Genomic DNA, 230686 nt, shown 5'->3' with positions numbered 1-230686 from the left:
CCTGAGAAAGGGATGCAAGGCCAGGGTGATTGCGTTACATTAAAGCACCGGACTGGAAGAACCAGACGGTGCTTTTTTTTTAGTCCTGATCCAGTTTCCTGGAACAACAGTCTATGTCGGAACCCTTTGATATATCCCCTCGAGCCGATTCCGGTCCCTCGAAACTGGCCAAGCTCAAAGTCCCGCCCAGCTCCGTGGAAGCCGAGCAGGCGGTGATCGGTGGACTGATGCTGGATAACAGTGAGTGGGACAATGTGGCCGATCTCATTATCGCCGAGGATTTCTATCGCCCGGAACACCAGATCATCTTTCGCACCATGGTGCAGCAGAGTGAGAACAACCAGCCTGTTGACGTGGTGACGCTCGGCGAAGCCCTCGACCGGCTTCGGGAGTTGGACAATGCCGGCGGCATCGACTACCTGGGGGAACTCGCGAGCAACGCGCGGGGCACCGCCAATATCAGGGCGTATGCGCAAATCATCCGGGAGCGGGCGATACTTCGCAAGCTGATCCGGGTCGCCAACCAGGTGGTGGACAGCGGCTTTAATCCGGGTGAAAGATCGGCAGCGGATGTCCTGGACGAGGCGGAGAAAAAGATATTTGAGATCGGCGATGACAGGCCCCGGGATGGCAGCCCCCAGCCCATCAACCCGATACTTCACCATGTCGTAGAACGAATCGACGAACTGTCGGGGATGGATGGCGGCCTGACCGGGCTGACAACCGGTTACACCGACCTGGACAGAATGACCAACGGCTGGCAGAAATCCGACCTCATCATTGTCGCCGGCCGACCCTCCATGGGAAAGACCGCGTTTGCCATGAATCTGGTGGAAAATGCCCTGATGAACGCCAATCGGCCAGTGCTGGTCTTCAGCCTGGAGATGCCGGCGGACAGTCTGGTGGTCAGGATGCTCTCATCAATCGGTAAGGTGGATCAGAACCTGTTACGTACCGGTCAACTGGAAGAGGATGACTGGCCCAAATTTACCGCTGCAGTGGCGCAATTGAAAGACAAGCCACTGTTGATCGACGACAGCCCTGGTCTCAGCCCCATGGAAATGCGTTCCAGGGCGCGCCGGGTCAAGCGCGAGTACGGCGACCTGGGCATGATGGTGGTGGACTATCTGCAGCTGATGCAGGTCAAGGGCAGTTCGGAGAACCGCACCGGCGAGATATCCGAAATTTCCCGCTCGCTGAAGTTGCTGGCACGGGAATTCGAATGCCCGGTTATCGCCCTGTCTCAGCTCAACCGTTCCCTGGAACAGCGGCCCAACAAACGCCCGGTGATGTCCGACCTGCGGGAATCAGGCGCCATCGAGCAGGACGCCGATGTCATCACCTTCATCTACCGGGATGAGGTCTATAACGAGGACAGTGCCGACAAGGGAACGGCGGAGATCATCATCGGTAAACAGCGAAACGGCCCGATCGGTACCGTCAGATTGTCTTTTATCGGGCAGCACACTCGCTTCGAAAATTTCATTCAGCCTCGTTACGATGACAGCTACACGCACGACACCTACTGACCACGCAATGCAATCACCACTGACGCCCTGTCCTCAACCGCAAACCCGCTGCAGTGAACCCGGGCAGGATGACTTCCATGAGTAGCGCCCGTCCACTGAGGACCTGGGTCGATATTGACCTGCAGGCCTTGCGAGCCAATCTGCAACAGGTTCGAGAGCACAATCAGTCAGCCGGAATCACGGCGGTTATTAAGTCTAACGCCTACGGTCACGGGATGGAGGAGGTTGCCCGTGTATTGACGAACCCCGGTTCGCCGCTACAACGATTTGCGGTTGCCACCCTGGACGAGGCGGTGGCGCTGAATGCCCTGGGCCTGGGCAGGCCGATTCTGCTGTTGCAGGGCTTCACCGACGAAGATCAGCTGCGCTATCTCATCGAGGCCGGAATTGAGTTCGTAGTGCATGCGGACTATCAGCTCGCAATATTGAAACGAACGGTAAGAAATCTGTCGGCACATCGCCCGCTGACGGTCTGGCTGAAACTGGATACCGGCATGCACCGCCTGGGCTTGGAGGCGGGTGAATTCAGGCTGGCTTTTACCGCCCTGCAGTCAATACCCCAGGTCGGCCAGGTGGTGCTGATGTCGCACCTTGCCAGTGCTGACGCACCCGATGACGAGGTGTCGATGGCCCATACCCACCGGCAGCTGGATTGTTTTCGCAGCGTCTGCGATGGACTGGATGGTGGCGATACACTTAAGGTGAGCCGAAGCCTGGCAGCATCGGCCGGGATTCTGGCCTGGCCGGATACCCATTTCGATCATCTGCGCCCGGGAATCATGCTGTACGGTGGCTCCCCGTTCGGGCACCGAAACGGACCCAGGCTGGGGCTGCGTCCGGTTATGACTTTGCGCTCGCGGTTGATTGCGGTCAAGCAGGTACCAGCGGGGGGTTCCGTGGGCTATGGTGCTACCTACCGCTGTGACGTGCCTACCCGCATGGGCGTGGCGTCTATCGGTTATGGAGACGGATATCCCCGCTCAGCAGGCAATGGTACACCCGTATTAGTGGCGACGCCGGAAGGATTTCGCCGTACCCGATTGATCGGTCGGGTGTCTATGGACATGATCACCATTGATCTGAATGGTTTCGATAATACTGAAGTCGGCGATGAGGTGGTGTTGTGGGGGGAAGGACTGTCCGCTGATGAGGTGGCGGAATTTGCCGGAACCATTTCCTATGAACTATTCTGCCAGGTAACTCGCAGGGTTCCCTACTTCTATTCCGGATCCGGTTCCGAATAAACAGCAGTACAGCGACGGTACCTGAATGGCAAAATCAAAGCTGGCCTATGTTTGCACCGAGTGCGGTGCCGAACACTCCCAGTGGCAGGGCCAGTGTGCAGCCTGCAAGGACTGGAACACCCTGTCTCAGATCAATCTGGGCAGCCAGGGTTCGCCTGCTGCCAAGGCGGATTTCCGCAAGGGTTACAGCGGCCAGACGTCACCGGTTCAGAAGCTGGCCGAGATCGATCTGAGTGCTGTGCCGCGCATAGCCTCGGGCCTGGAGGAACTGGACAGGGTGCTGGGTGGCGGGCTGGTGCCGGGCTCGGTGGTGCTGATTGGAGGCAACCCCGGCGCCGGAAAAAGCACGCTGCTGCTGCAGGTGATGTGCGGCCTGTCCCAGTCCATGGACGCTCTGTATGTGACCGGCGAAGAGTCTCTGCAACAGGTGGGCATGCGGGCGAAACGGCTGGGCTTACCCGATGACAATATGAAAATGCTGGCGGAAACCAACGTGGAGCGTATCTGCCAGGCCGCGCAGGAGCATCAGCCCCGGCTGTTGGTGGTGGATTCCATTCAGGTCATGCACAGCACCGAGGTTCCCTCTGCGGCGGGCAGTGTCTCCCAGGTAAGAGAATGCGCTGCGTTCCTGATCCAGTACGCCAAGCAGACCAACACGGTGTTGTTTCTGGTTGGCCACGTAACCAAGGAAGGCAGCCTGGCCGGCCCCAAGGTTCTGGAACACATGATCGACTGTTTTCTGATGCTGGAAGGAGACAACGATAATCGCTACCGGATTCTGCGAGGCCTGAAGAACCGGTTCGGCGCCGTGAATGAACTGGGGGTGTTCGGCATGACCGGTACCGGTCTGAAGGAGGTCCGTAACCCGTCGGCTATATTCCTGGCCCGTTCCGAGGAAGAAGTGCCAGGCTCGCTGGTGGTGGTGCTGTGGGAGGGAACCCGTCCCCTGCTGGTGGAAATTCAGGCCCTGGTAGACGGCAGTCAGCTGGCCAATCCCCGGCGCGTGACTGTAGGGATGGATCAGAGTCGCATGGCCATGCTGCTGGCGGTGCTGCATCGTCACGGTGGACTCTACATGGCCGACCAGGACGTGTTCGTCAACGTGGTCGGCGGTGTCAAGGTAACCGAAACCAGTGCCGACCTGGCCGTGATTCTGGCACTGGTGTCCAGCTTTCGCGATCAGCCCCTGCCGCGGGAACTGGTCGTGTTCGGTGAAGTGGGCCTGGCCGGAGAAATACGGCCGGTGCCTGGAGGTCAGGAGCGCCTGCGGGAAGCGGCCAAGCACGGCTTTAAACGGGCCATCGTGCCAAAGGCCAATCTGCCGAAGGAATCGATCCCGGGCATGGAGATTATTGGCGTCAACAAGGTCGTCGAAGCGCTGGAAGCGCTTTAGCTTAAGCTCCGAAGAATACCCGGGACAGCACTCACGCTGGAAACCAGCACAAGAAACCCACACGCAGGCGAAGCACTGATGCTGGAAATTCTAACGGCCTGGTGGCCGCCGGTCGTTGTGTCGTGCAATCAAAGACCCCCAGTCTTTCATTCATTCAACAGGCGGTGAATGAGCAGGGCTGCCCGTTTGGTGGTCTGTACAAACGAATCCAGGTCGGCCTGTTCCCTTGGCGAGTGACCGCCGCTGCCAATCAGGCCCAGAGAGTCCAGGGTCGGCAGTCCTGCGGCCTGGGTCAGCGAGCCATCCGTTCCCCCGCCGGAGTCGGCGATGCCAATCTGTTCCCCCAGCAGTGCGCCGATTGAAATAGCCCGGTATAACAACTGGTCAGATTCCGGCGTCGGGATCTTGGGTGGACGATGCAGGTTGATCCAGGCCTCGGTGCGCACATCCTGAGAATCAGCAGGGACGCTGTACATTGCGGCAGCAATGGTATCGAGCTGCTGTCTGGCGATCTCACCCTGCTCCGGGGTCGGGAAGCGCAGATCCACAGAGGCTTCCGCGCAGGGTGAGACGGTGTTGCGGGCTTCGCCACCGCCAACCAGGCCGACGTTGACGGTAAGGCCGCTTTCGTAGTCTGTCATGTTCTCCATTTCGATGATCTTGTAGGCCAGTTCACGGATTGCCGAGCGGCCATCCTGATGTGCAGCCCCGGCGTGCGCGGCGCGACCATGCACAACGATGCGAGCCTGGCCCAGCCCCTTGCGCTGGCGAATCTGATTATTGCCAACCGAACCTTCAAATACCAGGCCATAGTCATGCTGCCCGGCCTGCTGCTCCAGATAAGGTCGGGAGGACAGCGAGCCCACCTCTTCGTCGGAGTTCAGCAACACAGTGACAGTCTTGTCGTTCAGCAGGTCGAACTCCTCCAGGGCTTTCAGGGCATACAGCATGACTACCAGCCCGCCCTTCATGTCGAAGACACCTGGGCCACGGATAATGTCGTTTTCCAGGCTGAACTCCTGAAACGGGCTTTCCGGGGGGAATACAGTATCCATGTGTCCCATTAACAGCAGACGGGTTCCCGTTCCGGCACGACTGGCGAGCAGATGATCGGCGACATCCATGCCGAGAGCGCTGCCAGGGCAATGGGGCATCTCAATGCTGCCGCCAGGCAGGGCGCGTGTGGCAAACCCCACGCCGCTAAGCTCCCGGGCGAAAATGCCGGCTACCTGATCCATGCCGGCCTTATTAAGACTGCCGGTATTGATGTTGGTGATGGTTTCCAGCAGCCCCACCATCTCGCTCTCCCGGCTGTCGATCCACTGGATGACCTGTTGCTCAGTGGCGGACAGGGGTGGTTCGTAGGCTTCGGCGGCCGCGGTCGTCCGGCACAACGCGGCCAGCAGGAGTGTTGCCAGGACCGGTAAAAGGCTGCGGGTGGGCGCTGAAAGTGACATGAATCGAGTTCCCCTGTTGCGGATTGGCGGAGAAGCAGAGATTACCGCAACGGGAGCGGGGCCGCTACCGGCCGGCCAGCGCACGCGCCAGGATGCAGCCAGATCCGGCGGATGGGGCAGGGTTATTGTAATCGGCTCTCACTCTGTTCATAATGCTGCGCCCATGAGCACTACAGAAGAGCATGTTCTGACTGTCGAATCCCTCAATAAGGTTTATAGCGGGGGGTTCCAGGCCCTTAAAGATATTAATCTGCGCATCCGCCGGGGTGAGATATTCGCCTTGCTGGGTCCCAACGGGGCCGGCAAAACAACGCTGATTTCCATTATCTGCGGCATTGTCACGCCGTCCTCGGGGCAGGTACGGGTGGCCGGGCATGACATCATCCGAAACTACCGCAGCACCCGCTCGATGATCGGCCTGGTTCCCCAGGAGCTGACTACCGATTCTTTCGAGACAGTCTGGAACACGGTGTCTTTCAGTCGCGGCCTGTTCGGCAAGTCCCCCAATCCCGCTCACATCGAGAAGGTATTGAAATCTCTCTCCCTCTGGGACAAGAAAGACAGCATGGTGATGACCCTGTCCGGCGGCATGAAACGTCGCCTGCTGATCGCCAAGGCGCTGTCTCACGAACCGAATGTGTTGTTCCTCGATGAACCTACCGCCGGAGTGGATGTGTCGTTGCGCAAGGACATGTGGGATATTGTTCATGAGCTGAAGGCCTCTGGCGTCACCATCATCCTTACCACGCACTATATTGAGGAGGCAGAGGAGATCGCCGATCGAGTCGGAGTGATCAACAACGGTGAACTGATACTGGTGGAAGAGAAGACTCAGCTGATGCAGAAACTCGGCAAAAAGCAGTTAACACTGCAGCTGACCGAGCCTTTGACCCAACTGCCTGCCAGCCTGGAAACCTTCAATCTGGAGCTGGTGGCCGACCAGCAACAGCTGGTGTACACCTTTGACAAGGGCTCGGATCGTACAGGAATAACCGCATTGCTGGATGCACTGAAGGCGGCCGGTATCCATTTCAGTGACCTGCAGACTACCCAGAGTTCGCTGGAGGACATTTTTGTGAATCTGATCAACGGGCCAGCAAAATCAGCAGCGAAAGAAAAGCCAGTAAAGGGGAGCTTCGCACAATGAACCTGCACGCGGTGAAGGCAATCTACCGTTTCGAGATGGCGCGCATGAAGCGCACCCTGCTGCAGAGTGTGGTCGCGCCGGTTTTGACAACCTCTCTGTACTTCATCGTCTTTGGTGCAGCCATCGGGTCCCGGATCCAGGAGGTGGACGGCGTCAGCTACGGGGCCTTTATTGTGCCGGGCCTGATCATGCTCAATCTGCTGACCCAGAGCATTTCCAATGCCTCATTCGGTATTTACTTCCCCAAGTTTGTCGGCACTATCTACGAGATGCTGTCGGCACCGGTTTCCATGCTGGAAGTGGTGTTAGGCTATGTAGGGGCTGCGGCGACCAAGTCCCTTATCCTTGGCCTGATTATTCTGGTTACCGCCAGCTTTTTTGTCGACCTGCAGATAGCCCACCCGTTTGTGATGCTGGCCTTCCTGCTGTTGACGACGTTGTCATTTTCCATGCTGGGCTTTGCAATCGGTATCTGGGCGGACAATTTTGAAAAATTGTCCCTGGTGCCGATGCTGCTGGTGACCCCGCTTATCTTCCTGGGGGGCAGCTTCTACTCCATCGACATGCTGCCACCGTTCTGGCAGACCGTGTCGCTCTTCAACCCGGTGCTCTACCTGGTTAGCGGATTCCGCTGGAGTTTCTACGAGATTGCGGATGTGAATATCGGTGTCAGCCTGGTCAGCATCTGCTTCTTCATGCTGGTGTGCTACAGCGCGATCTGGTGGATATTCAGGACTGGTTACAAGATACGCAGCTAGGCGGGTTTACAAACCTGCTTGCGTATCATTGCAGTTTCAAAGCGATGATTGGCAGATTGGTGGTGCTTATTGTGCCGGCACATAGTGGGGGGAGCCAACGCGGCGTGGCTTCGAGCGGCGCGGCCGGCAGGGGGTTCGGTGGGCTGCGTACCGCGCCCGTCCCGGGTCCCTTCACTCTGAAAAATGCCCTGGAGGGCGGTCATTTTTCGCCGTTCAGCGCTGGTCCTTGATTGCAGCCCACCGAACCCCCTGCCGACCACGCCTTGGCGCGAAGCGGGACTCAACATTCAGCGACTTCGACGGAAACGAAAGTGACTGCAAACCTTAACAACGACATTAAGAAACAGCTGCAGCAATTTTTCCTCGATACACAGTAATTGAAATCTCGCACTGAGCATCAGCCCGGGGGAACCGGCCGTCGGAGCAATCAAAACGCAGCACCGACTGACCAAAGGAGACCGTTTCCCAGGGCTCCTGACCGAGGGAGGGAACCCCGGAGGGGTGCGCGTTGCTCCGACGGCCGGTTCCCCCGGGCTGGTGCGGTATCTAACAAGAACCCCAAGAACCCCAAGAACCCCAAGAACCCCAGGAAACTACCGGGTCAGTTCCCGCTCAACTTCCTGGCGCCTGGCCCCGGCGAGGATGCCGGACAGTGAATAATTGCCTTCGTGACAGGCGAACTCGTAAATACGCTCATCACTGGCATTGCGGGTAAGGGTCCGTTCACCGGAAAACGGCTGCGTGTAGGCCTGGGCGTCATAAACGGTGAAGGCATAATGGATTTCGTCATCGCTGACCAGGGTATAACGTTCGATGACTTCGAAATCCTCCGACATGGCAATACCTCTGGCCGATGACTGATCGGGACGGAAGTCTTTGCTGTGGACTACCAGGGTATCGCCTTCCCAGCGACCGACGGATTCACCCATCCAGTTTTTTATGCCGCTATCCCTATGTTTCCCGTTGAGCCTGATGATGCGGGCATCATGAACCATTTCCGTCATCACCATCACATAGTCTTCGTTCTGCACAATCTGCAGGTTGGGGTTCATCATGATCGGAGTCAGTGACGGTACTGCCGAGCCAAACATCAGGCACCGGCCGGAAAGCGGTTGTCCCTCAGGACCATCAGTCTCGCCCAGCCCTGCGGCCCGCTGTCTGGCAGTCAGGTCCATGAAACCTTCCCGCATCGGGATGCGTCCGTCTGCCGGGTCGACAATTACCGAGGTTCGGTATTCGCCATTGACAGGAACCAGCCTGGGTTCCTGGTAATGGGCCAGGAAGGCATCGTCTGCTTCCTGCCCGATCCGGGCGCCGGCCTCCGGTGCTCCCCGGTCCGGATCCAGCGGCGCGTCCTGATCGAGTAACCTTTTCTGCAGCCTGGCTTCCACTGCCTGCGCTTCCTCGGCACTGTAAGTCTGCTTCGATCCCATGTTGGCCGGGCGCTGCAGCGGTGTCCTGGAGCCAAAGAACCAGGTGCCCTGCAGGTTAGGGTGCCCGTGCTCGGTTCGCGGCATCACCCAGCCGGGTGCCTGGGCCGGGGTCTGGAGGGTTTCAAACCCACCCTCTGACTGAGCAGTTGCCGCAGTGGAAATGGCCAGCGCCAGGCTGGTAGCAAGAAGGGTTCTGTACACCGTTGTCTCCTGATTTCGGGTAATGTCAATGCATTCTATAGGGTTATGACTTCCACGGCGTGAGACATAATGTCGCACTCCTGTTGTTACTCCGCTGCCCCAGGACAGGATTCCGCGGGTCCCTGCGGGGGCCGTACGATCCTGTCTTAAGCGTTGCATTCCCTCCCTCTCGCCAGTCCTAAGAAAAACATCAGGCGAAAATCCGGAAAAGCACAGGTGGCGAGCTTCTGCAGGGCGTAACTTTAACCGCCTGACAACGTGCCGGCTTGCGCTGGCGCAAAAATAATAACGATAGTGAGGATTCGCGATGATCAGGCAATGCTTCGCTTTTCTCTCCATCCTGCTGCTGAGCGCCTGTGCCATGACGGGCAGGGCGCCCCTGGAGCCTATCGCCGCAGGTACCCGGGTGCAGATCAGCCTGGAAACCGCGGGGTATCAGAAGGATCCACTTAACGATGATCCCTTTGTGCTTGGCGCAGCCGCAACCGGTGCAGCCGGCGGTGCCCTGGTGGGAACCCTGGCCAGCATCAGCTGCGGGCCATTTTTCTATTTCTGCGCCCCATTGGCCGGGGGACTGGGTGGTGCTGCCGGCTTCGTCGCCGGCGGTATCCTTGGCGCCGCCACGGCGATCAACCGGGAAGAGCAGGAAGCCTTCAACAGTATCCGGGAGGCCATCTTTGCCGAAAGGAGCCTCGGCACCTGCCTGCAGGATGCCTTTGCTGAGCAGGCAGGCGGGCGCTGGGAAGTGGTCAGCGAACATGCCGACAGACGGATCAGTCTGCGGGTCGATGAATTTGCAGTGGTGCAACACAGTCCCGACAGGTTCTCGTTGCAAATAGCCGGCTCCTTCACTGCTGTCAGCGAATCTCAGCCGGATGACGATCCGGACCGCTACAGTCACCTAACGCCGGCCCGGGAGCTGGACTTTTTCCTTGACACAACCGCAAGCAACTTCAGGGAGGAGCTTTTCCGCGCTGTCGACAGCCTGGCGAATCAGATGATCAATTCACTTTGACTCGGCTTCGCTGGTGAGGGTCGGCAATGCGCAGGAGGCGCGGTAGCGTCAGCCCGTGAGGTTATCTGTGGTAACAGGTCAAACCGCAGCTCAGCGTGCCACCATCCCGCCGTCAACGGCCAGCGCCTGACCCGTGACAAAGGAGGCGCCCGGCAGGGACAGCCAGACTACAGCATCAGCAACTTCTTCGACGCGCCCCATGCGGTTCATGGGATGAAGGGCTTCGAATTTCTTCTCGTTTTCAGGATCATTGTGTGTGATGCGATGGATCATTTCGGTGTCGATTGCTCCGGGGCAAACTGCATTGACGCGGATGCCGGCAGTGGCGTATTCCAGCGCAGCTGTCTTGGTGAGCTGTATGACGCCTCCCTTGGAGGCGCAGTAGGCGGGCAGGCCGGCGAACCCTATCAGACCGGCCACTGAAGCAATATTGACTATGGATCCGGATTGCTGCTTCTCCATGATCTGCAGTTGCGCCCGCATGCAGAGAAAGACGCCTCTCAGATTTATGTTGATCACCCGGTCAAAATTCTCCAGCGTTGTTTCACCGGTGGGCCCCTGCTGCCCCTCAATACCTGCATTGTTGCAGGCATAGTCCAACCGACCGAACGACTGCATCGCCGCTTCATGTAGCGAGGCTACAGCGCCCGGGTCGCTGACATCCGCGCCAACTGCCAGACATTGTCGACCTTTGCTCCGGATCAGCTCTGCTAACTCCTCCAGGCGGGATTCGTCAACATCGGCAATGACCAGATCACAGCCGGCGTCTGTGAAAGCGAGCGCGATGCTTTTTCCTATGCCTGTCGCTGAACCGGTAACCAGTGCCACTGTGGATTGGGAATTAGTCATAGTGTAACCCTTCAAGCTGGATGATAAATGGCCTGTCGCAGTAGACACAATAATACACAGTAGAGGGCATTGAGGTATTGATCCGGAGCAAGAACAGGGTCCAGGGCTGCAGCTGAGTCTTCATTTCTGAAACTGGACAACCTCGGGTTTCAGCGATAGCCTCTGTGTTTACTGAGGATAGGAGCTGTTTTCAAGATTGGGCAGCCCGTGCATTGAAAGGTACCATTTTTCGTCCTACGGGCCGAGAAGCGGGCCTACACCGGTGTTTTACAGTGGACCGGCCCTGTCAGTGGCAGTGCAGCACTGTTTTGCCGCTCAATGGTACACCCTGGAACAGCTCCGCTACGGAATTTGGTGAAATATTCGGGCTTGGGGACCTGATTGACAGGTCAGCCTGTTCTGCTTTTCACTAGTGCACTTTCATTCGCACCACTGCCTGTTCTGCCGCGTCATAAAATGGCAGCAGGATCAGTGTGGCTCCTTTTTCCTTGAGGACTTCCTGGTCGTGAAGCTGCTGCGTAGATATTGCGATACCGCCGCTGTACTGTTGTCGTTTCAATTCTTCCAGAAGTACGAGCCGGGGGTCTTCATGTGTCACGCCGATATCATGCTGAGGCATGGCAGAGACAACCCACTTGACGCCACTGAGTGACAGGCTGGCGATAAACGCAGGATCACTCGCATCGCCATAAATGGCAGGATGGCCTTGAGCACGCCAGCGTCGAACCTCATCCGGATTGAAATCAACCGCAAGCAGGGTGAATTCCTGCTGCTGTAAATAGTGAGCAATGGCCTTACCGTAACGACCGAGCCCAAAGAGGACGACGTCGTAACCCCCTTTCGCACTGTGTTGAAGTTCCAGCTTCTCCTCCCGGTAGGGCTTCCTGCGTTCGAATACGCTGAACCATTGCTCCAGTCTGTTATAGAGACCGTGGGAATAGGTGATCATATAGACCGACAGAGATATTGTAATCAGCCCGACCAGTGTTACCAGCCCCAGCGACTCCGCAGACACATGTCCCAGACTCAGACCCATCGCCATGAAAATAAGCGAAAATTCGCTGATCTGAGCGACGGTCAGGCCTGCCAGAAAACCGGTACGTTTCCGGTAGCCCATGATGCCCATAATGATCATTACGATCAGCGGATTGCCGATCAGCACAAAGACAGAGAAAGCGAGTGCGGGAGCGATCTGTGCGCCAAGCAGTTCAAGATCGAGCTGCGAGCCCAGTGCAATAAAGAAAAATAACAACAGAAAATCCCGCAGGGAGGAAAGGCGCGCCACAATCGCTTCCCGGAAAGGCGTGGATGCCAGTGAGATACCGGCGAGCAACCCCCCCAACTCTTTACTGAAGCCAAGCTCGCTGCCAATAGCGGCCAGCAGTGCCGCCCAGGCAATGGCGGAAATAATCAGCAGTTCCTGCGAGCGGGCAATTCGGGTTACGAGCGGTGTCGCCAGATAGCGAATGAAAAGCAGAATAAACCCCAGCATCACCAGGCCGTAAAGGAGAACTGTGCCGATATGGACCAGCACTGAGTCGCCGCCCGCCTCCTGAGCACCGACCCCGAAGGCTGACAGGATCATCATCGCCAACACAACGACAAGGTCCTGCACTATCAGAAAACCGATAGCGATCCTGCCATGCAGGGAATCCACTTCCCGCTTATCTGAAAGCAATTTGACAATGATAATGGTGCTGGAGAAGGTCAGCGCCACGGCAACATAGAGCGAGGTCACCGTATTCAGCCCCAGCGCAAGCCCGATGAGAAAGCCGATCACCGAGGTAAACGTCACTTGTCCCAACCCCGTCGCCAACGCCACCGGGCCCAGAGTGCGGATCAGCTTCAGATCCAGTTTGAGACCGACCAGGAACAGCAACACGGCGATGCCCAGCTCTGCCAGCAATTCAATATTTTCGTGTGATTGCACAATCCCAAGCGCCGACGGGCCGGCCAGTACGCCGACCGCGATGAAGCTGACAATCATCGGCTGGCGCAGTAACAAGCCTACGGAACTGATTGCTGCGGCCAGAGCAATCAGTGCAGTCAGCTCATAAAAAGGCGAGCTATGCAGGAAGCTAAGATCGGCCATGATCACTCGTTGCAGTCTTTGATAGTCGAAGGCGAATCTGTTTTTCTGTTTCGATAATCGCAAACAGCATCACGCCGACACCGACAATGAGCAGTCCGTCCCGGAAGCGGATCGCCTCGGTGGCAAATACAGTCTGCAAGAGCGGGAGGTAGGTAATAGCGAATTGTGCGACGGTAATGACGATGACTACCGCCCAGACTATTTTTGTTCCCCGCGCCGCCTGCCATGTCACTGAAGTGCTGTAGATATTGCGGATAAAGAAAAGGTAGGAGATTTCCATCACCACCAGTGTGTTTAACGTAATAGTACGTGCCAGCTCAATAGAATAACCAAGATCTGTGGCATAGGTGTACATGCCGAAGACGCCACACAGGAACAATAGGGATACGAACGCGATCTGCCAAACCAGTGCGCCGGTTAACAACGGTTCATCGCGTGGCCGGGGCGGCCTTCGCATGGTACCTTGTTCCGTCGGCTCAAACGCCAGTGCGATGCCCAGTGTGACAGCGGTAATCAGGTTTATCCATAGAATCTGGACGGGTGTTATCGGTAACGTCATCCCCAGCAGCAACGCCACGATAATGGTCATCGCTTCACCTGCGTTGGTGGGAAGCGTCCAGCTGATGACTTTTTTGAGGTTGTCGTAAACCGTTCGGCCTTCGCGCACGGCGGCAGCGATCGAAACGAAATTATCATCAGCCAGCACCAGTTCTGCTGCTTCCTTGGCAGCTTCACTGCCTTTCATGCCCATGGCGATACCTGCATCGGCGCGTTTCAGGGCAGGCGCGTCATTCACGCCATCGCCGGTCATCGCCACCGTCATGCCATGGGCTTGTAATGCCATGACCAGTCTCAGCTTATGCTCCGGACTGGTGCGTGCAAAGATGTCGCAATCCAGCACAGCCTGACGCAAAGCGGCGTCATCCATCCCGTCCAGATCACTTCCGGTCAGGACCTGTTCCGGGTTCTGCAAGCCGATTTGTTTTGCAATGGCGGCGGCCGTTTTCCCATGGTCGCCGGTAATCATTTTTACGCGGATGCCTGCGCCATGACACTCCTCGACTGCCGAAATTGCTTCCGCGCGCGGAGGGTCGATCATCCCCGTCATGCCCAACAGGGTGAGGGTGCCTTCGATGTCCCCATGCTCCAGCACAGTGTGCTCTGACTGCACCGGTTTCACGGCAAAGGCCAGCACACGTTGTCCGAGCGCAGCGATGGCTTCAGTTTTCCCGTGCCAGTATTCTATATCCAGTGTTTCCGTCTTTCCGTCCTTGCCTCGCTGATCCTGGCACATCGCGAGTATCCGCTCCGGTGCGCCTTTAACGAACACGAATGCATGCCGCTCATGGTTATGATTCAGTGTCGCCATGAAACAGTGTTTGGCATCAAATGGAATGGCGTCAGTGCGTGTCCACACCGACTGTGCTTTACGCACATCAATATCCATTTTTCCGGCGAAGGCGAGGAGCGCCCCCTCCATCGGGTCGCCCTCCACCGTCCATACGCCATTGTGCTCGTGTAAGAAAGCATCGTTGCAGAGCGCTGCCGCACGAGCAAGTTCCTCCAGCACGGTATGTTCGGAGGATTCGACTCTGGTGTCTTCCAGTCTGAGCAGTCCTTTGGGCGCATACCCATCCCCTTCCAGAGCAAAGAGGTGCTGACTGGTCAGCACCGAGGCCACCATCATCTCATTGCGTGTAAGCGTGCCTGTTTTGTCGGTGCAGATGACGGAAACTGATCCCAGCGTCTCAATGGCGGGCAAACGCCGGACGATGGCGTTGCGCCGCGCCATGGCCTGAACGCCCACCGCCAACGTGATAGTCAGGACCGCGGGCAGCCCTTCGGGGATCGCGGCAACTGAGAGCCCCACTACCGCCATGAACATTTCTGCGAAATCGTAGTGCCCGACAAAATAACCATACCCCAGCAATGACGCGGCAATCAGAAGGATGAGGATAGTCAGCCATTTAGCAAAGACATCCATCTGCGCAACAAGTGGCGTGGTCAGTGTTTCAACTTCCGACAACAGTCCGCTGATACGTCCGATCTCGGTCCGGTTGCCGGTGCCCATAACAACCCCTTTACCCTGGCCGCTTGTTACCAGGGTGCCGGAATAGGCGATGCACGAACGATCTCCCAGTGGCGCATTCGCGGCGACCGGACGGGTATGTTTCTCAACCGGCACAGACTCACCGGTAAGAATGGCCTCCTGAACTGACATGCCATGTGCGCTCAGCAGCCGCATATCGGCGGGCACTTTGTCTCCCGCTTCAAGTAAAACAATGTCGCCGGGCACGAGCGCTTCCCCTTCCGTACTGTGCCTTTTCCCTTCACGAATCACATTTGCGCGGGGGGCCAGCATATGGCGGATCGCGTCCATCGCCTTCTCCGCCTTACCCTCCTGAATGAAGCCGATAACAGCATTGGCGGCGACTACGGCGAGGATCACGCCGGTGTCGATCCAGTGGCCGAGCATCGCTGTAATCACCGCTGCGCCAAGCAACACGTAGATCAGGATGTGATGGAATTGCATGAGAAAGCGCATGATGCCGCTGCGTCGCGCGGCTTCCGGGAGACGGTTGGGGCCATATTCCGCCAGCCGCTTTGCCGCTTCGGCATGAGAAAGCCCATCCGCTGTAGCATTAAGAAGGTTCAGCGTTTTTTCAGTTGACAAGGTATGCCATGAATTCTGGCTCTGATCCGCGTCCGGTTTTTCCATCATACCCCTCTCACAGTCAGTAGGCCTTGACCGGTGAGACAAAGCCCTGTGGTTTAAGTGCTAACAGCGAACAGGAAAGTTTCTGTACGACATTTTCTGCCGTATTCCCAATGATGAAGCCGGGGATGCCGGTACGCGCGACCGTGCCCATGACCAGAATGTCAATTTTTTTGTCGTTTACCAGGGCAGGAATGCACTCTTCGGCCCTGCCGCGCTGATGGTGTATCTGATGACTGCCGGAAATGCCTGATTCCTGAATCAATCGTTCAAGTTTAATGCGATGTTCATGCATCGTGTGCAGAACCACTTCGGAAATTTCCGCGTCTGAAGCCTTCACCAGGACATTACCCCGTAGAAAAGATTCAAATTCATAATCCCAGCAGGAGATAATATGTAGTTTTCCACTGCAGCTGTCCGCCAGCGAGCGAGACAATTGCAGCAGGCGTTTTGACAGGTTCTCTGCCGCCTGCTCAGCGCTTTCCGGATCGATGGCGACCGCTACCTGAATATGCTGCCTTGAATGTGCAATCGGGCGGCAAAGCCATGCTGCACAGGGGCATTTCCGCAACAGTTCCATATCGATGGCTTTGAAGCCTCTGCCACCCGCATCTCGAGGCTCCGCTTCTTTGATCAGCAGGTCGTGACCGTGCTGAAGTACGTACTGAATTATCTTTACTGTCGGGGCCCTACCACTTACAAGTTCAATCGAGACAGGGACAGAGTCCTGTTCCAGCCTGATCGCTTCTTGAGTGGAACGTACCGAGACTTCAGCCTGAGCGAGCAGTGACTCTTCATATTTTTTCCGGTAATCGGGGAAATCATCAGGAAATTCCGGACAAACCACCAGCACACTCAAAGGAGCACTGTTGTTGCGGGCCAGACTTAGAGCCTGCTTCAGCCCCTCGGTTTCATCGACGGTTCCGTGGCTGACATAAAGCGGGTTATGGTAGTGGCGCACGTGATCCCTCCTGATTCAGGCAGTTGCTTTTAGGGGCCTTAGATGGCCGTAATAAATTTTTGATGCTTAATCGCCTGCTGCGAGCCTGGCTTAACCAGGGTTAAACCATCGTCGCTAAAGGCTATATTCAATCCCAAATCCTGTCCAGGCTCATGACCGGAGCCTTCAGACAGAGCCGCTGGCGTTGCTGCACTGCCTTGACAGGCCGATGGCAACAAGCCTTGCGCAGCTGGTTCGTCTGAAGGCCAGGGCATTGTGGTAATCAATCAGAGCTTCCTTAAGTGCTCTGATAACGTTTCTTCACTACTTCGCAAAAGCCTTTTACAAAACTGTCGACATCGCCATTGTGATTCATCGTCGACTCCAGTTTCCGGATGTCGTTAGCCAGATCGCGGTCGCAGAAAAGATCTGCGACCCAATGAGAAAAGTCATGGCGTTGGCTGTGATTAATTAGGACAGCAGCTTTAACCCGCCTGGTGGCCTCACCCAGTTCCCTTAGTGTTGCCGCCGACTCACCGGTGGGATGCCCGCAGTCCGTGAAGACAAACCTGCGCCCCGTCGAGACAGGAACGTCAAAATACTTGGTGCGGTGCCGAACGTGCTTGGTCAGCCGCGGAGCGACGACAAACCGGCGAAGTCGTCCACCGGCCTCTCTGGTTGGTGGCAACAGGGCAGCTTCGGTGATGCCAAGATTGGCAAGCTGGTCGTACCAGTCGTGAGAGTCGATATACTCCTCACTCTTGTCATCCAACAGGTCCCGCAGGACATCGACTTCGGCGTGATCGGTCAGGCGGGTGACAGCAAAGACGTCAATTGAAGTGAGAACCTCCCTGGCCAGTTGCGAGGGTCGATAGGTTACCAGTGTGTATCCATCGAGCTGGAAGTCCAGTATCTGCCTGCCAAGTGAACCGCTCAGGAAATAGTGGCACTCATCCAGAAAAATACGGTGGGGGAAGCCTTGCTCGCGACGGTGCTGTGCAACCAGGGGCAAATGCTGGCCGATGTACGCGGATTTCTGGTAGTGCTCAAGATTCGATAGATTCAGGACGACGCTCAGTCCCTGTTGTAACAACAGCCTGAGGTCGTCACCCTCAGGCAGCATACGACTGCCGCCCAGGACAAGCGTGTTTGGCAGAGTGGCCAGGCTGCTGTAGTCGCCTTCAGGGTCAAACACATACACGGTGTAGCCCTTCAGTATTTGCTGCTCGGCAAGCAGACCGGCCAGCCACGACTTACCACTCTTCGTGTCTCCAGCTATGAGAACGTTGTGAGCTCGAATAGATATCTGAAAAGGCGCCTTGCCTTCGATTTCTTCCAGCACCACCTTGCGGTAGGTCGACGTTTCAGAGGGTAATCGAATCTCAGACGATACCCGTTCGATATAGCCGGCGACAGCGGCTGGCCCGTTACCTTCGAGGACAAAGTCGGCCGACTCCCTCAGTCGCGCCGATCCCCACGAAACGGCCACGCCATGTTCACAGCAGGTGAGCAGTTCATGATCGTTCTCCGCGTCACCGATGCCGATGGCGTTGTGTATCGATACATTGAAGGTGTCGAGCAGGTGGCGCAGGCCACTTGCCTTGCTGATCGAGGGCGGCAGCAACATCATTCGGCTGCGATTGAATGAGATAGTCAGCGGCAATTCCATCTCGCGGATCAGCGCGATCGCCACATCAGCGAAATCGGCGTCCATTTCAATAACGCATCGCCCAACCTTGAAATCGATGCAACGCTCGCTGAGTTTTGTAATGAGTGACAAGGGCGGTGATGCACCGAAAACGGTAACATGACCATTTGGAAGGGCGGCAACAGCGCCGTTTTCGGCGACGACTCCGTCGACGAAATCCAGACAGCCGGCGACGTTTCTAAGTTCCGAATAAATTCGTCCGGTGACTATCACCACAAGCACACCCCGTTGGCGCGCCAGTGCGATCGCCTCGCGAATTGCCGGGTCAAGCACGCCATCAATGGCTATCGTGCCATCGTAGTCAGTCGCAATCACTCGTAGTCGCATTATCGGCCCCTTTCACCACGTTTCCGCCTATGCCACCGGCGCTCCCGTTGATGCTGTCTCTACTCTATGGGCTAAATCTTTTAGTTGACAGAGTTTTTGGAAATACCGGCGCTGATATTGACCCTGGTCAAACGAGCATCCTGTTGCGTTTCCGACCGGAACAAACTGATGCCTCGCGCAGGGTGGGGAAGTGAATTCAATCTGACTGTGGCTGTAATCGCCGGCGAACCGGTCTGACCGGCAGGGTCCAACGCATCAGCACTGTGGAACTTTCCCAAAAGCGGTCAGTTCCACCACCGGGTAGAAGTCCATTGAAGTCGAAAGCATCTAAGACCAGGGAACCTCAGCCTTATTGCCGCAGAGCGTCGCGGTAATTAAAAGGATGATGTTGTCCAGCGTCAGAAAGAGTGGGCAGGGCGATACTCCTCGTCACAGGGGGGGTTCTTTCGACAATTTTCCGCTATCAAAAATAGCTCGGATACTTGAATAGCCTCTGATTGACTCCCGCCGTGGTTCACGGTAATCAACCGGAAGTGCCCTGCAGCACCCGGTCACACACCCGTGGCAGGAATATGATCAAGAAGGTCTCGCGCGGCGTCATGATCCGGATCCAGCTCCAGGGCACGCCGGGCATCGCTTTTCCCCTTCGCATATTCCTGTATCTCAACAAGTGTCTGTGCTCGGAGGTAGTAGACGTCCGGCTGGTCTTCTCTTATCTGCAGGGAGAGGGTAAATGTCTTCAGCGTTTCTTCGATCAATCCCATACGACGCAGGACCAGGGCCTTGTTGTTTAACGCCTGATAGTAGCCCGGGTCGCAATTGCAACTTTGGCCGAAGTCTGCGAGCGCCAGCTGCTCCTGCCCCAGCATGAAGAATGCCAGTCCGCGATGGTTATAAATCATGGCGCGAATATTGAGTTCAGGTTCGGCGCTGATCGCCTTGCTGTAATATTCAACCGCGCGTCGGTAGTCACCCTCATTGTGTGCAGTCAGCGCTTCATGAAACGCGGGTTCGACGGCATCTTTGGTGTTCCTGTCCGAATTGACTTCGGTCAGCAGCTGTTCCAGATCATCCTGCACCAATGCCGGATCTATGTGCTCGGCCCGCTTGTGTAATTCCTTGAACCGCGACTGCCCCCACAGCTCCAGCTCCTTCTGCTTGTCGCGAATCTCCTGAAAGATCATATCGGATAGAGAAAGACTGGCGTTCAATGCCGCCATTTTTTTTCGAATGGAGTGGTCGTCGGGAAAAGCAACGCTGCTCTTGAAAAGGATCTCGTGCTCTACCTCGGCCCAGGCGTCCTGTAACGTGGTCCGCACCTGTATTTCGCAGCAGGACACGCATTCTTCGGGGACAACGACTTCGTGTTGTTCGAGAGAAATCTCCAGATGCACCGAGTCGTAGGCGAACTCACGGTAGGTAAGACCCTCGGATTTGCGCTCTACCTCCACGACTGTGTAGAGCTTCTTTATGGTGGAAACCACAGTTTCCACGTCATCCAGGAACGGTACAATGAAGCGGATGCCGATAAGATCGCGGATCAGCCTGTCCTTATAATGCCCCGCTTTTTTGGCGTACAGGCTTTCAAGCGACTTGATGCGGGATTTAGAGGTGAATTTCAGGTTCACGTCTCGCAGATGGCCGGCAACGTGTGACACCACATTCGCTGACAGCGCCTCCCACTTACCTCGGTTCGCTTTGTATACATCCAGCAGATGTTTTGAATCGTCAGGGGCTGTGTCTTTCAATCTGGACTCCTGTAGAAAGAAATATCGTACCTGGGCAAGGCGAAAGTTATCTCCAATACCGGGTTTTGTCCATCTGTGCAGGCGCCGATCAGGAATCTGTCTCAGCGAAAAATGACAGGTTGAGAGTAGAGGCTTGCGGGATCAGTTTCTTGCCTGCAGCGGCGTTTTCACCGTGGATCCATTGGTCAACTACAACCTGTGCCCTCGTCCGACATATGGAATCATTGTTACATTTCCAGAATAAGTTGTTGACAATCAGAAATCCGTTTAATAAAGTCCGCTCCTGTTTTCGATTAATTAACCACAGATAGCAAGATGTTTTTGAATTCGTTTCACATGATTTCCTCGATTTCCGGCTGGAATTACCGTACAGCCGGCGATTGCGTGCGTACCAAATATCTTGGTCACCTGGCGCAATTTCCATCTTCAAATGGAGACGAAGGACATTAAATAACGCAATTCAATTTTGCAATTTAAAAACCTCTAACGTCTCCGACCTTAGAGGTTTTTTTTTGCCTGAGGAACTGTCATGACTTACCTGAGCCTGGAAAGAGCGGCCTTTCAATCATGGACGGCACTGGAAGAACAGCGATCACCCTTCGGGTTATTGCGGTCTTCGGGTGGCTACAGGAAACGATCAAATTCGCTGGTGCTGACTGATCTGACGCGTACACCGTTTGAAGAAGTTGTTGATTTAACGGGGGAATTTTACCGTCAGCGATCGCAGCCCGTTCTGATCAGGATTCCTTCATTCGGTACGGTGGCACGCTTTGATGACTACCTGCAGCAGGCCGGGTTTGCATCGGTTGCACGCTCCAGGGTGATGACCTGTGCGTTGGGTTTTCAGCATGAAACCGGGTTGCCTGTCACTGGCGTTACAAAGGAGGACTGGCTCGACAGATATGGCAGAATTTACCCGGAATCAGTGGCGCATCGGCGCATTCACTCGCAGTTGCTGGACCAGATCCCGGGCGAGATATGTTTTGCTGCACTCGAGAGTGCGGACGGTGAGACCGCCTGTTGTGCATTGGGAGTTCTCCATCAGCATTTTCTGAGTATATATAATGTGTTTACCGCGGCGAGGTATCGACGCCACCGGTTCGCCGGGCGATTGGTCAGGCAGCTGCTGACCTGGGGTCGCCAGCATCGTGCTGCACATGCACTGTTGCAGGTTGAGGAAAGAAATCTCGCGGCTCTGGCCCTCTATGAAAAACTGGGATTCAGAACCAGCCATTGGTATTGGTATAGACGTCGTGACAAGTGAGAAACGGGGTGGAGTAAAAACATCAGTTGCCAATGAGCCACTGTGCTTTTACTCTGCCCGCAGTTTTTGACCGCCATTTTTACGTCTGGCCACGGCTGGCTAAATGTGACGGCTTCGCCAGTCTGTTGAGAAACTTTGTTGCACAATGGTAGCTCAGCAGGCAGTCCTGGAGAGTTGAATCTCAACCTTGCCTCTTGCCACTCAGGGAGCGGTTTATGCTTGACACCAGTTATCTGCTCATCAGCTTGATCTTCAGTTCTATCGGGCTGGGCTATTTCATCTATGGGAAAAAGCAACAGCACAAGGTTGCCAAATATGCCGGTATCGGCCTGATGATCTATCCCTATTTTGTTACTGCGGCACCACTCATGGTAATTGCTGGCGTGGCGTTGATGACCGCCCCGCGCTTTATCAGGGCCTAGGGAGCCCCCGATTTATTGCTGCAAGCCCCGGTTCCTGAAATGAGCCACCGGTTGGGTTGAGTTCGGGAGTCTTTGATTAATTACCGCCATGCTCTGACCTGCAGGCGAGTTCGGTTGCAGGGCGCATTGCCACCGGCATGCGTCAGCCTGTCAGGACAGTGCAACGAAGCCGGCGGGCTTGTCTGAAAGCCCGGCCGGGCAGGGCCTGTCGGGCGCCACTGCGACGTTGTCGTGCTTGGCAAGGGAGTGACCGTCCCCTGCGCAAGACGCCTGGCAGCAGGGCCCGATAGCCTCCCGCAGAGCATGGTGGTAATTAATCAAAGGCTTCTTGGAACTCTGCCGAACAAGAACAGAACAAGAACATGGACATTCCAATAGGATGGGGTTACCGTTCCGGTACCTGTTAAGACGCTCCCTCGCCTGCTCCACGCGTTCGTTGCGATTCGAGTTCGCTGGCGGAATCCGGTAATCGGCCTGACCCGTGGGCCGTGGGTAAAAAAATTTCTCCCTTATAGAAGCTTCTGGCTGTTTGTGATGTGACAGTGCATAACACTCCTGCTGCTGCGCCCGACTATAGGAACATGCTATGGAAGTTTTTGATGTATTGATCCTGATAGCCGAGCTGTCTATGGCGCTGGCAGGATTCGCGGGTATTATTGCGACTTTTCAGTTTCGCGCCGGCGAGGCAATCCGCCGGGCGGATGCCATGGGCCTGAGTATGATCGTGAATTATTCGCTTCTGGCAGCGCTGCAATGTGGCGTGGTTCTTATTCTGAATATCATCGGCGTATCGGCAGCAGCACTGTGGTCAACGGGCAGCCTGCTTTCAGCATTCCTGAATATCTATAATCTTCACAGCTTTTATTACAACACCAAGGGCGCCATAAAGAACAAAAAACTGCTCAATGTGATGTGGCTTATGCAGTGGGTTTCTGTATTAATCTGTGGTGCTAATCTCTTGAATGCAGCGGACATTATTTTTCACAGATCCCCTGGGCCCTTCCTGGTAGGGTTGGCGTGGGGTATGGGGCTGGCCGGCTGGATGTTTGCCCGCCTGTTACTTATCCCCATCTGGCGGGCGCTTTATAAGCAGGAGGCGGTGGAAAGTCAGGCCTCGAAAAGCGGGCTGGCTTCTCCTCGTCCGCGGTGAAAAACCTGCTGGCAGTGATCAGGCGCGAGCTGGCTGCCGGACAGGTAAAAGGTGTAGCCGAACTGGTCCAGCTGGGCTGGCTGGCTCCCGGTGCATCCAACGGTAATCCGCTCGCCCATGTGGTGGCGGGAGTTTCTGGCGGCTCCGCACCGCCACCGGTTCCCTATCCTGATCCGGAAAACAATCCCAACGGGTCGTCATCCGGCAGCGGTGGATCAGGCGGCGCTGGCAATGGATCAGGTGGCGGCTTCTCCTCGTCCAATGGCGATGACGCGGGGTCACTGCGGGGCGGGGTTCGCGGCCCGCTGAATCCGAATGTCTTCCTGCCCAATCCGGGCTGAGGTTTCCTAATTGCCTGCCGCGCGCTCCTCTTCCAGCTTGGCTTGAGCATCCACCAGCAGTTCATCGAGCCAGCCATAAAAGCCTGCCGGGTCTACGAAAGGATGGGGGTCGCCTTCCTGCCTTTCCTGAAGTCGTTGGTAGCGTTCAAAAACGTCGCCTGCGCCGGGATGATTGGGGATATTTACTTCGATATCGGTAATTCTCTGGATACGCTGCACGCTGTCAATGTAGGTTTCGGTGCGCTCGACGCCGCTGAAGTTGAGCCCGGCGCCACCGAACATGAAAGCTGTGTGGGGGAAGCCGTCATCATAGACGGTGAAAAAGGAAGACAGTACGCCAGGTGTGTGGCCGGGAGTCTGCATGAAATGGACCCGTGTGCGCCCGAGGTTTATAACGCCACCAGTTGTCGCAGACAGATGCCGGACCGGGGTCGGATACTCCTGGTATTCCGCCGGCTCTGTGGTCATCTGCCAGTCCTCCTGGGTCATCATGACCACCGGACTGAATTCGTCCTGGAAGCGTCGTACGCCACCTGCATGGTCGTAATGGGCGTGGCTCACGATCAGGTAACGAATGTCATTGGGGTCGAATCCGAGCTCGCGGATACCGTCGATGGCGATATCGGTGAGGTCGCCATACAGGGAATCGAAAACGATCAGACCCTGATCCGAGACCAGCAGCCAGGCAGCGACCCACTTTGCGCCGATATAGTAGAGGTTGTCGAATACCTGGAAAGGTTCGACCCGCTGAAGTTCCGGGTTGTCCAGATCGCGGAGTTCCTGGCCCAGACTGACTCCGGGTAATGAAAGGCATGCCATTGTCAGCGCAAAGATAAAGTGTCTGCTTTTAGATTTCACTATTAAGTTCCCTGGAATTGTTCATTGCTTTGTTGCGTGAACTGTTTTCAGTTGCCTATGTCTGGCGGTTATTCAGGTTGCGTGCTCTATACTGATTATGAGCCGGCCGGAAGCCGGCCGCGCTCAATCCAGTTTAGGGTAGGGGGCAACCTTAAAAGGCCGGGCGGAGTAGCTGTCGATGATCGACTGCATCGCGGTGACCCCCAGTTCCTGGCGCACATTCAGATGACTGTAGCTGGTGATCTGGGTCATCATGATGCCGATCATATTTTCCACCGGATCGACCCAGAAGACCGTACCCCAGGCGCCGCCCCAACTGAATGTGCCCGGGGTGAGGGGGTCGCGGGCCACGCCGGCGTCGTTCACCACCCCGAAGCCGAGCCCGAAACCATAGCCCGGGCCGCGCACGTAGACGTTGTGATCCGCGGTGTGGTTGGTGATCATCAGGCTGACGGTCTTGGGGCTGAGCAGCCGGACGCCATCCAGTTCACCGCCGTTCAGCAGCATCTGGCTGAATCGCCAATAGTCGGAAATGGTCGAGAAGAGCCCGGCCACACCGCCATAATACTCAGCACCGAAGTACGGGACGGCGCTGTATTCCGGCGTACGTGACAATTCGATGGTTCGACCAGGGCCGCTGGGGCTGTAGACGTTGGCGACCCGATGGCGTTTCTCCGGCGGTACGGCGTAGAAGGTGTCTTCCATCTGCAAGGGCTCAAATATCTCTCTTTTCAGAAAGTCGTTCAGGGGCTCTCCGGCAACCCGTTCCACCAGAAGTGCGACGTAATCGGTGGAGCTTCCGTATTGCCAGCTATCGCCCGGATGGAAGGCCAGCGGCAGTGGAGCCCGCTTCAGCAATGTGTCTTCAAGGTTGTCCTCGCGCCCGAGCAGGGCCTGCTCCGCTTCGGTCAGATCCTCCCGGGAGGGATCCAGTCCCGTAGTGTGGGCCAGCACATCACGGAACGTGATCGGTCGAAGCGGGGGTACCCGATGGGTGCCGTATTGGTCTTTGACAATTACCTGCTTGTCAGCAATTTCAGGTATCCAGTTGGAAATTGGATCGGTCAGCAGAAAATGCCCCTCTTCGTAAAGCATCATCAGCGCCGTCGACACAATGGGTTTGGTCATGGACATGATAAAAAAGATCGTGTCGTCACTCATGGCCGAGCCGGATTCTTTGTCTTTCCAGCCCTGAGAATCCAGACGCACAACCTTGCCATTACGGGCAACCAGTGTGACGGTGCCGGCCAGCAGCGCTTTGTCGATATAGCGCTGCATGGAACCGGAGACCCGTTGCAGGCGCTGCGCAGAAACACCCTGGCTTTCCGGTGTGTCGAAAGGCAGGTCGCTGGCCTGAAGGGTCGTTGCAGACAGGCCCAGAGAGCAGGTGATGACGAAAACGAGGCGAGTGAGAGATCTGTGCCTTACCATACTTATTTCCTTCTGTTCTTTTGTTCTGGTTTTAGAATGCAAGCGGGGCATAGGCTGGAAAAGCTACCCTCTCGCTGGCGGAATGTCCAGCCCTGCAGATCGGCCCGCTTCCGGGCTTCCGGGAAACATCGACCTGATCTGCGCATTGTTCTATCCTCTCGATTATTAGAGTCTCCGATAGTACCGGTGCGGTTTAAGACGCGCTTTGGAGGAATCCATATGAAGCCTGTAATTTTTTTCCTGTTTATTCTTATCCTGTTGCCAGGACGTGCTGGGGCGGAGGCAATGGATGACGAGATTGATTTTCTGATTAATTCGGTTGGCAGGGATGGCTGTAATCTTGTTCGTAACGGCAGAAAGTACTCGGGAAGGGAGGCGAGGGAGCATCTGCGCTCCAAGCGGGAGCTGAATGCAAAACTGTTCAATAGCACAGAGGGGTTTATCGAGATAATCGCGAGTAAAAGTGCCACGAGTGGCAATCCGTACCTTATTGACTGCCGCGGGCAGCCCAGGCAGACGTCTAATGCGTGGTTCTGGTCGTTGCTGGAAAATTATCGCGAAGAAATCTGAAGAAGTTTGACTCCAGCTCAAGTATCCAGTTCTACGCTGAGTACCTCCGCTGACCCATCAAAGGTCACGCTGTAGATTTTGTCATTGCGTTCAATATTGACCAGATTGGATTGATCAGACCACACATCCCTGAGCGCCATGCTTACAATCGTCATGGCGGCGATATTGTCTACGGCGGGGATCTCTTGATAAACCCAGAGAAACTGTCCATCGACCTCTTCACCCACATAATCGAGAGCCAGTTCTTCACGTTTACCATCGGTGTAAGTGACACCCAGTGCAAATCGGTTGATGACGTAACTGCTGAACAGCTGCCTGGATTCTATGGATTCGGCAAGGGTCTGGCGTTCGCCGAATATCAGCCCCGCCGCATGCTCAGCATCGTGGATAAAAAAGCGATGCATGACTTCGATATTGCCCGTGTTTTCATTGAACAGGACGCGGGTAATCGCATTCTTCTGCTGATGGGCATTGCCGGGGAGAATGGCGAAGCAACAGACAAACACGGCACAGAACCGGAGGAACGGAAACCACGCCATCCGGGCCTGTGCGCTGCTGGGCAGGTTACTGGTCAGTTTCCTCATCATCCTCGTCATCGCTATCCAGTTCGGCTTTGATGTCCTGCATGATATCGCGACTGATCAGGCCGTCACTACCCTGGCTCTTATAGGACTCGATTCGAGAGGGGATGATGCGGCGCGGGTAGTAGTTGTTCTCAATATCCACATCCGCTGTTTCCTGCAAAGGATCGATGGTGATACTGGTAATTTCTTTTTCAGTCACAACCAGCTTCTTTACGGCGTGCGGAGACCGGCGCCAGATTTCAGCCGGGATACGCATTTCCTCACTGCTGCCATCGGCATAGTCGAACTGCAGAATGATCGGCATGACGAGCCCGCCCACATTGGAAAATTCCAGCAGGTAGTAGCTCAGGTCGTCAGAGATCGCACGATCAAGCACTTGACGTTCCCAGTCCTCAAGACCCTCCAGGAAACTGTTATAGCTGTTCCTCTCTACATTGGTCACCGTGAACTGGTCATTGTCATCGTAGAAATCCCTGACATCCCGGTTGCGTTCCACCCAGGTCAGGAGGCCTTCCTGACGATTCCGTTCCACATAAACGCTGGGCGGCAAAGATTTTTCAAATTCACGCTGGCGACTGAAGTCAATGTCCGGATTCTGGGTATCCATGCGCATCTGATAGACACGATCGAGGGAGATGTCCACGTGATCGGTGGTGTAAAACCAGCCCCGCCAGAACCAGTCAAGATCAATTCCGGATGCTTCTTCCATGGTTCGGAAGAAATCCGCCGGCGTGGGGCGCTTGAATGCCCAGAGCCGTGAATATTCCTTGAAGGCGAAATCGAACAGCTCCCGCCCCATGATGGTCTCCCGCAGGATATTGATCGCGGTAGCGGGCTTGGCATAGGCGTTGGGCCCGAGGCGCAACACGCTGTCGGATTGGGTCATTACCGGTACCTGGTTCTGGGATTCCATGTAGTCGGTGATGTAGCGGGGCTCGACTCCCCAGGGGATTTCCGCATCCCACTCCCGGCCGGCGACGGAATCCAGGTAACTGTTCAGGCCTTCGTCCATCCAGGTCCATTGCCGCTCATCGGAATTCACAATCATGGGGAAATAAAAGTGCCCGATCTCATGGATGACCACGCCGATCAGGAAGCGCTTTTCCGCCAGCGAGTAGGTCCGTGAACCATCGTCCTGCAGTTCGGTTCGGGGCCCGTTGAAGGTGATCATTGGGTATTCCATCCCCCCGACGAAACCGACATTGACCGACTGCGCCGTGGGGTAGGGGTAGTCGAACGAGAAGCGGCTGTAGACTTCCAGGGTATGAATGACCACCTCCGTTGAATAGTCAGACCACAGCCCGCCGCCCTCTTTGGGATAGAACGACATGGCCATGACCAGTTCCTGATCGGCACCCGGCTGGCGATGGCCCTTCGCATCCCAGATAAACTTTCGTGACGAGGCCCAGGCAAAATCCCGTACATTCTCCGCGGCGAATCGCCAGGTGGCTGTTTGTGCGCTGCCCTCGCGTTCATTTGCCAGTGCTTCCTCCGGAGTCACGATGTAAACCGGGCGTGAGGCACTTTCCGCTTCTTCAAGGCGATCGCGCTGCTGGCGGGTCAGCACTTCGCTGGCGTTCTGCAGCTCGCCGGTGGCGGCCACGATATGATCGGCGGGCACCGTCATGGACACTTCGTAATCGCCAAATTCCAGCGTGAATTCACCGGACCCCAGAAATTCCTTGTTGGTCCAGCCCTCGTAGTCGGTGTAAGCCACCAGCCTGGGAAACCACTGCGAGAGGGCGAAGATGTGGTTGCCACCCTCTCTCTCGTCGTCAGGAAAATGTTCATAACCGCCGCGGGGGGAAAGTACATCGCCATTGACGATGTTGTATTCGAAATCGATACGCAACTCGACTTCGTCACCGGTTTCCAGAGGCTCGGCCAGATCCACGCGCATCAGGGTGCCAACGACAGTATGGGCCAGATTATTCTCACGGTTGTCCGAGACAGCGTTGATGCGGTGGCCAAGATCTGAATCGGACATGTATTGCAGGGCACGCAGCTGTCCGAGGCTGATACGGGCCGGATCGTTGCTGTCTGCATCCGGACTGGAGCCGTCAAAAGTATCACTCATTTCCGCCATGGAGTCTGACCGGAAGCGGTTCTGGTCCAGCTGAAACCAGAGGTAAGTCAGGGTGTCGGGAGAGTTGTTGCGATAGGTAATAAGCTCGGTGGCTGACAGACGCTGGTTATTCTCATCAAGCGTCGCGTCGATGTTGTAGTCGACCTCCTGCTGCCAGTATTGATGGCCGGGGGCACCGGCGGCATTGCGGTAAACATTCGCCGTGGGCAGCACCTCGTCAAGCTGACGGAACTTGTCCTGAAACGTTCCCTTGGTCTGCTGAATACCCTGGGCCAGCAGGCTGGCTGACCACAGAACTGCAAACAGGATCAAGGCACCTCGATACATCTTGGCCATCGCTAGCGTTCTCCTGTAAAAACTGGAAGAAAAAGAGTTGATGATGATACCCGTTATTGCAGCGCTTTGCTGCGAAATCTGGAGTGATCAAGCAAAAGGAGATGCTGAAACCACTGTATCCAAGAACTGTTCCGATCGACTCTGCCTGGGAAGAAATGGATGCTTTGATTGGTAGGGCTTGTCAGGGCAGTGGAATATAGCGCCGGAAGAAAAAATACAACCGCCCGGGCTGAACGAGTCAGTTCGTTGTCGAAATGCAAGAGGCCAGTATGCGACCGACAAGCACCTCACGCCTGAGGGCTCCATCAGACCCTTATCGGCCCCGGGTCCGCTGGTTCAATTGACTGCAGTATTGCACGGATGTCGAGGAAGGCTGGCGTGGTTGCTAACGGCTTACGGGTGTCGTCCAGGTGCCGGGCTATTGAGATTACTGTCGGACTGTAAACAAAACTGACAATAACTGCTGAAAAATAGTGGAATAAGTATTCGAAATTTGCGAATTGCTTCACATTTAATTGCGCTTTTGTGGGAGTTATAGGTACAAAAAGTCGCCCTGTATGTGGCACGAAACTTGCTGATGGTATATCTGAATGGATTGCTTTAGATCACTAATGGAGAGAACATGAGCAGAATTGTAGGCCTGATTACAGGGTTGTTGCTGACCATCAATGCAAACGCTTCGCCGTTGATCGCTAACGGTGGCTTTGAGAATCTTGGTAGCAACGTTGTGTCAGGAAGCTGGAGCTATTTCAGCTCATTGCCTGGCTGGCACGGAGTGAATAACGTAGAAGTGCACAAAGACGGTTTTCTAGCCGATGGCTTTGGAAATTACTATGTCGAGTTAAATGCACATCCTTCCCAGAACTCCTCATTTGAATTGCATAGTGACACGTTTACAACGACTCTTGGACAGCGCTACGAGTTGAGTTTTTTTGCCCAGAAGAGAAAGGGCAACGACGGAACGTTTACGGTCATGGTTGACAATTTCAGCCAGGTGATCAGCTCGCATGTTACCAGTGGCTTCAGTCAGTTTACCTATGGATTCATTGGCTCAGGAGGGCTGACCAGCTTGAAATTTATATCGGATCAAGGTGGTAATGATACTGTTGGCCATTTCCTTGATAACGTCTCAATATCAGCGGTACCAGAGCCTGGCGGTCTGGCGCTATTGGCGATCGGGTTGCTGGGTTTGGTGAGTAGAAGACGCCGCCAGCTATGAGGGCAGTTAAGCGCAGTAAAAAGAATAGAAACCAAAAACTTCGGCGCAACCGGATCAATGGTGTAATAAGTGGGATCAGGGTCTGAGATATCCTCATCTGGCCCTGACCCCAACTATCCACTTTGAGGTCTTAGCAGCAATCAGGCGACTGGCTCGTATGCCACGCCTATCAGTGCCAATTGGCCGGTATCAATCACGCCAAGCTCTTCGAGCAATTCTGAAGCCTGAACGGCCAGTTGGACCTGGCTGAAGGCACCGCTCTCAAGTGCCCCTACCAGGTCATTGAGCCCGGAATTGTCGAAGATATCGATACCGATGCCCCGCAGTATAGGGTCTGCGGCACCGGTCGCGCCCACCACGGTGCCCAGCAGTTTGACTGTCTGACCTGCGTTTCCTTCCAGGTCGAAAGCCAGAGACGTATCCTCAAACTCGAGCCTTTCGACGTCCGCCAGGCTGTCGGTTCCATCGTCGAGCGGGCCGCTTACTAAAATCCCGCCGGCGTCGCGGAGAACTGAATAATCCAGCAGTTCACCATTAAATACCGCCAGGTCAGTATCCCCCCCGCCGTTAAGGACATCATCCCCGGCAAGCCCTTCGAGAGTATCCCGAGCTTCGTAGCCGAGCAGGGTGTCATCTCCTACGCCACCCTGCAGGAAATCTCTGCCGGCATTGCCTTCTACCAGAATTCCGGTGATCTAGTCTTCTACCGGTGCAGTACTGCCGCTCTGCACTATTTCCACTGTGCCACGTAGATCCGTATAGGCTGCCACCATGCTGATGGTGGTGTCGACCTGGTCCTGTGTCAGCAGGATACTGTCAGAGGTCGCACCGCCAATTGGAATTCCGTTGGCCAGCCATTGGAAGGAAATTTCACCAAGTCCATCAGAATCGGCCAGTGTACTAACTACTGAGAGAGTCTGCCCCTCCAGCGGTGTACCGGTAATTTCAATAACTCCGGTCGGTTCATGATTGACAAGCGCTGAGCCGGGTCCGCCAAAATAGACATAGGCGGAGCCGGCCGTTCCGTTGCCGTTCAGGGTGTCGTCCGGCGCACCGATGATGAGATCGTCGAAGCCATCAGCGTTGACGTCCCCGGCACTGTTGACCGACCAACCCATCCATCTTTCGCGGTTGGAACCTGCCAGCTGAAAGCCATTGCCGCCATCGATGTCGTCAAGATTCAGCACGGCGTTACTGACCGAAATGCCGGCATTACCCGACGCAGCCCATCCGCCGCATTGCTGGCCGTTTCTCTGCTCGGGTTATCAGTTATTTATTTTCATACCGGTCACCTTGATGTGACCACGGAAAATTATTTCCTGGTTGTCAATTCCGGTATGCTGCGCGGGTTGTCCTCTTTCCTGCTGGGTATACTGGCTTACCGGGTTTATTTAAAAATCCAGTCAATGAAGCCATCCATGTTCGTTGGTAATCTGCTGGAAACAGGCACCGTATTGTTAGTCCTGGCGACCCTTTCCAATCGCTCTGAATTACATAGCGCGCTGGATTTTCTGACTCCAATTGTATTCCTGCTCGTGGTGGTTGTTTTTGCCCTGGAGTCGGGGACGCTTTCCGCCGGGTTGAAAAAGCTGAATTACCTCGGGGAGATTTCTTACTCCATCTACCTCAATCAGATAACTGTCAGCCAGGTGCTGATCCTCGTTCTTGTGGCCGAACGGATTCCTGAAATACCTATGGTGTGGTTGCTGAGCATTTTCCTCGGCACCCTGATACTCTATCCATGCCATACCTACGAATACATTGAAAACCCATTGCGTAGAAAGTTCCGACTACGGAGTTCACCTGATGCGTAAAAAATACAAGGTTGTCAGGGCTGATCGGTCCCATGATCCGGTATTGCGCAATCTGTTTGAGTTCTATCTTCATGATATGGCGGAATGGTTTCAGGTCGATCAACTCCCAGGGGGCAACTACGGGCATTCAACGGAGCCCTATTGGGTGGAAGGCCATGACGTGTACCTGCTCTATACTGGTGAAACACCAGTCGGATTTGCTCTGGTAGGTCCGAGCGATCAATGGTTGCCCGGCGCTGCTGGAAACGACATGAATGAGTTCTTTGTTGTCAGGCGCCACCGGGGGACCGGGGCGTCGTACGAATTTGCCTCCTGCGTGTGGCATCATCACCCGGGACAGTGGCTGGTTCGGGTGCTTCAGTCAAACCTGCCGGCGCTGCGGTTCTGGGGCAAGGCCGTTGCAGAATTCTCGCAGGCGCAGTTTGAAGAGGCCGTGCATGAGAAGAATGGCAGACGGTGGTCGCATTTCACTTTCAGCTCATCAGGCGCCTGATACGTAGCTGACGCTGCTCCCCTCGGTTGCCCGGGCACTTCAGCTTGCCATCAAGCTTTTGCGCGAAACCTCTGATCAGTGGTAATCAGAGCAGAGTGTTTCCAAAATTAATCAGTGGTTACTTAACCTTGTTGTTTCTTCCCCGGTCCAAATGTTGTAAAAAGGCGCCATGAAAATTCCGAAACGAATCCAGCCCCTGATCGACGAAGGCCTGATTGATGAAGTCATCACCAGGCTGATGAGCGGTAAGGAGGCCGATGTCTATGTGGTGCGTTGTAACGCGGAGGTCCGCTGCGCCAAAGTCTACAAAGAAGCCGCCAAGCGTGGCTTCAAACAGGCGGTGCTCTATCGGGAAGGCCGCAAAACACGTAATAGCCGTCGCTCCCGCGCCATGGACAAAGGTTCAAAGTTTGGTCGTGAGCAGCAGGAGCAAACCTGGCAGACTGCCGAGGTAGACGCGCTTTATAAGCTCGCCAATGCCGGCGTGCGGGTTCCCCGCCCTTATGGCTGTGTCGATGGCGTGCTGCTGATGGAGCTGGTAACCGACAGTGAAGGCTCGGTGGCGCCCCGCCTGAGTGAGGTCACCCTGTCACCCGAACAGGCTCTGAAAGACCATGCTCAGCTCATGGGGTACGTGGTGCGCATGCTTTGTGCGGGCCTGGTTCATGGGGACCTGTCTGAATTCAATATATTGGTCGGTGAAGACGGCCCGGTCATTATCGACCTCCCTCAGGCGGTGGATGCGGCCGCTAATAACAATGCCGAGGCGATGCTGGAACGGGATGTTAATAACGTAAGCAATTACTACGGCCAGTTCGCGCCGGAATTGCTCAATAGCCAATACGCCAAGGAAATCTGGAAGCTGTTTGAGGACGGTGAATTACATCCGGATGTCAAACTGACCGGTATTTTTGCTGAAGATACACGCAGCGCCGATGTGGATGGCGTGCTGCAGGATATCGAATCAGCCCTGGTCGAAGAACAGAACCGGCGACAGCGTCTGACCGAAGCTGAAGAGCAGTCCTAGCTTCGAAGCCCTCCGGCTGCCAAGAGCAATTATTTTTTCCCCAACATCTTGTTGAAATTCTCAATAATGTCCATGGGCAGCGGGAACACGATGGTGGAGTTCTTCTCGCCGGCGATTTCCGTCAGGGTCTGCAGGTAACGAAGCTGCATGGATTCCGGTTGCTCGGCGAGCTGGGTGGCTGCCTCCACCAGTTTCCTCGCCGCTTCCGCTTCACCACTGGCGTGGATGACCTTGGCTCGTCGCTCCCGCTCTGCCTCAGCCTGCTTGGCGATGGCCCTGATCATGCTTTCGTCCAGATCCACGTGCTTGATTTCCACGTTGGAGACCTTGATTCCCCAGCCGTCGGTCTGGATGTCCAGTATGCCCTGGACGTCGGCATTCAGCCGCTCCCGCTCTGCCAGCAGTTCGTCCAGCTCGTGCTGCCCCAGCACCGATCTCAATGTGGTCTGGGCCAGCTGACCGGTGGCTTCCATGAAGTCTTCCACGTTGATGATGGCTTTTTGCGGGTCAACCACCCGGAAGTACAGCACGGCATTAACCTTGACCGAGACATTGTCGCGGGTGATCAGGTCCTGGGTCGGGATATCCCAGACGACGGTGCGTAAATCCACTTTGACCATTTGCTGGAAAAACGGGATGACGAGGATGAGCCCGGGGCCTTTCACTTTATAAAAACGACCAAGCAGGAAAATGACGCCCCGGTCGTATTCCCGCAGCACTCGAAATGAGCTGACGAGCAGGATCAGGACGATAGTGGTCAGCACTACTAAAAATGATTGCATAAGCCTAGCCCTCTTCTGTGTCTGGTCCGGGTTGCCGGTGGGTGACGGTCAGCGTCAACCCGTCAACGCCAGTAATTTCAAGTTCCTGCCCTTTTTTGACCGGGAGATCGGAAATGGCCTTCCAGTTTTCACTGAAGGCGCGAACATGGCCTTCGCCATTGAAGTCTTCGTTAGCAATGGCCACGCTGCCCGGCATACTCTCCATGCCGGTTGTTACACGCCGGTGCCGCGACGTGAAGACGGCCCCCAGCGCGAAAAAGAATACCCCCGCCGAAGCGGCCGCGAAGGCGCCGATAATCGCCAGGGAGATCTGGAAGGCCTCCATTTCGGTATCCATCAGCATGACCGACCCCAGTACAAAGGCAGCCACACCGCCGAGACCGAAGACGCCAAAACTTGGCGACAGGGCTTCCACCACCATCAGTCCGATGCCGACGATAATCAGTGCCAGACCGGCATAGTTGATGGGCAGCATCTGCAGGGCGAAGGCTCCCAGCAACAGGCAGATAACACCAGTGATGCCTGGCAGTCCCATGCCCGGATTATAGAATTCAAGTATCAGCCCGTAGATGCCGATCATAAGCAGAATATAGGCCACGTTGGGGTCGGTAATCATGGCCAGGAATTTCTCTCGCCAGTCCGGTTCCACCAGCGTGATAACCGGGTCGTTCAGGGCCAGGGTTACAGAGCGTCCGTCGATGGTGGTTGAGCGGCCGTTGAGTCGGGCGAGGAGATCATAGATGTCGTCTGCCATCAGATCGACGACGCCCAGCTCCAGCGCCTCGGAGGCGGGCAGGTTGGCTGCCTCGACGACCGTCTGCTCGGCCCACTCGGCGTTTCTGCCCCGCAGTTCCGCCAGGGCTCTGATATAAGCCACCGCGTCATTGAGCACTTTGCGCTCCATCGCGGTACCGGGCAGTGAAGACGGTGCCGCTTCCTGGTCTGCTTCCTCTTCGTCGTCAGAGGCCGGCTGTTCCGGCATGGTGGGCAGTGGGAAAGGCCCCCCTTCGCCACCCAGGTTGACCGGTGTAGAGGAGCCGATATTGGTGGCCTGCGCCATGGCGGCGAAATGACTGGCATACATGATATAGGTGCCGGCGCTGGCGGCTCTGGCGCCGCCCGGTGCCACCCAGCCTGCGACCGGGACCGGTGAGGCCAGTATGCTGCGGATGATGTCCCGCATGGCCAGATCCAGCCCGCCCGGTGTGTCCAGGCGCAGAACGACCAGCGCGGCTTCAGCGGCGGCCGCGTCGTCCAGGGAGCGCATGACAAAATCGGCACTGGCGGGGCCGATAGCACCCTGCAGATCCACCAGCCAGACGTCCTGTGCCTTGAGTGGTGCAACCGCCAGCAGCAGTACGACCACCAGCCAGCATCTTGTTATGCAGCTGCCGGAAGAAGGTGTTTGGCGCAATAATCCGCACATAGAAACATCATACGCCCAAACAGGACAATCTGAAACCGCCCGCGTCAATTCGCCATGCCAGCGATCGTCTGAAGGCATCACCGCGGCGTTGTCATGCCTGGCAAGGGAGTAACCCTTCCCTGCACACGACGCCGCGCAGTAGCGCCTGACAGGCTCCCGCAGAGCGTCGTGGTACTTAATCAGAGGCTGCTTAACCAGAGGTCTCCTGCCCTACTCCGGATCACTTGCTCCCGGAGTAAGATTGAAGCGTTGGTACAGGTAGGCAAGGCCAAGCAGGCTGAGCCCGAGCCCCATGAACGTGGTTACCCGCAGCAGGCCTTCCAGGTCCGCCATGTCCACCAGAAAAATTTTCGCCACCACCAGCAGTAAAAGTGCCATGCCGCCCTGATAGACGGTTCTGCCATAACGCAGTGACCCCGCGAGCAATACCAGGATGGAGAACAACAGCCAGACGATGGTGTAGGTATACAGTTCGCCGTTGCCGGTCGGCAGGTTGAGATTGATCGACTCCTGCCACAGATGGCGGATTTCCAGGTTCACGAAGATGAATCCGGTCAGGCAGCCGGCGTAGGCGAAATGGCGCTTGAGGCGTGGATCATAAAAACGAAACAGCAGGATGCTGACCAGTACCGGGTAGCCGAATGCCAGCAGCAGCAGGTTGAAGATCGGCGTGCTGCCAACCTGCTCGCCACCCCAGGCAGGATTGAGCGGGAACAGAACCAGCGCATAGCTGAAAATCGACAGGCAGAGAAGCAGCCTGGACGCCAGCAGGTACCAGCCGGCAAGCAGTTGGCCTGTCAGGTGGCGACGATAGTAAACCAGGGCCAGGCTCGACCAGGCTGCGGTATTGATGGCGAATTCTGTCAGTTCAAAACGCAGGGCATAAACATTGCCCTCGTAGAGCCAGTAGCGGGTCTCGGCCCAGAGGGTGAGCACCAGCAGATGCAGGGTGGCTGCCTCCAGCCATTTGCGCAGCGCCGGTTCGCCGCTGGCAAGGCGGCAGGCAAGGCCGGCCAGCAGCGTCGATCCACCGTACGTCCACAGGGACCAGTGAACCTCGTTGGAATAGCTGAGGAGCCAGGGATTGAGGGTAAGTCTGACCACCACCAGGCCCAGTACCGCTTTAACCAGCAGCCCCAGCGCTGGAAGCTGGAATCTGCCCATCAGCCAGGTCAGTGAAATCAGCTGCGTTGCCAGGGCCAGGGTCAGGCTTGCTTCTCGCAGTACTATGGCTACCGCCAGCGCGTAGCCGAAGTGACCGCCCAGTATCAGCCACACGTTTATCGCGCTGTCCCGTGGCTGGTCGGAATCGGCCCTTTCCGCTGAGCGGTGGAGCCTCCAGAATGCCAGTCCCAGGTAGCCCATCCCCAGCAGTACTGCCAGGGCTCCCCAGTACACCGATTGCGACAGATCGGTCACCAGCAGGTAGCTCAGGGACAACCAGGCCAGGGGAGCCAGAACTATCATGGCGACCCACAGGGCATGACGGCTTCTCAGGTAGTTGTAGCCGCCCAGCGCGACATGCAGCGCCGTCATCCAGCCGGCGTAGACCAGGAAGCTGGCCTGGTCTGCGTCATGCAATCCGGCAAGCTGCCAGCCGTTGCCAGGCTCCAGGCCGCGTCCGAACCAGGCCAGCAACTGGATCGCCAGAGCGCCAACGGGAACCCATTGCAGGGCGGGGCGACTGCCACCGGCGAGGAGCAGAATAACCACCAGGGGGGTCCAGTAAAAAAGCGAATCAGCTACAGATCTCTCAAATTGAATGCTGATTCCAAATGCGAGGACCAGCAGTGCGACGGAGCGCAGCAGGAGCCCGTCGGCCGGACTCCTGCTTGTACCGGGCTGCGGGTTTTTCTGCAGCGCCCAGTCGCCCTCAGGCAAAGCCAGAAACAGGTAGGTGAGGGCGGCGAGGTAGTAGCCGCGGAATCCCTCCGCGTCGCCTGTTGTTAACGACAGGCACCACCAGCCCAGAGAGCCCGTCAGCATGCCCAGCCACAGCCACGGTCGGTAGACCCGCCGCATCAGGAAAATGGCCGCCGCGGTGATGATCAGGCTGTAAAGATAAAGGCCCAGGATACTGTCACTGCCGGTATCCACCAGCAGGGGTACGATATAGGCGCCCAGTATCCCCAGAATGGCCAGCACCGGCCCGTGGACCAGGGCCAGTGACAGGGTGAGCAGCGAAATCAGGGCCAGTAAGCCGAATACCAGTAAGGGTGGCAGTAACCCGTAAAGCAGCAGGGCGGCAAGCAGGGCTGCATACAGGGTGATACTGGCGCCACCGGCCAGGGCGGCAAAAGCGTTGTAGTGTCCTTTGTTATGGCGTCGCAGCCATTCGGCCAGCCCGTGCAGTGCCAGGCCGGCCAGGATGCCGACCGTAACCCGGGCCGCCGGGCCCAGAAGCCCCTGCTCGATGGAATAGCGCACCAGGAATATGCCCGCCAGGGAGACCGACAGGCCCCCCAGCCAGATCATCCACTGGTCTTTGACTGATGCAAGCCAGCCAAACGGGTTTAGGGGCGGTCGGGAGGTCTCACGTTTGGCTGCCGACCCGGCTGCGAGTCCGGCCTTGCGTACGCCGCTCCACAGCTCTGCGTCTCTGGCACGTGCGGCGGTGTTCACGGTTTCATTCTGTTTCGACGGGGCGCTGGCCGGCGATTGGGACCGGCGTGCCCCGGGAATTTTTGCAAAGTCATCGGGCAGCCCGATTGAATGGGCGCTGGAATCCGGGTCGAGTTCGTCGAGTCGATTGGCGACCGATCGGAGGGTACTGTGCAATAGATCCAGCTGCCCGGTCAGGGTTCTGATCTTGAGGAACGCAACCCAGCCCAGCACCGAGCCGGCCAGCAGAAATAAAGTGAGAAGAATGGCAAACAGGGTCATGAGACACCTCGAAAGCGGCTGCCAGTGGAGAACCATGGCGCCGGTGTTCGTCTGCTCGGAGTAGCCGTGTTGTTATGTTTTCTGGCGCGGTCCTGGGAGCGGCAGCTACCGTAATTTTGGCCGCGCTGTCAGCTTAGCTGCGCCGCAGTATCCGGCAAGCTTCGCGAAAGTTGTTGTGTTTCGCAAGTCATTAATGGAAAAGTTGGACTTTGAGAGGGGCCGGGCAGTCCGAAGGAGCCTCTGATTAATTGCGCAGAGGCTCCCTGATCCCGTAAAGAGGTTTCAGGTCTGCTCTACGGTGTTTTTAACCTGAGCACAAGAATCTGCACACAGGGCGTCTATTTATGTTATGCGGCTATTTTTTTGCCGCCTGGGTTCTCTAGCCGTAACCTTCGGCGACAAGCTCCAGTGTTGCAGCAAGCAGCACGTTGCAGCCTTTTTCCACGTCATGCCAGTGGCTCCACTCGTCCGGTGCGTGGCTGACTCCGCCGACACTCGGTATGAAAAGTAGTCCGGTCGGGATGATGTCGGTAAAAAACTGGGCGTCGTGTCCTGCGCCGCTGGGCATGACGATAGTATCGTATTCCAGCTTCTCGGCGTGGCGCTTCAACAGGTCAATCATACCGGGGTCGCAGTGCTTGGGTTCCAGCCAGCTCATCTGGTCGTACTCGAACATCAGTCTGTGCCGCCGGGCAATGGAGGAAAGTACCTTGCGACAGCTGTTCGCCAGTTCCGTCATGACTGTCTCCGACATATCCCTGCCTACCAGGGTGAATTCCGCCTCGCCCGGAACAGTGTGTGCGTAGCCGGGTTTCAGTTCGACGCGGCCGATAGTCAGGCGGGTTTTATCAGTGCCTTCTTCGTCGATTATGCGGGAAATTTCATGGGCAAAATCCGCGACGCCCATAAAGGCGTCGCTGCGCAGGTCCATAGGCGCGGTGCCGGCGTGATCGGCCTTGCCCTTGAACTTGATCAGCCATTTGAAAACGCCGGAGATGCCCTCTACCACGCCGATGTCCTGGCGGGCTTTTTCCAGCACCGGGCCCTGTTCGATGTGCAGCTCCAGGAAGCCCACCAGGGTTTTGGGATCCCGCGCTGCTTCCATGGCATGGTGGTAGCGCAGCTGGCATTTGGCCATGGCTTCCCGCAGGGATTCTCCGGAAGCGTCCTGAGCCCGCTCCAGCCAGTCCAGCGTCAGCTGGCCGGTCAGTGCCTGGGAGCCCAGCATGCCGCCGAAGCGGCCCTCTTCCTCGCTGGTTGCCACGACCTCCACGGCGTGTTTCAACGGGATCTGGTTCTCCTGCAGGACCCGAATGCACTCGAGCCCTGCAATCACGCCAAGTACGCCGTCAAACATGCCGCCTGCGGGCACTGAATCCAGGTGCGAGCCTATCAACAGGGCTTTCTTGCTTTTGTCTCCCAGTCGGCCAATGACGTTGCCGGCGCCATCCATGTGGGGCTCGAGGTCCAGTTCGCTCATCCGTTTGCTGAGCCAGTCACGGGCCTCCATGTCAGCCTGGCTGAAACCCTGTCGGTAGATGCCCTGGTCTTCCGGGTTGTAGCCGATTCGCGCCAGAGCATAGAGATCATTCTGAACCCGTTCCAGATTTATTTTCAGTGTCATCAGTCTGTACCAAGCCTCACGCGATGGAATGAAAGTTCTTAAACCGGGAATTTCCTCAGGCCGCCCAATTCAACTGTCTGGCCCGTCGGGCGGCAAGGGCCGGAATATCCTGCTCGATGAACTTCTCATGCATGATCTGTACGCACAGCATGTGATTGATGACAGCATCGATCTGCACCTGCTCCGCTGCCACGGTGGCCTTGTCTTCATGACGACTAAACAGTGCCCTTACCCCGTCTGCACAGAGTAATCCAGAACGATCGATCGCCTCGTCGCTCAAGAGCCGGGTTGAGAGGTTCTTCATCTGTTGCCATTTGACCTGGTCGGTATGGGCCGGCGGTGCCATGAAGGCAAATTTCTCCCGCTTGTACAATACCTCGGGCAGGATACCCTTCATCGCTTCCCGCAACACATACTTCTCTGTGCGGCCTTTGATGCGCAGTTCGGGCGGCAGGCTGACAGCCATCTTCGCCAGGTGGTGATCGAGAAAGGCTGGTCTCGCTTCCATGGAGTTGGCCATGTCGACGCGATCTCCGCCCCAGGTCAGAATCTGGCCTTCCAGCATGGTCTTGCACCAGACATACTGAGCCTTGTCCAGCGCGTGACGACCTTTCAGTTGCTCGGTGTCGAGAGTTTCCGCGATCGCCGCACCGGGTCTGTAATCCTTGAGGGTTTCCCGCATGTCCTTATTCAGCAGGGCGGGGACCAGTTCTCCGCACGCCAGCCAGGGCTGCAGGCAGGAGGGTGTAAATCCTACCTTGAAATGCAGATCCGGGTCGTCCACCTGCTCGCGGGCCAGCATGGCGCCGCTGAACAGCGCATTGCTCTCGTCCAGCAGGCTGTGCCAATGCTGCTTTTCTTTTTCGTCGAGGCTGTCGAGACCGTGCAGGAACATGTCACGGCGAAATGCCGGGTAGCCCCCGAACAACTCATCCGACCCTTCGCCGGTCATCACTACCTTGTAGTTGTTCTCGTTGACATGCCGGCTCATGAGGAACTTCGCCACTGCCAGCGTGTTGTAGATGCTTCGCTCGGTGTGCCAGATAGTCTCTTCGAAATGACCATAGAGTTCGTTACCTGACAACATCATGATGTCCTGGTCAGCGCCGCAGCGCTCGGCCATCTGACGGGCAATAGGACTCTCGTCATAGTCCTTGTTGTCGAAACCGATGGTGAAGGCCTTGACCGGGCCCTGGCGGCAGGCGGAGGCCAGGCCGATAATGGCGCAGGAGTCGATGCCCCCGGACAGGTAGCTGCCCACCGGCACGTCGGCTTCCAGGCGCAGGGCCACCGCGTTGAGTAATTCCTCCCGTACCAGTTCCACAGCCTGCTCTTCCTGCATGGGCGCTCGGTCAGCTTCCCGGGGGAAATCCAGGTCCCAGTATTTCTTGTCCGCGACGTGAAGCTGGCCGTCCTTACGGGTAATGGTGACGATGTGCCCGGGCTTTACCTGGTGGATGTTTTTAAACGCCGTGGTGCCGGGCACCATGGTCTGCATGAGCTGGTGATAAAGCCCTTCGGGAGTGAATTCCCGATTAACCTCAGGATGTGAAAAAAGAACTTTCAGTTCAGAACCGAAGATGAGCTTACCGTTGACCTGGGTCCAGTACAGTGGCTTGATGCCGAATCTGTCCCGCACCAGGTGCAGGGTTTGGTTCTCACGATCGTACAGGGAGAAAGCGAATTCCCCGCGCAACTGTTCGAGGGTTTTCTCCATGCCAAGGCGCGGGTAAAGATGCAGGATGATTTCCGAGTCACTCTTGGTCTGAAAGCGGGCTTCGTCGGCGGTCAGCCGCGCCCTGATGCGCTGATAATCGTAAAACTCTCCGTTGTGGGCCAGCAGCAGGTTGCCGTCCTGACTGACAAAGGGCTGTTTGCCACGACTCTCGTCCAGATCGATGATAGATAGCCTGGCGTGGCTGAAACCGACGCCGTGGTTGTCCAACGTCTTATAGCCAAAACCGTCTGGCCCGCGGTGCTGCTGGATGGCGGCCATATTGACCAATAGCTGAGGGTCCGGACTGGTTCCTGAGTCGGCATGTAAAATACCCGCGATTCCACACATGAGTCGGTTATTTCTCCTGTTGGTTTAAAAGGTGAGTAAACCCAAAAGAGCATACTTTGATTGGGTGAATCTATTGCGCGCAGCCGCCGCGCGTTAATCCAGCAGCCGGTTGGCGGTCTAAACCACGTCCATGACCCGTTCGGTGCGCTGTACCAGGCAGGTCAGTAGCGCCATGCGCAGGAACACTGCACCCCGTGCCTGGGCGAAATACCAGTTGTGGTGGGTTTCATCCAGGTCGGTGCTCAATTCTTCTCCCCGGGCGAGCGGGTGCATGACAATCGCCGAGTTTTTCAATTTCGTGGTGGAGTCGAGTTTGAACGAGGTGCCGTAGGACTCGTAGCTGTCTTTGATCCAGGCTATGGCGTTGATGTAGATGATATCCAGCTCATGAACTACGGCATCCAGGTCTTGAGTCTCGCGAACAGTCACGCCGGCTTCCCTGATCTGTTCTGAAAGCCGGGGGCCGTAGATGTCTTTGGTCGAGCCATCATGTATCAGCGTGATGTCATTGAAGATTTCTGGAAATTTAATCATCAGCTTCAACAGGCTGCGTACGGTCCGCATCTTGTCCGGAACACCGATGATCCCCACTTTCAGTCTGTTCTTTTCAGTTCCGCGGCGCTTCACCAGAGACGGTCGCCACTTGAAGATGGTGTAAATATCCGACAGCGCCTGGGTGGGGTGCTCGTCCATGCCATTGCCGGCATTGATGATCGGGATCCGCAGACTCTCCATCATATCGTACGGCGAGTCTTTGTTGTTATCCCGCAGGACTACGCAATCGCCGTAGTTGTTGAACATTTCTCCCACATCCGCGAGGGACTCGCCTTTGGCAATTCCGGTAGTGGCCCTGTCCGTTATAGACATGATATCGCCGCCCAGCCGATGCCAGGCGCTTTCGAATGACAGCCTGGTGCGGGTGCTGGGTTCGTAGAATGCGCTGATCAGTATCTTTCCCTGCAGAGGGGTGCTGAAGCGACTGGGATTGGCCTCGTACTTGGCCGCCAGTCGAAACAGCTGCAGCAGGGTTTCCTTCTTGAACTGATCCGCAGAGATAATGTGCTGATTAGCCAGTGGCAGCAGGTAATCGACATCCTCCGTAATCTGCCGCAGCAGCTCCTTGGGGTGCGCGCTGCCGTAGGTGTCAGGAGCATTACGCTTGAAAGTTACATCCGGCACTCCTACCATAGCTTGCGATTCCTCTTATCTTGAATCAAAAGGCCGATCATAATCAGTGGGGTCACGGAGGCTGCGGTCAGTGCAACCAGTATGAGCAGACTGAAGGCGGTGGGTGAAATAAGAAACATTGCTGTAGTCATCAGAAGTCCTAATGCCGGCTGCTTTCCAGTGATTTGAAATCGAATTCCTGACTATCAACAGCCGAACAGATAACGATAGTGATCAGAGAAATGGCGCAGGAAACCAGGGCGGCAACGTAAAAGCCGATAGTGAAATAAGCCAGCAGGCCCAGGCCGCTGCCAGCGACCATGCCCAGACTGGCGCCCAGCGAACTGGTGCGGCGGAAATACAGCCCGAAAACAATAGGCCATATGGCGCTGGCTACGAAAGCCCCGGTAAAGTAGAGCAGTGATGCCAGGGTGGTGATTCTTGGGAAGCACATTAGCCAGGTAAAAACTCCCAGGCCGACGATGATCCACTTGCCGGCGATTTTACATTGATCGTCTGTGGCGCCCGGGTTGATGTGGCCCCGATAGATATCCTGGGTGAGCAGGTCGGCTGTGGCGGCAAGCAGCGAGTCAAGGCTGGAGGCAAGCGCGGAAAAAATCACAACAAAGACCAGTATGCCGCCGGTGGCGCCCATGATTTCACCGGCTACCAAAGGACCGACCATGTCGGCGGCCGGGACGGTCAACCCCATGGCCGGAGCGGCCAGCGCGATAAAGCCGGCAACGATGGGAATAGGCAGCCACATGATGCCTGCGATCAGATAGGCTTTGCCGCCGATTCCTTCTCCGAAGGCAAAGGCTCTTGACCACCAGACGTTGGAATGGAAGATCTCACCGACGCCGAACAGCAGGTTATTGAACAGGAACATGATCGAGGCGGGAAACAGCAGATTGAGCAGCATCGGGCGACGTTCCTGCACCGCGCTGTACAGGGGTTCGATGCCGATGTTGTCGATGACCAGCCAGGCGACGACGGTTACTCCAACCACAATAATAAGCGTTTGAATGAAATCCGTTGCGATTACCGCCCGCAGGCCACCCAGCAGCGTGTATCCAACACAGACAACGAGGATCGCTGTCATGCCCACGCGGTAGTCAATGCCACTCAATGCGTTAACCAGGATGCCACCGGCCATGCCCAGGCTGACCAGCCAGCCAAAGGCATAACAGAAGGAGATAACCAGGAAAATCCGCCACGCCAGGTTGCCGTAACGTAGCCGAATGAAATCACCGGAAGTGTAGCCCTGGGGCAGCAGTGCCTTGATGCGGGTGGCCAACGGCGCGAACAGCACCAGCCCCACCGCGCCCAGTGAGTACCCCACCATGCCCCAGACACCCAACTGATAAGTCAGCTGCGGTGCTGTCATGGTGGTGTTGCTGGTGACCCACGTGGCCATGGCTGTCGCAGTCGCCAGGGCCAGCCCCACGTTCCTGCCGGCCAGCATGAAGTCGCTGAGGGTCTTGTTCTTGCGCCCCAGCCAGTATCCGAAACCCACCCAGATAAAGCCAAAAACTACCAGGATGACAAAGGCGAGCGAGGGTGAGAGTACCGGATTCATTGCGGTGTTTCCTCCCGCAGACCACGCTGGCCCAGAAGCAGGGTCGCTACCAGAATGCCGAACAGCGTCGCACCGAGAGAAAAGAACAGGCTGGCCCGGAGCAGGGAATGGTGAACGACCTGCACGTGGACGGTGTTACTGAAGCCTGTGCTGTCGCTGAGGCGGAAATAGTAGTTCCCGTTGACCAGGCCGCTCTGGGTGAACTGTGATGCCCCTGTTACCGACCACTCCTCAAGCCCGGCGCTGAAATCCGGTGTGCTGGATTGATGCAGTGTCAACGCAAGCGCCGGCTCGGGAGTCTCCCAGCTCAGCACGAAGTAACCCTCGGTGCTGACCGAAAGGCCACTGCTCAATGAAGGAGCGGCTTGCAGGAAAGGAGAGAATAGAAGCAGCAGGTAAAAATAAATCGGATGCAGGAGCCGACAACTGCGTTTCTCTGGCAGGTATGAATCCTGAAGTGAACCCTGTCGACTTCTGAAAGCGCAGACTGACAGGTAATTCACGTTCGGAGTCTCGCCGAGGCCCAAAACAAATTACCTAACTAGAATTCGGCAGTGATAATAACACAGCCAGGAAATTATCTAAACCGCGCCAGGGAACCTCTTGTTAAACAGAGAGTCCTGGCGCATCCGGAGGCAGGGTATTGTTGTGCTTTGTTAATGGAAATTCAGAAACTTTGCGCCAGGGGAGATGGTCTTCGCGTGCCTTACCTCAGGCCGTAGCATGTAAACTGCTGCTCTGAGCACACTGGCAGGAAATATTTTGTTAAGTACTCGGCATAACGGCCAATGTCTCGTTGTCTTGGCACTGAGAGCTGCTAGATTGCGTGAGATTAGATTATTGAAGTGCAGCGATGAATCAGGCAACCGTATTACAGCAGATCAGGCAGCAGACAGAGGCGATACTTGCGCCCATGCTGCAGTCGGCAATTGACGAGGCCGCCAGGTCCCTGGCCGGGTCCGAAGCCGGCGGCGTGGCAGCCGCTACCCTGCTGACGGCGAAGCCGCAGGTCTGTGAGCGGTTCTGCAGATATTTTGCTTACAGCTTTGAAAGGTTGGCTGGTGATGAACCCCGGAAGATTGTGCTCGGCGACTATCCCGGTCTGAGCCTGGTTGATGAACAGTTTCTCGAGGCAGCGAATGCGATGGAGGGCATGATCAACTATGCGCGAAATACCTGCATCAAACTGCTGATAAATTTCAACACCCGACTCGATGAACTGTTACCGGCCCTGAGCGTCGATGAAACCAACAGTCCGCTTGATCCCGACAGGATAGCCCAGGCCTTTATCGATGCCCTGGCACCTTTGGAAATTGATCGTCAGTTCACGCTGCCTGTGTATCGGCACTTTAACAGTGCTGTTCTTCGCAATCTGCACGAACCCCTCGCCAGAGCCAATGAGGTCTGCATCGCCAACGGCCTGTTGCCGGAGCTGGTGATTGATGGCCGAAGTCGAGAGGCGCAATTGGAACGACGCAGTAGCGCACGCCCCGACAACAGTCCGCTGGATCGGGCGTTTCCGCTGTCCCGGTCTCAGGCCCAGGCACGGCCCACCAGTTCGGCTGCGAACCTGGTGGCGCTGATACGAGGCCTGTTGCATGGTGACGCCAGCCCTGCCGATTCAGCCCACAGCGACAGTTTTTCCGGGGACACCTTCGCCCCGGAGGTGGTGGTTCCTGTTGCAGTGCTGACAGAGCGACAGTTTACCGGCAGTCTGTTCGGTGAACTGGGCCTGCTTCCGCTAAGGGCTCATCGTGATATGGAGGTTGCGGGACGCGATGTGCTGCTGATTTCCCGCTCGCGGCTGCTGGAACTGCTGGATCAGGTTCAGGCCGAGATAATCGCCCAGATTAATCGGCAGGGAGAGGCCAGGATCGATCACCGCCAGTTTGCTACGTTGTTGAGTGCTCAGTTATTCGAGTCATCGGTTGCGGGTACGGTCAATGCTATTGACGGTGCAACCTTCGACACACTGCTGATAATAAGCCTGCTGTATGAAACACTCTGTCGTGATGTCTCCCTGGTGGCTCCCATCAAGGAACTGATCCTCGCTACCCAGGTAGTGATGATGAAAGTGGCGCTGCACGATGACAGCCTGTTCAGACAGGCTAATCACCCGGCCAGGTTGCTGCTGAACGAGGTGGCCAGCGCCGGGGTCTGTGGGCTGGAGCTGGATGAGCTTCGCGAAGATCCCGTTTATAACAAGCTGGAAGATCTGCTGATCAGACTGGTTATGGAATACGATGGCGGAAATCAGTTGTTGGAGGAACTGCTGCTTGAGCTGGAGCAGTTCAAGCGGGCCAACAGGGAAGCTGTCAGACAAGCTGCCCTGACCGCGAATCCAGGTGCCCGGGAGTGTCAGAGACGCATTGCAGAAATCAACCGCTATGTGCGCCAGAAAATTCAGGAGCGGGTGAGTGAGCCACTGCCGCCGATTCTGGACGAACTGGTCAATACGCACTATCACCAGTTTCTGGTGGATGTGGTACTGCGGGATGGCCAGGGCAGTTACAGCTGGATACTGGTGATAAAGATACTGGACCTGCTGCTGTGGACAGTAAAGTCCGACAAGAAAGAAGGCGACTACCAGCGTTTTCAGCGTCTCAATCCCATGCTGCTGCCGAATCTTCGCAAGGCGCTGTTGAACAGCGGTCTGCAGGGTTCTGCCTGCGACGTCCTGCTGGACAGCCTGCAGGAGGTTCAAGTGGCCAGCTTTCGCGCGGCACTTTCGCCCTGTGCAGAACAGCACTCAGGGCTGATAGCCGGCCGGCTGGGGTCGGTAAACCGCGACCCTTCGGTGGAGGTGGATCTCAGGTCGGGCCCGGAAGTTCAACCCCGCACGGAGATCTCTCGAAATCAGACCGCCCCGCTATCTGAGTCCGTTTCCGGCAAGTACCTCTCTCAGGTTGATAAATTGCCGGTGGGCAGCTGGTTACGTTTTCACATGGAGGGCGATCAGGCGCTCTATTGCACTTTGGCAGCCAGATTTCAGTCCATGGGGCGACTGGTCTTCGTAAACAGCAAAGGTGTCAAGGTGGTGGAAAAAACCCGCCAGGGACTGGCCCTGGAGCTCGAGGAAGGCACGGCCGGGATAGTCAGCGAATGGCCGCTGTTTGAGCGGGGACTGGAAGGCGTCGTGGCGCGGCTGCGTGAACGTCGCCGATAGGGCCCCCGACCAGTTTTCGCCATGTTCCGGCCGCCAGACAGGCCCGTCGGCAATCTGCCTGAATTTTCCTATCCGTTGAGCTGAGCGCCTGGCACTGCCAATGGCCGCAACCCGCTCTACGCTGCCCCGTTCAAACCCGGTATACTCAGTCGCTTTTTAAGAGCGGTGGTCTCTATGTCGCACAATAAAAACAGATCTGTTTGCTGGTTAAAAGTGTCGCTGCTGGGCGCGTTTGGCGTCACTCTGCCAACCGGCCTGTCAGCGCAGGACGTCGAGGAAATCGTTGTTATAGGCGTGACACCGGTTGCTGGTCTGGGGCAGGATCTCAATAAGCTGCCGTTCAATGCCCAGACCATCGGTGCTGATGACCTGCAGAATTCCCTCAGCCTGGACCTGACCGATCATCTGAACAGCAATCAGGCCAGTGTCACTTTGAACGCGGCCCAGAATAATCCCCTGCAACCCGATCTACAGTACCGTGGATTTACCGCATCACCGTTGTTGGGCCTGCCACAGGGGGTGGCCGTTTACCAGGACGGTGTCAGGGTGAATGAACCCCTTGGTGATGCGGTGAACTGGGATATGTTGCCCGAATCCGCAATTGCCAGCCTGACTCTGCTCAGCGGAGCCAACCCGGTGTTTGGCCTCAATGCCCTGGGTGGTGCCATCAATATCACTATGAAGAACGGATTCAACTACAGTGGCAGCGGCGCGGAGCTTTCCAGCGGTGCCTGGGGACGGGCTGTCGGCAGCCTCGAAACCGGGGGTAATAACGGCGTCTGGGGCTACTACCTCAATCTCAGCCATTTCGAGGAGGACGGCTGGCGGGATCTGTCGGCATCCGAGGCCACCAACCTGTATGGCAGTTTCAGCTGGCGCGACGGAGACCGCTCAGCGCTCGACCTGGCTTTACAGGGCGGCGTCAGTGAACTGACTGGCAACGGGGCCGCTCCTGCCGGTCTGTTGAAACTGGACCGCGAAGCCATTTTCACGGCGCCGGATATTACCGAAAACGACCTGACCATGCTCAGCCTCAAGGGCAGTCACTATTTTAACGAAAGCCTGTTGTTTTCCGGCACCGTGTATCGCCGCGACAACGATACCGACGCGTTCAATGGTGACGCTTCAGAATTTGAGTCGTGTGAATTTGCCGGCGGCGCGCAGGCATTACTGGAGGAGGCCGACGACGTCGAGGACCTGCTGGCCAGCGAACTGGGAATCGATCTCGACCTGATCTGTGACGGCGGTGTCTCTTCCATTACCAGTTTCAACACCTTGGAACAGTTCATCGCTGATCAGGCTGCACTGGCCGGTCTTGTTGCCGACGATTTCGAATTGGAGGATGTGTCTTCCAGTATCAGCGGCAGCGGCATTTTCAGTGACGAGGCTATCAACAATATCAGTAATCGCCGGCAGACCAGCGAAGGCCTGGAGGGGCAGCTGACTTTTCTCCAGGACCTGGGTGGGTTCACCAATCGTCTGGTGGCCGGCTACAGCTATTTTAACGGTGAGTCGCGCTTTGTTTCGGTTACCGAACTGGCCGGTCTGGACCCACAGACGCGATCCACCGCCGGCCTTGGCACCGGCGCCTTTTTCGATGAGGCAGCCACATCCATCAACACCCGGACAGAGAACTGGGGGCTCTACTTCATCGATTCGCTGGATTTGACCGATGCGCTGACCCTGACCGTTGCCGGCCGGTTCAATGCCAGCGAAATCACCCTGCGGGACCGCAGCGGTGAACGGCCTGAGTTGAACGGCGATCATCGCTTCACCCGTTTCAACCCCTCAATCGGATTGACCTGGCAGATCGACACCGGCTTCAATGCCTTCGTCGCCTACAACGAGTCAAACCGGGTCCCGACCCCCATAGAGCTGTCCTGTAACGATGCCATTTTCAGCGCCGCACAGCAGCGGGTTGAAGAACAGGGAGGTGACCCTGACGACGTGGAGTTCGAGTGTCGCCTGCCCAATGCGTTTCTGGCGGATCCGCCCCTGGACGATGTGGTGACTAAGAACCTGGAAGCGGGATTCCGGCTTCGCTCCGACGATCTGAATTACACGATCGGCGTGTTTCACGCAGTCAACCACGACGATATTATTTTCCAGTCCACCGGCCGGGCCACAGGCCTGTTTGCCAATGTGGACAGAACCCGCCGACTAGGTGTGGAATCAGCACTGTCCGGCACCGTCGGGGCGCTGGACTGGTTCGCCACTTACAGCTATGTCGACGCTACCTTTGACGATGATTTTCTGGTCTTGAGCCCCAACCACGACTTCGCGGATGCCGACGGAAATATCAGTGTGGAGGCGGGTGATCGGATTCCCGGCATACCGAATCACCAGGCCAAGCTCGGTGGCAGCTACCACTGGGGAAACGGCCTGGTATTGGGCGCCGAAGCCATTTTCAATGGCAGCCAGTACCTGCGGGGTGATGAATCCAACCAGCTTGATGAGGTGGGCAGCTTCTCAGTGGTGAACCTGCGCGCGTTGTACGCCATCAATGACACGGTCAGTCTGTTTGCCCGGGTGACCAACCTGTTTGACTCCGAATACGAGAGTTTTGGCCTGCTTGGCGAAGACCCGGGCGAGGTACTTGATTTTCTCACCGACGACAGCCCGGTATTTCTAGGTGCCGGGGCCCCGCGCGCGGGCTGGGTTGGTGTTCGCATAAGATTCTGACCGCAAGGCAGCCTGTTACGTTGCCGAGATTGACCTGTATCAATGGCAGTCGCTCTATTGTTTCGGCTTGCTTGGTGTTTGAGTCGATCTGCGTTACGTTGGTAAGTGAACCAACGGCTTTACCAATCTGGAGAGCAATGCAGACATGAAAACCAATCATCGAGTAAGTAAAAGCGCATTAATAAAAAGCGGCCTGCTGTTTGCCGCAGCCTCTGTCCTGACCGCCTGTGGCGGGGGCGGTGAGCCGGCGCAGGCCAGGCTGCCGGTCAGTATTAACGAGGTCATGGCCTCCCTGATCAACCACTCCGCCGATCCCATCTGGGTCGCGGCATGGCAGAATCCCCAGTCAGACCGCGACTGGCGGGAGCTGGAACACCTTGCCCGCCAGCTGCAGCTGGGTGGCGCTCTGCTGACCATGCCAGGCACCGGGCCAATGGACGAAGAGTGGACATCCAACGCGCAGTGGGTAGGCTACGCCGATCAATTGAGTGCGGCGGCCGGCGGAGCAGTCAGTGCGGCCAGGTCTCGGAATGTGCAGTCGATCGCCAGTGCCGGTGACGAAATTGTCGACATCTGCGAAGGCTGCCACATTGATTTCAAGCCTGATCTGCCCACCATGAATATCTACGGTGAGCTCTCGCCGCTGCCTTCAGATCCGGATCGCTAACGGGGTTGTTTCCTGAGGTCCGGTACCGGTTAAGGTGCCGGACTTCTTTATTTCCGGTACAGGAATACGCTGTCCAGCGGAACTTTAAAAACCTCTGCTATCCTGAATGCAAGCTCAAGTGTCGGCGAGTACTTCGCCGCCTCGATGGCATGCAGGGTCTGGCGGCTGACGCCGATTTTCTGTGCCAGTTCCGCCTGGGTCATCTCGCCATGTTCGAAACGAAGTCGTCGAATATTATTGGTGATGGGCACTGGCTTGCCCATGCTAGGAACTCCGGCGATATTGGTAGAGCTGGGAAATTGACTTGATCACAGACGCCAGGATCATGGCCAGCAGGATCATGTGCCCGACCCCCAGCGGGCCGAGTTCGATCAGCGCCGAGCCGGGCAGCTCGGCAGCCGCCAGCTCACCGATGACCAGCTGGGCCAGAACCAGAATCAGCAGGCCGTTAAGCCCCCAGTAGCCGACCATATTCCCCCTGAGTTCGAACCGATAGTCCCGTTCGTCCTTCTGCTCGCTTTCGCCTGAGCGATGAATAAACCCGAACACCACCACCGAGACGATGATCGCCAGCACGATGGTTGAGACTACCAGGGATGCCATTTCCGAGACAGGCAGAGCAGTGCTTTCGCGGGTCATGAGACTGATCGCCCGGGGGAAATAATAGACGGCCACCAGAACATCGACCAGCAGCTCCGCCCACAGGTCTTTTTCCCGGATCGACATGTTTGCAGTGAGTTTCATTGGCAAGTCCTCCTGACTGCAGGAAGTTATCGCGGTAAAAATGCTGTGTCAATAATATTGGACATTATCCCTTTACGTCACGTATAAGATTTGATACATTAGTCATCGTTGAAAGGAGATATGACGATGACCAAGCAAATTAGCGTATTAGAGTTCTTCAAACAGTTCCCGGATGATGAAACCTGCCTGGACCACTTGATGACTGTGCGCTATGGCAAGCAGTTTCAATGCCCTAAGTGTAACAAGCAGTCCAAGTTCCACAGGATAGCCAAACGTCCTGTCTACGGTTGCCAGTATTGCGGCCACCAGATCAGCCCTATGGCTGGCACTCCGTTTGAAAAGTCTCGCACAGCCCTTCAGAAGTGGTTCTACGCTATTTATCTGTTCACCACATCACGACATGGCGTACCTGCTAAAGAGCTTCAGCGTCAGCTCTCAGTGACGTACAAGACAGCTTGGCGCATGGGCCACGAAATACGCCGGTACATGGGCGAAGTCGATGGCGATGACGGTCTGTCTGGTCACGTCGAGATTGACGAAGCCTACATTGGCGGCAAAGACAGTGTTCGCGGTCGCCCAACTGACAAAACTTCAAAGAAAACCGGCGTATTAGGCATGGTTCAACGCGGCGGCAATATCATCACTCGCGTTATCCCTGACGTTAAAACTGACACGCTGCTCCCGCACATCACACAGCACGTTAAGGCTGGCTCTACGATCTCAACCGACGAGTTGCACAGTTACAATGACCTATCAGAAAACGGCTACGAACATGGTGTTGTTAAACACGCTGCGAAAGAGTGGAAATCTGGCATCCACCATACAAACACAATAGAAGGATTCTGGGGCAGACTGAAGCTCTCAATTAAAGGCACTCACATCCACGTATCCCGCAAGCATATGCCTAAGTATCTTGCTGAGTTTGAGTTTCGCTACAATCGACGGGACGACCCCACTTGTCTTTTTTCGGACTTAATGGAGAGTTTTTAGCCATGCGGGAAAGAGCATTGTCAAAGGCTTGTTTATTGCCAGTTGATGGATGCTCTTCCGCGAAGCCCTTCAAGTCGTTCTCTTGGCGCGCCTCTTCTAAGCTGTAGTATTTACCCTTACTCATCCATTTTCCTTTGCGTGTAATTTGTAGTCATCAGGGAGACTCATAAAATGTCCTAGCCCAAGCCGCTTTGCTTCGTTCATTCTGACGCTTGCTACTGGCAGTGTAAACCTTCCCCATCCCTCATGCGTATCAAAAACCAACCCAAATTCCCCAAAATAGAATGATCCGGCGCATCTATTCTTGCCATAAAAGCTAAATGACTCGTTGGCGATACTTGTTATTGCTTCGCGGTGCTCATTCGTTAAATCAAAGCTGACAGAAAAATCTTTTCTCTGGGCGTGCTTAACTGATGCCAACTTTTGGGCGTTTATTGTTCCCCTTAGCACATGAACAACTGAGTCGTCGTTTCGTCTTAGCTCGATGACGTTAGAGCTTAGCTCAATAAACCTCAGATGAAATGTGGAACCATTAAATATCTGGAAATTGAAGTGTAGCTTATATCCCTTCTCATCCGTTCCAGTTACAGAAACCTGGCCAAGTGAAACAGGGATTGCGGCCTTCATATCTTTTGCGCTTTTATCTGAAGCATAGTGCGACCAATGCTGACCACACCGGTCTTTTATCCTATACGCAAGAAAGAGGCTTACCAAAGACAACAGCCCAAACAAGGGCACTATCCAGTAACTGTTCGACTCTAGCTCTGCAAAAAGCATCGTCAGCCACCCGTCCTGACCAAACGCCGTTCCAACAAGTTCTGCGACACCGAAAGCGTCTGATAGCCAAACAAAAACTGCGAAAGCGCCAGACGCGAAAGCTGCGATAATTGCGAATAATCTTTTGCCCATAATCCAATACTTGAAAGCCCACGCCAGCAAGCAGATAGAATACCGCATCCGCTCAACTTGTGGGGGGCTATCAGATATACTGATTTAGGGCAGCCCTCGCTATTTCTTTCTCCCTTGACAACCAGCGTCTTGATACAAGGCGAGGCAATGGGTGTCTCATGGAGTGCAGGCTTTACCTGCACGCTAGCTACAGGAGAAATCTTATGGCTAGTAAGAAAGGGTGCGGCTGTAAGACGCCTAACCGCGGAGCCAAGACGGTCAAGGTCAAGGCTCACAAGCGTCCCAAGCCGCGGAAGTGCTAGTGAATAACTAGCGTTTGTAGCGGGGGCTGCCCACTGTATCGGCCAATACTGGCCAATTCTCCATGTCATATACTAGACTTTCCTATACGTGACGTAAAGGGATAATGTCCATAATATTTGACATAAAGTAAAGAAAATCTAACACCTGAGTTCGTCCCCTTTGCGGGATTTCACCGTATTAACCGGGCAGAATCCTGGATAATGTCTCAATCTGAATTTGTGCTTCCGCATGGATTTTATTCTGGATAGCGCCAGGGGGGGGCTGGTTCTGGTTCTGGTTGTTGTTTTAGTTCTTCTTTTAGTGCTTTTTAGAGTTCTTTTTAGGGTTCTTTTTCGAGACCGCACCAGCCCGGGGGAAGCTGCCGACGGAGCAACGCGCATCCCTCCGGGATTCCCTCCCTCGGTCGGAAGCCCTGAAAAGCGGTCTTCCTCGGTCAGTCGGTGCTGCGTTTTGATTGCTCCGTCGGCAGCTTCCCCCGGGCTGGTGCTCAGTGCGAGGATTCAACTTCAGTGTACTGATGCAAGGGTGCGACTGTTCTTTCTACTAAGCACCATTGTCGTTCAGCGAACTACAATTACCTTCTCCTTTTTCGTCTCCGTCGAGGTCGTAGAAATTTGAGTGCCACTAAATGCCAGGGCGTGGTCGGCAGGGGGTTCGGTGGGCTGCGATTAAGGACCAGCGCTGAACGGCGAAAAATGACCGCTTTCCAGGGCATTTTTCAGAGTGAAGGCACCCGGGACGGGCGCGGTCCGCAGCACACCGAACCCCCTGCCGACCGCGCCGCTCGAAGCCACTCTGAGCCGCCCTCAAACCAGTGCCCGCTCAAAAAACAAATCAATCTGCCAAGCACCCATGTCCATGAACATTACTGACTCGCAAAACGTCCAAATAGAGACACTGCAGAGTAGAGACTGACTGGATCAGGCTGGTTTATAAGGTGTAGTATCCTGCTGTGTTTTTGAAGTGATTCACCATACAGTGTGTTTTTGCGTCCGGGGATTTGTTAATTGATACCAGCTTCCCTGATCACGACTCCATTATCTGGTCCTCAAGGAGATACCATGCAGCTGACTCCCTTCCACCTTGCTATACAGGTTCGCGATATCCATGAGGCCAGGGATTTCTATGGCGTAAAAATGGGATTGCCGGAAGGGCGCAGCGCAGCAGAATGGATTGATTTCAATCTGTTCGGACATCAGCTGGTGGTGCATCTCAACCCGGCTCTCGGGAAGTCCGGCAGGGTACCCAGTATCTCAAATGGTGTTGATGGGCAAGGGGTGCCGGTACCCCATTTCGGCGTGGTGCTGAGTTTCGAGGATTGGGAGGCGCTGGCGGAAAAAGTGCGCGTATTTATCGACGGATTCATCATCGAGCCATATGTTCGCTTCAAAGGCCAGCCCGGGGAGCAGGGTACGATGTTCTTTATTGATCCGTCGGGGAATGCCCTTGAGTTCAAGGCATTCAGGGATATAGAAGCGGAGCTTTTTGCGAAATAGAACTTGCCTCACTCCGGGCGCTGGCATCCGGGTATTTTCTGGCATACTGACTCCAGCTTTCGCATGGCTGAAGCAAGTCTCGAATATGCTTGTGGCTATGCAAAACCTGTGCTCAATCAATGAGTCCCAGACTCCCAGTTCCACTCGGATTGTTCCTGTTCCTGTCTACCCTGTTAGCAGCTTGTCATGCCCAGTGCCAGGGCGTGGATGTGGCGGCGACCGCGATCAATTCGCAGGAATTTACTCTGTTCGGGGCAATCGAAATCGAAGACTCTGTTGAAGAGAGCGAAACAGAAATGGAGCGCCGCAGTCGCTTATGGTGACACCGCTCTTTAAGGGCTCGCCTCTACCCGGATTGACCCGCTGCACGTCTTCTAAAGACCGATTGCAAGACCTTTGCGATTGACTTGCCATCGCAGCCGGCTACCCAGCCAGCATATCTGATTCAAACGGGGCCAAACCACGGTTCATATTGATGCGAGAGCACAACGGGGTGTCTCTGCAACCAGACTATTTGCAAAATATCGTGACCGGTCAAACAGAGAAATACGTCACAAATATTTATTGTGACAATTGTCACATAACTTAAACCACCTTACTGAACTAATGGATCCGGGCCTGTAAGCTTGCCTCCAAGATAACCACCAGTGCGTACTTCTGCTTTCCACTTCAAAAAATTAGTGCGCGAAAGAAAATAATAGGGCCGTACAGATGCAAACGAGAGTCTCAGCCGCTTTCCCGTTACCGGAAAATTCGACATTTCCGCAGCGCTTCTCTTTTGCCATGCATAAAGGCTTCACAATAATCGAATTGATTATAGCTCTGGCGGCTCTGGGTATTCTGCTGGCAATTGGACTGCCGAGCTTTCAGGATACAGTTGAAGACGTCAATACCAATGCCCGCGTAAAAGAGTTGATTACCTCTTTGAGTCTGGCTCGTAGCGAAGCAGTAAAACGCGGAACTGATGTGCACCTGTGTGCAACTAACAGTGCCGGCTCCGATTGTGCCGCGGGTCAATGGTCTGTTGGCTGGATAGTTTTTGAGGACGCCAACGGCGACGCCAATGGCGCTGCTGGGTCTATAGACGCCGGTGATGAAATTATCCGGGTATTTGGTGCTGGCCGAAGTCCTTCCGCAATTACTTTCACTGCAGCGCTTGTAACTTTCAACAGCATGGGGTTTAACGCAACCGGCACGTCTCAGGAATTTGAGATCTTTCCGGGCGGGTCTATTGATTCCCATGCCAGGTGTATTCAATTGTCTGCGGTGGGTCGTCCATTGAGAATAGAAGGTGAGTGCCCATGATTCCCCGGCAGACAATGAAACAATTCGACAGGTCGCAATGTGGTTCGACCATGATCGAAGTGCTGGTTTCGTTACTCATTGTTTCGTTCGGATTACTCGGTATGGCTGCATTGCAGGCAGAAGGTATTGTCAGCAACCAGAGTGCCTACTATCGAACCCAGGCAGTTACTTTCGCAAACGATATGGCGGACCGCATGCGAGCAAATATTTCTGCGGTCACTTCTGGCAGCTATGACGATGTTGCGGGTTCATCAACCGGGGCCTGTTATACCGTTGGCAGTTGCTCCGCTGCTCAGATGGCTGGCAATGACGTGTTCGAATGGAGTGCAGCAGTTGCCGCATCACTGCCTGGTGGTGTCGGTGTGGTCTGCCGCGATGCGTCTCCGAACGATGGGACTCCCGCAGCAAACGGCTGTGCAGGGGCTGGAGACATCTATGCGGTCAAGATCTGGTGGGATGATGACCGTGATGGCAATCCTGAAGAAAGAGTCGTTATTGAATTCCGTCCGGAGTAACCAGCTATGATTAGACGAGCGACAGACAGAGTCAGCTTCCCGGGCCGTATGACTGGACTCAGCATTGTGGAGCTTCTTATCGCAATGGTATTAGGTCTCAGCCTGGCTGCAGGGGTGGTGGAGATTTATACCGGAAATGATGCGACCGAGCGTAGCCGCGATGCCAATGCCAGAATTCAGGAGAATGGCCGGTTCGCACTCAGTTACTTGAATCAGGAACTGCATGCTGCAGGACACCTTGGTTGTCAAAGCAATACAGATGACGGGAACACCAACAGTACTCTCGACACGCCCCCGGCGGACTTTCAGCCCGAGATGGGACTGCAAGGATGGGAAGCCAATGGCACCGATCCAGGCGATGTATTCAATAGCCTCGACGGCGTAGCCACTGTAAGCAGCACAAACGGTTCATGGGGCACCAGTGGTGGCAATGTCATGCCTGCACTTCAAGTGGTTCCTGGTTCAGATATTGTCAGAGTCTGGAACACTTCCGGCGATATTGGCAGGCTTAACGGTGTTACAACTGGCGCAAATCCAGTCGTCAATATATCTGCTATCAATATCGTCGCTGGTGACGTATTGATGCTCAATGACTGCGAGCATATTGACTGGGTGCAAGCCTGTTCTGTCTCAAGCGGGGCCAGTGGCACACTCAATGTAACGATAAGTAGCGCTTGCAGTCCCGGTAATCTGACAAGCCCGCCCATCACTGCCAACGTCGGTGCGGAAGTAACGAAACTCGAAGGTACGGTCTTGTATGTGGGCAAGCGGAATAATACTGCCGGTAATACTCCAGCTCTTTTTCGTGCGCGACTGGGGACAACGGCCTCGCCTACGGTAGTTGAGGAATTGATTGAAGGAGTAGAAAGCCTGCAGGTTCTGTATGGCATCAACACCGATGAAGATAGCAGGAACGCGGTAGACACCTATCTTCCGGCCGATCAGATTCCGGCTGGGGACTGGGGTAGAGTAATCAGTGTTCGATTGAGTCTGTTGATGCAATCCATCGAGGACAGCATAGTCCCTGCGCCTCAGGCCTATCAATTTAATGGCGTCATGTACGACGGCCAGGGTGCCAATGGCAATTTGCCTGCTGACCTGCGCTTGAGAAGAGTCTTTACTTCCACCATCAGTTTGCGAAACCGGGCACTAGGCCTCTAGATCAGACAGAGATTATTAGTCATGAAAACTAGGAATTCACAACAGAGACGTCTGCCGGCGAAAGGCTTTGGCTATCGCGGTAATCAACAAGGGGCAGTGCTGGTGTTTTGCCTGGTTTTCCTCGTTGTGCTGACGATGATGGCAGTGACCGGCATGGAGACCAGCATTCTCGAGGAAAGAATGTCGGGCAACCTGCGAGACCAATCCTCTGCGTTTCAGGCTGCAGAATCGGCGCTGAAAGTAGCTGAAAACTGGCTTGACGATCAGATCGAGCTGCCGGATACCAGCAGTAATGGTTCTACTACTGTGTGGGTGCGCGATTCGATGGATCCGAACCCTTCAGATTCGCTGTTCTGGTGGCAGGGATCTTCAACCGGAGAATCCTGGTGGAACACAAATGCTGAAGCGCTGTCAGGGTTTTCCGTCGTCAATTCGCAACCTCAGTACATTATAGAACACTTGCTGGAGGCGTCAGTTGGTCAATCGATCGCTATCGGAAACGGTGAAATTCCATTGCCTCGGGTATTTCACCGAATAACCTCAAGGGCAGAAGGTGCGACTGGATCAGCGGAAGTGACTCTACAATCAACGTTTGTTAAATACTACGAGTAATCGAGTCATGGTATTCGTGTGTACCTGGAGGAAGGTATGAAAATTTCGACCCATTTCAAGCTGCTAATGACCTATTTGCTATCAGTTTTAGGCCTGAGCGTTACGCTTGATACTGCTGATGCAGCTGAGTTGACTCTGGCCAGCAGCCCGCTTTATCTGGGCACCCTGATTGATCCCAATATATTCTTTATGCTTGATGATTCCGGTTCAATGGACTGGGAAGTGTTAACCAAGGACTTTGAGTATTACTTCAACTACTGGGGTGACAATAACGTTGCGCATATAGAGGATGGGTTGTTTACTGGCTTTGCGGCAAGTGGCACCTGCTCCGGTCGACGTGATTATGCTTATATCTTCGATGAGTCCGATGCAGTGTACAATAGCTGTTCTTATGCTGTGCTTGAAGATAATGAGTTGCTTGTGACAGAGCGGGATTGGCGTATCCGTTCAGCTGCTCTCAATGTCATGTATTATAACCCTGCAGTAAACTACGGTCCCTGGGTTGGCTACCCCAACGCCAGCTTCACTGCTGCCAGAAGTAACCCGCAGTCGGGATCCGATGGATACTCCGAACTTCGTGATCTGACCGGATTCAAATACGAAGTTTACACTGATGACCATGGGTATAGCGGTTTACGCGTAGACGGTCCTAATGACGTTAATGATACACCAAATGGACGGGTCGATCTTTACGATTCCCATACTACCTATACAGTTAACGCCTCGAATGTATTGCGAGAAGAATTCGTCACAGCGGACGCGGCTGGCATACAGGCGTTGCCTGACTGTGACCTGGATGATGCGCAAGACAGCCCTCCCTATGCAGATTGTTTTGGTACTGTGCAGACGGACACGGTGCTGACCGGTTCCAATGTGGACGGATACGGCCGCAGTCTGACCGAGGTTAAGCAGAATATTGCCAACTGGTACCAGTACTACCGCAAGCGTTCGTTCGTCGCCAAGGATGCGATTTCCAGGGTGATCAGTTCTTACGGTTCTTTCCGCTACGGACTCAGTGTGATCAACGACTACTCAAACTTGTTCTTTGAAGTGCCGGCGGATGGTGATGTTGATTACAGCGACAATAATGCTGCGCTCATCCAGGCGCTGATGTCCTACGAATGGGATGCTTATGGAACTCCATTGCGCCGCGGTTTGGAGCGTGTGGGCCGCTATTATTCTAATTACTATTCCAGCTACGCCAATCCGATAACTGCCTCCTGTCAGCAAAACTATTCGTTATTGTTTACCGACGGGTATTGGAACGGAAGTTCGCCCTACACGAGCGCAATCGGCGACGAGGATGGTGACGGCATAAACGATACGGTTGCCGACGTTGCGCGCTATTTTTATGAGCAGGATTTGAGCCCGTTACCGAATCAGGTGGCCACGACACTGCTTGATGATAATAATAAACAGCACATGGTCACGTTCACTGTGGCTTTTGGTGTGACCGGAGATCTGGTTGATACCGACAACGACAATTACCCTGATCCGGAGCTGACTGAAAGTGATGATTGGGGAAACCCGTTCAGTTCTGATCCAGAGAAGATTGACGACCTCTGGCATGCAGCCTACAACAGCAAGGGCTATTTTGTGTCAGCCAAATCACCAGAGGAAGTGGTTGAGGCTCTTGCCGTTGCGCTCTCTGAAATTTCAGACCGGGTGGGCTCTTCGGCGTCGGTTGCTACCAATACGGGATCACTGAAGACCGGTTCAGCCATATTCCAGGCCCGATTTGACAGCACCGACTGGCGGGGAGAGCTCCTGAAGTACGAGATCAATACCGATGGTTCCATTGAACCTGAACCCGAATGGGATGCAGGTTCCAGGCTGAATCTGTTAAATTACAACACCGGCCGTGAGTTGATCACCTGGAACCCGGACGTGGATGTCATACCGGGCGGATCACCGGAGGGAGAAGGGATACCGTTTCGCTTCCCGTCCAACTACAATTCGCCCAATGCCACCACTGAAATGTCGGCTGAGCAGGTGCAGTACCTGATGGCTCATGCGCCCCACTCATTGGCAACTGGCGATTCCGGTGAAATCGCAGACAACCAGGATTTTGGTGAGGATATCGTTAATTACTTGCGAGGTGACAAGACCAACCAGGGGGCTGGTAGAAACTTCCGGTATCGCAATAGTGTAATGGGCGATATCGTGAATTCGGATCCCAAATACGTTGGCGCACCTGCTTTCCGCTATCCAGATAGTATCGAGCCCGGTGCGTACAGTGATTTCGCAACGGCTTGGGCTTCCCGTGCAGGAATAGTATATGTCGGTGCCAATGACGGTATCCTGCATGCGTTCAATAGCGAAACTGGCCAGGAACTGATGGGCTATGTTCCCAATGCTGTCTATAAAAATCTGGCAGAGCTGGCAACCACAGACTATATTCATCGCTACTTTGTAGATGGTAGTCCAAACATTGTTGACGCCTATTTTGCAGGCATGCTGGATCCAGTTACAGCGGCGGCAGGAACCTGGCGTACGGTTCTAGCAGGTGGATTGGGGGCCGGCGGTCAGGCTGTTTATGCATTGGACGTGACAGACCCCAGTCTCTTTGATGAGTCTACTGCAGCCGACGTGGTACTGTGGGAATTTGATGATTCTGATGATGCCGATCTCGGGTACACTTTCGGTAAGCCGCAGATTGCGAAAATGGCGGACGGTAAGTGGGTAGCAGTTTTTGGCAACGGCTATAACAATACGGCATCAGATGGTAATTCCAGTAGCACCGGTCACGCTGTAGTCTATGTCGTTGATGTCCAGGACGGCAGCATTATCAAGAAGTTTGATACACAAGCTGGTAGTTCGAGTACGCCAAATGGCATGGCAACACCGCTCTTGATCGATGCAGATTCCGATTTCATTGTCGACTACATCTATGCGGGCGATCTGGAGGGTAATCTTTGGAAGCTTGATGTCACCAGCTCCAGTCCTTCCGGCTGGGATTTTCATGCGTCCTCGTCTGGTGTTCCGCAACCGTTATTTACAACTGACGCTTCGCAACCTATTACTACGCAGCCTCAGGCAGCCTTTCATCCGGACAAACTGGGTGGTTTCATGGTGTATTTTGGAACGGGAAAATATCTTGAGGTAGGGGATAACGATAGCTTCGGTCAACCAACTCAAACGTTTTACGGAATATGGGACAAGAACCAGTCAGGATACACAAACGTTTCCTCCAGTGACTTGCTGACTCAATACATAGCGAATCAGTATACAGAGACTTTCGATACCGATGACGATGGCATTGATGACAAGGAGTATCTGTTGAGAGACATGTCCGACAACGAAATCGACTGGTCTGTGCACAAAGGTTTCAAGGTCCAATTGCTGCCGCAGAAAGTTGAGGGAGTTGCGAACGCGAGCAACTTTGGTGAGCGACAAGTCTCTAACGCTATCGTCCGTGGCGGTCGTCTTATATTCAGTACGCTACTTCCATCGCAGCTGGAGTGTGAATATGGAGGCCTTAGCTTCCTCATGGAGTTGGATTACCGGGACGGAAGCCAATTGCCCTATCCGGCGTTCGATCTGAATGCGGATGGCGCGTATACCGAGGAAGATACTGACGCAGCAGGGCGCTCCTCAACAGTCGGTATCATGCCAACTGTGAGTATTATGTACGATGGATCGGAAGATGTGGCGTATGCCAGTGGTGCGAGTGGTGATATTGACGTAATCGAACTCAATATTGGCAGCCAGGGCTACGGTCGACAATCCTGGCGAAAAGTCGAATAGCCGGACCCCTGATCCGCTGACGAGTAGATGCTTGCCAAAACGAATTTGTGAATACTAAGGATAACAGGAATGAAACTGAACAATAGCAATTTTCAGATTCTGGAATTAACGAGAATAGTAGCGTTGACCGTTGTCTTGTTTTCCAGCGCTATGACAATGGCGGCTGAACTACCGGTACGCGGCACGATACAGGTTTTACAGCAGGATGGTGGAATAATCCGTATATCCGGGCGTGATTTAAATTTCCAGGATGAATCTGTCACCATTACTGTTGATGGTCGAGAGATCGGTGCAGAATTCCTTTCGGAAGGGATGGTGGTTCGCTACACACTGAATGCCCAGGGTTATCTTGAGACGATTGAGATCCTGGGCCCGAAGAATTTAGTCGGTACTCTTTCCAACAGCTAATACACCGACAAGCAGATGGGGAATAGGTTGATGAGTTCCAGGCAAGAAAAGGGTTTTACAATAATTGAGCTGCTGATCGCAGTTGCCATTCTCGGTGTGCTGTCTGCCATTGCAATTCCATCTTATCTGGACAATGTGGGCAGATCCCGTCGTTCTGAAGCGAAGACCGTGCTGCTGGAGGTTGCTTCTGAGCAGGAACGATTCTTCTCCAGCAATAACTCCTATACCACCAATGATTTTCCGCTGACCGGTGTCGCCGACGGCAGAGAGTCGGAAAGCGGCTATTATGCTGTAAGTGTTGCTGCGTGTGCAGGGGGGGCAATTGCCAATTGTTTTGTCGCCACGGCGACTGCTCAGAACGAGCAAGCTGGCGAAACCTGTACTACATTGACCCTAAGTAGCACGGGAATCCGAGGTGCTACAGGTGGTAGCGCGGATGACTGCTGGATGCGCTAGAGAAGCGCTGACTATTCAGTAGTGTAATGCGCTGTAGGAATCCTCATACAAACCCACTGGCTGCGTTGCACTGCCTTGACAGACCGACGCACGCCGGCGGCGGTGCGCCTTGCCAGCAGGCTCGTCTGAAGGCCAGAGCATTGTGGTAATTAATCAGAGGTTCCTTAGATCAGCTCCTGATTGTAGGCCATTTGCTTTTTCTTCCTCGGCATTCATGCTAGAGCCGCACGATATTTGCTGTGATGGGGTAGGGTGGCTCCGGTCCTGCGACTGTTGCAGTCAGTGTCGGCCTCCAGAAATAGCGGGAGTGGCACTAAGGACGACACCAAGTTTCCCATCCATTTTCTGACCTGATTGAGTTACAATAGCCGCCGCACGCCAATTTTGTATTCTTGCTTCCAGACCAACTGTGACCCATACATTCGAACAAATAGTAGAACAGGTCAGGGACTTTTCCTCCGCTGCCTTGTCGGAACTGGTAGACAGGGCGCTTGGCCATGGGTTGCTGGTTCTCAATCAGCAGCATAGACATACAGGCGACGATGAAAAACTGCGGGTCGCCAGGCCAGCTGTAGTAAAACGATTTTCCGATCACATCAAATCCAGATTCGATGGGCTTCTGGGAAGCGAAGCCAGTCGCCAGGCAGATTCGTTGGAATCTAGTACTCTCAGTCTTATGGGCAAAGATTTGCAAGACGCAAATATTGCGCTGGAGGGCATGGCTAAACACGCGCGTAACTGCCATATAAACGAGTACTTGCGGTTTGCGGTTCGCATCAACGCCAGGTTCTATCGCGTTCATTTCGACGAAACAAACAATCCTCTGGATCCCGGGAATCTTGCCGAGATCTTCAGGCAGGCAGTTAATCCGGTTGGGTTATGTTCGGCTGCCCTGCTGGATGTCTATCGTCAGTTCAATAGGCATGTTTTTCGTGAGATTGCATCAATCTTGAAGGAGGCCAATGAGATCCTGGCAAGAACCGGTATCAAGCCCAGCCTTGAGAATTTGGGGCGGACCAGGGAATCGGTTGCTTTTAGAAGAAGCGAGCCGCGAGCCAGCCAGGATGCAAACACCCGGGCTTTTCGCGCTGAGGAAATAACGGCCGAGCAGCAAATTGATGAGAGCCCCGGTCTGCTGAGTGTACTGGTTGACTATCTGCATGAGCATAATCCGAACGGATTGGATGCCTTTACCTGTAAGGATGCCTCGCCGACCGACAATCGAACCCGTGTCATAGGCACCAGGCAGTTGTTAAAGATACTTGTGGCGGAACGAGCCAAAGGTCAGATATTGAAAGAATTCGACCGTGATCCCTCGGGATTGCGGGTCACCAGACAAGTCACCAAATTGCTGACATCGGAGAGTGAGTCAGGCCAGCGACTGTTGTTGGATCAGCAATGTTCCGATGTTGTCAGCCTGACAAGTCTCTTGTTTGATGCGATCCGCCGGGATGGCGTGGTACCGCGGGGGCCCAAATCCCTGTTGGGGAAGGCGTGGCTTACCGTGCTACAAGCAACACTGGCTGACCCCGGGTTGTTTGACAAGGGCGGTCACCCAATCTGGGTGCTGCTGAATGAGCTGGCGGCTGCTGGCATTTGCTGGACCCATAATGATCAGCTACTGGATGACCGGCTTTATCAGAGGGCCCGGACAGCAGTCCTGGAGCTTGCTTCTGACTATAACGGGAACTTTGCCCAGATTGAAAAGCTGGCAGAGGATTTTATTTCTTACAAGAGGCAGTTTCTAAAAGAAAGATCCGGGTCATCCGACCACCTGCTGAGTTCCAGTGAAGGCAAGCAGCGCTTACAGGCATTGAATATCTATGCCAGTCGTAAGATAGCGGAACGCATTTCGGATCAGACCATTCCACCATTGGTAAGAGATCTGCTGGAAAATCACTACGTCAAATTTCTGGTTAAAGTGCTGGGCAGGGACGGAGCTGGCGGTGATAGTTGGAAGTCGGTCATGGATACCGTAGATGTATTGCTCTGGAGCGTGACTCCGGGCAAATCTCCCCAAGACATTGAGCGGTTGAACAGAATCAATGACAGACTGATCACCAATCTGGGCAGTGCCCTTAAATTGGCAGATGTTGAAAAAACCAAACGGGACGAAATGCTCCGCCAGATTAGGGCTCTGCAGCAGGACGATATTTTGCTTGCATCAGACGCAAGGTCAAAGGAATTAGCCGCGGGAGATGAAGGACTTGAATCAGATGCTGCAGGATTACCTGAAGTACCCGACCATGGGCCGAATTTTGATCGGTGTCTGGAGGATGTCAGGAATCTACCTATAGGTATGTGGCTGGAATTCAATGTTCACGGTATTGAACCCATTAGATGCACGTTGGTTTCCAAAATCCCCAGCATTGACCGGTATATATTTGTCAATCGCCAGGGGATCAAGGTAGTAGAAAAATCTGAGAGTGGACTGGCTCGCGAGCTTGCGGATCAATCTGCCCGGTTGATTGATAACGGCCGGTTGGTAGAACGGGCGCTTGATGCAGTCATCGCCGACTTCCGTAGCCTAGGCTAGCAGGTCGGACCACTAACGATTCCGTGACAGATTCGCAAATGCTAATTCATTGCCTATTGACATCTTTATTCACCTGCAAGGCCTCTACGAAGTCCGCTAATTTTCATTAAGCCCGGCAAACAGTGATCCTGCTCGATGGCTACAATATGACATCGTGGTTTTCAAGGTGAGGCTCGACACCCGGGCAAGCCTCAGTCTGCTCTGCTTTTGCTATGGCTCTCAATAGCTCGCTGTGGCCGCGGGCGCCATTCCCGGAATGTAGATAGATTTTTGCTGCCTGCAGCACATGCTCGAGGAATTTCAGTCGGTAGTCGTGACTCATCGGGGACTTTGCGAGAAAGTATTCGTCCTGGTTGTGTTCTCGCAACCAGGCAGCTCTTTGAAGCGCAGTTTTCAATTCTTCCGGGGCAGGTCGGGACATCTCAGTTCTCGCAATAAAGGGTGGAAGACAGTAGTCTGATATTGTGGTGCCTCTGATTAACTACCAGAGCACTGTGGTAGCTAATTAGAGGTACTTTAATTCCACGCGCCAAGAATCAGACCCATTGTCGTGAACACGACGATCCAATAGCCGCCATTGATTGCTATGTAGCGAAAGGAGCGTTGTTCAAACAGTGCGTTGACACCCAGCGCCATGGCTATCCAGCCGAAGCCGGTCAGAAATCCATAAAAAGCTCCGCTGTAGGCGTTTACCTGCTGTGCTGAGGCGGGATCAGTGTAGAAAAACATCGCCAGGCAGAATGCCATCACGAGTTGAAAGGCAAATGCCAGCGAAAAAGTCCGCACCATGTTGCCCTCAGCAATTTTCTCTTCAGTCAAACCCGTTGCTCCCATCCAGGCTTTGCCAAGAATCGGGCCATACCAGAGAAAACCAATTACAAAGGCTGCTGCGGTGGCGGCCAGAATTGCCAGCCAGTTCAAATTTGACGGATTCATCTGGATTCTACTCCTACTTGCTGAGATTGCGGCTATTTCTGTGCAGGGTATAGGCCTCGCTACGCAGCTAGCCGGTTAGAGGTGCGACTCGGCAAATTCAGCCAATAGCGATCTAGGCACGCCCCTCAGCAGGATATTTCCGCCGTGGCTGAAATCTTTGAAACGCTCAGTCAAATAGGTCAATCCTGAACTGGTAGGCGTGAGGAACGGGGTATCGATCTGCGACAGGTTTCCCAGGCAGATGACCTTGGAGCCCTTGCCGGCACGGGTGACGATGGTCTTGATCTGATGCGGTGTCAGGTTCTGTGATTCGTCGATGATGATGAGACTGCTCTGGAAGCTGCGCCCCCTGATGTAGTTCATGGATTTGAAGTGCAACGGAACCTTGTCCAGTACGTAGTCCATGCTGCTGCGACAGTCCTCATCATCCCAGTGTAAGGCTTCCAGATTATCAGTGATTGCACCCAGCCAGGGTTCCATTTTCTCCTGCTCGGTACCTGGCAGGAAGCCGATGTCCTCATCCAGGCCCTGTGTGCTGCGCGTGGCGATGATACGTCGGTACAGCTTTTCGGGCACGGTCATCTGGATAGCCGCCGCCAGCGCCAGGATGGTCTTGCCTGAGCCGGCAGAACCGGTCAGGTTGACCAGGTGTATATCGGGGTCCAGCAACAGGTTGAGAGCCATGGCCTGGTAAACATCGCGGGGACTGAGTCCCCAGGCCTCGGTCTGCAGTGCCTGTTCCAGGTCCAGGTGCAGCAGCGTCACGCTGTCGTCGCTTATTGTGCAAACTCTGGCAAGGAAGCCACTGTCATCGAGGATAAACTGATTGGGATGCACAGGTTTGTCAAACACAGACCGGGAGATCGTGTGGTAGGTGCGCCCCGCCTCCTGAACGGTCTCGACGTTCTCAACCAGATCCCAGAAATTTCCGGAATATTCGACGTAGCCCTTGTTCAGCTGTTCGATGTCGCTGAGTAACTGGTCGCTCTGGTAGTCCTCGGCCTCGATTCCGCAGCCCCGGGCTTTTAATCGGATATTGATGTCCTTGCTGACCAGTACCACCCGGCGATCAGGGAAGCGGTGTTTAAGGAAGCAGACGTCATTGAGGATTCTGTTGTCATTGCTGCCGGTTGGCAGGGTGACAAGATTCTCCGGCGTTTTCCCCATCAACACCGATAGCCGGCCCGGCGCACTCGCCGGACTGTAGCGTGAAATAGGCACCCCGCTTTCCACCTCCTCCGGGGTTGCCCGCCCCAGCACCGCATCCAGCTCTCTGATTGCCTGTCGGCAATCGGCGGCAATCGACTGCCGACCGCTTTTCAGTCCGTCCAGTTCTTCCAGAACAGCTATAGGAATCACCACCTGGTGTTCGTCAAAGTTGTAGATGGCGGTCGGATCGTGAATCAGGACATTGGTGTCCAGGACGTAAAGGATAGGATTGGGGGAGCTGGCTTGTGAGGAGGGACTTTCTACAAGTTCAACTGCGCTCATAAAATGATTACCTGTTAACTGCGATACTGAAAGAAAGAGAATGCCGGAGCATAAGCACACTTCTGTTGCAAAAACATGTCAGGGATCTATTTTTTGGCAGGCTGCTCCTTGGCATGAGCGACGCACTTATCCTTCCTGATCGGCTGCTCACCAGCAAACATTACGTCATCGTCTCAGAGAATTGGAGATTTGAAATGGTTCGGTAATCAACTTGCCTAAAAACTGTCAACTAAATCCCCTAATTCTTTCAAGTCATTGTCACATAGCTTCCTTACAGTGGCGCGGACTCTGCAAGGAGTCATAGCGCCGGTATTTCTCTGATGGGCCTGGTGCCAGAAACCACAAACTGTGCCAGGTATCTCTTCAATAGCGAAGAGGCATAGAGGCAGGAATACAGAAATATCAGGTGCTCAACATCGCATGGCAGACGGATTCTCCGGCCAGATTGCGGCTTAAGAATCTGCCTGTACGGCTACGATTTGATACTCGGGAGTAAGAAATGAATTTTAAGACCAGAAGCTGCTTATCTACTGCTATTGCGCTTGCCCTGACTGGCGCTAATGGCACGGCTATCGCTCAGACCGAACAGGAACCGGCGCAACTGCAGGAAATCGTAATCCTCGGTACCGCCAGAACCTACTCTAACGTCACCACAACGCAATCAATGCAGGATCAGCAGAACCCGATTACATCGGTACTCTCGACCATAGATAACCTGCCGGGCGTGAACGTTACCGAGGGCGATACCTTCGGCTTCGACGATTGGTCCACGACCATTAATCTGCGTGGTTACCAGACCAGCCTCAGTGATCAGCAGCTGGGTATCACCATTGACGGATTCCCTAACGGAGATTCCAACTATGGTGGCGGTGCTAAGGCAAATCGTTATATCGACTCCATGAACTCCGGTGGCGTTGATATCAACCAGGGTATTGCGGACATTTCGACCCGATCCACGGAAGCATTGGGTGGTACGCTGAACTTCCGCACTAACGATCCAGTTGAAGAAGAGCGTATGCGCGTGCAGTTCTCGCAAGGGGATTTTAACTCACAGCGATATTATGGTCGGTATGATACCGGCCGTATTCTTGATGAAACTACCAGGCTCTGGGTTTCTTTCAATCACAATGAAGCTTCTGACTGGATGGAAGGTTCTGCGCAGAATGAGCGAGACCATGTTGCGGCTAAATTCATCACCGAACTGGATCGCTATACCATAACCGGCTACTACTCCTGGGATGACATACAGGAAGACAACTACCAGCGAGTTACTGTGGACGAGTTTAATTCTGACCCGGACTGGGACCGTCTGATCGGTAACTGGACAGATGTTGCTTACGTTAATCAGCTCTATCGGCGTGGTTGGTCAACATTGAGGGAAAACAACTTCGGGTATCTGAAGTTCGACGCTGAGTTAACTGATAATTTTTCCGCTAGCATCGGTCTGTATCTGCACGAGATGGACGGTCGTGGGGACTGGGTGCCGCCCTATATTGCGAATGTATCTGACGAATCCGGGCTGCCGGAATATGAGATCCAGGGTAATCTGCCGGTATTAGGAGGAGGTCAGGTATCGGGCAATTCTCGTCTTTACTTTGTAGATGCCAATGGCGTTGCGCTTTCACCTTTCGACGGCTGTGAGTCTTCCATTACCTTCCCATACGGTGGCGCGGGGCCGGAATTTGATCCTGCCTGTTATCCTGATAACGCCATCCCTCTGCAGTCCTATCGCCATACCAATTATGCAAGAAATAGAGACGGCATCACGGCCGACTTTGCATGGGTTCTTGACCTGGCCGGTTTGGAAAATAATCTGTCAGGTGGCTTCTGGTACGAAGATTCCACTCGAAAAGAATGGCGAACCTGGCACAAGCTCACCGACGCCAGGGTTGGTATCGACTTCGATGAGACTCCTTACTGGATCCAGTACAGCCGCGAGTTTCCCCGCGAAACCACCATGTGGTATCTGCAGGACCAGATAAACCTCCTCGACTTCGTGACGGTAAGCCTGGGTATTCGCGAGTTTGACGTGAAGAACAAGCGCGAGGATCTGTTTGATTCCAGTCAGAACCTGAGCTTGAACTCCAAGTCTGACACGTTGTTCACTGGTGGAGCCAGCATTGAGATGCCAGTGGACGGTCTTGAAGTGTTTCTCGGATATGCTGAGAACGTAAAGCCTTTGCTTGACCTGATCCTGGAGCGGGAAATATCCGGCAATATCGAACCGGAGACGGCAGAAAACCTGGAGCTGGGTTTGCGCTACGTTGGTACCAACCTTACCGCCAGCGCTGTGTTCTTCGACAATGAGTTCAGTAACAGACTGGAATTTTTTGGCCCGCAACTGGCAGGCAATATTCCTAACTATGAGATCGGCCAGGCTGGTCGTTACGACAACGTCGGTGGTATTGAGTCGGATGGTTTCGAACTGGCCGGTTCTTACGACATCAGTGAGAACTGGTCAGTCTATCTGTCATATACCGATACGGATGCTTCCTACATCGGTACCGGTGTTCCGGAATTGGACCAGCAGCTGGACCTTACACCTGGCAACACTGTGGTGAATACTCCAGATAAGATGTGGGTCGTTTCTCTGGACTGGAACCGGGGCAATTACTTTGCCGGTCTTTCAACCAAGCGTGTTGGTGACCGGTATCTGGATCGCAGCAACAGCCTGGAAACGGCAGACTACACAACCACCGACCTTTACTTTAATGTTCGTGGGGAGGATGTGGCCGACTTCCTGCAGGGATTCGATCTGGGAATTGTAGTGAACAATCTCTTCGACGAATCTTATCTTGGGGGCATTTCCGGCTTCGGTGCCTGGATCGGATCGCCCAGGACTGCTGTTTTTAGTGCCACCTTCGACTTCTGAATAAGCGAGTCTTTATCTCATTGCAGGGCGGCATGCGTGTGCCGCCCTTTGCTTTTCCAAACAGACAGAATGCGGAAAGACAACACGAGAGGTCAATAATGCGCAGGTTTAAACCTTTATTTACCACGCTGATGTTTTGTTTTCCTTTACTAACGGAAGCGACTGACAATGTAGTGTTGATAACACTGGATGGAATGCGCTGGCAGGAAGTCTTCCAAGGCATCGATCCTGAGTTGGCTACTCACGATGAGTATGCGTCCCAAAGTGAAGAAATCATGGCGCGCTTCTGGCGGGAGTCGCCCGCGGAGCGTGCAGAAGTATTGATGCCATTCCTTCACAGGGTGGTTTTCAGACAGGGTACCTACGTGGGAAACAGGAATGCAGACAGCTGCGCGCGGGTTGCCAATCCCTGGTATTTCTCATACCCGGGATACAGTGAGATTCTGTCCGGAGTGGTGAATCCCGATATTGACTCCAACAGAAAAACAGCAAATCCGGAAAAGACGTTTCTTGAACTGTTGAATAACAAACCTGAATTCAGAGGCCGTATGGCAGCGTTTACGTCCTGGGATGTGTTTCCTTATATCTTCAATGTGGAACGGAGCGGCCTGTTTATCAACGCGTTCGACAAGACTCCTGCACCGATTAACGAATTTGAATTGTTTTTGAATCGTGTCATCGACGATATGCCTCCACGCTGGCCAACGGTTCGTAATGATGTGTTCACCCATCACTTTGCCTTGTCCTATATGCGGGAGAAACACCCCAGGGTAGTTTATATCAGCTATGGAGAAACCGATGACTTTGCCCACGAAGGTCTGTACGACGAGTATGTGATGGCAGCTAACCGTAGTGACCGGTTTATAGCCGAAGTCTGGGATAGAGTTCAGAGTTCGGCATTCTATCGGGATAACACCATTCTGTTCATTACCACTGATCACGGTCGTGGCGAAGAACCTGTGGAAACCTGGTTGCACCATGCCAGCAAGCAATCGCTGCGTGGCTATATGCAGTCACTGGCACAATATGAAGAAGGCATTGTCGGTTCTGAGGCTGTGTGGATGGCTGCGATTGGTCCGGGCATACCGGCTTCCGGTCTGGTTGAAACAGGAGCTGATTGCCTTACATCCGATCGAATTGCAGCCACCCTGCTTGAACATCTTGGCATGGACTATCGAATTTTTAATCCTGACATGGGTATGCCGATGGCGGAGTTCCTGCCATGAGACTGTTGATGGTGGTGTTCTGCTTTTGTCTGCTTTCCCCGGTGCACGCCCAGCCTCAGATTCTGGACATCAGCAGAATCGCTTTCGGTTCCTGCAATCACCAGGACAAGCCGCAGCCAATCTGGGATGAAGTGCTGGCAGCTGAGCCAGACCTTTTTGTGTTTCTTGGCGACAATATCTATGCCGACACTGATGATCCGCTCACGTTGCAGGCAACTTATGACAAACTCGCCGCAGTTCCGGGCTATCAGGCGCTACGGCAGGAAGTCGAGGTTATCGCTACCTGGGATGATCACGATTATGGGCAGAATGATATTGGTCGCGAGTACCTCTCAAAGGACGCTTCGCGCCAGATCATGCTGGACTTTTTCGATGAACCCCCTGACTCAGAGAGGCGCAGCCGCCCTGATGGAATCTATACGTCTTACTTTTACGGAAATCATGGACGCCGGGTTCAGATTATTTTACTGGATCTGAGGTGGAATCGGTCGCCACTGGTCGAAGTTATGGATACTCAGCGACTGGCGGAACGGACAGCGGCCCACATGGGGCCCTATGAGGCATCCTTGTCAGCTTCCGCTGAACTATTGGGTGAATCTCAATGGCAATGGTTGGAGCATCAACTGCAGATGCCCGCAGACCTTCGGATCATCGGTTCCAGTATTCAGCTGCTGGCTGATTTCACCGGTTGGGAGACCTGGGCAAATTATCCCCGTGACCGACAGCGATTGTTCGAGGTGCTGGAGCGCTATCAGCGGGAACCCGTGATAATTATTTCGGGAGACGTGCATTGGGCGGAGCTGAGCGAGATTCGCGACTCTGATCTTGACTGGCCGCTGATAGAGTTGACTTCTTCCGGTTTAACTGAAGAGTGGAGCGCAATCAGTCCTAATCGACATCGGGTTGGCGAGGCTTTCGCGGAAGCCAATTATGGGCTTATCGATATAGACTGGAGCCAGGAGACACCGTCCATCCATTTGCGAATAAAAAATGAAATTGGGGAGGAGTTAATCAGCCACCGGGTGGAAATTCCCTGACTATTCACAAAAGTGTAGGACTTCTGAAATTGGCATGTAACAAATTCGAGTTAATCTACTGGTGTCTAACAAGGCGGCACTGCGCACTGACAGAGCCGGTAGTTAGCTTGAGATGGGCTCCCTTTTTCTCTCCCTTGAATGTCTCCCATCGCTGCGGCCTCAATCGAGGCCGCTTTTTTTCTGAATATGACCGATTTTCCTGGCACGCCAGTCATTTTTCTATGAGTAGCCTGTTGGTGACGAGCCTCGGTTGGAATTCATTAGTCACAGTTTGCTCATAATCCAAAGTTAATATTTCAGACTGTTAACCTTGGAAATATCCTGTTAAGTCGACCCGGCGATCCCACTTCTGATTCCGTGATTCTCTGGACCTGTCTTGACTGGCGGGTTCTGGGAAGCGCTGCAATCTCCGGAGAACTTATACCTGTTGGTTACGAGATTTCCGATTCAGAGAGCTTCTCTAATATTGTCAGAGTGGGGAGAGCGATTGCCGCTCCGGAGCTGGGTTACTCGGTTTATGCTGACGTGCGGGGGCTGTTGCCTGGCAGGGACCATTTTTATCGCTGGCAGGTAGCCGGAGCGACCAGCCAGGTGGGACGCACTCGTACCGCAGCAATGGATTCCAGCCAGTTGGATCAATTTCGCTTTGCGTTCTCTTCCTGTCAGCAATTTGAGCAGGGGTACTGTACGGCCTATCGTCATATTGCAGAGGAGAATCTGGATCTCATTGCCCATCTTGGCGACTATATTTATGAAAGCTCCTGGGGGCAGAACCTGGTCAGGGCCCACGAGGGGCCTGAGATCATTCCGCTTGATGACTACCGGGCTCGCTACCAGACCTACAAAGCTGATCCTGATCTTCAGGCCGCCCATGCTTCTGCGCCATGGATAGTTACCTGGGACGATCATGAGTTGGACGACAGCTATGCCGCCGTGGTGCCCGAAGATGATCAGTCTCCGCAACAATTCCTCCGACGCGGAGCTGCCGCCTGCCAGGCATGGTACGAGTTCATGCCCGTTCGGCTTCCGGTTGGCAGGCAGGGGCCGGATATGCCGATTCACCGCCAGTTCCGTTTTGGCAAGCTTATGGAAATGAATGTGCTCGACACGCGCCAGTACCGCAGTGATCAGGCTTGTGGTGACGGGCGTAAGGTTAGTTGCGCTGAACATCAGGATCCACTCGCACCCTGTTAGGCAGCGCTCAAAAAGGACAGGTTGTTTAATAATCTGGCCTGCAGACAAGCCCGCTGGCACGGCGCATTGCCGCCGTCATGCGTCGGCCTGTCAGCGGTGATTATCAGACCATGTGCACTGACAGGCAAAGAAAAAAGCAAAAGGGAACTGACGACTAACTTCTTCATGAATGCACCTCACGACATGCGTAGCTGAAAGGTATGGCTCCGGGTTTGGAGATTGGCGAAATATTTATTCAGAGATGATGAAACCGGAAGCTCATGACAGCTGAATCGAAAACTGAAAGCTAGGTGCTTAGACCTGGCGCTCCAGAGTGGTGGGATTATTGTTATCTTCGTCGTTGATGCCAAAAACAAAACGCTCACCGCGAATTCAGTTGTAGTAATTTTGTCATTGAAGGCTCATACACTGAAAGCTCCGTGGTATCTAAGTGGATTTACCAATGCTGCACAAATATCGCCAGTCGATAATCCGGCTTTCTACTTTTTTAGGCATGCTTTGTCTTACAATTTCCAATGGCATTGCCGATGAAGTTGAATCAGCAGGCTGTGCCAGCACTCAGCTGGCCAGGGCTCAACTGGATGGACCTTGCACCGTCGCGGTGACCAGCCTGGCAATGAATGACCTCCAGGCCGTGGGCTCTCACAACAGCTACAAGCAGGCCATCCCGGCTCCCGAAATGGAGCTTATCAGGCAGAATCGTGAGGCCTCCGCCCTTTCGCTCGATTATTTCCACAGCAGTCTGACCGAGCAGCTAGATCTGGGTATGCGTCAGATAGAACTGGATATCCTGTATGATCCGCAAGGCGGGTTGTACGCCGAACCGCTCCTTCCTCACCTGGCTGCCAACAGGCCGGGCGCCGAACCCTACGACAACCGGAATATGCAGCAACCGGGATTCAAAGTACTGCATGCCCAGGACATTGACGTGCGGTCCAGCTGTGATACCTGGATTCTGTGTTTGCAGGAAATCAAGACCTGGTCAGACCGGAATCCGGATCATGTCCCTATTCTGATCATGTTCAACGCAAAAGAAGGGGGGACCAGTTTTCCGGGAACGACCGAGGCACTGACTTTCGATGAAGCTGCATACGACGCGCTGGACCGGGAAATAATGTCAGTTTTCGGGAGAGAACAACTGATAATTCCGGATGATGTGCGGAATGATGCTGATACGTTACGGGAAGGTGCATTGGCGGGCGGCTGGCCCGGTCTGGATAAAGCCAGGGGCAGAGTATTTTTTGCCATGGATGAGCGGCCATCCAAGGTGGAAGTCTACCTGCGAGGCAGAAATTCTCTGGAAGGCCTCCCTGTCTTTGTTAACTCGGTCAGCGAGGATGCCCCGCATGCGGCTTACTTTACCATCAACAATCCGATCAGGGACCAGGAACGTATTCAGGCCGCAGTAAGAGCGGGATTTATTGTGCGAACCCGCGCAGATGCCGACACCGTCGAGGCACGGGAGAACAGTACTGAACGCAGGGAAGCAGCCTTTGCTTCCGGTGCGCAGTATATTTCCACAGATTATTATTATCCGCGTGGTGAGTGGAGTAATTACTCGGTCAGCCTGCCAGGCGGGGGTGCTGCCAGGTGCAATCCGGTTCGACTGTCCATTGAATGCAATAGCCCCGAATGATTAACCGGACAAAGTCTGGTTGATTCTGGTAAACCGTAACCAGTGAGAATTGTGCCAATGTCAGATTTCACCAAAGTTTTCTCTCTATCACTGACGGCTCTTTTGCTTGTCACAAAGTCAGGCGTCGCTGCTGACGATGATTATGGCTGGATAGCAGGTGATCATCACATACACAGCCGCTACAGTGTCGGTTGGGACCGGGAAATTGACCCGCCTGCGCCGATCCTGGGGGGTGATGCCATCTACCCCATCCACATGAATGCATTGATGGGCAGATACTTCGGCCTGGGCTGGATTGTTTCCACGGATCATGGCGGCCCTAACCATAGCAAGGTAAGCATGGACCTGGCTTACCGCGAGATCCAACAGTCCCGTCTGGTGGTGCCGGAAGTTATTCAGTTTTATGGCATGGAGTTCGATACACCGGGTGCCGATCATTCCAGTTTAATTATCCCTTTCACTGATGATGAAGCGCGGCAACTGTTCCAGATCGAGTCCAATTTTTCCAAGCGCGAGCCCTGGCCTGCCGATTCCAGTTGGGACACTGAGCCCCGCATGCTTGAGGCTTTGCGCTTTATGCGGGATCAGGCTGTTAAACCGGTTCTGATTGCGAATCACCCCAGTCGCTCTGCGTCTGGCCTGGGTGAATATGGCCTGGATACCCCGGCTGAATTGAGAGACTGGAACGACACCGCTCCCGAAATTTCAGTCGGCATGGCTGGTGCTCCCGGCCATCAGGCGGCAACCCTGAATCCTGATGGATCTCTTGATCCGGGCGATGCCCGCGGTAGCTATGGCAATTACCCTACCATGGGTGGTTTCGATCAGTTTACTGCCATTGTCGGCGGTTTCTGGGATTCCATGTTGACAGAAGGCCGGCGCTGGTGGATCACTGCGAATTCCGATTCTCATGTTCACTACAGTGAGGGCGGTTCCGACTTCTGGCCCGGCGAGTATTCCAAGACCTACGTGTGGGCACAACCCAACCATGATTCAATACTTGATGGTATTCGCAATGGCAGGATTTTTGTGACGACCGGGGATCTGATTTCTGAATTGACAGTGACTGTCAGTACCGTTTCTGAACAGGTTTCTGCAAGCCTGGGTGAAACGCTTACAGCCAAACCATCCGATCAAGTCAGGGTGAGCATCAGGTTCCGCGATCCGAATCAGTTTAATAATAACGGAGATTATTCCAGTGTTTCCCGTGTTGATCTGATACAGGGTGAAATCCGCGGAGCGGGCAGTGACCGTAGTCTGGATAGAGTCGATACAACCCGGGTCATTGCCCGGTTTGAGCCGGATGACTGGGAAACAGAGGGTGAATACAGGGAAATCAGTTACACTTTAGGGGAATTGCCAGTTAACAGCTACCTTCGAGTCAGGGGTACTAATGGCGTGGAACTGGAACCACTGCCAGACCCAAGGGGAGAAGATCCCTGGTCGGATCTTTGGTTCTACTCAAATCCGGTCTTTATCGAGTTGCGCAATTGAGACTCTTTCACAAGACTGACTCATAAGCTTCATAGTGACGAAACAAAGAGTGGATACCCTGAGTGTAGTTGGCAAGTATTTCACTACACGAAGGGACCTCAGATTAACTGCCGCAGAGCATCGCAGTAGTTAATCTCAGGTTACCCAAGGGTCCGGGTTCGGCAAGTGCGTCTCAATTCAGGTTCAGGGAAAAACTCAAAGCTCCTCTTTTACGCGAGAGGGCATCTGGAAAGATTGATCCCGGATGCCTGCTTCAGAGTACAGTTGCAAAGAAAACTTGCTGGCTACTCAGAAACCCAGCTCGAGGTCATGCAACGGCGTGTGAATTACTACAACAGACTGCGAGCTGACTTTACTCCATCGGCAATTGCTACCACCCTGGGCAGCCTTCCGGATAAACCGCACTCCGCCTACTATTTCGATATGCGCGAAACTGCCCGTTATTTCCCCGCCGCGTACAAGTTCGATAAGGTTTTTGGCGACGTCATCCATGTACCCACTCATCCGAGCTTCGTCAAAAGCAGACCCATTGGTGGAGACAATGCCAACTCTGTCCTGTTGAAATTGAACAAGGTACGCCATTACTCTTTTGTTCGCGACAGGAAAAAATTCGATGCGAAGCTTAACAAACTCGTCTGGCGGGGTAAGGTAAAACCTCACCAGCACCGATTCGATCTGGTTGAAAAATGGTATCGTCATCCGGCTTGTGACATCGGACAGTCCAACAAGGTATCGAAAGGTGATGATCCGGCAAAAACAAGACCTTTCCTTTCAGTTGCCAGACAGCTTGAATACAAATATGTTCTGTCCATGGAGGGTAATGACGTTGCCACTAATCTGAAGTGGATATTCTCCTCAAATTCCCTTTGCTTGATGCGGAGACCACGCTATGAAACCTGGTTCATGGAGGGGAAACTGATCCCTGATCACCACTATGTTTTGTTGAGAGATGATTTCTCGGACATAGAGGACAAAATTGACTATTTCAACGAACACCCGGACGAAGCGCAGGAGATTGTCCGCAACGCCAATCGATGGGTCGAGCAATTCAAAGACCAGCAAAGCGAGTTGGCTATTTCACTGATGGTCTTGCAGAAATATTTCAATCACAGTCGACAGCGTTCAGCTTCTGTATATGCGCTGTCAGAGCAGCCTGAAGTCAATTCATCCCTCTGACGAGCCTCAGGAAATTATTCACTTCGCGGCTGCCCAAAGCTACCCCAACAATCTGGAATGTTAAAATTCCCTCGTGATTGATAAGTTTCTTCGGTTGAAAGTCATATGATTCCCAAGACATTGGAAATCAAACCGCACGGCGTAAGCGGCTAGCTCTCGCGAATAGTGAATAATATATTATCGCCCCGCTCGACAGCGGAGTATTCGAGAAACTAGCACAGCCCTTCAACCTTGGCTAATTCCTCGCCAAAAATTTTCCTGCCAACTGTCATAGGTGGCTATATGCTCAACGGTTAAACCCGCTTGGGCCACTACCCGCTTCAATTCTCCAATAGAAAACTCGTTAACGTGTTCGGCATGCATCAAAGGCAGCTGGCCTGTCAGCCACTTGGCGAGTGCATTATAAGAATTGGCGTTCGGCGTGGTAACCAGCAGCTTACCCTTAGGCTTGAGAATCCTGCCAATCTCCGCCAGTAAATTATTGATCCCGGAGTAGTTGAAGGATTCAAGGTCTTTTATCTCCTGACTATCAACATCTTTATTGTGCTCGATGGTTTCTGTACAAATAACTGGATCGAATTGAGCGTCTTCGAAGGGCAGTCGATCCCGAAGATCCGTTTTGCTTTCAAGAACTGAAAATTGCCGGGATTCGAGAAGATATTCGCCTAGTGGCCCAATACCTGATGACGTAGAGAAGAACAGAAAGCAGCAAGGTTTCCCAGGACACAATAATATCTGCAAGGCCAAGCAGTAAGGCTGCTAGTGGCGCAAAGGCAAACACTATGATGATGTCATTGATGGAGACTTGAACCAATGTGTAATTGGCATCGCCCCGTACAAGTTGGCTCCACACAAAAACCATAGCTGTACAGGGCGCAACTCAAAGTAAAATCATTCCCGCGATGTATTCCTTGGCCGTTTACGGATCAACCAATCCGGCAAATACACATTCGGCCCTCCGATCGTATTGTGACCACTTTGCTTGAGCACCTTGGCGTGGACTATCAGAATTACAATCCAGCCATGGGCAGACCATTGCTGGAGTTTCTTCCATGAGGTTGTTGGTTTGAGATGGGCCTCCTTTTTCTCTCCCTTGAATATATCCCATCGGCGCGGCCTCAATTGAGGCCGCTTATTTGAGGAACATCTGATTCATTGCCCAGACTGAAGCTGCAGTCAGTCACAGTTTGTTCATAAACTGAAGTTAAGCTACTCATCAACAGTGTTTGAAATTAATCGTCAAGACTAGCTGGAGGTCTTTATGAAGCATGCTGCCATTGCTGCTAAACTGGTGAGCCGCCATTCCACAAGCCGTCGAGGGTTTCTGAAACTGGGCGGTCGGTACGCAGGTCTCCTGGCCATTGGCAATTTGCCCTTGTCTTTGCGCCGCCCCTTAAACGCCTTACAGAGTGTGAGTGAATACCCGTTTACCCTCGGTGTCGCCTCTGGTGATCCGACTTCCGATGCCGTGATCCTCTGGACGCGTCTTGAGCGTCAGGCTCTGGGTCATGCCGCAATCACCGGAGAACTGCTGCAGGTTGGTTACGAGATTGCCGATTCGGAGAGTTTTTCCAATATTGTCAGAAGCGGCAGGGCGATTGCCACTCCGGAACTGGGCTATTCAGTGCATGCGGATGTTCGTGGTTTGCTTCCTGGCAGAGATTATTTTTACCGCTGGCAAATAGGCGGAGCGACCAGCCCGGTGGGCCGCACCCGCACCGCACCGCTGGCATCCAGCCAGGTGGATCAGTTTCGCTTTGCGTTCGCATCCTGTCAGCAGTACGAGCAGGGATTTTATACTGCCTACCAACACATGGCTGAGGAAAACCTGGATCTGATTGTTCACCTTGGCGACTATATCTATGAGAGCTCTTGGGGTCAGAACCTGGTCAGAGCGCATGAGGGACCGGAGATAATGACGCTCGATGACTACCGGGCCCGCTATCGGACCTACAAATCTGATCCGGATCTTCAGGCAGCCCATGCCTCAGCCCCCTGGATTGTCACCTGGGACGACCATGAGGTTGACAATAACTACGCGGCCATCGCACCAGAAGATGAGCAGGACCCGCAACAATTTCTCCGACGTCGGGCTGCGGCCTATCAGGCATGGTACGAGTTTATGCCTGTCCGGCTTCCCGTTGGAAGGCAGGGCCCGGATATGCCAATTCACAGGCTATTCCGCTTTGGCAACCTCTTGGAGATGAGTGTGCTCGACACGCGTCAGTATCGCAGTGATCAGGCCTGTGGCGACGGACGTAAGACAAGCTGTGCAGAGCATCAGGATCCTCTTCGCACCCTGTTGGGCGATGCTCAGAAAAACTGGTTATTCAATAACCTGGCGTCCGCAGATGCTACCTGGAACGTGCTGGCCCAGCAGGTTATGATGGCAAGCTTACGATCTCTCAGCCCGGAAGGTGAAGAGCTATGGCCGATGGATATCTGGGATGGTTACCCGCAAGAGAGAGCAGAACTCTTGAATCATCTGGATCAGGTCGGCACTCCGAATCCTGTCGTGCTGACTGGCGATATCCATTCCAACTGGGTTGCCGATCTGAAGAGCGATTTCGACGATCAAAACTCCAAGACTATTGGAACTGAACTGGTGGGAACTTCCATCACTTCCGGAGGGGATGGTCAGGACATGACAGACTACGGCAGCAATCTGCTGGCCAACAATCCCCACGTGAAATTCTACAACGGACAACGGGGCTACGTGTCGAATACCGTCACACCGGGTTCCTGGGTAGCCGACTTCAAGGTCCTGCCACGTGTGACAGTGCCTGGTGAAAATATCAGCACACGTGCAAGCTTTGTCATTGAGGCGGGCCGACCAGGCGCGCAGTCAGCATAAGGAGCCCGCCGTATTGTGCTGGAAGCCTTGGTTGTCTCTGTTGTAAAGTTAACTAATCTGTGATCATTGTCATGAAAACTATGCTACCTTCTTCAACTATGAATTCTCAATTAGTCAAGCGTCGACAGTTTTTGCAATTTGGGGCGGCGGGCTTCCTGGCTTTTGCCGCCAATGGTGCTGTGCGTGCGTCCGGCACCGGTAACGGTAATATGGTCAGCCTGGGCTCGATCGGAGCGCTGCAGGCGCCTGACGAGCATGGCATGATGTTGCCACCAGGGTTCAGATCCCGCATCGTGGCGCGCTCCGGGGAACGACCGGCAGCGGGTTCTGATTACGTGTGGCATGATGCGCCTGATGGCGGGGCCATTTTTGCGGCGGCAGACGGCGGCTGGGTCTATGTTTCCAATGCTGAACTCCGGGAAGGGCAGGGCGGTGTGGGAGCGCTCAGGTTTGATTGGTCCGGGGAGATCGTCGATGCCTACCCGATTCTGCAGGGCACCTCGCTAAACTGCGCGGGCGGCAGAACGCCGTGGCAGACCTGGCTGTCCTGTGAGGAATTTGACCTTGGTCAGGTGTATGAATGTGATCCATTCGGAAAACGTGCCCCCGAGGCGAGGCCGGCGCTGGGTCGATTCAAGCACGAAGCGGTGGCAGTTGACCCCGTGAACCAGGTGCTGTACCTCACGGAAGACTGGCCTGATGGAGCCTTTTACCGTTTTCGGCCCGCCAATTCACTGCCTGATCTCTCCAGTGGTGTGCTGGAGGCTGCGGTTCTTAAGAGCCACAGTGGGCGCATGTACCTGGAATGGGTCGCCGTTGCCGATCCCCAGGCCAATTCCGAGCCGACCCGTTATCAGGTACCTGGCATTATGCCTTTTAAAGGCGGAGAGGGAGTGGCTTATCAGAATGGTAGTGTCTACTTCTCCACCAAACACGACAACAAGGTGTGGAGTTACGACGTCTCAACCCATGAACTCAGCGTGATCTATGATGTTCAGGCTTCCACCAATCCCATACTGAGCGGTGTCGACAACCTGGCTATCACCCCTTCGGGCGACTTGCTGGTTGCTGAGGATGGCGGTGATATGCAGATAGTCGTGCTCACCCCGGATGATCGTGTCATACCCCTGTTACAGATACTCGGGCACGAGCGGTCGGAAATTACCGGCCCGGCTTTTGATCCGTTTCATCGTCGACTGTATTTCAGTTCGCAGCGTGGCAGTGAGGGAGTCAATAGCGATGGTATCACTTACGAGGTCAGCCGGACCCCGGTTTGACAAGCCAGTACAGTGCGCGCCGGTATAAGCTTCAGGTTTCCGGCCGCTGTTCCCGCAGGGGTGGCGTGGCTGACCGGATAGTCCGGCGCTTCAGCGGATACTCTCTTCAATATCAAAAACATAGCCAAACAGAGCCGCCATCCCACAATATAAAAATTCAGGAATGCCATCAGCCGGGTTAAGTTCTCTTGTGTTCTCCTGCATATGGAAATTACGCAAAGGTATATTCTCTCGATTGGCCACTGGTTTAGAAACGGCAGGTAAATTTGCTTTGATTCCGGGCTTAGCTGTCGGGCAACATTGCAAGCTGGATAGCAGCAATCCAAAAGTCTCCAGTTTTTCTCGCAACGAGTGCTGGTTCGCTTTGAGCCGGCTGGCTGCCTTGTTGTTTGGGCAGAGGATCACTACCGAAACCGCCAGATCTTCAATCTTCAGTTCGATTTTCAAGTCACCGCAACCCGGCAGCTCGAATTCGAATTCTGCCGCCCAGCCAGGTACTGCCCGGCGCTGTTTTTTTCGGGATTTTTCCTCAAACAGCCGGATAGCGATCGAACCAAGGCGATCCTGAAAATTAACCGGAAGTTCGAATACCCAACGGCGCTCATAAAATTCGATGGTCTCTTGCTCCTGTTTTCGAGTCGAGGACCTCTGTAAGAGTTCTTCACCCAGTTTGCCTGCCATCAATAGGGAAAAACTACTGCCGACCCGACTGACCCGCTGGTAAAGAGCAAGCCCGCTGTTCTCTAACACTTTGCCGGGGTCAGAGATGCTGGTACCCGCCAGGCTGTGAACAAGCTGAATCAGGTGAGACCTCAGGTCGTTATCGGGCACGGACACGCCTGTAGTTGTCGACGGCTCTACCAATAACAGGCTCGCTTGGAGTAACGCCGGTTTCAAGGTCAAGGGATTTGTCAGCATCTCAGGCACAGCTATGCGATCAATCAGGGCGGCAACCAGCGTGGCGGTGGTTGTAGGCAGCGGCGCCGCTGCCGGTGCTTTTAGGAAGCTCATGAACCCGGCCAGGCTGGAAACGTTGGCCTGAAGGTTTTGCCCGGGCCATTGTTGAATGTTCCGGGAAAGAATGATGCCGGATTGACCCTCCGATCGCTGTGGAGCCGGTGAACGATTCAGCAGCCCCAGCTCAACATAGGGAGAAAGCGACTTGACTACCAGTATGAGGGTCTTACCCGAATCCACTTGCAAGTGTTGCAGAGGTGAATAGATGTTGCCATTGATACGCAGATTCTTCCTGCCATTGTCACCGTTAACAACAGTCGCCAGCAACTGCTGGTTCAGCCTCCAGCCGTTGTAGTCATTTCTGTTGCCGGTAATGCGGGAACTAAGGGGTGGTAAAGCCGGGGCGGGCATGTGGATCATCCATTGACACTGGGTTAATCGGGCTCGGTGTTAGTCTTAAATCCTGCTAACGGGTTGTGCCAAAGCAACGTACATACAGTAGTAGTACGGCAGTCGGCGTTAACTACTTGAATGGGCAGAGTCGCTATCCTGACCTTGTCACTACTTTCCCGCCGACCTGGTTGGGTCCGCGCACAATTGGAGAGCTCTGATATTCACCCGGCTTTTTCTACTGGTTATTGTCGCCAGAAGTTCGTGGAGTTCACCACAGTCAGGGCTCCCCGAATCCTAGAGAGGTTATATAACAAGCTGATAAAAAGACTAAACCTGTAGATGGCACCGATCTTGCTAAACTAAAAAAGCGGCTGTGACAGACTGAGACTGTGGCTGACTTGTTTCGCCTATGCCCAAGCAAACAGCTATTCGCCGCCGCAATGATTGCTGATTATGCGCAGGCCGCAGAAATCTGTAACCATTTAGTGTTTTGTTACCTCTAATAGTAATGGAGACTCGATTTTCAGGTGGTGACCTGCTTTCGGGCCAGGAAGGAACACGATAGTGAAATCGATAACGACAAAGAATATCCATCAGGTATAACCCAGGAAACAAGAACCAAAAGCAAATAGCAAGAACGAAAAAGCAAAAGCAGGAAGCAAATGAACCTGAAGACTACAATTTCAGATACCTCCGGGCAGGACGTCGTACTGGAATCGAAACCGCTGGGCCGTCTAATAACCGTCATGGCATTGCTCGTTCTGGGGCTGCTGCTGGTGGCCTGGATTGCCTTTCCCGTTGTCCAGCGCTGGATGCTGGCCCAGGTATCCGTCGATGCCGATCGACTGCGTCTGGCCGAGGTCCGGCGCGGTGACTTTGTCCGCGATGTGTCGGTGCAGGGGCGGGTTGTTGCCGCGGTCAGCCCCACTCTCTACGCCACCCAGGCCGGCACTATCACCTTTGAAGTCGAATCCGGTGATTCTGTCCATAGTGAGCAGGTGCTGGCGCGGATCGACAGCCCGGAGCTGGATAATCGCCTGCTGCAGGAACGCTCGCGTTTGTCCTCACTGGAGATCGAATTGCAGCGGCAGCGCATCTCAATTCGCCAGCAGCAGCTGGAAAATCAGAAGTCCCAGGATTCCGCGGCCATCGACCTGAAGGCCGCACGGCGGGAGCTGACCCGTGCGGAGCGAGCCTACGAGCAGGGCGCTATTACCGAAGTGGATTACGAAAAAGCCCGTGACGATCTCGAGACGGCAGAGCTGTTACACCGACACTCGCTGATGGACCGGGAACTGGATAACGAGCGCCTGGATTTCGAACTGCAGACCCGGCAGCTGGCGGTGGAGCAGCAACAGTTGCTGGTGGAAGATTTGGTCAGACAGGTTAACGAGCTGGTGATCACCTCGCCGGTGAGTGGCATCGTGGGTAATCTGCTGGTGGATCAGAAAACTAATGTGTCTCGCAACCAGCCGGTGTTGAGCGTTGTCGATCTGTCGGCCTTCGAGGTGGAGATACTGGTACCGGAAAGCTACGCCGATGACCTGGCTCTTGGGATGCAGGCGGAGGTGCGCGCCGGCAATGAAATACACCAGGCCACTCTGGTTGCCGTGTCTCCGGAGATCATCGACAACCAGGTCACCGGCCGGGTGCGTTTTTCCGCCGCCCCGCCGGCCGGCCTGCGCCAGAACCAGCGTCTGACGACCCGTATTCTGCTGGAGGAAAAATTCGCGGTGATCATGGTGCAGCGTGGCCAGTTTATTGACAGCGGCAACGGGCGTGTTGCGTATGTGGTCGAAGACGGCATTGCCACGCGACGGCCGATCGTGATCGGAGCTACCAGTCTGGGCAATGTTGAAATACTGGACGGACTGCAGCCAGGTGAGCAGATCGTGATTTCCAGCACCGAGATCTTTGATGGCGTCGAGTCGGTACTGATTAATAATTGAGGCAACTCGACCCAGGGCTGCCCAGGGAGAAACGTACATGTTGAAAATGCAGGATGTGAGCAAGTTATACCGCACCGAGCTGGTTGAGACCCGGGCGCTGTCGGATTTCTGTCTGGAAGTGAAGGAAGGTGAATTCGTTACGGTCACCGGTCCGTCGGGTTGCGGAAAGACCACCTTTCTCAATATAGCCGGATTATTGGAAACCTATTCGTCGGGGACCTATCTGCTGGACGGTCAGGACGTGGCAGAGCTTGGCGACAGGCAGCGTGCCCGGCTGCGCAATAGAAAAATCGGCTTCATTTTTCAAAGTTTCAACCTGATGCCGGATCTGAATCTGTTCGACAATGTGGATGTGCCGCTTCGTTACCGTGGCATGCCGGCTTCCGAACGGCGGGAGCGCATTGAACAGATGCTGGACTCGGTGGGGTTGCTGTCCCGCAAGAAGCATATTCCCTCCCAGTTGTCAGGAGGACAGCAGCAGCGGGTTGCCATTGCCCGGGCACTGGTGGGTGAACCCCGTTTCCTGCTGGCAGATGAACCTACCGGCAACCTGGATTCCCACACGGCAGCGGGGGTCATGGAATTGCTGGAGCAGGTTAATGACAAGGGAACGACCATCATCATGGTTACCCACGACGATTCCCTGGCGAGTCGGGCGCGACGTAACGTAAGAATCCTGGATGGTCGGATTCAGACCATCGAGCGGGTATCGGGTGGAGCCCGCGAGCCAGTACAGCCTGCCGGCGAGCCGGCGACAGCTACAATCTGAATCTGGCGGGAGGATTCTTGTGATGTTTTTCTATTATCTGCGACTTGGCGCCTTGAGCTACCGGCGCAACCCGATTCTCAGTACTTTAATGGTGCTGGCGGTGGCGATAGGTGTCGGTGCCTATATGGTGGTTTTCACTCTCAATTACGTGATGGGGGGCGATCCCATTCCGCAGAAAAGCAGCCAGCTCTATCATGTCCAGCTGGACAGCGGCAATCCCGACATCGAGTCGGATCCACCAGAGCAGTTGACCTATCTGGATGCCATGGCGCTGAGTAACGCCGAACTGCCGTATCCCAGGACGGTCAGTTCCAAATTCGTGGCTGTGATTGAACCGGAAGGTGAGATCCGCCCCTTCTCTGTAACCGGGCGCGGCAGCTATGCGGACTTTTTCCCTATGTTCAATGTGCCGTTCCTCTATGGCAGCGGCTGGAGCCGCAGTGCCGATTCGGAGCTGCAGCAGGTTACCGTGCTGTCCAGAGAGCTCAATGAACGGCTGTTCGGCGGGGCTAACTCAGTGGGAGAGACATTGGTTCTGCACGGCTATAACTTTCAGGTTGTCGGGGTGCTGGATGAGTGGGCGCCGATGCCTAAATTCTATGATGTTAACAATGGGCCATTTGACCCTTCTGAGGAGCTGTATATTCCCTGGGGGCATATAGTCAACCTGGAAATGCAGCGCTCCGGCAACACCAGCTGCTGGAAGCCCCTGGGCGGCGATGGGATACAGGCGTTTCTGAACTCTGAATGTGTCTGGCTTCAGTATTGGGTGGAGCTGGAAAACGACAGTGAGCGAGCCGGCATGCAGGATTATCTCGACAACTATGTGCGGGATCAGAAGCAGCTGGGGCGTTTTGCCAGGCCGTTGAACAACAATCTGTTCAACGTTAATGAATGGCTGCTCCTGCAGGAGGTCCTGCCTGCCGAAACGCAGATTCTGTCGGCCCTGGCGGCAATGCTGCTGGCGGTATGTTTGTTGAATACCATCGGGTTGCTGTTGTCCAAGTTTCTCAGCAAGTCTGGTGAGATCGGTGTCAGACAGGCTCTTGGTGCAGACAAAATCTCTCTCTTTATACAACACGTGATCGAGGCAGGCTTTATCGGGTTGCTGGGCGGCCTGTTGGGATTGGGGGTCGCGGCGCTGGGGCTGCGAGGTATCAAGACCATGCTGGGAGACCTGCTGGTAACAGACTGGATTCAGCTCAACGGCACGGTAGTGGGCGTCACCATCGTGCTGGCGATAGTCTCGACCATCGTGGCGGGGATGTATCCCATCTGGCGAGCCTGTCGGATCAGTCCCTCCATCCACCTGAAAACCCAATGAGGCGGCAGGTGGAAACCGGGCGTCTGGCAGCGACAGACACATAATCGATTAAATCGCGACGGTACCTACAGGCGGGTAATGTAATCAGGCGGGTAATGTAATGGAAATTGGACCAATATTTCGCGCCATGCTGCGCAACAAGATCGGCGTCTGCCTGATAGCTCTGCAGATTGCCTTTACCATGACGGTGGTAGTCAACGCGATCTATATCATTAACGAACGATCCAGTCTCATGGCAAGGCCCAGTGGCCTCGATGAGGCGAGCCTTTTTTATCTGCGCAGTGTTGGCTTTCAGGATGGCTTCAGCGAGGAAGCAGCAATCGTCGAGGACCGTGCCCTGCTGGAATCCCTGCCTGGAATTGTGGACATGACGGTCATTAATGCCATACCGCTGAGTGGCAGCGGCTCTTCAACGGGTGCCCGTCTGGTACCGGACCCGGCCAGTCCTTATAGCGAAGCGGCTCTGTATCGCGTCGACGAGCATGCTCTGGCAACCATGGGGCTTGAGCTGATTGCGGGCCAGAACTTCAACAGTACCGATGTGCGCCAGATTGATTGGCCTAATTCGTCTTCGCCAGAGCGGGCCATCATCACATCAGCCCTGGCGGAAGCGCTGTTTCCAGGCCAAGGTACGGAGTCTGTGGGTGAAATATTTTACACTGGCAGCGATGACCCGATACAGGTTGTCGGCTTAGTGGATCAGCTGCAGGCTCCCTGGGTCCAGTCTGCCTTCGTCGAGCAATCCATGCTGGTACCTGCCAACATAGTGGATGGTCAGTCGCTCTACCTGGTGCGCACGGAACCAGGCCAGGTCAATGCCATGATGCTGCGGGCAGAGGAGCTGCTCGCCGACAGCAATCCCGCGCGGATCATCATGTCGGTGAGATCCCTGCAGGAGACCCGTGAAGAAAGCTACCGGCTGGACAGCTCCATGTCGCGAATTTTGCAGGTGGTTATCGGTACCCTGGTATTCATCACGTCGATGGGTATCGTCGGGCTGGCGGTCTTTGGTATCAACCGGCGCCGCAAGCAGATCGGCACGCGCCGAGCGCTGGGTGCCACACAGCTGGAAATCATCCGCTACTTCGTCACGGAAAATCTGATTATTTCCGTTGTTGGAGTCACGCTGGGTGCGCTGTTAACCACGGGATTCAATATCTTCCTGGTGCAGGCGTTCAATATGCCGAGGATAGACTGGTATTACATTCCGCTGGGCATGCTGACACTGATTCTGGTTGGATTTCTGGCGGTGCTGGGCCCCTCAAGGGGTGCCTCCAGAATACCGCCGGCGCTTGCCACCCGCTCAGTCTGACGACATCGCCCGAGTGCCGGCACCTCTCTTCACAGATACGCTGGCGTGTCGCGGAAACTGGTCGACAGCGGCCGCGGGTCCTAATGAAAGCCATGATGGTTTTGCTAAACTTTTACGGCGGCTTCCCTGATATAGGTAGTATCCCTATCAATCAGGCGCCCCGGGCCAGTGCAGCTGGGCCGGAAAATCGCAGAGCTTCAGTCATATGGCTACTTTTCGCACCAGTAACGACAAATTGCAGCAGTTTCTCGCCAGTTGCGACCGCAAAAGCTATGGGAAGAATACCCACCTGATTTCACCTGGCGACCCGGCTGATACGCTGTACTACATTGTCAGTGGCTCCCTGGTGGTCTGCCTGGAGGATGAGGACGGCCGCGAGCTGATACTGGCCTATCTCAATGCCGGTGAGTTTCTCGGTGAGATGGGGCTGTTCATAGACCAGTCCACGCGCAACGTGCTGATCAGGACCCGCACAGAAACAACGCTGGCCGCGATCAGTCACGCAAAGATCAGTCAGTTCATGCAGGAAGCCGATCGGGAATCGGCCACCAACCTGCTGGTTGCCATCGGGTCACAGCTCAGCGATCGTCTGTTGCGTACCAGTCGCAAGGCGGGCTTGCTGGCGTTCTACGATGTGGCGGGCCGCATCGCCAGAACCTTGCTGGACTTATGTGAGCAGCCGGACGCCATGACCCATCCCGATGGCATGCAGATACAGGTGACCCGTCAGGAACTGGGTCGGATGGTGAGCTGTTCCAGGGAGATGGCAGGACGGATACTCACCAGTCTGGAGGAGCAGGGGCTGATTACTGTCGAAGGTAAAAAGACGGTTATTGTCCACGAGGCGACGCGCCCCAGTTACGAAAACAGGAAAAAGGTTCCCTGATTTTCCGGCAGCCGGTATGCCCGGTCAGTAAGAGGATTGCAGCGGGCAACACCAAAGGGGTCGTGGTGGTCTCAATAGCCGATAAGCCCCGACTTTCTCAATTCTCCAGCCTTCTCAGGTTGCCGTCCGCCAACTTGCTCAACCGCCAGAGATGGCCCCCAGTATGATAAACGGCTCCCGGCCAGCCATCACCTCGTCCGGCAGGGTTGTATCCAGGGAGTCGTGGGAGATATCTTCCTTGCAGGCGAAGAAGCGTATTTTGGGACGGCGCTGGCCGCTGGCATAGTCGAGGATTGCGCCTCGCAAGGCAGGATGGTGGGCTTCCAGGGCCAGAATCAGTTCCCTTGTCGTACATGGCAGCGGGACAGCAAGCTGCAACTCCGAACCGGTACCGGCGAGGGTCTGAAGCTGGTAGGGTATCAGGACCTTGATCATGTTGCTGCCCGTCCCTCTAGATGAGGGTCTGAACCTCTACAGACAACACAGCGGGGAGGTTCTGGGCAATGGCGACCCAGTTGTCGCCGCTGTCCGCAGAGCAATAAATCTGACCCCCGGTGGTTCCGAAGTAAATTCCGCAGTCGTCCAGTGTGTCCACTGCCATAGCGTCACGCAGCACATTGACGTAGCAATTGCTCTGCGGCAGGCCATTGGTGAGCGCTTCCCAGTCATTGCCGCCGCCGCGACTGCGATAGACCCGTAATTTTCCTTCTGGCGGATAGTGCTCGGAATCACTCTTGATGGGAATGACATAGACGGTGCCGGGTTCGTGGGCATGAACAGCAATGGGGAACCCGAAGTCGCTCGGCAGGTTGCCGCTGATTTCATACCAGTTGTCGCCGCTGTCATCGCTGCGCATGACATCCCAATGCTTCTGCATGAACAGGACCTCGGGCTTGGCTGGATGCATGGCCAGGCGGTGGACACAGTGTCCAATTTCGGCGGTCGGGTCGGGAATATAGTTTGAGACCAGGCCCTTGGTAATGGTTTTCCAGGTCTTGCCCCGGTCGTCGCTTCGAAATGCTCCAGCGGCGGATATGGCGACGAAAATCCGCTCCGGATTGTTCCGGTCCAGCATTATCGTGTGCAGGCACATTCCTCCGGCACCCGGGGTCCAGTTTTCTCCCGTATCGTGCCCGCGCAATCCGGCCAACTCCTGCCAGTTGGCGCCACCATCAATACTGACAAACAATGCGGCGTCCTCAACGCCTGCGTAAACCGTGTCGGGTTCGGTCAGTGAGGGTTCCAGGTGCCACACGCGTTTGAACTCCCACGGATGGGGTGTTCCGTCATACCATTGATGGGTGGTCAGCGGTCGGCCGGTTTGTTCCGATGTGTCGTAGACAAACCTGTTACTCTCGGCAACGGGCTCGTGCTGTTCCTGATCGGCTGTTTTGCCCCCTGAGGTCCCGGGTTGCTGCCAGGTTCGACCGCCATCGTCAGAGCGCTGTATTACCTGACCGAACCAGTCCGAAGTCTGCGAGACGTAGATGCGTTCGGGATTTACGGGGGAGGCGGCCATGTGATAAATCTCCCAGCCGCCGAAAAAAGGCCCTTCAATATGCCAGGATTCGCGCCTGGCATCAGAGGTGAGTATAAAAGCGCCCTTGCGTGTGCCTGCCAGTACTCTGATCTTCCCCATGGCCATCTCCTCGTTTCTTGTTCTCGTTGGATTCTTATGCTTGAACTGGCCTGTTGGTTACCGGGATTACTCAGTAAAGGCCGGATCCCGCAAGGTAGTAAACTTCAACGACAAAGATATGACATCCGTAATAGAGGGAGTCAAGTGCGAATTTTGGGCTTCTGTGCTCCAGCGTCCCTCGCGACAGCCTGGTTGTGCCGAATACGCAAGACTGACCGGTGAAGCTGCCCCAACCCCGCGATTTCTCGACATGGATCAATTTGCAGGGGTCCGTTGGTGGTTAGCATCCTTCAGTGTAAACTCTGATTTTTATTGCTTTCGGTGTATTCAGATGAAACGACGTACTTTTTTAGAGGCAACCGGGTTCGGAACGGCGGGCCTGCTGCTGCCCACCTGGACCAGGGCGCAGGGCGTCCCCGGTACCAACGCGCTGAATATCCCGGGGCTGCTCACAGGTGAGATGGAAAATGGCCGCCGGCACTATCGCCTGCAGGCACAGCGCGGGACAAGTCGGTTCTTTTCTGATCTGAATACGCCGACCCTGGGCTACAACGGTAATTATCTCGGCCCCACCATTCGGTTACGGGACGGCGAAGATGTCACCATGCACGTGCATAATGCCCTTGGCGAGCCTACCACCACGCACTGGCACGGCCTGCACGTACCAGCCAGTGCCGATGGTGGTCCGCACATCGTCATCGAGGCAGGAACCACGTGGAGCCCGGAGTTCCAGGTCATGGAGCACGCGGGCACGTTCTGGTATCACTCGCACCTGATCCACAAGACCGGCGAGCAGGTGTATCAGGGGCTGGCGGGAATGATCATCGTCGATGACGCGGCCAGTGAGAACCTGCCCCTGCCCTGGGAGTATGGGGTCGACGACATCCCGCTGGTGATTCAGGACCGGCGCTTCAACGAGGACGGCAGTTTTCAATACCTGGGCGCTCAAAGCGACATAATGACGGGGATGTTCGGCAATTACATTCTCGTTAATGGCACACTGGATCCCTATTTTGTGCCGACCACCACCAAGGTCAGATTCAGGTTGCTCAACGGTTCCAACGCCCGCACCTACAACCTGGCATTCAGCGATGGCCGCACTTTTCAGCAGCTTTCCTGCGACGGTGGATTTCTGGATTCAACGTTCGAGATGAGAGTGGTGGAGCTGGGGCCGGCAGAGCGATGTGACATCGTGGTGGATGTCAGCGACGGTAATCCGGTCAACCTGATCAGCTTACCCATGGCTGCCGACTCACCCTACATGCCCCGTGGCATGATGCGAAACATGCATCCCACCAATACCGAGCGCCTGCAGATTCTGGCGCTGCGTCCGCAATCGGGTCTGACGCACTCAGTTGACCTGCCGTCGCAGCTGGTGCCCCTGGTCCGCTTTGAGGAGCGGGGTATCGACAACACCCGGCGTTTTACCCTGTCCATGGCAATGGGCATGGGTGGCCGGATGATGCGTGGCGGTGGAGGCGGTGGTGGTCGTGGCGGTATGATGGGCCGCGGCGGTGATCAGTTCTTCATCAATAACCAGGCCATGGACATGTCGGTGGTTAACGAATCAATCCCCATGGGTTCTACTGAAATATGGGAAATCGTTAATGATTCCATGATGATGCACCCGTTCCACGTCCATCATGGGCAGTTTCAGGTAATGGACCGTAATGGCCGGCCCGTCCATGCCCATGAGCGGGGCTATAAGGACACGGTCAAGGTGGGGCCGGGAGAAACTGTCAGGATCGTGATGACTTTTGATCATTTCGCCGATCCGGAACTGCCTTATATGTTCCATTGCCATATTCTCGAACATGAGGATCATGGCATGATGGGGCAGTTCGTGGTGGTTTGACCTCAGAACAAAGGGTTACCGAAGCAGGGATGCCGGGCAGTGCTGTCTGCGGCTCCGCCGACTGCCCCGGACAGGGCGGCGAAGCTGCTTGTGCTGCCGGGTTTTTTCATTCACGCTTGCTGCTGATTCTGCCCTCTGAGTGAGCCATGTCTGAAGAGCTGTTTCAGCAGTTTCTCGTTATTCTCGGATTCTCCCTGTTCGCGAGTGTGCTGTTCCGCAGGTTGCGGATGGCAACGATCGTAGCCTATATAGCCGTCGGTGCCGTTATCGGGCCTTCCGCGCTGGGGCTGGTTGAAGATCCCTCCCGCTTCAGTTTTCTGGCGGAATTCGGGGTTGTCTTTCTGCTCTTCACCCTGGGCCTGGAATTCAATTTCAAGAAAATGCTCGCCATGCGGTTCGCCGTGTTCGGCGTCGGCGGCCTGCAGGTGGTTGTCTGCACGCTGCTTTTTGCGCTTGCGGTTTATGTCTGGGGAGCCAGCTGGCAGGTGGCTGTTCTGGTTGCCGGATCTCTGGCCTTGTCCTCCACGGCCATCGTTACGCGGGAGCTGGTCAATAACCGGCAGATGCACAATCTGCACGGTCAACTGTCTATCGCCGTGCTGCTGTTCCAGGACCTGATTGCCGTGGTGTTTCTGATATTGGTTCCGGTGCTGGGGCAGGAGCAGGGTGCTTCCGTGCTGGGTGGACTCGGCGAGGCCGGTATCAATGCGCTGGTGCTGCTGGTGCTGTTACTGGCGGTGGGCAAATGGGTGCTGCCAGTCGTCTACCAGGAGGTGGCAAAGGCCGGCTCCGATGAAATATTTCTGCTCAGCACCCTGGTCATCGTGTTACTGGCCGCCTGGCTGACCCACAGTTTTCATCTCTCCATGGCGCTGGGAGGCTTCGTCACCGGCATGATGCTGGGAGACGGTCCGTTCCGCTACCAGATACAATCCGACATCAGGCCGTTCAGGGATATCCTGCTGGGCCTGTTTTTCGTGATCATCGGCATGGGACTGGATCTGGCGCTGCTGTTGGAATACTGGCCGCGGATTCTGCTGTTTACCTTGGGTTTGCTGGCGATCAAGGCCCTGGTGGTGGCGGTGTCGGTACGTATTCTCGGTTTCGGTACGCAGGATGCGATCAGTGTGGGGTTTAACCTGGCGCAGGCCGGCGAATTCGGTCTGGCACTGATGGCGCTGGCGACGCTCAGCGGTGCGGTGCCTGCGGAGCAGGCATCCTTTGTCAGTATCATTGCCATTTTCAGCATGATTGCCAGCCCCTTTCTGGTCCGCAACGCGTCCACCTTCAGCCGTAAACTGGCGAAATCTGACAGCTCAGCATCCACTTACCGTCCGGTGCAGCTGGACTTGAAGGGGCACGTCATCATCGGTGGTTATGGACGCCTGGGTCGTACGCTGACCCAGTTTCTTGAGTGCAACAACCTGCCCTATATTGCCATCGATACGGATATCGACGTGGTCGAGAAGTATCGCAAGGAAGGCAAGAATATTGTTTATGGTGACAGCCATAATATGGAGATTCTGCAGCATTGTCATCTGTCCGCAGCAAGCCTGGTGGTGTTGACCTTCCGGTCTCTTGAGGAGGGCAAGGCGGCGATCAGCGGTATCCGGCAGCGCCATGCCGGTATTCCGATTATTGTCCGTTGTCTGGAGCATGGAGGGTTCGAGGAACTGATTTCTATCGGGGCCAACCAGGTGTTCCCGGAGCTGCTGGAATCCAGCCTGCTTGTCAGCCGCCAGGCCCTGGAAATGCTGAAGGTGGATGAGCGGGAGATAGAGCGCCAGATCGGCGAGTATCGCGACCAGGCTAACACCAGAGCGGTATAGAACCGTCTGATCGGCGATCCAGCGCGCGGATGAAAATCGCTGCGGTGATAGCTGCAGGTCCAGAACAGCCCCTGGCCGGTGCACTTCTTTGCCAGCCTGGCCGAAGTTACGCGGCGGAATGCAGGTCCTGGCGTGCCGCCGACTTGTTTTCATTACGTGCCCTCAGGCGCGCGATAACAGTATCGATGGCCCGGTCAAACAGGACATTCTCACTGATCTGCCTGACGGTACCTGCCTCGAGCTCACAGGCCACATCGGTTACCGGTTTTTCCAGCACCTTGACACCCTGACGATTGACGAACACGTAACAGTCTGGATTCGAGATCTTGGCGGCCAGAGTGCAGTGGATGGTATGGGCACCGTCGACGACGAAATCCATCCAGACCCCGACGGGCAGGTTTTTTGCCTCCTGCAAAAACCGCGGGTCGGCCGGTAATCGAACCGGGGCGGCTGGAGTCTGCAAAGTTTGTGGCTGAAGTCCTGTGACTGGTGTTTCAGCCGGCCGGGTGACGGCGTCACCCGGAGCCTGATTGAAGCTTTGATCCTGGGCCTCTCGCAGCTGTTTCAGGATGCTTTCGATCTTCTGTGTGTCGAGCCTGGCGACCCGCAGGGCCTTGCTGATATTGGATGTCAGCTTGTCGTTGATCGACGCCAGTTTTTCTCGATCCACTGGAGACTTACCGGGTCGAACGCTCCAGACCAGCAGGTCGATTGTCTTCATGATCGGTTTCCAGTTGTCACCGCCGGTGCCCTGAGCAAGGATTATCTCGACCAGAAAATCTCTGATATGGCTTTGCAACAGCTGAAGAATGCCTGGTGGAAGCGTTTCGTTCTGAACCCGCTCTCTGATCTTCTGATCTGCACGGTTGCGTGCCTCGTCCAGCCGTTTCTGGCACAGTACCCTGGGGTCTGACGTTGTCTGGGCGGCGGGCTGACGGCCGGGTTGAATCTGTTGACGCTTGAACTCCGCCAGCTTTGTCAGCAGCAGCAGGGCTTTTTTCTGATCAGCGTTGTCTTCGGCAATAAATTCCAGGGTCAGGTCTCTCGCTTTCAGGTACAAGGGGTCCTGTTCCAGTTCATCAGAGAGGGTGGTGCTTGACCTGGCTTCCGCAAGTTCGTTCAGGAACTGACGTATCGGGTGATCCGGCTTGTCCCAAAGACTCTTATCGGATAACGACGCCTTCAGTACCGTCAGTGAGGTGCGCCCGATCAGCATTCTGATCGCTTCCGGGACTGTTACATCATCCCAGATCGCTTTGAATAACAGATCTGTCGCTTCAATACTGTCATGCATCAGGCTGGCGGTGGCCACCTTGTGAGCGTCGTTGTGCATCAGAATCTGCAGCAGGGTAAATACATCACGCTGGTTGCTGCCGGCTGTGGGTTCCAATGCCGAAGGTTTGCTGAATGCCCGCTCGTTGGGGTCGGTCTTGTCCCGGGAATTGCTACGACGGGTCCTGATATCGGCCTTGTCTCGGCCCTGAACGTCAAGGCCGGGCAGTATGCCTTCGGTCTTCAGGAAGGCGTTGACCTCCTGCAGAAGAGACTCCAGCTGATGGAATACACAGCGATTGAAGTTGCGATACAGGGTGAGTTGAGCTTCGGGACTTAAGTTTATTGCCTCGACGCTCACTTTAATTGCCTCACCTATCTGCGCCGGGTCCAGAGGGTTATTTGATTCATCCACAATCTGACTGGCAAACAGATCGTTCAGGCGGGTGGTCAGACGCAAAAAATCGGCGATATCACAGTTACGGGCATGGGTAATCATACCCTCCAGGGCAATGATGGCTTCCAGTTGTTCGTTGTCTATCAGCTTCAATGTTCCGTATTCCACCTGCGGGGCGGGGGCCGGATCGTGACCCAGAAGCTGATTGAAGCAGCGTGATATTTCCCGCTGAAACTGTTCGAGAACCTGATCCTGGGTTTTGACCAGCCAACGGGCATCACGTTGCCGGGCCACGCTGCCGTCCCCACTGAGCGTTGCAATAGTATCGGCAAGTGCCTGCCTTACCCAGCCTGCAAGTGATCGGATGGCAATGCTCCGCACACTTAGCAGCGTTTTCTCCTTAGACTCAGTCACAGCTAATCGTCTCCGGGCTGATTCATCTGGCTTGAATTCGGACCGAGCGCTATCGACCCGACTTTGTCCGGGCCCGCGCCTGTTTGTGTTAGTTACGACAGTTCCTGGGAAATTATTGAGCATTTTTTGCAAGGCCCGCTGAGGCCAAGCAGGCCGTGCAGCAGCCTCTGTGAAAAAGTTGGGACAGCGGTGACGTGACACCGTGCTGGGAAGCGGAGTTTTTGTAGAAGGGAGCAGCGGTACAGTGAAAAAAAGCCCTCGACCGGCTACTGTCGATCGAGGGCCAGATCTAGAGAATTGAAACAGGCTAAAATTTTAGCCCGAGAGAGATCATGTAGACCCAGGGATCAACATCCACATTGGCCATGACCCTGCCCAGTGCCGAGCTGAAACTGGCATCGGTCTCCAGGTCGATCTTCCAGAACGAGGCATTGATCAGCCAGTTGTCACTGATTTCCCAGTCAACACCACCGCGCCAGGCGATACCCCAGGAGTCGTCTAGTTTCAGGCTGCGGGCGCCAAGTTCGTTGCGGGCGAAGCGATTCAGTGACTCACTGAAAAACGTGGTGTAGTTGACGCCTACGCCCACATAGGGACGAATGGCCGAGCTGGCGTTACCAAAAAAGTAATTGGCGGTCAGGGTGGGAGGCAGGTGTTTGGTACTGCCCAGATCTGTGGTTTCAAAGTCATAGGCGCTCAGACCCTGCGCCTCAAGGTCATGCTCGAAGGGTGTTGCGGCCAGCAGCTCAAAGCCGATGTTGTCGCTGTACATATAGACCAGATTGAGACCCAGCTGGGTATTGTCGCCCACGTCGGCACCGGTCCCGGGCAGTGCCCCGGTTGCCGTGGTTGATATCAGGCTGCTGCTGGCGTCCGGGTCCACGTTGGTGGCGCCGACCCGAAGAATCCAGTCTCCGGCCTCATGGGCGAACGCAGACTGGCTGAGGCTGCCAAGCAAGGCAACCGACGCCATGGCTGTGGCTAGCAAGGTTTTCTTCATATTACTCTCTCCCGATTGTTCCCAAACAGATAACACTGAAAGGCAGACTAGTGCGGATCGGAGCCAGCGGTTTTGACCTGTGTCAGGGAAAGTAAAGTAACTTTTTATTAGCCTCCTGCTAAGGCATCGGCAGCAGACAATCTTCAGCTGATTGCCTCCCAACAACCCGCATTGATCCGGCAAAAGCATTGCCAGAGACTGACAGTAATCAGCAACTGTGCGGTGAGAAGCGCAACCGCTGCCGGTCAATGATCAGGAGTCGTTGGCGTTTGCGCTCGTCGGTGCGGCGCTAGCCGCTGTAAACGGTTTTGATGTTGACGAACTCCCGTATGCCGAAGTGGGATAGTTCGCGGCCATAACCGCTCTGCTTGATACCGCCAAAAGGCAGCCTGGGGTCGGAACGGACAAAGTCGTTTACCACACAGGTTCCAGCTTCCAGGCGGTGGGCGGCGATGTGCCGGCCCTTGTCGGCATCGCGGGTAAAAACCGCGGCCCCGAGACCGAAGTCTGAATCATTGGCTTTGCTGATTGCGTCTTCTTCGTCCCTGGCGGTGATCACACTGGCAACCGGCCCGAACAGCTCTTCATGGAACGCCGGCATGGACTCATTCACGCCCGTAAGCAGCGTGGCGGGATAAAATGCGCCGGCCCCTTCAGGCATCTGACCACCGAGAAGACACCTGGCACCCAGCGCGATGGATTTTTCCACCTGCTGATGGAGTTCATTCCGCAGATCTTCTCTGGCCATGGGGCCCTGGTTGGTCTGCTCCAGCTCCGGATCGCCAGCCTGATATTGCTGTAACTCCCGCAACAGCTTCTGTTCGAATTCCTGCTGAACTGCAGCTTCAACGATGAGCCGTTTGGCGGCGATGCAGGTCTGCCCGTTGTTGGTCATCCGGCTGGTGGCGCAAACCCTGGCGGCCAGATCCAGGTCCGCATCCGCCAGTACCACGTAGGCGTCGCTGCCGCCCAGCTCCAGCACGCTCTTTTTCAGGGCTTTGCCGGCTGCTGCTGCCACCGCCGCGCCAGCGGCACCGCTGCCGGTCAGGGTTACGGCGCTGACTGCCTTGTTATTGATGACCCGTTCCACGTCCTTGCTGCCGATCAGAAGAGTGCTGAACAGTCCGTCCGGCAAGCCGGCTTCCCGGAAAACATCCTCAATCGCCAGCGCGCAGCCGCTGACGTTGCTGGCGTGCTTTAACAGGCCGGCGTTGCCGGCCATCAGGCCGGGGGCGGCGAAGCGAAACACCTGCCAGAAAGGAAAGTTCCACGGCATGACGGCAAGAACGACACCCAGGGGTTCGTAACAGACAAAACTTTCCGGCGCCTCGGTCATGACCAGGTCGGGAGCGAGAAACTCGCCGGCCTTGTCGGCATAGAACAGGCAGCCATCGGCGCATTTGTCGATTTCTGCCAGTGATTGCGCCAGGGGTTTGCCCATTTCCCGCGTCATCAGCATGGCATAGGAATGGCGATTCTGCTTGAGGACATCGCCGGCCCGTCGAAGTACCTGGCTGCGTTCTTTAATCGGTACCTGGCGCCAGCTTCTGAAGGCCGCGTCGGCGTTGCTGATCAGCTGATCGACTTGTTCTGCGCTGTGTGGCTCGTATTCGGCAATGGGCTGGCCGGTTGCCGGGTTGATGGAGGTTAATGTCATAATACTTTTCCGTGGTTGGCTGGTGAATAGTGATGTGGTGTGCCCCGCCTGCGGCTGTCGGCCCGGCCGCAGCGCCTAAGGGCCGAGCATCAGTTCCGGCCTGACCAGCTCGTCATACTGCTCTGCGGTCAGCAATTCGAGCTGCAGGACTGCCTCTCTGAGAGACAGGTCATTCTGCAGAGCGAAACCGGCCGCCTTGCTTGCCTGGTCATAACCAATGTGCGGACTCAGCGCGGTTACCAGCATTAGTGATCGGTCGGTATAATAATCCAGCTGTCGATGGTTGGCGTCGATTCCCGCCAGGCAGTGCTGTGTGAAACTGCGGATACTGTCGGCCAGTAATTCAATGGATTCCATTAACAGATGGATGATCAGTGGCTTGTAGACGTTTAACTGAAACTGCCCCTGGCTGGCCGCCATGCTGACCGCTGTGTTGTTACCCATTACCCGCAGACAGACCATGGTCAGGGCCTCTACCTGAGTGGGATTGATCTTGCCGGGCATTATCGAGCTGCCTGGCTCATTGGCCGGCATGGTTATCTCAGCGAGCCCGCAGCGTGGGCCGGAATTCATCAGACGAATGTCGCTGGCCATTTTGAACAGCTGGCTGGCCAGCAGATTCAGTTGCCCATGGAGGGCCAGCAGTGCGTCATGGGAGGCCAGTTGGCTGAATTTATTGGCGGCCGGGCGGAAACCTGTGCTGCTGAGTGCGCTGATGGCTTCGACTACCGTAGCGGCCCAGCCGACCGGTGTATTCAGGCCGGTGCCGACCGCTGTGCCGCCGATTGCCAGGTCACGCACGGGTTCCAGGGCTGCCGTAACCTGTGCCACGGCAAACTCTGTCTGCGCACGCCATGCACCGAATTCCTGACCCAGGGTTATTGGGGTGGCATCCATCAGATGTGTGCGGCCGGATTTGATGCGCGCGGAGAATTGTACTTCTTTAGCGGCTAATGTCTGGTGCAGGGAGTTCAGGGCCGGCAACAGGGAACGACTGATCAGCCGATGGGTGACCACATGCATCACAGTGGGGAAAACATCGTTGGACGATTGGGAACGGTTGACGTGGTCGTTAGGATGCAGAGGCTCGTAGCGACCCGGTGGATTACCCGCCAACCGATTGCCGATATTGGCAATGACTTCGTTCAGATTCATGTTGGTCTGGGTGCCGCTGCCGGTCTGCCAGATCGACAGTGGAAACTGCCCGTCGTGGTCTCCCGCCATGATCTCCCGGCAGGCCCGCTCAATCAGTTCCGCGCGTTCTTCGTCCAGGTTGCCCAGCCGGGCATTGGCCCGGGCGGCGGCAAGCTTCACCAGGGCGAAATCATGAATAAAGTGACTGGGAAAACAACTGGTGCCAATGGCAAAGTTCAGCAGCGAGCGCTGACTCTGGGCTCCCCACAGTTTGTCGCTGGCAATGCTGACCCTGCCGAGGCTGTCCTGTTCTTCACGCGATCCGGCCATAAACGACAACGAATTCCAGGGTTAGGGAGCCTCTGACAGCTTGTTTACGACATAAGGCATGATGCCGCTGCTCGTGTAGTACGCAACTTCCAGGGCGGTGTCCAGGCGGCAGTGGAGTTTACAGATTTCCATGGCCCCGTCCGGATAGTGGATGGTCATCCCCACTTCCATGCCCGGGCGCACCGTTTCCAGGCCGGTCAGATCGATGGATTCGTCGCCGGTCAGTTTGAGGGTCTTCCTGGTCACGCCGTCCGGAAACTGCAGGGGCAGAACCCCCATGCCGGCCAGATTGGAACGATGGATGCGCTCAAAACTCTCCGCGATAACCGCTTGGACACCCAGCAGGCGCGACCCCTTGGCCGCCCAGTCGCGGCTCGAACCAGTACCATACTCCTTGCCGGCGATCACGACCAGCGGGGTCCGGGTCTTCTGATATTCCATGGCGGCGTCGTAAACCGCCATCGCGTCGCTGTGGCCGGCAAGACGGGTGTAGCCCCCTTCGATGCCGCCAAGCATCTCGTTGTGCAGGCGGATATTGGCAAAGGTACCGCGCATCATGACTTCGTGATTGCCGCGTCTAGAGCCGTAGGAATTGAATTCGCCTTTCTTGATACCGTGGCCCAGCAGGTACTGACCCGCAGGGCTTTGTTCGGCAATCGATCCGGCCGGGGAGATATGGTCAGTGGTCACCGAGTCACCGAGCAGGAGCAGTATCCTGGCAGCCTTGATGGCATCCCCTGGTGCTTCCAGGTCACAGAATGGCGGCTTCTGGATGTACGTGGAGGCATCATTCCAGTCATAGGTCTTGTCGTCACCGGCCGGCAGTGCGTTCCACTCTTTGTCACCCTCGAATACCTCGGCGTAATTGCGAATAAACATATCCCGCTGGACCTGCTGGACGGCATTGGCGATTTCGTCGTTGCTTGGCCAGATGTCACGCAGGTAGACAGCCTGACCCTGGCTGTCGGTGCCGAGGGGTTCACTGCTCAGATCAATATTGGTGGTGCCGGCCAGTGCGAAGGCAACCACCAGTGGCGGCGATGCCAGCCAGTTGGCGCGTACCTTGGCATGAATACGTCCTTCGAAGTTCCGGTTGCCCGATAACACGGCGGCAACGGTCAGCTTACTCCGGTCGATTGCTTCCTCGATAGCGTCCGGCAGCGGCCCGGAATTGCCGATACAGGTCGTGCAGCCATAGCCCACCAGGTTGAAGCCAAGCTGGTCCAGGCTGTCCTGCAGACCGGCACTTTCCAGGTAGCTGGAAACCACCTTGGAGCCCGGTGCCAGGGAGGATTTTACCCAGGGTTTACGGGACAGCCCTTTAGCCAGGGCCTTCTGCGCCAGCAGCCCGGCTGCCATCATGACGGCGGGGTTGGAAGTGTTGGTGCAGGAGGTGATTGCTGCAATCACCACATCGCCGTCTTTCAGGTTGTAGGCCTCGTTTCCGACGTGGGTCTGCTTGACCAGTTCGCCCTTGAGCTGATCTTTGAGCGCTTGTGGCATGTTGGTCAGAGGGACCCGATCCTGCGGACGTTTGGGGCCTGCCAGGGAGGGAACTACCGTATTCAGGTCCAGTGCCAGGCGGCTGCTGAAATTCACCTCGTCGTCATCCCTTCGCCACAGGCCCTGCGTCCGGCTGTAGGCTTCCACCAGCGCGATAGTGTCGGCACTTCGGCCGGTCAGAGCCAGGTAGTCCAGAGTCTTCTGGTCAACTGAAAAGAAAGTACACGTGGCGCCGTACTCGGGAGACATATTGGCGAGCGTGGCCCGGTCCGCCAGGCTCAGGGATTCCAGGCCGGGCCCAAAAAATTCCACGAATTTGCCAACCACGCCATGCTGGCGCAACATCTGCGTGACAGTCAGCACCAGGTCGGTGGCGGTGATGCCTTCGCACAGCCGCCCGGTCAGCTTGAAGCCCACGACTTCGGGAATATTCATTGATATAGGCTGACCCAGCATGGCCGCTTCTGCTTCGATGCCGCCTACTCCCCAGCCCAGTACGGCCAGGCCGTTGATCATGGTGGTGTGGCTGTCGGTGCCGACCAGGGTGTCGGGGTAGGCGGTGAGCGTGCCGTCTACTTCCGCAGACCATACTGAGCGGGCCAGATATTCCAGGTTGACCTGGTGACAGATGCCGGTACCTGGCGGTACCACGCGAAAATTATCGAAGGCCTTCTGTCCCCAGCGCAGAAACTGATAGCGTTCCCGATTGCGCTGCATTTCCATCCTGACGTTATCGCGGTAGGCGGAATCGACAGCGAAGCGATCCACCATTACCGAATGGTCGATGACCAGGTCGACAGGGTTGATCGGGTTGATGCGGGATGGATCTCCGCCGCGCTCTGCCACTGCGTCGCGCATGGCCGCCAGATCCACCACGGCAGGAACCCCGGTAAAGTCCTGCATCAGGACCCGAACCGGCATGAACATGATTTCCCGGGACTGGAACTGGGACTCGCTCCAGTTGATCAACGCTTCGACATGGGAATCATCAATGATTCGGCCGTCACAATTGCGTAACTGATTCTCCAGCAGAATCTTGATCGAGGCGGGCAGGTTGGCAACCTCCCCGAAGCCCTGCTCCTCAAGGGCCTTGAGACTGTAATAGCGGTAGGACTTGTCGCCGACCAGCAGTTCCTGTTGGCAAAGCTCTTTCAATTGGCCCTCGTGCATTTTTATTGCCCCTGCTTTTACGCTGATAAAATAGTCACCGGTTCACTCGTTTCAGCTGGCTGCCTTGGTGGCCTGATCTGAGTCGTACTGTAACTGGGAAATCCTTCGCAGCTGCTGCAGAGATGCCAGGTGGGCATAGATAATGGGCAGCAGCCCCTGCCTGCGCAGTGCCAGGAAGTCCTCATCGGACAATGCATTAAGCGCCGGCTCGTCAACAATATGAATGCCGTCTATCTTGTAGAGGGTGCCATCCGGGCGGTGCCGCATCTGGATCTGATGAGTGATCAGCAGATTCTTGGTGTTGAACAGATTGCACACTTTCTGTGTCTGGATAGTCTGCTGGGTTATATCCATCAGGGCTTCGATCCGGTTCTGCATGTACTCGGACTTGTCTCCGTTGTCAGCAAAAATGGCCTCCCCCTCTGTTTTGCTCACCAGGGGGCTGTCTTCGTCGATCAGCACCACGAACTGGTCGCGGTCCTGTTCCACGCGGGCGATGGAGAAGGGGGCATTGTTGAAGCTTATCGGCACCACCTGAGCGCCCCAGTGCTCTGTCTGACAATAGAGGTTATGACCGTCCTTCAGCCCCATGATAGCAACGGGAACGAACTCACCCGGGGTCTTGCCCGTTACAAAGACCAGGGGGAATTCGGCCGCCAGGGTATAAAAATCCTTGACGACGATGGGGATCAGGTTCTGATTTTTATAACGGGTGTAATCTCCGGATTGTCTGACTTTCAATTCGGCGTGTTTGTCACTGGCAAGAGGTACTGGTGTGCTCATCCTTCATAGACCTTGGGTAGTGTGGATAAAAACTTCAGGCATGTTACCCAGTTAGGAGGCAGAAAAACAACCACCCGCAAAGAGGAGGTCAATTCGCACCGTTTCAGGCGCTGATAGGTCTGTCAGGCTATCGCCTGGCGCCAAAAAGTGGCTGATGGACAGCGCTTGGGTGCCAAACCCGAGAACCCACTTTAACCCGGACCCCGGAGGGAATATTTTCGGTGATCTTGGACCTGCTTAACACTTTCCGTGCATCACACCTTGCTAGAATCATTGCTATGCGTACTTCTCTACTATTTTTACTGATTGTTCCACTGGCGCTGCAGGCGCAGGTTGATCGCTGGGTCACCAATACCTGTGAGAAAGGTTCGGGGGCCGGCATTTACGCCTGGTCAACCGGGGACATCTACCAGGGGCAATGTCAGAATCAGCGCATTCACGGTCACGGCACGTTGCAACGGGCCAACGGCGATCGCTACGTAGGCTTGTGGCGCAATGACCGTCACCATGGCCAGGGCACCTACCTATGGTTCTCCGGGGATCGCTACGAGGGGCAATGGCAGAATGGCATGCAGTGGGGCAGCGGTACCCTGGCCCGCGCCAGCGGCGATCGTTACACCGGTCAGTGGCGCAGCGGACGCAAGGACGGGCAGGGATCTCTGGTGCTCGCCAACGGCGATCGCTATGAAGGTGAATGGATTGACGACAGGATAACCGGAACCGGGGTCTACGCCTGGGCCAATGGCGATCATTACGAAGGCCACTGGCTGAATGGTATCCGCAGCGGCTATGGCGAGTTTGTTGGCGCCAATGGCGATCGCTACCAGGGCGACTTTCTGAATGACCAGCGTCATGGCCAGGGTACTTACCAGTGGGCCAATGGCGATACCTATTGGGGTAGCTGGCTGAAGGGCCGGCAGGACGGCCGCGGGGCCAAGACCTGGACCAACGGCGATCGCTACGAGGGCCAGATGAAAGCGGGCAGACTTGAAGGCAGCGGCCACTTCACCTGGGCCGACGGTAAGCGGTACGAAGGCAGTTTTGCCGCGGATGCGCCCCACGGCGAGGGCACTTATTTCTGGCCCAATGGTGTCCGTTTTGAAGGCAGCTGGCGGAATGGCCAGCGTCATGGCCCTGGCAGCCTGGTTTATGCCAACGGCGACCGGGTTGAACAAGTGTACGAGGAAGGCCGCCTGGTCGACTGACTCGTCCTTACCGACTCAATTCCCTGACCTGCTTACCTGATCCGCTGCCGCGTTGGCCGGGCGAACTGCATCCGGTGCCTGCCCGTCCCTGTTGATTCCATGCAGGGGCGGGTATATAAAGAGTCAACCGCACGGAGCGGGGTGGCCTCGACAGCTTCCCTGTGCTACTGAGGCTGCAGCACGCTGCAGCAGAAAGTCGGCCACCCTGTGGCGGGCAAATCAATAAGAATCTGCGTTTCAACGGAGCGCCGCAGACACGAGGTAGTAACATGACCCGAACGCCATTGAGCTTATTCACCCAGGCCCTGATCAAACCGGTATTCCTCGCAGCAGCAGTTGCCACTGCGCTGGCAACAGGCAGTTACGCCCAGCAGCCGACAGACCCGGGTCTGCCCATGGCAGCTCCCGAGGAGGTCGGTATGTCTGCGGAGCGGCTGGCGCGCATCGGGCCGGTCATGCAACGGTATATCGATTACCGGCAGGTTCCCGGCACGGTGACCCTGATCGCCAGAAAGGGCAAGGTAGTCCATTTTGAAGCCCGGGGTTTCATGGATATTGACAGCGGCAAGCCCATGCGTGAGGACGCTATTTTCCGCATTGCCTCGATGACCAAACCGATCACCTCGGTTGCCCTGATGATGTTATGGGAGCAGGGCCAGTTCCAGCTGCGCGACCCGGTCAGCAAATTCATTCCTGGTTTCGCTAATCCCAGGGTCTCCACCACCAGTGATGCCAGTGGGGAAACCGGCCATCTGGTGCCTGCCACGAGAGAAGCCACTATCCGGGACATGCTTACCCATACGGCGGGTCTGGCCAACAGCTACCGGGGCAATACCCGCTATTACGCGAGCCAGATCGCTATTCGCCCGGACGACACGCTGGAGTCCTACGTCAACCGGATTGCTGCTATGCCGCTGAATTACAACCCCGGCGAGCAATGGCAGTATTCCCAGGCCACCGATGTGGTCGGTCGGCTGGTGGAGGTGATTTCCGGTCAGCCGCTGGACGAATTTTTAGATGAGCGGATATTTCGACCGCTTGGCATGCATGATACCCACTTTTTTATGGATGACGATAAAGGTGGGCGTCTGATGTCACAGTATCGGCCCGGGCCGAACAATAACCGTATCGTGCTGCAGGATCCCGGTAACAATGAAAGCCGCTGGATCAGTGCCGAGAACAAGCGGGTATTTCGTGGGGCAGGCGGGCTGGTATCAACAGCCCATGACTACCTCCGGTTTCAGCTTGCCATGTTGAACGGTGGCGAGCTGGATGGTGTCAGGCTGCTGTCACCGGTCACCCTCGATCTGATGATGGACAATCACACGGGGGAGCTCCCCCTGTGGCTGCCGGGGCCCGGGATGGGTTTCGGTCTGGGCTGGGCCGTGGTTGAGGATCGCGGCGCGGCGGCAACTCCCCTGTCTGAGGGTTCCGTCTACTGGGGCGGAGCCTACGGGACCTTGTCCTGGATCGACCGGGATGAAGAGCTGATCGGGATACTCATGACCCAGGTGCGTCCCTACTCCCATATCAATATCCGCCAGGATTTTCAGGTTCTGGCGCACCAGGCCATCGTCGATTAGAGAGCAGACCCGGCAAACGATTTCTGGAAGCCCGGAAGGCCTGCCGCAGCGCGTCGCGGCAGGGGACACAGGTCGTCCTGATTGCCGGCCTGTGCCGGGATTTTCCCGGCTGCCGGTCAGCTCAGGCCGGCCGCGGCCTTGACCATTTGCAGGTAGAGTGAGCGGACCTGGCTGGTGATCGGTCCGGGTACTCCGTCTCCGACAGGCTGCCCGTCGATACTGACAATGGGTAGCACCAGAGTGGTGGCGGAACTGAGAAAGGCCTCATCGGCCGCCAGAGCTTCTTCAACGCTGAATGGTCGCATTTCAACCGCAATCTGCTGTTCTTCGATCAATTCCAGGATTACCCGCCGGCGAATGCCGGGCAGGATTGAGTTGGACAGCGGTCGCGTGATCAGTCTGTTATTGCTCACGATGAACGCAGAAGAGGATGCCCCTTCGGTGACGAAGCCTTCCTCTACCATCCAGCCTTCGTAGGCTCCACTCAGCTTGGCCTGCTGCTTGGCCATGCATTGGCCAAGCAGGTTCAGCGACTTGATGTCGCGCCGTTTCCAGCGCAGGTCTTCGACGATGGCGACGCTGACGCCCTGGTTGGCCATGGGGTGATTCAGGATGGCCTGATGGCTGGCAAATGCCATCAGCGTGGGAGTCACTCCCGGGGGATAGGCGAAATCCCGTACGGCGGCACCGCGACTGATCTGCAGATACACATAACCTTCCTGCAGCTGGTTCCGAGCGGCCAGTTCCTGAATAATTTGCAGCAGTTCGACAGGCTCACAGGGCCAGGCAAGATCGATCTGCCCGGTGCTGTTAGTCAGGCGCTCAAGAAAATAGTCCCGATCGATCAGCACGCCATTGACTACCGGAATCACCTCGTAGACACCATCCCCGAACAGGAAGCCCCGGTCGAAAATCGAAACCCGCGCCTGGTCGGCCTGCAGGTATTCTCCATTCAGATAAACAATTTCGTCCAACTCGCGTTACTCCCTGGGTTGAGGTGCCTGGATACGACGTTCAGATTATTGCCAGGAGGCTGAGGGCCGGCCAGGTCCCATCGATAGTGCCGTTAATCAAAGGTGCCACAAATAGTGCTGTTATGAGCCGGCAGAAGCGGCTACCGGTCAGCATGGTGCCATCATCGGTCAGCAATTTTCAACCGGTCTGACGACTCACCGGTTCATTCTTCCACCGTTTCGACAACGACTTTCCAGAGCCGTCTGGAAGCAAAAATCTGTACCAGCAGCATCATATTGGCCAGCAGGCTGGCGAAAAGGGGTGCCCAGTCTGAAGAAGAAAACCATTGGCTTATAACACCCAGTGTCGTCAGGGTGCTGATCACCAGGTAGGCCCACTTGAAATCCCGCCAGGTAGCGGGGGATCTGTTGCGGAAAAAAGCCAGGTTATCCGGCTCTGCCCGGGCCCGCTTGAAAGTCAGGTGAGACATGATATTTGCGGAGGCAAATATTGACGCCAGCACCAGCAGCCAGAGGCCCTCGTGATCCGTGGCAATGAGACTGACCAGCATGAATTCCTGGATACCTATGAGAAAGGGGAAAAGAGAGTCCCTGGTGCTGGGAACCCAGCGAAATCCCATCACCAGGCTCGAATACATAATCCAGATCTGCAGGATGCCGAGCAGCGTAACGCTGATCATGCTCCAGCCGACCAGACTGGCGGAGCTGAGCTGCCACAGTAGCTCCGTCTCAGTAACTTTTCCCCACAGCAGCTCCAGTGCCAGTGCCTGAATGATGCTGACCAGGGTCAGCAGCACCATGGGAAACTGCTCCAGGGCACGTTTGCGAAAAGTGGACATGTCTGTTTCTCGCCCTTGGGCCTGTGGCTAGATTCCTGGGACCGGCAGTCCCAGGGCACTGCGCAACTCCATGGCGGTCATTCCACGGACATACACGCTGGTGCCACGGTCGAATTCCCGCGCCCGTTCCAGGCCGCCGACCACCACCGGCTCGAAGCCGGCGTCCCGGACCAGTTGCCGGGTTACCGCCACGGCCTCCACATCGTCCCCGGCAATGGGAACCCCGATCAGTTCACCGTCCCGATGAGCCTCGTTCTGCACCATCAGGTAGCTGATCGCGTTGAAGGCCCGCACCAGCCTGACACCGGGAAAGTACTCCGCGGAGGCTATGCCGGTACCTTTGGCTATAGCCTCTTCAGCCATGGGGCCGTCCCGGTCGGCGCGGGGATTGCCGCAGTCGATCACGATCTTGCCCTGCATCAGAGGAGCAAAGTCCCTCCCCACCTGAGGCATGGCGCCATAGGGAACGGCCACCAGCACCACGTCGCCAAAGCCGGCCGCGTCAGCCGGGTAGCCGGCCCGGGCATTGCTGCCGGCCTGTTCCACCAGTTCTTCCAGCTGGTCCGGGTTGCGGGACGAGAACAGTACCTGATGTCCCGCTTCGGCCCAGCGCAGCCCGATTGAACCGCCGATGTTGCCGGACCCGATGATACCGATACGCAGAGTGTTTGCCGGCTGGCCGAAGGCGGCCTGCAAAGAAAGAAAAGGCGACAGGCCCACGGCACTGCAGCCGATCAGGGCTTGTGAGAGGAATCTGCGCCGGCTATTGGTGTTATTGTTCGACATGTTGATACTCCCGGGCCTGGTCGGCCGGACAAGGGTTTAGAAACCTCTGTTGAATCAATGCAGGGCACTGATTTTCTGCTGAATGCGCTGGTAAGGCGCTTTACCGCCGGCATAGGTCGGCCTGGCAATTGTTAAGGATGGGGAAAGCATTTACCTGGCCCACTCTGGACTTACAGGGCGTACTCTGGCCCCCCGGCGAGGTGGCTGTCAAGCGGCCCGGCGACACAACAAGTGGATTGGACGGCCGGCCGGATTCCCGGGCCTCTATGAATTCCCGCGGCCACAACGGGCTGCTAATAAAGACGCCCTGCATGGCAGGTTTGAATCCCGCAACTGAGAATCCGGGCGGAGTGGCCGACATACCGGCTATCTGACCGGTGTCAATGACTGGTCCGTAATCAGGAGAGAGCCATCGATATGGGCGAGAGGCATGCCAACCGACTATTGAACCGTGTATCCCGGTTTAAAGGCCTGGGTCCGCTGGCACCACGGTTGAAAGTCGGCCTGCGACTCGATACCGACCAGACCGGGAAGGATTTTTTCAAGCTGCCGTTCAGGCGCTCCCTGCCGCTTATCCTGGTCTCCGGTTGTTTTCTGGCGGCGTTCTGCCTACCTTATTTCAGCGTGGGTAATCTTTTTGCCGGATCCGATGATGACAGCCTGTTCAGCCTGGTTGCCGCGCTGTTCGGCCTGTTCTGGCTGCTGGGCTGGTCGGTGGGTGTGCTTGTGCTGCTGACGCTGTTTCTGGCCCTGAGTTCTGGCGCGGAGACGTTGCAGCTGCGTCCTGGCTGGCTGCGCATCCGGGTTGAGGTGCTGCGGATGGGAGTGGGTGCCGATTTTCGTGCCGGGCAGATTACCAATCTGCGCTGGCTGCCGGCGGCGCAGGCCAGGGCGGGTGATGAGACGGGGCACCGCTGGCGAGGAGACCACCTGGCATTCGACTACGCCGGAGAGACGGTCAGAGTGGGTTCCCAACTGTCCGAGGCCAGGGCGGCCGAAATTATCAACCGCCTGAAAAAACTGCTGGCTGATAGCCCGCCCGGCGAACCCAGCGGCGAGTCGCAGCAGCAGGCAGATGAAAAAGCAGCAAGGTCAGACACTGTGGCGTCCCTGCAGGCACCCTCGATGGTCGGGTGGGAAGCAGGGCTGCAGGCGACTTCCACCCGGATGCTGGTGCTGGCGAACCTGATACCGCTGGCTGGTGTGCTGCTGGCCAACTGGAGCATAGGGGACATCATGCTGCTGTTCTGGGCGGAAAGCGCCATCATCGGGCTGTTCAATCTCCTGAAGATGTGGGTTATCGGGCGCTGGTCAATCCTGTTTCTCGGTCCGTTTTTCATCGGCCACTTTGGTGGTTTCATGGTCGGCCATCTGTTGTTCATCTATGCTCTGTTCCTGTCCGGGCCCGATGGAGCAGATCCTTCCACCAGCCAGGTAGTGGCCGATTTCATCGCGCTTTGGCCTGCTCTGCTGGGCCTGCTGATCAGCCACGGAATATCGTTCCGGCTTAACTTTCTCGGCGCCCGGGAATACCTGGGAACCAGCGTCAGGCAGCAGATGCACGCGCCTTACCGGCGCATCATCATCATGCACCTGACCATTATCTTCGGCGGTTTCCTGACCATGGCTCTGGATGCCCCGCTGCTGGCACTGGTGTTGTTGATCGCCCTGAAGATCCTGGTCGATGTGAAGTCTCATATCAGCGAGCATCGTCGGTCTGCGGGTCCTTCCGATCGCGAGGACTCAAGCTCATCGCGCAGTGCTGGCTGAGGGTTGAACCCGGGTCTAAGCAGTATTTCAATACAGTGTCTTGCTGGTCTGGGGTGACTGGCAGCCTGGAGGCTTATTTTGCGCAATCGCTGCTTGCGGGCGCACGGAGTGGCTTCGAGCGGCGCGGCCGGCAGGGGGTTCGGTGGGCTGCGGACCGCGCCCGTCCCGGGTTCCTTCACTCTAAGGAGCCTCTGATGAATTATCACAATGCTCTGGCCTTCAGACAGGTCCGCTGGAAAGGCGCATTGCCGCCGGCTTGCGTCGGCCTGTCAAGGCAGTGCAACGAAGCCAGCGGGGTTGTCTGAAGGCCCCTCCGGGCGGGGCCTGTCAGGCGCCACTGCGTCGTTGTCGCGCTTGGCAAGGGAGTTACCCTTACCTGCGCACGACGCCTAGCAGTAGCTCCCGACAGACTCCCGCAGAGCGTTGTGATAATTCATCAGAGGCTCCTTAAATGCCCTGAAGGACGGTCATTTTTCGCCGTTCAGCGCTGGTCCTTGATTGCAGCCCACCGAACCCCCTGCCGACCACGCCTTAGCACCAGGTGGCACTCAGCATACGGTGGCTTCGAAGGTGGCGGAAGTGATTGCAAATCGATTTACAAGCGAAGTTGTGAAGAAAGCGCGGTCGCACTCTTGCATCCATCCACTAAGGATAGAATCCGGCACTGAGCACCACTCCGGGGGAGCCTGCCGACGGAGCAATTAAAACGCAGCACCGACTGACCGAAGGAGACCGCTTGCGGGCTCCTGACCGAGGGAGGGAACCCCGGAGGGGTGCGCGTTGCTCCGTCGGCAGGCTCCCCCGGAGTGGGGCGGTCTCAGGAAAGAACCCAACAAGAACCCAATCAGACCCAATACAGGAAACAGATCCTGATTCCCACGGGCGGGCGCAGCCCAGAACAAAATCCATGCGGAAGCAACTATTTAAGATTGAGACTCTACCCGGGTCCAGGATGTATTGCATTCGCCGGTGGCCTTGGTTAAGCTCGATTCCCAACCTCAAAAAAACCAAAAAGGAGGTTCGACATGAGCCCCAGTGTTCCGTCGATACGATCTCTGTTCCTGTCTGCCGTTCTGCCTCTGTCATTTATACTTGGCCCCGCGGTGCCGGCATTTGCCCAGAACAGCGTCGAGCTGGATTTCGAATTCTTCAAGAACGAAGTGCAGCCGATTTTCCTGGCCAAACGCAACAACAACATCCGCTGTATCCAGTGCCACACGCGCAGCAGTGGTTTCCGACTGCAGCCACTGGAAGAAGGGCAGTTTTTCTGGACCGACGAACAATCACGGCAGAACTTTGAGTATGCCGCGGCCTTTACCCGGCCCGGCGAGCATCCGTTGCAAAGTCGTTTTCTCACTCATCCGCTTGCCGCGTCGGCGGGCGGCGATCCCTTCCACGGTGGCGGTAAGCACTTCGCCAATCAGAGTGACCCTGAGTGGCAGATCATGGCGGATTGGGTTGCGGGTGCCACCAAGCGCAGAGAACCCTCCGGCACGGTGGTGAGAATTATTCAGACCAACGCCGCAGGGGACAATTCTCACATTATAGACCCGGTGTCCAACACAGCGGTGGGTGTCATCGAGCACATCGAAATTCCCCATGGTGTGACCGGGGCGCCCGACGGCAGCCAGATTTATATTTCCAACGAAGCGCTGCACACGCTCGATGTGGTCGATTCCAGAACGTTGCGCGTTAAACGTCGTATTCACCTGAGTGGTCGTCCTAACAACGTGGCTGTGAGCAAGGATGGCAGCAAGGTCTACGTCGGAATCATGGAGGCTCCCGGCGCTGTCGATGTGATCGACGTGGTCAATATGGAAAATATCAAGACGGTTCCAACCGTCGGCCCGATTCATAATGTGTATGTGACTCCGGACGGGCGCTATGCCGTAGCCGGCTCCATTCAGCGCAGTACGATCAATGTCATCGATACCGCCACCGACGAGATGGCCTGGACCAAGGAGATGGATTCAGGTATCCGTCCAATGATCTTTGACACGCATCCGGACGGTTCCACGAAGAACATCTTTGTTCAATTATCCGATTTTCATGGCTTCGCGGTTGTGGATTTCAATTCCCGACAGGAAGTCGCGCGGATAGAGCATCCGCCGGTCGAAGGGGAGGAGGCTCATCTGGATGGTCTGCAGGCGGCTCCCGCCCATGGGCTGGGCGTTTCACCGGATGGGCGGACGTTATGGTCAACCAGCAAGGTTTACAGCCACGTTTACATCCACTCCCTTCCGGATCTGAAGGAAATAGGCAGAGTCTTTGTGGGGCAGCACCCGGAATGGGTAACTTTCACGCCGGATGGTAAAACCGCCTATATCGGTGCCGCCGGGGATAATGCCACTTATGCAGTCGACACCGAATCCATGACGGTCGTGGCCAAGATCGATGTGGGGCAGACACCCAAGCGGGTCGGCACCGTCTACATGCAGGTTGACTGAATGCCGGAGTGACGAAGTCTCCGGTTAGCCGCTTTGCCGGTTGGAGAGACGACCGATGCTATTGCAGGCCGGGCTCCGGCAGGGGGTTAGGTTGATCGACTGGTTGGTTATCGCTGTTACTGTGTTTGCGAGATGCCTGACAGATGATTGATGATGGTCAATGCTTGGTGCTTGGTGCTTGGCGGTTAATAGATAGCCGAGGCGCTGCAGCCGGGTGTTACAGCGCCATATCGCTTACAAATTGTCACAGTCGCCCTGGCTGAGTTTTATTATAATGTCGGTTTTGCCCGGACAGACTCTGGTCTGTGGATTCGTTTGATCGATCGTTCCAACAGAATGAACCGGGATCAAGCGAATCAGGCTCTTACAAGTAATAGAACTATGAATACTCCCCGTCTTATTCGAGTTGCCACATTGCTGGTGATGTATACCGTTCCCCGTCAACTTCAGGCGCAGGACAACGTCGGGGACGATTCCACTGTCATGTACCCGGCTTCCTACTTCGCCGAGTACCTCCCCGTCACTGCCCAGGACATGCTGAACCGTATTCCCGGCATCAGTGTGCAGGGCGGAGGGCCGCGAGGCGGTAACGCCAGCCGGGGCGGCCGGGGACTTGGCAGCGGTGGTGGTGGTACGGAGATTCTCATCAACGGCAAACGGACTGCCGGCAAGAGCAACAACAGTCAATCACAGCTGGACCGGATTTCCTCTGATCAGGTGAATTACATCGAGATTATTCGCGGCACGTCCGGAGAACTGGATGTCAGGGGCAGTACCCAGATCATCAACGTGGTGTTGTTCGAGCAGTTATCCAATACCAGCGTTTCCTACGAAGCCAGCATGGATTATTACCAGGACAGTGAGGCCAAGCCGGGAGGCTCGTTTGCCTATGGCGGCCAATCCGGCCAGCTCAATTTTCTGGTCAGCGCCTCCGCCGAGCCCCGCTACCAGCACCGGGAACTGGAGGAGCGCAGTATTCTGCCCGACGGCTCACCCAATGATCTCATCGATGAAGATCGCATTCGGGAGCAGACAACCTATTCTTTGTCTACCAACCTGGACTATCAGTTCTCCGAGCGCAGCAGTGTGCGTTTTAATGCGCTGTATCAGGACGATGATAATCCGACCGAGATAGACCGGACTACCATTGATGTGCGTGATGGCGCCTACCTGCCCTATTTCGAGCGGGAGGATCTTCCTGGCACCCAGAGCAACTGGGAGGTCGGGGGCGACGTGGAGTACCGTTTCGACAACGGTCAGCGTTTCAAACTGCTGGGAATCGCCAACCAGAATGATCAGGCCAGCATCCGGGAGCGTTTCGAGGTGTTTGAGGACGGTTCGGAGAACAAGAATCTGTTTCTCAGCAACAGCAGCGTTCTCGAAGAGCGCATTTTACGCGGCTCCTACACGATGGGCCTGTTCGATGGTCAGGACATTGAGTTCGGTCTGGAGCGGAGCCAGACCACGCTGGACTCCAGCCTGGCCCTGGCAGTGGATTCCAGCAGCGGCACACCCTCGGCCAGTCATGGTGGCCTGGTCCCCGTGGCCGTGGCAAACGCCAATACCGCGGTGGAGGAAATACGCTACGAACCTTTCGCCATCCATAACTGGCAGCTGAATCCCCGCATGAGCCTGGAAACTTCGATGGTGTATGAAACCTCCGAAATCTCCCAGTCTGGAGATACCAGCAAGAAGCGTGATTTCAGTTTCTTCAAGCCCAAGCTGGATTACCGGTTCGATATCACGCCAACTCTGCAGCTGCGCCTGATGATAGAAAAAATCGTGCGACAGTTGAGCTTCTCGGATTTTGTTGCCGTGATCGATCAGGGCGATGTGGATGCCGATACTCAGGCGGGCAACACGGAACTGCGCCCGGATTACTGGTGGAACTACAATCTGCTGGCGGAGTATCGCCTGCCTGACGATCTCGGTGTCGTCTCAGCGAATCTCTACAAGCACCGGCATTATGATTTCCGGCAGCGAATCGATGTGTCGCCGTCAGATGACAATCTGCGTTCAGCCTGGGGTAATTCCGGCAAAGGTGACATGATGGTGCTCGACGTGCGTGCCAGCGTACGTCTGTCCATGTTCAACCTGCCCGATGTCCTGGTGACATCCAGGGCGAGTGCGCGGGTTTCCGAGGTCACGGACCCCATTACCGGGGAAGTACGCAGTTTTAACGATTACAGCAAAGGTCAGTTCCAGCTCGGTTTTCGCCATGACATCCCCCGCTGGCGGATGAACTATGGAATGAACATGAACAGTCCGATCAATGGCGACAACAAACTCTGGGATCTGGAGGACATCGAGGCAAGCCGGAGCGACGGGTTCGCCATGGCGTTTGTCGAGGTGTTCGCCTTCGATAACATGTCATTCCGGCTGGATTCACGCAATCTGTTCGATGGACAGAATTGCCGGGACCGGGTTCGCTTTGATGGTCGTCGCAGTGATGGGATTCTGGAAGAAGTGGAGTATATGTGCAACGGCTCCGGCCGTGTGATCACGTTCCGGATGAGTGGTACGTTCTGACCGTCGATCAGGTCCGTGGTGCCCGAAACTACAAAGCCTCCGAAGGGCGCAGAATGATGGGTACCATCTCGCCCTCCTGAAACCACTCGCCATCGATGAAGTCCACCTGACTGCCCGATTCATCCATTCTGAGACGGCCGGTATATTCAGCTGCCAGGATGTCCAGCCGGATGGTAATACGATTGTTCTCCAGCTTTACCGATTCGGCGGGCATGCCGTAAATACCGAGCTGCGGGCTGATCAGGGCGGCACCGTAGGTATCCCCTTCCCGGGTCAGGTTGAAGGTCACGGCGTAGGAATCACGTCCGATTACCAGCGTGCCTGCCCAGGCCCCGACCACCGAAACCTGGCTGCTTTCCAACTGGGCAGAGGCCGTACCTGTCAGCAGCAGGCAGATTGTCAGGCTGGTTAACAAACTTGTAAGTTTCATAATTTCAACCGCTTTGCTGTAGTTTTATATGTTGAGACTGGTGAGTGTAGCAGAAAATCCCCGGCGGAATTCAAGTCTGGAAGGACTAAAGGAACGGTTCTTCCGGCCCGCATAGGCGTCAATTCCCTGAGGCGGGCGGGTCCGGATGACAAGCGGGCACGATTACCGGAGAATTCGAGTACAGAGCGCGGGATCGGAATAGTGTAACCAATCTGGCTGAAACCCGCAGTGACAGTGGACCCCTCGGCGGTCCGGTATCTCAACGGCGCTTGCTGGTAGCGCCCCCAAGGCGAGTGAAAAACTATGGAACAGGAATTAGAGCAGATGACCCAGATCTACAGCATGGTGGTGGAATACCTGGTCACTTACAGTTTTCAGATCATTGGCGCCATTATCATTCTGCTGGTTGGGCTGTTTATTGCCCGCAAGGTAGGCAACGGTATTTTTGCGCTGAGCCAGAAAAAGAATATTGATGTCACACTCAGTCGCTTTTTTGCCAGCGTGGTGAGAATAGGCATCATTGTCGCCGTTCTGATTGTGGCGCTTCCGAAACTGGGTATTCAGATAACCCCTTTCGTGGCAGCCATCGGCGCGGTCGGCCTGGGTGCAGGACTGGCGGTACAGGGGCTGTTATCCAACTACAGCGCCGGGCTCGCCATCATCCTGACGCGGCCCTTTGTGGTGGGAGATACCATCAAAGTGCAGGGAGTCGCCGGGCTGGTCAGGGAGGTGAAGCTTTCGTCGACGGTGCTGAGTAACGAAGATAATGAGCTGATCACCATACCTAATAAGCACATTGTCGGCGAGATCATTCACAATTCCCAGCAGGATTCCGCGCTGGAACTGGAAGTGGGCATCGCCTACGACAGCGACCCGGAAAAAGCCGTGCAGGTGATCCGGGCTGCGCTGCAGGGTATCGAAGGTGCCAGTGAGGTGCGGGAACCCCAGGTGGGTATTCATGCATTCGGCGACAGTGCGATCATTGTCGGTATCCGGATCTGGGTGCGGACAGAAAAACTGTTCGAGACCCGTTACCGGTGCAATATGGCTGTTTTTCAGGCGCTCGGGGCAAATCAGATCGCAATTCCCTTTCCCCGGCGAGAGCTGCGAATGGTGGATCAGCCGAGGCTGGAAACCGTGCTGCAGCAACCTTGAAAAAGGCGCTTTCTATGTAATACACCGTAACATTTGCCCGGTGGACTTGCCCGGGTAAACGGGGTAACCTGCTCGCTCGCGGAATTGCGAATATCTACCTTAACCCTATGAATAATAAATGGTTTTAGTAACCTTTCCTCTGGGTTGCCGAGGTCTGAATCAACGGCAGCCCACACGAAGTATCTGAAGCAACGAGGATACCAATGATGAAAATGACTAAGAAGGGCGCATGTGTGCTGATGGCAGGCCTGCTGGGCGTGTCAGCCGGTGTGGCCAGTGCCCAGAATCAGGATACGGTGGAGTGGTGGACCCTGGGCAGCGATTATGCCCATACCCGCTATTCCGAGGCTGACCAGATTACGGCCCAGAACTTCGGCGAACTGGAGGAGGCCTGGGTCTGGGATGGCTCCAGTTTCGACGCCCAGAGTGGCCGTGCGACACCAAGTTACGTGGATGGCAAGCTTGTTTTTGTGGCCGGCCCCCGCCGTCATGTCGTCGTGGCAGATGCCCAGACCGGTCAAACGGTGTGCTCTTTCCGCTTGCCCAATACCTACCGCTATGAGTACTCCATGCGCAAGGATTACGGCAAGGGTGTAGCACTCAGCGAAGTTGACGGGCGCAAGGTGATTTATATCACCACACCGGGTTTTTTCCTGGTGGCGCTGGATTTCGAGACCTGCTCGCCGCTGGAAAATTTCGGCAGCCCGGTTCCGGTTGAAGGTTTTCCCCAGACCGGCGTAGTGGACCTGCTGGCTGACCTGGGCCACCCCTACGATCCTTATGACGGTATTCCCCTTGAAACCGGCTATATCACGTCTTCCTCACCACCGATCGTGGTTAACGATACGGTTGTGGTAGGTAACTCGGCAGAGCAGGGCTACCACCAGGCGCGCATCGAGAACATTCCCGGCGATATTCTTGCCTATGACGCAAAAACCGGGGCCTTCAAGTGGAAATTCAATGTGATTCCCCGGCCTGGCGAGTACGGTCACGAAACCTGGGAAAACGATGCCTGGCAATGGACCGGCGACGTCTCCTCCTGGGCGCCCATGGCCGCCGATCCGGAGCTGGACCTGGTTTACATACCCACTAACGGTGCCACAGTGGATTTTTACGGTGGTTTCCGCCCTGGGGACAACCTGTTCAGCACCAGTCTGATTGCCCTGAATGCTCAGACCGGCGAGCGAGCCTGGCACTACCAGCTGGTGCATCACGATATCTGGAACTACGACACGCCGACTGCGCCGATCCTGCTGGATGTGAACCTGGATGGCGCGCCGACTCCTGCCGTGGCCCAGGCCACCAAGCAGGGTTTTGTTTACGCGTTCAATCGCGAAACCGGCGAGCCCCTGTGGCCGATTGTCGAGCGGCCGGTTCCGGCTTCAAAAATACCCGGTGAAAAACTGTCACCGACTCAGCCTTTCCCCACCAAGCCAGCAGCTTATACCCTGCAGGAAGTGACCCCGGACGAGCTGATTGATTTTACTCCGGAACTGCGCAGGGAAGCGCTGGAGGTACTGGCACAGTATGACTACGGTCCGCTGTTTCAGCCGCCCCTGCACCGTGACAACGACGAGGGCAAGCTGGGTGCATTCTGGTGTCCTGGCGATACCGGTGGTGTCAATATTTCCGGTCCGGCAGCCGCCGATCCTGAGTCGGGCATCATGTACATTACTACCCATAAAGGCTGTTCCTCACGAACCATCGTCCCAGGTGAGGAAGCTGACACTCAGTACGCGGCACCTACTGGAACCACGTTGGCCGCCTACGCGGTTGGCGCCGGCCGCGGTGGCCCAAGGCTGCGCAGCGGTTTGCCGATCTTCAAGCCGCCTTACAGTTCCCTGGTGGCGATTGACATGAACACCGGCGACCACCTGTGGGAAATCCCCACCGGCGAAACCCCGGATCGCATTCGCAACAACCCGGCTCTGGAAGGCGTTGATGTGGGTGAAACCGGCACCGGGGCCCACGTGCCGATGGTGGTGACCGAATCCCTGGTGATCTACGCCTCACAGCGCAGTGACGGCAGCCCGGCGTTGTGGGCTATCGACAAGGCCAGCGGTGAAACCATTGGGGTTATCGATGCGCCGGCAAACAGCCGCTACGGCATGATGACTTATGTCCATAATGGGCATCAGTTCATCCTGCTGCAGACCGGTGGCTCGATCAGCACCATGGCTCTGCCAGGCTGGGATGCAGGCATGTCAGGTGGCGCCGCTCACTAAAAGAGCAGTGGTTGAAGTAAAAAAGGCAACCGACAGGTTGCCTTTTTTTTGCCCGGGAATCCGCTGATGAATCCCGAGAACGCATACTCCTGCCGGGCGTTATCTGTTAAGGAGCTGAGCTGAAAGCAGCGCAATTGCGCTGGAGAAAAGAATCAGAATACCCAGTAATATCCCCGGTTGGCTGGCCAGACCAGGGAGCAGGGTATCCGGTTGGATATTGAAGAGGTCGGGTATCACATTTTCTATCCGGGAACCGAGCAATCTCAGCTTCCCGGTATAGTAGGTTGGCTCACGCAAAGGAAAATCGGCCAGAAAAATAATCAACCACACCAACCCGGCGGCTGCGAAGACTTTCCTGCGGGTGGCTGCCTTTCCTTCCAGACGGGAGTCAACCAGCCGGGTAAAGCCATCATCCCGGATTGACGGTGGACACTCGAGCAGCTGTTCGAGGTCTTTGTCAGACAAATAATGGTTGCTCATACCGCCTCCTTTCGATTGGTTCCTGCGTCGGGTGTGTCACTTGTTCCAGGCGTTTCGACAAGGATCGAGCGTAGTTTTTCCAATCCCCGCCTGATCTGTGATTTAACTGTACCAAGGGGAGTGTCCAGAATATCAGCCACTTCCTGATGGGAAAACCCATAACTGTGACACAGTGTGATTGTGGCGGCTTCTCCGGGGGTAAGCGAGGAAAAGGCGCGTTCGAGGTCTTTCTGCAAAGGTGTAATGGCTTCGTAGTGGTGTGCGTCCGGGCCGGTAGACTGCTGAAGATCTGAGAGTACTCTCTGTTCCCGCTTTTCCTGCCGCAGATGCAGGAGGAAGCGACGGTGGGCGATACGTATCAACCAGCCCTGGAAACTCCCGGTGCCTGTAAAAGTGCCAATTCGTTGGTAGGCAGTGACAAAAGTTTCCTGCGCTATATCGTCGGCGAGGGCATGATTGCGACACAGACGTAACAGGAACAGGCGCAGCCGTGATTGATTCAGCGCCACCAGCTCTGCGAAAGCCTCCCTGTCCCGGGTGGTCTGCACCCGGAACAGGAGCGATTTTTCCTTCAGCGTGTCAGTCAAATAGCTTTCATTTCCCGTTGTTCGGGTCTGCGGCCAGTTTCATCATGATCAAATAGGCAATCCCGATAAAAACGGGTATCAGACCCAGCACCCAGGGTGGACCTTCCGGCAGCATCAACAGGCTGAATACTGCGGGAATGCCTATTGCCAGCCAGATCAGGCCCCTGCGCAGATCTGCTTCAGGTCCAGCGGGCTCATTCAGTACCCTCAGCATGTCCGGTTCGACCGTGGCGCCGTGTTCAACGATCTTTATCAGAGTTTCAGTCTTCAGCGCGAGTCTCTTATTAGCGAATAATAGAAACAGGTAGATGACCAGTATCGGCCCTCCGATTCCAAAAATCACCGCTGTCAGTCCAATGAGTTCACCCATATCACTTTCTCCTCTGCATTAGTATAGAGCCAGGATGTTTCTCAGTGCCCTGTTGGATGCATGGCGGGGGAGGCTTTTTAGCGGCAATAAAAAGCGAGGGGCCAATAGCCTGCACAACACGCCATGCCAGCTGATCTTCGTATCGAAACGCAATGGGCGGAGGAGGAGGCGGGCTGGAACCACGTATGTATTATACAGGGGTCTGTGGGGTTCACATTCCGGAGATCAATGGTGTAACTCACGCCGGCTGGTTTTTGTAGAAGAAATACTTTGCTGCATCCAATTAGGGGAATCGTGCATCTCTATTACTGCAACGATCTGAAAAATGGAGAACGCTATGGATAATTTTGGGCTTGGAGGGGGACTGGCAGCCCTGGCCTTCTGGGGTTTTGTTGCTTCGGCAGTGGTCGCCTCGTACTGGGACGGCATTCGCAAGCGCGAGAGTCAGCATGAGACCATAAGGCGAGCGATCGAGAGTGGTCATCCGCTTGACGATGAATTGCTGGAGAAACTGTCCGCTGTCACCAGCAGTGGCAGTGGCAGAGTGGACAGGGATTTCAAAGTGACGGCGTTGTGGATATTGCCCGTTGCCGCCGGGATGGTGGTGTTTGCCTTCGCACTTGGATTTATTTCGTCGGACGCGCGAGTGTTGATGCTCGGTGTTGCCGGCCTGCTTGCTGTTCTCGGGTTGGGTTTCCTGGCAGCAGCCAGATATACGGAACGCTGGTATGAGTGAGCGCGCCAAAGGTTCATGGAACTGAAGCCACCGATCCAGGAGAGCATCTTTTGCGAGTTGCCAGGGATTATTATCCCGAATGCCCTGAAGCGTTGATCGTCAGCCTCGCGCGTGACGGTGACGATGCCGCGTTCGAAGAACTGGTGAGAAGGCGTCAGTCTTCGATAAGGAACCTGATGCGGCGATTCTGTGGCGACAGTAATCTGGCAGACGATCTTGCCCAGCAGGTGTTTCTTAAAATGTGGACCAGCCTGAAAGCCCTGCGGAAGGCGGATGCCTTTGGAGGCTGGCTGAAAAAAATAGCAGTATCTGTCTGGCTTCAACACCTGCGTAAACACGATGCGCTGCGTAACGCCAACGAACTGGAGGAAGCGGATGCCGGCAGTCGGGACGCTACCACCAAAGTGATAGACCTTGATGCAGCATTATCCGTGCTTTCACCTGCAGTGCGATCGTGTATCGTATTGTCATACCACGAGGGGATGTCTCACGATGAGATTTCCCGGGTCATGGAGCTGCCGATGGGCACGGTCAAATCCCATATCAAACGGGGTAGTGAAAAGCTGAGACACCTCCTGGCAGCCTACCAGGACAACTCAAACCGGGAGCAGTGAACATGAGTAATGAGCGGGATCCTCACCTGCAGGGATTGTTTGCCAGGGCTGATGAAACACTCGATGACTCGGGATTCACCAATCAGGTGATGCAGTTAAGGCGCAGGCGTAATATACAAAGGCTCCTTGTCGTTGTGCTGGTGGCATCCGCGCTTCTGGCAATAACCTCACAATTTCTACAGGCTCTGCAACCGGTTGCTCTGGTTTTGACTCAGGTATTGAATATTGAACTGATCGATCTGGGTGACAGTTCCATAAGCTGGATTCTTGCGCCAGTTAACAACCTGGCGACTCTGTTGGTGATTATTGGCAAGGGCCTGAAAATGAGTTGGGACAAAGTACGCCATTCTTCTTACACAACTTGACGTTAACGTGAATCAGACCGGTGTTTTGCTCGAGTATGGCTGTGAACCCATGGGAAACAGTCGGACGGGTATAGTCATCGAAGTGACTAAAATGATGGCAGGTTTGAAGCCGATCGAAACTTCAAGTATGCTCGAAGACACCCTGTCGAGGTATGTACCGATGAGTAAACTTTCTGGGCAAATTCTACTGTTTGCTTTTCTGGCCGCCAACGGCAATATTGCTGCCCAGCAGCCAAGTTTTGCGGAGATATTCACACCACTGCAGCAACTGAGCGAGTCGGCTTGTGCGCGGTCGCTGGGGTGGAATGAGGTTGAAGCCTTGCCGCTAGGTGCCCAGCAGATTGCGCTGTTCCAGCAGGCCTACGCTGCTGCTCAGGCCGCCGACGACTCGACACTCCAGGCCGTTGTTTCCGATTCGCAGCGGTACCGGGATCTGTACGGATTTTTCAATCAACTGCGCTCCCTGGAACTGAATCCCGAAGGCAGCAAGTTTATAATTCAAGCGCCGTTCAATCCTGCCAACGACGTGCACGCCGGCCTGGCAGCGCGCTTCGCAAACTTCGCGCCTGATGTGATTGTCACCATTCTGTGGTGCCTGGATGCCACCGCCAGAACTAGTGTCCGACAGACAGTCGGCTACGTCTATCTGGCTCGCGTCGAGGGGCAGTGGAAATTTTATACACCTTAATCTGCTATTCTCCGGTCAGTTAAAGAAATCCAGAATCCGGCTGTACTTGATGATGAACTGCCGGGCATTGTCCCGCAGTTTGAAACCCATCTCATCCACTTCGTTATAGACCAGGAACAAGCCGGCGTTGGCCGACTGCAGCCAGGCAAAGCGCACATTCGCGGCCACCGTGTCGGCCTGATTATTGTACTGAACCAGGGTCTGCAGCAGGATCCGCGGGGTGAAGGAATAAGACAGTCGCAACTGTCCGACATCGACCTTGAAGTCGCCATTGACCACCGGCAGCTCGATATCGCTGTGATTCCAGGACAGTTCGGTGCTGAAGCGTTCGCCGATCCGGTAGTTGATCCGGGGCGACAGGCTGACCCGATCGCCGCCAAAAAAACCGCCGATCCGGCTCTGGATGTAGAAGCTCAGCGGTGCCCCCTGGTTGGTCTGGAAAACCAGCTGCGATTCATTGTGTTTGTAGCGCCCCACTGGTACCACGACATCGTCGACAATTTCGAATGGCTCCTGCACGCCTTCTTCTGTGAAGTTAACACCTGTGTGAATCTCCATGGTGTTGGCGAACTCCCAATGGCTGTCTATATGCAGGTAGCCGGTCTGCAGATAGCCGTCGAAGTCATAGTACCGGTGGCCGTTGGCATGGGGACGTATCTCGTAGAGGTTCATGAAATCGTCCGGCCGGTAGCGGCGGAACACGCGCCACTCGTACTTGCGGTATTCGCGCCGGGACAGGAAACCCACTTCGGGGTTGAAGTTGCTCTGCACCTCCGTGTAACCGGCGCTGAGGTCCCAGTCCTCATCGTTGTACTGGGCCCGGATATTGGCCGCCAGGTCATTGCCTTCAAGCCCTGGTGTATCGGTTTGCGCCACCCAGCCTGAAATCCTGCCGTCTTCGCCGATGCCCAGACGGCCGTCGACGGCGTAGGTGCGGTTGTAGTCGTCGCTGGCATTGCCGTTTATCAGACCATTGCCGTCTCGTTCTACATACATGAAACCCAGCGTCGACCGGTTGGCCAGTTCCTGGTTGACCCGCACCACGGTGAAATCATTCTGTGGGGCCAGTTCTTCTGTAGCCTCAGTGCGCATGCGCAGCAGTCCGACGTTGGTGTTTCGGCCAACCTTACCGGTCAGTCGCGCGCCCCCCTCGATAGGTATCGAAGCGCCGCCAGGACCGACGCCAATGCGGCGGCTGAAAAACAGTTCGGCTTCTCTGGGGTTGCCCACCCCGAAAGTGCCGGCGTTCTCCAGGAAGAAGGGGCGCTTTTCGGGGAAGAACAGGCTGAAGCGATCCAGGTTGACCTGTTGATCGTCCACTTCGACCTGGGCGAAATCGGTGTTGTAGGTGGCATCCAGCGTGAGGCTGGGCGACATTCCCCATTTAAGATCAAAACCGACTTCTTCGTTTGTCCGGGTGCCGGAGGTGATGGTGCCACCACGCTCCGCCGCCACCAGCGCGTAGGGAGTGAATTGCAGGCTGCGCCGGGGTGGCGGTCTCAGCCCCTGGACGGTGCCCGCTTCGGAGACCCGCTGCAGATTGTACTGTCGGTCCAGCGGTGCCCAGTAGGCGACCTCGTTGTTGCGGCGGATGGTGCGCTGAAAGTTGATGCCCCAGGTCTGTTCGGGTGCCGAACCGTAGCGCAGCGCACTGAACGGTATTTCCATCTCGGCGCTCCAGCCGTAGTCGCCGATTTTGGCATCCACCTCCCAGGTGGTATCCCAGTTCAGGTTGAACCCACCGCCGCCGCCGCGAAAACCACCGCCGGAGCCTTCATTGGTTACCTGGGCGTCGTATTCTATGCCAGCCGGGTTGGTGCCGAACACCAGTCCGTTCTGGCGGTCCAGCAGGCCATCGATAATCACCTGAAAACTGTCGGTTTCATCCATGGAAGAGTCACGCCGGCTGTCGGCGACGATGATGCCCGCCGGGTTGTCATCGTAGGCCACCACTCCGATGTAAAGGGCCTCGCTGGTGTAGCCGATCCACACCTCGGTGCGCTGGGTTGCCGGCTCCCCCTCGTCAGGTTGCACCTGGGAGAAACCGCTGGTGGGCGGCACCTGGGCCCAGGCCGGATCGTCAAGCACGTCGCCATCGATGGTCGGAGGGTTGGCCAGCGGCATGGCCGTGGTACCGGGGTTAACCCGCCGGGTAATTATTTCCTGGGCGTTGCTGCCCGGCACCAGACACAGAGTAATTCCCAGACACAGCAGCAGTCGATGCGTGGAAATGAGACCAGGCAGGTAAATCATTTTCATTCCTTTTTTATTATTGTGGCAGGCACAGAGTTCGGGAGTCAGAACCCCGGTGAAAGGTTCCGGTTAAAGTTACCGCAGATAGTGGGCACCCTGGCTGCAAAGCCCTGTACAAAAGTGCGTAAGTTAGCCGAAGAGTGCTCGCGGGACAATCTCTGCGTTCGTTCTGGAAGTAACAAATTGCAGTGCAGGCCAGACCCCGGCCCAGGCCGGGGTCTCTGTTTGTGAGCCCGTTACTCGTGGTAACGTGGCCGTACTTTTCCCCGAGGATGCTTCAGACACACGCCTGAGGTTCCTGCCTTCTGTGATTTCTTGATCAGGGCCAATAAACACGGTCTCCCGGATCCCGGTGCGGCACTATGTCACATCCCAATCTCAGATCTTTCCCGCTAGACTCCTCCCGAATTTCAGAATCCTTATTTTTCGGAGGTATGCATCGTGTTGGCGATTAAAAAGCCGCTCGCGTTCTCAGTTGCTTTGGCTGCCACGGTTGTAGCTGTGCAACCACTCGTCGCTGCTGAGGGCGTCGTGGAGGAAATCGTTGTCTGGGGTTCGGAGAGTGATCGCACATTTTCCAACCTCAGCCCCAGCAGTATCCTGACCCAGGAAGATTTTGCCAGCATTAACGTTGCCACTACCGAAGACGTTGTGAAGTTCGAACCGAGCCTGGTCATCCGGCGACGCTTCATCGGTGATTCGAACGGCGTGATGGGCATGCGCGGTTCCAACATGTTCCAGACCTCCCGCTCCATGGTGTTTGCCGATGGAGTGCCGCTACATTATTTTCTGCAGTCACGCTGGAACGGCGCGCCCCGCTGGAACATGGTGTCGGCCAGTGAAATAGCCCGGGTAGAGGTCTTATACGGACCTTTTTCTGCGGAATACGGGGGCAATTCCATGGGGGGGGTCATTGAAATTGAAACGGCGATCCCGCAGGATCGGGAGTTTCATTTCGACAGTTCCTATTTCAGTCAGTCGTTTGATGCTTACGGGTTTGACGACACGGTTTCCGGTTATAAATCGTTCATGTCTTTTGGTGACAAGGTTGGCAATACCAGCTACTACCTGTCGGTCAACCGCCTGGAAAACGAGTCGCAGCCACAGATTTTCCGATTCGGTGGGTCAAGCTCTGCCTCCAATCCGATACCGGTGACTGGAAGCATTGTAGGTAACGATGAGCGCAGCAGGTCTCGAAACTGGTTCATGGATACCGGGGTGGTTGACGCGGTCACCAATAACTACAAGTTCAAATTGGGACATGATTTCGGCAATTGGTCCACATTGCTGAACGTGGCCTACGAGGACCGGAATACTGTCGAGGACGCTGCCAATACCTACCTGCGCGACCAGTCGGGAAATCCTGTCTACCGTGGCAATGTCATTGAGAACGGCCGCCAGTTTTCCGTGCCGGCGAGTCGGTTCGCGACCAGCGATCTGGAGCGCCGCAGTCTGTCGGTTGGCTTGCGGCTGCGAGGGCAGTTGACCGAATCCATTGAACTGGAGGCCAATGTCAATCAGTTTACCGTGCTGCGAGATGAGACCCGGGCTTCCGGATCCCACCCGGACGATCCCCTTCACAGCCTGGCGGGTCAGGTTACCGACTTCGGTGATACCGGGTGGAATACCGCGGAAGTAAAACTCTATTTCGATGACCTGGGTGTGCCTGGGCTGGGCCTGGTCACGGGCTTGCGCAGGGAATCCTATGAATTGAATCTGGACATCTTTGATTCCAGTAATTATGCAGCAGGCAGCAAAGATGCGTTTACCGCGCGCAGTGGTGGAGAAACTGAAATTCTCGCCGCCTTTGCCCAGTTCAACTGGCAATTTGCCGATAACTGGGATGCTGCCTTTGGTCTACGCTGGGAGGACTTTGAAAGCAGTAATGGCTATTTTGATAATGACGACCCACTTACGCCTGAGTTCGACCTGACCCGGGTGCCGTCTGGTTCTGACCGTAAAATATCGCCCAAGTTTTCCCTCGGTTACCAGCCGAATGAGGATTGGTCGTACCGATACTCTATAGCCAAGGCCTATCGGTTCCCGATCGTCGAAGAACTGTTCAGCCAGTTTGAGGCCTTCAACGCAGTTGCTCTGTCCAACCCGGATCTGAAGCCGGAAGACGGATTGCACCACAACTTCATGATCGAAAGGGCCATTCCCAACGGGTATGTTCGCGTAAACTACTTCTACGAAGAAGTTAAGGATGCCATTGAATCCCAGGCTGCCACCCTGGACAGCGGCATATCTCTGAGAACATTCATTCCAGTTGATGAGCTGAGGACCAGTGGCGTGGAATTCATCACTAACGCGGCGGACCTGTTTGTTCCCAATCTGGATGTTCGTTTCAATGCCGTTTACACGGATTCCGAAATCGTTAAGAATGATCCAAACCCGACCTTGGAAGGAAATGTCTACCCTCGAATGCCCGATTGGCGAGTCAATCTGCTGGCGACTTATCACCTGTCCAGTAGCTGGGATGTAGGGGCCAACTACCAGTATGCCAGTGATAGCTTTGGTTTGATTGACAATACTGACAGGGAAGACAATGTGTACGGCGCGCAGGACGGATACAGTCGGCTTGGGGTAAAATCCACCTACCGTTTCGCCAGCGGCTTGTCGCTGGGGCTTGGTGTCGACAATGTGACTGATGAAGTCGCCTATGTGGCCCACCCCTGGCCGGGACGATCTCTCTACCTGAACATGGCCTATGATTTCTAGCCGATTGCTGCAGGTCGGGTAGGGCGTTCGCTAGAGAGTCGTGGGCTGAGCGCTGACAACTGACAGATGAGAAATGTGAACTGTTGGATGAGAGAAATCATGATACATAGATCAACGTGGCGAAACAGATACCGGTCCCTGTCCTTCTTCGTGTTGTTAATGCTGCTGGGCCTGGCGTCCGCCACGCAAGCTCAGAGCGATGGCTGTCTGGCGGCAGGCCTGCCCGACTCGATCTCGGTTCACTGTGGTGGTGCGCCCAGTGCCACTTTCGATCAGAGCGGCCGACTCTGGGTGGCTTTCGTGCAGGACCAGCAGGTTTTTGTCAGCCACTCTTCTGACCTGGGTGCCTCGTTCTCGGTGCCGGTTGCCGTAAACCCGGTGCCGGAGGATGCTGAGTTCAATGGCGAGAATCGCCCCAAGATCCTGGTTGATCAGGATTCCACTCTTTACGTTTCCTGGACACTCAAGACCTCGCCCCGATTCACCGGGGAGATTCGCTTCAGTCGCTCCATCGATGGCGGCAGCACATTCAGCGAGCCGCGAACCATCAACGATGATGGTCTGTTTGCGGGGCATCGCTTTGAAAGCCTGTTCCAAACTGAATCAGGGCTGCTTTATCTGACCTGGATCGACAAGCGGGACCTTGAAGCCAGCGAGAAGGCTGGCGAATCTTACACCGGCGCGGCAGTTTACTATGCAGTTTCCAGTGATCAGGGGAAAACATTCTCAGCGAATTACCGCGTGGCCAATCACAGTTGTGAATGCTGTCGTATTGCCATGGCGCCAAATGGCACTGATAAGGTAACGATTTTATGGCGTCACATTTTCGGTGCCGATACGAGGGATCACGCGATAGCAGTTTTGACTCCCGATGGCAGGGTAGAGGACATGAACCGGGCGAGCTACGATGAATGGCATATCAATGCCTGCCCACACCACGGTCCGACCATGGTCCAGTCTGACCAATCCGCTGATTACCATTTGAGCTGGTTTAGCAATGGTGATCTTCATCAGGGTATTTATTACGGCCGCTACTCGTTTACCGAACAGCAAACCCGGGATGTTCTTCGCATCGACGGTAATCCCGGGGCGGGTCATCCTTACCTGCAGACCTTTGCAGGCACTCTCTACCTGGTCTGGAAGGGGTTTGATGGTCAGCAGTCCCTGATAAATCTGATGACATCGCAGGATGACGGGCGGACCTGGTCAAAACCGGTCAGTCTGATGACAACTGTTCAGGGTTCCGATCATCCATTGATCGTTAAAAGCGATCAGGGGCTTTTTCTCAGCTGGCTGACTGAGGAGAAAGGCTATATTTTTGAGCAGTTCGCGCCCTCGGGCGAGGGGTGGAGTATCAATGCAGCGGAATAGTGGTAGACACCTTGTACAACTGCTGTTGCTCGTTGCCGCTCTTTTAACGGTAACTACAGTCCGGGCGGATAACTTCAAGGCATTCACGTCGGACTCATTCGAGCAGATAAAGGCCGCGTATGCAGGCGAAGAATTTCTGGTCGGCCTGTGGTCAGTCGACTGTCCGCCCTGTCTGGCGGAGCTGCAGTTCATGGGCGAGGTGCTTAAGCTGAACCCGGACCTGCCCTATGTCCTGATCTCTACCGATCCGATTGAGGATCGTGAATTCGCCCTCGATTTTCTGGAAGACTTTCAACTCGCCGACATGGAGTCCTGGATGTTTGCGGACAGCTTCGTCGAACGACTCAGATTCAGCATCGACCCAGGGTGGTACGGAGAATTACCCCGCAGTTACTTCTTTGATGCCAGTCATAGCGTGAAATCCCACAGCGGTATCGTGGATAAAGCGCTTCTGCAAAGCTGGTTCAGGCAAGAGCTGCTGTTCTCTGGCCCGTAATGTGATGAATCGAAACGTACTGTAAATTCCTTCCTTTTCTGCCGTCTTAGCGTTGTCAGTGTAGTTTTTGAAGTGGGCATGTAAAGCCAGAGTCTCCAATCTGGTAGCCCTATCCCCGTGCAATTCATCGATTTCATATTTGAAATCATCATTCCAACAGCGCAAGAGAGATTTTCTCAGGAAATCAATAACCCTGATTTCCCTGGGTTTTTCGCGTTTCCGTCACTATGGGGCGGCCACACCATAGACACACACCGGTCACTTCAATCTACTGAACCTGTCTTGCGGTGTGGTCCGTTGTTCCCAGGATAAGTTGAACTACATTCAAACTAAAAGAAGGTAAAAATAATGAGATTAATAATCGCAGCAGTAATGTTAGTTTTTTCTGTATCCAGTTTCGCTCAGATGCTGGTTGTCAACATCTACCAGCCCCTGCCCGGGGGCTTGCCTGACTTTGCAGGAACTGCCGATCTCTGGCCTGCCAACATCCCCTGGTTTCGAAAAAACCATGGACCTGGCATTCGCGGATCACTATGCTTCTTAAATAACCTTTTAACTGCCGCAAACCCAGCGGCAATTGATCAGAGGCTCCTCAAGTCTTTACCACGGCGGGGAAGCGGGGGTATGGCCATTGGAAAATGACGTTATCATAGAAGCCTGGAATACGGTGCTGTTCGAAAAGTTTTCGCGGTTCAGGCACCTTCTGGTGGAAGGCTTGTCTGCTCACAGCGATGAGCTGCTGGGGCGTGACATACATCCAGCCGGCTCCCGGGTCGTCGATATCGGATGTGGTTTTGGCGACAGCACTCAGCAGATCGCTTCGCGGGTCGGGCCGGAAGGGAAGGTGACCGGAGTGGACTGCGCAGCTAATTTCATTGCAGCGGCGCACGAGGCCGCCGCGGAGTCCGGCCTGGCGAACCTGGATTTCCTGGTGGCTGATGTAGAGCGGGATGATCTGGCCGGCCCGTATGAGTATGCCTTTGCCCGTTTTGGAACCATGTTCTTCAACTTTCCCGGCGCCGCCATGGGCAATATCAACCGCAGCCTGAAAGCTGGTGGTCGTCTTGATATGATCGTATGGCGCAAACGGGAGGATAATCCCTGGCTCCATGACGCGGAGCTGTGCGTTCGCGAAATTGTCCCGGTGGTCTCCCATGAAGACGCGGGGCAGGTGCATTGCGGGCCCGGACCTTTCTCCATGTCAGGGCCGGACATGGTCAGCGATCTTCTGCACAGCGCCGGGTTCAAGGGCATCAGCTTCGAGCGCTTTGACGCAGATATCTGTATTGGCAAGGACTTGACGGAAGCGGTCGAGTTTGCCATGGCCCTGGGACCGGCCGGCGAGATAATCCGCCTCGCAGGGGAAGAGGGCGAGGCTTTGCGCGAGCCGGTCAAGGATGCCCTCGCCAGTACCCTGGAAAAGTACCTCAGAGACGATGGTGTCTGGGGGCCCTCATCCACGTGGTTTGTTACTGCCCGCCGTGCCTGAGGCCGGCGTGTCGGGGAGGCCTGTCTTCAGGCCAGCCAGCGATTTTGTCTGAAGGCCTTGCCGGGCGGAACCTGTCGGGCTATACGGCGAGGCGTCGTGGGCAGGCAGTGGTCACTTCCTTGCCAGGTGTGAGAAGTCGCAGTGGCGGCCGACAGACTGCCGCGCAGCATTGCGGCAATTACTCACAGGTTCCTTAGTCAATCGAACAGGGCCAGGTTGATAATTTCCGCCATAGCACGATAGCCGGCATCGTTGGGGTGCAGGTTGTCTGCTGTGAAATCGGGCCTGATCCGATTGGGGTTGGCCGGGTCCTGAACGGCCTTGTCGAATTCGATAACACCGTCGAATTCACCGCTGCTGCGGATAAAATGATTGACCTCCACTCGCACCTGATTTCCAGCCTCCGTGTAGTAGGCAGCTCCCTCGTAGGGGAGTAGCGTGGCACCTATTACCTTGATACCCCTTGCATGGGCCCGGGCAATAATCTGGCGGTAGCCGTCGATGATCTGATCGGCCTCGATCGGCTGCGCACTTCGCGCTGACATGCCAATGTCGTTGATACCTTCCAGCAGGATGATATGACTGACGTTGCTGAGGGCCAGCACGTCGCGCTGAAAGCGCGCCTGCAGGTTCTGCCCGAAGGTGGGGTTCTGTTCCGTAGTCACCCGGTTGCCGCTGATACCGGCATTGGCCACGGCAAAGTTTTCAATTCCGCTGTTCTGGTAAAGGCGCTGCGCAAAATGATTGGGCCAGCGCTGATTGGCGCTTTCGGTGGAATCCCAGCCGTCGGTGATGGAATCCCCCAGGGTGACTATGGTCCGGACCGGTTGTTCAGGCAGGACATCAATGGCGGTCAGAAACGGCCAGCCGGTAGTTTCGCTCGCCACCGGCAGAGCCGGACTGTTGACGTGATTGCCTTCACTGGACAGGTAATTGGTCTGGTTGGACAGGGCGTGCGTCGTGATGAACCCGGTTTCCTCGGGCAGGTAGAGACTGACTGCCAGGTTAGCGGTGGGGGGGATGTCCATTTCGATAGGATCGCTGATCACCGTCGCCCAGCGAGGAATGGTGATGGACTGTCGGCTGGAAAAACTGACCTGCCGGACGCTGTCGGGGACAATTTCCGCACCGCTGGCCTGGCGTGCTACAGTGACGGATCCAACGACCAGGGGCTTTTCCCCATGGGTATTGGACAGGCGCAGACGGACTGCCCTGCCCCCGGCGCTGGTATGCACGATCAGCCGGACGGTCTGGTTCTGGTAACCGCTCCCGGCCGGTGCGTCGGGTGGCAGGGTGCTGGGGCTGCCGGACCAGGTGGTGACCCAGTCGGGATCCTCGTGGCTGACCTGTGCCTGTATCTGCGGGCTGAAATAAAGAAGTAGTGCGATGAGAAAGCTGCCTGCCCCGAGTAATCTCCAGGCAGCGCGGATGGTATCTTGTGCACCAGAATGAGTCCTGGCGGCAACGGAGCGGTACAGTCTTTGCATGGTGAGAATCCTGGTAACTGGTTGTTTTTATTTTATAAATGAGTTTGATGGCAGAATCTTACAACGGCTTAGCCGCGGCTGCGTGACGGAACAGATTTTGCTTTGTCAGTCTAAAATCCGGCAAGTACAATCCAGCCGCCCTGGCGGTATGATAGCCAGAGCCGTCAGACCTGAACAGGGGCAGGCTTTTCGATGCCCCTGTAGCCGGCTACGCTATTTATTAATGGTTAATGGTAGTTCCAAGAGGTAACACAATGGCAGCACCAAGAATTGCAATTAACGGGTTCGGCAGAATCGGCCGGACTATCATGCGCATCGCAAAACTGCGAAAACATTATGATGTGGTGGCGGTCAATGACCTGTCGTCGCCGGATCAACTGGCCTATGCGTTCAAGTACGACAGCATTCACGGGATCTACCCCGGAAGCGTGAAATGCGAAGGCAGCACACTGACCATCGACGGCGATCCGTTCGAAGTGCTTATGGAGCGTGACCCGGCCAGGCTGCCGTGGCGGGAAATGGAGATCGACTACGTGATCGAAAGCTCCGGGGCGTTCCGCAAGCTGGAAGATCTCAACAAGCACCTGGATGCCGGCGCCAGGCGCCTGATACTCACGGTCCCCTGCAAGGATCCACTGGATGCCACCCTGGTGGCGGGCGTTAACGACCATGTCGTTACCCCGGAGAGTCGCATAATCAGCAATGCCAGTTGCACCACCAACTGTGCGGCGCCGCTGGCCAAGGTGTTGCATGAGTCTTTCGGCATCGCGCGCGGCCTGTTGACCACCGTCCATGCCTATACCTCCGACCAGCGGTTGATCGATGCACCGCACAAGGATCCGCGCCGTTCGCGAAACGCTGCCACCAATATCGTCCCGACTTCCACCGGTGCGGCACGGGCCATTGGCCTGGTCATGCCGGAACTGGCCGGCAAGCTGGATGGGTTGGCCATGCGCGTGCCGGTAGCAGACGGCAGCCTGGTGGATCTGACGGTCGAACTGACCAGGGATGTCACCGTCGAAGCAATCAATGCCGCCATGCAGCAGGCCGCCGAAGGCTCCCTGAAGGGGATCCTGGCCTACTGCGAAGACCCGATTGTCAGCAGTGACATTATCGGTAACCCTCATTCCAGCGTTTTTGATTCGTTGCTGACCCAGGTTATCGAGGATCGCCTGGTCAAGGTGATTTCCTGGTATGACAACGAATGGGGTTACAGCACCCGGGTAGAAGAGCTGATAGAAAGATTGGCCAAGATGGATGGCATGCAGGCCCACGCCTGATAAAATCCCGCCATGGACTACTTACCGGCAATCGAAATTGAAAAGCCTCGCTACACGCCCGTCACGGCGTCCGTCATCTGGCTTCACGGGCTGGGTGCGGACGGCAGTGACTTTGCGTCATTGCTGCCACAACTGGAGCTGGCGGAAAGTTATGGAATCCGCTTTGTGTTCCCTCATGCGCCCTCGATCCCGGTATCCATCAATAACGGTTACGTGATGCCGGCCTGGTACGACATTTTCAGCTTCGATGTGGATCGCGATCTGGACGATGGCCAGCTGCTGGAATCGGCCCGGCAGATTCAGCTGCTGATAGACCGGGAAATTGAGCGGGGTGTCGACAGTCGTCGCATAATACTGGCCGGTTTCTCCCAGGGCGGGGCCGTGGCCTACCACGCCGCCCTCAGCTATCCCGAACCGCTGGGAGGGGTTCTGGCGCTCTCCACTTATTTTGCCACGGCTAATCAGATCAGTATCAGCCCCAATAACCTGAAGATCCCCATACTCGTCTGTCATGGCAGCCACGATTCAGTCGTGCCGGAGATTCTGGGGCAGCGGAGTGTCTCCACCCTGCAAAGCCTTGGCCTGAACCCCCGGTATCTTACCTACCCCATGGAGCATGCCGTATGCCCGCAGGAGGTGACCGATATCTCCTCCTGGCTCCGAACCAACCTGGGTTCCTGATCGGGTGCGATGGCTGTCTGGTTCCGGCAACCCGGCTGCACCAGCAGATTTCGAAATACTTGACCTTAGACTCGGCTCTAATGTTTTAATGTGCCTTATCAAAGCCCGGCGGGGCCGGGATCTGGCAGGGCAGAGCGCGAGCTGCTGGAACAGCAGGGCAGGTTGCCGGTTTCCGGCTCCTGCGCAGAGCGAAATTTTTGTGGCGAGGAATCTCAAACCATGTTGAAAATCAGTGAGATAGCCGAGAAGACCGGGCTCAGTGCCCATACGCTGCGGTTCTACGAGAAACACGGCTTGATAGAGGCGAGCAAGCGCAGCGAGTCCGGTTACCGGCTCTACAGCGAGGCCGACGTGCGCCGGGCTGACTTTATCCGCTCCGCCCGTAATATCGGATTCTCCCTGGAGGACATTGGCAGCCTGTTGTCAATCAGGCTGGACAAGTCCAGCCATACCTGCCAGGAGGTCACCGACATCACCAGTCGGAAACTGAGGGAGGTGAACGCCAGTATCGGGGAGCTGATGGCTATGCGCAGCACCCTGGAAACCCTGCTGGACAGCTGTTGCGGTGGGCCGGAAGACGCCACTCACTGTTCGATCATGGAAGCGCTGGATGCCAGCCGGGGCCGGGTGGCCACCGGCACGGCTGCGGCGAACGAGGTATAAAAGATTATGCTTATGACACTGTTGACTAATTTCTGGAATCTGGTCATCGAGAGCGCACCCTGGCTCCTGGTGGGCTACCTGTTGGCGGGCATCATCAAACAGGTGATTCCCAGCAGTTGGGTTGAGAAGCAGCTGGCGAAACCCGGTCTGAGTTCGGTAGTAAAAGGTGCACTGATCGGCGCGCCGCTGCCGCTTTGTTCCTGCGGCGTTATTCCTACCGCGCTGGCGATTCGCAAAGCCGGTGCGTCAAAGGGGGCAACGGCCTCCTTTCTGGTGGCGACGCCGGAAACCGGCGTGGATTCCATCTCATTCTCCTACGCGATTCTCGGCCCGGTTTTTGCCATTGCCCGGCCAGTGGGGGCGCTGCTCAGCGCGATCGCGGCGGGTATTCTGGTACGGGCGATGGATGTAGACGACAACCTGGTTGTGGAAAAGAAGTCCTGTGGCAGTTGCTGCAGTTCCAAGCAGGTAGAAGCGGTTGAGCCCGGGCCTGGTGAGAAGCTGAAGTCCGCCGTGCAATACGGCTATGGTCGGATGATTTCCGATACTGGCAAATGGCTCACCATCGGCCTGGTTGCCGCTACTGTCATCACCACTTATGTCCCGCAATCCTTTTTTCTGCAGTGGGGTGATGGGTTAGTGGCCATGCTGGTGATGGTGGTGGTTGGTCTGCCCATGTATATCTGCGCCACAGCATCCACGCCGGTAGCCGCCGGCCTGCTGTTCGCCGGCATCTCTCCCGGCGCTGCACTGGTGTTTCTGTTGACCGGGCCGGCAACCAATCTCGCCACTATCGGTGTAATTCGGGAACAGCTTGGCAATCGATCACTGGCAGCTTATCTGCTCGGGGTTATTTCGATGGCTATACTCTGTGGCCTGGGGTTGAACCAGCTTTTCGCAGCATTTAACTGGTCGTTACAGCTAAACCTCATGGAGCATGGAGAAAGCTGGCCGCTTTGGCGTCAGCTGGCTGCCGTATTGCTAACTGTGCTGGTGTTGCGCGTATTTCTCAAACCTCACGTGGTGCGCTTTTTCAGCCGTAGCGACAGAGCCGGGTCGAGCCGCAACGGGCAATCCACGCGGGTCGCCGAAGAAGCGATCTAGAAACCCCTGAGTACTATCAGGATGTTAAAGAAACCGTTGATCGTGCTGCTGGCGCTGATCCTGCTTTTGGTGGTTTCCGCGGCAGCGACGCTGGTTTTTACCGGGCCGGAGCAGCCAGCGCCGGACTCGCACAGTGCGGTCTGGCTGCAGGCCGGTCCCTATTCAGTGGCCTCAGCAGAGTTTGTGTTCATGGATGGCAGTCGTCCCACGGCGGCTAATGGCGATTACCCCGGCGCTCCGCAGCGCACCTTTGATACGACTCTCTGGTTTCCGGAAGATGCCAGTGGCTCTGTTCCATTGATCGTGCACAGCCACGGTGTGGTGTCTTCCCGCTCGGACCTGGAATATGTCGCCCGCCACCTGGCGAGTTATGGTTACGTGGTGGCCGCTGCCAACCACCCGCTGACCCATGGCGCAGCGCCCGGTGGCCCCAACCCCACAGATGTGGTTAATCAGCCCGCCGATCTGTCGTTCCTGATCGACTCAGAGCTGTCCCTCACCGGGGACGACAGGCCGTTCAATGCCACGGTGGACCTGGATAGAATCGGTTTGATGGGGTATTCCCTGGGCGGGTTGACGGCCACGATGGCGACGTTTCACCCGCGCTTAAGAGACTCTCGCGTAAGAGCAACAGTTTCCATCGCGGGACCGGCCGCGTTGTTCACGGAACGTTTCTATGACACCGCCGCGACACCCTTCCTGATGATTGCCGGCAGTGACGATGCGCTGATCAATCATCGGGCCCATGCGGCGCCTATACCGGAGCGGGCTGCATCGGGGGACCTGGTGACCGTACTGGGAGGTACCCATCTTGGATTCGCCGGCTTGTCTGAACCCCTCATGCGCTTCATGGAGCAACCGGATTCGCTTGGTTGCAGCGCCGTGCTGGCCACCTTGCGCGGCGCTTCGTCCAACACTATCTACCTTGGGCTTGGCTCCGAGTCGGAAGGTATTGCTGTCAATGACAGCATTCCGGAAGTGTGTGAAGTTATGCCTGACGGGAAACCTGCTCATCCCGGGCGCCAGCAGATGATTACCACCATTGCGGTTCTGAGTTTTTTTGAGTCGATCTTCGCTGACCGGCCAGAAGACCGGCTTGATGCCCGGACCCAGCTGGCGGTCTATCTCGGTCAGGATTTTACCGAGGCTGTATTCAGGGATTAATCCCGAATCACGCCGAAGGGGCCTGCTCCCGCCGAGGGTTGCAGCACATCCAGGGCCAGCACGGATTGTTCGAGGCGGTAGACGTATTCTTCCACTGTCATGCACTGGCGGCGTCGGATATAGCTGCCGGTCATGTTTTCCTGAAAGCAGTAGACCTTCTTCATCAAAGGCTGTTCCAGATTATGAGCGTAGATGTCTTCCTCTGACATGTTGATAAAGTCCGGTCGGCCGGTAACCGTGCAGGCGACAGAAAGCGCCGAGCAGAGTAGCAGAAGTAGTCTGGTATTTTTCATAAGCGTCTCACTCGATGAGCTTCAACTATAACCCTCGGTCGGTATTTTCTACAAGGTGGTCACAGGAATCGTGGTCACAAACCCGGGTCTTCCGGTCGTGAGAGCCGTTGAGATGCCGGTTAATCTGTTGTTGTTAGTGATGACAACTCTCCGCTCTTTCATTTCTCGGGACAGTGCGAAGGATACCGATACCACCTGAACACGACCGGCTTTTTTCTGAAAGTCTTTCCTGTACATGTATCGACAGCCCGGCGGCCAGGTTCCTTTCTGGAGGGCAGGCCGACCAGGCAAGCCCGCTGGCTTCGTTGCACTGCCTAGACAGGTGGACGCATGCCGGCGGCAATGTGCCTTGCCAGCGAACTCGTCTTAAGGCCAGAGTATTGTGGAACTTTATCAGAGGCTCCCTAAGCGGACAGAACAGATAAAGCAGGCCAGTCAACGAGGTGGTCTTGACTGGTTGTTTTGCGAGTTGACCGGGAGCGTAATCGCAAACAATGCAGGGTTCAGCGCTTGTGGCGGCGCGGCACCCGCTGCCAGTTCCGATAGGGCGAACGATTGTGCCAGCCGTGATAGGGATGTCGGGCCAGCAGCCGGGGATTACGAAAGCCGAAAATCAGCAGAGCACCGGCCGCGAAGCCGCCCACATGGGCCCAGAATGCGACGCCGCCTCCCTGCCCGGTGATGGTAGTGAACCCGCCCAGCAGCTGAATCAGAAACCAGTAACCCAGCATGACGACAGCCGGTACTGCGATGGTGGTAACGAAGAACCCGAAAATGACCAGCATCTGAACCTGCACCCGGGGATACAGCAGGACATAGGCGCCCATTACCCCGCCAATGGCGCCGGATGCGCCGACCATGGGTATTTCCGGGTTGTTGGTTAAATAGAGCTGCAGCCCGGCGGCGGACAGCCCGCAGAGCAGATAAAAAATCACAAAGCGGATATGCCCCATAGCATCCTCGACGTTGTTGCCGAAGATCCATAGAAACCACATATTGCCAATTACATGCAGCCAGCTGCCATGCATGAACATAGAGGAGAACAAAGTGTACCAGCCCCGCGAACTGCTGGTTTGACACACCATATCGGGGCCGACAGGAAAACTGCTGCCGGGCGGCAGGGTGCCAAGCAGATCACCGGGTACCAGGGCAAAGCGGCACACCGAAGTCGACAGGGCCGGCTCTGTTCCCATACCCTGCAGGAGTATCCACGCCAGGCAATTCAGAACGATAAGCGAGACGGTGCTGAACGGGGTGAGGATGGAAGGATTGTCGTCACGAAGAGGAAACATAGGGCCGGCATTATGACAGTCTTTCGGGAACTGGAAAAATACCGTTTAATGAGGCCTGGCCAAGGCGATCTCTACAGGGGCAGGCACGAATGTCAGCTCTCGCCCGACCAGGTCTGAAGTTGCTCAGCCTCGCAGGCGAGTGCCGCCGGACTCTTTATACCCGCTTATACCCGCAAACCTGAAAAGGGTGGCGTAATGTTGCACAGATACTACGACAGTTGGCCGGTCCCGGCAGCGAGAGTCAGCGCCCTGCTGGTGACAGTTCTGCTGTTCAGCGGCTGCCAGTGGGCAGCCACGGGTGCTGACCGGGCACCGGACATCAGGGAAATTACCGTTCTGTATACTAACGACGAGCACGGTTGGATGGAAGGCATGGAGCCGGCGCTGGGTGCGGCGGGGCTCTACCGACTGTGGCAGGAGCGGGAAGATTATCGACCGGATGGGCCCTTCCTGATATTGAGTGGCGGTGATAACTGGACCGGGCCGGCCATCTCCACCTGGGTCGAAGGGGAAAGCATGGTGGAGGTCATGAACGCCATGCACTACGATGCATCGGCGGTGGGGAATCACGAATTCGACTTTGGCCTGGAGGCTCTGCAGCAACGCCTGCAGGAGGCGGATTTCCCCTACCTCAGTGCCAATACCCTGTGGCGGGAAACCGGCCAGGTGGCGGCAGAGCTTGGCATCCTGCCTTATACCCTCAAGGAAGTGAATGGCCTCAGAATCGGTATTATCGGCCTGACCACGACCAGCACGCCGCGCACTACCAATCCGCAGAATGTGATCAGGCTGCAGTTTGGCGATTACGAACAGGCATTGCGGGCGACGGTTCCACAGGTACGGCAGGCGGAGCCGGATCTGCTGTTCGTCATTGCCCATGTCTGCATGGCAGCCCTGGAACCCCTGGCAATACAGGTGGAAGATCTGGGTATCCATCTTATGGGGGGCGGGCACTGTAATGAGTTGACAGCGCGCCGCGTCAACTCGACGGTGCTGTTAGGTGGCGGCTATCACTTTACGGCCTATGCCAGGGCCAGAATCAGTTTCGATGTCACTGCCGGTCGGGTAGTGGATGTTCAGAGTGGAATCAGCAGTAACGAGCCGCTTGGTGAAGACCCGCAAATTGATTCCATTGTGAGCCGTTGGCAGGACCAGTTCCGGGGCACATTGGAAGAGGTAGTCGCCTGGAGCAGCCAGGACATCGATTTTCGCAATGGCGCATTCCGTCAGGCGGTCATCGATTCCTGGTTACGCTGGGATCCCAGTGCTGATATTGCCATTACCAATGCTGGTGGCTTGCGCACATCACTGCCTGCCGGCGCCATTACCTTCAACGACCTGGTTAATTTCATGCCTTTTGAGAACAACATCTTTGCCGTCGAGATACCCGGCCGGGTTGTACGCCAGGCACTTGAATCAGGTGGTCGACCCATAGTGGCCGGCCTGGTTCGACGAGGAGATGGCTGGATTCTGACAGCATCGGGTGAACCCCTCCAGGACGACACGTTCTATCGCGTTCTGCTCAACAGTTTCATGTATGACGGCGGAGATAATTTTCAGATGATTCGTGCCGCTGACCCGGAAGGTTTCGATACGGGCATACATTACCGGCAGCCCTTTGTGGAACGCCTGGTCGAGTTGCAGACCAGTCCGCAGAATCCGCTTGTCATTGGTGATCTCATGGATTCTGTCGTACCCTGATCAGTGTCCCCAGTGGACGTGATTAATTGGATTGGCTGTTAAAAATATTCAAATAAATCGGCATCATCTCAGCTGAAAGAATAAGCAGTTCCGGCTTGTCCTTGCGTAGTGAAATTCTCCCATCGGCGAACACTTCCCAGACTTCATTCTCGAGAATTGGACCTCCCCAGTTCCCCATTAACCATTCTCTCAGACGTCGTTCTTCACCTTTACCCGTCAGAACCCAAACCACCTCAAGCTTCCCATCTCCAAACACCAGTTCCAATTTTCTGTTAAAGCCGGCATATCTATAATTGAAGCAGTTAATCTGCACCTGTTTGGAAGGGTTGTTCTGTAACCATATTCGATCTTCCGGCACCATTTGCGCTGGTCCACAGTCGCGTAACGCTACAGAGAATATTTCTTCGAGAGAGGAATTGAATACCACAATGCCGGGCAGTTCCGCGGCAGGTAACTTGTCACCGTAAGTGGAGTTAACAAGGAACGGATTACGCCAGGTAAACAGGTTCAAGTGTCTCCCCTCTTCATTTAACCAAAGCAACAGCTGCTCATCACTATCCAACCAATGGGAACCCGCTCCATAATAGCTGAAGCCAAGATACTGCCCCGAACTGCTGCCCAAAGCCGCGGCAACAGGCTGCAGCTCTACGCCATGCGCTTCCATATGAACCAGGCTATCATCGGCGAATGTGAATGCGACACGATCGAATACTATGCTGCCCGCTCTATATTCCTGACAGATTATATGCGCCTCTGTGAGCACGGACATTGGGAAGACCGGCGGTTCTACTGATAAATACTCGATGGATTCGCATGCACTTTTCAGCTTGACACCTACAACGCTGCTGGTGTCACCCAATTGAATATCTTCACCTATGACTAATGCCGCCAGACTGACCTGAGCCAGTACCGCGAACAAGAGACCTGTAATCGAAACTAACCGGCGTTGGACCTCCTGACGTCGCATCAACTGCACCCTCTGAAAAATAGCAAGTTTATTCTGTTTAGATGCAGGGGAGACTGAAAAGGTTAACAAGCAATTTACCCCCTGACTAGAAGCTTATAGAAGAACAAAAGGAATATCCAAACTGCTCTAGTGCTCTAGGGGACACTAATAGTTTAATAGCTTAAGAAATTTGCTCTTTCGGAGGAATAGGCTACTTTAATGGTATGCCAAGGATTGGTCGATTGCACATCCCCGGTGGTTACTATCATGTCATGGGTCGTGGGATGGAAAGCAGGGATATATTCAGATCCAGTGTCGACAAACTGGATTTTCTCACGCGTTTTGGTGTGAACCTCGAGCGATCCGAGGCCCAGTGTCTTGCTTGGGCGCTGATGTCTAATCATTATCACTTTCTCGTACAGGTCGGCCAGAAACCCCTGGCAAAGCTAATGGCGCCCGTACTGGGTGGTTTCGCGAGCAGCTACAATCGTCGTAAAAATCGCTGCGGGTATGTCTTTCAGAATCGCTACAAATCCATCCTGGTGGATGGGGACTCCTATCTCATTGAGCTCATACGCTACATCCATTTGAATCCTGTTGCGGCTGGCTTGGTTGAAGGTGTCAGTGAACTGAGGCGTTATTCTTGGACTGGGCATGCTGGCATGCTAAACAAACACAAACAAGAGTGGCATTCGACAAACGCAGCACTGAGTCATTTTGGTAAAACGTCAGGGCGAGCCAGGGCGGCTTATATCGAATTCCTGAGAGCAGGTGAGATAAGCTGCCGAATTACCGATCTTTCTGGCGGTGGATTGATTCGAAGTCACGGTGGATGGGAAAGTGTAGCGCAATTGAGAAAGGAGCACATAGCCTGTATAGGTGATGAGCGCATACTAGGCTCAAGTGATTTTGTGGAATCGGCGCTTCGGCACGATAGCCTGCCAGAACAGAAAATATCGAGACTGAGTCGGGCAGGCTGGGACATCGAAAAGCTGGCCCAATGGACTTGCAGATATACAGGGATTAATCCAGAACAATTGGCATCAAAAGCGAGAGGGGGAAAACTTTCTCAAGCTAAGTCGATATTGTGCTATTTGGGGGCGCGAGAATTGGGTATGACAATGCGTGAAATTGCGAACTTTCTGTCTATCAGCCAACCCACTGTGTCTGCCTGGATAAAGAAGGGCGAGCTACTTTGCCAGTCGAACGGGATCAGCCTTGAACTTGCGTCCCATTAAGCTATTAAACTATTAGTGTCCCTTGTTCAAGCAGGTCAGATACTGTCGGCGATTCGGCGCAGCCTTTCTTTCTCCAACTCTGCCATGTTGGACCTTTCCACGTAATCCATGGCCAGATTTGAAATTGCCTTCGCTTCCTTTGCATAAAGTGCCGGATCGTTGTCGGCCAGAATTTTGAGCACTTTCTGCAATCTGATCTGTACCTCAAGCAGGCCCGCCCCATCGCGGGCAATGGGTTCAAAAGCATCTTCGAACATATCGCTGATCGATAACGGAACCGAGTGGAGGTTCCGGTACAGGATCTCAGCCTTTTCACCGGCGTTTTGTTGTTGAGAAAATGTCAGCAGCAGTCCGAGATGCCGATGAATCACGTCAATTGCTGTGCCAGGATCATTCACCGAGGGTGACAGAGCACGGAGTGCGACTTCAGTGAGAACCGCCAGACCGAATCGCGGGTCCTGGTCAAAAGACCGGTCGGTGGCAAGCGTGAATTGTGCTTCAATATCCTGCTCCAACTTGTTATCGCGGGGCCCTTGGTACCAGGCAACCGGTCGCTGAGGCTGGATCAGGGTGCCGGGTGAAACCAGCAGACCTATTTCGGTATTGCAGCTATCAGCGAGCTCGGCAACAGCATTCACATCGATGTGTTGAATGTAACCGGTCTGATTGAAACGTATGGTGTTGGCAGACTCGGGAGGAGGCTGGTTCCTGCTTAAGGGGCTGCATCCCCACCCGGGATGTCTGGCGTATTCGCACAGCGCCAGCCGCGCGGCATCGGTCACCAGATCCATCGTGTTCGAAAGTCGCCCCAGATCGGATAAATGTTCGATCCAGCGCAACAGCGCCACGATCACCAGCAATATCACCAGTAAAGTCGCAACAAACAGAATGAATCGCCCTGATTCGGTATAGAGCTCGCTGCTCAGGGCGACTATGCCGACCAGACTGAACAGGAAGGCGCCGATAAAGGAAGAGAGTACATTCTGGGTAACCGGCTCCTGCTTCACCAGTTTGATGGCGCGAGGCGTAATCCCGGTGCTGGCGGAATTGTAGGCGGAAACCATCGCTCCCAGGGAAAAAGTAGTGACTGTCAGCATGCTGGTGGCGAGTATCTGTAAAATGCCTTCGACAGACCTCGCTCCGACTTCCAGCGGCGAAACAATGGGCAGAGTGCTTTGAATCGGGATCGCAATCAGCGCCACCAGAATTCCAAACAGGCCGATTAGTAACGCGCGGATCCACAGCGTACGCGAGAGTTTTGATAACAGCCATTCCCATTTCGTAAACATGATTGGAACATTACTCTTTTTCAGATGTGCCGACGCACCGGTTGGATCAGCCGGGCTACGTTACCCAGGTACTTGTGTCGCTTTTTTATCAGACCGGGGCTGAGCAGGGTTGAGCTTTCCAGGTCTGCAGTAAAATCTGCCAGAAGTTGAGGAAGGGTTTCGCCTCCATCAATCACCAGGCTGAATTCGTCGTCTTTTCGCTGGGACCGCTGGTTGAAATTGACGGACCCGATAATGGCGACCTGATCGTCAACGATTATACATTTGTTATGGTTGAGGGTCGGCTCGAATGAATAGACGCGTATCCCCTTTTCGACCAGCGGAGGGACGCAGTAAAGTGCTGCAAGCCCGGCCATGTGTGAGTCCGAATTCCGGTATGCTGGAATTATGATCTGAATGTCGACGCCGCGATCCATCGCGGCCAGCAACTGATCCTTCAGCTTGCGGTCCAGCACAAAATAGGGTGTGGTGATTTTAAGGCTGGTCTTTGCGACTGCAATTGACGACAACAGCATGGTCCCGGCGGAACTCCAGTAATCACTGGCTGTAGAGCTTACCGGCAGAATCCGTTCAGCGCCGGCTTTCTCGATCACCGAATCAGATACAGTCTCTGTGAATGCATCCGCGGGGTGGCACGACTCAAGCCAGCCTTCAAGAAAAGCGGCTCGCAGCGTGGCGACGATGGGGCCTTTAAGCATGAAATGTGAATCACGCCAGCTTCCCGCCCTGTCTCCATTTCCGGTCCATTCCTGCGCAATTCCAACGCCTCCGGTAAAACCGACCTCACCGTCACAGATCAGCAGTTTCCGGTGTGAACGCTTCAGGTTCTGCCAGAAGCAGAATTTTTTCAGGGGCCGGAACCAGCACACGTTGCAATTCTGCTCCAGTATCCGTAGCGCGTTTCTGTCTATGTGCATGGCGCCGTAGCTGTCCAGCAGCACCCTGACATTAACCCCTCGCCCGGCAGCGGCCGACAGGTGCCGGGCAAAATCCACGGCTATTTCCCCCTGCCAGTAAACGAAAGTCTGGAATTCGACTGAGTTGACTGCTGCATCGATGGCCTGACACATCGACGGAAAGATTGCATCGCCGTTGTGAAGTACGGACACGGAATTGTCCGCATAAAATCTGCGACCGAGGTAAGCGCTCAGCAATCTTGCCGTATCGGACAGGCAGGGTCCGGTTTCTGAAGAGGTCATTATATTCACCAGAACCAATTGCCAGGGTCGTTGGGCAGTCCAGAAAGACCTGGCGCAATTATCAACGTTAACAAGTAATTAACGTAGTGTGTTCGCGAAACGGCCGCGGAATGAATAGTAGCGGGGGAAAGGTAGCATAAAGGGGTCAAAAGGGGACACTCACAACTTAACAACTTAATCGTTTAGCGTCGATGACCAGATTGTGTTGTTCGACGCGAGATGATCTAAGTTTGATGATTAAAAAGTTTTACCTCAAAATTCCATTGCTACAGAAAGTTCGGAAACAGGTAGGGTACGACTAGGTTAGTTTAGTTGTTAAATTGTGAGTGTCCCCAATTTTCCTGACTGCAGTTTTTCGAGTGGTTGTAAGTTTGCAGCAACCGCGCCGCAACTTTGCGTTGCCTCGCAATTTGACAGCTGACGGTTACCTGTAACTATCTATTGCGCGACCTCTGCCGCCGCAGTTATCTGCAACACCAGGTTCGCCGTATCTACCATCTTCATTTCAATAGAGAAGGCCATACCCAATGCCTTGACCCTTGGGATACTCATGGTCAGGGTGCTCGATGTGAATACTGCTTCGTCTGCAGATGTTTCATCGGCAGGTAGAATTTCGTCCACCTTGAATGTCAATGCGCCGGCGTCGAGCAGCTGAAGCGTAACACCCGCTCGTAGCGCGTCGTCCACGACGAGAAGAGGTAAGGTAAGTATCCCGTTAGTCTCGTCGAAGTGGGCTGCAGTCTCATCCTCGATACCGCTTCCACCAATGGATAGATCGATTTCCGGATCGTCAGGAAGATCGGCTTCATTACCTATCAGAAGGGAGAAACTTCTGCCGGAGATATTGAAATCTGCCCGTTGGCCAACCGCGCCGACCATACTCACTGACAAAGTGTTGCCATCGATATAGTCAACATCGATATTCAGGCCAGCGGAGTAAGAGAAGCCGATACCTCCGATTGTAGGATAGCTTTCTTCAGGAGACACATAGAAGGCAAAGTTGCTGGCCGCATTGGCAGGTATTTCGACTGTTGTGCCATGCCCGGCGTATTCAAACAATGGGGCGCCGGGATGGCGGGTAGCGAATTTCCAGATCAGGGTGTCGGACTCCATGTTGGAATCGTAGTCCACTTCCACCCGATAGACGCTGTTCCAATCCAGTCTTTCCAGTGGGAAAAGGGCGTACTCGAGAGCGGAAAACTTCATGTTTGGATCGGTGCCGTTGTCCAGCAATCGCGTGTTGGTAATTTCCAGGTTGGTTGAATCTTCGAACAGGCGGAAAGAAGTTATCGATACGTCGTTATAAACCAATGGATTGAATTGCAGCGATATCGGGTAGCCCGAGACAGAATAATCGGGTAATGGATCCGGACTTTCCTCGAAAAAGGCCGGAGGAACGTCCGAATCTCCCTGTGACGGCCAGGTAACGATATAGGGGTTCTGACCCTGAAACAGTTCTTCGGCCGCGCTCTTGCCTTCGGTAGAGATTCTGAAACTGCTGTCCTGGGCACATATACCCTGAAAAAAAGATCCGACTTCATTAAACGAGGATCCCATGCACAGGTTGTTGAGCCCCGAGTTACCCATGTTGTAGGTGTAGGCAGAATAGTCGATCCCTGAGTCCTTTACGAAACCAAGCCCTACTTCATCAATGCTGAAGCCGAGAAAACCGAATCGGTGATAAATGGCTGACATCAGGTCGTCGATGGAAGCGAATACATCGGGCTGACCGTTACTCACATTCTCGCTGACGAGGGTGGAAAGGTATCCCGCGGCAGCGGTGCGATCTGAGGCCTGATTGCCCGTGAAATAGGCATCTCCCGGATTTTCGAAATGGCCGCTGTAGCGTAGGAACGCGGTCGAATTGCCAACGAGGTACTGGGAATGGTTTCCCGCGGCAATTTCAAGCATCCCGTTTCGGGAAAGCGTTATCATACCGGCGCGGGTACGTAATTCGTTCAGATAGTCGTAACCATCGGTCTGTTCATCCTGGGCGTATGCTGCTGTTAGCCAGATTGAAACAAAGAGGGTGAAACAGGTTTTAGAACTAAGGATATCCCGGATTTCCGACATTCGATATATACCTCGGTTAAACGCAATCAGGGGAAAGGTCCAGCGTCCTTCAGTGCCGGGCCGGCTATTAATTGTTGTTACTTCTTATTATGGCCGATTCGCTTCAGAATCAGGCATCGTGAGCTTTAACGATTCCGAACTTACCACATCGGAGATGTGAATGCGTAGCTTTGTGTCGGATCGGTCGGGCCGGCAGTAATTCGTCTACCAGCAGGGCGGCGGGGTTCACACTGCAATGGCCTATACAAATTGCAGATAGCTGGATGAATACAGGAATTCGCATACGTCACCATCCATCGCTTTCTGTTACTGATATTCACGACATCTATTCGTCACGGCGTTATTGGTCGCTGGGCCGCCGTCTTCACCTGCTCCAGCAATGCATCCAGGTCTGCACGGTTGAAAACTCGACCAAGAGCGTCCCTGCACGTCATCTTTGAGCCGCTGGATTTTATCGCCAGACTTACTGCCCTGGTAGCCAAGCCGAGAGTAAACCTGACAAGACTTCATGGTGTGTTCGCCCCCAACAGCAAGCACCTGGCTATGATCACACCAGCAGGGCGGGGCAGGGGCAGAAATAAAAACAGGCAGCCACCGACCAGGATGAAACAACCCCCGCCAAACGCCTTGCTGCCATAACCTGGGCCCAGCGACTGACACGGGTTTCCAACATCGACATTTAAACCTGCGAAAAGTGCCAGGGTCCGGTGAAGATCATCGTCCGCATGGAAGACCCGGCGGTGATCCGTCGGATTCTGGAACATTTGAAGAAGAAGGAGTCGGAAGATACCCAGGCGCAGCTCCCGCCTGAGCGTGCCCCGCCGCAGATCGACCTTTTTTGAAAGGGCCTGATTCGACAACAAAGAGCCAACGACAAAAGTGCCATAGAGTAGAAGGGAGAATTACAGCCTGCCAAGGGGTGAGGTAAGCGTATTTGAAAGCGCCAGCCTTCTATGCAACCGAACGACCCCAATCTGTAACTGGGGGCTGGAACGGTGGTCGGATTGGCCTCGGCCCGGTGGTAGTCAAGGTTGCAATAAAGCGCGAGCGATGGCCTGATTGCCGATGGAAAGCGGCTGATTTCTCAAAGACTCTGACTGATATTGGACTTATTGTGGCTCTAAGTACGCCAGTACGCCGTCTACTCACCAAACTGGACAGCAGCCTACTCTGGAGATACCTCTTGTTTTCTTTAAGCAATACCCCGTTCAGCCAATAGGCCTTCGACAGCTCGGTGACTGAGGTTGAATCTATGGTATAGCCAAACGGCATATTGAATGATTTCAGGTGGAAAGTGGTGACGCTTGTACATCGTATTTGTAGATCTCATGCTCGGATTCTGACAGATAGAGAAATAGCTTGTCAGTACCGTTCACATAGACTTTCGTCACCTGGGACCGCTAACTTGTCAAACCCAATTATCACACTGTGTGCAAGAAAACCAAATAAACCGTTCCAAATAGCAGGTGTAAACCTAGCCTCCGAATTGCCGACTCTTTAATGGGCAGTATTGATAAGTTAGTACTGAAATAGAACGGACAAAACCTGTTCGGTAGTATATTCTGACCTGGCCCTATGGCAGTTGTGCGGTAACAGTCTGATTCGAAACGACTGTAACCGGAATATCCATACTGGTGGCCGCCCAGCTCTCAAACAAGCGCGCGAGTTCGGCATCGTCAATGGCGAATCCCACCACATTGACCCGGAAGTCCCAGCCGCTACTGCGCAGGGCTTCTATAGCGCTGGCCGCATCACCTTCGCAGGTTTCTTCCCCGTCCGTCAGCACAATCAGCACTCGTTGGCCGGATACGTCTGCAAGATCTCCGCGTGCAGCGGCAATCGATGCACCGATTGGTGTACGCGCCAGGTTCATGGCGTTGATCCCAGAAATAATTGTCACTGTGGTTGTCGGGTCCAGAGGAGCAAGGGGGATTTCAAGATCTGTCCGACATGAATCCGCTTCGCGGTGACCGAATACACGCAGAGCGAATCCCGCACCGGGCGGTCGCGTTGTCGTCACAAGGTCGGTAAGCGTACGCCGGGCAATCTCGATACGGCGCTCACCGTCGAGGCGCTGCAGCATACTTCCCGAGGCATCGAGTTTGATTTCGACGGCATCATTTGGGCCAAGCTGAGTCTTCCGCTGTGTGACTTGCAATTCCCCGGACGACACCGCGACAGGGACGATGACCAGATCCCACCTGGCCATCTCATTGCCGCCCCGTGATCGGTAGACCAACGTGTAGTTGCCGGCAGCCGCGGGTGCTACCAGCTCGACACTGGATTCGTTCGGATCTATATAGGCATAATCGTGCTCCCCGCCATCCCCGTCGACGAGAACTACCCGGTCACCAGCATTGTCGGCTCCTGACCAGTCAACCGGGAAACGCAGTCGCGTGGAACCCTCGGCCGGACCATTCAGCCTTACGCTAGCCTCGACGATATCGATAGGATTTCTGCCGATTGCCGTGCGATTGGAGACATAAACGATGTCGAATGCACCGAGCGTTTCTCCAGCACGCAGAGTCAGCGTATCGCCTCTGGCGTTACCCACGTAGGACTAGTAGCCTATTCCATTGCGTGCCTCACTGCCCCGATCAGCAAAGGTGATAAGGTCGCCGGCATTGTTCGGGCCTTCGAAATGTGAGGTTTCCGCTCCGTGTTCATCGCTGGCCGACTAGACGCTGTGCGGGTGGAAAAATGGTAACGACCGTGGGAAGGTTACTTTGAATGGGGAGCTTGTCCAGTTCTATCAGACACTGGCGGTCAGTCGGGTGAACCGACTGTCTTCAAGACGATGGCCAACGGCTGCATGTGTATTCAAATAATTCTGTGCCTGTGTAATCGATTTAAACTTGTGCATGCCCCATTCTCTGACTCTCGTAGGCTGATGTGAAAGCTCTGCTTTATCGTTTGAATACTGAGTGAAATCGTGGATTATTTCTGGTATCAATTCCCGGTGTGCGACACCGTAACTCCGTAGCTTTTCGGTGGTGATATTTTTTGGTTCGAAGCGGCTTATCCTCAGTATTCGACTGAAAAATCGCTTGGCCGCTGATGTATCTCGCCATTACTGAAGGTACAGTCCACGACTTCACCATCCTGGTCCACTGCACGCCATAAATAGTGCAGGATACCCTGGGGATTCACGAAAACTTCGTCAATATAAAAAGTGTCACCGTAACCTGTGTGGCTTCGGCGCAATATCTGCGCAATCCGCTTACCAACTTTGCGCACCACAGTCGGCCAAATTTATAACTCACTGTGATTCCGCGCTGGGCGAGTAAATTCTCGATATCTCGGTAGTTTAGTTTAAATGGGTAATATAGCCAGACTGCGTATCGGATGATTTCAGTTGGGAATCGGTGCCGTTTGTACATTTTTGAAGCTTTAACACTGGAATTCTGCCAGACTGGCGGTTAAGTTGTCAGCGCCTGCCAATCGCGTAAACGGCGAAAAATAACCTACCATCATGTCCACCCCGGATTTTCATCAATATTTTCTCACAAACCACCTAAACACTTTCAGCTGAAAGCCAACCAAGTTACAATTTCCTCACAAGATCGTTGGTCGCAAATTTGCGACGCGCTACAGGATAATGAAAGCTGGTTATAGAAATCTGATTCTGAACTGCCGATGAATAGTGGGGGGATGTGTTCCTGGAATGCAAACCCCCGCGATCTGAGGGGATAACAATCGATGCGCAACACCTTGAAAAATCTATTATCTTCTATTTTTGTTGCCGCATTTTTGGCCGGCTGCGGTGAGAATGTGCCGACCAGCCAGGAGGCACAAGAACAGGAACTGGAAAATTATGCGGCACAATTTGGTGCTGACATTGATGTCGATATGAGCCGCGGCACACCGCAAGTCTCGTTCAACCAGAATCTTGGAAACGGGACTGTACTAGTCGGCAACAATCTAAACCTTCCTGCCGATTTCCCCGATGATGTCGCAATGTTTCCTGACATACAAATCCTTTCCGTCAATACGATGCCGCTAGGGTATATGGTCCAGGCGCAAGTTGCTGCGTCTCATGACGATATCACCGCATTTTATGCCGCACGGATGGTTGCAGACGGGTGGACGGATACGACGAGCGATGTTCAATCTCCTGCAATGCGCAGCCTCACCTTTGAAAAGGCCGATCGCCGTGCCGCAGTTAATCTCCTTCCAACACAACCCAACACAACGTTGCAAATTACTGTGCTTACACTTGGTTGAAAGTTGAGAGCTTCGCTGGTGAGCGACGCAATCAAGAGCTGAGATAAACCCCAGCACTCGGCACATTTATCGCACGAAGATGTGAGAAGAAATTATGAAAGCAAACCTGCAATACCCTCAATTGAGCATGGCCGGACCTGTTGCTCTTTTCGCTTTCACGACCGCGATTTCTACTGTGGCGGCAGTACAAGACTAGAGGCCGCCGCCGAGCACCGACTATCTAACCTTTGCAAAAGGCGCGATCCTGCTCGCTATCAGCGGATTCTGGGGTAATTAGGCCGACTTCATGGGAAGGATCGGACCGGTATAGTCACGATCTCTCCGCGCGACGGGCGCAATCTGTCGTCGACGATTTGATACAATGTGGGTCAGAAGCAATCCGCGATAGCGCCTCCAGCGTTGACGAAGACGAACCGATTGCCAGCGTTGATGACGGAGCGGGGCGTTCACTTAAACGCCGCGTTGAGATCGAATGTAGCTGAATCAATGCATCAGATCAGCAAGGAGCCCTAAGTGCGCAATTTCTATCTGGCTATGTTTGCCGGCGGCGCAATCGTCTTTTTTACCGGACTCATGATTTCCGGCGCGGCATTTGTGGTGAGCGCACTTCTTGCCTATGCCCTGCCTGCCCGGATTCTAGAACGCTCAACCCTCATTGCCGGCGTCCCGGCAATCTTCATTGCCGTGTTCATGGGCTATGGCATTGTCACCTACCGCGCGGAAGCGAACGCCTATCTCGACCAGCAAATTACAAATCTACCACCCTTCACTCTGAGCCTTTCCCATTCAGAAGCCGCCGCCCAGCGCCTATTCGTAAACATCGAATATAACACCGCTCAGGGGCAGTTCACGACCATGCAAAATAACGGGTCCATCTGCACCAGATATAGTCCGGCCGTAAACTGTGACAAAGTTGAACTGCTCACTGCGATGCGTAGCGTTGAAATTCTTATGGCACAACAGCCAATGACCTGCTCTGAGGGCGGCGCAATACTGCATCAAATTGATTTTCAAATTCAGGAAACTCGGCCTCCGATTACCACGGTTGGCGTCGCGATAAATGGAAAATGTTTGGCCCAGCATGAGGAATTTCTCGCGCTGATTGCGGCTGCAGATGAGGTTCATAACTCGAACCGCATAGGCGAAACTTGCAATTGATCTTACGAGCACGAACAGATACGGGGCATCGAATAATGAAATCATGGCTGAGCGGCGCCATTTTGTTGATGGCGCTTCTATTTTTCGGCGTCATTTTTGGTGCCTTGGTCGCGACGCGTATCATGAGCTCAGGCGGGATGGGCTTCGATCAGCTTGCCGATGCCCTCGGCGGCTTCATTGTCGGCGGCGCCCTCGGATTGTTGGCCGCTATAGTACTCATCCGCCGACTATCGCCCTCTAAACGGTTGATAGTAGCGCTCATTGCAATTGCTGGAAGCTTTGCCTCTGTCCTCTATTTAAGAGCGACCCCGGCGAATATTCGCGATGCTGCGCCAGTAGAATTGCCCCCGCCGCCCGTTGAGCCATTTAGTTTTATGCTGCAGACAAGCGATCCCTTTGAGAAACCAAGGCAAGACGATCCGTCTTTGCCGTGGGACAGTCTGCGTATAGCTTCCAATCTCTCTTTTTCCTATGTCTCACATGATGCGCCAAACAATATGTGCATCGCGGCAGGTGCGTTGAACACAGAAGACGGGTTTGCACGTCTGCGCGAGCTGCGATCCATTTTGGAGAACCTCGACGCGAGCGCGTTTCCCTGCGACCCCACGCCTTGCCCAACCTGCACATCAGTCGGACTCACCTGGTATATTGACGAGAATCGCTTTAACATTGGCTTCGACGATGTTTGTTGGCGTAACGAGCCAACATTACAGCCTTTCCGTTCCTCAGCAGACGCGATTGTGAAGGACTATTTGCATGAAGTGCGTTGTGAGCCGCGTTAACCAGGCATACGCGGCTCTCAGCATCCGCCGATAGGCGAATAAATCCAGGGTCCTTGGTCGACTGAGCGCCAAACGGTCCACCCTACAGCTTCACCTTCGCGCGGACCGGCGGAACAATCCGATGGCCAAGACAGGCGTACGCGAATCCAATCGCCCTGCATCTCTAGAATTTCCATGTCCCAATCGCGTCCTTCAATGCGATGTACAATAGCGGCTTCTGGGCTAGGCCGAGAGCGCAACAAATGCACGGCTTCGGAATTGCGATAAGATAAGCGGCTGACCGTATCGCGAAATGAATCTTCCCAGGAATGATATTCGGCGCCGATGTTGGGATCAGATTGAAACTCAGGATGTGTCCAGGCGCGCCCGCCATGGCTATCCTCTGCACCGCCCCAGCGAATTTGTAGCCAACCATCTTCTTCGCGCATAACGAATAAAGCCTCGGTCTCAAAATCATAAGACACCCGAAGACGCGCATCACGTGGGATGACAAATTCTTCACCGCTGTCGAGATCGACCACCTGGCCTTCCACCAACCAGCCCCATTGCGCGCCTTGTGCGGAATCAAAAAGCGGTAGTCTGAGCTTCGCGATCCAATCGAGATATTCTCCAAACTCTTCACGCAACATTTCATAGCCGCCATTTACCAACTGGCCATAGTACTCAGGAGAGGCGGTCGGCTCCAAAATGCCAACGCCCCAATTGAGATTAGGATTATAGACATTGGAATCGGAATCCGGCGGCGGCAATGCGGCGAGATCTTTGGGTATGGGCCGAAGGCCCAGATTGGCCGCATCGGCAGCAAACGCAGCCGAGACAGCGAATAGCGCAAAACCAAGTGCCACCACAAAATACACAGAATCCCTTCTACAAAAACAACTCATGGTTCACCCTGCATGACGGCTTGAATTATTTTTTGGAATTCCTCTTCTGAAATAGCGCGGATCTCATCAATGGATTCCACATAGATGCGTGTGTCATAACCACCAACGCTGCCATAGCCGCCATCAGCTTCGCGCCAACCAGTGATGGTCAGCGCAACCGTAACGCTAGAGCCACGTCCCGGCCTCTGGACCACATAGGACTGTAGCCTTTGCCAATTCTCAGTGGCCGCCTCCAACCACCATGGCCCTTCACCATCGAATAAAAAGAATTCACTTACTTCAAATCCGCTTCGATAAATACCTTGGAATGTTTCGGTGGGCGGCTCACGCAGAAAATTGCCTATGACTGGCGGCTCCTGAAGCATTTGGGAAATGCGGAAATCAATATTGGAACTTTGGTGATACGCAACCATGGCTTCTGTCAACTGCGTTCCCGCACGCTCAATATCCGCGCGGCGGCGGGTACGTGCCTCAAGACGTTGATCGTGCTCGGTCTCGTGCCAAACCTGTCGTATTGCGCGCAAGGATTCGCGTAGCATTTCAATGCGTTGCAAGGCCGTGTCGGCATTGATCTCGCCAAGACGAACGCGATCTAGTTGATCGGCGATACTCGAAAATTGGATCAGAGCCGCTTCCAAAGATTGCTCTATCGAATCGAAACCAGAAAAATCGACTTGCGGTTCCGCCGATTCTGCGAGGCGTGTCGTACCCATGCCGATAAGCAGCAAAAACACGCAACAAGAGACACAATTATTCTTCATCCAATATCCGACCAGAAATCTCCAGCTCGTCACTTTGAGATCATGACGAACCATAGCGGCAAATTCATGACAGCGGAATCCGCCTCAATCGCCCTGCCAATAGCTCTGAAACTGCGCCCCATCCCAATACAGAAGAACGCTTGACGCTTCCTCGATTCCGATGATGATCGTATCCCCTGGCGGAGTGGGTACCGGACCTTCGGCAGAATAGGATTCTAAGACCGGTCCCTTAGGGTTCACGGACCAATAATCCATTTCGTCGAAATAATCTGGCGATAGATCGCCAAGGCTTTCCTCCACACCGACAATCTCTAACCAATTGCCGGCACGACAAATTCCAATTGCACGCTTTTGGTCGCCGGCTCGAATAATTGCGCCGACATGATCGAAGGCCCCGTCGCCATCAAAATCGCCTTCCAAAATAGGTGGCGAAACATAAGCGTCCAGCGTATAAGGCTGAGCGAGCCCGCAAGCGCCAAAAATCTCAATGTCTTCCGGTGTAATCGCAGAGTTGGCCTGGTCCGCTTCTGTTTCATCTGCTTGCGGCAAGGTCAAACATGCTTGAAAGCGCAAATAGACCATCCGCGCTTGTTGCCCCGGTTCAAGATCGGCCAAGCCATAATCGAGAATAGTCAGCGTTCCACCTGCGGGGTTTACTGCTCCCACGTCCGCTCCAATAACAAATGAACGCATATGCTGTGGTGCGTTCACGCTGCCGTCATTGCTCGCAGAATTTTCTGCATTTCTAAAATGCCAGCCAAAGATTTCGCGCGGGTTGGGCCCAAAGCGCGGCGGCGTCAATGCCGTAAGATCGAAACCATGCCGATCAAACACACGCAGTTCCCAGCCGAAAGCTGCGGGAAGTAGCGCGAATGTCCAACCATTGCCGAGATCCTCTCGATACGCCTGTATGCCGCCGATCTCGCCATCAACAGTTCGTGCGACGAATCCGGATTGGGCTTCGCACATGCCGGGTGTGGCGGTAAAAGCCAAATTCGGCACAGCTACGGTTAACGCGCTTAATAGATAAGAATAAAATTTCGCAAGCTTCATATGTTCCGCCACCTCAGCAATGAAACACAATATTCCAGAAACATATCAAATACCACCTTCATCAACTTTTTTCTGTAGCACTTCGTTATTTTCGACCAACCAGCTTTCTAAAGCCTCAAATCGAATTGGTCAAGTCTCGCTAAATTCGATCTCGAATATTCTAAATGTTGATATCGCATAGTTGATGTGCTGCTGCCAACTCCCTCGCCCGGCGAGCTCTATGCGGCCGGATCCCCGCACCCGGCGTCATCAGCCGGAAACGACACTGCTCTACCGGCTCGTCGAGCAGTATTACCCCGCGTTCCTCGCCCATCTGGAAGCCGAAGGCAGAGCATTGCCTGACCACATGCAGCAGGAGTTCACCGACTGCCTGAAGTGCGGCCGCCAGGAACACGGCTTCCTGCGGGTACGCTGCGAAAGCTGCCACCACGAGAAGCTGATGGCCTTTAGCTGATGATGAATGCGGCGCTTGATCTTGTCCCGTTTCTTCTCCAGCTCCTTGAACGTGCCGGGCCATTCCTTGGCCGCGTTGGACGGCATCTTGCAACCGTCGATGGCAAACAGCTCGTTGCCCAGCAGGACCTGCTGGTGACAAATCAGCAGAACCTGCTCGAACAGTGCCTCGATCTTATCGGCGTGGCTGCTTACAAAGTGCGCAATGGTGGTGAAGTGGGAAACCGTATCGCAGGACAGGGCCTTAAACAGGATATTGGTCTCGCAACACCACTGGATCTCCCGGCTGGAGGTAATGCCCTTGGAGTAGGCAAAGAGGATGATTCTAAGCAGGATCGCTGGGTCGTAGGCGGGGCGGCCACCGTCGTCATTCTGGTAGTTGGGGTTGAAGATGGACAGGTCAAACTTGTTGCCGATATGGTAGTGGATGGTATGCTCAAAAGTGCCGGACTGGAGTTGGTCTTCGTAGTCGATGACAACCATAGGCGACTGTTTGTAATCGTAATGCATGAACCTGGGCAATGGATTTGTCTCTTGGTTAGATGAGGCCAAAATATATAAAAGAACGAGCGGTATAGGGGTTTTTCTGCAGCCTCAGCGCTTTTAATAATGGGCGTAGTCTGTGGAGCGCGGTTTGCGATAGAATGGCGAAGTCATTCGCAAACCGTGCGGAGCAGGCTGTGTCCTTTATTGACTCGTTTGTCAAGCGGCACGCAATGGTCTTATGCGGGCTACTTCTTTCTTTAAGGCTTGTGATGCAACCCAGAGGTCTACAGCGCGCTGAGCGTTTAGCCAAAACTCGGGTGAGTTATTAAAAAAGCCGACTCAATCGAATAGCTATCTCTAGGCTTAATGCGCGTTTCTCTCGTAATAGTTCATTGACATCCCGCGACTCAACGTGAAGTCTAAGTAGAGGAAAACCATGAGTGATCTCTTTGTCCCACGCGTCGGCGGCATTCTCTCCGCCGACATTGCCGTTCCTGAACACGAACGTGAAATGCGCTTCTACTCACGCGTACTCAGCACAGGCGAGAATCCACTTTGGCGCGAGGATCTAATGAACAACCTCGGTATGCCGATCATCGGTTTGGGTGCACGGAGCACCGAGTATGAGATGCTTCCTCTGCAATGGATGCCACACATTCAGGTCGCTGATGTGGCAACGAGTATTGAGCGCGCCCTGAGTCTCGGTGGGAGCGAACTCATCCATGGCAAGGACGACGGTGGAAAGAGCCTGTGGGCTGGGCTGCTCGATCCCAATGGGACGGCGTTCGGTATCATTCCAGTCGTTTCTGCGGAAGAGATTTCCGCACATTACAGCAACCCATCGCACGACGCGGCTGCGCCCATGGGCAACATCGCCTGGCTAGATCTTACAATCTCCGACGCCGCTTCTACTCGTGACTTCTATCGCCAGGTCATTGGATGGTCGGTACAGGACGTCGACATGGTGGACGCAGGCGAGCACTACGCTGACTACAACATGCTGGGGGATGATGACAAACCGGCGGCGGGAATCTGTCATTTGCGCGGCGCAAACCAGGGTCTACCACCTGTCTGGATGATGTACCTCCCCGTTGGCGACCTAGCCGAAAGTCTTCGCCGGGTCCAAGAGGAAGGTGGCAAGATAATCAAGGCGACCAAGGGGGCCGATGGCGGTTATACCTGTGCAATCATTGAAGACCCCGTGGGAGCGACCCTGGCACTGGGGCAAGGATAGTAGTGCCGCAGCCTAAACGTGGTGTGTTCGCTGATTCGGTGCCCAATTGGCGGATCTCACGCGCCGAAGCGATCTCATAGATTCTGTCGTGCCCTGATCTGATCAGTGTCCCCTGCGAACGGTTGCCCCCACGCGGGGGCGGCACAGCGGCTACTAGAGTAGCAGCCCGGCGATGGCACCGGTCATACAGGTGGCGAGAGTGCCGGAGATCAGTGAGCGGGGCGCCAGGGTCACGATTTCCTGAGCCCGGGCCGGGCACATACCCGACAGCCCGGCAATCATGATGCCCAGGCTGCCGAAATTGGCGAAGCCGCACAGGGCATAGGTCATTATCAGGGTGGATTTTTCCGACAGGGTGCCCGGCGGCAATTCAGCCATGGCCAGGAACGCCAGCAGTTCGTTCAGCACCGTCTTGGTGCCCATCAGATTGCCGGCGGCAAGGGCTTCCTGCCAGGGAATACCCATCAGCCAGACCAGTGGCGCAAAAGCCAGTGAGAAAAGCCGTTGCAGGGTTATCGGCATGCCACCCAGGTCGGGCAGCAGCGAGAGCAGGCTGTTTGTCAGTGCCACCAGGGCTACCAGTACGATCAGCATGGCTGCCACGTTGGCCGTCAAGCGCAGACCATCACTGGTGCCTCGGGTGATGGCGTCCATCAGGCTGTGGTATTGGCTTTCGATGGCGGGGGGTTGCGCAGGCGTGGCCTCTCTGTCCGGTGGAATCATGATCAGGGCCAGCATGATGGCGGCAGGCGCACTGATAACCGACGCCGTGATGATGTGTCCCAAAGGGTTGCTGACCACGCCTTCCAGGATCACCGAGTAAAGCACCATGACCGAGCCGGCAATGGTCGCCATGCCACAGGTCATCACGATAAACAGATCGCTTCTGCTCAAGGTGCTGAGGTAGGGGCGGATCAGGGCTGGTGATTCCACCATGCCGACGAAGACGTTCGCCGCAGCACCGAGCCCCACGGCGCCGCTGACTCCCAGACTGCGGCGCAGCAGCAGGGAAAATCCCTGCACGATCAGCGGCAGGATCCGGTAGTGCCAAAGAATGGCAGAAAGCACGGTAAAGACCAGGATGAGTGGCAGAATACGGAAGGCCAGGATCACGGCCGCACCCGGGTCGTCCACACTGAAAGGATAGGCCACATTGGCGGGGTCGCCGCCCAGGTAGCCGAACACGAAGAGCGTGCCGGCCTCCGTTGCGCTGACAATGGCGGCTACCGCCTGGTTTATGCCATAAAGCGCCTGCTGGATGAATTCGAGTCGAAACACCAGCAGGGCAAAAGCGAACTGCAGGCCCAGTCCGGCGGCCACTAACTGCCAGCGGGGCGCTTGACGGCGTTCGCTGAGCAGTGCCGCCAGGCCAATAAAAACCATCAAACCAAGCACAGCCTGCAGGTAAGACATAATCAATCATCGCTCCAGGTCGGGAAAACTCTGATCACGAGCCAGCGCAGTGCGGCACTGAATCAGAGGTTCTCGAATCGAATTGACTCTACAGGAACTGTCCGGCAGACAAAAGACGTCCGGAATAAGTAAATTCCCCTGAATCAGACCGCTTTTCTGAACCAGGAGATATTGGCGGCCAGAAAAATCAGCAGCAGCAGGGTAGCCACCGCACCCAACAGTGAGGAAATGGTGGCGGCAAGACCGGCGTAGCCACTGCCGCTGAAATGCACGAGTGTGGAGATCACCTTGGCAAACGTGGCAATGCTGTAGCCGGTAGCGACGATCAGGGTTGGAATCCAGAATACCGGCTGGGTGTTCAGCATGTCCGGTGAGCGATTGATCGTCACGAAGGCCAGTGTGGCAGAAAGAAGCAGCAGTGAGCGCACAAGTTCGGTGTAGGCCGGTGTATCGAACCCGTCGGCGACGAAGACCAGTATGCCCGGCGTCAACAGAGCCAGGTACACAAGCAGCTGGGCAACCCAGTAGCCCAGCACCGGCAGGTTTCGATTGGTGTAATGCAGGGCCAGTAACATGAAAAACAGGACATAGAGCGTCTCGGCGACGAGCAACAGACTGTTAACTACTGCCGCATCGCTGAAGAGAAACACAAAGGCCTGGAGTCCAAAGTGACCCAGGCCCGCGCCGAGAGCCACGGTCAGAAGACGGGTACAGCTTTTGCCGGCCGCGCTCAGAAAGAAGCGGTAGATGAACAGCCCTAACAGGATAATAGCGACTGACAGGTGACCTAGACTCATCGATGGGGGTACGCACTGACTGAGGAAGCAATGATTATACCTCAAGAACAACGGGTTAAGCGTGTCAGTTTTTCGGGATCATGGGGCAGGTCAATGTCTGCCTGGGCGCCGCGCTGCCCAGCAGCTCCATTCGGCCGGTTGCGGTCTTTTGAGGGACAGAGCAGTGCCGCTGCAGGCAGACACCGCGTGGGCAGTTGGCAGTGGCGTCCAGGCGGCGAACCACGGCGATCAGCAGGCGGTGCTACTGGTTTCCCGGGGAGCATCCTGGCGCACGATGAGAGGCGGTGTCGTGGCGAGTGAGCAACCGGCCGCCTGCATGACAGGGCTTGCAGCCAGCGCATCAAGCGGTATCGGATCGGCCTGTAACTGCAGGTGGGCGAAGATCTGGCGGCGGTCGTAGGGCAGGGGCTGGAGAAACCCGGCGGCCGTCCTGGCGGCAGGCAGCAGTTTCATGCCCACAGTGCCCCGCACGTTGCCGCCGATTACATAAAAGCCCGGTTTGTCTTCATCCACTTTGACAACGATATCGCAATGGGTCCTCGCGCCAGCACCCAGATGATCACGGCGCTCGTCGAGGGACCGGTAGGCGGGACGACTGCCGCGGCAGAGCAGGTCCCCTGGCAGCACCGACTGCTCGCCGGTATCGTACGCCACGTAAGCAGCTCCGCTGCTCTCTCCGTCCCGGGCCCTGATGGCCTGATCGATATAGGTATGGTGGGCAATGGCTCTGGCAAAATGTTCTGTGTCACCTAACCCGCTCTCACACATCACCCAGGAGATAAACGCGGCGGACCAGGGATCCCGCCAGCGGGCCGCCAGGCCCAGGGTATTCCAGCGTTCGTTCTGGCGCTGCAGTATCCAGCTGCTGTCCGGAGCCGCGGCCCAGTAGCCGGCGATACTGTTCGCCACCCGCCCGGCCTGTTCAGGGCTCAGGAGTGACCAGCGGCGCCGGTTGCCTGCTGATCGGGTATCCGGTTCGGTTGCTACGGTGTAATCCAGCAGGGTGAAGCCAAAGTAGGCCCACTCCTGCACGGCAGTATCGACAATGCGTGACCGCAGCGCTGCTGCAGGCATCGCACTGCAGGCCCGGTCCTCGATCCTCATCGTCCCCGGCGCTCCGGACACGCGATCGGACGGAGCCCGCACATCCAGGATCTCGCCCGGCAGGCGTTCCAGGGCGCCATGCTGACCGGACACTGGGCCTGAAAGACTCAGAATCAGGCCAGCACAGAGGCAGGTAAGTGGTCTGGTGCGCATGGAATAGACCCGGGGCAGGGGATTCAGGGTATCGAGGAAGGGCCGTGACGGGCACTCATCACGCTGGTCTCTGCTCAGCGTGATATCTCGGAAATCTTGGATCCCTCAAAGGTGAGGTTATACATGAAACCCCGGTTCGAGAAGATGAAGCCGATAATCGGGTCCTGGATAGAGTTGGAGCTGATTTCTTCGGCGGCGCCAAACTCAATCAGCGCGATACTGCCGTCTACGCCAGCTTCCCAGCCATTGCTGTTTCTGAACCTGTCCAGAGCCTGCTGGTCCATGAACAACACAACCTGAGATTTTATCTGGGCCCCGAATTGAAAACCGATGGAGCCCGATGCGGTGTTGTAGTAGGCAACCGGCTGTCCGCCCACCAGCAAGGCCCCTTCGCCGTACTCGCCCCCGATGCCGATGCCGGCCTTGAGCACTTTGGGGAATACCAGCATACCGGCAGCATCCTCGGCGAGAATTTTTCCGGCGGGGGATTTTTCATAAAACTCCTGCATGGCGACTCGCACGTTGGCATCGATTTCCGCCTTGGAGTCGGCCAGGGCAGGAACTGAAAGCAGCGCCAGCAGGGCCGCCAGGAGAAGGCTTGGGAATTGCTGCATGGTGTTACCTGTCTGAATAGTGAATCTCCCGGCCAGTATTCCCCATCTCCGGTCAGTCGGTCAACCGTGACACCGCCAGGCAACCGGATTTATCGTTGCAACGTTGCAAGGCAGCAGTGCATCACTCAGCGGCTAGACGAGTACGACATCTCCGCGCATACTGTAAAACACGAATAACACCTCTTCCTGTTCCCGTTGCCCGATATTGTTCTTTTGCAATGCTGCCAGGGCGTCATCCAGCACGGCCATAAACTCAGTGGCTGAGATGTTCATTCCCTTGTGGGCCGCCAGCATATCCTTGCCTTCATAAACGTTCGGTCCACCCGTGCCACTGATGAAGAAAGTGGCCGCGTTGTGTTTCAGCTTGTCGATATCGGAATTGGCGAATCTGTTGGAAATTGCAGGGTTGACCAGGTGAATGTCGACCAGATCGCCCGCTATGCGGGTGATGCCCTCGCTACCGCCCAGGCGCTCGTAGAGTGAAGCAGACATAAAATTCTCCTGTTGGTTATGGGTTGAGCAATTGGTGCCCTGGGTCATAACGGAAACCCAAGGATCTATGCGATGATTGGTTTTATAATCCGAAACGGGTCCAGTCCTATAGTCTGCGTCTGGCGTGTAAGCAGGCATTGAAAATTGCGTTTGAATATTCATGGAAACTGAGAAACCCATAAAAATCCGCCTGGCGGGCGGGCTGCGGGTTCTGGTGGAGGGGAAGCCGGCAGCTCTGCCTCAGTCCCGTAAGACCCGGGCATTGCTGACCTTCCTGGCACTTGAAAACAGGCCAGTCGAGCGCGCCGAGCTGTGCGAGTTACTGTGGGAGAACACCGATGACCCAAGGGCTGCTTTGCGTTGGAGCCTTTCCCGGCTGCGAGCCATTACGGGTGGCAGCGAAAAGCCTTGGCTGAAAGCGGGCACCGATTCAATCGGAATCGATTCCCGCCTTGTCGATGTTGATATTCTCGGGGTAAGCGGGCTTCTTGACACCGGCATAGCGCACCTTGACCGGGATGAGCTGCTGCTTCTGGAAAAGAGTTTCGCGCCTGCCGGCCTCGGCAAACTGGTGGATGTGGGTGGGGTGAGCTTCAATCTGTGGCTTGAAACCGCCAGAACCACGATCGCGCAGCTTCACCTGCGTCTGATACGGCAGTTACTGCTAAGAACTGATCTGGAAAGCGAACAGCGCCTTTACCTGGGCAGCCGCTGCGTCGGTCAGAACCCGCTGAACGATGCTGCCAACCTGGTTTATCTGCAGGAATTAAGCGCGCAGCAGGGCACCGGGAATGCGCGCAAGGTGTTTCAAAGGGTTCTGCATACCTATCGCCAGAATGGCCAATCCGAGTCTGCGCTGGTTGCCGGCTGGCAAGGGTTGGCAGGAAAATCCCGGGCTGTTTCAGCCAGTGAACGGGAAGCGTGCTTGTTCGGCGAGGGCGGGTACTGGCCCGCCCTGCCGGAAAAGCCCTCCGTCGCGGTGCTCGATTTTACCTGCTTCGGCAACCATGAGGGGGGTGACGTGCTGGCCAGAGGTCTTACCACTGACCTGAATTCCAGATTGGCGCGACTGCCTTATTTTTTTGTTATTTCACGGGCTTCCTCAACAAGATTCAGCGCTGATTCCTGTTCGCCCCAGGAGATAGGTCGAAGATTAGGCGTCAGGTATCTTTTATCAGGCTCGACCCAGCGCGGAGACCGGCGAGTAAGAGTCACAGTCAACCTGCTTGATGCCAGCAATGGAAAGGAAGTCTGGTCGGAGCACTATGATCGGGAACTGGATGATCTGTTCAGTGTTCAGGACGAAATCACCGGCGCCGTGATCGCAGCCATGGAGTCTGCCATTGAGCTTGAAGAGGCGCGCCGTTCTCTGATGAAGCAACCAGAGAATCTCAATGCCTGGGAGTATTTTCATCGCGGGCTCTGGCATAGTCTCCATTTCCAGCCGGCCGAGAACGAGACAGCCAATCACCTGTTTTCCCGGGCAATCGAACTGGATCCTTATTTTTCCAGGGCCCACGCCGGGCTGTCTTTTACCCATTTCTCACGCGCCTTTTTGAACAGCGCTGACAACGTGAATGATGAAATTGCCAGGGCAGCCGTTGCCGGTCAGGCCAGTGTAGACCTGGATCCGCGGGACTCCATGGGTCACTGGTCATTGGGTCGCGCGCTGTTTCTTTCGCGACAGCATGATCAGGCGCTGGCCTCCATTGATCAGTCTCTGTCCATCAATCCCAACTATGCACAGGGCCATTACGCGCGCGGTTTCATCGGCATACACGCCGGTCAGGACGAAGTGGCGCTGCCGTTTCTGGATTCCGCGCAGCGACTCAGCCCGTTTGATCCCCTGCTGTTTGCCATGAAGTCCAGTCGCGGCATTTCACTGGCTCATCAGGGTCGCTTTGAGGAGGCAGCTGCCTGGGCGTTGCGCGCGACCCATGAGCCGAATGCCCATTTCCACACCTATGCGGTTGCGGCCGGATGCCTGGAATTGGCAGGTCGACGTGATGAAGCCCGCGAGAAAGCCGGTTGGGTAATGTCCCGACGACCGGATTTCAGTCTCGACGTTTTCAGGCGCAGCTTTCCCCACAAGGATGAGTCGCGGCGCCGACACTTTATCAACGCGCTAAGCCGGGCGGGGATTCCCGGTATCGTTTGAAAAATATCCACTTCCCTGGCGTTACTTGAAACCAGCGACCTGGAACTGTCTCGCTGGGCTACCCCGGTCAAATACCCGGCTGCTTAGACGATGAGCCGGGCTGCCAGCGCAGGTGACTTATCGTCATTTGAATGCAGTTTTCCTGGTTTAACCGATTGATTTTCGAACTGGTGGTTTATTCGGTGAGTATCATGAACGTCCAGGATGTTCGGGCAATGCCAGAGAAATGGGAATCGGGCCTGGCAAAAAGCCAAAGCGGGAACTGGCTCGATTAATTCAGAGTACAGAAGGGAATTTTGACTGTTTTGCCACGGCGCTCGACAGTCAAAGTGATCAAGTGGGGGATCGCGCTATTGCCTGGAGACTTCTTCGCGACCGCGATCCAGGAACTCGAAAAACCCCTGGTTATTCCGCCGCACGGCGGTGGCAGAGGTTGCCAGCATCAGGTAGAAAACGGTGAACACCAGGTATTCCGCGCCGATGCTGACCAGCAGTATTGCCGCCAGGGTTGTAAGCAGTACCAGCACGGCCACAATCCAGGCAGTGTACTCCCAGCACACCAGCGCCCGCCTGGAATACTGCCGGATTCCGGGTCCGAAGCGCAAAGCGCCGATACCGATAATCAGAAAAAATACGGCGTCGCGCAGGAACAGGGCATTGCGCAGGCTCAGGTTTCCATTGGCGCTGATCAGCCCCAGGGCGAAGGCAGTGCCCAGGCAGGCAGCCGCAGTGGCCAGAATGCCAACGAAGACGATGAACAGTCCATAAAATTGCAGGTTGGAGTTCTTCATGGTGTGAACTGAGTGTTGGGGCTGGGTTAACGGAGTGCCGACTTTTCTTCGACCCTGCCATTATACTCCCAGGACCAACTGCCGCGAAACTTTCGTCGTCTGCTAGCGACTATCGCTCGACCCGGTAAATCAGATCCACACTCTGGTATTCACCGGTTTCTGCCTGCAGGGTGAATCGTTCGGTCAGGAAATAGTCCAGGGCCAGCTTGGACTGGTGATCGAAGATGCCGAAGCCATAGCGGACAAAGATATCCGGGGTGAGGTACTTGCCAACCGTAAGAGTCGTGTTGTTGATGCTGCCGGTATTGGTTATTGCCAGTGAGTCCAGGCCCAGCTGCTCCCTGACCTGGTTGGTCAGCCCCTGGCTTCTGCTCAGCCCCAGCCGCGCTATGGATCCCAGCATAGCGTCGCGGTCCTGCTCGCCCTGTCCGATCTCGGAGAAAGGCTTGCCGGTCGCCAGAATCGCGATTATGTCACTGTCCGGCAGGGCGGGCGTTGAGAATAATTGACTGCGGATGTTTTTCAGGGTCCCGTTCATCAACACGCCGACAGTCGTGTCTCCCACCGTCCGGGTTGCGCGCATGTCCAGGGCCGGGTTGTCCATGGCGCCGAAGAACAGCAGCTTGCCGCCCCGGATCTGAAGCGACTGGCCGTACATGCGGTAATCCCCCTGAACGATCTCCAGTTCACCGTAAGTGAGGTTGGTGCCATTTTCCCGTTGCTGGACGTTGAGATTCCCGGCCAGGGTGGAGGTGAAGCCGAAGGCCCTCAGGCTGACATCCTCTCCAAGGAGGATGTTTACATCAGCGACTACCGGAATATTGAAAACGCTGCTCTGCTCGGAAGCGGTGGTAGCCGCAAGGTCGGGCTGTTCAGCGGGATAAGCGACCACCACGGCATCTCTGGAAATGTCCACCGCCTGCTCAGGCAGTTCCCGCAGGACAAGGTTCAGTACCGGGATCGTCAGATTGCCGGATACATTGATGCGTTCGCTGTCGGCGGTGGCTTCCAGCTCTGGAGAGATAGCCAGCTTGAGATCAGGCAGATTCGCCAGCGTGAACTGCTGGCCGGACAGACTCGCTTCCAGGTGCCGGGTTGTTGCGAACGGGGTCACTATCCGTCCGGAAAGAGCCAGGTCTCCCGTTCCGGAAACCGCACTGGCCGATAACTCGATCAACTCGTTGCTGTCACTCTTGAGTTGTGTGTTGATTTCGGTGAAGTCCACCCCGAGAGCTGCCAGCTCCAGCCGGCCCTCCGCCAGCTGAATATCCAGGGCCAGTTGTGGCGATTCCAGGCTGCCACTCAGATCGATTATGGCACCCAGAGACCCACCGAGGCTGGTCGCCGCCGGAACAAAGGCGCCGAGCCAGGCGAGGTCGCCTAGGGAGGCATTGACGGTTGCTTCCAGGTTACCGTTTTCCGCCAGACTGCCCCGGGCATCCAAAGAGCCGGCGGGCGTGGCAAGCCCATCGCCAGCGTTCAGTCTTCCCAGCCCGGATGCAGTGGTAAATTCCCAGCGCCGGTCCGCCAGGCTGGCAGCCAGGTTCGGCTCCATCAGCAGCCAGGTCTGGGTAACTGGCTCGGCAGATTCGGACGCTGCCGATTCCTCCGTGCTTGTGGAACGAAGATCGATCGAGACCGCACGGGGCAGCACCTCGATGCTGATGGCAGGATTAGATTCCTGTGCCAGCGTCAACGCCAGCTCCGCGTCGACAAAACCGGTTACCCTGACAGCTTCCGGCAGTCGCGGGATGGCCAGCGGCGGGAGACCGGATTCTTCCGGGAGGGAATCCGGCTGGTTGAAAATTTCCAGGGAATAATCGTTGACGCGGCTGCGCAGCTGCGTGACAGGATTCGTCGCCCGGTCCAGCATGGAAAAGTCCAGGCAGATCGAGGCGTCATTCTGTGCCCAGCAATTTTCAGCGACGCGGATGGCTTCGGAAGTCACCGAGATGGCGGTGGCGGCAGTCGTCCGCCATTCTCCAATCGGTGTCTCCAGCGTGCCTTGATCCAGCTGCCCCTCCCAGGCCAGTGCGGCCAGATCCGTGAAGCCGCCTGTCGCCGCAAGATCTGCATTACCGTAGCTGCTCAGAGCACGCAACGACAGTGCGTGACTGGTTTCGGAGCCACTGATCTGAAGGGTCAGAGAATCAATGCTGTCCACCCGGCTCTCGCTCTGCAGGCTTGCCCCGCTCACCGACAGCTGTCCCTGCAGCGTGCCGTCCAGCAGCGACAGCTCAAGGCCAAGACTGTCGATGGCATAGGCGTCGAAACGTGTGGAGCTAAGATCGACCGCCGCGTCCAGGCTCAGGTCATCCAGGGTTCCGGTCACTTCGCCGCGGGCAATCAGCCTGCCTGTCAGTCCCGCCATGAACTGATCCAGGCGCGGTGCGTTGATTTCCCAGCCGAAATCCAGCTCGTCTGCCAGACTGCCCGAAACGGAGAGTTGATTGTCCGCCGTGGACAGATTGACTGAGTCGAATTGCAGGCTGCCATCCAGGTACTCCACTTGGCCATTGCCCTGGAAAGGATAGTCGCCGAATTCTCCACTCAGCTCGGCTACCTGCAGGGCTGCCTGTACACTACCGTCTGCAATGCTGAAGGTTGCCGCACCGCTGCTGATCAGATCCATGATCTCAAAAGGCAGCTCTTCAGCGCCGTCCTCCCTGAGGCTTGCCAGATGCTCCAGTGGGGCGGTATCCGACAGTCGGTATTGCAGTGCCCCCGAAATGGTGCTGCCCAGATTAATAGTGACTGATCCATCGAGTCTGCCGCTGCTGGTGATGACGGCAATGGGATCTACGATCAGTTCATCCTCCAGTAAAATTGCCTCTACTGAAACGCTGGCCGCTGGCGCCAGGTCACTTTCTATGTCCATGGCAAGCGAAATTTGCAGTCGATCCAGGCTGCCACGGGACAGGAGACTCAGTTCGTTTAACGTCAGTGGTGTGCCGGTAAGGGTGGCCGGTAAAATCAGCGAGTCGCTGTTGTGGGTCAGGTTGAGCGAGAGGGCATTGGCGTTGTCGGTGACGCCGACATCCACCAGTCCCTGGCTGGACAGCAGAAAAGGCTCTCCCAGTTGATGGGAAACCTGCAGTTCTGACAGGTCGCCGCCCAGGATCAGGCTACCGGCAGCGGGCCCGGAATCCGGAAAGATGTGCGGATGGTACTGCCAGTCGAGATTGACCTGCAGTGGTAAATACCCGCTCAGCGATAGGGACAGATCCCCCGTTAAGTCTGCAAGCTCCGAAGTCAGCGCCAAGTCGGAAACGTTGAGTTCCTGCCCCGCCAGAGCAACCGAGAACGTGACACTTTCAAGTTGCAGTTCCTGCCCGGTCTGGCGGTACTGAAAGCGGTCCAGGGAAACCTGGTCAAACTCCAGTGTAACGGGCAGCGGATTGAAGGTCAGCAGGGGGTCGCCGGGCTGTCGGCCTGGCGGCGAGGAGGATTCTGCGGGTGTAAATTCCAGCCGCGTATCGGACAGCCGGAGCATCGACACCGAAACCCGGCGGGACAACAGCGCCAGGAGATTCCAGTCGATGTCAATCTGCGCCACCGATACCTGCAGGGTATCGCTGCGGTAGTGGACCTCCCGCAGTTGCAGCCCCCTGGCCAGGGTGCCTGCTGTCTCACCAAGGGTCAGCTGCTGGCCAGGCAGATTATTTAATTGTTCCACCGCGCGGGAAAGCACCCAGCTGCTGCCTCTCTGGGTACCCAGTGCCAGGCTGATGACAGACAACACTGTCAGCAGCAGGGCCAGCAGAAAGAGCGACAGTCCGACTGCCAGTTTCCTGATTTGCAGGGCTCGCCAGTTCACAGGTCTGGCCCCATGGTCAGGTGCAGGCGCAGGCGGTTGTCGTCGTCGAGGGCTGAGGCGAGGTCAACCCGCACGGGTCCCAGTGGCGAAAGCCAGCGCACGCCTATGCCGACACTTTTCTGCAGATCGATATTGTTTGCATCCAGGAACGCGTTGCCCGCGTCGGCGAACACGGCCAGTTTCCAGCTCGGCAGTATATTGAAGTCATACTCGATTCCGGCCACCAGCAAGTGCTTGCCGCCAACCAGTTCACCGGAATCATCCAGTGGTGCGAGAGACTGGTATTTGTAGCCGCGCACCGTCTGGTCGCCACCGGTAAAGTACTGGATTGAAACGGGCAGGTCCTCAATCGCGTTCGTGACCGTGGTGCCGCCTTCAAATTTGAACAGAATTCTGCCAGGTCCCAGAGGATTAATCAGTTTGCCACCAAAGTGCAGCTGCAAAAAGGAATCGGTGGACAATAGAGTGTCCGAAGCTCCGGTCAATTGCGCATACAGGTTCCAGCCTCGCTCGGGATACAGTGCGTCGTCCGCTCGCGTGCGCGAAATGCTGACGCCAGGAATCAACAGATCGGTAACCTCGTCGGTGTCGCCGATGGTGGAGCGGTCATGTTGATAGTTCAGGAAATAGGCCTGTCGCCAGAGCCAGCGGTTTATAAAACTGTAGCTCGCTCCCAGCTTGGCAGTTCGAGAGACAAAGGTGTCGGTGTCTTCGCGCTGCAGGCCACTGGAAAAAACCAGCTGCTCGGTGGCCGGATTCTGCCAGGGAACCGTGTAGCTGACATTAAGCATCTGCTGAACGGGTGAGCCGCTGGACTTGACGTCAAAACGGTGTCCGCGCTGGTTAAGGTAGCGGTCTTCATAGTCAAGACGAACCCGGGGCCCGATATCCGTGGTGACACCTACGCCGGTGGAATAGATGCGCCGTGGCCTGAGTTCCAGCCCCACCTGGATGGGTACGCCCTGATCAACGGCCTGCTCCAGTGCGGGGGTCACATTCACGGTGCTGAAGTAATAACTTTCACTAAGCACATTGCGCAGTTCGATCAGACTGCTTGCCGAGTAGGGGCTGCCGGCCTCAAAGTTTATGTAGCGCCTGATAAAATCTTCCGACAAGGCTTCCAGGGGTTGAAGAGCAATTTCCCCGAACGTGAAGCGCTCGCCAGGCTCAAAGTCGATGTGGATTTCCGCCGTATTGTCCTGCAGGTTCAGGCGCAGCTCGGAGGCGTTAAAGCGGGCGAGGAAGAAACCCAGCTCCACTGCCCGGGAACTCAATTCTGCTTTGGTTCGCTCGTACAAAGCATGGTTGAGCTGATCGCCCTCTTGAATTGGAAGGTCCTCCAGGGTTTCGGCAAACAGTTCCGGCTTGCTCGCTACCCGAATATTGATGGCGGCGACAGTAACGGGCTGCCCGGGTTCCAGTGAAACCTGCAGCCCCCAACAGTCTTCTTCCTCGATGAAGTAAGTCTCTTCAGTGAGGAAGTAATAGCCCAGAGCCCTCCCGGCCCTGACTATCTGCCGGCGAATGTCGGGTAGAAATCTGGTGAGGTCCCGGATCGGGGTCTCACAGGCCTGATCAGGAAGCGCCACCAGCGCACGAATATTGGATTCAAGTGGCGCAGGTGCGCCGTCCATGCGCAGCGCCGGCGCCTGGGCAGAGACCGGTGTGCCGGTCAGCAATAGCAGGCAGGCGGCTGCAAGCCGACACAGATACTGCAGTCGGCCTCTTTTCGCAAGGCCGCGGAAACCTGCAATGAGGTAGCTTCTTATCATGTTGTTCAATTTTACCCTGTGCTGCCAGCAGCGGAGGCGAAAAGATCCATCACTGGAAGTACAAATCGAAACTGGACTATCAACGCCCTGGAGACTGGCGAACACGGAGTGTCCGTTGAAATAGCAGTAGACTGACAGAATGAAGAGTTTAGAGCATTAGAAAAGCTGGTCAACTGTCTGGCAGCTACAGTGACACGGGAACACGTTGAAGGGGCTAAGGCGATTTAATTATCCGGGAAACTGCGCCGGCAGCGCCACTCTGTTTAACAGGGATTCGAGCGGCATGGCCGGCAGGGGCCGGGTTGGTAAGAAAAAGCTGTTAAATGGAGTCAGAAAAGGATTATTGATTAATCCTCGAAAATCAGGTTGATCAGCAGGTGGCCTTCCAGGCGGGCCATAATTTCCGGCGCCTGGTGTTTTTGGCCCGCCCGAAGTTTCTTCTCGATCCAGCGCTGCCAGCGTTCGAGGAGGGTTCTGGTGAGAGTTCTGTAGGGCTCGCCGCCTCGCATGGCGAGACCGACCAGTTCAAAGAACAAGTGGAGCAATGGTTTCACTGCATCGCTGCGACCGGCATCGACTAAAGTGTTGAGAATCTGTTTTCCGGACACGCCATCAGCGGGCAGGAGGGTGTCCAACTCCTGCTCCAGCCCGTCCGCGATGAACATGAGGGACTCATGGATGAGAGCCTCCTTGCTTTCGAAATAGTACAGCAGCATCCGATTGCTCAAGCCTGCGCTCGATGCCAATGACCTGATTCCGCTGTTGCCAAATCCCTGCACTACAAGGTGATTGGCAACGAGTTTCGTAATCTCGGCGCGTTTCCTGTCGTTGTTTGTTCGGGAGTTCACTCGTATCCACGTCGGTTGCGTACGCGTGTGTAGTGTAGCCGCAACCTCCGTGCAACGCTATAACCTCCAGCTAATCATCAGACGAGCTCAGACCTATCCGACACATCGAACACTGATAAATTAACAATAGTGGATTTTCCTTCCAGGAACTTTCCAATCTCGGCGACTTCCGGTGATAGAAGGTGAGCATCGAAGTCACCACGCGATTTCCAGTGTTCAAATAGATGCAGGATCTTTGAATTCCCGACATCAACACTTAGCTGGTACTCCAGGTTGCCCGAGTGACGTTCACGTACGGTTTGAGCAAAGTTAGCCAGTGCACTTAGTGGCGGCGTTCCGTCCTGCCAATCAATCCTGCCTTTAATCACGATCATGGTTGACTCCGTGCTTGCGGAAAACTCATGGAATGTACCATACGGTACATGTATTATTTGAGCAAGCTTTTTATGTACCAAGTGCTTCAAATGTAGCTATGTCCTCCTCACCGGGCAGGTAATGATCTTCGGTTTTACGCCTTGTTGATTCTGGTCAAATTTAAAGTACCGCGATCTGAGCCATCCTATCGGAAAGAGTATGATGGACTAATTTTGCTGTTGCTGTTGCCGACGCATCAGACACCGCAGGCAGAAACTCCGTATTAATAGAAGCAGATTGGTTTTCTAGGATTCAATCAATGGGGTCAGCAATAAATGGAGTCAGTACTGTATTTTTACTTTGATCCCAATTACCAGCGCCTTTTTATTTTGAAACTGCATCCACCAGGGCCGGTCTGGTAAGTCAGCGGGTTTGTCTGAAGGCCCCGTCGGGCGGGGCCTGTCTGGTGCCACTGCGTCGTTGTCGCGCCTGGCAAGGGAGTGACTATTCCCTGCGCACGACGCCTAGCAGTAGCGCCCGACAGACTCCCACAGAGCGTTGTGGTAATTAATCAGAGGCTCCCTAGGTCGGGCTCCGGGCAGGTAGACACGTAAGTAACCAGACAGGTAAGTTCCCCTGCATTGCTGAGCCTCTGCGCAGCAATACGCATAGGCCCCGTAAAGACAATCACCAGATCGCCCCTTACTCTTCATACAGCGGAGTTAACTGGCCACGATTCTCACCTTGGTCTACTAAGCCCCGACCACGCTCATTGTCCGCCGGAGCCAGGTGGGTGACAACTCGAGCTAGGGAGAACCGGCTGGCAAGTTTATCGCACTTGCTTCGGTAATAGGGCGTGCTATAAGCTAATGCGGTCGCTAACCCGCCTGTATCGGCGGCGTTGCAACCAGAGAACGGGAGACCCCCATGCCTTCAGCCAGATCCAGATTGCTCCTTCCCGGCCTTGCGCTGCTCACCTTGACGGGCCTGATTCACACCCAGGGTTATTCCCAGGACCCGGACAAGCAGTTGCCGCTGACCGCAGATCTATTCGATTGCCTGACTGATATGACCAAGGCGACGGCTGGTGATTTCTATGTGGATAACATCCTGGGTGACCTCGACGCTACGCTGGCAGTGGCGAACTCCCCCACCGGTGGCGGCTACCCGCCAGGTTCCGTGGTATCGCTGATTCCCACCGAGATCATGGTGAAGCACCAGGAGGGCTGGAATCCCGCGACTAACGACTGGGAATTCATTGAACTGGATGTCTCCACTGGCAACTCCGTATTTGCCGCCCGCGGCACTACCGAGGTGGTGAACCGTTTTGGAGATAACTGTTACGGCTGTCATCAGCTGGCACGGCCAGAGTGGGATCTGATCTGCGGAACCGGTCATGGTTGTGCACCGCTGTCCGTACCCAGGGATTTCATCCTCGGGCTACAGCTCAGCGACCCACGCTGCAGCCGAGAGGACTGACCCGACCGAGCAGCCGCGTCCGGATACCCTGGTTAAACCCGGTTCCGCTCGCTTGACTCTGGGTTCAGCAGCATTGGCACCCGCCAACTGTGACTAATGGAGTGATTAGTGAGGACAGACTTATTTTCTGTCCTTGTTTATTGTCGCCAGATAAATCCTGGCTAGAGAACGCGTCTGTCCCTATTTATCGCTGAATCTATGGGTTAGAAATTGACAAACGGAACACTGTATTTTTTCTGCGGCAAGATGGGTGCCGGCAAGACAACCAGATCAAAGGTGATGGCAAGCGAGGAGAATACTGTCCTCATTTCAGAGGATGACTGGCTTTCGACACTTTATCCCGACGAAATACGAACATTGGATGACTATCTTATTTATTCATCGAGGTTGAAGACCCTTATTGCGCCACACGTAACGGATATTAAAGTGAGCGATGATACCTGCCTGGAAAGAATCGCCAGGAGGCGAATTGAACAACCGGAGCGTGCCAGGCTCGATGCTCCGTCAGTTTTTAATGAACTGAACAGATTCTCTCAGGAACCGGGTGATCTTGAAGGACTCGACATCCAGACCATAGAACAGGAAGGGCAATAGAGCCTTTCGGGCCACGATTCATGCAGGCAGCTATTGCTTAAGGCGTTATCGGCCTCTAAACGACAATCGCTCGTCATGGGGCTGACCGATACTGTAGTGGTGAAGAACTTCAATCGCCTCGTTACACCGATCGTTCCGCTTCGAGATCGGCTCAGCTCGATTTTCCTTGATGTTCTGCCCAGCTAATTCACTGGTTATATCACTAGTGCATTAATGGGTGTCGTCTTTTATTGTTGTCCATCTATCGGTACCGGCTGGGGCTAACGGGTGTCCCTATGAACACCCATTAACCTTACCTATTGTTCCAGATCTAATCGACCAGCGCGCTATACACCAATGCCGCCAGCTGACCTCGTAGGGCGCCGGTTCCCGGTACCGCCATGTGTTGGGTCATACCGACGACCACGAGATCCTCCTCGGGATCGATCCAGAAAGTTGTGGCAGCGGCTCCACCCCAGTAGAAAGTGTCTTCGCTGAAGGGAAAGCCAAGCTGTCCTTGATCGTTGACCACCGCAAAACCCAGTCCGAATCCGGTTGCCGCGCTGAAGATCTGTTCTTCGGTGAGGTGATTGGACGCCATGAAATCGACAGTGCGTGGGCCTAGAATGCGTTCGCCGTTAAGTATGCCCCCATTCAGCATCGCCTGGACGAACTTCCAGTAGTCTTCGGCGGTGGATAGCAAGCCATAGCTGCCGCGATTGAAGCCATGGTCAACGGTATAGCTGTTCACCGACCAGGGCTGCACCAGCACGCCACCGGCCGGGTGGCCATATTCCTCATCGATAGGTACCAGCTGGCCGTCGCGCATCCAGTGCACCGGGCCGAGGCGTGCCGCGTTGTCGGAATCCACCCAATAGCCGGTGTCTGTCATCGCCAGCGGTTCAAAAAGCCGGGTAGCCAGGTATTCATCGGCGCGCATGCCGGACAGGACTTCCACCAGACGCAGTGCCACGTCCGGGCCCACGCTGTAGCGGTACTGTGAGCCTGGCTGGTTCATCAGCGGTAACTCGGACAGCAGTGACATCATCTCCTCAAGGGAGGTATCGGTATCGAATACGCCGGAGCCTACAAAGCGCTCATCGTATTCGCTGGTGCCCAGGCCATGAGACAGGCCGGCGGTATGACGCAGCAGATCCTGCACCGTGGGCTCCCGTACCATCGCCACGGTTTCGTCGAGTGGGCCATCCGGTGTGCGTAACACCCGCAGGTTTGCGAATTCGGGAATGTACAGGGAGACTGGATCCTGCAATTGAAACCTGCCCTCTTCATACAGCTGCATCAAAGCGGTTGTGGCAATGGCCTTGGTCATGGAGTAGATGCGAAAGAGGGAGTCGGTGCGCAGGGGAATCCCGCGCTGCACATCCAGGTAGCCCACCGCGCTGTGATGTACGATTCTGCCGTGGCGCGCCACCAGTGTGACGATGCCGGCGAGTTCGCCGTCGTCTACTTTCTGCTGGAAAAAAGTGTCGATGCGCTTTAGACGCTCAGCGTCGAATCCAACTTCTGCTGGTGCAACCACCGGCAGGTGGTCGTCGGCATAGAGCGGCGCGCAGACTACCGCGACTAACACTACTAAACTGCTTAGAAACCGTCTCAACAACATGGCTATATCCCTCATTATTTTTAGTTCTGATTGGCGCTACTGTTACCGGCACTTCTGCTGGAGCTACCGTTATCGATCCTGCTATTGGTAATGCGACCGTAAGCTGCAGATTCCCTTGCAACACTACCAGCTATGGTAGGCTGGTCGCTCATGAATCCGCCCTTACGATGGCTATTGAGCCGAGGAGGGCGGCCACTGCTTTCTGCAATTTCTAATTTTACCAGGGCGCCTCTGATTCGCTCTGGCCTTCAGACGAGGTCGCTGACAAGGCGTATTGCCGCCGGCATGCGTCGGCCTGTCAAGGCAGTGCAACGAAGCCAGCGGGCTTGCCTGAAGGCCTTGCCCGGCAGACTCTCGCAGAGCATTGTGCTAACTAATCAGAGGCTCCCCGGATAATGACATTCTTCAACAGATAGTGACAAGCTGATTTGCATGCCTGGTTGGAGAATCCGGGGCCATTCTGCAGCGAATACAGGGATCGAACAGTTGCTCCTATGCCTGCTAGCGGTTGCGCGGGACTCAAGATTACTCGGAAGGAAAAAAATGGTGATGACCGGGCCGGCTTTCAATGCGATTCAACAGCCGGGGCGGTCGATGTCCACCATAAGCCGTTAAAAAAGTCACACTCACTTTCAGTCATGGTGCATTGCTAATTCAGAGAGCGCTGCTGTTCATGCTGACAGGGTTATTCACCCACTGACAATGCAATAAGCGGCAGACCGGGAAGCCTGGTTGACCTTTTGTATCAACTGCAGACTTAGCCTGGATCATACACCAGGTTCCAGCCACGATTCAGGGTTAAATCCCGCTACACACCACACTCTTCGGCAGCTAAGTAAAAAAGACAAAGATCAGGCCAAGCTCAGGACATGAACCTCTGCTCTGACTGGTGTCTGGCTGCTTCTTTACTCAACCCAGAACAAGCAGAGCTCGGGCGCCAATGAACAGGTGCAACCTGGTTAATCTGTCGGGAACTGTTAGCGGGCTTCAAAGGATTCGACTCTTACAAACCTGGACAACACTCTCCTCCAGGGATAGCCTTATTGCTTCTTATGCCCTGCCAAGTTCCGCTCGCCCGGATAGTATGGTAGCCCCGCAGCCGTGTTAGTTGCCCGCATAAAAAGGGAGAATAAAATGAAGCTGTTCAACGGAATCCCGACTTGCCGGTCGGCGCTGTTTTTGCTGTCAGCCGCCAACCTGTCGTTACCTGCCAGTACTGCCCTTGCCCAGCAGTCCGGCACAACTGGAAATAGCGACGACTTCTACAGTCAGGTTGCAGAGCCACGCGGGCTGGGTGGTGTAACAGGCTATGGTAGAGGCGCCTCTTTTGTCGACATCGACAACGATGGGGATGATGACCTGTTTGTTGCCGATACGGATGGCCGCCTCTACGGCCGACCCTATGGCATGTCAATACTCTATATCAACGATGGTCGTGGTAATTTTATCCCGGGCGAGTTCAATTTGAATCCGGACGATTTTCTGGGGACCTGGGCTGGATCCTTTGCCGATTTCGACAACGATGGCGATCCTGATATGTTGGTAACTAACGGAGGCTATACGACTGACTCCACATTGGCCTTACTGGAAAATCGTATCAATCTCGGTCAGGGCTTCGTCAATGTTACTCAGCAAACGGGTCTGAGTAACCAGCAGGCAGACGGTGAGAAATACCGTTGGTGGGGAGTTTCCTGGGCCGACTACGACAACGATGGCTGGTTGGATGTTATCGTAACGCGGCTGAGACAAAGGCCTTTGTTATTCCATAACGAAGGCAATGGTCAGTTTACGGAACGGGGTGAGCAGCTTGGCCTGCGGGATTATGGGCACCGGGATGCTAAAAATCCGGTGTGGATTGACTATGACGAGGACGGTGATCAGGACCTCTACATAGCCGGTATCGACTGGCATGGCTTCTTCCGCAATGACGGCAATCGCTTTACAGAGGTTACCGATCAGGTATTTATTGCGCCATTCGAAGGCCGCAGTGGATTACCTGCGGTTTTCGCTGCATCGACCGCCGATTTCGACCAGGACGGGCATGAAGATCTTTATCTGGGGCGCTGGGAGTCCCAGGATTATGTGCTGTTCAGCAATGGGGATGGCACTTTTCAGCAGGTGGGTAGAGCCAACGGCATAGACACGGCCAATCTGGACAAATTATCGGCAACTGACATCAATCCCATGGTCAGCGAAACTCGTCAGCAGCGCCAGCAGCAACGGTTGAGCAGTGCCGACGGAAGAGAGGTTGACCTGGCACCTCTTGAAAACACGATGGGGCTGGGGATAGGTGACCTGTTCGATGACGGGTTTCCCGACATCGTGATCGGTAGCGGTGATCCGTTTTTCAACGCCGAGGACATCATATTCTGCAACCTTGGCCAGCGTCGCTTCGAACGATGTACCGAGCGATTTATTGAACCCGACGCCAGCCACAGAATGACCCGTGGACACGGTGTTGCATTTGCAGACATTAATCGTGATGGATTCACTGATTTCTTTTTCAACCTGGGTGGCCATCCACCCTTCGACTTTAATCAGAAAGCCGAGTCCCGGGAAACTAACAAGCTATTCATGCGACAGACCTCGAAGACCGCCAATGCAGCCTGGCTGACCCTGATCGGAACCCGCAGCAATCGTGACGCTATTGGCGCCCGGGTGGTCTATGGTGAGGGTGAGTCGCAGCGCTATCAATTCGTACGTTCAACAGGCGGGTTTCAAAGCCAGAACAGCAAAACCCTGTTACTTCAGCTTGGTGACCAGGCTTCCGTACCGGTCACCATCACCTGGCCCAGTGGCATGGTTACCGAGTTGACCGTGGAACGAGGTCAAACTCTTAGGATAGCTGAAGCACCTGTTGAATAAGGCGTAATCCTTGCTCTCTGAGCGAGACTGATCGTACCCGTCTCTTCCAAGACAGGCTGTGCAACCAGGTAGAGTTTGCGTAACATCTGTGCGCAGGTAAAAAGCTGGCAAGTATTGTCCATGCGGATTGAATGGCTGGTCTACAGAGCATCGGTGAAATGCAGAGGTCGTTGTCGGGAATAACAAACACTGAAGCGGAGCAGGATGGTGATCCGGCACTTTTTGCCCGCATCGCCGCTGATCTTGAAGAAACTGGGTTCAGTATTAACCCCGCATCCCTTGCCACGAGTCTGGTTGATTCACTCCACAGCCATGTGGTGTCTATGAACGAGGCGAAATTCTCAGCCGCCGGGGTAGGTCGTGGAGGTAATTTTGTTCGAAGTCAATTTGTTCGCACGGATGAGATCTGCTGGATAGAAGGTGATTCGCCGGCCGGCAGAAACTGGTTGAACTGGGCTCGCGCACTGCAAAAGTATCTTAATGAGAAGCTGCTGCTTGGTTTGTTCTCTTTTGAGAGTCACTTCTCGCACTATGGAACAGGGGACTATTACAAGCGACATAAAGATGCATTCAGGGGGGAGGCAAACCGGGTGTTGTCGCTGGTGTTGTACCTTAATCCGGGCTGGACATCGGAAGATGGCGGAGAATTGGTGATCTATAAGAATGACGATGACCTCGACGGTATCAGGGTGACACCTTTGCTTGGCTCTCTGGTGGTGTTTCTCAGTGAGGAATTTCCCCATGAAGTGTTGCCCGCAGCCCGTGACCGATACGCTATCGCTGGCTGGTATCGAGTTAACAGCTCGGTGTTTGACAAAGTGGACCCGCCGCTCTGATTGCTTTCCCTGGCTGGACACTCTTGAAAAAGCAAAGAAAAAAGCTGATGGCGAATCGATCCCGTTAGGTTAACGGGATCGGTCAGGCTTAAGATCGCCCTGTTTGCTTACTGCCGCGATAAGATTTCCTTCCTCTGGCCCCGGGCAATTCAAATACTTTGAAGTGGCCAGCCAATGCTCATCCGGGTAGTAAGAAAACATGAACTGTCCGCCCTTGAGGTTATCCACCACCATGCGTGCCACTTCCGGGCGAACCGCCGGACACCCCTGGCTGCGACCGATACGGCCCTGCTGATCGATCCAGCTTTCATCCACGTAGTCGGCGGCATGGATTACAATGGCACGGCTGCGCGCCTGATCATTTATCCCCGGCTCGAGGCCGTCCATGCGAAGCGAATAGCCATGCTTGCCTATATAGCTTTCTCTGGTTCGAAAGAGGCCAATACTGGATTGGTGGCTGCCCTCCAGATTGGAAAACGTTCTGGCATAGTTGCCGCCGGAGCCCTTGCCGTGGGCAACCAAGTCCTGGAGCAAAAGAGCGCCGGTTTTCAAGTCAAAAATCCATAAGCGCTGCTGTGACGAGGGTAGGGAAAAGTCGATAACAGCCAGCCTTCTGGCCGGTTTGGCTCCGTGGTTGACTGCGCAGTTCATCGCTGCGACAGCCCGCTGTATTACCTGCGGATTCAGATCCGGCGCCGTGTATCCCAGACGGCTGGCCAGCGTTGGTATTTCGGCATATACCTGGGTAACCCCACTAACAAATGCCAGGCAGAGGGCCGTGGCGCGAATAAAGCGGCTAAAGCGACTGAACATAAAACCTTTCCCCGGACTCTTCAGCATGAGCCTTTCTTTTAAACTAATCTTTTAGATAGTTCTTGCAAGCGAATCTGTCAATCGAAAACCAGCTCCTCAATCCGCCGACTGCTGGTGTGCCACGATTCTTGGTATGCACCACACCAGCCAGATTACCCGGATACCAGGCTTTTCTCCTGGCTGCCTGACGACAATATTGACCGAACACTGATAAGTTCCGCTGCCGCCGAAGGCAGCAGACAATGAGTTGCGCGAGAGGCTTTGGACACTTTCAAGTGTGAAACGGGGCATATCGTCTAATCTATAGTCAATATTCTACAGGATTCAATCCCTACTTCTTAACTGCTGAAACTTACCCCCCTCCGCTCAGGGAGGATATTGAAGATCAGTTCGATTCTTGTCTCTCAGCCCTTTGGACTCCGCCATCGGCACTGGAGTACATTTCGTTGCGGATCAACAGTATCACAATAACGGCCCAACACTCGGTGGATTACCGCGATTCGGGTACGCGCTGAAGCTGTCTAACCCTCAGGCAGGGCCAGTGCCAGCAGGGAGCCGGGAAAGTCACTGGAGGCTATCTGTACCACCAGGTACTGTTTGCCCTCGTGCAGGTAGGTCATCATGCCGTACTGCCCGGTGACCGGGATCTCAACTTCGGCCAGCATTTCACCGGTCAGTTTGTCTGCCGCGTGCAACAAGGGCAGCCCCGCGTCGCTCAGATGCGGTGCCCCCCGTAACCCTTCGGTGGTGTAGACCAGCAGATCCCCCATCACCAGGTGGATGGCTTCACCGCCCTGGTTGCCGAATCCGCCACCGCCCCAGTCCGTCAGGTCCACGCCCGCCAGGGCCGGGTGGTTTTTAACCTGCTCGGAAGGCTCGCCGATGGGAATCCACCATATCCGTTCGCCGCGGTTCATGTCGTAGGCAGACAGGCGGTTATACGGGGGCTTGAAGATGGGCAGTCCCTCCACCCTGGGCAGGCTGATACCGCGTCCGGCCACCCATTGGGCAATGGTTGTGCCGGTGGTCATGATACTGTCCGGCACATCGACATCGGCCCCGGGTTGCACCAGCCCGCCACTGCAACGGGGCTTGTGGCTGGCATACATGATGCCTGTGGTGGGATCGATGATGGACGGATGATAGATGTTGACGCCACCTTCGCATGCCATGTTCAGGGCGCCGTTGAAACCGGCATGATTGCGGGGCAGGAAGGGTCCGCCCACATTGAACGTGGACAGAATCTCCAGCGCACGGCGGCGTATTTCCGGGGTCCAGTCGACTACCCGATCGGGTGTCAGGTCGACAGGCTCCATGTATTCCGGTCTGGTGGGGTAGGGCTGGGTAGGTGAAGTCCAGTTGCCTGGCACGGTAGTCTGTGGCACCGGGCGCTCTTCGATGGGCCAGATGGGCTCGCCGGTAACCCGGTTGAAAGCGAAAATGAAGCCGTGCTTGGTATTCTGGATGAGCGCTGGAATCTCCCGGCCCTCAAAAGTCAGATCCACCAGCAGCGGGACATTCGGCAGGTCATAGTTCCACTGGTCGCTGTGCACTACCTGGTAGTGCCAGAGTCTTTCGCCGTTGCGTACATCCAGCGCGATAATGCTGGTGGAAAACAGGTTGTCGCCAGGACTGAAGCCGCCAAAATAATCGATAGTCACCGTGTTGGTGGGGATGTAGACGATGCCCCGCTCCAGGTCGGCGGACATGGGCGCCCAGGACGATACGTCACCCGTATAGGTCCAGGCATTGTTCAGCCAGGTTTCATGCCCCACCTCACCCGGGCGGGGGACGACGTGGAACTTCCAGCGGTACTCTCCGGTCCCGGCGTCGTAACCGAGAATGTCACCTGGCACGTTTTCCAGGCGGGTCTGGTTGTAGCCCTGCTCGGCGGAATTACCCACCACAATGGTGCCGTTGACGACAATCGGAGGGGAGGAGCTGGTGATGTATCCCAGCTCCCGGGGGATGCCAAACTCAGGGTCATAGTCAATGCCACTGTTCAGCCAGGGCCCCCAGTCCGCCAGCAGGTCCGGCAGCAGGTCCACGACGCCGGTCTGAGGAAAACTTTCCAGACCCACCGGCGTGCCCCAGTTTTCCACCGGCAGGCCCGTCTCTGCGTCCAGTGCCCAGAGAAAGAACGCCGGGCTGGTGAAATAGATAACATCGCGTCCGTCAATCTGGCCATAAGCGACGCCCTTCCCGTAGCTGGTCCGCATGGAGCGTTCCCAGCGGGTGGTGTCCGGCTCGCGGAAGGTCCACAGGGTTTCGCCGGTGGCCGGGTCGATGGCTACTACGGTCCGGCGCGAGCCTGCCACGGTATAGAGTCTTCCGTTGACGTAGAGCGGCGTGGCTCGATTGATGTAGTCCACCTGCGGGCCAAAATTGTCGCCGCGCCAGAGCCAGGCGGTTTCCAGTTGGGAAAAATTATCACCATCGATCTGGTCCAGGGGCGAGTAGCGGGTCCCCCAGGCGTCGCCACTCTGAAAGTGCCATTCGCCGTAAGGAGTGCCGCGCTCCTGAGAAAACGATGGCGTGGCGATCAGCAGAGAAAAAGCAAGCAGAAGAAAAGCAACAGGTATCTTGCCGGGGGCAGGGCTCGAGAAGTGTTCTGGCTGCGAAAGAATACAAGTGTTCAAGGCAGTACCTTCGATTCAGATAGGCGACTCATGTTGGCAGGACAACCCCGGGGTCGGCTGGGGGTTGGTCACTCCGTTCTGGGTTTGTCTTTTACCTGCTTGCGACGCAGCAACTCGTTTTCTATGGCGCCGACATTCTTGTCCAGCTTTTGTCGCGCTTTCAGCAGCTTGCTTTCCAGGATCTCCAACTCTTCTTCAGTGTCATCGGTCAGGCCGTTGCGGAAAATTCGCACACATTCGTTGACCGCATCCGTGTAACTGGAATTGGTTTCCATCAACAGCGTATCGAGCTCCTCCTGAGTGTGGGGTACGATTTCTTCCGGGAACAGCTTCTGCTTCAGGATTTCGCAGCAGTCGGTTTCAAATATTTCGTCTATTGCCCGGGCCACAAAGACCTCAAGAGAGTCACGGAAATGCTTGTTGCGCACCGCATTATCGGCGAAGAAATCATCGATGACCTTGATGTTCTTTTTGTTGCAGGCGAGAAACTGGTCCCCGTCGTCTGGATCTTCCGGAATATTGAATCGAACCGTGCGGTGCTCGGCATCGATTTCACCGATATAGAGGTCAACGGCGCGGGCGACGATGGCTCGTTTGGCCCCGTTCATGGTGTTCCAGGCACAGTCGTAGTACCACTTGACGACATCGGCTGCGGTGCAGCCGGAAAATGACGGACGGCTTTCGAAGTGCTTCATGGCTAGAGTTTTTTGTTGTTATTTGTTGGCGATCATAGCACAGGCCCGGGTTTATGTAGCCAGAGTCACTGCCCGGCATATAAATACTGTATAAATATACATGGATCGGTTGACCCATATTCAGCCCGTCGGTAATTCACTATTCTGCAAACCATGGAAACAGAGGGTATGGCATCGTCTGGGTCCAGCTAAAAAACACAGTCAACTTTGAATCAGTTAAATACGAGAACCATGAAAACAGAAGAATTTCAGTACCCCAACTCCAGTACCGTGAAGAATTGGCATAACTCATTGATATTGATTGTTATCCTGGCGGTTTACGCAGTTGCCAACTAGGCGCTGTCTAGGGAAGGAATACCCGCGAACTCAGCCCGACAGGGACTTAAGGCCTGCAAGCGAACTCCGGTTGCAGGCAGGCTGGAAGCCGAGCAACAGGGTTGAGTGGCAAGGCAACATAAAACTAATCATTGCAGCCAGAGGTGGTACAAATGAAAGATTTCAGAGCGCTTGACCTGTTTCGACTGGTAACCTTTCTGCCCATCATCGTGGTGCTGGTCGCTGCCGTGCATAATGGTCATTTCGACAGGCAGTTACCGGGCAATCAGTTGGTGGCTGCGATTGAGCAAACCCTCGAATAGGGTTATGGACGAACCCTCATCCTCATCGGGGCGGAGTGTCTGTCTGCCCCTTCATGCCCTGACCCGGTCAGAATCTGGCATTAAATAAACCATCAACTCTTTACTGTTCCCTTCCAGCTACACAGACTATTGCTGTCTGTCCCATATTCGCCGTGACGAGAGCCAGTCCGGGATACAGAGTGAGGGTTTTTTGTTCCAGGTCAAACTATGGGTTCGACGCCGGAAGAATTCGGTAGCCCGTCGTTCTTCTCTAATGCTACAACGCACTCAGGACTCTGACTGATAGTGGAACGGCCTGGCAGGAGTCTGCCGGGTGCTGCCGTCATGCTTCAACTGTTAACAACGGGTGACTTGAATGGACATACAGACAATACTCGGCGCTGAAGCCGACGACCTGCTCAACTATAACTGCAAAGGTATATCCTCCTCGACAATGCATCTGCCCGGGCCCGACTACCTCGATCGGGTGGTCAGTCACAAGCACCGTAACCCCTCGGTACTGCGTTCGCTGGCCGCGATGATGAATCAGGGCAGATTAGGGGGCACCGGTTACCTGTCGATCCTGCCGGTGGATCAGGGCGTAGAGCACACCGCCGGCGCCTCATTCGCGCCGAATCCTCTGTATTTCGATCCGGAAAATATCGTCCGTCTCGCCATCGAAGGTGGCTGCAATGCGGTCGCCTCAACCCTGGGCGTCCTGAGTTCGGTAGCGCGGCAATATGCCCACAAAATTCCGTTCATCGTGAAGATCAACCACAATGAACTGCTGACGTACCCGACTATCCACGACCAGACTCTGTTTGCCAGCGTGCGACAGGCTTTCGACCTGGGCGCCGTGGCGGTGGGTGCCACTATCTACTTCGGTTCGGTGGAAAGCCGCCGCCAGATCCAGGAGGTCAGCGAGGCTTTTGAACTGGCCCATGAACTGGGGATGGCAACGGTACTGTGGGCCTATTTGAGAAATTCCGCCTTCAAGAAGGACGGCGTAGACTACCATACCGCCGCCGACACCACCGGCCAGGCCAATCACCTGGCAGCGACAATCGATGCCGATATCATCAAGCAGAAGCAGGCTGAATGTAACGGCGGTTTTACGGCAATCGGTTTCGGCAAGACCCACCCCGGCATGTATGACAAGCTGACCAATGATCACCCCATCGAACTGGTCCGCTACCAGGTAGCCAACTGCTACATGGGCAGAACCGGTATGATCAATTCCGGCGGGCCCAGTGGCTCCGATGATCTGCACCAGGCGGTGCGAACTGCAGTGATCAACAAGCGGGCCGGTGGCATGGGTCTGATATCAGGCCGAAAAGCGTTCCAGAAGCCGATGGCTGATGGAGTCGCGCTCCTGAATGCGATTCAGGATGTCTACCTCGATAAGAAAATAACTATCGCCTAGCAGACCATCGAAGAACTAATGCGCTGGCCAATAATGTGTTAAAGACGGGCCCGGAATGCTCTTCTAAAGCTGTTTAACGGCGCCTTAAAGTCAGTTATTTCCTTGTTCCGGCTGCGTGCCTATCGTTTTCGCAACAGCCTCTTAGTCAGGAGTTGGCGACACTGTGTCTTCATTCAGATATATCAGATTATTTTCTGAACTGGGTATCCGCGACGTACCCTTGGTGGGTGGCAAGAACGCGTCACTGGGTGAAATGTACCGTGAGCTCAGCGCAGAGGGCGTCAAGGTTCCGGGTGGGTTTGCGACCGTTGCCGAGGCTTACTACCTGTACCTCGATCACAACGGACTGCGCGACAGGATAGCCCGGGCACTGGCGGAACTGGATAGCGGGGATGTGCATGCCCTGGCACGGACCGGGGCCAGCATCCGTGGCTGGATTCTGGATGGTGAGATGCCCTCCGAGGTCATCGGTGAAATCAATCAGGCCTATGAGATGCTGAGGCAGGAGAACAACGGCAACTACCCGGAAGTAGCCGTCCGGTCGTCGGCAACCGCCGAGGATCTCCCTGACGCTTCTTTTGCGGGTCAGCAGGAAACCTACCTCAACGTACAGGGCATCGACCAGCTACAGCGCACCTGTAAACGTGTGCTGGCATCCCTGTTCACGGATCGGGCCATCATGTATCGAATTCACAAGGGCTTCGATCACATGAGTGTAGCCCTCTCTATCGGTGTACAGAAAATGGTGCGCTCCGATCTCGCCGCTTCCGGGGTTATGTTCACCCTCGATACTGAAAGCGGTTTCCGGGACGTGGTTATGATCACCGCGGCATACGGTCTCGGTGAGAACGTCGTGCAGGGGGCGGTTAATCCGGATGAATTCCTGGTTTACAAGAATACCCTCAAGGACGACCTGAGGCCGATAATTCGTCGCCAGCTGGGCGCCAAGGCCCTGAAGATGATCTATGGTGACGACAATGTGACCGGCAATGCTACTCGCAACGTCGAAGTGCGTATGCAGGATCGCAATCGCTTTGCCATCAGTGACGCTGAAGTGTTGCAGCTGGCCCGTTATGCGCTGGTCATAGAAAAGCACTATCAGCGGCCCATGGATATCGAATGGGCTAAAGACGGAAACAGCGGTGAATTATTCGTGGTGCAGGCCCGACCGGAAACCGTGCATGCCGGCGATAGCACGGCGCGCCAGGTCAGCTATACGCTGCATGAGACAGGTACCGTACTGGTGGAGGGCAAGAGCGTGGGTGCCCGTATTGGCGCCGGAAAAGTGAGATCCGTTCTGGATGCAAGCCACATGAGTGAGCTGCAGCCTGGTGAGGTACTGGTGACAGACATGACCGACCCGGACTGGGAGCCGGTCATGAAGGTGGCCAGTGCGATTGTCACCAACCGTGGCGGACGGGTGTGTCATGCGGCGATTATTGCCAGGGAGCTGGGGATTCCGGCAGTGGTGGGTACCGGTAATGGGACGGAACTGCTGGCAGACGGACAGGAGGTCACTGTCTGCTGTGCGGAAGGGGAAATAGGGACTGTCTACGAAGGGCTGCTTGATTTCAGCAAGGAAGAGATCGATCTGGAGGTGCTCCCGCGGCCCGAGACCCGGATCATGCTGATTGCGGGCGATCCGGGCAGGGCGCTGGAGTTCAGCCGCCTGCCCAATGACGGGGTTGGCCTGGCCCGCCTGGAGTTCATTATCAGTCACAGCATCGGTATTCACCCTCGAGCCCTGCTGGAGTTTGACAGCCTGGAAAGCGACCTGCAGGCTGAGATCACCAGGCGCATTGCCGGATACCCGGGCCCGCGGAATTTTTACGTCGAACGCCTGGCCGAGGGGATAGGCACTATCGCGGCGGCATTTTTTCCTAAACCCGTGATCGTGCGGATGAGCGATTTTAAATCGAACGAGTATGCCAAACTGCTGGGCGGCGAGCATTTCGAACCAGAGGAAGAGAACCCGATGCTGGGCTTTCGCGGGGCCTCCCGTTATCACTCTGAGCAGTTTGCCGAGTGTTTTTTACTCGAATGCGAAGCGGTCAAGAAAGTTCGGGAAGAAATGGGGCTGGTCAATCTGGAGGTTATGCTGCCTTTTGTACGGACAGTGGATGAAGCTCGCGAGGTCATCGAGCTGATGGGGAACCATGGTTTGAAACGGGGTGAAAACGGTTTGCGCATCATCCTGATGTGTGAAATTCCGGCCAATGCTCTGCTGGCGGACCAATTTCTCGAGCATTGCGACGGGTTCTCGATCGGGTCCAACGATCTGACTCAGCTTACTCTCGGGGTGGACCGGGATTCAGGGCTGCTTGCACAGTTCGATGAGCGCAACGAAGCAGTTACCCTGTTGATGGAAATGGCGATAAAGGCCTGTAAGAAAAAAGGCAGGTACATCGGTATCTGTGGCCAGGCGCCCTCGGATTTTCCGGAAATTACCCGCTGGCTCGTAGAACAGGGTATTCATTCCATCGCCCTGAATCCCGACAGCGTCCTGAAAATGACGCAACTTGTTCTGGATGTTGAGGCGAGTCGTAAAAAACTCATAGCCTTTCCTGAGCCTGGCATCTGACCTTTATCGCCCTGACGGTAGTGGTGGGGGAAATTTACAGACTGGCTTTGCGCACGCGCGACATTTCAGCAGTATCATTCGATACTGTTGCCCCCGACAAAAAAGGAGGGTTACCGTCTATGCCTGCGCAGGTTCCGCTGATCAGGATTCAAGCTCTTCCCAGCGGATGTAGGCAGTTTCCAATTGTGCCTGAACGTCGGCGACCTCCTGCAGGGTTGCGTCGATCAGCTGTTGGTCCTGGCGGTAAAAATCCTGATCGGACAGGGCGTCCTGCAGCTCCTGCTGCCGGCTCTCCAGCTGGCCAATGAGTTTAAGCTGTTGCTCCAGCGCCCTCTTTTCTTTGTATGACGGGTTGCGACGGTTTTCAACTTTGACCGGCTTGACCGACTGGTCAGGATCTGCCTTTTTAGCTGAACTGGTTGAGCTTTTCAGATTTTGCTCCAGTTTCGTCAGGCTGCCGCCGTGCGCGATCCAGTCGCTGTAGCCGCCCACCCGTTCGGTGATCCGGCCATTGCCTTCGAACACCAGGATGCTGGTGACCACGTTGTCCATGAACTGTCGGTCATGGCTCACCAGCAGCACCGTTCCCTCGAACTGCAGCAGAATCTCTTCCAGCAGCTCCAGGGTTTCGATATCCAGGTCGTTGGTCGGTTCGTCCAGCACCAGCAGGTTGGCGGGCTTGCTGAAAACCTTCGCCAGGATGGCTCGGTTCTGCTCACCGCCCGACAGGGCTTTGGCGGGTGTGCGGATACGGTCCGGGGTGAACAGGAAGTCCCCCAGGTAGGTGATGGCATGTTTGCGCTTGCCGTTGATGTCGATGAATTCCTGGCCGCCGCAGATATTGTCGATCAGGTTTTTTTCAGGGTCCAGGTGTTCCCGCAACTGGTCAAAATAGGCCACTTCCAGTTTGCTGCCCAGCTTTACCTCGCCTTCACTGGGCTGCAGTTGACCCAGCAGAATTTTCAGCAGGGTGGTCTTACCGGCACCGTTTACACCCACCAGACCGATCCGGTCGCCGCGCATGACAGTCGTCGAAAAGTTTCGCACGACATCCACCTCGTCGTAGCGGTGGCTGACGTTTTTCAGCTCGACCACGATCTTTCCCGAGGACTCACCCTGGCTGGCACTGAAACTGGCTTTACCCTGGCTTTCCCGTCTTTCACCGCGCTCACGTCGCATGGATTCCAGGGCCCGGACCCGGCCTTCGTTGCGGGTGCGGCGCGCCTTGATGCCCTGCCGGATCCAGACCTCTTCCTCAGCCAGTTTCTTGTCGAACAGTTTGTTGGCGGTGGCCTCGGCGGCCAGCTGTTCAGCGCGAAAGCGCAGGAATCTCTCGTAGCTGCCGGTAAACTCCTGCAGGTGTCCGCGGTCGATCTCGGCAATCTTGTTGGCCACGCTTTGCAGAAAACGACGGTCGTGGGTCACCAACAGCAGCGCACCGTGGAAATCAGCCAGCTGTTTTTCAAGCCACTCGATAGCGAGAATATCCAGGTGGTTGGTGGGTTCGTCCAGCAGCAGCAGGTCTGGCTCCCGTACCAGGGCCCGGGCCAGGGCTACGCGTTTGCGCCAGCCACCGGACAGTTCTGCCAGCAGCTTTTCGGCCGGCAACTCAAGCTGGCTGATGACCGTGTCGACTTTCTGTCCCAGGCTCCAGCCCTGCTTTGCATCCAGCTGACTCTGCAGACGCTCCAGTTCGTCCAGGTTAGCGTTTTCGTAGTCGGCCACCAGGTGATGGTAACGGGCCAGCAGCTGGCCGACCTCTGCCAGGCCGCCGGCGACCATGTCGTAAACCGTCTGTTGTTCGCCCTCCGGCAGGGATTGCTCCAGCCAGGCCATTTTGGTTTCCGGGCGCAGCCAGCGCTCACCGCTTTCCGGCTGCACGGAGCCGGCGATGACTTTCATCAGGGTAGTCTTGCCGGCTCCGTTGCGACCCAGCAGGCCGATACGCTCGCCTTTTTCGATCTGAAAGTCCACCTGGTCCAGCAGAATATGGGTACCGAAATTAAGGCTGACCTTGTCGAGCCGAAGCAGTGGCATGGGCTGTCTCTGGAAGTGATTACTGGAAGTGGTTTTTACGAGGCGCGTAGTGTACAGCATTTGCCCTGCTTTCGAAGCAGGAACAAGCAGATGTTCCTTAGGGAGATTATTGGACAAAATGCCGGTCCGGCAGTACCTTCTCTGCGCTTGCCACTAAAAACAGGAGAGAGTGATCATGGCCGTTAACCATTCCAGACCCCGCCTTTCAGTTGCAGCGCTGACGTTGCTGTGTATTACCACGCTCTCCATGCAGTCCGGCCTCCAGGCGCAGCAGCCAGCACCACCACCCGGCGCCTATGATGCCGCCCCTTATCTGGGTGAAATTCGCGATGCCACACTCTATGGGGATATCTGGGAGCGCCCGGGCCTGTCGGCCAGGGACCGCAGCATGATCACGGTTGCGGTCAACCAGGCACTGTATGTCACCAACGAATTGCGCCTGCACATGGGCCGGGCTCTGGACAATGGCGTGACCCAGGCGGAGATCGCGGAAATCATTGCCCATGTGCTGTGGTATTCCGGCTTTCCCACCGGTGTCAATGCCGCTCGGGTCGCCGCCGAGGTTTTCCAGGAACGGGGCCTGCCCATGTCGCCGCCCGGCGCCTCTGGTCGGGAACTACCGGAAAACCCGACCGATGAATTTCCCAATGCGTTTCCGCAGACACCTTATGTGCGGGATATGCTGAATCAGCTGGTCTATGCCGAAACCTGGCAACGGGATGAGCTTTCCCCCCGTGACCGCAGCCTGATCACGGTGGCCGTGGGCACCGCACTCTATGCTTCCAGCGAGGTTCGCCACCACGTGGGGCGGGCGCTGGATAACGGGGTCACCCAGGATGAAATCTCCGAGGTGATCACCCATGTCACTTTTTACGCCGGCTTCCCCACCGGTGTGAATGCTGCCCGGGTTGCCGCCGAAGTGTTCGAGGCCCGTGGGCTGGAACTGCCGGATGCACGTTTTCCGGGTGCTCCGTATCTGGATACCCTTATCGACGGCCTGGTCTATGGTGAGACCTGGACCCGTCCCCAGTTGTCGCCCCGGGATCGCAGCCTGGTGACGATCGCCATGACCCAGGCAGCTTATCAGACCGACCAGCTGCGGGTGCACCTGCGCCGTGGCCTGGATAATGGCATTACCCCGGCCGAGCTGTCTGAACTGATGGCGCAGGTCACGCTGTACTCGGGGTTTCCGACCGGGGTCAATGGCTCCAGGGTACTGGCCGAAGTCCTGCAGGAACGCGGTATCCCGTTGCCGGATCAGGACTAATTGTCGGCGGCGGTTTTGATCTGGCGCCTGTTTAATGGTCAAATATCGGTATTGGCCTGCCTGTACCCGGTGGGGCAAAGGAAACCAGGGTGACTGCCTGGGCTGCGTGTGAAAGTCGGGCTGAGTAAGCCCGGTCTGTACTAAGCGCATCCAGTGAGCTTTGTGAGTCCGGAACGCCCGGAAAGCCGGGAAACCCAGGAGAGTCCGGAGAGTCCGGAAAGCCCGGAGAACTATGGGACGCAGTTAAGTGACGCGAAAAGAGAGACAAGTGAGTCGAGTAGGGCAGAGGCAGCAAGTGGAAAACAGTAAGTGGAGTCAACAGGGTCGCCGCATGGTGCGCAAAGCCGTTTTACTGGCCGGGTTGCTGGCAGTGGCCGGATTCGACGGTGGAGGCAGACTGGCGGATCAGTTTTTTGGCGGAACGACGCTGCGTGCAGGGGTCGAGGCCGCCAATGCTGATCACACGTCGCTGCGATTACTCAAACAGGTGGTCCCGGGGGCGGAAAGCTTCTCCGAAAAGGGTGGTGAGCCACCGGTTTACAAGGCCTATCGAACCAACAAGGACAGCGGTGAACAGGAATTGATCGGTTATGCAATCGTGACGCCTGACGTGCCGCCCGAGCCCAACGGCTACAGCGGACCGATCGATACCCTGATCGGCATTGATCTGCAGGGCAAAATCGTTGGCTTGCGGGTGATCTACTACAAGGAATCACTGCGCTACACCGTCGGTGATTTCTTTTCCTGGGGGTTTGAAGAGCAATTTATCGGCATGCGTGCCTCCGACCGTTTCCAGGTCGACAAGGACATCGACGGAATTGCCAACGCAACTATTTCCGCCAAGGCGGCCGCCAGGGGTATCCGCAAGGCGGTTCGGGAAGTAACTGACGCCTATATCAGGTAAGTCGCAGGAAAAACGGTGGGCCAATTCCCACCGTTTTTCTTTTCTCTGTCAAAAGTTATAACGAAATCCCAGACCGTAAGTAGTCCCGTATTCATCATACTGAGAAAGCCTGCTGCGGTTGCCAAAGTAATAATACTCGGGCCGATCATTCAGATTGATTGCTTCGGCGGTGATGATCAGTCTGTCATCGAAGGCATACCTGACGGTCAGATCCACCTGCATGTGATCATCGGTGTAGCGATCAAACGGGCTGTCATCTCCAATTTCATCCAGGTATTTGCTTCGGTAATTGGTTGCCAGACGCACATCCCAGGGACCCTGGTCATAACCAACGGACAGGTTACCGGTGTGCTTGGCCTGCTTGAAGAACGGTATGCTGCGCTGACCATTCACAGAGTCAGCCGGCAGATCTGTTTCTCCATCAGAATAGGTGTAGTTGGCAACAAATAGAAATCCACTCTGCAATACTGTCTGAAACGACACCTCGAAGCCGTAGATGTCCGAGTCATTCGCGTTTATAAAAGTGCCGGCGACATCCCAGGTCTGGCCACGAAACACCGCATCAGTAGACTCAACTTCCACGACCGGGTCTTTGATTTCCTTGTAGAAAAGCCCTGCACCGAAGAAGGTCTCCAGGCCCAGGTAATATTCGTAGGTAAGATCGAAATTCCACGCCGTGGTTGGATCCAGTTCGGGATTGCCTCCTTCGATCTCATTGTCTTCCGTATCGATGATGGCGCCCGCACTGGATTCCTGAAATCCTGGGCGAATCAGCGATCGGAATGCACCGAACCGGACAATCTGGTCTTCGGCCAGGTTGTACTTTATGTTAAGTGAGGGGGCGAGAAAGCCGTAGTCGTTGTCAAAGCTGGTGAAGCCGGCAAAACCATCGTCATCGAATTTCTTTCCCCGGTAGGTGGCGCTGGTATTCTCGTAACGCAAACCGTAAACCCAGGTGGCATCTTCCAGTTGCGTGGTCGCCATCACGTAGCCAGATAGCACGTCTTCGTCGGTGTACCAGTCGGCCGGGATGGACTCTTCCTCCTCATCGCCACTGAATTCGAAAAAAGTGCCGGGGTTGAAACAGGCAGTGCCATCGGAAAGCGGTACAGTGCCGGTGCCCAGATTGTTGATGAAGGTCTTGGCCTGTTCAAAAGTGGGGGTGGGGCCTGGAATACTGTTAAAGAAGCGGTCAGGTGTTGTAAAAGAAACTTCGCTCAACAGGACAGTATCGACAGGCTCATAGCCACAGAAATTATACTCGTTGACCTTTTCCCGAAAGCGGGCTTTGACCCCGTACTGCAGTTCAGTGGTGGCAGCCAGGTCGTAAAACACATCGATGCGCCCGCCGAAATCCTCGTCTGTATTCAGGGCACCTTCCTTCTCCCAGGCGTTCAGGCTGAAAATGTCAGGATTGTAAAATTCCTGGGGAAAACTGACCGTTGGCTTTCTATAGTTGGAGTTGTCGTAAGTAATCGGACTTGCAACCCTGCTGGAGCGAAAGATGGCTGTCTGGCGGTCGCGATCATCCTGCTCTGCTTCAGAGCTGAACAGTTCGAGGTCGACCCGATTTCGATCATTGAGCTGGAAACTGGTGCCAAGCTGCAGGGAAGTGATCTCACGCACCTCGGTGCGATTGCGACTTTCGGTATCAACTTTGGAATCAGCGTAGCTGAATACTGACCCGGAAATCACCGGCTCGTTGTCTTCCAGTCCGTCGCGGGTTTCCCACTTGGCCCGCCACTCTGTGTCTTTGTATTCATTGTGAAACAGGTGGAAATAGAAACTGTTACCCGAATCAGTCCGGTAATCGAGATTCAGAATAACTCCTTCCCGCTCCCGTTCGAGGTCATAGAAACGCATTTCATAGTCGTCATTTGGCGCGACGTCTGACCAGCCTCCATTTTCGTTGTTGTGGGCGACGATTCGTCGCGTCTGGTCACTCAGTACCAGCGCCACACCGAACTCACCGCCAGCCACATCCCAGCGATTGGCAAACGTAGCAGACAGTTCGGGGTTGCTGCTGTCTTTGGTGAGTTCATTGCGGGAAGTTTCTGCTTTAACCCGGATAAACATGTCGTCATAGGAAAAAGCAGTGATGGTTTCCAGGTCGATGGCACCGCCCAGGCTGTCGGCATCCAGGTTCGGAGTCAGTGATTTGTAAACGGTCATGCTTTCCAGCAGGTCTGAGGGAACACCGTCCAGGATAATGCCTCTGCGATCCTCCGGTGCTGTGGTGCTGACGCCATTGATCGTCATGGCGTTGAGGTCAGTATTCAAACCTCGCACTGACACGTAACGGCCTTCACCCTGATCATTCTCAACCATGATGCCGGATATACGTCTCAATGATTCTGCCACGTTGATGTCGGCAAAGTTTCCGATGGCATCGGAGTCCACGACCCCGACAACCGAATTGGCATTGCGCTGTTTCTGAATGGCGCTGGCGAGGCTGGCTCTGCTCCCAACGACGACTATTTCGTCAAGATTTACTGGCTGCTGGCCCAGCGCGTCAATCGCCAGTGCCATACTGATTGCTGCAGTAAGACTGTTCCTGGCGAATCTGAAATTTCTGCTCACATTAATCACCTTGATAGACAGGTTGAATGAAAGCAGGAATGTTAGGAGGTTGAGATTACGATTTCATTACAGTAACAATAAATGGGGGCAGGTAGAACAGATATTACATTTTTGTCATATGACAAGAATGTGACGACTCTACAAATTTTCTGGCGGGTTATTGCTCCATCTGTTCAAGGTGTTGGGACCGTAACAGGTCGCCTACGGCAGATTCAGCGCTGTTGAAATTGCCTGCCAGGAGACGTATTTGAAGTTCTGAGCCTGGTCCGGTCTGGTATTGAAACCGTCCTGAACAACCAGCAATCCTTCCGGGAACGTGGCAGTTCTAAGCAGGCTGCTGACATCCAGACCATCGGTTTCCTGGCTGCCGTCCACTTCATTCGCTTCGTTATCAACAATGATGAAGCTTCCTTTATAACTGAAGGGGGGCAGTCGGTCATAGACGGCGTAACTGTAGTTGCCCTGGCTGGATACTACCAGGTAACCTGTTGTTCCCTGCAGATAAAGACTCATACCTTCTACATCAGCCACCAGAATCTCGCCGTCTATCTCTGCGATGCTCTGGAGTTTGGCGGGTCGTCTGTGGTTGGCATCAACAACACGTATCCCTTCTTCCTCAATGCCAAGAAACAGGCGCTGGTTTGCATCGTCCGCAACGCAACCCTCTGGCTGGCTTGACACGGAGAACTGCCGCACGAGCCTGGCGTCAAACTGAAGCGAAGCAGTATTTTCGCCGTTCGGTGTGAGCAGCCACTGCTGGTAGCTGCCGTCCGTGTCATTGACAAAAATCTGCAGTCCATCGGAATTCTGAAACATGCACAGTCCATAGGGTTCAGTTAGACCGGTCTCGATTTCACTTTCCCGCAGCCAGGATAGCGTTCCTTCCTTGTCAATGCCGAAAAGACTCAGGGTGTTGGTGGAGCGGTTGCTGGCGGCGGCGATAGCAGACCAGCTATCGTTATCCGCCAGCATACGCAGATCAACATTGTTGGTTCGGCCCGCCGGAACCGACTGCACCCGCTCACCCGCCAGGTTATAGACCTCGAGGCCGTACTGCTTGTCGGTACCAATTATCAGGCTCGCGCCGGCATCCTCGGGATGTACCCAGATAACAGGATCGTCTGCCGCATCGTCATCGCTGGTAACGGGTATTGTCTCCAGCACGGCTGTGACAGCCACTGCATTGGCTGGCGGCGGTGCGGTAGGCTGGTCCAGGCAGGCACTAAGCAGGATGCAGGCCAGTGCGCCGAAAAACGGATCAATTCTGCGGTTCATTCACGATAGCTCAGTTAGAGAAACATGGAAACGCGAATCTAGACGATCTGTATGACAGAGCTTTTACAGCAGGGAACTATTGTCGGAAGTATCGAGACCTTTTATTCTGTTCGCTGCACAATGACCTAGAAGGACCATAGAGGGTCCTTAAAAAGAAAAGAGAGAGTTCGCTTATTCTGTTCAAGGGGCCAGTCAAAGACTCCGCTCCATGACAAGCAGTGGCCATTCTGATCCGTTAATTGCAAAGAAGGGGGAAAGTGATAATGACAAGGCGAAATCTGTTGCTGGCGCTATCCCTATCCCTATCCCTGCTGTCGGTATTGCAAGTTACACGGGCATCTGCCCAGGAAATAGCCTGGGAGGTTGGGCTTAGTTCGTCCCGTACCCTTATCGAGGCGCAGGGATTTGAGGGGGGCGATCAGTCAGCTACAAGAATTCTTTATCTGGCCGGGTTGAATGGGGCGGATCAATCAACCGAGCAGGCACAATTGTTAGCGGAGCAGTATGGCAGGCTTGATACGCCGGAAAGACCGGTCAACCTTATTGTTATCCCTGTCGCTAATCCTGATGCCGAGGACCTGGCGTTTCCTCCGGTTGGAGAGGCGTACTCCGAGTATCCCGTGTCCAATGCGCTCTGGCGGTGGATTGGTGTACATGCTCCGGATCTTGTAGTGATTGGCGGAATGGATCGCGGCGGATTCAAGTACGCGGCCGAAAACTTTCCCCTGGCCGGAATAGGAACGATTCCCGTCCAGGTACTGGAAGAGGGTCTGCTGACAATTGAGAAGCTGAATGCGTTCAGAGATATTGCGAAATCCCCCGCGCACCTGGTGATTGAACGAAGGGTGAGCAGATCGCCTGCAGAGCTGGCCCATCAGCTGGCTCTGGACTACGGTCATGCTTTTTCTACGCCCGCGTATGTGCCCGGCATGGGGCTGATCGGGCGAATGAGGCTGGGTTTTGTCGGGCAGGTGGAAGCGCTGTTGACTGCCTATCTGGATGGGTCCGGTATTGAGATCGACAATCCGTCCCTCATGGCGGGCCAGCTCGTGTTTGCCGAGCACGCAGAACTGACGCGCGACCCCAGATCGATCGCACTGGTGGAGCGGGCGGCCGCTCTGGCCTTTGATGAACAGGGTAATCTGAAGGAAGTCATGCCGTTTCACAGCGAGATGAGTGATTCTGTATTCATGGCCCCGCCTTTACTTGCGAAGGCAGGCAGGCTGACGGGGAATGTGCAGTATTTCGACATGGTCGAGAAGCATGTGAATTACATGCAGGAACTTCTGCTTCGAGACGATGGCCTCTACTCGCATTCCCCATTGGCGGACGTAGCCTGGAGTCGTGGTAATGCATTTCCTGCTCTGGGGCTTGCTCTGGTTCTGTCTGATCTTCCTGAAGAGCATCCTGCCTATAAACGGTTGATGGATTTCCATATTTCACATCTGGATGTGCTTCTGACCTATCAGAATGCTGATGGGCTCTGGCGCCAGGTTATCGACTTTCCAGGTTCGTATTCGGAATTGTCTTCGACTGCCATGATAGGGATCGCGATAAAGCGCGGCCTGGATCGTGGCTGGCTGGCGGCAGAGAAATACCAGCCGGTCGTCGACTCAATCTGGGCGGCGGTGTTAGAGCGGACCAGTGTCGACAATGAATTTATCGATGTCTGTATAAGTACTGGTAAGCTGTCGTCACTTGACGCCTATCTGGACAGATCAGCTATCCTGGGCCGGGATGATCGGGCCGGGGGAATGATAATGAACCTGGCGATTGAGCTGGCAGGGAGTTTTAATGCCCGCCAATGATTGGCGGCCGAAGTCCTTTGTCCCGGACTGAATAGATTGACCATGCAGACGGTACCGACAGTCACGCCGAGTCCTGAGTCTCTTGCTGAATTCAGTCCGTTCTGGAACGGGACGAGGACAACAGCTACCTGACTCTGGACGGTCTGGAGGAAGACCCGCTACAGGACATCCACAGACAGCTACGCGGTCACTTATCGGGTGGTCATCGGCCCGCAGAGCGGGAATGCCAAGTTCGTAGCAGCGTGCGAATACCTGGCGGAGAATCTCCAGTGCAAAAAAATCCAGGCTGTCAATATACAGGTCCACATCGCGGAGGAATTCATCGAGGTTGGTTTCCGTCACACCCTGTTCGAAGACATTGATCTGCACTTCGCGCCTCATTGTCTGGAACGGTATTCCAGCTCATTCAAGGGAAAAGCCTAACCAGGTAAGTCACTTATCGCAACTGCCTGGGACGGTTTAAGCGGGATGTCACAAAGCTGTAACACACACCGGCATTCAGATCGTGATCGGGGCGGGTGGTTCGGCCACGTTACCAGCACCTGCAAAATTGGTACTTTTCGGTCTCGGACTGATTCTGCCTGGATTCTTGCGCGTTCGCCAAGGGTGATACTCCAGAAGGAAGTTGAGCTCTGCGGGGCACGATGGCCCGCTGGCGAACGTTCAATAGGGGGAGTAGGTCAGGCTCTATCGGTATCAGCGTTATCAGTCGGCACAACCAATGGCTGTTTAGCATGCTGCTCGCCAAACAATTTGGCCCATAAACCCATTCCTGCTTTCACCGTGAGATGTCCGGCTAATACAGGAAAGGGCATCTTGATCCAGTGACCCCGCAGGTAGGTAAGCTGAATGGCGCAGTGCTCGACCGGCCCACACAACAGCGGGTGGTGCGGCCGCAGCGCCCGGCTGAATACTTTTGTCGTCCAAAAGCCCCGCGCCTGCTTTCCTGCACTTTCTTTCAATTCCCTCCCTACGTATTCCGGTACCTGATATTCTAACACCAGCTCAAGTGAAGCAATTGCGAATACCAGTTCAGAGACGAACCCGGTGCGCCTGGCCAGTGCTAGCAGGTCCCGCCAATACGACTCGTCTCCATATTCTTCCATCAGCAGGTACAGATCCACCAGGTCGCGGAATCCGTTGGTGAAATCCTCATTGGTAAACAGGTGCACCATACTGTGCAGAGTTGCGGCGGGAGGGGACAGGACATGCAACCCATCCTTTGTGGTCACCAGGTCTTCGAGCAGGCTGCTGATATTGGGCGCCCGGCCACTGATGGGCGGTACGATGTTGTGGTGCAGGTCGATGACGGTGCGGCGGAACAGGTGTTTCATGGGCGGAATTTCATGGGCCCATTTGCGGTAGTAGCGCTCGTCGTAGTCGGTAATTGGCGGGCTGTACCAGGCATCACGCTTAAGCGCTGCCTGCGCTCGGTATATGTCTTCCCGGTGGACCAGCGCATCGATGTCAGAGTAGATCCGGCCGAAACCGTTGCGACTGCCTCTCAGGGTATATCCGGCCCCTTTGAGAAATACGGGCTTGATACCCTCGGAGGCTAGTTGTACATCAATTTCGGTACACTCATAGAGTGCCTGACGCGCCTGTCGATCTGAAAATGCTCGCATGGACTTCAGATGTCGACGGGCATAGGGGGAGTAGTTCTCGAGTACACCCTCGGTGTCAGCGAGATAATACAGGGTTCCCAACAGGTCGCTGGCGCGTAGAAGGTGTATGAGGTCCACCCACGCCTCATCGTCAATACTTGTGCCACTTGCTGGTTCACGAATCAGCCTGGTTAATTGCACGAAGCGGTTTCTTCGTGTCATGAACCGAATTCCCCCGTCAGGAAACCGTTGACCTCGTCAAGGTCGCTATAGGTGATAGTGTACTGTTGCGTATCGTGGATGAGCGTACCAATGAGGTCGAACCCCGCTCGCCCGACAACGTTATAGTTGAACGCATGGCTGCACAGTTGCTGGAATGCTTCAAGTTGCTGCATCTTGTGGGCTGCCAGTTCGGCGTTTGGGCGGTACTTTGGAAAGACAATGCCAGTGATGGTGGCGCTGCGAAGAGATTGATACTGTTGCCAGGTTAGCGCCTTAAGGTGGGCGACATCACCTTTCTGTGTGTCCCGCGCAATCTTGGTCATGATTGCATCGGGAAACCATTTCCTGACCAGCGTAATCGACTCGTTCTTCAGGCACATGGGTCGGAACAGTGGTGCGACTTCACCACTGGCGAAGTCTATGATGGCCATTTCGTCGGAAAAGAGGTTCCATCCATTGAAGGCCATATAGGCACTGAGCGTACTCTTACCCGAGCCCGGTGCGGCGGGGAATATTACAGCCCGGCCGTCTTTCTCAAGCACGGCGGCGTGCACGATGAGTCGCGTGTGATCGAAGGCGGCAATGCACCAGTTCATGCCCCACTCAAGAATCGGGAAGGCCTGGGATCGTGCAACGGGTTTGAACGGGGTCCGCTGATCGCTGTAGAAGGTGATCTGGGGGCGGAGAAAACGCCTGACCAGGGAGTCACAGCGCAAGGAAACGCGAAAATCTACCGGTCCGGTTAATGCTTCCTTGGGCTGATCACCATACATGGCTTGAAGTGGCCCAAGGACAAAATCCGGGTAGTGTTGTAGTTCAAACAGGAACTGGCCGCTATTAATGAAAGACATCAGCCGATTGTATCAATGATACCCAGGGAGAGCAGTTTCTCGGCGAATTGTTCAGCCTCGTTCTCATCGCTGAGTTTCAGAATTTCGAGCAGGTCATTAATACCGAAATCTGGGCTGGACAGGAGTTCGCTGAAACCGGCGGGGTCTATGTGGAGGAAATGAGTTTCGCCAGATTGTTCGCAGCGTGTCGCGACGCCGCTCCCGTCCCTGGCGAAAAAGCTGGCCTGTTCCCCAGAAAATCGAAAGCGGGTCCTCATGCGGGCCTCAGCCCGGCTCAAGGACGAACGGAATAGTCGCGGGGCAGGGTCCACGCGGTGGTGGCTGCACTACTGTACACGGCCCTGAACACGTCGTCACCGCCAATTTCAGACAAAGCGTAGAAATGTTCCACCCAGTCCTGAGGGGTAGGATTGGACCGTCCCGGGAGGAGTGTGTTGTCGAAGAATCCGAAGTAAGCATTAAGCCAGATGGCGGCCAGGTGCTGGTCACGGCCGAAAGTTCCCAGGGCATTGGCTATAGTGGTCACCTGCGTCAGCGCCGTTTCGGATGTCGGGTGTATCGAGTAAGAGTTGCTGGTCATTACGTCCTGAATATAGCTGCGTAACCTCGCAGCATCAGTACTCTTCACCGAAGGAAAACCGATGATCGCGGGCCCTAAGTAGCTGTTGACTCCGGGGATGCTTCTTCTGTCCGAAAAAAAGCTTCTTTCAGCTCCTCCAACATAAATGGTCTGAGTCCAGAAGTCTGGAGATTGAACCGCTGCTCTGGGAATCGCACAGGAGTCGTCCTGACTCGCGTCTGATGCGGCAGAGCCAGCGGAGCAGGCGGCCCACACCGGCTGCGACGCCAGGCTGGTTACCAGTGCCGTTGCGGAGGACGTGCGCAAGAACTTTCGGCGGGAAGGCGTCTGTACCTCATCGCCGCTCCGTTCAATGCGTGCCTCTTCGATCTGTTCAGGCTTCATTTCCACTTAATCCTTTTGAATTCCACTTAGTCATTTTGACCAGCCCATGGGTCACCACGACCTTGACCATCTCCACTAACGACCTTTCGGGGCACCCGAATTCCGCTATGTTCAAATTTTCTCCAAAAAGTCCAAATTGCTATTTGTTAGTAAGGTTAAATACGCAATTTTTAAGCCAAGAAAGTAAGCGGATATCTATCATATTGATATTGATATTGATATCTTAAGGTTTGGGTCTGCTTTCCCGGTAAGGGCGGTAGTATAGGGCGTCAAATTGTAAATAAACCTGACACTTTCTGACGATTTCAGACTATTAGCCGGTGAAGGTTATCACGCGCGCTGCAGCATCACAATACGTACTGACAAGCTGCACGGTGACGGGGTGCTGCATCCAGGTTGGGCTGCGGAGGAAGTTAGAATAGCCGCATCAATCGTGGTGAAAAGCATACCGTGCTCCTCGCCCACCTGGAAGCCGAAAGCAGAGCTTTGCCTGACCATGAGCAACAGGAGTTCACCGACTACCTGAAGTGCGGCCGCCAGGAACACGGCTTCCTGCGGGTGCGCTGCGAAAGCGGCCACCCCAAGAAACTGGTGGCCTTCTCCTGTAAGAGAAGAGGCTTCTGACCCAGCTGCGGCGCCCGTCGCATGGTGGAAAGCGCCGCCCTGCTGGTGGACGAAGTACTGCCGGCCCGACCGATCCGCCAGCAGGTGCTGACGGTCCCGTTCCCGCTGCGCCTCCTGTTTGCCGCCTACCCGGAGCTGATGAGCCGGGTGCTGGGGATCGTTACCCGGGCGATCTCCACCCACCTGGCCCGGCCTGCTGAAAGTAGATGTGGTATTTAAGCGCGAGGAATAGCCTGATTGCTAGTGGAAAACGGCTGATTTCACAAAGATTCTGACTGATATTGGGCTTATTGTGACTCTCAGTTTGTGACTCTCAGTCCGCCGTCTACTCACCAAACTGGACAGCAACCTACTTTGGAGATACCTTATTAATTCACCTATAAGCTTTGAGCTCAGCCTGTTAAAGACTGTCCTTCGGTGCCGGTAAACGAGAAATCTACAGACAAGTCTTCAATAATGGTTCCTGCAAGCTCTGGGCGTTCTGCCACCGAGGTTCCAAGCCGTGCGAAATCACCAGAACCTGTGAGAGGAACAGCTGGAACATTTGACGAAAAGACGAAGGAAAAAAGCAAACCTGTTAACAGAGTTTGGACTTGGTTTGCCATTTTAGTGTTCCTAAAGAGTGCTATTGAATCAGCGGGACAAGTAGGGGCTAATTCGAGCAATATTTGTGTCTTAAAAATATATGCTTTTCTTTCAGAGGCTTAGCAGATTTTAGATTTAACTTACTGAGAGGTCTGTAAAGTAAATTTTACAGATCTCGCCCAGCGCACAGGTTCAGTGTCAGAAAAACTGACACCTAGCTCATTGTGGAAGCTCGACGACAAACTAAGGAGGCCGCTCACAACTAAACAACCTAATTAGTCGGGTTTAAGTTGTTAAATTGTGATTGATGAGATGGACGCTCGCAACCGGCGTCGCTATGCTTTAAGCCAACTGTGAAGCTAGTTTCCAAATTGTGGTGTGCCAGTTGGGACTATTGGCTATCGGATCAATGTCTGCTTCGCTCGCGCGCAAGATTTTTTGTTGATAGAAAGTATAACCAACCAGAAGAATATGAGAAGAAGAGGGCCAACCTTGATTGAGATGAATCTGGAGAGTTTCGCATGGCAAAGCTGTTGAATTCGGAGTTCCAGGTCAATACCTACACAGCTTCGTCTCAGACCCTGCCCTCGGTCGTTGCCCTGGCTGGCGGCGGCTGGGTCGTGGTCTGGATGTCCAACGGCCAGGATGGCGATGGCACGGGCATTTACGGTCAACGCTATGCCGCCAATGGCGGCACCCTCGGAGCTGAATTCCGGATCAATACCACCACCGCTGCCGACCAGGGCTTCCCGGCTATTGATGCCTTGAATGACGGTGGCTGGGTGGTCACCTGGATGTCTGCCGATAGCGACGAGTTTGGCATCTATGGCCAACGATACAACGCCGCCGGCAATACCGTGGGCACCGAATTCATCATCAACACCGCCACCGACGGGGATCAGGTCAATCCGAACGTCATCGGCCTGGCCGACGGCGGCTGGCTGGTAGCCTGGGATTCGGACAATCTGACCCAGGACGGTTCCCGGCAGGGAATATATGCCCAGCGCTTCGACGAAAACGGCAACACCGTCGGGCAGGAATTTCAAATCAACACCTACACCGACCTCGATCAATGGTATCCCTCGCTGGCTGCCCTGGCCGGCGGCGGCTGGATAGCCACCTGGATATCAAATGGCCAGGACGGCAGTGATTTCGGTATTTACGGTCGCCGCTACGATTCCGCCGGCGCGGCGATCGGTGCGGAGTTCCGGATCAATACCTATACGAGCGCCAACCAGTGGTTCCAGTCGGTTGCTCCCCTGACCGATAACGGCTGGGTGGTTACCTGGGGCTCCGAGGGGCAGGACGGGTCCAGCTTCGGGATTTATGGGCAACGTTATGCGGCAGGCGGCGCCAAATCAGGCGCCGAGTTCCTGGTTAACTCCACCACGGATGCCGAGCAGAACTTCCCTTCGGTGACCGGACTGAGCGACGGTGGCTGGATAGTCACCTGGGGCTCCAATAACCAGGACGGTTCCGGTGTCGGCGTTTTCGGCCAGCGCTACGCCGCCGACGGAAGCCGGGCGGGTACCGAGTTTCAGATCAATACTGAAACCAGCTTCGACCAGCGATTTCCTTCCGTAGCGGCGCTGCCCGATGGCAACCTGGTGGTGGTATGGGAATCCCAGTTTCAGGACGGCTCGGAATTCAGCATCCAGGGCCAGCAGCTGTCGCTTTCATTGGGTGGAGAATTTCTGCTCACGGCCTCTGTCGCCAATCCAAACGGCGTACCCCTGTTGCCGACTCTCGCGATGATGGAATATGACAACGGTGAGGAGCTGTTTCTGCGCCCGACCGAGCTGAGCGCCGATCAGGTAGCCTATGAACTGGTCGCCCGCCCTGCCCTGCAGTCCGGCACGCTGGAATTCCAGCTCAGCAGCACCTCACCGCTGATAGACCCCACCCTCACTGACACGCTGGCTGGCTGGACTGTTCAGCTTAACAGCGTCAATCCCACTACCGTCACAGTGACCGCTTCGGGTGCCGGCAACGGCTCGGATCACCTGGCGGCGGGCACCGAAGCAGTCCTGGCCACGTTTTACCAGCAGGGGGAGGCCGGCGCCTCCCTGACCGCCGCCTCGGTGGGAGGACGCGCTGTAGCCGATCAATCCCTGGATGACACCATCCTGCAACAGCTCGGCACAGGTGATTACAGTGGCACTATCGCCGCCGGTAGCACCGGTCTGGTGGGTGGCCAGCTGGACTTTGAGAACAGTTCCCGAGCGATTGGAGCGCAGGATGCACTGGAGGCGTTGCGCCTGGCAGTGGGACTTCAGACCACACAAGGGACAGCTGACGCCTTCGACTACATCGCCGCGGACTTTAATCGCGACGGTCGGGTAGGCGCCCAGGATGCCCTGGAGATTTTGCGTTACGCGGTGGGATTATCCGACGCGCTCGACACGGAATGGACGTTCGTCGACAGCAATGCGGATCTGACTGGCATCAGCCGACAGGATGTCAGTTATCAATCCGGCGCGATCTGGACTGGCGCCGCTGCAGATACTGAGATTTCCCTGATTGGCGTACTGATCGGCGATGTCAATGACAGTTTTAGCCCGGTTTGAGGGTGTTAAACCCAACACCGGGATTGCCCAGGGCCTAGTCGACATCTCTTGCCTGTCTCACGGGTAAAAGAACAGGTAAACGAAAAATTATTCACATGACGGAATCAAATCACCGGGCAAACCAGACAATGAATCCACACTATTTACAGGCAAGCAGCAACAAGAGGAAGACCAGATGAGCTTTACGATCTCCGAAATTTCAAGCAACGCCACTCAAGCAACTTATGGCCTGCTACTAGATCCCGCGGCAGATCCTGGTTCAGATGGTATTGGTAGCTTTGATCTTGAATTGATCTTTGACCCCGCCAAGTTAGCGTTTATCCCAGGCTCAATGACCCTGGCCAGCGGATTTTCAGGGTTCACAAATGAAGCTCAGGCTGCATCAGGGACAGTCGGAGTAAATGGAATTATTTTCCCTACGAATTGGACATCGTTTGGGGATTCTCTAATTACTTTTAAATTTAATATCACTAGCGCAGGTCCCTCTGAGGACCTGCTTATTGACAATCTTTTTCTTGATGGGATTAGCCAGGCAGACGTTCTGCTTGAGGTTCCAACAGGAAACACACCCCCGAACGCCGAACCTACCGGCTCCGTAACCATTTCCGGCACCGCCACCGAGGACCAGACGCTGACCGCGGACGCCAGCGGGGTGGGTGATCCTGATGGGCTGGGCGCGTTCAGCTACCAGTGGAAAGCCAACGGTGCAAACATTGGCGGTGCAACCGCTTCCACCTACACGCTTACCCAGGCCGAAGTAGGCAAGACCATCACCGTGACAGTCAGTTACCAGGATGGTGGTGGCACCAATGAAAGCGTGACAAGTGGCGCCACATCCTCTGTCATCAACGTCAACGACGACCCTGCTGGCAACGTCACCATCTCGGGCATCGTCAGCCAGGGCGAAACCCTGACCGCTTCCAACAATCTGACCGATGAAGACGGGCTGGGCACCGTCACTTACCAGTGGAATGCCGACGGCACGCCGATCCCGGGGGCAGGTAGCGCCAGTTACCAGCTGACCCAGGGCGAGGTGGGCAAGATCATTACGGTCACTGCCAGCTACACCGACCAGCAAGGCGCAGGGGAGTCTGTCACCAGCGCCGCAACCGCCGCTGTCAATGGATCGCCCACCGGCGCTGTCTCGATTACCGGCACGCCAACCGAAGACCAGACGCTGACCGCGGACACGAGCGCACTCGGTGATCCGGATGGGCTGGGCACGTTCAGCTACCAGTGGAAAGCCAACGGTGCAAACATTGGCGGTGCGACGGCAGCCACCTACACACTTACCCAGGCCGAAGTGGGCAAGGCCATTACCGTCACAATCAGTTACCAGGATGGTGGCGGCTTTAATGAAAACGTGACGAGTGGCGCTACGTCCAGCGTCGCCAATATCAACGACGCGCCCACTGGCTCCGTTGTTGTTAACGGCACGCCAGCCAATGGCCAGGTTCTGACCGCGGACACCTCCGGATTAGCTGACCCCGATGGGCTGGGTGCATTCAGCTACCAGTGGAAAGCCAGCGGTGTAGACATTGACGGTGCGACGGCTGCCACCTACAGGCTTACCCAGGCCGAAGTGGGCAAGACCATCACCGTAACCGCCAGCTACACGGACGGGCAAGGCACTGGCGAAAGTGTTTCCAGCGACCCGACTTCGTCAGTAACCGACGCGATAAACGGGAATAATGGGCCCGTAGGTTCGGTCCAGGTGACAGGCACACTGGAGCTAGGCCAGACACTCACTGCTTCAAACTCCCTCAGTGACGAAGACGGGCTGGGGCCGATTACCTATACCTGGTTTGCCCTCGGCTCTACAACCCCCCTCAGCACCGGCCCCAACTATGTGCTGACCCAGGCCGAAGTGGGCAAGATCATCACCGTAACCGCCAGCTACACGGACGGGCAAGGCAATGAGGAAAGTGTTTCCAGCCCCCCGACGTCGCCAGTTACCAGCGGGAATAGCGGGAATAACGGGCCCGTAGGTTCGGTCCTGATAGCAGGCACGCTGGAGCTAGGCCAGACACTCACCGCTTCAGACTCCCTCAGTGATGAAGACGGGCTGGGCCCGATTACCTATACCTGGTTTGCCCTCGGCTCTACAACCCCCCTCAGCACCGGCCCCAACTATGTGCTGACCCAGGCAGATGTGGGCAAGAGCATCACCGTAACCGCCAGCTACACGGACGGGCAAGGCAATGAGGAAAGTGTTTCCAGCGCGGCTACCAACCCAGTCATCGGATTCAACAATGAACCCACCGGTACTGTGACCATTCTCGGCGAAGCGACGGTAGATGGCGAGCTGACCGCCATCAACAACCTGGCAGATACCGATGAGCTGGGTCCAATCAGTTACCAGTGGTACGCCGACGGAATCGCAATCAGTGGCTCGACCAGCGCGCTCTACAAGCCGGTTCTAGGGGACAAAGGCAAGGCACTGACCGTTGTCGCCTTTTACACAGACGGGCAGGGTAATGCCGAGAGTGTAAGCAGTGATCCAACAGACCCAGTCAACAATGACGGTGATCTCATTCAGGGAACAGCAGGGCCCGACTCACTGAGCGGTGGCGACCGGGATGACACGATTCTTGGACTGGAAGGGCGCGATACCCTGCGTGGTCAAGGAGGTGATGATACCCTCCAGGGCGACGAAGACATCGATACCGTGGTCTACGATGGAGCCCTCTATGGCGCTGAGGGTATCTCGAATTACACACTGGTCAGGGACGGTGAGCAGATTGCCGTGACTGGCCCGGCCGCCGACGGAAACGATCTGCTGATTGACGTGGAGCGGGTGCAATTCAGCGACCTGTCAGTGGCATTCGACATTGACGGACACGCTGGACAGGTGGCGAAGCTGCTGGGTGCGGTGATCGGCAAGGAAGACTGGTACAACCCGGAATTCGTCGGAATCGGCCTGAACATACTGGACCAGCCGGAATTCAGCTTCGAGATTCTGATGGAGGCGGCACTTGACGTAGTACTGGGGCTGGACCGCAGCAACGCCGATGTCGTCAATATGCTGTTCAATAATCTGATCGGCGAGGCACCCTCGCAGACTGACCTGAATAACCTGGTGGATCCAATGGACAGAGGCGAATTCACCCAGGTGGAATTGTGTATTTTGGCGGCAGAACATCCGATCAATCAACTCAATATAGGACTGGCCGAGTTAGTGGAAACGGGACTGGGATATATTCCGCTGGCCTAACGGTTGCAAGCAGGATAATTGATTGAGTTTCCTGATTTTGTAAGTATCGTCGAACTGATGAGACGACGCGCGATGGTCGTTTTTCAGGTCTATCGGTAATCCCTGGTTCCGATGTGCTCGAATCCTTCGAGGTACAGGTGTTCCTCTATCCGCCACAGGCTGTCTGCGCAAGCGCCTGACGACCGTGCCCACCGGAATAACCTGGTGGGTGCGCTGGACAGCGGCGCCTTCACCGGAATAGAACGGGTGATCACGGCAGTGGAACACCCGTTTAATCTGATCAATCAGGGGCAGGAACGCCTCAGGGTACCTCTGACTAATTACCTCAACGCGCTGGTACTTAATCAGATGAAATGGACACCGCCCTCCCCAAGTCGGCATCAAAGTGCCATAGTTGAAGCGTTAACAATCAACTAACAGAGTGGACGGTATCCATGAACAAGATGAGCGTGATTGGTTTGGATTTGGCTAAGAATGTTTTTCAGGTACACGCGATAGATGAGGATGGCAAAGTGGTGCTTCGCAAAAAGCTGTCTCGCGCGAAACTGCGAAATTTTTTTGCGAAGCTTCCACCCTGCCTGATCGGCATGGAGGCATGCGGTGGTTCACACTATTGGAACAGGGTATTGACAGAGCTTGGGCATCACGTTCGGATGATGGCGCCGGCCTTTGTGAAGCCCTACCTGAAGTAGAGTAAGAATGATCGTAATGACGCCGAGGCGATCTGCGAAGCGGTGCAACGACCCTCGATGCGCTTCGTAGCGCCAAAGAGTCCGGAACAACAAGCTGTGCTGCATCTGCACCATGCTCGCCAACATGCGGGTTGCTCTGAGTAATCACATGCGTGCCATGTTAGCGGAGCTTAAGGCAGAACATGACCAGTTGATAGAGCGAGTACAGCGTTTGGAAGGGCAGTTGAAGAGCTGGCACGCAAACAACGATCAGAGAGCGGCTGGAAGCGATACCGGGCATAGGCGTGCTGACAGCTCCTGCTCCAGACGGGAGAGGGGGACACTCACAGCTTAACAACTTAATAAGCTGCCCTGATCGGTATTTGGTGACACTCAACACCTGACAATTTCTTACACAACAAAACTATCTGTTTGTCTTCAACGGGTTTTGGTTAAGTTGTTAAGCTGTGAGTGTCCCCTTCTCCCCCAAGTATTCTGGCCCCAATCATCCCGCTCCTAGTTCGCCACTTATTCCAGCCACCGGCCCTTTTTCAGGCATACAGCCGGTTGGTCAGCCATACGGTCTGATAGGGTGCCAATTCGATAACGTCGAGATGGCTGTCGAGCATCTTACCGGTGATCAGGTCTCCCCAGTTCTCCGTGTCGATCAGATTGACTTCCGCCAGATCGAGCTGGCAGGGTTGGTCGCTGATGTTGTTCAGACAGAAAATGCTCTGTTCCCGCTGAATACTCTGGCGCCAGAAGGCGAATATACGCGAACCCATGTGCAGCGTGAACTGTGTGGCATTGGGATGAAAAGCCGCTTGCCTGGAGCGAATAGTCATCAGGCGTTTCAATTCCTTCAGCACCCGTGCGTGGACCGACTCCGGGTCGGCGAGCAGGCGCTTGAGTTCTGCATAAGGCCACTGGGAGCGGTTGAGATGACGTTTGTGCCCGGTGCGGGCGTAGCGGTCCTGATTGTTACCGGTGGCCAGCAGGCTCTGTACGTAGAAAGCCGGTATACCCTCCAGGGCGAGCATGATGGTGTGGGCGCTGATGAAACGTTGAAACTGGAATTGATCCTCTCCCCGCAGGGTGCCCTTCAAGGCATCGAATAGGCTGATATTGATCTCATAGGGTCTCTTTTCGATGCCGGACAGTGCGCGCCAGGAAATCTCACCGCCATAACGCAGCATGGTATTGAGCAGTGCTTCGATCTCCGTATCGGTCAGCAGGCCCTCTGCGGGTCGCAACCCGATACCGTCGTGGGAGGCAATGAAATTGAAATAGAAAGTACCCAGCTGTGCAGGTGGCATGGTCATCAGCCATGACTTCAGATAGCCGCAATCCCCGGACAGCAATGTATAAACCAGCAATGGCGGCAGGGAAAAGTTATAGATGGCATGGGCCTCGTTGGCATTGCCAAAGTAGGTCAGGTTTTCCCGTTTTGGAATATTGGTTTCAGTTATGATGATGGCGCTGGGTTCGGCATGCTCTATGAGGGCACGCAGCAGTCGCACGATCTCGTGAGTCTGCGGCAGGTTCAGGCAGTTGGTGCCGATCTCCTTCCAGATAAAGGCGACGGCATCGAGCCGGAAGCAGGACACGCCGTTGTCCAGGTACAGGCGGATTATTTTGATGAACTCCAGGAGTACCTGCGGGTTGGAAAAATCGAAGTCCACCTGGTCGTGTCCAAACGTACACCAAACATGCCTATCGCCTTCAGGGGTTTCTACCTTTTTCAGCAGCTCACTGGTCCTGGGCCTGACAACCAGGGACAGATCGTCCTGCGGCGACGCAGTGAAAAAGTAGTCCCTGCCGGGATCGACACAGTCGATAAAATTCCTGAACCATTGGTTTTCCTGTGAGCAGTGGTTGATGACCACATCGGCCATAACCCGGTATTTCTCCGCTATATCCTGTATGTCTGCCCAATCGCCCAGGGACGGATTGACGGTCTTGTTATCGACGACGGCGAATCCGTCATCGCTGCTGTAGGGAAAAAACGGCAGGATATGGACGGAGTTTATGCTGTCCTTCACGTAGTCATCGAGAAACTGGTGGAGTACATGCAGGGGGTGCTGGGAGGGCTCCACAAACGTATCGCCGTATACAATCACGAAGGCATCCTGCTGATCCCATTTCTCCAACTGTCTGCGGGGTGGTTGGCATTCTCTGTCCAGTCTCATCAGCCGGAGGCAGTCCAGCGTCAGCGCGTTGTGGTCGGCTTCGGGATAAATCGCCTTGAGGTGATTCAGTACCCGGTGTTCCAGTGCTTGAAGGGTGGCGTCTTTCATATTGGGGGTAACTTCCCACTAAAAAGTCAGGGAGAAAAATCCTTGTTGTCCTGTCGGACGGCATGATGGATCTGTTCGAAAATATCAGGTACCGCACTGCGGACCCGGTTCCAGCTGGGGATGAACGGCGTTTCCATCGGATTGTCGAGGAATCGTTCGCCGGCAGTCACTATGTTTCTGGCGAACAGCTCAACCGCCTGCTCCTCCTTGTGAATATCGATGCTCAGGCCATTCATCTGGGCGTCGTTGCGGTAGGTTTCGACAAAGTCGAGGGCGATGCGGAAATAGTTGGCCTTCAGAGAACGGAACGTTTCACTGGAAAGGACTACCCCGTAGGTTGCCAGCTTGCGAAACAGTGCCTTGGCAATGTCGATGGACATGCGGGACAGGCCTGCTGTCTCGTCGTCGATTGACAGGTCCTGGTGCTTGTGGTCATAGGTGTCGGCGATATCCACCTGGCAGATACGATTAGTCGAATAATTGCGCTCCATTTCTGACAGAACGCCTATTTCCAGGCCCCAGTCCGAGGGAATGCGCAGGTCGGCAACCACGTCCCGACGGAAAAAAAATTCGCCGGCCAGTGGGTAGCGAAAGCTGTCCATGTAGTCCAGATAGGCCATGGGGCCGAGCATGTTCTTAAGTGCCCTGATCAGGGGTGTCACCAGAAGACGGCAGGCCCGCCCATTGATGCTGCCATCGGCTACTCTCGCGTAATACCCCTTGCAGAACTCGTAACTGAAGTTGGGATTGGCGATCGGGTACATCAGGCGCGCCAGCAGCTCCCGGTCGTAGGTGACAATATCACAGTCATGCAGGCCGATGGCTTCGCTGCGGCTGGCAGATTGTACGAAGCCCAGACAGTACCAGACATTGCGTCCCTTGCCGGGTTCCTGTGGTGCCAGGCCTTTTTCCTGCAGCATGGCATCGATATTCCGCAATCTGGGACCATCGTTCCACAGAACATGATGCCTCTGGGGCAGGCGGGAAAAGAATTCGAGGGCATGTCGGTACTGGGCTTCGTCGGCGCGGTCGAGCCCGATCACTACCTCGTTCAGGTACGGCACATTGGTGAGATGATCGACAATCCGTGGGAGTGCTTCACCCTCCAGTTCAGAAAACAGCGAAGGCAGGATCAGGCACATGGAGCGCTGCGCTGAGAACTGAACCAGTTCATCCTCCAGCTCATGCAGTGGCCGTTTGCTCAGGTTGTGTAAGGTCGTGATAACACCATTCTGGTAGAAATCCCCCATGATCAATTACTCCCTGTTCTGATTGAATTGCTGGACGAGATTCAGCACGCATTCGTTCCACCCCGCGGGACCGGATTTGCTGCTGATGGTGACTGGTTTGTCACTCGACAGCTGCGGCAGGTTGTGCGCTGGTGAACGTATCAACACGGGCAGGTCGGCAGCCTCGAGCATGGCAACGTCGTTGCCGCTGTCCCCCAGCGCTATGACAGTAAACGACTTTGCGTAGGTCTGCTGGTAAAGCGCGCGCAGTCGGTCAAGTGCCTTGCCCTTGTCGGTCTGCCCCAGGACGTGCAGGAAGCGCCCCCCCTGGAGGGTCTGTAAGCCTGATGCGCGCAATTGTGCTTTGAAAGTTTCACAGGCGGCTTCGGTATCCTCCCAGATCAGCGGTTCACTGAATTGCCGTTGTCTGGACAGAGCGAGCCGGGCCTGGTCAAGCCCGGTCAGTTCTTCCAGTTCGCTGTCGCTCAGGTCGTGAAAACCCCGGAACTTGAAGCGTGCCTGCAGCGGCGCCAGACGTTCAAGAATGGTCTCGAGGCTCAGGCCAAGTTCCACCAGGTAGTAGTCCTGGTTGCGGACGCTGCCTTCCGGTGGCAGTGGAAAGCTGTCGCGCGGCAGAAAGATAGCGGAACCGTTTTCCACAATAAACGGGTCCTTTGAGCCCAGTTCACGGCGCAGTTGATGCAACTCGGCACCGGTTTTGCTGGTGTTGGGTATCAGGGGAATCCCGAGAGTACGCAGGCTGTCAAGGGCATCCCGGGCAGCGTCGAAACTGTAGGTGAAATGATCAAGCAGGGTACCGTCCAGATCCGTGACCACGAGCAGAGGCGGTGGGTTAGGGTCCAGTGTGGGTAGCGGCTTTAATGCAGGCATCGGGTCAATGCAGAATCGGTTCGCTGTGGGTTATCTGGTGGTCTTCATCCAGGTAGAAAACCAGATCGGCCTGCCCGGGCAGGGTCGCCAGGCAATGGCGAGTCAGCCGCTCGAAATGCTGGATGAAGCGGTCAAGTGCGGGTTGGTCCATCACCTTGTTGGCGGTAGTGCCGGCCGTGGCCGCCAGTTTCTGTTCCTGCAGGCTGCGCCACTGCTGCACACAGGCGAAAGAGGGGGCCTTCAGCATGACCAGGTAGTCGAGGCGGTCAAACAGCGGCTGATAGTTCGTGAGCTGCTGATTAACATAGCGGCGCCAGGCGCCATCGGGATCCTCGTCAGCCTCCAGGCTGTTAGCCGGTTCATCCAGCAGGGCATCGGGCTGCGCTTGCAGGCCTACGAACCAGCCTTCCAGCAGCACCACATCCACGGGTAATGCCACAGTATCCCATTCAGCCCTGGGTCTTGGCTCGTCGACGGCTTTATCGAAGCGGGGCAGGGCCAGCTGCCCCTCACTGGCCGGATCCGCCAGCAGGTCCATCACCTGCTCCCCCAGTTGCAGATCATGGGTCCCGGGCACACCGCGGCTGGCCAGCAGGGGGTGAATCCGGCTGGCTAGATCCCCGCGACGATGGCTATCCAGGTAGAGATCGTCGAGAGACAGGTTTGCTACGCGAAGCTGTTGGTGCGTCAACATCAGAGTCAGGAATTTGGCCAGAGTCGATTTACCAGTACCTTGTGCACCGTTTATGCCAACTATCAGGGGACGGTCCAGAATACGGCCTCTTTCCAGCAGTTGTCGGGCCAGGGGCAGGTACCATTCAGTGATCAGTCGGGCGAACGAAGGGGGCAGGCGCTCCTCGTCGAGGAATTTCTGTATGAGTCCGTGTTCCGGGGGTTGCATGGCAGGTAAGACCTAGTTTGACGCTCACTGAGCTACCGAGCTTAGCGAGTTCGAGGGCAGATTGGTAGGGCAGATCTTCAGCGATCCCTGCCTTGTTCTATGGTGGTGCGTCTTTCTGGCTTATGCCACGTGATGGTGCAGAATTACCCTTTCATCAATGGGATTTCTCTAGCTGCCAGCCTGCTGTCGCCCAGCTCGCTCTATCGATCCGCCTCTGGTGCTTCGTGCCGCGCCCAGCTGATCTCCACCTGCTACTGCTACCGGTGGCTTGCCCCTTGACCGCTGGCTGTGGCGCTGATTCTGCTGCCGCGTCAGTTTTGCAGGCCAAGGTTTCGCTGATAGATATAGATCGTATTTACACCAGAGTTCTGGCAGATTAGAAGTCAACTTGCCAGCACCCGCAGGCAGGGAGTGTGTCTGGGTCACTTTTTGAAGCGGAACCAATGGAATTCAGTCTCGAAACCATTCTCAACAGTCTTCAAGCGTATTCACTGGAGGCGGTTGATTTTATCTCCAGACCCGAGGTGCTGTTTGAGCTGGGGTTGACGGTTTTGCTGTTGCTGTTGTCCCGGCCTGTGGCAGTCCGGCTGCGGCGCTCGCTGGAAAATCAGGCTCGTACGATAAAGGGAAGACCTGGGCTGCTCAGGGCCATTGTCATCGGATTGCGCTTACTTCATTGGGCAGTGCTGGTTGTTTTTCTGGGGCTGGCGATAGTCGTGGTTCAGGCCATCGGCTGGCCGCCACAGTATCAGATCCTTTACAGCACCTCGCTGCTGGTTCTCGCCTGGCTGGTGATATCGGTCTTTTCAAATATATTGCGCAGTCGCTTCGCGGCCAAGATTATCGCCCTGATAGTCTGGACCTATGTGGCTCTGACAATACTTGGCATTTCCGAAGAAGCCGCTGACCTTCTCGATTCAGTGGGGTTTTCAGTGGGCAGCGCCAGGGTTTCGGTACTTCTGCTGCTTAGATCGGCTATCTTTCTGAGTGCTACGCTGTGGCTTGCCCTGGCGGTGGGCAATGGCATCGAAAAACGTATTCAGCGCTCAGAAGAACTGAATCCGTCGATGCGGGTCCTGGTCGGCAAGATTCTGAAAATACTGTTGATTTTAGCCGTTATTCTGGCCGGGGTGTCGGCCATCGGGATCGATCTGACAATATTCGCGGTTTTCTCTGGCGCCATAGGCGTCGGTATTGGTTTCGGCCTGCAGAAAGTTGTTTCCAACTTTATCTCGGGCATCATTATTCTTGCAGACAGGTCCATCAAGCCCGGTGACACCATCTCATTGGGGGAGACTTTCGGCTGGATTAGAGGATTGCGTGCACGTTTCGTCTCCGTGGTAACCCGAGACGGTAGAGAGTTTCTGATTCCCAACGAAGATTTCATCACCCAGCAGGTGATCAACTGGTCGTTCTCCGATGATCTTGTTCGACTGGATGTTCGTTTTGGTGTCTCTTACCGTTCTGATCCACACCAGATTATCGAACTTGCCCTTGGAGCTGCGAACGGTCTGAGTCGGATTGTCGTGGCACCGGCACCCGTTTGCTGGATGACAGATTTCGGCGAGTCATCGCTGGATTTCGTACTGCGGTTCTGGATACGGGATCCACAGAACGGACTGACCAACATCAGAGGCCAGGTGTTGCTGGCCTTGTGGGACACCTTCAAGGAAAACGATATTAAAATTCCTTTCCCGCATCGGGAAATAATTATCCATTCTGAATCATCATAGGCCAGAACTGCTCACACGTGACCCTCTGATGGGTGGCTCGGCTATTTTTTCCTTGCTTTGTCCGGTTGCGCGTCGTAACGCAGATCTAGCGTATACGGTTGAGTCGGATGGGGATCATCGATACGATATTCCAGATCGCCCTGGCTGTGCCCGTGCAACCAGAACCGGGCGACACGCCGGGCTTCCGCTTCGTTGGCATTGACCGGGAATGTACTGTAGTTGCGGCCACCAGGATGCGCTACATGGTACGTACAACCACCCAGGGACCGGTTGTTGAACGTATCGACCACGTCGAAAACCAGTGGGGTGTTGACCGGCAGCATCGGGTGCAGGGCCGAGTACGGCGCCCAGGCCTTGAATCTGACGCCGCCCACATACTCACCTTCCTTGCCGGTATAGTTCAGCGGCAGTTTGCGTTGATTGCAGGTCACGATAAACCGATTGCTGGTCATATTGCGCGCTTTCACCTGCAATCGCTCAACCGAAGAATCCACGTAGCGCGAAGTACCCTGTCCGGAACTCTCTTCTCCCAGCACATGCCAGGGTTCGATAGCCCCGGTAATTTCCAGTTCGATACCTGCAACGTGCGTGGTTCCGTAATGGGGAAACCTGAATTCCTGAAAAGAGCTGAACCATTCAAGCTCGAAAGGATAACCTGCATGGCGCAGATCGTCGATCACCCAGCCAAGATCCTGCCAGACAAAATGCGGAAGCAGGAATCGGTCATGCAGTTCCGTGCCCCAGTTGATCAGTGGGCGCGTATAAGGGTGCTGCCAGAAATGGGACATCAGGCTTCTGATCAGCAGCATCTGCAGCGCACTCATCTGCCAGTGCGGGGGCATTTCGAAGTTGCGGAATTCCAGGAGGCCCAGCCGGCCGCTGGCGCTGTCAGGGGAATACATTTTGTCGATACAGAATTCCGCGCGGTGCGTATTGCCGGTCAGGTCCACCAGAAAATTGCGCAGTATCCGGTCTACCTGCCAGGGCTGCTGGGATTCACCAACAGTGAGTTGTTGCAGGGCGATCTCCAGTTCGTACAGATTGTCATCGCGGGCCTCGTCGACCCTCGGTGCCTGACTGGTCGGCCCGATGAATTGCCCGGAAAACAGGTAGGAAAGGCTGGGATGGTTCTGCCAGTAGCGGATCAGGCTGCCCAGTACATCAGGTCGTCTGAGAAACGGGCTGTCTTCGGCCCTGGCTGCGCCCAGTGTTACATGGTTGCCTCCGCCAGTTCCCGTGTGTTTCCCATCCAGCATGAATTTTTCGGTACCGAGTCTTTCCTTGCGTGCGATATCGTACAAGGTTTTGACTATTCCGGTCAGCTCCTGCCAGTCGTGTGCCGGATGCACGTTGACTTCGATGACGCCCGGGTCAGGTGTAATCATTAATTTACGCAGTCTGCTGTCCCGTGGCGGCTCATACCCTTCAAGCACTATTGGGGTCTTCAGTCTGCCCGCCGTGTCTTCTATAGCGCCCAGTAACTCGGTGTAGTGCCGCAGTTTTTTTACCGGTGGCATAAAAACATGTAACCGACCGTCGCGCACCTCTACGCACAGTGCGGTATGAAAAATCTTATCTGTTTGTCGGATCTTACGTCGGCGACCTGGTTTCTGATCCAGTTCTTCCGGTACATCGAACGGATCGGCATCGAATTCCTGCAACCCATCCTCGGGAGCCTGCCAGGGGATACTGTCCAGTGGCAATCTGAACCCCAGTGGTGAATCGCCGGGTATGAGGTACATGGCATCTCGCCGGAAGTACCAGCGACAGCTGTGCCAGCCTTTGCTGCTACCTTCCTCTAACCAGGCAACCGGCAGCGCATAACCGACTTCTTTTCCCAGGCCCTGAGAAAATACCCGGCGCAACCGGTCGCGCTCCAGGGGATCTTTCAGTCTGTTTTCATCCACCGTGACGTTGGCTGGCAAAGATCCCTCTTTCACAAGGTAATGCAGGGTATCCTCGAAGGCTGGGACCACATGGCGACGGTTGACTCCCAGGTTTTCCGCCAGCGTGTTGATAAATTCACCGGCCTGGGCAGTATCTGTTTTTCCGGGCTCTGATGTATCAGCCAGCAACCGGCTCTGTCGCCACAAGGGTTTCTTGTCGGTGCGCCAGTACAGGCCCAGTGCCCAGCGTGGCACAGGTTCTCCCGGATACCATTTCCCCTGGCCGTAATGGAGCATGCCGCCCCTGCCGTACTTCTGCTTCAGGCTGAGCAGCAGGTTTCCTGCCAGGCGACGTTTATCGGCGCCGAGCGCCGCCGTGTTCCACTGCGGACTTTCCATGTCGTCAATAGAGACGAACGTGGGCTCGCCGCCCATTGTGAGTTTGACTTTATGTTTCTTGAGTTCCTGATCGACCTGCTTGCCCAGTGCATTGATGTGTCGCCATTGCACGGTGTTGAACGGCTTCGTGACCCGCGGGTCTTCATGGATGCGGGTAACCTTGTTTTCGTAGCCGAACTCGACTTCACAGGTTTCGATGGCGCCGGTAACCGGGGCGGCGCTCACGGGATCAGGTGTGCATGCCAGAGGAATATGTCCTTCCGCCGCAAAAAGGCCGGAGGTGGGATCGAGCCCAATCCAGCCCGCTCCGGGAATGTAGACTTCCGCCCAGGCATGGAGATCGGTGAAATCTTCTGTCGGTCCCGATGGGCCATCCAGCGCTTTCACATCAGCGGTGAGCTGTACCAGATAGCCCGAAACAAACCGGGCCGCCAGGCCCATGTGGCGCATGATCTGAACCAGCAACCATGCGGAATCACGGCAGGACCCGGTACCCTTGGTAAGCGTCTCCTCGCAGGTCTGAACACCGGTCTCGAGACGTATGAGATAGCCGACTGCTTTTTGCAGATCAGCGTTCACCTTGACAAGAAAATCAACCGTCGGTGTTTTCTTGCGACTTATTGTCTTGATCCATGCCTGCAGCTTCGGTCCTTTGTCAGTAATGGTCAGATAAGGAGCCAGGTCAACCTTTAATTGGTTATCGTATTCAAAAGGGAACTCCCTGGCGCTTTCCTCCAGGAAAAAATCGAAAGGATTGATTACTGTCATGTCAGCAACCAGTTCCACCTCCAGGGAAAGGTGGTTCGCTCGTTCAGGGAACACCAGCCTGGCCAGATAGTTGCTGAACGGGTCCTGCTGCCAATTGATGAAATGGTCCTGCGGCAGTACTTTCAAAGAATAGCTGTTGATGGGTGTACGGCTGTGCGGCGCAGGGCGCAGGCGGACGACATGTGGGTGAATCTCCACCATGCGATCAAACCTGTAGAGGGTTTTATGGCTTATTGCTACCTTAATTGTCATGGCGGATGTGGTGTCCTGTTGCCGTTCTAATGAATTTCAAGGATTCAAGCAGACTGAAAATCATATCACTCTGAAGGGATCTATGACGAGACAATCAGAGGCTCCTTACTTTACCAACCAGGCTTGCTATCGCAGGAACTGCTGGTTAGCAGCGTGGTTTGCAGGGCTTCCCTGGCTGTGGTGGCTGAATGCGCTGCCCTGTTGGCCAGTGCTGCGAAAAACGCTATCTGCAAACTGTAGAGTGATGCGCAAAGATGCTGCCAGCAGCACCCGGGCAAACAATCCAGTGCCGAACTGCATGAAAATTCCGGAATGGCTTACGGGCAGGCATTTTCAGTGCAGGGGTACATGGCGGACTGGACCGACGTGGAACGGCATCGGAACGCCATTTCCGGACTATCCGGTGTCGCGGCTTCCCCGGCTCTGGGGTTGAAACCGGTGTAACTGGTGCCGCACTCAGGAATTCTCGGTATGTCCGTTCCCGGGCTTGTCCCAGGTTGCCGCCCAGGCCAGTGGGGGCATCTGTCGAAAGGCGTCCTTCAGGCGCTGATCCCACCCCTTGCTCAACTCCCTGAGGAATTCACTGTCTGAGTCGAATCGGTGATGACCGTCCAGTACCAGGCTGTCAGTGCGATACACCATGACCTCCACCGGAGGCCCTACGGTGAGGTTGCTGCGCATGGTTGAATCCATGGACACCAGCGCGCACAGAGCACAGGTATCCAGATTCAGATCCAGGGTAAGAATACGGTCAAGAATCGGTTTGCCGTACTTGCTCTCGCCGATCTGCAGGTAGGGCGTATCTTCCGAGGTTGTGATGTGGTTGCCCTCGGGGTACACCAGGATCGCCTCCGGCTTGCTGCCGGCGATCTGACCACCGATGATGAAACTGGCTTCGAATCCCGATCTCCCGCTATGCTTGGTCTGCTGCTGCTGGCTGATTTCGCCCAGGTAATCCGAAGCTTCAAAAATGCTGGAAACATTAACCAGGTTTACAGGCGCATTTCTTTTGATATCCAGTTTCAGCTGGGCGATCACGGCCTGGGTGGTCGCCAGATTTCCCGCCGACAGAACGATGAACTGGCGCTGCCCGTCAATGCCGAAGCGGAACATCTTGCTGTAGGTGCTGATCTGATCGATACCGGCATTCGTGCGCGAATCGGAACAGAATACCAGGCCATCATTGACAGATATCGCCAGACAATACGTCATCGTCCTACCTTTCCTTACTTTAAGGAGCCACAAAAAGGCTCAATCATACATGGGAATATTCCGGCAAGTCCATTGGTGGGTCTGCCCGGGATTGCCGGAGAGTCTGTTTGTTGAGAGGACAGGTCGAAGGGATAATGAACAGACTGTTTCCGGGTTCAGTGAACGGGCTGGACGGATGCAACAGAAATAACAGGATCGGCACGGATCGGGCGGACGGCACCCCGGCGGCTTTATCCAGGGGCAGAGCTTCAGGCACGCCGGGGGTGGGTTCCTCCGCCGCTTGATTTCTATGTGAATAAACTCGGTTTTGATCTTAATCAGAGGCTCCCTATTGCGTGTACAGGCAAGGTTGGCTGTGGGTGACCAGGAAACTGCCAGGCCTGCCCCTGGCGACGTCTCCAGATAAGTAACAGGGGGCGGAAGGAATGTTTCGTCAGATTCGCCCCCTTTTCACCTTGAATGCTCTCCCTGCCGGCTCGACAGCAGTGAGAACGGCAGTAGAATGTGCTAGCGTCGCAGTATTCAGTGGGCCGCGGGATCGGCACGCTTCAGGGGTTCTCGCTGGCCCAGGGGGCGGCAGCGACTCGCCCCGGGCCATTCTCCAAATAGAAGAAAGTCATCATGAAAGGCTTGTTAGAAAAATTCGCCAACATCGAAAAACATGAAGTCCCGGCGGTCATCGCCTCCTGCCTGTTCTTTTTCTGCATTCTGACCGCTCTGATGGTACTGCGTCCGGCCCGGGAAGCCCTGGGGATGGAAAGCGGTCTGGATACCGTGCGCTGGCTGTTCATTGGCACGGCGCTGGTGACACTGGCAGTGAACCCGGTGTTCGGCTTGCTGGTCAGCCGTTTCCGGCGCTTTACCTTCGTGGCGGCCACCTATCTGTTCTTCGCGGTCAGCCTGTTCATCTTCTACCTGTTGTTGACCCTGGCACCGGAAAGCACGGGGCAGACCAGCGGGCGCGTTTTTTACGTCTGGTACAGCGTCTTCAACCTGTTCAATACCATGGTGTTCTGGGCGACCATGGCGGACCATTATTCCCTGGAACAAAGCAAGCGCCTGTTCGGTACGGTGGCGGTGGGCGGCACCCTGGGCGCCGTATTCGGGCCCTGGCTGGCTTCTATGCTGGCTCAGCCATTCGGGACCGCCAATCTGATCCTGGTGTCTATCGTGTTTTTGTTACTGGCCGTTGCCGCTGCCCGCAGCGTCTTTTTTTTCTCCGAGCGACAGCCGACGGAAGTCGCAGTCGAGAACCGTATCAATCGCGATGCCGTCATCGGCGGCAGCGCCTGGGCCGGGCTCAAGGCCGCCGTGCAATCCCCCTACCTGCTGGGTATTTGTGTCTACGTGCTGATCCTGGCGGTGGTGGCCACGTTTCTGTATTTCACCCGCCTGGCCATGGTAGCGGCAGTAGGCGATGACACTGACCTGCGCACCACTCTGTTCGCGCAGATCGACATGATCACCCAGCTCAGCACCCTGTTCCTGCAACTGATCGTTACCGGCCATCTGATGAAACGGCTCGGAGTTCCCATCACCCTGGCCCTGTTGCCGCTGACCGTGGCCCTGGGCATGATCGGTCTGGCCATTGCCGGATCGTTGGCGGCACTGGTAGTGTTCGAGGCGGTTTTCAGGGCGGTACAGCGGGCGATTATGCGGCCGGCCAGGGAAACCCTGTTCACCGTGGTCAGCAGTGAGGAGAAATACAAGGCTAAAGCCTTCATCGATACCTTCGTCTACCGTGGAGGCGACGTGGTGGGTGCCTGGGCAGAGAGTCTTATCGGGCGTCTGGGCATGGGGTTGCTGGCGTTGTCGGCGGTTACGATTCCGCTGGCGGTACTCTGGGCCGGGCTCGGCATCTGGCTGGGTCTGCAGCAGCGCAGGATCACCCTTGCCCAGGATCAGGCTGACAGAGAGGTGGGCAATCCCGAAGCCGGCCAGGTAGTTCCCACAGCAGGCTGAAGGTATCAATCAACAGCAGGAGATGAGGCATGCACAGTGAAAGAAGCCAGATGCCGGCAGCTTTGAGCCGGCGCAGTTTAATCAAGCGTGGTGTCGGCGCCGGCCTGGCGCTGACCCTGGCTCCCGGGTGGCTGGCCCGGGCCGCGGAATTGCCCATGATTATGGGCACCATTCCCAAGACAGGAGAACGCATTCCGGCCGTTGGACTGGGCTCGTCGGCGACATTCGCCGCAGTAGCCAGAGCCGAGGATTTTGATGCAGTGCGCGGCGTCATGTCGACCCTGTTCGAGGGCGGCGGCCGCGTCTTCGATACGGCGCCGGGGTATGGTGCTTCGGAGCAGGTTTCGGGCCAGGTTGCACAGGAGCTGGGTATCGCGGAACAATTGTTCTGGGCCACCAAGCTGAACGTTGCCGGTCGCGGTGGCGGCAGTGCCAGCGAAGCCGATGCCCGGGCGCAGCTGGAGACCTCGTTCAACCGGGTGGGAACATCAGTTATCGACCTGATTCAGGTGCACAACATGGGCGCCCCCGGTGTGCAGCTGCCGATCCTGCAGGAATACAAGCAGGAGGGCAGAATCCGTTATCTGGGTATCACCACCACCTTCCCCAATCAATATGATTCCCTGATCCAGGTGATGCAGCGATACGACCTGGATTTCATCGGCATCGACTATGCAGTCGATAACCGGGATGTGGAGGAGCGAATCCTGCCCCTTGCCCGCGACCTTGGTATCGCCGTGCTGTGCTACGCGCCGTTCGGTCGCACAAGGTTGTGGGCCCGGGTGGGCGACCGGCCGGTGCCGGACTATGCGCGGGACTTTGACGCCAGTACCTGGGCGCAGTTCTTCCTGAAATTTGCCCTGAGCCACCCGACTATCACAGCGGTCACGCCTTCCACCAGCCGCCCATCCAACATGGCCGACAACATCGGCGGCATGCTGGGGCGTCTGCCTGATGAGGCCATGCGCCGACGCATGATCGAAACAGTGGAGGCACTGCCTGCGGTGTAAACTCAGCGGGAACAGCGGGGCGGAAGGGCTGGAGAACTATCCATCCGTCCCGTTCCTGTCTGCCGGGCTTCTATCGTTCAGAGATAACCTGGCAGGTGAAAGGGCCCGAGGTTCCGTGCAGCCGACTGTCAGCATCAGACGCGGCGCTATATTGGCCGCCACTGCCTGTTGCTGAGAATTGTGAAGGGTTCAACTATGATCAAAAGCTGCCTTTTCCTGGTCACGCTGTTTATCACCGCTTGCAGTCCACCGGCTTCGGATTCATCCGTAGGTCTGGGCATGGAGGATGCCACTTTCAGCCAGACGCACAATAGCCGCAATTCTCTCGACTGGGCGGGCAGGTATACCGGCATTCAGCCCTGCGCCGATTGCGAAGGGGTGGAGACTACAGTCATCCTTGGAGCTGACGGCACTTACGAACAGAGTCTCCATTATCTGGGGAAATCGGTCGCTCCGACCCGGCAGTCCGGGCGTTTCAGCTGGAACACTGCCGGAAGCATCGTGACTTTGATATTACCCGACGGCACGGAACAGTCTTATCAGGTTGGTGAGCAACTGCTGTTTTATCTTGATCGGGCGGATAATCCTGTCAGTGGGGAGCTGAATACCCGCCCTGTTCTGCGCCAATCCGTCCACGACCCTCGCATTGAGGACCGTCGTTGGGTGCTTGTTGAAATCGAGGGAAGGCCGCACGAAACCCGGGAAGAAGCCCGCCAGGCGTTCCTTTACCTGCAGAGCGACGCCTGGCGCGTGAGCGGTAACAGCTCCTGCAACAACTTCTTCGGCACTTATGTCGTTGAAGCCGGACAGCGTATTCACTTTGCTGACAATCTGGCTGTCACGCTGATGGCTTGCCCGGACATGGATGCTGAAACTTCATTCCTGGGGCTGCTGCGCGAAATCGACAACTATTCTCTCAGTGACAACCAGCTCGCCTTGAACAAGGCGCGCATGGCACCCGTGTTGCGCTTTGAATTGATCCCGGAGTAGTTTCCGTGGTGCCATGCGGGTCGGTTAAAAGTGGCCTGTTTTCACCGGCTGCCGGCCCTCGTGTTGGACACCAGATTAGTGCGGTCAGCCTGCCTGGGCGACTTTATGGTGCAGGCATGCAGCGCAACCGGATGGCGCAGGAACCTCATTCAACCGGCCGGAATTTCGCCGCCCGCCAGTTTGCGGATGACCAGTTGTATCTGCCCCACCGGCAGACCAAACTTGGACATTTTTGACTCGTTAATGATCACCCCGGGCTCCACCAGGTACATGCGGTCGTCGATGCGTATGTCCAGGGAGCCATCGCCCCGGGGTATACGCAACACGTAATCCAGAAACACGCTGTTGCTCGCCACCTCAATATCGGCAGCGCCGACTACATCACCGGCGGTGCCCCGGAAGCGGCCTGGCGCGACAGGGCTGAGGGTCCAGACTCGCCGCTGTTGTTCACCATCGTCAAAGACGAAATCCTCTTCCAGGGTGCCGGTGTTGTCCTGCCAGTACGCTTCAATGTCGGCGTTAAAGGTACGGATCACCAGTCCACGCCAGTTTTTCACCACCCCGTGGGCGGTGAGACGGCCATTGAAGAACTCTTCCATTACCAGTTCGGGCCGCTGCTGTTCATAGTGCTGAACCTTTATGCTGCCGCAGGCGGTTAGCAGGAGGGGCAGCAGGTAAATTAAGAGTTGCGGGTGTCGATTCATGCTATTCTCTCCCTCGCGGCAATGGCCACACACTCCCTGGCTATACGCCCGCATTGAAAAGCACGGTTCACTTGCAACGAGCAGACAGTGGACCTAGGTCCAGATTTAAAACTCGAGATTTA

At 55.4% G+C, this 230686-nt stretch carries 180 protein-coding genes and 8 pseudogenes; 95 read left to right on the top strand and 93 right to left on the bottom strand.

What is annotated here, in order from left to right:
- Nucleotides 1-113 precede the first annotated feature (113 nt).
- The 3 genes from dnaB (at nucleotide 114) to radA (ending at nucleotide 4166) form a co-directional block, all read left to right on the top strand.
- Nucleotides 114-1529, top strand: a complete 1416-nt coding sequence (gene dnaB, locus R3F50_01685; GenBank protein ID MEZ5489013.1) for a replicative DNA helicase — start codon at nucleotides 114-116, stop codon at nucleotides 1527-1529.
- 77 nt (nucleotides 1530-1606) lie between these two features.
- Nucleotides 1607-2773: an alanine racemase gene (gene alr, locus R3F50_01680; GenBank protein MEZ5489012.1), complete on the top strand. Its 1167-nt coding sequence runs from the start codon at nucleotides 1607-1609 to the stop codon at nucleotides 2771-2773.
- A gap of 25 nt (nucleotides 2774-2798) precedes the next feature.
- Nucleotides 2799-4166 (top strand): DNA repair protein RadA, encoded by a 1368-nt coding sequence (gene radA / locus R3F50_01675; protein ID MEZ5489011.1) that lies wholly within the window; start codon nucleotides 2799-2801, stop codon nucleotides 4164-4166.
- Between the two features lie 146 nt (nucleotides 4167-4312).
- Here the strand turns inward: radA and R3F50_01670 are convergent, their stop codons facing one another.
- Entirely contained in the window at nucleotides 4313-5623 is a 1311-nt protein-coding gene (locus R3F50_01670) for a M20 family metallopeptidase (protein ID MEZ5489010.1), read from the bottom strand.
- A 163-nt stretch (nucleotides 5624-5786) separates the two neighbouring features.
- Between R3F50_01670 and R3F50_01665 the strand changes: the two genes are divergently transcribed.
- Both R3F50_01665 and R3F50_01660 read left to right on the top strand, forming a co-directional pair.
- Nucleotides 5787-6770: an ABC transporter ATP-binding protein gene (locus R3F50_01665; protein MEZ5489009.1), complete on the top strand. Its 984-nt coding sequence runs from the start codon at nucleotides 5787-5789 to the stop codon at nucleotides 6768-6770.
- Entirely contained in the window at nucleotides 6767-7528 is a 762-nt protein-coding gene (locus tag R3F50_01660; GenBank protein ID MEZ5489008.1) for an ABC transporter permease, read from the top strand. The genes R3F50_01665 and R3F50_01660 overlap by 4 nt, the downstream gene beginning before the upstream one ends.
- 593 nt (nucleotides 7529-8121) lie before the next feature.
- On the opposite strand, the gene R3F50_01655 is transcribed toward R3F50_01660, so the two are convergent.
- Nucleotides 8122-9162 (bottom strand): hypothetical protein, encoded by a 1041-nt coding sequence (locus tag R3F50_01655; protein MEZ5489007.1) that lies wholly within the window; start codon nucleotides 9160-9162, stop codon nucleotides 8122-8124.
- A 307-nt stretch (nucleotides 9163-9469) separates the two neighbouring features.
- On the opposite strand from R3F50_01655, the gene R3F50_01650 reads away from it, so the two are divergent.
- Nucleotides 9470-10177, top strand: a complete 708-nt coding sequence (locus R3F50_01650; protein ID MEZ5489006.1) for a hypothetical protein — start codon at nucleotides 9470-9472, stop codon at nucleotides 10175-10177.
- A gap of 90 nt (nucleotides 10178-10267) precedes the next feature.
- Here R3F50_01650 and R3F50_01645 read toward each other — a convergent pair whose 3' ends face one another.
- The 7 genes from R3F50_01645 to R3F50_01615 form a co-directional block, all read right to left on the bottom strand.
- Nucleotides 10268-11026: a glucose 1-dehydrogenase gene (locus tag R3F50_01645; protein ID MEZ5489005.1), complete on the bottom strand. Its 759-nt coding sequence runs from the start codon at nucleotides 11024-11026 to the stop codon at nucleotides 10268-10270.
- 409 nt (nucleotides 11027-11435) lie between these two features.
- Complete coding sequence (locus tag R3F50_01640) at nucleotides 11436-13118, bottom strand: cation:proton antiporter (protein ID MEZ5489004.1); 1683 nt, start codon at nucleotides 13116-13118, stop codon at nucleotides 11436-11438.
- The gene (locus R3F50_01635; protein MEZ5489003.1) at nucleotides 13105-15837 is read right to left on the bottom strand and encodes a cation-transporting P-type ATPase; all 2733 of its coding nucleotides are present in this window, start codon (nucleotides 15835-15837) and stop codon (nucleotides 13105-13107) included. The genes R3F50_01640 and R3F50_01635 overlap by 14 nt, the downstream gene beginning before the upstream one ends.
- Nucleotides 15838-15853: 16 nt before the next feature.
- Nucleotides 15854-16795 carry a universal stress protein gene (locus R3F50_01630; GenBank protein ID MEZ5489002.1) on the bottom strand — a complete coding sequence of 314 codons (942 nt, stop codon included), beginning with the start codon at nucleotides 16793-16795 and terminating at the stop codon, nucleotides 15854-15856.
- A gap of 38 nt (nucleotides 16796-16833) precedes the next feature.
- Nucleotides 16834-17061 (bottom strand): hypothetical protein, encoded by a 228-nt coding sequence (locus R3F50_01625; GenBank protein MEZ5489001.1) that lies wholly within the window; start codon nucleotides 17059-17061, stop codon nucleotides 16834-16836.
- Nucleotides 17062-17072: 11 nt separating this feature from the next.
- Nucleotides 17073-18809 (bottom strand): HAD hydrolase family protein, encoded by a 1737-nt coding sequence (locus tag R3F50_01620; GenBank protein ID MEZ5489000.1) that lies wholly within the window; start codon nucleotides 18807-18809, stop codon nucleotides 17073-17075.
- Between the two features lie 551 nt (nucleotides 18810-19360).
- Complete coding sequence (locus R3F50_01615; protein MEZ5488999.1) at nucleotides 19361-20557, bottom strand: hypothetical protein; 1197 nt, start codon at nucleotides 20555-20557, stop codon at nucleotides 19361-19363.
- Nucleotides 20558-21086: 529 nt separating this feature from the next.
- On the opposite strand from R3F50_01615, the gene R3F50_01610 reads away from it, so the two are divergent.
- From R3F50_01610 to R3F50_01595, 4 genes are all read left to right on the top strand, one after another.
- A complete protein-coding gene (locus tag R3F50_01610; GenBank protein ID MEZ5488998.1) occupies nucleotides 21087-21821 on the top strand; it encodes a GNAT family N-acetyltransferase in 735 nt (244 codons plus the stop codon).
- A gap of 215 nt (nucleotides 21822-22036) precedes the next feature.
- Nucleotides 22037-22243, top strand: coding sequence for a hypothetical protein (locus R3F50_01605; GenBank protein ID MEZ5488997.1), 207 nt, complete (start codon nucleotides 22037-22039; stop codon nucleotides 22241-22243).
- 586 nt (nucleotides 22244-22829) lie between these two features.
- Nucleotides 22830-23393, top strand: a complete 564-nt coding sequence (locus R3F50_01600) for a hypothetical protein (GenBank protein MEZ5488996.1) — start codon at nucleotides 22830-22832, stop codon at nucleotides 23391-23393.
- The gene (locus R3F50_01595) at nucleotides 23390-23734 is read left to right on the top strand and encodes a hypothetical protein (GenBank protein ID MEZ5488995.1); all 345 of its coding nucleotides are present in this window, start codon (nucleotides 23390-23392) and stop codon (nucleotides 23732-23734) included. The genes R3F50_01600 and R3F50_01595 overlap by 4 nt, the downstream gene beginning before the upstream one ends.
- Nucleotides 23735-23740: 6 nt before the next feature.
- Here R3F50_01595 and R3F50_01590 read toward each other — a convergent pair whose 3' ends face one another.
- Together R3F50_01590 and R3F50_01585 are read right to left on the bottom strand one after the other, a co-directional pair.
- Nucleotides 23741-24592, bottom strand: a complete 852-nt coding sequence (locus tag R3F50_01590) for an MBL fold metallo-hydrolase (protein ID MEZ5488994.1) — start codon at nucleotides 24590-24592, stop codon at nucleotides 23741-23743.
- A 123-nt stretch (nucleotides 24593-24715) separates the two neighbouring features.
- Nucleotides 24716-26023, bottom strand: a complete 1308-nt coding sequence (locus R3F50_01585) for a serine hydrolase (GenBank protein ID MEZ5488993.1) — start codon at nucleotides 26021-26023, stop codon at nucleotides 24716-24718.
- Nucleotides 26024-26242: 219 nt separating this feature from the next.
- Here R3F50_01585 and R3F50_01580 point away from each other — a divergent pair, with 219 nt between their 5' ends.
- Nucleotides 26243-26593, top strand: coding sequence for a DUF5329 family protein (locus R3F50_01580; GenBank protein ID MEZ5488992.1), 351 nt, complete (start codon nucleotides 26243-26245; stop codon nucleotides 26591-26593).
- 17 nt (nucleotides 26594-26610) lie between these two features.
- On the opposite strand, the gene R3F50_01575 is transcribed toward R3F50_01580, so the two are convergent.
- Both R3F50_01575 and R3F50_01570 read right to left on the bottom strand, forming a co-directional pair.
- Nucleotides 26611-27180, bottom strand: coding sequence for a DUF6702 family protein (locus R3F50_01575; protein ID MEZ5488991.1), 570 nt, complete (start codon nucleotides 27178-27180; stop codon nucleotides 26611-26613).
- Nucleotides 27158-29590, bottom strand: a complete 2433-nt coding sequence (locus tag R3F50_01570; GenBank protein MEZ5488990.1) for a M1 family metallopeptidase — start codon at nucleotides 29588-29590, stop codon at nucleotides 27158-27160. Before R3F50_01570 ends, R3F50_01575 begins: the two co-directional genes overlap by 23 nt.
- Before the next feature lie 631 nt (nucleotides 29591-30221).
- On the opposite strand from R3F50_01570, the gene R3F50_01565 reads away from it, so the two are divergent.
- Nucleotides 30222-30818 (top strand): PEP-CTERM sorting domain-containing protein, encoded by a 597-nt coding sequence (locus R3F50_01565; protein ID MEZ5488989.1) that lies wholly within the window; start codon nucleotides 30222-30224, stop codon nucleotides 30816-30818.
- 140 nt (nucleotides 30819-30958) lie between these two features.
- Here the strand turns inward: R3F50_01565 and R3F50_01560 are convergent, their stop codons facing one another.
- Together R3F50_01560 and R3F50_01555 are read right to left on the bottom strand one after the other, a co-directional pair.
- Complete coding sequence (locus R3F50_01560) at nucleotides 30959-31177, bottom strand: hypothetical protein (GenBank protein MEZ5488988.1); 219 nt, start codon at nucleotides 31175-31177, stop codon at nucleotides 30959-30961.
- Between the two features lie 336 nt (nucleotides 31178-31513).
- Nucleotides 31514-32005, bottom strand: coding sequence for an integrin alpha (locus R3F50_01555; GenBank protein MEZ5488987.1), 492 nt, complete (start codon nucleotides 32003-32005; stop codon nucleotides 31514-31516).
- On the opposite strand from R3F50_01555, the gene R3F50_01550 reads away from it, so the two are divergent.
- The 3 genes from R3F50_01550 to R3F50_01540 all read left to right on the top strand — a co-directional run bounded on the left by R3F50_01550 (nucleotide 31895) and on the right by R3F50_01540 (nucleotide 34152).
- Nucleotides 31895-32632 carry an acyltransferase family protein gene (locus tag R3F50_01550; GenBank protein MEZ5488986.1) on the top strand — a complete coding sequence of 246 codons (738 nt, stop codon included), beginning with the start codon at nucleotides 31895-31897 and terminating at the stop codon, nucleotides 32630-32632. The two genes, R3F50_01555 and R3F50_01550, sit on opposite strands and share 111 nt — an antisense overlap.
- Complete coding sequence (locus R3F50_01545; protein ID MEZ5488985.1) at nucleotides 32625-33125, top strand: hypothetical protein; 501 nt, start codon at nucleotides 32625-32627, stop codon at nucleotides 33123-33125. The genes R3F50_01550 and R3F50_01545 overlap by 8 nt, the downstream gene beginning before the upstream one ends.
- A 169-nt stretch (nucleotides 33126-33294) precedes the next feature.
- Nucleotides 33295-34152, top strand: coding sequence for a PA4780 family RIO1-like protein kinase (locus tag R3F50_01540; protein ID MEZ5488984.1), 858 nt, complete (start codon nucleotides 33295-33297; stop codon nucleotides 34150-34152).
- A gap of 29 nt (nucleotides 34153-34181) precedes the next feature.
- Here R3F50_01540 and R3F50_01535 read toward each other — a convergent pair whose 3' ends face one another.
- The 8 genes from R3F50_01535 to R3F50_01500 all read right to left on the bottom strand — a co-directional run bounded on the left by R3F50_01535 (nucleotide 34182) and on the right by R3F50_01500 (nucleotide 46031).
- Entirely contained in the window at nucleotides 34182-34934 is a 753-nt protein-coding gene (locus tag R3F50_01535; protein MEZ5488983.1) for a slipin family protein, read from the bottom strand.
- A 4-nt stretch (nucleotides 34935-34938) separates the two neighbouring features.
- A complete protein-coding gene (locus R3F50_01530; GenBank protein ID MEZ5488982.1) occupies nucleotides 34939-36300 on the bottom strand; it encodes a nodulation protein NfeD in 1362 nt (453 codons plus the stop codon).
- A gap of 270 nt (nucleotides 36301-36570) precedes the next feature.
- Nucleotides 36571-39243 carry a DUF2339 domain-containing protein gene (locus R3F50_01525; GenBank protein ID MEZ5488981.1) on the bottom strand — a complete coding sequence of 891 codons (2673 nt, stop codon included), beginning with the start codon at nucleotides 39241-39243 and terminating at the stop codon, nucleotides 36571-36573.
- A 379-nt stretch (nucleotides 39244-39622) separates the two neighbouring features.
- Complete coding sequence (locus tag R3F50_01520) at nucleotides 39623-40861, bottom strand: Zn-dependent hydrolase (protein MEZ5488980.1); 1239 nt, start codon at nucleotides 40859-40861, stop codon at nucleotides 39623-39625.
- A 61-nt stretch (nucleotides 40862-40922) separates the two neighbouring features.
- Nucleotides 40923-42932, bottom strand: coding sequence for an asparagine synthase (glutamine-hydrolyzing) (gene asnB, locus R3F50_01515; protein MEZ5488979.1), 2010 nt, complete (start codon nucleotides 42930-42932; stop codon nucleotides 40923-40925).
- Nucleotides 42933-43049: 117 nt separating this feature from the next.
- Nucleotides 43050-44120 carry an aspartate carbamoyltransferase gene (locus R3F50_01510; GenBank protein MEZ5488978.1) on the bottom strand — a complete coding sequence of 357 codons (1071 nt, stop codon included), beginning with the start codon at nucleotides 44118-44120 and terminating at the stop codon, nucleotides 43050-43052.
- Nucleotides 44121-44259: 139 nt separating this feature from the next.
- The gene (locus R3F50_01505; GenBank protein MEZ5488977.1) at nucleotides 44260-45678 is read right to left on the bottom strand and encodes a sodium:solute symporter family protein; all 1419 of its coding nucleotides are present in this window, start codon (nucleotides 45676-45678) and stop codon (nucleotides 44260-44262) included.
- Nucleotides 45675-46031, bottom strand: coding sequence for a hypothetical protein (locus R3F50_01500; protein ID MEZ5488976.1), 357 nt, complete (start codon nucleotides 46029-46031; stop codon nucleotides 45675-45677). The genes R3F50_01505 and R3F50_01500 overlap by 4 nt, the downstream gene beginning before the upstream one ends.
- Here R3F50_01500 and R3F50_01495 point away from each other — a divergent pair.
- The 4 genes from R3F50_01495 to R3F50_01480 all read left to right on the top strand — a co-directional run bounded on the left by R3F50_01495 (nucleotide 46031) and on the right by R3F50_01480 (nucleotide 52193).
- Complete coding sequence (locus R3F50_01495) at nucleotides 46031-46156, top strand: hypothetical protein (protein ID MEZ5488975.1); 126 nt, start codon at nucleotides 46031-46033, stop codon at nucleotides 46154-46156. The genes R3F50_01500 and R3F50_01495 overlap by 1 nt on opposite strands.
- A gap of 375 nt (nucleotides 46157-46531) precedes the next feature.
- Nucleotides 46532-48844 carry a DUF1631 family protein gene (locus R3F50_01490; protein ID MEZ5488974.1) on the top strand — a complete coding sequence of 771 codons (2313 nt, stop codon included), beginning with the start codon at nucleotides 46532-46534 and terminating at the stop codon, nucleotides 48842-48844.
- A gap of 174 nt (nucleotides 48845-49018) precedes the next feature.
- Nucleotides 49019-51526, top strand: a complete 2508-nt coding sequence (locus R3F50_01485; protein MEZ5488973.1) for a TonB-dependent receptor — start codon at nucleotides 49019-49021, stop codon at nucleotides 51524-51526.
- A 145-nt stretch (nucleotides 51527-51671) separates the two neighbouring features.
- On the top strand, nucleotides 51672-52193 hold the full coding sequence (locus R3F50_01480) for a hypothetical protein (protein ID MEZ5488972.1): 522 nt from the start codon (nucleotides 51672-51674) through the stop codon (nucleotides 52191-52193).
- Nucleotides 52194-52240: 47 nt separating this feature from the next.
- Here the strand turns inward: R3F50_01480 and R3F50_01475 are convergent, their stop codons facing one another.
- Both R3F50_01475 and R3F50_01470 read right to left on the bottom strand, forming a co-directional pair.
- Entirely contained in the window at nucleotides 52241-52456 is a 216-nt protein-coding gene (locus R3F50_01475; GenBank protein MEZ5488971.1) for a helix-turn-helix transcriptional regulator, read from the bottom strand.
- A gap of 1 nt (nucleotide 52457) precedes the next feature.
- Nucleotides 52458-52937, bottom strand: coding sequence for a hypothetical protein (locus R3F50_01470; protein MEZ5488970.1), 480 nt, complete (start codon nucleotides 52935-52937; stop codon nucleotides 52458-52460).
- Nucleotides 52938-53063: 126 nt separating this feature from the next.
- Here R3F50_01470 and R3F50_01465 point away from each other — a divergent pair, with 126 nt between their 5' ends.
- Complete coding sequence (locus R3F50_01465) at nucleotides 53064-53927, top strand: IS1595 family transposase (GenBank protein MEZ5488969.1); 864 nt, start codon at nucleotides 53064-53066, stop codon at nucleotides 53925-53927.
- A gap of 120 nt (nucleotides 53928-54047) precedes the next feature.
- Here the strand turns inward: R3F50_01465 and R3F50_01460 are convergent, their stop codons facing one another.
- Nucleotides 54048-54836 carry a hypothetical protein gene (locus R3F50_01460; GenBank protein MEZ5488968.1) on the bottom strand — a complete coding sequence of 263 codons (789 nt, stop codon included), beginning with the start codon at nucleotides 54834-54836 and terminating at the stop codon, nucleotides 54048-54050.
- 1364 nt (nucleotides 54837-56200) lie between these two features.
- Between R3F50_01460 and R3F50_01455 the strand changes: the two genes are divergently transcribed.
- The 10 genes from R3F50_01455 (at nucleotide 56201) to R3F50_01410 (ending at nucleotide 67375) form a co-directional block, all read left to right on the top strand.
- Complete coding sequence (locus R3F50_01455) at nucleotides 56201-56635, top strand: VOC family protein (protein ID MEZ5488967.1); 435 nt, start codon at nucleotides 56201-56203, stop codon at nucleotides 56633-56635.
- 119 nt (nucleotides 56636-56754) lie between these two features.
- The gene (locus tag R3F50_01450) at nucleotides 56755-56958 is read left to right on the top strand and encodes a hypothetical protein (protein ID MEZ5488966.1); all 204 of its coding nucleotides are present in this window, start codon (nucleotides 56755-56757) and stop codon (nucleotides 56956-56958) included.
- A 388-nt stretch (nucleotides 56959-57346) separates the two neighbouring features.
- On the top strand, nucleotides 57347-57940 hold the full coding sequence (locus R3F50_01445; protein MEZ5488965.1) for a GspH/FimT family protein: 594 nt from the start codon (nucleotides 57347-57349) through the stop codon (nucleotides 57938-57940).
- Between the two features lie 14 nt (nucleotides 57941-57954).
- Entirely contained in the window at nucleotides 57955-58455 is a 501-nt protein-coding gene (pilV, locus tag R3F50_01440; GenBank protein MEZ5488964.1) for a type IV pilus modification protein PilV, read from the top strand.
- A 6-nt stretch (nucleotides 58456-58461) separates the two neighbouring features.
- Nucleotides 58462-59616 carry a PilW family protein gene (locus R3F50_01435; protein ID MEZ5488963.1) on the top strand — a complete coding sequence of 385 codons (1155 nt, stop codon included), beginning with the start codon at nucleotides 58462-58464 and terminating at the stop codon, nucleotides 59614-59616.
- A 21-nt stretch (nucleotides 59617-59637) separates the two neighbouring features.
- Nucleotides 59638-60228, top strand: coding sequence for a PilX N-terminal domain-containing pilus assembly protein (locus tag R3F50_01430; protein ID MEZ5488962.1), 591 nt, complete (start codon nucleotides 59638-59640; stop codon nucleotides 60226-60228).
- A 36-nt stretch (nucleotides 60229-60264) separates the two neighbouring features.
- The gene (locus tag R3F50_01425) at nucleotides 60265-63975 is read left to right on the top strand and encodes a PilC/PilY family type IV pilus protein (GenBank protein MEZ5488961.1); all 3711 of its coding nucleotides are present in this window, start codon (nucleotides 60265-60267) and stop codon (nucleotides 63973-63975) included.
- A gap of 69 nt (nucleotides 63976-64044) precedes the next feature.
- A complete protein-coding gene (locus R3F50_01420) occupies nucleotides 64045-64383 on the top strand; it encodes a hypothetical protein (protein MEZ5488960.1) in 339 nt (112 codons plus the stop codon).
- A gap of 30 nt (nucleotides 64384-64413) precedes the next feature.
- Nucleotides 64414-64839 (top strand): type IV pilin protein, encoded by a 426-nt coding sequence (locus R3F50_01415; GenBank protein MEZ5488959.1) that lies wholly within the window; start codon nucleotides 64414-64416, stop codon nucleotides 64837-64839.
- Between the two features lie 409 nt (nucleotides 64840-65248).
- On the top strand, nucleotides 65249-67375 hold the full coding sequence (locus tag R3F50_01410) for a DUF1631 family protein (GenBank protein ID MEZ5488958.1): 2127 nt from the start codon (nucleotides 65249-65251) through the stop codon (nucleotides 67373-67375).
- Between the two features lie 139 nt (nucleotides 67376-67514).
- Here the strand turns inward: R3F50_01410 and R3F50_01405 are convergent, their stop codons facing one another.
- The 3 genes from R3F50_01405 to R3F50_01395 form a co-directional block, all read right to left on the bottom strand.
- The gene (locus R3F50_01405) at nucleotides 67515-67796 is read right to left on the bottom strand and encodes a hypothetical protein (GenBank protein ID MEZ5488957.1); all 282 of its coding nucleotides are present in this window, start codon (nucleotides 67794-67796) and stop codon (nucleotides 67515-67517) included.
- 95 nt (nucleotides 67797-67891) lie between these two features.
- On the bottom strand, nucleotides 67892-68311 hold the full coding sequence (locus R3F50_01400) for a DUF1761 domain-containing protein (GenBank protein ID MEZ5488956.1): 420 nt from the start codon (nucleotides 68309-68311) through the stop codon (nucleotides 67892-67894).
- 75 nt (nucleotides 68312-68386) lie between these two features.
- The gene (locus R3F50_01395) at nucleotides 68387-69802 is read right to left on the bottom strand and encodes a PhoH family protein (GenBank protein MEZ5488955.1); all 1416 of its coding nucleotides are present in this window, start codon (nucleotides 69800-69802) and stop codon (nucleotides 68387-68389) included.
- Between the two features lie 499 nt (nucleotides 69803-70301).
- Between R3F50_01395 and R3F50_01390 the strand changes: the two genes are divergently transcribed.
- The 7 genes from R3F50_01390 (at nucleotide 70302) to R3F50_01360 (ending at nucleotide 80437) form a co-directional block, all read left to right on the top strand.
- A complete protein-coding gene (locus R3F50_01390) occupies nucleotides 70302-72674 on the top strand; it encodes a TonB-dependent receptor (GenBank protein ID MEZ5488954.1) in 2373 nt (790 codons plus the stop codon).
- Nucleotides 72675-72772: 98 nt separating this feature from the next.
- Entirely contained in the window at nucleotides 72773-73900 is a 1128-nt protein-coding gene (locus tag R3F50_01385; protein ID MEZ5488953.1) for a phosphoglyceromutase, read from the top strand.
- Entirely contained in the window at nucleotides 73897-74937 is a 1041-nt protein-coding gene (locus R3F50_01380; GenBank protein MEZ5488952.1) for an alkaline phosphatase D family protein, read from the top strand. The genes R3F50_01385 and R3F50_01380 overlap by 4 nt, the downstream gene beginning before the upstream one ends.
- A 291-nt stretch (nucleotides 74938-75228) precedes the next feature.
- Complete coding sequence (locus R3F50_01375) at nucleotides 75229-76131, top strand: alkaline phosphatase D family protein (GenBank protein MEZ5488951.1); 903 nt, start codon at nucleotides 75229-75231, stop codon at nucleotides 76129-76131.
- A 442-nt stretch (nucleotides 76132-76573) separates the two neighbouring features.
- Nucleotides 76574-77767 carry a phosphatidylinositol-specific phospholipase C1-like protein gene (locus R3F50_01370; GenBank protein ID MEZ5488950.1) on the top strand — a complete coding sequence of 398 codons (1194 nt, stop codon included), beginning with the start codon at nucleotides 76574-76576 and terminating at the stop codon, nucleotides 77765-77767.
- Between the two features lie 57 nt (nucleotides 77768-77824).
- Nucleotides 77825-79261 (top strand): phosphoesterase, encoded by a 1437-nt coding sequence (locus R3F50_01365; protein ID MEZ5488949.1) that lies wholly within the window; start codon nucleotides 77825-77827, stop codon nucleotides 79259-79261.
- Between the two features lie 264 nt (nucleotides 79262-79525).
- On the top strand, nucleotides 79526-80437 hold the full coding sequence (locus R3F50_01360; protein MEZ5488948.1) for a glycosyl transferase family 90: 912 nt from the start codon (nucleotides 79526-79528) through the stop codon (nucleotides 80435-80437).
- 225 nt (nucleotides 80438-80662) lie between these two features.
- Here R3F50_01360 and R3F50_01355 read toward each other — a convergent pair whose 3' ends face one another.
- Both R3F50_01355 and R3F50_01350 read right to left on the bottom strand, forming a co-directional pair.
- Nucleotides 80663-81166, bottom strand: a complete 504-nt coding sequence (locus R3F50_01355) for a methyltransferase domain-containing protein (protein MEZ5488947.1) — start codon at nucleotides 81164-81166, stop codon at nucleotides 80663-80665.
- Nucleotides 81120-81383: pseudogene (locus R3F50_01350) on the bottom strand (arsenical-resistance protein). The gene R3F50_01355 and the pseudogene R3F50_01350 overlap by 47 nt, the downstream one beginning before the upstream one ends.
- Nucleotides 81384-81698: 315 nt before the next feature.
- On the opposite strand from R3F50_01350, the gene R3F50_01345 reads away from it, so the two are divergent.
- Together R3F50_01345 and R3F50_01340 are read left to right on the top strand one after the other, a co-directional pair.
- The gene (locus R3F50_01345; GenBank protein MEZ5488946.1) at nucleotides 81699-83291 is read left to right on the top strand and encodes an alkaline phosphatase D family protein; all 1593 of its coding nucleotides are present in this window, start codon (nucleotides 81699-81701) and stop codon (nucleotides 83289-83291) included.
- A gap of 98 nt (nucleotides 83292-83389) precedes the next feature.
- The gene (locus tag R3F50_01340; protein MEZ5488945.1) at nucleotides 83390-84568 is read left to right on the top strand and encodes a DUF839 domain-containing protein; all 1179 of its coding nucleotides are present in this window, start codon (nucleotides 83390-83392) and stop codon (nucleotides 84566-84568) included.
- A gap of 90 nt (nucleotides 84569-84658) precedes the next feature.
- On the opposite strand, the gene R3F50_01335 is transcribed toward R3F50_01340, so the two are convergent.
- The gene (locus R3F50_01335) at nucleotides 84659-85936 is read right to left on the bottom strand and encodes a flagellar hook-length control protein FliK (protein MEZ5488944.1); all 1278 of its coding nucleotides are present in this window, start codon (nucleotides 85934-85936) and stop codon (nucleotides 84659-84661) included.
- A gap of 644 nt (nucleotides 85937-86580) precedes the next feature.
- Here R3F50_01335 and R3F50_01330 point away from each other — a divergent pair.
- The 5 genes from R3F50_01330 to crp all read left to right on the top strand — a co-directional run bounded on the left by R3F50_01330 (nucleotide 86581) and on the right by crp (nucleotide 92158).
- On the top strand, nucleotides 86581-87867 hold the full coding sequence (locus R3F50_01330; GenBank protein MEZ5488943.1) for an HlyD family efflux transporter periplasmic adaptor subunit: 1287 nt from the start codon (nucleotides 86581-86583) through the stop codon (nucleotides 87865-87867).
- A gap of 37 nt (nucleotides 87868-87904) precedes the next feature.
- A complete protein-coding gene (locus R3F50_01325; protein MEZ5488942.1) occupies nucleotides 87905-88636 on the top strand; it encodes an ABC transporter ATP-binding protein in 732 nt (243 codons plus the stop codon).
- A 22-nt stretch (nucleotides 88637-88658) separates the two neighbouring features.
- Nucleotides 88659-89960: an ABC transporter permease gene (locus R3F50_01320; protein ID MEZ5488941.1), complete on the top strand. Its 1302-nt coding sequence runs from the start codon at nucleotides 88659-88661 to the stop codon at nucleotides 89958-89960.
- A 100-nt stretch (nucleotides 89961-90060) separates the two neighbouring features.
- Nucleotides 90061-91272, top strand: coding sequence for an FtsX-like permease family protein (locus R3F50_01315; protein ID MEZ5488940.1), 1212 nt, complete (start codon nucleotides 90061-90063; stop codon nucleotides 91270-91272).
- Nucleotides 91273-91477: 205 nt separating this feature from the next.
- Nucleotides 91478-92158, top strand: a complete 681-nt coding sequence (crp, locus tag R3F50_01310; protein ID MEZ5488939.1) for a cAMP-activated global transcriptional regulator CRP — start codon at nucleotides 91478-91480, stop codon at nucleotides 92156-92158.
- Nucleotides 92159-92296: 138 nt separating this feature from the next.
- Here crp and R3F50_01305 read toward each other — a convergent pair whose 3' ends face one another.
- Nucleotides 92297-92593, bottom strand: a complete 297-nt coding sequence (locus R3F50_01305) for a MoaD/ThiS family protein (GenBank protein MEZ5488938.1) — start codon at nucleotides 92591-92593, stop codon at nucleotides 92297-92299.
- Nucleotides 92594-92609: 16 nt separating this feature from the next.
- A complete protein-coding gene (locus tag R3F50_01300; GenBank protein MEZ5488937.1) occupies nucleotides 92610-93797 on the bottom strand; it encodes an exo-alpha-sialidase in 1188 nt (395 codons plus the stop codon).
- A 331-nt stretch (nucleotides 93798-94128) separates the two neighbouring features.
- On the opposite strand from R3F50_01300, the gene R3F50_01295 reads away from it, so the two are divergent.
- On the top strand, nucleotides 94129-95652 hold the full coding sequence (locus tag R3F50_01295) for a multicopper oxidase domain-containing protein (protein ID MEZ5488936.1): 1524 nt from the start codon (nucleotides 94129-94131) through the stop codon (nucleotides 95650-95652).
- Nucleotides 95653-95798: 146 nt separating this feature from the next.
- Nucleotides 95799-97481, top strand: a complete 1683-nt coding sequence (locus tag R3F50_01290; GenBank protein MEZ5488935.1) for a cation:proton antiporter — start codon at nucleotides 95799-95801, stop codon at nucleotides 97479-97481.
- Between the two features lie 106 nt (nucleotides 97482-97587).
- On the opposite strand, the gene R3F50_01285 is transcribed toward R3F50_01290, so the two are convergent.
- The 6 genes from R3F50_01285 to R3F50_01260 all read right to left on the bottom strand — a co-directional run bounded on the left by R3F50_01285 (nucleotide 97588) and on the right by R3F50_01260 (nucleotide 107141).
- Complete coding sequence (locus R3F50_01285) at nucleotides 97588-99564, bottom strand: DUF1631 family protein (GenBank protein MEZ5488934.1); 1977 nt, start codon at nucleotides 99562-99564, stop codon at nucleotides 97588-97590.
- Between the two features lie 307 nt (nucleotides 99565-99871).
- Complete coding sequence (locus R3F50_01280) at nucleotides 99872-100564, bottom strand: OmpW family outer membrane protein (protein MEZ5488933.1); 693 nt, start codon at nucleotides 100562-100564, stop codon at nucleotides 99872-99874.
- A 289-nt stretch (nucleotides 100565-100853) separates the two neighbouring features.
- Nucleotides 100854-102221 carry an NAD-dependent succinate-semialdehyde dehydrogenase gene (locus tag R3F50_01275; GenBank protein MEZ5488932.1) on the bottom strand — a complete coding sequence of 456 codons (1368 nt, stop codon included), beginning with the start codon at nucleotides 102219-102221 and terminating at the stop codon, nucleotides 100854-100856.
- Between the two features lie 75 nt (nucleotides 102222-102296).
- Nucleotides 102297-103685 carry a class II fumarate hydratase gene (locus R3F50_01270; GenBank protein ID MEZ5488931.1) on the bottom strand — a complete coding sequence of 463 codons (1389 nt, stop codon included), beginning with the start codon at nucleotides 103683-103685 and terminating at the stop codon, nucleotides 102297-102299.
- A gap of 21 nt (nucleotides 103686-103706) precedes the next feature.
- Nucleotides 103707-106358 (bottom strand): aconitate hydratase AcnA, encoded by a 2652-nt coding sequence (gene acnA, locus R3F50_01265; protein ID MEZ5488930.1) that lies wholly within the window; start codon nucleotides 106356-106358, stop codon nucleotides 103707-103709.
- Between the two features lie 51 nt (nucleotides 106359-106409).
- Nucleotides 106410-107141 carry a SapC family protein gene (locus tag R3F50_01260; protein MEZ5488929.1) on the bottom strand — a complete coding sequence of 244 codons (732 nt, stop codon included), beginning with the start codon at nucleotides 107139-107141 and terminating at the stop codon, nucleotides 106410-106412.
- A 278-nt stretch (nucleotides 107142-107419) separates the two neighbouring features.
- Here R3F50_01260 and R3F50_01255 point away from each other — a divergent pair, with 278 nt between their 5' ends.
- Both R3F50_01255 and R3F50_01250 read left to right on the top strand, forming a co-directional pair.
- Complete coding sequence (locus R3F50_01255) at nucleotides 107420-108346, top strand: phosphatidylinositol-4-phosphate 5-kinase (protein MEZ5488928.1); 927 nt, start codon at nucleotides 107420-107422, stop codon at nucleotides 108344-108346.
- 269 nt (nucleotides 108347-108615) lie between these two features.
- Entirely contained in the window at nucleotides 108616-109929 is a 1314-nt protein-coding gene (locus R3F50_01250; GenBank protein MEZ5488927.1) for a serine hydrolase domain-containing protein, read from the top strand.
- 116 nt (nucleotides 109930-110045) lie between these two features.
- Here the strand turns inward: R3F50_01250 and R3F50_01245 are convergent, their stop codons facing one another.
- From R3F50_01245 to R3F50_01235, 3 genes are all read right to left on the bottom strand, one after another.
- The gene (locus R3F50_01245; GenBank protein MEZ5488926.1) at nucleotides 110046-110903 is read right to left on the bottom strand and encodes a D-amino-acid transaminase; all 858 of its coding nucleotides are present in this window, start codon (nucleotides 110901-110903) and stop codon (nucleotides 110046-110048) included.
- 203 nt (nucleotides 110904-111106) lie between these two features.
- Nucleotides 111107-111742 (bottom strand): hypothetical protein, encoded by a 636-nt coding sequence (locus R3F50_01240; protein ID MEZ5488925.1) that lies wholly within the window; start codon nucleotides 111740-111742, stop codon nucleotides 111107-111109.
- A gap of 27 nt (nucleotides 111743-111769) precedes the next feature.
- Nucleotides 111770-112528: an NAD(P)-binding domain-containing protein gene (locus R3F50_01235; GenBank protein ID MEZ5488924.1), complete on the bottom strand. Its 759-nt coding sequence runs from the start codon at nucleotides 112526-112528 to the stop codon at nucleotides 111770-111772.
- Between the two features lie 417 nt (nucleotides 112529-112945).
- Between R3F50_01235 and R3F50_01230 the strand changes: the two genes are divergently transcribed.
- The 3 genes from R3F50_01230 (at nucleotide 112946) to R3F50_01220 (ending at nucleotide 119274) form a co-directional block, all read left to right on the top strand.
- Nucleotides 112946-114298: a DUF6498-containing protein gene (locus tag R3F50_01230; GenBank protein ID MEZ5488923.1), complete on the top strand. Its 1353-nt coding sequence runs from the start codon at nucleotides 112946-112948 to the stop codon at nucleotides 114296-114298.
- A 1025-nt stretch (nucleotides 114299-115323) separates the two neighbouring features.
- Nucleotides 115324-116745 (top strand): hypothetical protein, encoded by a 1422-nt coding sequence (locus R3F50_01225; protein ID MEZ5488922.1) that lies wholly within the window; start codon nucleotides 115324-115326, stop codon nucleotides 116743-116745.
- A gap of 381 nt (nucleotides 116746-117126) precedes the next feature.
- A complete protein-coding gene (locus R3F50_01220) occupies nucleotides 117127-119274 on the top strand; it encodes a TonB-dependent receptor plug domain-containing protein (GenBank protein ID MEZ5488921.1) in 2148 nt (715 codons plus the stop codon).
- Between the two features lie 28 nt (nucleotides 119275-119302).
- On the opposite strand, the gene R3F50_01215 is transcribed toward R3F50_01220, so the two are convergent.
- Nucleotides 119303-119704, bottom strand: a complete 402-nt coding sequence (locus R3F50_01215) for a hypothetical protein (GenBank protein MEZ5488920.1) — start codon at nucleotides 119702-119704, stop codon at nucleotides 119303-119305.
- A 303-nt stretch (nucleotides 119705-120007) separates the two neighbouring features.
- Between R3F50_01215 and R3F50_01210 the strand changes: the two genes are divergently transcribed.
- Both R3F50_01210 and R3F50_01205 read left to right on the top strand, forming a co-directional pair.
- Nucleotides 120008-120859 (top strand): mechanosensitive ion channel, encoded by an 852-nt coding sequence (locus tag R3F50_01210; GenBank protein ID MEZ5488919.1) that lies wholly within the window; start codon nucleotides 120008-120010, stop codon nucleotides 120857-120859.
- 206 nt (nucleotides 120860-121065) lie between these two features.
- Entirely contained in the window at nucleotides 121066-123084 is a 2019-nt protein-coding gene (locus R3F50_01205) for a hypothetical protein (GenBank protein ID MEZ5488918.1), read from the top strand.
- Nucleotides 123085-123183: 99 nt separating this feature from the next.
- Here the strand turns inward: R3F50_01205 and R3F50_01200 are convergent, their stop codons facing one another.
- The 3 genes from R3F50_01200 to R3F50_01190 are packed head-to-tail and all read right to left on the bottom strand — an operon-like array spanning nucleotide 123184 to nucleotide 124521.
- The gene (locus R3F50_01200) at nucleotides 123184-123564 is read right to left on the bottom strand and encodes a hypothetical protein (protein ID MEZ5488917.1); all 381 of its coding nucleotides are present in this window, start codon (nucleotides 123562-123564) and stop codon (nucleotides 123184-123186) included.
- Complete coding sequence (locus R3F50_01195) at nucleotides 123561-124151, bottom strand: sigma-70 family RNA polymerase sigma factor (GenBank protein ID MEZ5488916.1); 591 nt, start codon at nucleotides 124149-124151, stop codon at nucleotides 123561-123563. Before R3F50_01195 ends, R3F50_01200 begins: the two co-directional genes overlap by 4 nt.
- 7 nt (nucleotides 124152-124158) lie before the next feature.
- Nucleotides 124159-124521: a DUF6249 domain-containing protein gene (locus R3F50_01190; GenBank protein MEZ5488915.1), complete on the bottom strand. Its 363-nt coding sequence runs from the start codon at nucleotides 124519-124521 to the stop codon at nucleotides 124159-124161.
- A 337-nt stretch (nucleotides 124522-124858) separates the two neighbouring features.
- Here R3F50_01190 and R3F50_01185 point away from each other — a divergent pair, with 337 nt between their 5' ends.
- The 4 genes from R3F50_01185 to R3F50_01170 all read left to right on the top strand — a co-directional run bounded on the left by R3F50_01185 (nucleotide 124859) and on the right by R3F50_01170 (nucleotide 126924).
- Nucleotides 124859-125257 carry a hypothetical protein gene (locus R3F50_01185; protein ID MEZ5488914.1) on the top strand — a complete coding sequence of 133 codons (399 nt, stop codon included), beginning with the start codon at nucleotides 124859-124861 and terminating at the stop codon, nucleotides 125255-125257.
- Entirely contained in the window at nucleotides 125254-125871 is a 618-nt protein-coding gene (locus tag R3F50_01180; GenBank protein ID MEZ5488913.1) for a sigma-70 family RNA polymerase sigma factor, read from the top strand. The genes R3F50_01185 and R3F50_01180 overlap by 4 nt, the downstream gene beginning before the upstream one ends.
- 2 nt (nucleotides 125872-125873) lie before the next feature.
- Complete coding sequence (locus R3F50_01175) at nucleotides 125874-126236, top strand: hypothetical protein (protein MEZ5488912.1); 363 nt, start codon at nucleotides 125874-125876, stop codon at nucleotides 126234-126236.
- A gap of 160 nt (nucleotides 126237-126396) precedes the next feature.
- Nucleotides 126397-126924: a hypothetical protein gene (locus tag R3F50_01170; GenBank protein MEZ5488911.1), complete on the top strand. Its 528-nt coding sequence runs from the start codon at nucleotides 126397-126399 to the stop codon at nucleotides 126922-126924.
- A gap of 15 nt (nucleotides 126925-126939) precedes the next feature.
- Here R3F50_01170 and R3F50_01165 read toward each other — a convergent pair whose 3' ends face one another.
- Entirely contained in the window at nucleotides 126940-129177 is a 2238-nt protein-coding gene (locus tag R3F50_01165) for a DUF5916 domain-containing protein (protein ID MEZ5488910.1), read from the bottom strand.
- Nucleotides 129178-129618: 441 nt separating this feature from the next.
- Here R3F50_01165 and R3F50_01160 point away from each other — a divergent pair, with 441 nt between their 5' ends.
- The 4 genes from R3F50_01160 (at nucleotide 129619) to R3F50_01145 (ending at nucleotide 135254) form a co-directional block, all read left to right on the top strand.
- Nucleotides 129619-131898 carry a TonB-dependent receptor gene (locus R3F50_01160; GenBank protein ID MEZ5488909.1) on the top strand — a complete coding sequence of 760 codons (2280 nt, stop codon included), beginning with the start codon at nucleotides 129619-129621 and terminating at the stop codon, nucleotides 131896-131898.
- 99 nt (nucleotides 131899-131997) lie between these two features.
- Complete coding sequence (locus R3F50_01155; protein MEZ5488908.1) at nucleotides 131998-133269, top strand: sialidase family protein; 1272 nt, start codon at nucleotides 131998-132000, stop codon at nucleotides 133267-133269.
- A complete protein-coding gene (locus tag R3F50_01150) occupies nucleotides 133256-133765 on the top strand; it encodes a TlpA family protein disulfide reductase (GenBank protein ID MEZ5488907.1) in 510 nt (169 codons plus the stop codon). The genes R3F50_01155 and R3F50_01150 overlap by 14 nt, the downstream gene beginning before the upstream one ends.
- Before the next feature lie 631 nt (nucleotides 133766-134396).
- Nucleotides 134397-135254 carry a methyltransferase domain-containing protein gene (locus R3F50_01145; GenBank protein MEZ5488906.1) on the top strand — a complete coding sequence of 286 codons (858 nt, stop codon included), beginning with the start codon at nucleotides 134397-134399 and terminating at the stop codon, nucleotides 135252-135254.
- A gap of 197 nt (nucleotides 135255-135451) precedes the next feature.
- On the opposite strand, the gene R3F50_01140 is transcribed toward R3F50_01145, so the two are convergent.
- Entirely contained in the window at nucleotides 135452-136741 is a 1290-nt protein-coding gene (locus R3F50_01140; GenBank protein MEZ5488905.1) for an SGNH/GDSL hydrolase family protein, read from the bottom strand.
- Between the two features lie 254 nt (nucleotides 136742-136995).
- Between R3F50_01140 and gap the strand changes: the two genes are divergently transcribed.
- From gap to R3F50_01115, 5 genes are all read left to right on the top strand, one after another.
- Nucleotides 136996-138021, top strand: coding sequence for a type I glyceraldehyde-3-phosphate dehydrogenase (gap, locus tag R3F50_01135; protein MEZ5488904.1), 1026 nt, complete (start codon nucleotides 136996-136998; stop codon nucleotides 138019-138021).
- 12 nt (nucleotides 138022-138033) lie between these two features.
- Complete coding sequence (locus R3F50_01130; protein ID MEZ5488903.1) at nucleotides 138034-138702, top strand: alpha/beta fold hydrolase; 669 nt, start codon at nucleotides 138034-138036, stop codon at nucleotides 138700-138702.
- Nucleotides 138703-138921: 219 nt separating this feature from the next.
- Complete coding sequence (gene zntR, locus R3F50_01125) at nucleotides 138922-139365, top strand: Zn(2+)-responsive transcriptional regulator (GenBank protein ID MEZ5488902.1); 444 nt, start codon at nucleotides 138922-138924, stop codon at nucleotides 139363-139365.
- 12 nt (nucleotides 139366-139377) lie between these two features.
- On the top strand, nucleotides 139378-140469 hold the full coding sequence (locus R3F50_01120; GenBank protein MEZ5488901.1) for an SO_0444 family Cu/Zn efflux transporter: 1092 nt from the start codon (nucleotides 139378-139380) through the stop codon (nucleotides 140467-140469).
- A gap of 21 nt (nucleotides 140470-140490) precedes the next feature.
- A complete protein-coding gene (locus R3F50_01115; protein MEZ5488900.1) occupies nucleotides 140491-141633 on the top strand; it encodes a hypothetical protein in 1143 nt (380 codons plus the stop codon).
- Here the strand turns inward: R3F50_01115 and R3F50_01110 are convergent.
- Complete coding sequence (locus R3F50_01110) at nucleotides 141630-141926, bottom strand: hypothetical protein (protein MEZ5488899.1); 297 nt, start codon at nucleotides 141924-141926, stop codon at nucleotides 141630-141632. The genes R3F50_01115 and R3F50_01110 overlap by 4 nt on opposite strands.
- 503 nt (nucleotides 141927-142429) lie before the next feature.
- Nucleotides 142430-143218, bottom strand: a complete 789-nt coding sequence (locus R3F50_01105; GenBank protein ID MEZ5488898.1) for a rhomboid family intramembrane serine protease — start codon at nucleotides 143216-143218, stop codon at nucleotides 142430-142432.
- A gap of 195 nt (nucleotides 143219-143413) precedes the next feature.
- Here R3F50_01105 and R3F50_01100 point away from each other — a divergent pair, with 195 nt between their 5' ends.
- Nucleotides 143414-144919 carry a bifunctional UDP-sugar hydrolase/5'-nucleotidase gene (locus R3F50_01100; protein MEZ5488897.1) on the top strand — a complete coding sequence of 502 codons (1506 nt, stop codon included), beginning with the start codon at nucleotides 143414-143416 and terminating at the stop codon, nucleotides 144917-144919.
- 22 nt (nucleotides 144920-144941) lie between these two features.
- Here the strand turns inward: R3F50_01100 and R3F50_01095 are convergent, their stop codons facing one another.
- On the bottom strand, nucleotides 144942-145955 hold the full coding sequence (locus R3F50_01095) for a hypothetical protein (GenBank protein MEZ5488896.1): 1014 nt from the start codon (nucleotides 145953-145955) through the stop codon (nucleotides 144942-144944).
- A gap of 134 nt (nucleotides 145956-146089) precedes the next feature.
- Here R3F50_01095 and R3F50_01090 point away from each other — a divergent pair, with 134 nt between their 5' ends.
- Complete coding sequence (locus tag R3F50_01090) at nucleotides 146090-147103, top strand: transposase (GenBank protein ID MEZ5488895.1); 1014 nt, start codon at nucleotides 146090-146092, stop codon at nucleotides 147101-147103.
- 35 nt (nucleotides 147104-147138) lie between these two features.
- Here the strand turns inward: R3F50_01090 and R3F50_01085 are convergent, their stop codons facing one another.
- The 3 genes from R3F50_01085 to R3F50_01075 form a co-directional block, all read right to left on the bottom strand.
- The gene (locus R3F50_01085) at nucleotides 147139-148392 is read right to left on the bottom strand and encodes a DUF2254 domain-containing protein (GenBank protein ID MEZ5488894.1); all 1254 of its coding nucleotides are present in this window, start codon (nucleotides 148390-148392) and stop codon (nucleotides 147139-147141) included.
- Between the two features lie 20 nt (nucleotides 148393-148412).
- The gene (locus R3F50_01080) at nucleotides 148413-149591 is read right to left on the bottom strand and encodes a phospholipase D-like domain-containing protein (protein ID MEZ5488893.1); all 1179 of its coding nucleotides are present in this window, start codon (nucleotides 149589-149591) and stop codon (nucleotides 148413-148415) included.
- Nucleotides 149592-150029: 438 nt separating this feature from the next.
- Nucleotides 150030-151664, bottom strand: a complete 1635-nt coding sequence (locus R3F50_01075) for a CAP domain-containing protein (GenBank protein MEZ5488892.1) — start codon at nucleotides 151662-151664, stop codon at nucleotides 150030-150032.
- A 396-nt stretch (nucleotides 151665-152060) separates the two neighbouring features.
- On the opposite strand from R3F50_01075, the pseudogene R3F50_01070 reads away from it, so the two are divergent.
- A pseudogene (locus tag R3F50_01070) lies at nucleotides 152061-152506 on the top strand (transposase).
- Between the two features lie 356 nt (nucleotides 152507-152862).
- Here the strand turns inward: R3F50_01070 and R3F50_01065 are convergent.
- From R3F50_01065 to R3F50_01050, 4 genes and pseudogenes are all read right to left on the bottom strand, one after another.
- A pseudogene (locus R3F50_01065) lies at nucleotides 152863-152994 on the bottom strand (IS6 family transposase).
- A 243-nt stretch (nucleotides 152995-153237) separates the two neighbouring features.
- On the bottom strand, nucleotides 153238-154218 hold the full coding sequence (locus tag R3F50_01060; GenBank protein MEZ5488891.1) for a VWA domain-containing protein: 981 nt from the start codon (nucleotides 154216-154218) through the stop codon (nucleotides 153238-153240).
- A 198-nt stretch (nucleotides 154219-154416) separates the two neighbouring features.
- Nucleotides 154417-154686, bottom strand: coding sequence for a DDE-type integrase/transposase/recombinase (locus R3F50_01055; GenBank protein ID MEZ5488890.1), 270 nt, complete (start codon nucleotides 154684-154686; stop codon nucleotides 154417-154419).
- Between the two features lie 2 nt (nucleotides 154687-154688).
- Nucleotides 154689-154814 carry a hypothetical protein gene (locus R3F50_01050; GenBank protein MEZ5488889.1) on the bottom strand — a complete coding sequence of 42 codons (126 nt, stop codon included), beginning with the start codon at nucleotides 154812-154814 and terminating at the stop codon, nucleotides 154689-154691.
- Between the two features lie 549 nt (nucleotides 154815-155363).
- On the opposite strand from R3F50_01050, the gene R3F50_01045 reads away from it, so the two are divergent.
- From R3F50_01045 to R3F50_01035, 3 genes are all read left to right on the top strand, one after another.
- Entirely contained in the window at nucleotides 155364-155888 is a 525-nt protein-coding gene (locus R3F50_01045; protein ID MEZ5488888.1) for a hypothetical protein, read from the top strand.
- A gap of 513 nt (nucleotides 155889-156401) precedes the next feature.
- Complete coding sequence (locus R3F50_01040; GenBank protein ID MEZ5488887.1) at nucleotides 156402-157046, top strand: hypothetical protein; 645 nt, start codon at nucleotides 156402-156404, stop codon at nucleotides 157044-157046.
- 35 nt (nucleotides 157047-157081) lie between these two features.
- Nucleotides 157082-157828: a hypothetical protein gene (locus R3F50_01035; GenBank protein ID MEZ5488886.1), complete on the top strand. Its 747-nt coding sequence runs from the start codon at nucleotides 157082-157084 to the stop codon at nucleotides 157826-157828.
- Nucleotides 157829-157845: 17 nt separating this feature from the next.
- Here R3F50_01035 and R3F50_01030 read toward each other — a convergent pair whose 3' ends face one another.
- The 3 genes from R3F50_01030 to R3F50_01020 are packed head-to-tail and all read right to left on the bottom strand — an operon-like array spanning nucleotide 157846 to nucleotide 160526.
- Nucleotides 157846-158685 carry a hypothetical protein gene (locus R3F50_01030; protein ID MEZ5488885.1) on the bottom strand — a complete coding sequence of 280 codons (840 nt, stop codon included), beginning with the start codon at nucleotides 158683-158685 and terminating at the stop codon, nucleotides 157846-157848.
- 23 nt (nucleotides 158686-158708) lie between these two features.
- Nucleotides 158709-159527, bottom strand: a complete 819-nt coding sequence (locus R3F50_01025) for a hypothetical protein (protein ID MEZ5488884.1) — start codon at nucleotides 159525-159527, stop codon at nucleotides 158709-158711.
- A gap of 30 nt (nucleotides 159528-159557) precedes the next feature.
- Nucleotides 159558-160526, bottom strand: coding sequence for a hypothetical protein (locus tag R3F50_01020; GenBank protein MEZ5488883.1), 969 nt, complete (start codon nucleotides 160524-160526; stop codon nucleotides 159558-159560).
- A gap of 184 nt (nucleotides 160527-160710) precedes the next feature.
- Here R3F50_01020 and R3F50_01015 point away from each other — a divergent pair.
- Nucleotides 160711-160977, top strand: a pseudogene (locus R3F50_01015) (transposase zinc-binding domain-containing protein).
- On the opposite strand, the pseudogene R3F50_01010 reads toward R3F50_01015, so the two are convergent.
- A pseudogene (locus R3F50_01010) lies at nucleotides 160971-161501 on the bottom strand (transposase). The pseudogenes R3F50_01015 and R3F50_01010 overlap by 7 nt on opposite strands.
- 180 nt (nucleotides 161502-161681) lie before the next feature.
- Nucleotides 161682-161862: pseudogene (locus R3F50_01005) on the bottom strand (HigA family addiction module antitoxin).
- 39 nt (nucleotides 161863-161901) lie between these two features.
- Between R3F50_01005 and R3F50_01000 the strand changes: the two are divergent.
- Nucleotides 161902-162699, top strand: a complete 798-nt coding sequence (locus tag R3F50_01000; protein MEZ5488882.1) for a VOC family protein — start codon at nucleotides 161902-161904, stop codon at nucleotides 162697-162699.
- A 153-nt stretch (nucleotides 162700-162852) separates the two neighbouring features.
- Here the strand turns inward: R3F50_01000 and R3F50_00995 are convergent, their stop codons facing one another.
- The 5 genes from R3F50_00995 to R3F50_00975 all read right to left on the bottom strand — a co-directional run bounded on the left by R3F50_00995 (nucleotide 162853) and on the right by R3F50_00975 (nucleotide 167272).
- The gene (locus R3F50_00995; GenBank protein MEZ5488881.1) at nucleotides 162853-164112 is read right to left on the bottom strand and encodes a nucleoside transporter C-terminal domain-containing protein; all 1260 of its coding nucleotides are present in this window, start codon (nucleotides 164110-164112) and stop codon (nucleotides 162853-162855) included.
- A gap of 143 nt (nucleotides 164113-164255) precedes the next feature.
- Complete coding sequence (locus tag R3F50_00990) at nucleotides 164256-164909, bottom strand: hypothetical protein (GenBank protein MEZ5488880.1); 654 nt, start codon at nucleotides 164907-164909, stop codon at nucleotides 164256-164258.
- 228 nt (nucleotides 164910-165137) lie between these two features.
- A complete protein-coding gene (locus R3F50_00985) occupies nucleotides 165138-166166 on the bottom strand; it encodes a DUF2272 domain-containing protein (protein ID MEZ5488879.1) in 1029 nt (342 codons plus the stop codon).
- A gap of 74 nt (nucleotides 166167-166240) precedes the next feature.
- A complete protein-coding gene (locus tag R3F50_00980) occupies nucleotides 166241-166780 on the bottom strand; it encodes a YSC84-related protein (protein MEZ5488878.1) in 540 nt (179 codons plus the stop codon).
- Nucleotides 166781-166912: 132 nt separating this feature from the next.
- The gene (locus R3F50_00975) at nucleotides 166913-167272 is read right to left on the bottom strand and encodes a group 1 truncated hemoglobin (protein ID MEZ5488877.1); all 360 of its coding nucleotides are present in this window, start codon (nucleotides 167270-167272) and stop codon (nucleotides 166913-166915) included.
- A gap of 160 nt (nucleotides 167273-167432) precedes the next feature.
- On the opposite strand from R3F50_00975, the gene R3F50_00970 reads away from it, so the two are divergent.
- Nucleotides 167433-169430 (top strand): hypothetical protein, encoded by a 1998-nt coding sequence (locus R3F50_00970; GenBank protein MEZ5488876.1) that lies wholly within the window; start codon nucleotides 167433-167435, stop codon nucleotides 169428-169430.
- Between the two features lie 350 nt (nucleotides 169431-169780).
- Here the strand turns inward: R3F50_00970 and R3F50_00965 are convergent, their stop codons facing one another.
- From R3F50_00965 to R3F50_00945, 5 genes are all read right to left on the bottom strand, one after another.
- Complete coding sequence (locus R3F50_00965) at nucleotides 169781-170221, bottom strand: hypothetical protein (protein MEZ5488875.1); 441 nt, start codon at nucleotides 170219-170221, stop codon at nucleotides 169781-169783.
- 109 nt (nucleotides 170222-170330) lie between these two features.
- Complete coding sequence (locus R3F50_00960; GenBank protein ID MEZ5488874.1) at nucleotides 170331-174038, bottom strand: translocation/assembly module TamB domain-containing protein; 3708 nt, start codon at nucleotides 174036-174038, stop codon at nucleotides 170331-170333.
- Nucleotides 174035-175810: an autotransporter assembly complex family protein gene (locus tag R3F50_00955; GenBank protein MEZ5488873.1), complete on the bottom strand. Its 1776-nt coding sequence runs from the start codon at nucleotides 175808-175810 to the stop codon at nucleotides 174035-174037. Before R3F50_00955 ends, R3F50_00960 begins: the two co-directional genes overlap by 4 nt.
- A gap of 347 nt (nucleotides 175811-176157) precedes the next feature.
- Nucleotides 176158-176658, bottom strand: coding sequence for a TetR/AcrR family transcriptional regulator (locus tag R3F50_00950; protein MEZ5488872.1), 501 nt, complete (start codon nucleotides 176656-176658; stop codon nucleotides 176158-176160).
- Between the two features lie 77 nt (nucleotides 176659-176735).
- A complete protein-coding gene (locus R3F50_00945; protein MEZ5488871.1) occupies nucleotides 176736-177032 on the bottom strand; it encodes an antibiotic biosynthesis monooxygenase in 297 nt (98 codons plus the stop codon).
- A 907-nt stretch (nucleotides 177033-177939) separates the two neighbouring features.
- Between R3F50_00945 and R3F50_00940 the strand changes: the two genes are divergently transcribed.
- Together R3F50_00940 and R3F50_00935 are read left to right on the top strand one after the other, a co-directional pair.
- The gene (locus tag R3F50_00940) at nucleotides 177940-178491 is read left to right on the top strand and encodes a hypothetical protein (protein MEZ5488870.1); all 552 of its coding nucleotides are present in this window, start codon (nucleotides 177940-177942) and stop codon (nucleotides 178489-178491) included.
- Nucleotides 178492-178701: 210 nt separating this feature from the next.
- A complete protein-coding gene (locus R3F50_00935; GenBank protein ID MEZ5488869.1) occupies nucleotides 178702-179085 on the top strand; it encodes an AAA family ATPase in 384 nt (127 codons plus the stop codon).
- Nucleotides 179086-179395: 310 nt separating this feature from the next.
- Here R3F50_00935 and R3F50_00930 read toward each other — a convergent pair whose 3' ends face one another.
- Complete coding sequence (locus tag R3F50_00930) at nucleotides 179396-180688, bottom strand: serine hydrolase domain-containing protein (GenBank protein MEZ5488868.1); 1293 nt, start codon at nucleotides 180686-180688, stop codon at nucleotides 179396-179398.
- 1134 nt (nucleotides 180689-181822) lie between these two features.
- On the opposite strand from R3F50_00930, the gene R3F50_00925 reads away from it, so the two are divergent.
- Complete coding sequence (locus tag R3F50_00925; protein ID MEZ5488867.1) at nucleotides 181823-183553, top strand: CRTAC1 family protein; 1731 nt, start codon at nucleotides 181823-181825, stop codon at nucleotides 183551-183553.
- Nucleotides 183554-183711: 158 nt separating this feature from the next.
- Nucleotides 183712-184389: a 2OG-Fe(II) oxygenase gene (locus tag R3F50_00920; GenBank protein ID MEZ5488866.1), complete on the top strand. Its 678-nt coding sequence runs from the start codon at nucleotides 183712-183714 to the stop codon at nucleotides 184387-184389.
- Nucleotides 184390-184458: 69 nt separating this feature from the next.
- On the opposite strand, the gene R3F50_00915 is transcribed toward R3F50_00920, so the two are convergent.
- The 3 genes from R3F50_00915 to R3F50_00905 form a co-directional block, all read right to left on the bottom strand.
- Nucleotides 184459-185202, bottom strand: a complete 744-nt coding sequence (locus tag R3F50_00915; protein MEZ5488865.1) for a murein L,D-transpeptidase catalytic domain family protein — start codon at nucleotides 185200-185202, stop codon at nucleotides 184459-184461.
- A 521-nt stretch (nucleotides 185203-185723) separates the two neighbouring features.
- A complete protein-coding gene (locus R3F50_00910; protein ID MEZ5488864.1) occupies nucleotides 185724-187841 on the bottom strand; it encodes a PQQ-binding-like beta-propeller repeat protein in 2118 nt (705 codons plus the stop codon).
- A gap of 68 nt (nucleotides 187842-187909) precedes the next feature.
- Nucleotides 187910-188536 carry a hypothetical protein gene (locus R3F50_00905; GenBank protein ID MEZ5488863.1) on the bottom strand — a complete coding sequence of 209 codons (627 nt, stop codon included), beginning with the start codon at nucleotides 188534-188536 and terminating at the stop codon, nucleotides 187910-187912.
- A 488-nt stretch (nucleotides 188537-189024) separates the two neighbouring features.
- Here R3F50_00905 and R3F50_00900 point away from each other — a divergent pair, with 488 nt between their 5' ends.
- The 3 genes from R3F50_00900 to ppsA all read left to right on the top strand — a co-directional run bounded on the left by R3F50_00900 (nucleotide 189025) and on the right by ppsA (nucleotide 193157).
- Complete coding sequence (locus R3F50_00900) at nucleotides 189025-189174, top strand: hypothetical protein (protein MEZ5488862.1); 150 nt, start codon at nucleotides 189025-189027, stop codon at nucleotides 189172-189174.
- Nucleotides 189175-189529: 355 nt separating this feature from the next.
- Entirely contained in the window at nucleotides 189530-190576 is a 1047-nt protein-coding gene (locus tag R3F50_00895; protein ID MEZ5488861.1) for a class I fructose-bisphosphate aldolase, read from the top strand.
- Between the two features lie 163 nt (nucleotides 190577-190739).
- Nucleotides 190740-193157, top strand: coding sequence for a phosphoenolpyruvate synthase (ppsA, locus tag R3F50_00890; GenBank protein MEZ5488860.1), 2418 nt, complete (start codon nucleotides 190740-190742; stop codon nucleotides 193155-193157).
- A 141-nt stretch (nucleotides 193158-193298) separates the two neighbouring features.
- Here ppsA and R3F50_00885 read toward each other — a convergent pair whose 3' ends face one another.
- The gene (locus R3F50_00885) at nucleotides 193299-195194 is read right to left on the bottom strand and encodes an ATP-binding cassette domain-containing protein (GenBank protein MEZ5488859.1); all 1896 of its coding nucleotides are present in this window, start codon (nucleotides 195192-195194) and stop codon (nucleotides 193299-193301) included.
- 175 nt (nucleotides 195195-195369) lie between these two features.
- Here R3F50_00885 and R3F50_00880 point away from each other — a divergent pair, with 175 nt between their 5' ends.
- Nucleotides 195370-196461 carry a carboxymuconolactone decarboxylase family protein gene (locus tag R3F50_00880; protein ID MEZ5488858.1) on the top strand — a complete coding sequence of 364 codons (1092 nt, stop codon included), beginning with the start codon at nucleotides 195370-195372 and terminating at the stop codon, nucleotides 196459-196461.
- Nucleotides 196462-196756: 295 nt separating this feature from the next.
- Nucleotides 196757-197365, top strand: a complete 609-nt coding sequence (locus R3F50_00875) for an FMN-binding protein (GenBank protein MEZ5488857.1) — start codon at nucleotides 196757-196759, stop codon at nucleotides 197363-197365.
- Between the two features lie 48 nt (nucleotides 197366-197413).
- On the opposite strand, the gene R3F50_00870 is transcribed toward R3F50_00875, so the two are convergent.
- Entirely contained in the window at nucleotides 197414-199945 is a 2532-nt protein-coding gene (locus R3F50_00870; GenBank protein ID MEZ5488856.1) for a TonB-dependent receptor, read from the bottom strand.
- Nucleotides 199946-200146: 201 nt separating this feature from the next.
- Nucleotides 200147-201220, bottom strand: coding sequence for a phytase (locus R3F50_00865; GenBank protein MEZ5488855.1), 1074 nt, complete (start codon nucleotides 201218-201220; stop codon nucleotides 200147-200149).
- Between the two features lie 263 nt (nucleotides 201221-201483).
- Between R3F50_00865 and R3F50_00860 the strand changes: the two genes are divergently transcribed.
- Entirely contained in the window at nucleotides 201484-203028 is a 1545-nt protein-coding gene (locus R3F50_00860; GenBank protein ID MEZ5488854.1) for a glycoside hydrolase family 88 protein, read from the top strand.
- 680 nt (nucleotides 203029-203708) lie between these two features.
- Here R3F50_00860 and R3F50_00855 read toward each other — a convergent pair.
- Genes R3F50_00855 through R3F50_00840 form a run of 4 tightly spaced genes read right to left on the bottom strand, consistent with a single transcriptional unit; the run spans nucleotide 203709 to nucleotide 206669 of the window.
- Complete coding sequence (locus R3F50_00855) at nucleotides 203709-204854, bottom strand: nucleotidyltransferase family protein (GenBank protein MEZ5488853.1); 1146 nt, start codon at nucleotides 204852-204854, stop codon at nucleotides 203709-203711.
- On the bottom strand, nucleotides 204851-205705 hold the full coding sequence (locus R3F50_00850; GenBank protein MEZ5488852.1) for an HprK-related kinase A: 855 nt from the start codon (nucleotides 205703-205705) through the stop codon (nucleotides 204851-204853). Before R3F50_00850 ends, R3F50_00855 begins: the two co-directional genes overlap by 4 nt.
- Nucleotides 205705-205962, bottom strand: a complete 258-nt coding sequence (locus tag R3F50_00845; protein MEZ5488851.1) for a hypothetical protein — start codon at nucleotides 205960-205962, stop codon at nucleotides 205705-205707. The genes R3F50_00850 and R3F50_00845 overlap by 1 nt, the downstream gene beginning before the upstream one ends.
- A 17-nt stretch (nucleotides 205963-205979) precedes the next feature.
- Nucleotides 205980-206669 carry a twin-arginine translocation signal domain-containing protein gene (locus tag R3F50_00840; protein ID MEZ5488850.1) on the bottom strand — a complete coding sequence of 230 codons (690 nt, stop codon included), beginning with the start codon at nucleotides 206667-206669 and terminating at the stop codon, nucleotides 205980-205982.
- A gap of 474 nt (nucleotides 206670-207143) precedes the next feature.
- On the opposite strand from R3F50_00840, the pseudogene R3F50_00835 reads away from it, so the two are divergent.
- A pseudogene (locus R3F50_00835) lies at nucleotides 207144-207491 on the top strand (transposase zinc-binding domain-containing protein).
- Nucleotides 207492-207685: 194 nt separating this feature from the next.
- On the opposite strand, the gene R3F50_00830 reads toward R3F50_00835, so the two are convergent.
- Nucleotides 207686-207898, bottom strand: coding sequence for a hypothetical protein (locus tag R3F50_00830; protein ID MEZ5488849.1), 213 nt, complete (start codon nucleotides 207896-207898; stop codon nucleotides 207686-207688).
- 501 nt (nucleotides 207899-208399) lie between these two features.
- Here R3F50_00830 and R3F50_00825 point away from each other — a divergent pair.
- From R3F50_00825 to R3F50_00810, 4 genes and pseudogenes are all read left to right on the top strand, one after another.
- On the top strand, nucleotides 208400-210445 hold the full coding sequence (locus tag R3F50_00825) for a hypothetical protein (GenBank protein MEZ5488848.1): 2046 nt from the start codon (nucleotides 208400-208402) through the stop codon (nucleotides 210443-210445).
- A gap of 175 nt (nucleotides 210446-210620) precedes the next feature.
- On the top strand, nucleotides 210621-213659 hold the full coding sequence (locus tag R3F50_00820; GenBank protein ID MEZ5488847.1) for a hypothetical protein: 3039 nt from the start codon (nucleotides 210621-210623) through the stop codon (nucleotides 213657-213659).
- 204 nt (nucleotides 213660-213863) lie between these two features.
- Nucleotides 213864-214076: a hypothetical protein gene (locus tag R3F50_00815; protein ID MEZ5488846.1), complete on the top strand. Its 213-nt coding sequence runs from the start codon at nucleotides 213864-213866 to the stop codon at nucleotides 214074-214076.
- A gap of 17 nt (nucleotides 214077-214093) precedes the next feature.
- Nucleotides 214094-214474, top strand: a pseudogene (locus R3F50_00810) (IS110 family transposase).
- 407 nt (nucleotides 214475-214881) lie between these two features.
- Here R3F50_00810 and R3F50_00805 read toward each other — a convergent pair.
- From R3F50_00805 to R3F50_00790, 4 genes are read right to left on the bottom strand one after another with little or no spacing between them, the layout of a single operon-like run.
- The gene (locus R3F50_00805; GenBank protein ID MEZ5488845.1) at nucleotides 214882-216627 is read right to left on the bottom strand and encodes an alpha-amylase family glycosyl hydrolase; all 1746 of its coding nucleotides are present in this window, start codon (nucleotides 216625-216627) and stop codon (nucleotides 214882-214884) included.
- Nucleotides 216628-216653: 26 nt separating this feature from the next.
- Nucleotides 216654-217877 (bottom strand): glycosyl transferase, encoded by a 1224-nt coding sequence (locus tag R3F50_00800; protein MEZ5488844.1) that lies wholly within the window; start codon nucleotides 217875-217877, stop codon nucleotides 216654-216656.
- Nucleotides 217878-217883: 6 nt separating this feature from the next.
- The gene (locus tag R3F50_00795; GenBank protein ID MEZ5488843.1) at nucleotides 217884-218747 is read right to left on the bottom strand and encodes an HAD-IIB family hydrolase; all 864 of its coding nucleotides are present in this window, start codon (nucleotides 218745-218747) and stop codon (nucleotides 217884-217886) included.
- 4 nt (nucleotides 218748-218751) lie between these two features.
- Entirely contained in the window at nucleotides 218752-219648 is an 897-nt protein-coding gene (locus R3F50_00790; protein MEZ5488842.1) for a hypothetical protein, read from the bottom strand.
- A 443-nt stretch (nucleotides 219649-220091) separates the two neighbouring features.
- Between R3F50_00790 and R3F50_00785 the strand changes: the two genes are divergently transcribed.
- Nucleotides 220092-221381 carry a mechanosensitive ion channel gene (locus tag R3F50_00785; protein MEZ5488841.1) on the top strand — a complete coding sequence of 430 codons (1290 nt, stop codon included), beginning with the start codon at nucleotides 220092-220094 and terminating at the stop codon, nucleotides 221379-221381.
- 41 nt (nucleotides 221382-221422) lie between these two features.
- Here R3F50_00785 and R3F50_00780 read toward each other — a convergent pair whose 3' ends face one another.
- A complete protein-coding gene (locus R3F50_00780; protein ID MEZ5488840.1) occupies nucleotides 221423-224686 on the bottom strand; it encodes a transglutaminase family protein in 3264 nt (1087 codons plus the stop codon).
- Nucleotides 224687-224998: 312 nt separating this feature from the next.
- Here R3F50_00780 and R3F50_00775 point away from each other — a divergent pair, with 312 nt between their 5' ends.
- The gene (locus R3F50_00775; protein MEZ5488839.1) at nucleotides 224999-225130 is read left to right on the top strand and encodes a hypothetical protein; all 132 of its coding nucleotides are present in this window, start codon (nucleotides 224999-225001) and stop codon (nucleotides 225128-225130) included.
- A 12-nt stretch (nucleotides 225131-225142) separates the two neighbouring features.
- On the opposite strand, the gene R3F50_00770 is transcribed toward R3F50_00775, so the two are convergent.
- A complete protein-coding gene (locus R3F50_00770) occupies nucleotides 225143-225898 on the bottom strand; it encodes a peptidase (GenBank protein ID MEZ5488838.1) in 756 nt (251 codons plus the stop codon).
- 621 nt (nucleotides 225899-226519) lie between these two features.
- On the opposite strand from R3F50_00770, the gene R3F50_00765 reads away from it, so the two are divergent.
- From R3F50_00765 to R3F50_00755, 3 genes are all read left to right on the top strand, one after another.
- Nucleotides 226520-227860, top strand: a complete 1341-nt coding sequence (locus R3F50_00765) for an MFS transporter (GenBank protein ID MEZ5488837.1) — start codon at nucleotides 226520-226522, stop codon at nucleotides 227858-227860.
- A 29-nt stretch (nucleotides 227861-227889) separates the two neighbouring features.
- Entirely contained in the window at nucleotides 227890-228870 is a 981-nt protein-coding gene (locus tag R3F50_00760; GenBank protein ID MEZ5488836.1) for an aldo/keto reductase, read from the top strand.
- 195 nt (nucleotides 228871-229065) lie between these two features.
- Nucleotides 229066-229860: an META domain-containing protein gene (locus R3F50_00755; GenBank protein ID MEZ5488835.1), complete on the top strand. Its 795-nt coding sequence runs from the start codon at nucleotides 229066-229068 to the stop codon at nucleotides 229858-229860.
- A 149-nt stretch (nucleotides 229861-230009) separates the two neighbouring features.
- On the opposite strand, the gene R3F50_00750 is transcribed toward R3F50_00755, so the two are convergent.
- A complete protein-coding gene (locus R3F50_00750) occupies nucleotides 230010-230564 on the bottom strand; it encodes a DUF3833 domain-containing protein (protein ID MEZ5488834.1) in 555 nt (184 codons plus the stop codon).
- Between the last annotated feature and the right edge of the window lie 122 nt (nucleotides 230565-230686).

The organism is Gammaproteobacteria bacterium, from assembly GCA_041395725.1.
Classification (GTDB): Bacteria; Pseudomonadota; Gammaproteobacteria; order Pseudomonadales; family Pseudohongiellaceae; genus NORP240.
Note: the sequence above shows the minus strand (reverse complement) of the source record. Positions and strands in the feature narration are given on the sequence as shown.

What these genes read in the sequence shown, in the direction of transcription:
- dnaB (MEZ5489013.1), top strand. Translation starts at nt 114, where the DNA reads ATGTCGGAACCCTTTGATATATCCCCTCGAGCCGATTCCGGTCCCTCG.
- alr (MEZ5489012.1), top strand. Translation starts at nt 1,607, where the DNA reads ATGAGTAGCGCCCGTCCACTGAGGACCTGGGTCGATATTGACCTGCAG.
- radA (MEZ5489011.1), top strand. Translation starts at nt 2,799, where the DNA reads ATGGCAAAATCAAAGCTGGCCTATGTTTGCACCGAGTGCGGTGCCGAA.
- R3F50_01670 (MEZ5489010.1), bottom strand. Translation starts at nt 5,623, where the DNA reads ATGTCACTTTCAGCGCCCACCCGCAGCCTTTTACCGGTCCTGGCAACA.
- R3F50_01665 (MEZ5489009.1), top strand. Translation starts at nt 5,787, where the DNA reads ATGAGCACTACAGAAGAGCATGTTCTGACTGTCGAATCCCTCAATAAG.
- R3F50_01660 (MEZ5489008.1), top strand. Translation starts at nt 6,767, where the DNA reads ATGAACCTGCACGCGGTGAAGGCAATCTACCGTTTCGAGATGGCGCGC.
- R3F50_01650 (MEZ5489006.1), top strand. Translation starts at nt 9,470, where the DNA reads ATGATCAGGCAATGCTTCGCTTTTCTCTCCATCCTGCTGCTGAGCGCC.
- R3F50_01645 (MEZ5489005.1), bottom strand. Translation starts at nt 11,026, where the DNA reads ATGACTAATTCCCAATCCACAGTGGCACTGGTTACCGGTTCAGCGACA.
- R3F50_01640 (MEZ5489004.1), bottom strand. Translation starts at nt 13,118, where the DNA reads ATGGCCGATCTTAGCTTCCTGCATAGCTCGCCTTTTTATGAGCTGACT.
- R3F50_01635 (MEZ5489003.1), bottom strand. Translation starts at nt 15,837, where the DNA reads ATGGAAAAACCGGACGCGGATCAGAGCCAGAATTCATGGCATACCTTG.
- R3F50_01620 (MEZ5489000.1), bottom strand. Translation starts at nt 18,809, where the DNA reads ATGCGACTACGAGTGATTGCGACTGACTACGATGGCACGATAGCCATT.
- R3F50_01610 (MEZ5488998.1), top strand. Translation starts at nt 21,087, where the DNA reads ATGACTTACCTGAGCCTGGAAAGAGCGGCCTTTCAATCATGGACGGCA.
- R3F50_01605 (MEZ5488997.1), top strand. Translation starts at nt 22,037, where the DNA reads ATGCTTGACACCAGTTATCTGCTCATCAGCTTGATCTTCAGTTCTATC.
- R3F50_01600 (MEZ5488996.1), top strand. Translation starts at nt 22,830, where the DNA reads ATGGAAGTTTTTGATGTATTGATCCTGATAGCCGAGCTGTCTATGGCG.
- R3F50_01585 (MEZ5488993.1), bottom strand. Translation starts at nt 26,023, where the DNA reads ATGGTAAGGCACAGATCTCTCACTCGCCTCGTTTTCGTCATCACCTGC.
- R3F50_01580 (MEZ5488992.1), top strand. Translation starts at nt 26,243, where the DNA reads ATGAAGCCTGTAATTTTTTTCCTGTTTATTCTTATCCTGTTGCCAGGA.
- R3F50_01575 (MEZ5488991.1), bottom strand. Translation starts at nt 27,180, where the DNA reads ATGATGAGGAAACTGACCAGTAACCTGCCCAGCAGCGCACAGGCCCGG.
- R3F50_01570 (MEZ5488990.1), bottom strand. Translation starts at nt 29,590, where the DNA reads ATGTATCGAGGTGCCTTGATCCTGTTTGCAGTTCTGTGGTCAGCCAGC.
- R3F50_01565 (MEZ5488989.1), top strand. Translation starts at nt 30,222, where the DNA reads ATGAGCAGAATTGTAGGCCTGATTACAGGGTTGTTGCTGACCATCAAT.
- R3F50_01545 (MEZ5488985.1), top strand. Translation starts at nt 32,625, where the DNA reads ATGCGTAAAAAATACAAGGTTGTCAGGGCTGATCGGTCCCATGATCCG.
- R3F50_01540 (MEZ5488984.1), top strand. Translation starts at nt 33,295, where the DNA reads ATGAAAATTCCGAAACGAATCCAGCCCCTGATCGACGAAGGCCTGATT.
- R3F50_01535 (MEZ5488983.1), bottom strand. Translation starts at nt 34,934, where the DNA reads ATGCAATCATTTTTAGTAGTGCTGACCACTATCGTCCTGATCCTGCTC.
- R3F50_01525 (MEZ5488981.1), bottom strand. Translation starts at nt 39,243, where the DNA reads ATGACCCTGTTTGCCATTCTTCTCACTTTATTTCTGCTGGCCGGCTCG.
- asnB (MEZ5488979.1), bottom strand. Translation starts at nt 42,932, where the DNA reads ATGTGTGGAATCGCGGGTATTTTACATGCCGACTCAGGAACCAGTCCG.
- R3F50_01510 (MEZ5488978.1), bottom strand. Translation starts at nt 44,120, where the DNA reads ATGGTAGGAGTGCCGGATGTAACTTTCAAGCGTAATGCTCCTGACACC.
- R3F50_01505 (MEZ5488977.1), bottom strand. Translation starts at nt 45,678, where the DNA reads ATGAATCCGGTACTCTCACCCTCGCTCGCCTTTGTCATCCTGGTAGTT.
- R3F50_01495 (MEZ5488975.1), top strand. Translation starts at nt 46,031, where the DNA reads ATGAAGGAGCGGCTTGCAGGAAAGGAGAGAATAGAAGCAGCAGGTAAA.
- R3F50_01490 (MEZ5488974.1), top strand. Translation starts at nt 46,532, where the DNA reads ATGAATCAGGCAACCGTATTACAGCAGATCAGGCAGCAGACAGAGGCG.
- R3F50_01485 (MEZ5488973.1), top strand. Translation starts at nt 49,019, where the DNA reads ATGTCGCACAATAAAAACAGATCTGTTTGCTGGTTAAAAGTGTCGCTG.
- R3F50_01480 (MEZ5488972.1), top strand. Translation starts at nt 51,672, where the DNA reads ATGAAAACCAATCATCGAGTAAGTAAAAGCGCATTAATAAAAAGCGGC.
- R3F50_01475 (MEZ5488971.1), bottom strand. Translation starts at nt 52,456, where the DNA reads ATGGGCAAGCCAGTGCCCATCACCAATAATATTCGACGACTTCGTTTC.
- R3F50_01470 (MEZ5488970.1), bottom strand. Translation starts at nt 52,937, where the DNA reads ATGAAACTCACTGCAAACATGTCGATCCGGGAAAAAGACCTGTGGGCG.
- R3F50_01465 (MEZ5488969.1), top strand. Translation starts at nt 53,064, where the DNA reads ATGACCAAGCAAATTAGCGTATTAGAGTTCTTCAAACAGTTCCCGGAT.
- R3F50_01460 (MEZ5488968.1), bottom strand. Translation starts at nt 54,836, where the DNA reads ATGGGCAAAAGATTATTCGCAATTATCGCAGCTTTCGCGTCTGGCGCT.
- R3F50_01455 (MEZ5488967.1), top strand. Translation starts at nt 56,201, where the DNA reads ATGCAGCTGACTCCCTTCCACCTTGCTATACAGGTTCGCGATATCCAT.
- R3F50_01450 (MEZ5488966.1), top strand. Translation starts at nt 56,755, where the DNA reads ATGAGTCCCAGACTCCCAGTTCCACTCGGATTGTTCCTGTTCCTGTCT.
- R3F50_01445 (MEZ5488965.1), top strand. Translation starts at nt 57,347, where the DNA reads ATGCAAACGAGAGTCTCAGCCGCTTTCCCGTTACCGGAAAATTCGACA.
- pilV (MEZ5488964.1), top strand. Translation starts at nt 57,955, where the DNA reads ATGAAACAATTCGACAGGTCGCAATGTGGTTCGACCATGATCGAAGTG.
- R3F50_01435 (MEZ5488963.1), top strand. Translation starts at nt 58,462, where the DNA reads ATGATTAGACGAGCGACAGACAGAGTCAGCTTCCCGGGCCGTATGACT.
- R3F50_01430 (MEZ5488962.1), top strand. Translation starts at nt 59,638, where the DNA reads ATGAAAACTAGGAATTCACAACAGAGACGTCTGCCGGCGAAAGGCTTT.
- R3F50_01425 (MEZ5488961.1), top strand. Translation starts at nt 60,265, where the DNA reads ATGAAAATTTCGACCCATTTCAAGCTGCTAATGACCTATTTGCTATCA.
- R3F50_01420 (MEZ5488960.1), top strand. Translation starts at nt 64,045, where the DNA reads ATGAAACTGAACAATAGCAATTTTCAGATTCTGGAATTAACGAGAATA.
- R3F50_01415 (MEZ5488959.1), top strand. Translation starts at nt 64,414, where the DNA reads ATGAGTTCCAGGCAAGAAAAGGGTTTTACAATAATTGAGCTGCTGATC.
- R3F50_01405 (MEZ5488957.1), bottom strand. Translation starts at nt 67,796, where the DNA reads ATGTCCCGACCTGCCCCGGAAGAATTGAAAACTGCGCTTCAAAGAGCT.
- R3F50_01400 (MEZ5488956.1), bottom strand. Translation starts at nt 68,311, where the DNA reads ATGAATCCGTCAAATTTGAACTGGCTGGCAATTCTGGCCGCCACCGCA.
- R3F50_01395 (MEZ5488955.1), bottom strand. Translation starts at nt 69,802, where the DNA reads ATGAGCGCAGTTGAACTTGTAGAAAGTCCCTCCTCACAAGCCAGCTCC.
- R3F50_01390 (MEZ5488954.1), top strand. Translation starts at nt 70,302, where the DNA reads ATGAATTTTAAGACCAGAAGCTGCTTATCTACTGCTATTGCGCTTGCC.
- R3F50_01385 (MEZ5488953.1), top strand. Translation starts at nt 72,773, where the DNA reads ATGCGCAGGTTTAAACCTTTATTTACCACGCTGATGTTTTGTTTTCCT.
- R3F50_01380 (MEZ5488952.1), top strand. Translation starts at nt 73,897, where the DNA reads ATGAGACTGTTGATGGTGGTGTTCTGCTTTTGTCTGCTTTCCCCGGTG.
- R3F50_01370 (MEZ5488950.1), top strand. Translation starts at nt 76,574, where the DNA reads ATGCTGCACAAATATCGCCAGTCGATAATCCGGCTTTCTACTTTTTTA.
- R3F50_01365 (MEZ5488949.1), top strand. Translation starts at nt 77,825, where the DNA reads ATGTCAGATTTCACCAAAGTTTTCTCTCTATCACTGACGGCTCTTTTG.
- R3F50_01345 (MEZ5488946.1), top strand. Translation starts at nt 81,699, where the DNA reads ATGAAGCATGCTGCCATTGCTGCTAAACTGGTGAGCCGCCATTCCACA.
- R3F50_01340 (MEZ5488945.1), top strand. Translation starts at nt 83,390, where the DNA reads ATGAATTCTCAATTAGTCAAGCGTCGACAGTTTTTGCAATTTGGGGCG.
- R3F50_01335 (MEZ5488944.1), bottom strand. Translation starts at nt 85,936, where the DNA reads ATGCCCGCCCCGGCTTTACCACCCCTTAGTTCCCGCATTACCGGCAAC.
- R3F50_01330 (MEZ5488943.1), top strand. Translation starts at nt 86,581, where the DNA reads ATGAACCTGAAGACTACAATTTCAGATACCTCCGGGCAGGACGTCGTA.
- R3F50_01325 (MEZ5488942.1), top strand. Translation starts at nt 87,905, where the DNA reads ATGTTGAAAATGCAGGATGTGAGCAAGTTATACCGCACCGAGCTGGTT.
- R3F50_01320 (MEZ5488941.1), top strand. Translation starts at nt 88,659, where the DNA reads ATGTTTTTCTATTATCTGCGACTTGGCGCCTTGAGCTACCGGCGCAAC.
- R3F50_01315 (MEZ5488940.1), top strand. Translation starts at nt 90,061, where the DNA reads ATGGAAATTGGACCAATATTTCGCGCCATGCTGCGCAACAAGATCGGC.
- crp (MEZ5488939.1), top strand. Translation starts at nt 91,478, where the DNA reads ATGGCTACTTTTCGCACCAGTAACGACAAATTGCAGCAGTTTCTCGCC.
- R3F50_01305 (MEZ5488938.1), bottom strand. Translation starts at nt 92,593, where the DNA reads ATGATCAAGGTCCTGATACCCTACCAGCTTCAGACCCTCGCCGGTACC.
- R3F50_01300 (MEZ5488937.1), bottom strand. Translation starts at nt 93,797, where the DNA reads ATGGGGAAGATCAGAGTACTGGCAGGCACACGCAAGGGCGCTTTTATA.
- R3F50_01295 (MEZ5488936.1), top strand. Translation starts at nt 94,129, where the DNA reads ATGAAACGACGTACTTTTTTAGAGGCAACCGGGTTCGGAACGGCGGGC.
- R3F50_01290 (MEZ5488935.1), top strand. Translation starts at nt 95,799, where the DNA reads ATGTCTGAAGAGCTGTTTCAGCAGTTTCTCGTTATTCTCGGATTCTCC.
- R3F50_01280 (MEZ5488933.1), bottom strand. Translation starts at nt 100,564, where the DNA reads ATGAAGAAAACCTTGCTAGCCACAGCCATGGCGTCGGTTGCCTTGCTT.
- R3F50_01275 (MEZ5488932.1), bottom strand. Translation starts at nt 102,221, where the DNA reads ATGACATTAACCTCCATCAACCCGGCAACCGGCCAGCCCATTGCCGAA.
- R3F50_01270 (MEZ5488931.1), bottom strand. Translation starts at nt 103,685, where the DNA reads ATGGCCGGATCGCGTGAAGAACAGGACAGCCTCGGCAGGGTCAGCATT.
- acnA (MEZ5488930.1), bottom strand. Translation starts at nt 106,358, where the DNA reads ATGCACGAGGGCCAATTGAAAGAGCTTTGCCAACAGGAACTGCTGGTC.
- R3F50_01260 (MEZ5488929.1), bottom strand. Translation starts at nt 107,141, where the DNA reads ATGAGCACACCAGTACCTCTTGCCAGTGACAAACACGCCGAATTGAAA.
- R3F50_01255 (MEZ5488928.1), top strand. Translation starts at nt 107,420, where the DNA reads ATGCGTACTTCTCTACTATTTTTACTGATTGTTCCACTGGCGCTGCAG.
- R3F50_01250 (MEZ5488927.1), top strand. Translation starts at nt 108,616, where the DNA reads ATGACCCGAACGCCATTGAGCTTATTCACCCAGGCCCTGATCAAACCG.
- R3F50_01240 (MEZ5488925.1), bottom strand. Translation starts at nt 111,742, where the DNA reads ATGTCCACTTTTCGCAAACGTGCCCTGGAGCAGTTTCCCATGGTGCTG.
- R3F50_01235 (MEZ5488924.1), bottom strand. Translation starts at nt 112,528, where the DNA reads ATGTCGAACAATAACACCAATAGCCGGCGCAGATTCCTCTCACAAGCC.
- R3F50_01230 (MEZ5488923.1), top strand. Translation starts at nt 112,946, where the DNA reads ATGGGCGAGAGGCATGCCAACCGACTATTGAACCGTGTATCCCGGTTT.
- R3F50_01225 (MEZ5488922.1), top strand. Translation starts at nt 115,324, where the DNA reads ATGAGCCCCAGTGTTCCGTCGATACGATCTCTGTTCCTGTCTGCCGTT.
- R3F50_01220 (MEZ5488921.1), top strand. Translation starts at nt 117,127, where the DNA reads ATGAATACTCCCCGTCTTATTCGAGTTGCCACATTGCTGGTGATGTAT.
- R3F50_01215 (MEZ5488920.1), bottom strand. Translation starts at nt 119,704, where the DNA reads ATGAAACTTACAAGTTTGTTAACCAGCCTGACAATCTGCCTGCTGCTG.
- R3F50_01210 (MEZ5488919.1), top strand. Translation starts at nt 120,008, where the DNA reads ATGGAACAGGAATTAGAGCAGATGACCCAGATCTACAGCATGGTGGTG.
- R3F50_01205 (MEZ5488918.1), top strand. Translation starts at nt 121,066, where the DNA reads ATGAAAATGACTAAGAAGGGCGCATGTGTGCTGATGGCAGGCCTGCTG.
- R3F50_01200 (MEZ5488917.1), bottom strand. Translation starts at nt 123,564, where the DNA reads ATGAGCAACCATTATTTGTCTGACAAAGACCTCGAACAGCTGCTCGAG.
- R3F50_01190 (MEZ5488915.1), bottom strand. Translation starts at nt 124,521, where the DNA reads ATGGGTGAACTCATTGGACTGACAGCGGTGATTTTTGGAATCGGAGGG.
- R3F50_01185 (MEZ5488914.1), top strand. Translation starts at nt 124,859, where the DNA reads ATGGATAATTTTGGGCTTGGAGGGGGACTGGCAGCCCTGGCCTTCTGG.
- R3F50_01175 (MEZ5488912.1), top strand. Translation starts at nt 125,874, where the DNA reads ATGAGTAATGAGCGGGATCCTCACCTGCAGGGATTGTTTGCCAGGGCT.
- R3F50_01170 (MEZ5488911.1), top strand. Translation starts at nt 126,397, where the DNA reads ATGAGTAAACTTTCTGGGCAAATTCTACTGTTTGCTTTTCTGGCCGCC.
- R3F50_01165 (MEZ5488910.1), bottom strand. Translation starts at nt 129,177, where the DNA reads ATGATTTACCTGCCTGGTCTCATTTCCACGCATCGACTGCTGCTGTGT.
- R3F50_01155 (MEZ5488908.1), top strand. Translation starts at nt 131,998, where the DNA reads ATGATACATAGATCAACGTGGCGAAACAGATACCGGTCCCTGTCCTTC.
- R3F50_01150 (MEZ5488907.1), top strand. Translation starts at nt 133,256, where the DNA reads ATGCAGCGGAATAGTGGTAGACACCTTGTACAACTGCTGTTGCTCGTT.
- R3F50_01140 (MEZ5488905.1), bottom strand. Translation starts at nt 136,741, where the DNA reads ATGCAAAGACTGTACCGCTCCGTTGCCGCCAGGACTCATTCTGGTGCA.
- gap (MEZ5488904.1), top strand. Translation starts at nt 136,996, where the DNA reads ATGGCAGCACCAAGAATTGCAATTAACGGGTTCGGCAGAATCGGCCGG.
- R3F50_01130 (MEZ5488903.1), top strand. Translation starts at nt 138,034, where the DNA reads ATGGACTACTTACCGGCAATCGAAATTGAAAAGCCTCGCTACACGCCC.
- zntR (MEZ5488902.1), top strand. Translation starts at nt 138,922, where the DNA reads ATGTTGAAAATCAGTGAGATAGCCGAGAAGACCGGGCTCAGTGCCCAT.
- R3F50_01120 (MEZ5488901.1), top strand. Translation starts at nt 139,378, where the DNA reads ATGACACTGTTGACTAATTTCTGGAATCTGGTCATCGAGAGCGCACCC.
- R3F50_01115 (MEZ5488900.1), top strand. Translation starts at nt 140,491, where the DNA reads ATGTTAAAGAAACCGTTGATCGTGCTGCTGGCGCTGATCCTGCTTTTG.
- R3F50_01110 (MEZ5488899.1), bottom strand. Translation starts at nt 141,926, where the DNA reads ATGAAAAATACCAGACTACTTCTGCTACTCTGCTCGGCGCTTTCTGTC.
- R3F50_01105 (MEZ5488898.1), bottom strand. Translation starts at nt 143,218, where the DNA reads ATGTTTCCTCTTCGTGACGACAATCCTTCCATCCTCACCCCGTTCAGC.
- R3F50_01100 (MEZ5488897.1), top strand. Translation starts at nt 143,414, where the DNA reads ATGTTGCACAGATACTACGACAGTTGGCCGGTCCCGGCAGCGAGAGTC.
- R3F50_01090 (MEZ5488895.1), top strand. Translation starts at nt 146,090, where the DNA reads ATGCCAAGGATTGGTCGATTGCACATCCCCGGTGGTTACTATCATGTC.
- R3F50_01085 (MEZ5488894.1), bottom strand. Translation starts at nt 148,392, where the DNA reads ATGTTTACGAAATGGGAATGGCTGTTATCAAAACTCTCGCGTACGCTG.
- R3F50_01080 (MEZ5488893.1), bottom strand. Translation starts at nt 149,591, where the DNA reads ATGACCTCTTCAGAAACCGGACCCTGCCTGTCCGATACGGCAAGATTG.
- R3F50_01075 (MEZ5488892.1), bottom strand. Translation starts at nt 151,664, where the DNA reads ATGTCGGAAATCCGGGATATCCTTAGTTCTAAAACCTGTTTCACCCTC.
- R3F50_01045 (MEZ5488888.1), top strand. Translation starts at nt 155,364, where the DNA reads ATGCGCAACACCTTGAAAAATCTATTATCTTCTATTTTTGTTGCCGCA.
- R3F50_01035 (MEZ5488886.1), top strand. Translation starts at nt 157,082, where the DNA reads ATGAAATCATGGCTGAGCGGCGCCATTTTGTTGATGGCGCTTCTATTT.
- R3F50_01025 (MEZ5488884.1), bottom strand. Translation starts at nt 159,527, where the DNA reads ATGGTTCGTCATGATCTCAAAGTGACGAGCTGGAGATTTCTGGTCGGA.
- R3F50_01020 (MEZ5488883.1), bottom strand. Translation starts at nt 160,526, where the DNA reads ATGAAGCTTGCGAAATTTTATTCTTATCTATTAAGCGCGTTAACCGTA.
- R3F50_01000 (MEZ5488882.1), top strand. Translation starts at nt 161,902, where the DNA reads ATGAGTGATCTCTTTGTCCCACGCGTCGGCGGCATTCTCTCCGCCGAC.
- R3F50_00995 (MEZ5488881.1), bottom strand. Translation starts at nt 164,112, where the DNA reads ATGTCTTACCTGCAGGCTGTGCTTGGTTTGATGGTTTTTATTGGCCTG.
- R3F50_00990 (MEZ5488880.1), bottom strand. Translation starts at nt 164,909, where the DNA reads ATGAGTCTAGGTCACCTGTCAGTCGCTATTATCCTGTTAGGGCTGTTC.
- R3F50_00985 (MEZ5488879.1), bottom strand. Translation starts at nt 166,166, where the DNA reads ATGCGCACCAGACCACTTACCTGCCTCTGTGCTGGCCTGATTCTGAGT.
- R3F50_00980 (MEZ5488878.1), bottom strand. Translation starts at nt 166,780, where the DNA reads ATGCAGCAATTCCCAAGCCTTCTCCTGGCGGCCCTGCTGGCGCTGCTT.
- R3F50_00975 (MEZ5488877.1), bottom strand. Translation starts at nt 167,272, where the DNA reads ATGTCTGCTTCACTCTACGAGCGCCTGGGCGGTAGCGAGGGCATCACC.
- R3F50_00970 (MEZ5488876.1), top strand. Translation starts at nt 167,433, where the DNA reads ATGGAAACTGAGAAACCCATAAAAATCCGCCTGGCGGGCGGGCTGCGG.
- R3F50_00965 (MEZ5488875.1), bottom strand. Translation starts at nt 170,221, where the DNA reads ATGAAGAACTCCAACCTGCAATTTTATGGACTGTTCATCGTCTTCGTT.
- R3F50_00955 (MEZ5488873.1), bottom strand. Translation starts at nt 175,810, where the DNA reads ATGATAAGAAGCTACCTCATTGCAGGTTTCCGCGGCCTTGCGAAAAGA.
- R3F50_00945 (MEZ5488871.1), bottom strand. Translation starts at nt 177,032, where the DNA reads ATGATCGTGATTAAAGGCAGGATTGATTGGCAGGACGGAACGCCGCCA.
- R3F50_00940 (MEZ5488870.1), top strand. Translation starts at nt 177,940, where the DNA reads ATGCCTTCAGCCAGATCCAGATTGCTCCTTCCCGGCCTTGCGCTGCTC.
- R3F50_00930 (MEZ5488868.1), bottom strand. Translation starts at nt 180,688, where the DNA reads ATGTTGTTGAGACGGTTTCTAAGCAGTTTAGTAGTGTTAGTCGCGGTA.
- R3F50_00925 (MEZ5488867.1), top strand. Translation starts at nt 181,823, where the DNA reads ATGAAGCTGTTCAACGGAATCCCGACTTGCCGGTCGGCGCTGTTTTTG.
- R3F50_00920 (MEZ5488866.1), top strand. Translation starts at nt 183,712, where the DNA reads ATGCAGAGGTCGTTGTCGGGAATAACAAACACTGAAGCGGAGCAGGAT.
- R3F50_00915 (MEZ5488865.1), bottom strand. Translation starts at nt 185,202, where the DNA reads ATGTTCAGTCGCTTTAGCCGCTTTATTCGCGCCACGGCCCTCTGCCTG.
- R3F50_00905 (MEZ5488863.1), bottom strand. Translation starts at nt 188,536, where the DNA reads ATGAAGCACTTCGAAAGCCGTCCGTCATTTTCCGGCTGCACCGCAGCC.
- R3F50_00900 (MEZ5488862.1), top strand. Translation starts at nt 189,025, where the DNA reads ATGAAAGATTTCAGAGCGCTTGACCTGTTTCGACTGGTAACCTTTCTG.
- R3F50_00895 (MEZ5488861.1), top strand. Translation starts at nt 189,530, where the DNA reads ATGGACATACAGACAATACTCGGCGCTGAAGCCGACGACCTGCTCAAC.
- R3F50_00885 (MEZ5488859.1), bottom strand. Translation starts at nt 195,194, where the DNA reads ATGCCACTGCTTCGGCTCGACAAGGTCAGCCTTAATTTCGGTACCCAT.
- R3F50_00880 (MEZ5488858.1), top strand. Translation starts at nt 195,370, where the DNA reads ATGGCCGTTAACCATTCCAGACCCCGCCTTTCAGTTGCAGCGCTGACG.
- R3F50_00865 (MEZ5488855.1), bottom strand. Translation starts at nt 201,220, where the DNA reads ATGAACCGCAGAATTGATCCGTTTTTCGGCGCACTGGCCTGCATCCTG.
- R3F50_00860 (MEZ5488854.1), top strand. Translation starts at nt 201,484, where the DNA reads ATGACAAGGCGAAATCTGTTGCTGGCGCTATCCCTATCCCTATCCCTG.
- R3F50_00855 (MEZ5488853.1), bottom strand. Translation starts at nt 204,854, where the DNA reads ATGACACGAAGAAACCGCTTCGTGCAATTAACCAGGCTGATTCGTGAA.
- R3F50_00850 (MEZ5488852.1), bottom strand. Translation starts at nt 205,705, where the DNA reads ATGTCTTTCATTAATAGCGGCCAGTTCCTGTTTGAACTACAACACTAC.
- R3F50_00845 (MEZ5488851.1), bottom strand. Translation starts at nt 205,962, where the DNA reads ATGAGGACCCGCTTTCGATTTTCTGGGGAACAGGCCAGCTTTTTCGCC.
- R3F50_00840 (MEZ5488850.1), bottom strand. Translation starts at nt 206,669, where the DNA reads ATGAAGCCTGAACAGATCGAAGAGGCACGCATTGAACGGAGCGGCGAT.
- R3F50_00830 (MEZ5488849.1), bottom strand. Translation starts at nt 207,898, where the DNA reads ATGGCAAACCAAGTCCAAACTCTGTTAACAGGTTTGCTTTTTTCCTTC.
- R3F50_00825 (MEZ5488848.1), top strand. Translation starts at nt 208,400, where the DNA reads ATGGCAAAGCTGTTGAATTCGGAGTTCCAGGTCAATACCTACACAGCT.
- R3F50_00820 (MEZ5488847.1), top strand. Translation starts at nt 210,621, where the DNA reads ATGAGCTTTACGATCTCCGAAATTTCAAGCAACGCCACTCAAGCAACT.
- R3F50_00805 (MEZ5488845.1), bottom strand. Translation starts at nt 216,627, where the DNA reads ATGAAAGACGCCACCCTTCAAGCACTGGAACACCGGGTACTGAATCAC.
- R3F50_00800 (MEZ5488844.1), bottom strand. Translation starts at nt 217,877, where the DNA reads ATGGGGGATTTCTACCAGAATGGTGTTATCACGACCTTACACAACCTG.
- R3F50_00795 (MEZ5488843.1), bottom strand. Translation starts at nt 218,747, where the DNA reads ATGCCTGCATTAAAGCCGCTACCCACACTGGACCCTAACCCACCGCCT.
- R3F50_00790 (MEZ5488842.1), bottom strand. Translation starts at nt 219,648, where the DNA reads ATGCAACCCCCGGAACACGGACTCATACAGAAATTCCTCGACGAGGAG.
- R3F50_00785 (MEZ5488841.1), top strand. Translation starts at nt 220,092, where the DNA reads ATGGAATTCAGTCTCGAAACCATTCTCAACAGTCTTCAAGCGTATTCA.
- R3F50_00780 (MEZ5488840.1), bottom strand. Translation starts at nt 224,686, where the DNA reads ATGACAATTAAGGTAGCAATAAGCCATAAAACCCTCTACAGGTTTGAT.
- R3F50_00775 (MEZ5488839.1), top strand. Translation starts at nt 224,999, where the DNA reads ATGGCTTACGGGCAGGCATTTTCAGTGCAGGGGTACATGGCGGACTGG.
- R3F50_00770 (MEZ5488838.1), bottom strand. Translation starts at nt 225,898, where the DNA reads ATGACGTATTGTCTGGCGATATCTGTCAATGATGGCCTGGTATTCTGT.
- R3F50_00765 (MEZ5488837.1), top strand. Translation starts at nt 226,520, where the DNA reads ATGAAAGGCTTGTTAGAAAAATTCGCCAACATCGAAAAACATGAAGTC.
- R3F50_00760 (MEZ5488836.1), top strand. Translation starts at nt 227,890, where the DNA reads ATGCACAGTGAAAGAAGCCAGATGCCGGCAGCTTTGAGCCGGCGCAGT.
- R3F50_00755 (MEZ5488835.1), top strand. Translation starts at nt 229,066, where the DNA reads ATGATCAAAAGCTGCCTTTTCCTGGTCACGCTGTTTATCACCGCTTGC.
- R3F50_00750 (MEZ5488834.1), bottom strand. Translation starts at nt 230,564, where the DNA reads ATGAATCGACACCCGCAACTCTTAATTTACCTGCTGCCCCTCCTGCTA.